Below are 228628 nucleotides of genomic sequence, written 5' to 3' on the forward strand. Positions count from 1 at the left end.
CTTCCGGTGTGGGCGCGGGCGTGGGTTCCGGGGTCGGTTCGGGGGTCGGCTCCGGCGTGGGCGCTGGGGTGGGGGTGGCCTGCGCTTCCGCCTTGGCCAGCGCGTCCGCGATCTGCTGCTCCAGCTGGGCCTCGGCGGCCTGCAGCTCCTCCTTGCGCATCTCGTATTCCGCCTCGTAGGCAATCTGCTCGGCGGTGCCGGCGCTGATCTGGCTGTCCAGCTTCTGCACCTGGGCCTGGTATTCCTTGCGGGTTTCCTCCAGCTGCTGCTGGTTTTCGGCAGCGGTGGCCCGCTTGCCCTCCAGTTCGTCGCTCAGGTCCTGAATGGCCTGCTTCTGGGTCTGCAGCTCGGTGAGCAGGCTGTCGGTGTAGCTGCTCAACTGCTGCAGGTTGGAGGGGAAGGTGAGCAGCTCATACAGGCTGTTTGCCTGCAGCAGCAGCGAGATGCCGCCGGAATCGCCCAGCTTCTGCATGGCCTGCAGCTGGGCCTTGTATTCCTCCATGGTCTCGTCGTAGCTCTGCTGGGTGGCGGCGATCTGCTCGGCGCACTGGGCGATCTGATCCTGAATGCCGGCCTGGGCGTCGCTCAGGCTGTTGATCTGGTTCAGAAGCATCTGGGCCTGCAGCTCGGCCTGGGCCTTGGCGTCCATGTCGTCCTGCACGTCCTCGGCGGCCTGCTGGGCCTGATTCTGGGCCTGATCCACCTTGTTCTGCAGATCCTGGATGTCCTCTTCGGTCACCTCATCCTGGGCAAAGGCCACCGAGCCTGCCAGCAGCACGGCGGCGGTGAAGGCCGCGCCTGCGCGCAGCAGCCAATGCTTCCTCATATCAAATCCCTCCTTGCAAGTGGGTTAATAAGGCACCACCGCACCATTCACGCCCAAGGGCTCAGGCGGCGTATCGCGCCAAAATTTTCCGTGGAATTTTCCAAAAATGCTCGTCAAGCCACAAAGGATTGCCTGCGCTTTTTGGTTCATTCCGCAAAAAATTTTCGGCGTGCTCCACCACCTGGAATGATGCGGTGCTGCCTTCAGAATACAAAAATCAAATTATTCTATCATTTTAATCATACACCGTCAAGGGGGAGTTTGTCCCGTAAAAAAGATTGAAAAAAGTGTGAAAAAGCCCCCGGCATACCAGAGGGCATGCCGGGGGCAGCGGGGCCGGGGGAATGGCCCCGGAAAAATTACTCGATGATGCTCTTACCGGTCATCTCTTCCGGCTGGGGCAGGCCCATCAGCTTGAGCATGGTGGGAGCGATGTCCGCCAGAACGCCGCCCTCGCGCAGCTTCACGTCGCCGGCGCCGGCCACCAGGAAGGGAACCGGGTTGGTGGTGTGAGCGGTGAAGGGAGCGCCATCGGGCTCGCGCATCTGGTCGGCGTTGCCGTGGTCGGCAGTCAGCAGAACCTGACCACCGGCGGCCAGAACCGCGTCGATGACCTTGCCGGCGCAGGTGTCCACAGCCTCAACGGCCTTCACAGCGGCCTCGAAGATGCCGGTGTGACCGACCATGTCGCAGTTGGCGAAGTTCAGGATGATCACGTCGTACTTGCCGCTCTCGATGCGCTTGACGCACTCGTCGGCAACCTCGAAGGCGCTCATCTCGGGCTGCAGGTCGTAGGTGGCAACCTTGGGGCTGGCGATCAGGGCGCGATCCTCGCCCTCGAAGGGAGCCTCCACGCCGCCGTTGAAGAAGAAGGTCACATGGGCATACTTCTCGGTTTCAGCGATGCGCAGCTGGGTCTTGCCGCACTTGGCCAGGTACTCGCCCATCACGTTGGTCAGGCTCTGGGGCTTGAAGGCCACCTCCACGTTGGGCATGGTGGCGTCGTACTGGGTGAAGCAGACGTAGTTCACGGCAAAGCGGCCGTTCTTGCGCTCGAAGCCGTTGAAGGCGTCGTCCACGAAGGTGCGGGTGATCTCACGGGCACGGTCGGGGCGGAAGTTGAAGAAGATCACGGTGTCGCCCTCGGATACGCGGCCGCCCTCGCAGGTCACGGCGGGTACCACGAACTCGTCGGTCACGCCCTCGGCGTAGCTGTTGGCCATCACCTCAGCGGGGGTGCCCTTCACGCCTTCGCCGTATACGAAGGCAGCGTAGGCCTTCTCCACGCGATCCCAGCGGTTGTCGCGATCCATGGCGTAGTAACGGCCGGAGATGGAAGCGATCTTGCCCACGCCCAGCTCGTCCAGCTTGGCCTGCAGCTCGTCGATGTAGCCCTTGCCGGAATCGGGGGGAACGTCACGGCCGTCCATGATGGCATGAACGTAAACTTCCTTGGCGCCCATGTCCTTGGCCATGTCCAGCAGGCCGAACAGGTGCTGGATGTGGCTGTGCACGCCGCCGGCAGACAGCAGGCCCATCAGGTGGATGGCCTTGCCGTTCTCGATGGCAGCCTTCATGGCGTTCACAATGGCCTCGTTGGAGCGGATGGAGCCGTCCTGAATGGCCTTGGTGATGCGGGTCAGCTCCTGGTACACGATGCGGCCGGCGCCGATGTTGGTGTGACCAACCTCGCTGTTGCCCATCTGGCCGTCGGGCAGGCCCACGTCCATGCCGGAAGCACCGATGGTGGTGTAGGGGCAGGTGGCGAACAGCTTGTCCAGATTGGGGGTTTTGGCGGCCACGATGGCGTTGCCCTCGGTCTTGTTGGGCACCCAGCCGAAGCCGTCCAGAATGCAGAGCATCAGGGGTTTCTTAGACATAATGGATTACTCCTTAATGATTGAAAGTGAATAAAAAACGCGCCGCCCGGCCCACCGGGCGAGGCGGCACGCTATGGCGAAAGAATGATTTTGCCGGAAGTTTTTTTTGCAGCCTGCGGCAAAGGAAAAATGCCCGCCGCAAAGGTGTTTTCAGAAAAACTTACTTGCTGGCAGCGGCCACGATGGTAGCGAAGGCATCCGCTTTCAAAGAAGCGCCGCCGATCAGGCCGCCATCAACATCGGGCTTGCCCAGCAGCTCTTCGGCGTTGCCGGCGTTCATGCTGCCGCCGTACTGGATGGTGGTAGCCTTGGCAATGGCCTCGCCGTACACTTCGCCCAGAACCTTACGGATGGCAGCGCAGACTTCCTGAGCCTGATCGCTGGTGGCAGTCTTGCCGGTGCCGATGGCCCAAACAGGCTCGTAGGCGATGACCACATTGGCCATCTGCTCGGCGGTTACGCCGTTCAGGGCGATCTTGGTCTGCATGCGGACCAGTTCCTCGGTCACGCCCTGCTCGCGCTGGGTCAGGTTCTCGCCCACGCATACCAGCACCTTCAGGCCGGCGTTCAGAGCAGCCAGAGTGCGCTTGTTCACGGTCTCGTCGGTCTCAGCGAAGTACTGACGGCGCTCGGAGTGGCCGGTGATCACATACTCAACGCCCAGGTCAACCAGCATGTCGGCGCTGATCTCGCCGGTGAACGCGCCGCTCTTCTCGAAGTGCACGTTCTCGGCGCCCACATGGATGTTGGTGCCCTTGGTCTTTTCCACAGCGGTGGCCAGGGTGGTGAAGGGGGTGCAGATCACAACTTCGCAGTCAGCGTCCTTCACAGCGGGGATCAGAGCGTCGATCAGCTCCACAGCCTCGGTGGCGGTCTTGTTCATCTTCCAGTTGCCGGCGATGATCGCCTTGCGGTTTGCTTTATCCATGGTGAAATTCCTCACTTTGTTTCAGATTATGTGGGCAGCGCCGCACAATTCGGGCGGGCGCCTGCTCAATACACCGGAAAAGGCCCCAGCCGCCCGGCCAAAGGGGGGCGACTGAGGCTTTGGGTTTTAGAACTCAGGCGTTCTGGATGCAGGCGATGCCGGGCAGCTCCTTGCCTTCCAGGTACTCCAGAGAAGCACCGCCGCCGGTGGAGATGTGGGTCATCTTGTCGGCGAAGCCCAGCTGCATCACGGCAGCAGCGCTGTCACCGCCGCCGATCACGGTGGTGGCGTCGGACTCGGCCATGGCCTTGGCAACGGCCAGGGTGCCGGCAGCCAGGGTGGGGTTCTCGAACACGCCCATGGGGCCGTTCCATACAACGGTCTTGCTGGCCTTCACGGCGTCAGCAAACAGCTTCTCGGTCTCGGGTCCGATGTCCAGGCCCATCATGCCGGCAGGCATGGCGTCGGCAGCAACCATCTGAACCTCGATGGGAGCGTCGATGGGATCGGGGAAGGAAGCGGCAACAGCGGTGTCCACAGGCAGCAGCAGCTTTACGCCCTTCTCCTCGGCCTTCTTCATCATTTCCTTGCAGTAGTCCAGCTTCTCGTTGTCCACCAGGCTGGTGCCAACCTCGTAGCCCTTGGCAGCCAGGAAGGTGTAGGCCATGCCGCCGCCGATGATCAGGGTGTCCACCTTCTCCAGCAGGTTGCTGATCACGTTCAGCTTGTCGGCAACCTTGGCGCCGCCCAGGATGGCGGTGAAGGGACGAACGGGATCGTTCACGGCGTTGCCCAGGTAGCGGATCTCCTTCTCCATCAGGTAGCCAACAGCGGTGTCCTTGATGTAGTCGGTCACGCCGGCGGTGGAGCAGTGAGCGCGGTGAGCAGAGCCGAAGGCGTCGTTCACATAGCAGTCAGCCAGGCTGGCCAGCTCTTCGCTGAACTCGGGCAGGTTCTTGGTCTCCTCCTTGCGGAAGCGGGTGTTCTGCAGCAGAACCACGTCGCCGTCCTTCATGGCGGCAACAGCGGCCTTGGCGTTCTCGCCCACAACGGTGTCGTCATTGGCGAACACCACGGGCTGGCCCAGCAGCTCGCTCAGGCGCACAGCCACGGGAGCCAGGCTGAACTTCTCTTCGGGGCCGTTCTTGGGCTTGCCCAGATGGCTGCACAGGATCACCTTGCCGCCATTCTCGATCAGCTTCTTGATGGTGGGCAGGGCGGCAACGATGCGGTTATCGTTGGTGATAACGCCCTCCTTCATGGGAACGTTGAAATCGCAGCGCACCAGAACGCGCTTGCCCTTAACGTCCAGTTCCTCAACGGTTTTTTTACCTAAGCCCATTGTTCTTTCTCCTCTCATTTTTGAAAGTATCCCAAAGGGAACGGCTGCCCGCGCCAACCGGTGCGGATAACCGCCTTGTCATACCTGCCCTTATTATAAACAACTTGGGCCGATTTCGCAAGTTTTTTCTTGTTACTCTTTTAACGAAATACGCCCTTTTCCTGCACAAAAATCTGGGCGGTATGCGCTTTTTTGTAAAAAAACGGGAAAGAAACAGAAAAGGCAAAAATCGTGAAAAGAATTGGCAAACCCGCGCCGGGGCCCGGCAAATGTGATACAATAAAAGTATAAGGGCGTGCGGGGCCGCCGGCTTTGCCGCGCCCGAACGCTGCTGGTTCACCGCCCGCCGCGCCCACGCGGCAGAAGGCGGGGTTTTTGGGAATACAAAGGAGGCAATGTGTATGCCGGGGCTTGTGACTCACTGTGTGTTCGGCGCCCGAACGCTGGCCCGCCTGCCGGACTGCGGGGCAAAGCGGGCGGCGGGGCAGCATTCCCGGGCGTTTTTCCTGGGCTGCCAGGGGCCGGATCTGTTCACCTATAACTTTTTGCGGCTGGCCTTTTCCAACCACCGGAATCTGGGGGCCTACCTGCACAACCACCGGGTGAAGGCGCTGTTTCTGCAGATGTTTGCCTGCCTGCCGGAGCAAGAACCCGAGCGGGGGGTCTGCCTTGCCTATCTGGCGGGGGCCTACTGCCACTATGTGTGCGACAGTGTGTGCCACACCTTTGTGTACGCCCGCACCGGCTACGACCCGGCCCACAAGAGCGCCCGCTATTACGGCCGCCACGCCGCGCTGGAAAGCGACATCGACGCCTGGTACATGGCCCGGTGCGGTTACAGCTACACCCGGCTGCGGCAGGAGCAGGTGTTCCGGCTCAGCGAGGCGGAAAGCCAGCTGATCAGCAAATATCTGGCGCGGGTTTTGCAGGGCACGCTGGGGGATCTCTTCCCGGTGCGCTCGCCCTTCCGCCCGGCCTTTGTGCGCCGGGCCATGGTGATGGCTTCGTTTGAATCCAGCCTGCTGCACGACCCGGGCGCCCAGCGGCGGCAGATGGTGGAAAAATTCGAGAACCGGGTGATGAAGTTCCCGCTGCTTTCGGCCAAGTTCATCACCGACGCGCCCAGCAGCATGCCGGACCCCATGAACCTGGCCCACGCTGCCTGGCGGGACCCCTGGAAGCCCCAGCGCCTGTTCACCGACAGCTTCGACGAGCTGTTCTGCAAGGGGCTGCGGCTGGCGGTGTGGCTTTTGCCCCAGATGGACGACCCGGTGCGCTTTCTGATGATGACCGGCGACACCAACTATCACGACGACCGGGTGCTGGCTGCCAATTTCCAGCGGCTGGAGCGTGCGGTGGCGGCCGGTCAGGCCGGAGCGCCCGCCCCGGCCCCGGCGGCAGGCTGCGTTCGCTGAGCGAACTTCTGTTACGGCAATTCCGCACCATTTTGGCGGGATACGCCGCCTGAGCCGCAGGATGTGAATGGCGCGGTGCTGACTGAAAAAAGTCCCTCTTTCCGGCTTGGAAAGAGGAACTTTTTGTCGTTTTGGTCATGGGATTATTAAGAAAGAGCAAAAAAATTTGAAAAACCGATGAAAACCGCAAAAAAGGCCCCACAGAGCGAAAAAAACGCTGTATAATATCTGCGCGGCGACTGCCCCTGAGGGAGGGGCGCGCCAGACAGGAATAAAACAGAATGAGAAAGAGGATTGCACCATGAAAAAGAAGATCCTTGTGGGGGCGGCGATTCTGGTCGTGCTGGCCGCGGTGATTCTCACCGGCGTGCTGGTGGTCTCCAAGTATCTGGTGGGCGGCGAAAAGCGCGCCCGGGACAAATGGGAGATCGAGACCGGCACCTACACCTTCACCGACGACGAGATCAACGTGCAGATGTATCGCCAGCCGGTGGAAGCCAGCATCGAGGTGGCCCAGATCCTGCCCGGAGAATACGAGCAGGAGGGTTTTACATATTACGATGAGGAGGTGCAGCAGCGGCTGGCCCAGAGCCTGATGACCATGATGGCCCGGGGCGGCTACACCATGGACGCCCCGCTGGCGGTGCTGAACCCCTTCGGCACCGGGTCGAACGGGCTGTATCTTTACTTCACCACCGACTACAACTGCCAGATCCGCTACACCGTCACCACCGACGACGAGAGCATCCCCGCCTACACCGCCACCGCCAATTCCGCCCAGGAGTACGGCAAGGTGCAGGGATTTCTGCTCATCGGCCTTGTGCCCGGGCAGGAAAATCAGGTGACGCTGGAGGCGGTGAACCGGCAGGGCGAGGTGAAGCAGAGCTTCACCTTTACCATCCAGATGCCCGAAACCACCTCCGGCCACCCGAACCGGCTGGAGGCCACCGAGGGCGAAAGCACCGCCGAAATGAGCGAGGGCCTTTTCTACGCCATGGGCCTGAGCGACTACTACGGCTACACCTTCTTCTTTGACAACGACGGCATCCTGCGCTACGAAATGCTGCTGGACGGCTACCATTCCGACCGCATCCTCAGCCTGGGCGACCAGATTCTGGCCTGCGTGGGCAGCAACAAGATCGCCCGCATCAGCCGCATCGGCCAGGTGCTGCAGGTGTATGATCTGGGCCGCTTCGAGCTGCATCACGACTTCAACTGGGGCCCGGACGGCGAGCTGGTGGCCCTGGCCACCAACACCGAGGGCGAAACGGTGGAGGATCAGCTGATCGCCATTGATATGGAATCCGGCGAGGTGACCCTGCTGGTGGATTTCAGCGCCCTGATGAACGACTATTTCGTGACCACCGAAAAGGTGGCGGCCAACAGCTCCTTCTTCTGGCAGGCGGGCCTGTGGGACTGGCTGCACCTGAACTCGGTGCAGTATCTGGAAGAGGAGGACGCGGTGGTGGTCAGCTCCCGCGAGACCTCCACCATCCTCAAGGTGAAGAACGTGCACGAGGAGCCGGCCATCGACTGGATGATCGGTGACGAGGCCTTCTGGCAGGGCACCGGGTTTGCCCAGTACAGCCTGACCAGAGAGGGCGACTTCACCCCCCAGTACGGCCAGCACGACGTGACCGTGATCTACGATGAAAGCCTGCCCGAGGGCCAGTATTACCTGCGCATGTTCGACAACAACTACTGGGCCAACAGCACCCGCACCGGCTACACCCCCACCCTGCCGGATACGGTGGGGCAGGCCCTCACCGAGGACGAGAGCATCGTGAGCCATGTGTACTATTATCTGGTGGACGAGAACGCCGGCACCTTCCGGCTGGCCTGGTCCTTCGATGTGCCCTATTCCAGCGTGGTGTCCAACGCGCAGCTGCTGGAGGGCGGCAACTATGTGGTGAACAGCGGCGTGCCCCAGGTCTACGGAGAATATGACTCCGAGGGCAATCTGATCCGCAGCTTCCAGTACCACAGCATGATGAACGGCTACCGGGTGATGAAGGACGACTTCGTCGGCTACTGGTTCCGTTAAAAAAACCAAAAAGACACAGAGGCCCCGCGCCCGGATGCTTGTTCCGGCGCGGGGCCTTTTTTGCTGCCGCCGGTTAAAAGGGGCCAAAACGGGCAAATGCCGGAAGCCGGAGCTTGACCCAACGTTAAAACCGGGTAAAGGGAGATGAAAAACTGGGTAAAAAAACCACACCCCCGCCCACAACCGCCCCTGCCTCTTGCTATGATGGGAAAAAACCGGAACATGCAGCGGCCGACCCCGGTTTGGGAGGCGGTCGCTTCGTACTCTTTGTTATCACGCCCGGGGAAAGGAACGACCGCCCTATGCAGACCGACCACGCCATTCTGGAGCAGGTGGCTCAGGCCAAAACCAGCCTTGAGCGCGCCGACGAACTGATCCGGCAATATCAGCCCTTCATCAAGGCGCAGGCCAGCCGGGCGCTGGGCCGCCTGTGCACCGAGCAGGACGACGCCTTCAGCATCGGGATGATCGCCTTTCACGAGGCCATCCGGGGCTACAGCCGCGCCCGGGGCAGCTTTTTGCAGTATGCGGCGCTGGTGATCCGCAGCCGCATCCGGGACGAGCAGCGCCGGGAGCGCCGCCATATCCCCCACGCCCGGCTGGATCAGCCCGGGCCGGAGGAGGGCCACACCCTGGGCGAGCAGCTGGCCGACCCGGAAAACCCGGTGGACGCCGCCGAGGGCAGGCTGGCCACCCAGGCCGAGATCCGGGAGCTGACCGCCACCATGGCCGGGTTCGGCATCGCCCTTTCCGACGTGGCGGAAAACTGCCCCCGCCAGCGGCGCACGCTGGAGGCCTGCCGGCAGGCGGTGCGCTACGCCCGGGAGCATCCCGAGCTGCTGGAGGAGCTGCTGCACACCGGAAAGCTGCCGCTGGCCCGGCTGTGTGAGGGCTCCGGCGTGGCCCGCAAAACGCTGGAACGGCACCGAAAATACGTCACCGCCCTTTTGCTGATCTACACCAACGGCTACGAGATCATCCGGGGGCACATCTGCCAGATGCTGGCGCCACAGGGAGGTGAACGCCCCGCATGAAATACCTTGTGATGGAGGTAAGACCCAGCTACGCCATTCTGCTGGACGAGGAGGGCCGCTTTGTGCGGGCCGCCAACCTGCACTATGAACCGGGCCAGAGGGTGGAGCACATCGTGCCCATGCGCACCCGTGCCGCCCGGGGCAGGGGGATGCTGATCTGGCTGCCCGGCGCGCTGGCCGCCGCCTGCCTTGTGCTGATGGCGGCGGTGCTGCTGCGGGCGCCCATCGCCCCCTATGCCTCGGTGTATCTGACCATCAATCCCCAGGTGCGCATCGATGTGGATCGCCGCAGCGTGGCCCGGGGGCTGGAGGGCGTAAACCCGGACGGTCAAGCGCTGGTGGAGGGCTACGACTGGAAGGGCAAGCAGCTGGATCAGGTGACCGACGAGCTGATCGACCGGGCGGTGGCCATGGGCTATCTGGCCCCCGGCGGAGCAATCACCATTGATCTGGAAGCGGAGGACGAGAGCTGGGCCGAGCAGACCAACCGGCAGCTGCGGGAGCATCTGGAGGAATATCTGCAATACCAGAACCTGCGGGTCACGGTGCAGGTGGGCCAGAGCGTGAGCATCCCGGTGGCCCCCGCCGCCCCGGACACCGGGGATTCCGGCTACGGCGAGGGGGATTCCGGTTACGGTGCAGCCCCCACCGCCGCCCCGGCTCCGGCCCCGGCGGAGGAGGATTCCGGCTATGGGGATTCCGCCCCGGCCCCCGCGCCGGAGGAAAACGATTCCGGCTATGACCAGCCGGAGGAGCCGGAAGAGCCGGAGCAGGATTCCGGCTACGACGGGGACGACTGAAAAAATTTTTAAAAAAGTTTTTCCGCCGACCCCGGTTTTGCCTTCACAGGCTGCGTAATCTGTGTCAGAAGCCAGAAGAACGGATGGCTGCATGAAAAAACAACAAATCACAGGAAAAAGGAGACGATGGTATGACCAGAAAGAAACTGACCGCACTGCTCGGCGCCGGGTTGGCGCTTTCCATGGCCGTGTGCCTGCTGGCCGGCTGCTCCAGCCCCGCCCAGAGCACCGCCACCGCCGCCGCGCCCGCGGCTCTGAGCCAGGGAGGCGTGATCTATCTGAAGGTGAATCCGGAAATTGCCGTGCGCTACGATGAACAGGGCATGGTGACCAGTCTGGAAGGCCGCAACCCGGACGGCAAGGAGATCCTGACCGGCTACACCGGCTACGAGGGCAGGGAATGCAAGGCCGTGATCGGCGAGCTGGTGGCCCGCATCAACGAGGCCGGTTACTTCGTGGAAGAGGTGGAGGGCGACAACCGCCAGATCACGCTGGAGGTGGCCCGGGGTTCCAGCCTGCCCGCCGACGATTTCCTCAGCGGCATTGTGGAGCAGGTGCAGACCTACACCGCCGCCCAGCAGCTGACCAGCCCGGTGGAGGTGGACGGCGAGAGCAACTACGGCTGGACCGACTACGCCGACACCGACTACGGCCCGGGCAACGACGGTGTGACCGACTACAGCGCCACCGATTACGGCCCGGACAATGACGGCGTGACCGATTACGGCGCCACCGACTACACCGCCAGCCGTTCCGGCGGCGCGGCCACTCCCGCCCCGGCCACTCCGGCCCCCGGTACCACCGATTATGGCGACACCGACTACGGCCCGAACAACGATGGTGTGACCGACTACAACGACACCGACTACGGCCCGAACAACGACGGTGTGACCGACTACAACGACACCGATTACGGCCCGAACAACGACGGCGTGACCGACTACAACGACACCGACTACGGCCCCAACAACGACGGTGTGACCGACTACAACGACACCGATTACGGCCCGAACAATGACGGCGTGACCGACTACAACGACACCGACTACGGCCCCAACAATGACGGCGTGACCGATTACAACGACGACGGGGATTCCGGCTATACCGCTCCGGCCCCCGCGCCCACCGCGGCTCCCGCCCCCGCCCCGGAAACCAATGATTCCGGCTACGGCGATTCCGCCTACACCGCCCCCGCCCCGGCGGCTCCGGCCCCTGCTCCGGTTGCCCCTGCTCCCGCTCCGGTGGCTCCCGCTCCCGCGCCTGCCGGCGACTCCGGCTATGACGACGGCGGCGATTCCGGTTACGACGACGGCGGCGACTCCGGCTACGATGACGGCGGAGATTCCGGCTATGACGACTGACCGCCCGCCGGTCTGGCGGCACGAATACAAGCACTGGATCACCCCCCAGGAGGACTGGGTGCTCACCCGGCGGCTGGAAAAGCTGTTTGAGGCCGACCGGCACGCCGGGCCGGGGGGTGTGTACCGGGTGAACAGTCTTTACTTTGACACCCCCGCCGACACCGCCCTGCGCCAGAAACTGGATGGGGTGGATCGGCGGGAGAAGTTCCGGCTGCGGTACTACGGGCAGGACACCGGCTTTCTGCGGCTGGAAAAAAAGAGCAGGCAGAACGGTCTGGGCCAGAAGCGCAGCGCCCGGCTGAGCGAGGAAGAGGTGCGGCTTTTGCTGGCCGGGCAGATCGATTTTCTTTTGCACAGCGGCCAGCCCCTGCTGGTGGAGCTGTACAGCAGAATGCGCGCCGGGCTGCGCCCGCGCACGGTGGTCTGCTACGACCGGCAGGCCTTTGTGTACCGGCCGGGCAATGTGCGCATCACGCTGGACCGGAACCTGCGCCGGGGCAGCGGGCCCGCCGATTTTCTGAACCCGCAGGCCCCCGCCTGCACCGTGGCGCCCGGGGGCACCATTCTGGAGGTAAAATACGACGCCTTTCTGCCCGATCTGGTGCGCATGGCCGTGCAGGTGCCCGGCCGCCGGGCAGGGGCCTGGTCAAAATACGCGGCCTGCCGCAAATGGGAATGAGCGGCGCGCCGGGAGGGGTTTTATGACGTTTCAGGATATCTTCCGTTCCAGTTTTCTGGACAATTCCGCCGCGGTCAGCCCGCTGGATATGCTGCTGGCCATGGCGCTGGCTCTGGCGCTGGGGCTGTTCATCTTCTACATCTACAAAAAAAGCTACTGCGGCGTGATGTACGCCGCCAGCTTCGGGGTCACGCTGGTGGCCCTGTGCCTGATCACCACCCTGCTGATTCTGGCGGTCACCAGCAACGTGGTGCTGTCGCTGGGCATGGTGGGCGCCTTGTCCATCGTGCGGTTTCGCACCGCCATCAAGGAGCCCATGGACATCGCCTTTCTGTTCTGGAGCATCGCGGCGGGCATCGTGCTGGCGGCGGGCTTTGTGCCGCTGGCGGTGCTGGGCAGTTTGCTCATCGGGCTGGTGCTGGTGGTGTTCGCCGGGCGCAAAAGCGCCGACCGGCCCTACATTCTGGTGCTGCACTGCGCCGGGGACGCTTGCGCCCGCGCCGCTGCCGCTTTTCTGGAGGAGGCGGTGACCGCCCACGCGCTGAAAAGCAAGACCGTGAGCGCCCGGGGCACCGAGCTGAACTACGAGGTGCGGCTGCGGCAGGAGGACGCCTCCTTCGTGGAGCAGCTGGCCGCCATGGAGGGAGTGGAGGAAGCGGTGCTGGTATCCTACAACGGGGACTATATGGGGTGAAGCCATGCTGCGCCACAAACACATCGACCGCATCTGCCTTGCCGCCATGGCGCTGGCCCTTGTGCTGGCCGGGGTGCTCTGGCGGGGGGAGGAGCTGGGCATCCGCCCGGCCCACAGTGACCCGGCCTACGCCTCCCGGCTGTTCGACGCGGGCCGGGTGCACACCATCGACATCCAGATCGAAAACTGGCAGGCCTTTCTGGCCGCTGCCCCGCAGGAGGAATATTCCCCCTGCACGGTGGTGGTGGACGGCGAGCGGTTCGAGCAGGTGGGTCTGCGGGCCAAGGGCAACAACTCCCGGCGGCTGATCGAGGAGTACGGCCTCAGCCGCTACAGCCTGAAGCTGGAATTCGACCACTACCAGACCGGGGCCAGCTACCACGGGCTGGACAAGCTCTCGCTGGACTGCTCCTTTCAGGACAACAGCTATCTGAAAAACCACACCGCCTGCCGGATGATGGACTACATGGGGGTGCCCGCGCCCCTGAGCAGCTATGTGTGGGTGACGGTGAACGGGCAGGACTGGGGACTGTTTCTGGCGGTGGAGGAGCCGGAGGAGGCCTTTGCCCGCCGCAACTTCGGGCCGGATCACGGCCAGCTGTACAAGCCGGACTACAAAAGCCTTTCCGCAGAAAACCCGGACGTGGCCCTGCGCTACACCGGCCCGGAGGAGGAAAATTACGACAACATCTTCCGCACCGCCAGATTCGACCCCACCCCGGCGGACAGACAGCGGCTGATTACGGCGCTGGAGCAGCTTTCCACCGGGCAGCAGCTGGAAAAGGCGGTGGAGCTGGACCGGGTGCTGCGGTATTTTGTGGTGCAGGTGTTCACCGTCAATCTGGACAGCTATCTGGGCCGCACCGGCCACAACTATTTTCTCTACGAGGAAAACGGGCGGCTGAGCATGCTGCCCTGGGACTATAATCTGGCCTTCGCCACCTATTCGCTGGGCATGCCGGAGCCGGTGAACGACGCGGAGCTTTATGTGAATTATCCCATCGACACCCCCGGCACCGGCGAGGTGATGCAGAACCGGCCGCTCTACCATCAGGTGATGAAGCAGGATGAATGCTTTGCCGCCTACCACCGGTATTTCGACGAATTTCTGAGCGGATATTTTGAGAGCGGACGCTTTGCGGACGAGACCACCGCCACCGCCCGGATGATCGCCCCCTATGTGCAGCGGGATCCCACCGCCTTCTGCTCCTATGAGGACTTCCGCACCGGGGTGGAAACTTTCACACAATTCTGTCTGCTGCGGGCCGAGAGCGCCCGGGGCCAGCTGGAGGGCAAAATCCCCTCCACATGGAAGGAGCGGACGGAATGGGGCGGTCCCTATGTGGACGCCTCGTCGGTCTGGCTGCCGGATCTGGGCGAGATTGCCGATCTGGCCGACGGCGTGCACTGACCGGCGAACCCAAAAAAGAAAGCGCGGCCCCGCGCCCGGAATCGCTCCGGGTACGGGGCCGCGCTCTTCTGTTTTGTTTGTAAAAAGGGCCGGTCAGCTCCAGCGCTGGAGCAGCTTTTCGGCGGCCAGCCAGCCCAGCCCCAGCGCGATGACCAGAGCGCCAAGGCCGGCCCAGACATCCGCCCGGCGGGCAAGCTCTGCGATGTGGAAGAGGGGATAAAACCCCACCCACCGCAGGCCGGAAAGCCCGCTCAGCGCCAGCAGCGGCGGCAGGCAGAAGGCGATGCTGCCCACGAACATGGCCCCCAGCGTGTTGCCCATGTATTCGGAAAGGGCCATCAGAAGCAGCATCATGCAAAGGCAGGCGGCCAGCCGGGCCAGCACCCCGAACACCAGCAGGTCGGAAAGGCTGACCCCGGCGGGAATGGCCGCGTAATCCGCAAGGCTCATGGCCGGGGCGAAGGGCCGGCAGAGGCCGTAGTCCCGCAGCACCACCACAAACCGGGGCAGGCAGGTGAACAGGCAGACCAGCGCCGCGCCCAGCGCCCCCACCGCCAGCTTGCGGCGCAGGGTGTACCGGCGGCCCAGCGGGGTGGCCATCACCACCCGCTTCATGCCGCCCCTGTGCTCAAAGGCGAACAGGCCCGCAAAGCACACGCAGCTCACAAGGCCGGCGATCAGAGTGTCCTGCAGATCGCCCTCGCCGGAAAAGCCGAACAGCTTTTCCCAGCCGCTCTCGTAGACCAGCTGGGCCTTCGGATGCTCTTTCATATAGGCCAGATTGCCGTTCAGGATGCGCTGGAATACACTCATTTTCTGCTGCAGGCCGTAGTAGGCGCCCATCTGGGCCTGATAGGCTTCGCTGCTGATTTTGCCCGCGGCCAGCGCCGCGTCCAGCTGGCGGATGGGCTCGAATTCCCCGTTCATCTCCAGCAGCTTCTGGCGGGTTTCTTCGGTATAGGGCCCGGCCAGCTGCTTCATGTAGTATGCGTAATAGATCTCCTGCGCGTCGATGTAGCTTTCGGCGGTCACGGTGCGGAAGGTCTGCCAGTCCGCGAAGGCCACCAGCACCGCCGCCGCGCCGCAGAGCACAAACAGCTTGCGGCTCTCCTGCCGCAGCACGGTGGTGGCTCTGGTTTTCGCCGCCTTGCGCCGCAGCCCGGCAAAGGCCGGTGCCGCCGCCAGCCGCCCCCGGCAGAACAGCAGGCAGAAGCCGCCCGCCAGAAGGATGCCGTACAAAATCGCCGCCAGCCACTCCACCAGCGGCAGGCTGACCGGGGCATCGAACCAGTAAAGGTTCCGGTAGTTGCCCAGAAGCTCGTTGGTGCGCAGAAGGCTTGCGAGATTTGCGTATTTGATCACGTTCAGCCGGCTGGTGGCGGGAATGGCCTGCCGGATGAGCCACTGGGCGGCGGGCAGCGCCAGCGCGGCGCACCAGCCCGCAAAGGCCCGGCGGGCCCACAGCGCCGCCAGCATCACCCACAGGCCCATCACAAAGGCCCCGGCCCACTTGGCCAGCAGAAACAGTGCCAGATACTGCCCCACCGTGATCTGCATGGTGCAGCGCATCAGCGCGGGCACGCTCTGGATGCTGCGGCTCAGCGGCCCAAGGCCGAAGGTAAGGCCGCAGTAGGCAAGGTTCACCCCGTACAACAGCAGCAGCACCGCCAGCAGGCTCACCGCCAGCGCGCCCAGCTTTGCCAGCGCGGTGTGCAGCCGCCCGCCGGGCATGCTGCGCACCAGATGCAGCATGCCGCTGTCCCGCTCGTGGCGCAGCAGCAGGCTTGCCAGAAGCAGCATGGCCGCCAGCAGAATCAGGTCGGTGAACGGGTAGTCCAGCGCGGTGAACAGCCCCTTCTGGGGCGCGTAGCGGATGGCCACATCCCCCATGCCCGCGTACACCGCGGAGGTTTTGCGGATGTTGGCCTGGTCGTAGCCGCTTTTGCCGTTGTTGAATATGGAAATACCGGAGAGCTGTTTTGCCCTGGTCTGCACATCCTCCAGAAACCGGGGGTAGCCCGCCACCGTGTCCAGCTCGGCCTTGATCTGGGTGAGAAAGGCGTATTCCATCCGCAGATCGCCGGTGTAAAGATCGTAGGATTTTTCCTTGTAAGCCTGCTCATAATTTGCGAAAAGGTCAGCATATTCCTGCCGCACATCCATCCCCAAAAAGGCCCCACTTGCCTGATAGGAAAGAATCTGGTCAATCTGTAAAACGCCGTACACAAGGTCCAGCTTTTCGTTGATGAAATCCTGCTGGGCGGCGGTGTCCAGCCCGGCAAGGTCCCGGGCCACGGCCCGCCAGGCCGCAGGCTGCGGGCTGTTTTCTCCGGGGCGGGTGCCGGTGTAGAGCAGAAACAGGTTGGCGGCAGCCAGCACCGCCAGACACAGCGCAAAGATACGCTGCCCCCAGACCTTACGCAGCTCGGCAGAGAGCAGCCTCATTTGCCATCCTCCTCACCGAACACCGCCAAGTACACCGCTTCCAGATTCTGGCCCGGCGCGTAGGTTTCAATCAGGCGCTCCACCGGGGCCTTGTCCACCAGTTTGCCGTTTTTCAAAAGCAGAATCTCGGTGGCTACCGTTTCCACATCGCTCACCACATGGGTGGCCACCAGAATGATTCGATCTTTGGCCATCTCCGCCAGCAGTTCCCGCAGCCGCACCCGTTCTTTCGGGTCCAGTCCGGCGGTGGGCTCGTCCAGAATCAACAGCTTGGGGTCCCCCAGCAGAGCGCTGGCCAGCAACAATCGCTGCTTCATGCCGCCGGAATAGGCGGCAAGGCGTTTGTCCAGCTCGTGGGAAAGATTGACCCATTCGGCCACCTGCTCCACCTGCGCCGGAACATCCCTGCTCGGAATCTCCTTTAAGGCGCACATATAGGCCAGAAAGCGGCGGCCGGTATAGCTGTCGTAAAGGCCCTGCTGCTGTGGCATATAGCCCAGCGCCCGGCGAAAGCGGATGTCCAGCGCGCGGGCGCTTTTGCTGCACCATTGAACGGTACCGCTGTCCTGCTTCAGGCTGCCGGTGATGATGTTGATGAGGGTGGACTTGCCCGCCCCGTTTGGGCCAAGAAGGCCGTAAAGGCCCGGGCCGAGGGTGAAGCTCACCCCGGCCAGGGCCTGTTTTCTGGTGGCGGGGCGGCCAAACCGGCCGCCCCTGATTAAATAACTTTTTTTCAGTCCTTCCACCGCAAGGCAGGTGGCCAGATTCGTTTCATGGGTCATGTATAAATTCACCTCGAAGGCAATCCGCGTGGAGTGGTCAGTCAAATCTGAGATCAAGGAAGCAATTGTGGTATACACAACAATCAGTACAAATTGCAGCGGCTCCTATAGCTCTCCCTTAAAATGCAAACTCAATGACGCTGTACGCCGGGTTGGAAGCCCAATAATCAGAAGCGTTGATGATGGCGTAAATATCTCGCGCTGTAGTCACATACATCGAAGTGCCGTCTGGCTGCTGACTTTCCTCCTCAACGCTCTTTTCGCCAATCTTCACCAGATACTGCTCTGTTCCCGGAATTTTCGATAAAACCTGCACCGGACGGACTGTGCCCATAAGATTTGTGCTAGTCAAATTGAATTCTGATTTTTCACCGGTACTCAGATTTACCTGGATCATGGAGAAGTCTTCAAAGTCCTCTGAAGTTTGACCGAAAAGAGCATACCCATCGCGGCAGTCCAGAAATTCCACAAGATTCAGAGCCGTTCCATCTTCGAAAACTGATTCGCATACAATTTTGTCTGTCAATGTTTCACAGTCTAAGCAATGCAACGCATTTTCTGACAGTGAAAAATAATATAGTTCCTTTCCTTGGAATATCCTCAATGTGTCACCGGATTCAGGGGAGAAAATAGTTTCCTTTTCCCCTGTAGAAACATTCAGTTTAAAAAAAACGCTTGTAACAGTTCCCTGTGCCAGTGTTTCATCAAGACTTTGTCCAACACCGCTTATGATAAAGTTAGAACCATAGGCATCTATCACCTGCTCGCCCTGCTCCACGTTCAGCTCATAGACAGGAATCCAATCACCGGTCTCTAAATTGATCTTTATGATTTCGCTTTTCAGCTCATTTGCCTCTGTTGTTTCCAGAGTACAATACAGGTTTTCTCCGTCCGTAACATAGGGCTCAAAAATTTCCTGAGCGGCTTTAAATGTGGTAATAACTTTTTTGTCTTTTCCATCCATCCCCATTGTCATAATTTTAGGAAAAGATGCCTCTCCAAGTTCATCGTTAAAATAGGGGGCACCTGGGAAAGCCAACACCAGCTGATTGCTGATAATAAGAGGCCGCGAACCACCACCGGATGCTGGAAGCCTCCCTTCACATTCTGGCCCGGTGTGGGTACAGTTTGCGGAAGCACACAGATGAATCTCCGACTTGCTCTGGAAATCAATGTACATGATATTCGTGGAATTATCAGAATTCGAAACAGGGTCCATCAAATAATAGCCGTCTTTTGTAATTGCGCTGCCCCATTTCAAAGATTGTAATTCACCGTCAACAATCTGTGCCGGTTTCTGCGCTTGCGCTGAGTTCACAGAAGAACTTGCATCTAATGGCTCAATCGGCTCATTGTTACCACATGAAGTTAGTGTTAACACAACAAAAATAATAGAAAATATTCCAATTCGTTTTTTCATGGAATACATACTCCTTTTGGTTTTTATGAAACAACCGCTGTTTTCCGCCGTGCTGCCCTGGCCGGGGGCGGTGCGGCGAAACGTTTCAAAAATCACCGGTGAGATTTTGCTGCCAGAGGGAACACCTGCGCCGAAACGATGCCCGGATTCGTGAAATGTTCCCAGTTTTTTCTCTTCTGACACCAAAATATCACAGAGAAGTTGAAATGTCAACAATACTTTGCGGCGAATAGTATTTACGGCAAATAGTTTTTGCGCTATGATGAAACTGTTGATTCAACAAAACAAAACGAGGTTGCCCCATGGGAGTATCGGAAAACTTGAAGCGCGGCGTTACCGAGCTTGTGCTGCTGAGCCTGCTGGCCCAGCGGGACATGTACGGGTACGAAATGTCGCAGGAATTGCAGGCCCGCAGCGGCGGAAAGTTCATATTGCAGGAAAGTTCCATGTACCCTACCCTCTACCGCTTGGAGGATAAGGGCTATATCACTGTGACCAAACAGCAGGTGGGCAAACGCCGCACCCGGATGTATTACCATCTGGAACCGTCCGGCCGGGACTATCTGCAAAGCAGTGTTACAGAATACCTTTCCATGCAGGAAGGGATTCGCGGTATCCTGGCATCCTGTGGAATGAACGAGGTGGAACCAGTATGAACAACAGTGTAAAACAGGGGAATACCCGGCAGGCACAGGCAGTGTGCCGGAAGTATTGCGGGCAGGTAAGGCGAAGCCTTTTCTGCCCGGCGGCGCTGCGTGAGCCGATTCTGAGCCAGCTGGAGGAGGCGGTGCTTTTTTATCTGGAAGAGCATCCCCAGAACGGAATGGACGAGCTGTATGCCCATTTCGGCGCACCGAAGGCCTTTGCCGCCAACGTGCTGGAAAACATGGAGGGCGAGCAGCTGCGAAAGCAGCTGGCCCGCTACCGCTGGCGCAGGGTTCTGGCGGCAGTGCTGGTAACGCTGGCGCTGGCCTACGGCGTGTTTTACTGCGTGCGGCTTGCGATCGACTACATTTATTATCCGGGCTATGTGGTGGTCCAAAGCGCCCAGGAAGACGAGGGGCCGATCCCGACCTCTCCGCCGGACTGAAAAGTTTTATTATACGAGGAGGTTCTTTATGAATTGTAAAAAAGCGATTTCGGTTTTGCTGGCTGTGTTGCTGGTTGTGTGCTTTTCGGTAACGGCTTTTGCCGCCGATGACAATGGCCGAGTGGTGAGCCGCACAGTGGAGCAATACGACAACGGAGCCTACGCGGTGATCACGGTTTACGACAACACCACCGCCCGGGGCGGCACCAAAAACGGCCGCAAGGATTTTGATTACTACGAGAGCGGAAGCCTTGCCTGGACATTTACGGTACACGGCAGCTTCAGCTACAACGGCAGTTCTGCCACCTGTACGGCGGCTTCCTATACCTACAATATCAACAAAAGTGAATGGTATCGCGTAAAAGGTGAAGCCTATCCCAGCGGAAGCGCCGCCATTGCCAAGGGCGTGATGCAGAAAAAGAGCACCGGCAAAAGAGTTTACCCCACGGTGACCCTCACCTGCACCCCCAACGGCGTGCTGGCCTGATGTGCCCGAACCCATCAAAAAAAACACAAAGCGCGGCCCCGAACGGGAAAAACCGGTTCGGGGCCGCGCTGTCTGCGTCAGGGGTTTACTTCGCGGCGTTGTCGGCGGTGGCCATCTCCTTGATGGAGGTGACCAGACCCGCCAGATTCTGCATGTCGCTGGGGATGATGAGCTTGGTGGCACGGCCGTCGGCAACCTTGGCCAGCGCTTCCAGACCCTTCAGAGCCAGCACCTTGTCGTTGGGGGCGGCTTCGTTCAGCAGGCGCAGCGAGTCGGCCAGAGCCTTCTGCACCTCCAGAATGGCCTGCGCTTCACCCTGGGCCTCACGGATGCGCTGCTCGCGCACCGCGTCCGCCCGCAGAATGGCGCTTTCCTTTTCACCTTCCGCCTTGGTGATGGCGGCGGTCTTTTCGCCTTCCGCAATCAGAATGGCTTCGCGCTTCAGGCGTTCGGCCTTCATCTGCTTCTCCATGGCGTCCTGAATTTCGGCGGGCGGGATGATGTTCTTCACCTCTACCCGGTTCACCTTGATGCCCCACTTGTCGGTGGCCTGGTCCAGAATGGCGGTGATCTTGGTATTGATCACGTCGCGGCTGGTGAGGGTGTGATCCAGCTCCATATCACCGATGATGTTGCGCAGGGTGGTGGCGGTCAGGTTTTCGATGGCGCTCATGGGCCGCTCCACGCCGTAGGTGAACATCTTGGCGTCGGTCACCTGGAAAAAGACCACCGAGTCGATCTGCATGGTCACGTTGTCGCGGGTGATCACGGGCTGGGGCTTGAAGTCCACAACCTGCTCCTTCAGGCTCACCTTCTTGACGACACGCATCAGGAAGGGGACCTTGAAGTGGAAGCCGGCGCCCCAGGTGGCCTGATACACGCCCAGCCATTCCACCACATAGGCGTTGGCCTGCGGCACGATGCTGATGCAGCTGACCAGCAACAGCAGCAGAATCACGAGAATGGGAATCAGAACGATCAATACTGTGGGCATAGTCATTTCCTCCGTTTCGTTATGAAATTAAAATCGCTGTTTCAGAAATTGCTGAAAAATGGCATGCGGGGGATCATTTTGCGGTGGCCGGGGCCTTTTCCGGGGCCACGGTCAGGGTGGTGCCGCCGATGGCCTGCACCACGCAGGCTTCGCCGGCGCGGATGGGCGCGTCGGTCACGGCGTTCCAGTCCACACCGTCCAGCCGAACGCGGCCAACGGTGCCGGGGCGCAGATCCTCCAGCGCCTTTGCGGTGCGGCCGATGTTCCGGTCCAGCTCCACGGCAGCGGCGGGTTTGCGGGCCCGCGCCCGGCTGACCAGAGGCTTGGTGGCGATGAGCGCCACAAGGCTTACCAGCAGGAACACCAGCGCCTGCCACAACACATTGTTGGTGGCAAGGCTGGCCAGCAGCGCCGCCAGCGCGCCCACGGCAAACCAGATGGTGACCAGATTCGCGGTGGCCAGTTCCACCACAACAAACACTGCCAGCAGCGCCGCCCACAGCCAGATGGCCGCGGTGGTCGAAATCAGGATCTCCATGGGTGTACTCCTCTCCGGCGGGATCAGATCACCGCCTTTTTTTATTGCGGCGCCCTCGCACCTGAAAGGATGCGGGAACGCCTTTTGTTCAGGCGGGCATGCCGCCTGTAAAACCTTATGCGGAAAAGCGTTGAACGAATATTCATTCGGCAGCGGCAGCCGCCCTCCGGCCCGGGCCGGGAAGTGGTGCCGTTGTCTGTATTTTACCAGATGCCGGGTGGAAAAACAAAGCCCGCCTGGGGCAAAAAAAGGCGGTTTTCTGCCTTTTTTGCGAAATTTTTGCCGGGGCGACCCCCAATCGAAGCCGGGCGGGCCGGGGCGAGCCCGGGCGAAGCCGGGGAAAAAACAAAGCCCGGAGGGGTGTTCCCTCCGGGTACGGTTGGTCGGTTTTGGACGATGACGTGCCGGTTCAGGGGGGCGTCAGTGCCCCAGATACCGCCAGCTGAAATACTGCCAGGCCTCGCTGACAAACAGCGCCAGAGCGGACACGGTGGCCAGCGCCGCCCAGAGCAGATACACCCGCTGCCAGCCCCAGCCGTCGCTCACCCAGCCGGAGAGCACGCCGCCCAGCGCCGCGCCCACATAGGCGAGGAAGTTGAAGATGCCGGTGAAGGCCGCGCTCTGGCCGGTGCGGGCAAAGCGCAGGGGCAAAAGGGTGGTGAGAATGGTGGTCACGCCGTACACAAGGCCCAAAAGCAGCCCCAGGCAGATCACCAGCCCGGTCAGGCTGCCCTGCAGCGCCACCAGCAGCCAGCCGCACACCGTCCCGGCTCCGGTCAGGGCCAGCAGCGCGCCCTCCTGCCCGCCGTGCAGCCGCCGTACCAGCCAGCCGGTGGCCAGCAGCCCGACGGTGCTGAACAGGGGAATCACCGCGGTGAACAGGCTCACCAGCCCCTCCTGCCCGGGGCCGGCCAGCTGCCGCAGCAGGGTGGGGGCCCACAGGTTGATGCTCTCCTTGGTGGAGCCCTGGGCCACAATCACAAAGGCGAAGCTGAGCATGGGCAGGGTGAGCATGGCCCGCGCAAGGCTGCCCCGCCGGGGCGCTTCGGCGGCCGGCTCCTTTTTTTCGGGCGCGGCCAGCACCGCCGGCCGGTAGCAAAGGCCCGCCGCCGCGGGGCTTGCCTTCAGCCCCCGCAGCCAGACCCAGAAAAAGCAGAAGGCCACAAGGGCCGGGCAGAAGAACACCCAGCGCCAGCCCGCCGCCCGCAGCACAGCGCCAAGCCCGCCCCAGGCCAGCAGATAGCCCAGCGTGGTGGGCAGGCTCAACAAAATCGAAACCTTTAGGTACTCGCCCGGCTCAAACCAGTTGGTGGTGATCTGCAGAATGGGCGGCCAGAACAGCGCCAGCGCAAGGCCGTTCAGCGTCCAGAGAGCGGCCAGCGCCCAGTAGCTGGAACAAAAGCCGATGGCCAGATTGCACACCCCGCTGGCCGCAAGGCCCAGCGCCACCACCCGTTTGGGGTCCCACTTCACGCTCAGCCAGCCGCCCAGCAGCTGGCCGGAGGCGTAGGTCCAGAAATACAGCGTGCTCACAAGGCCCGCCGGCCCCCTGCCGATGGCCAGCACCTCCATCAGATCGTCCAGCGCCAGCGAAAGATTGGTGCGCAACAGGTAAGACACCGTGTAGGCGGCCACACACACCGCCAGCACCCGCCGCTTTTGCACGGCCAGAACATTGGACTGCGCCACAGCGATCACCTCACGTTTTTTCTTGCCGTTTTCCCTTTTCGCAAAAAAAGAGGGAAGAGAAAACCAGAGCGGGGAAGGCCCCTGCTCTGGTTTTGCGTCTGTGTTTTGAATGTTCCGAGAGTTACCGGCCGCCGCAGGCCCCGCAGGAGGCGCAGCCGCCGCCCGCCGCCGGGGCGGTGCCGAACACCTGCTCATACAGCTTCTGGCCGGTGGGGGTGGCCGCAAGGCCGCCCTCGGCGGTCTCCTTCAGGCTGGTGCTCATGGCGTCGCCCACCTTCTTCATGGCGAAGATGGTCTCGTCCGCCGGGATGGCGCTGCCGATGCCTGCCAGCGCCAGCTCCGCCGCCACAAAGGCCCCGGCCACGCCGGAGGCGTTGCGCTTGATGCAGGGAATTTCCACAAGGCCGGCCACCGGGTCGCACACAAGGCCCAGAATGTTTTTCAACGCAATGGCCACCGCGTCGCTCACCTGGGCCGGGGTGCCGCCCGCCAGCTCCACAATGGCCGCCGCCGCCATGGCCGCCGCGCTGCCGCACTCGGCCTGGCAGCCGCCCTGGGCCCCCGCCACGCAGGCGTTGGTGGCGATCACCATGCCCACCGCGCTGGCGGTGAACAGGGCCATCACACAGTCGCGCTCGGAGCAGCCCAGATCGTTCTGCATGGTGAGCAGCGCCGCCGGCAGAATGCCGCAGCTGCCCGCGGTGGGCGCGGCCACCACACGGCCCATGGCCGCGTTCAGCTCGCTCACCGCCAGCGCCCGATACAGCGCCCCGCCCAGCACGCCGCCGGTGAGGGCTTTGCCGCTTTCCACCGCCCGGCGCATTTTAAAGGCGCTGCCGCCGGTGAGGCCGCTGGTGCTGCGCAGATCCTCGGCGCAGCCCGGCTCGATGCAGGCGGCCATCACCTTGTAGGTGTCGGCCATCTGGTCAAAGACCTCCTGCTCGGTTTTTTCCAGCTGAATGGCCTGCTGGCGCAGCACCAGCGCCGAAAGCGGCTCGCCCGCGGCCTCGGCCGCGGCGATCAGCGCCGCAATGGAATCGTATTTGAAATCAATGTTCATGACGTACCTCTCTTTTCCGGTCTCAGTTGGGCAGCAGCATGGTGGAGCTGAGAATGTGGGGCAGCGCCTCGATGCGCCTGTTCAGCGCCGGGTCGAAGCCGCCGTCCATCTCGATGGTCATCACCGCCACGCCGCCCTTTTTCTGGCGGGAAAGGCGGAAGTTGCAGATGTTCACCTGGCCCTCGGCCAGCAGCTCGGTCACCGCCGCGATGGTGCCCGGCGTGTCCTGATGGAGCACGATCAGCGAGGTGTACTGGCCGGTGATCTGCACCTCCATGCCGTTCACCCGGGTGACCAGAATGTTGCCGCCGCCCACGCTGGCCCCCTGCACGCTCACGGTGCGGCCGGTGGCGTCGGCCAGCGTGATCAGGGCGGTGTTGGGGTGGGCGCCGTCGATCTCGGTGGGCAGAATGCTCACCGAAAGGCCCGCCTCCTCGGCCAGGCGGGGCGAAAAGCGGATGCGCTCGTCGTCGGTGGCCATGCCCATGATGCCCGCGATCAGGGCCTTGTCGGTGCCGTGGCCCTTGTAGGTTTTGGCGAAGCTGCCGTGCAGAAGAATCTGGGCGCTCACCGGCTCACAGCCCAGCAGGGCGCGGGCCACCCGGCCGATGCGCACCGCGCCCGCGGTGTGGCTGCTGGAGGGGCCGATCATCACAGGGCCCACAATGTCGAATACGTTCATCATACTGCGTTTTCCTTTCGATCCTCGATGATGGATGGGGGTTGTTTGGGGGATAAGAATGGTTTGCGCTCAAAAAAGAGCGTTATGCAGCGCCGGGCCGCTCACACCAGAATGAGCCGTACACCGCAGTTTTCCACCGCGGCGGCCTGCTCCGGGTCCACCCCGCCGTCGGTGATGATGGCCTCCACCGCGTGGATGGGGCAGATGCGCACCAGACTTGCCCGGCCGAACTTGCTGGAATCCGCCACCACGATCACCCGGCTGGCGGCATTGCGCATCTGGTTCTGCATGGAAATTTCGCCCAGCCGCTGGTCGGTGAAGCCCGCCACCGGGTCGATGCCGGTCACGGTGAGAAACAGAATGTCCACATGCACATAATCCAGAATGCCGGTGGGGAAGTCGTTCACCAGAGTGTGCTCGTCCCGGGAGAGCACGCCCCCCGTGAGGATCACCGTGAAGCCGGGCTTGTCTGCCAGAAGCAGCGCGTTCTGGATGGAGTTGGTCACCACGGTCAGCCGCTGGAACCGCGCGGCCAGCGCCTGGGCCAGCACCTGACTGGTGCTGCCGTAGTCCAGCGCCACCACCTGCCCTTCCTCCACCATGGAGGCGGCCCGCCGGGCGATGCGCTGTTTTTCCTCCATGTGCAGGCTGTTGCGGGTGGAAAGGGCCACATACCCCACCATGGGCGCGGCGGCCGATTCCGCCTGCCGGGGCACCGCGCCCCCGTGGATGCGCCGCAGCTTTCCCTGCCGGTCCAGCTCTTCCAGATCCTTGCGCACCGTCTCGGAGGAAACGCCCAGCGCCTGCACCAGCTCGGCGGTGTGCACCGTGCCCTCCCTGTCCAGCAGCTCTAATATAATGGAATACCGTTTTTTCGCAAGCATGTGTTTCCGCCTTTCGTTTGCATTTCCGGGGCAAACCGCCCGTTCTCCTTTTCAAATTATAACAAACCGCAAGGGGTTTGAACACCGTTTCACAGAAAAATCCCAATTTCGCCGCCCCTGCATGCCGGTTCGGCCGGGGAGCGGAGTTGGGAAGGGGTTGTGAAATGCTTGGCTTTACAATTAGTATACCGGCCAAACCCCAAAAATTAAACAGGCAGATTCAACAAAAAATGGAAAAGGTCTTTGTTTAATTGCGAAAAAATAGGGAAAAGGGCTTGAAATCCAAGAAAACCGCAAGTATACTGTGATTGTTCCCAAGGCGGGGCAGGCGGAAAGAGCGCCCCGCACCAAGAAACGGAAAAACGCGGCGCGGAGCAGACGCTGCGCGAGTGAGAAAAAGAGAGTGCTTTTTGAGGAGGAATTCAAGTGAGCAACAAGACAAAGGCCGCAATGGTCAAGGCGGTTCCCAACCGCTGGTTCACCTTCTGCATCCTCACGTTGTCCGGCGGCATCGCCTTCAAGCTGGGCAGCATGAAGGATATGTTCTACGTTCCCATGCAGGAGTTCATGGGTCTGACCAACACCCAGATCGGCGGCGCCATGAGCGCCTACGGCATCGTGCAGACCATCGGCCTGATCGCGGGCATCTACATCTGCGACATGTTCAGCAAGAAGTACATGATCGGCGGCAGCCTGATCGGCATCGGTCTGGTGGGCTTCTATCTGGCCACCTTCCCGCCCTACTGGGGCTTTCTGGCAGCCTTCGGCGTGATCGCCATTCTGGCTGAGGTCACCTACTGGCCGGTTCTGCTCAAGGCCATCCGCCTTTTGGGCGACGAAAAGACCCAGGGCCGTATGTTCGGCTTTCTGGAAATGGGCCGCGGCGTTGTGGACGTGATCATCGCCGGCACCGCGCTGGCCATCTTCGGAGCCATGGGCGAGGGCGCTGCCGCCCTGCGCGCCGGCCTGATCTTTTTGTCCTGCGCCACCATCGCGGCGGGCGTTCTGTGCCTGATCTTCGTGCCCAACGATGAAAAGCGCGTGGGCGCCGACGGCAAGGAGCTGAACAAGGCCACCGCTGCCTTCGGCGGCATGGTGCAGGCGCTCAAGAGCGTGGACATCTGGGCCGTTGCTCTGAACGGCTTCGTGGTCTACTGCATCTACTGCGGCCTGACCTACTTCATCCCCTTCCTGAACAACATCTACCTGCTGCCCGCCACCGCGGTTGGCGCTTACGGCATCATCAACCAGTACGGCCTGAAAATGGTGGGCGGCCCCATCGGCGGCTTCATGTCCGATAAGGTGCACAAGTCCAGCGCCAAGCACATCCGCATGGGCTTCATCGTCTGCATCGTGGCCATGGCTCTGTTCCTGATGATCCCCCACGAGGCGCTGGGCGCTTCCGGCAACTGGATCATCGGTGCTGCCTGCACCCTGGGCTTCGGCGCCATCGTGTTCACCATGCGTGCCGTGTTCTTCGCCCCCATGGACGAGGTAAAGGTTCCCGCCGAGATCACCGGCGCTGCCATGAGCCTGGCTTCTCTGGTCATCTACCTGCCCAACTCCTTCGCCTACCTGATGTACGGCAACTTCCTGGATCGCTTCCCCGGCATGACCGGCTACCGCATCGTGTTCGGCGTGATGATCGGCTGGGCCGTGATCGGCGTGTTCGTTTCCACCTTCCTGATCGGCCGCATCAAGAAGCATCAGCAGGCCGGCAAGTAAGCAAAATGCACGCGGAACCCCTTGTTCTTCGTGCAAATCCATAAAAAAATTCGCACAGCATACAAATCCGTGGTGGAAATCCACGGATTTGTATGCTATTCTGGAACCAAGAGGCAAGACCCGCGCACCCGGGCGGCCCAAACAAACGACAAGGAGTGACCAAAACCATGCGTGAGTACCACGGCTTTACCGGCTGCGGGTCCTTCTACAAGGGCAACCTGCACAGCCACACCACCATTTCCGACGGCATGCTGACCCCCGAGCAGAACGTGGCCCAGTATAAGGAGCACGGATACCATTTCCTGTGCATGTCCGAGCACAACATCTTCACCGACCACCGGGCCCAGTTCAACACCGAAAACTTCATCGTGCTGCCCGGCGTGGAGGCCACCGCGGTGCTCTACCGGGCCATTGGCACCAATGAGCGTTACAAGCTGCACCACATGCACGGCATTCTGGGCACCACCGAGATGCAGCAGAATGCCCCCGAGGGCACCTTCGGCCATCTGCAGTATCTGCCGCCCATCAAGTTCTTCGGCCAGTGGGAGGGCGCGAAGGCCGCCCAGCAGCTGAGCGACATGCTGCGCGCCCACGGCTGTGTGGTCACCTACAATCACCCGGTGTGGAGCCGCGTGCTGGACGAGGAATTCATGGATACCACCGGCGTAACCGCGCTGGAAATCTTCAACTACAACTCCACCAACGAGGCGGCGGTGGGCAGCGGTCTGGTTCACTGGGACCGGATGCTGCGCGCGGGCAAGCGGATCAACGGCTTTGCCAGCGACGACAACCACAACGAGGGCCTGTTTGACGACGCCTGCGGCGGCTGGATCTGCGTGCAGGCCGAGAGCCTGACCCACGACGCCATTGTGGAGAACTTCATGAAGGGCAACTATTACTCCTCCGCCGGCCCCGAAATCTACGACTGGGGCGTAAAGGACGGCAGGGTCTGGATCGACTGCTCCAGGGTGGAGCGGGTGAACTTTGTGGCGGGCAACATCGTGAACGACGGCGGCACCGTCATCGGCGAGCTGCGCAAGGACACCCTGACCCACGCCGAGCACACCCTGAAGGGGCACGAAAGCTACGTGCGCGTGGAGGTGGTGGACCGGTTCGGCCGGGCCGCCTGGACCAACCCCATCTATCTGGAGTGGGACTGAGTATCCCCCGCGTGACCCCGATCTTTTGCGGCACCTGCCGGGGCCCTGTGGCGTATGAATCATAGGAGGAAAGACCCATGTTGGATCAACTGCAATCCACCCTGGAATTCATCGACGGCAAACTCTGGGGTGACTGGCTCATGTTCGTTTTGCTGGGCGTGGGCGTGCTTTATACCATCGTGACCGGGGCGGTGCAGGTGCGCCACTTCGGCTATATCATCAAGAAAACCCTGTGGGAGCCCATCCGGGGCAAAAAGAACGGCGAGGAGGATGCCGGCGGCATCACCTCCTTCCAGGCGCTTTGCACCGCCGTGGCCTCCTGCGTGGGCAGCGGCAACATCGTGGGCGTATCCACCGCGGTGGTGGCCGGAGGCCTTGGCGCCATCTTCTGGATGTGGGTGGCCGCCTTCGTGGGCATGGCCACCAAATACAGCGAGATCGTGCTGGGCCTGCTTTATCGCGAACGCAACGAGCAGGGCCAGTGGGTGGGCGGCCCCATGTATTACATCAAAAAGGGCCTGCACGCCCCCTGGCTGGCGGTGCTGTGCGCGCTGTTCATGGTCACCCAGATCATCGGCGGCAACTTCATCCAGTCCAACACCATCAGCGGCGTGATGAACCAGAGCTTTGGCGTTGCACCCCTCGTTACCGGCATCGTGCTGGTGGCCCTGATCTTCATTGTGACCCTGGGCGGCTTGCATCGCCTGGCCCATGTGGCCCAGAAGCTGGTTCCCACCATGGCGCTGCTGTATGTGGTGGGCGGCCTGGTCATCATTCTGATCAACGCCCCCAAGGTGCCCGGCGTCTTCGTCGAAATCTTCCAGAGCGCCTTCGGCCTGCGGGCCATGGCGGGCGGCGCGATGGGCAGCATGATCATCGCCATGCAGAAGGGCGTGGCCCGCGGTCTCTATTCCAATGAGGCCGGCGAGGGCTCTGCCCCCGTCATCCACTCCTCCGCCAACGTGAAGCACCCGGTGCAGCAGGGCATGACCGGCGTCACCGAGGTATTTCTGGACACCTTCGTCATCTGCACCATCACCGGTCTGGTGCTGGGCGTGACCGGCGTCATCGGCAGCGGCGTGCCGGACAACGTGCTGGCCATCAACGCCTTTGCCACCGTGTGGGAGCCGCTGAGCTATGTGGTTTCCATCTGCCTTTTGCTGTTCAGCACCACTACCCTGATGAGCCAGTGGTACTTCGGCTTCGTGGGCCTGAACTATGTGTTCGGCGCAAAGGTTGCCGACAAGTTCAAGTACGTTTTCCCGGCCTTCTGCATCATCGGTGCGCTTTTGAAGGTGGAAATGGTCTGGACCATCCAGGACATCGCCCTGGCGCTGCTGACCATCCCCAACCTGATCGCCATGATCGTGCTGTTCCCCAAGGTGCGCAAGGCCACCAGGGAATTCTTCAGCGACCCGGAGCTCTACGAGGGCGCCCGGCGCTGAGCCTGACCCGTTTACTTTGATTTCAATTGGGAATATTTTGTTTAAAATATCCTGATTGTAATATAACCAAACCAACTACAGCCTATTTGTAAGGCAAAACCGCACAAATTGCGGCGCGATATGCCGCCGGAGGCTTCCGCTGTGAATTGTGCGGGGTTGCCGCGATATCCCTCTTTCATCCTTTTCTCTCGGGCAGCCGGTCCCCACACTCCTTGGCCGGCTGCCGCAAATCATCTGCAAAAAGCGGCTTCGGGCGTTTGCCTGGAGCCGCTTTTTGCGTGTTCAAAAGGGGGATTCCCTCTGGAACGAGAACTTTACTCTTGCAAAGTGCACCGGTTTGTGATACTTCTGTTAGTAGAAGCAAAACGGCAGAACTGCCGATCAACGGGAGGGAATCTGTATGACCGATCAGGACAAACGCACCGGCGCACCCAGCCGGTATGTGCAGGGGCCGGGGGCGCTGCGCCGGCTGGGCCGCTATACCCGGCGGCTGGGGCAGGGCATCTTCCTCATCAGCGACGAAGCGGGCATCGAGCGCATCCGGCAGGATGTGGAGGAGGGCCTGCCCGGCGCGGGCGGGGTGGAATTTGTTCCCTTTGAGGGGGCCTGCTGCGAAAAGGAGATCACCGAGCTGGTGCGCCGCTTTGAAGCCAGCGGCTGCCAGGTGGTGGCGGGCGCAGGCGGCGGCAAGCATCTGGACGTGGCCAAGGCCGTGGCGGCCTTTGCGGGCGCGCCCATGGTGATGCTGCCCACCGTGGCCTCCACCGACGCGCCCTGCAGCGCGCTGGCGGTGCTCTACACCCCGGACGGCCTGTTTGACCGGTATCTGTATCTGGACAAAAACCCGGATCTGGTTCTGGCGGACACCACCCACATCGCCGCCGCCCCGCCCCGGCTGCTGGCGGCGGGCATGGGGGATGCGCTGTCCACCTGGTTCGAGGCCCGGGCCTGCGCCGAGGCGGGGGGCAAAAACAGCTTCGGCACCGCCCCCGGCGCTGCGGCGCTCTGCCTTGCCCAGGGCTGCTGGAACAACCTGCTTCGCTGCGGCGCAAAGGCCATGGAGCAGGTGCAGCGCAAATGCCCCGGCGAGGAATTGGAAACCATTGTGGAGACCAACATCTACTTAAGCGGCGTGGGCTTTGAAAGCGGCGGCCTTGCCGCGGCCCACGCGGTGGCCAACGGCATCGCCAGTCTGGGCCGGGCGGGCCGGGTAAGCCACGGCGCGGCGGTGGCCTTCGGCGTGCAGGTGCAGCTGGTGCTGGAGCAGCGGCTGGGCGCGCAGCCTTTGCGGGCAAGGCAGGACCTTTCCCAGGTGCGGGCCTTCTGCAAGTCGGTGGGGCTGCCCACCAGCCTTGCGGATCTGGCGCTTTCCGACATTACCGGCGACGAGCTTTCCGAGCTGGCCCGGGTGGCGCTGGATCCGGCGGGCAACATGGGCAACATGCCCTTCGCCGTGAGTGCCGGGGATCTGATCAGCGCGGTGAAGGCGCTGACACAGGAGATTTAAGACAATACCGCACAATTTCGGCGCGATGCGCCGCCTGAGAATTGTACGGGGTTGCCTTTCAAACAGGAGGAAACAGCGATATGATGGACGTGGTGTTCAGCCGCAGCGCCTGCGGCAGCCTGAAGATGGCCCAGCATTACGGGCAGGGGGAATACACCGGCACGGTGGGCGTGATCTACGCCGCGCCACAGGGCGGGCAGGGCGCTGCCCCCGCGCCCCAGGTGCAGCAGGCCGCCCGGCAGGCCGCGGAGCAGCGGGCGCGGCGGGAATGGGAAAACGCCCGCCCCCTTGGGGGCGACCCGGCCAACGTGTTCAGTCTGGAAGGGGGCTGGAGCATGGGCGACATTGCCGAGAGCCAGTTCCCGCAGGGCCGCCGCCGCTTGCTGGAACGGCTGTTTGCGGCCAGCTTCAGCGGCAGCCCGGCCGAGCAGGAGCAGATCATCCGGGAATCGCTGGACGAGCTGCAGGCGAACCTGCAAACGGTGCTGGAGCGCAGCGCCCGGGGCGAGGAGATGCGCATCTGGTACAGCGATAACCCGGACGATGCCTGCGGCCTGTGCTGGCTGCTGGCAAAGCTGCACGGGCTGGAAACGCCCGGCCCGGTGACCCTGATCAAGCTGCCCGTGTGGGAATACGGCGAGGACGAAACCGTGATGGCATACACCGGCTGGGGCGAGATCAGCCCCGGGGAGTGGGGGCGGTATCTGCCGCTGGCCCAGCCCGCCCGGCCGGTGCTGCTGCGGGCCTGCGCCGCCCGGTGGCAGCAGCTGCAGCGGGAGAACGCGCCCCTGCGGGTCTGCCTGAACGGCGGGCTGCAAAGCGTGCCGGAGAATTTTTACGACGGCTTCATTCTGCGGGAGCTGGACCGGCTGCCGGAGGAATTTCTGGAGGCGTCGCTGGTGGGCAATGTGCTGGGCCGGTGCCAGCTGGGCATTGGCGACAGCTGGATCGCGCTGCGCATCGAGGCCTTCTGCCGCGAGGGCCTGCTGGAGGTGGTGCAGGACGGCCCGGGAATCCGCCGCCGGCTGCGCCAGTGCACGGCGGACGGAGATTTTTGAGCAAAACAAAAGCGAAGCGTGTTTGCGCTTCGCTTTTTTGCTGTGCTTTTGCCGGGTCAGGCTTCCAGCCGCTTGAGCCGGCGGGGGCGGTGCCGGGCCAGAATGTCCACGGCGGCGGCCGGGTCAAAGGGGCGGCTGGTCTGCTGGGCCCATGCGGGCATGGAATAGCTTTTGGCCGGGGCCTGTGCCGTGGGGGCCGCGTCCTCCCAGCGGCGGTGGCTCAGCCACTTGGCCGGGTGGGGGATGTACCGCCCGCCGTTTTCCTTCCATGGGGCGCTCTCGCACTGTGTGGCCAGCGCCGCCAGCATGGTGTTCACCAGCGTTTCATCCGGCCGCAGCGCCTTCCATGCCAGCAGGGCCGCCCACTTATCCGCCTTGCGGGGATAGGCCTGCCAGAACCGTTCAAAGCCGTTTGGGGCTTGGGTATTTTGCGCGGCTGGGGCAAGATGGGCCGGTTGGCTGGCGGTTTGCGCCGGGGGTTCCTGCTGTGCAGGTGCTGCCGGATCGGTGAAACAGGAGTTCGGTCTGCGCTCAGCCTTTGGCGCAGCATTCCCGGATTTTTCAAAAAGGGGCGAAGCGGCACGCGCACCGCCGCGGGCGGTGTATGTGTGTTGGGAATCTTCTTGGGAATCTTTTTGGGTATCTTTTATAGCTCTTTCGGATTCGGCATTTGAATGTTCCGGATTCGTTTCTTGCAAGTGACGATTCTGAAACATGGAAAGAGCGGTTTCGCTGATTGCATACCACAAGGTGCGATCAAAGGCGAAACGGCCGAAGCGGCCCTCTAAAAGCGCCCCCTGCCGCACAAGGCTTTTTAACAGACGGCGGATTTTGGGTACGCTCCAGAAGGAAAAATGCTCGGCCAGCCGGGCGGCGCTGGCGTACATCCAGCAGCGGCCTTCTTTTTGGCAGTCCGGGTTTGTCTGATTCTTTTCGCACCAGAAGCGGATGTGATCCAAGAGAATTGCCTCCTCCACCCCGTACCGGGCGGCGGCGTTCACATCGAAGGAATAATACATTCTGACCCTCCTTTTTGGCTTGGAAATCAACCGGGAAAACAAAAACCGCCCCCGGCGCACCTGATTAAAAAACAGGGCGCACCGGATGACGGTTTGCAAAAAGGCGGGGCCCGCTATCCTCCGCCTTATCTTCTCAGTTTATATGGTAGCACAGGTCAAACCGGGCCTGCCAAGGGTCAAAACGCGAAAAAATCCGGGCTTGCCAAGGGTCAAAATCGGCTTTCAGGCGGGCTTTTCGCGGCGGGGGAGGGGACGGCGAGAACGAGAAGGAAAAATGCCCCGTGCCGGAAAAGGCACGGGGCATTTGCTTTGCTTATTGATCGGAAGCTTCCGCCTTTTTGGTTGCGGGCTCCGGCTGTTTGGGGGCTTTTTCCGCTTTGGGTGCTTTTTCGGCTTTGGCTTCGGGGTTGGATTCCGCCTTTGCCTGGGCCGGAGCTTTGGCCGGTTCCTCTGCCTTTTGCACGGCCGGTTCCTCCGGCCGGGCGGGCGGGGTGTGGCCCGGCTGCTCCAGCGTTTTTTCCTCCAGCGTGGGGGCCGGGGGCGGGGGAACGTCCTCCACCAGAATGGTGAAGCCGTAGGGGTTCACCTCGGTATGCTTGCCGAAGGCCTCGGCCGCGATCAGCCGGGGCGACCGGTTCACGATGATGTCCGCCATCTGGGTGGGGCCGGTGCGGCGGTAGTGCAGCACGTCGCCCTCCGCCTTAATGATCTGCATCCCGCCCTCCGCGAAGGCGTCGCACTCCCGGCGCAGGTGGGCCAGCTGGCGCAGCACCGGGCGCACCCGGCTTTCGGTGGATTCCCAGTTGAAGTAGGACCGGTTGAAGGGGTCCCGGTAGCCCTGCATGGCAATTTCGTCGCCGTAATAGATGCTGGGCACGCCGGGCAGGGTGAAGATCATGGCGTAGGCCAGCCGCAGCAGCCGCACGCCGTGGTCGTACCGGTCCCGGGGCAGGGTGCGGCCGCTCTGCCAGTAGCGGTCCTTGCCGTCCGAGGGTTCGTCGGCAATGGCAGTGAGCGCCCGCTCGGTGTCGTGGGTGCTCATGAAGTTCATCAGGCAGTGCAGCGCCGGGGCCGGGTAATGCTCGCAGATGGCCATGATGTCCTCGGCGGTGTCCGCCGCGCTGCGGCCCTTCAGAAAGCCCAGCACCGCGTTGCGGAAGGGGTAGTTCATCACCGCGTCCAGCCCCTTGCCCAGAAGGTAGGTGCGGCGCACGCCGTAGGCCTCCTTGGTGGTGGCGTCCTCCCACACCTCGCCCAGCAGGTAGCAGTCCGGCCCGTGGGCCTTCACCGCCTTGCGGATCTCCTCAATGAAATCGTCCGGCAGCTCGTCGGCCACGTCCAGCCGGAAGCCGGACGCGCCGAGACTCAGCCAGGTGTCGATCACGCCGCCGGAGCCGCAGATGAACTCCCGGTAGCCCGGGTCGTTTTCCTGCACCTCGGGCAGGCTCTCGAAGCCCCACCAGCTGCGGTAGCCGCAGGCGTAGTTGGGGCTGAAGTCGAACCAGCTCCGGTAGGGGCTTTGGGGGTCGTGGTAGGCGCCGCCCGGGCCGTAGCGGCCCTCCCGGTTGAAGAAGATGGAATCCGAGCCGGTGTGGCTGAACACGCCGTCCAGAATGATGCGGATGCCCTGCCGGCGGGCCGCGGCGCACAGCTGGCGGAATTCCTCCTTTGTGCCCAGCAGCGGATCCGGGTTCAGGTAGTCGGCGGTGTTGTAGCGGTGGTTGGAATGGGCCTCAAAGATGGGGTTCAGGTAGATCCAGCTGACCCCCAGCTCCTTTAAGTAGGGCAGCTTTTCCATGATGCCCGCAAAGTCGCCGCCGAAGTAGTCCATGTTCAGGTAGCCGCCCTCTTCGTTGGGCCAGAAGTAGGGCTCGCCGTGCTTGTTCTCCCGGTAGATGCGGTCGGAAAAGGGCATGGGCTTGTGCTTTCTGCCCTCATAGAACCGGTCCGGGAAGATCTGATACAGCACCCCGCCCTTGATGGGCGCGGGGGTGGCAAAATCCGCTTCGTACACGGTGAGCTGCCACCAGGGGCCGGTGGTCCAGCCCATCACCGCCTGGCCCATGGGGCCCCGGAAGAGCTTGCGAAAGTCGGAATACAGATCGAAATAGTAAAAATACAGCCCGGCCCCGCTCAGCGAAAGCGCCAGCGAAAACCGGTTCACGCCCTCCTCGCAGCCGTCGAAGGTCATGGCGTGGTGCACCGGCTCGCCGCCGTCCCGGATGAGCACCAGATGGGGGCGCACGAATCCGTAATCGTAGGGGATGGTGAGCCGGAAGGTGACCTCCTGGCCGGTTTTCACCGCGCCGAAGGGGGTTTTATAGGCCGGGTCGAAGCTGTTGTATAACTGATCCACACAAACACTCCCAGAACAAAGTTGCCGGCAGAGGCCGGGAAAAAGCGGATGTCGAACAGGAAAAAGGCCCCGGGGCCGGATCTCCGACGCCCGGGGCGAAGGACGGCCCGCAGGCCGCGTTAAATTGCAGAAAGAAAGGGGTTATTTCACAGGGTTTGCGCCCCAGATGTCGCGGGCGTAGTCCAGCACGGAACGGTCGGCGCTGAAGATGCCGCTGTTCGCGATGTTGGCCAGGCTCATCTGGTTCCAGCGGGTGCGGTCGGCATACAGCTTCTGCACGTCGGCCTGGGCGCGGCGGTAATCCTTGAAGTCGGCCATGACCATATAGGGGTCGCTGGTGCGCAGGTTGTTTACCACCTCGTGGAAGCTCTCGCCGTTCCAGCCCTTCTCCAGGAAGTTCAGCACCTCCATGGCCACCTCGTCGCTGTTGATGAACATGGTGGGATGGTAGCCGGTGGCCTTCATCTGGTTCACTTCCTCGGTGAGCATACCGAAGATGATCTCGTTCTCCTTGCCGGCAGCGGCGGCGATCTCCACGTTCGCGCCGTCCAGGGTGCCCAGCGTGATGGCGCCGTTCAGCATGAACTTCATGTTGCCGGTGCCGGAGGCCTCGGTGCCTGCCAGACTGATCTGCTCGCTCACCTCGCTGGCGGGCATCAGCCGTTCGGACAGGGACACGTTGTAGTCCTCCAGATAGACCACCCGCAGCTTCTCACGCACGGCGGGGTCGTTGTCGATCAGGGCGCCCAGCTTGCAGATCAGGCGGATCATCTGCTTGGCCATGTAGTAGCCGGGGGCGGCCTTCGCGCCGAAGATGTAGGTCTTGGGGGCGAACTCCGCATTGGGATGATCCTTCAGGTACAGGTACTGGGCGGCGATGTTCAGCGCGTTCAGGTGCTGGCGCTTGTACTCGTGCATGCGCTTGACCTGGCAGTCGAAGATGGAATTGGGGTCGATCACCTGACCGGTGGTCTTTTCCAGATAGGCGGCGAACTCGGCCTTGTTGGCCTTCTTCACGTCCTCCAGAGCCTTGAGAACGGTTTTGTCGTTCTTGTAGGCGTTGAGCTTTGCCAGCTGGGAAGCGTCGTGCTTGAAGCCCTCGCCGATGGTCTCGCTCAGCAGCCCCGTCAGGCCCGGGTTGGAGGCCAGCAGCCAGCGCCGGTAGGCGATGCCGTTGGTCACATTCTTGAAGGCCTGGGGCTTATACAGGTAGTAGTCGTGGAACACGCTGTCCTTGATGATCTGGCTGTGCAGCTTGGACACGCCGTTGATGGAGTGGCAGACGTAGCAGCAGATGTTGGCCATGCGAACCTGATTGTCGCCCAGAATGGCCATGTAGTTGATCTTGCCCCAGTCGCCGGGGAAGGCCTTTTCGAAGTCGGCGCGGCAGCGGCGGTCCATCTCCTCCACGATGGAGTAGATGCGGGGCAGGGTGGAACGGAAGATGTCCAGATTCCACTTCTCCAGCGCCTCGCTCATCACGGTGTGGTTGGTGTAGGCGAAGGTGCGGCGGCAGATGTCGAAGGCCTTATCCCAGTCGTAGCCGCACTCATCCAGCAGGATGCGCATCAGCTCGGGGATGGCCAGGGTGGGATGGGTGTCGTTCAGCTGGATGGCCGCCTTCTCGGGCAGGGTGTCCAGGCTGCCCCACTGGGACAGATGATTCTGGCAGATGTCGCCGATGGAAGCGGCGGACAGGAAGTACTGCTGGCGCAGGCGCAGAATCTTGCCCTCCCGGTGGTTGTCGTTGGGATACAGGATCTTGCTGATCAGCTCGGCGGAGGCGTTCTTGGTGATGGCGCTGCCATACTCGCCGGCGTTGAAGCTGTTCATATCGAAATCGGGGGCCTTGGCCTGCCACAGACGCAGCTTGGCAACGCCCTGTCCGTCGTAGCCCTGCACATACATGTCGCTGGGAACGGCGATCACGCTGTTGTAGTGGCGGTGGGTCACATGGTGGTAGCTGCCCTCCCAGCTCTCCTCGATGTCGCCGTCAAACTTGACCTCGATGCTCTGGTCGGGGTGGCTCTTCAGCCAGACCTGACCGCCGGGCAGCCAGTTGTCGGCCTTTTCCTGCTGCCAGCCGTCCACGATCTTCTGCTTGAAGATGCCGTACTCGTACAGGATGGAATAGCCGGTGCCGGCGATGCCGGTGGTGGCCATGCCGTCCAGATAGCAGGCGGCCAGGCGGCCCAGACCGCCGTTGCCCAGGCCTGCATCCGGCTCTTCCTCATAGATGCTCTCCACCTTGATGCCGGCGTCGGCCAGAACAGCCTCGGCCACTTCGTTCAGGCCCAGGTTGAACAGGCTGGTCTTCAGGCTGCGGCCCATCAAAAACTCCATGCACAGGTAGTACACCTGCTTTGCGCCGGTGCCGTAGGCGCGGCTCTGGAACTTTTTGTGCTGGGCGCTCATCAGCCGGCGGGCGATGATGGCCAGCGCACGGTAAATCTGCTGATTGCTGGCCACGTCCAGCGTGGTGCCATATTCACTGTTCAGCCGCTCCTTGAGCAGCTTGTCAAATTCTTTCTTGGTGTATTTCGTCAACGTCTCTCCACTCCTCATTTTCAAAGTAGGTCGCTGCCAAAAAACTAAGGGTCAAAGGGATGATCCGGCACGCGGGGCGCTCCCCCTTTCCGGGAGGGCCGGGGCCGGGCGGCCTGGCAGCAGGGCTGCACACAGTAAACGGCACCGCAGGATTTCCGGAATGCGGATCATGCAGGGCCGCTCTTTTATTTTACCAATTTATCGGGCCTGTTTCAAGAAAAAATACGTTTTCGGTAAACATATCCTGTGCTCCAAAGGGCAAAAAGGCACGATGCGACAAAAAAAGGGGTTTTCTGTGGGGGTGCTTTATACTATAATAAAGGTCAAGGCTGCGGCCGGCGAACGCCTGCCGGGTCGCCGCCGAAATTTACTCCGCACCGTTTGGCGTGGAGCTTTGTGAAAGAAGAGGGATTGTATTATGCCGGTTACCAAAGTGAAGCTGACCATCTGCGGGTCCAACTATATTGTATCCACCACCGATTCCGAAGAATATGTGAACCAGCTGGCCGAACGGCTGGACAATGATATGACCGAGATCATGACCCAGAACCCCAGCGCCAGCGTGGCCGCCAGCGCCGTGATCAGCGCGCTGAGCTATCTGGACGAGCTGAACAAGAACGCCTCCAGCACCGACAACATGCGCGCCCAGATCAAGGATTATCTGGAGGACGCCGCCAAGGCCAAGCTGGACGCGGAGCACGCCCGCCGTGAGGTGGAGAAGCTGACCGCCGAGCTGGAGGCTCTGAAGGCAAAGCAGGCCGCCGCTGAAGCCGCCGCCCAGGCCGCTGCCCAGGCGGAAGCTGCCGCCGAAGCCGAGCCCGCCGGCGAGGAAACCCCTGCCAACGAGGAGAGCAATGAACAGTAACGCACCCATGGAAATTCTGGCCCCCGCCGGCAATATGGACGCGCTGACCGCCGCGGTTTACAGCGGGGCGAACGCGGTGTATCTGGGCCTGAAGCGGTTCAGCGCCCGGCGCACCGCCGGCAACTTTGATGCAGACGAGCTGCGGCAGGCGGTGAGCTTCTGCCACGGCCGCGGCGTGAAGGTGTATGTGGCCATCAACACCACCGCCCACCCGGCGGAGGTGGAGGGCCTGTGTGACGCGCTGGCCGACGTGTGCGCCGCCGGGGCGGACGCGGTGATTCTGCAGGATCTGGCGGTGGCGGCCCTTGCCCGCCGCATGGCCCCCGACCTGCCCATCCACGGCTCCACCCAGATGAGCGTGCACACGCTGGAGGGTGCGCTGGAGCTGGCCGAGCTGGGCTTCTCCCGGGTGATTCTGGCCCGGGAGCTGAGCCTTGCCGAAATTGAGCACATCGCCAAAAACTGCCCCATCGAGGTGGAGGTGTTCGTGCACGGCGCGCTGTGCATGAGCGTTTCCGGCCAGTGCTACATGAGCGCCTTTCTGGGCGGACGCAGCGGCAACCGGGGCGGCTGCGCCGGGCCCTGCCGCCTGCCCTTTGCGGCGGACGGCTCCGGGGCCTGCCATCTGAGCCTGAAGGATCTTTCCGCCGTGGGCAGTCTGCCCGCGCTGGCCGCCGCCGGTGTGGTGAGCGCCAAGATCGAGGGGCGGCTGCGTGGCCCCGAGTATGTGGCCGCGGCAGTGAACGCCTGCCGCCAGTCGCTGGCCGGGCAGGCTTACGATGAGCAGGTTTTACAGAATGTATTTTCCCGTTCTGGTTTTACGAATGGTTACATCGAAGGGAAGATCAACGGCACCATGTTCGGAGTGCGCACCGCTGAGGACAGCGCCGCCAGCAAGGCGGTGATGCCCGCGCTGCGGGAGCTGTACCGCCGGGAGATGCCCCGGGTGCCGGTGCGCTTTACCCTGTATTGCGAAGAGGAGGGCTGCAAGCTCACCGCCGCCGACGGCGAGGGCAACACCGCCATCGCCTACACCCAGAACGCCCCTCAGAAGGCGGAAAAGGACCAGCGCAGCGCCATCGAGCGGGCGCTGGGCAAGACCGGCGGCACGCCCTTCTATCTGGAGAGCCTGACCATTGAGGGCGAGCCGGGCTATCTGCCGGGCAGCGAGTGGAACGAGGTGCGCCGGGCGGCGCTGGAAAGCCTGCTCAAAAAGCGCAGCGCAATTAAGCCCTGGGCGTTTACCCGACTGCCCCTGCCCGCCGCCCAGCGGCATTCCCTGCCCGCCAAACTGCCCCTCTGGGGCCGGTTCGAGCACTGGGGGCAGCGGCCGGAAAACGCCGAGAGCCTTGCCGGGCTGATCGTTCCGGTGTTTGAGGCGGAGAAGGTTCCCCAGAACCTGCGGGCCAAGACCGTGCTGGAGCTGCCCCGGGCCATGTTCGGGGCCATGGAGGAAGCGGTGGCCAAGGCCATCGCGGCCACGGAAAACGGGGGCTTTGCCGGGTATCTGGCCCAGAACATCGCCCATTTCCGGCTGGCAAAGGGCCTGCCCCTCTACGGCGGGTTCGGGCTGAACATCACCAACCCCCTTGCCGCCGATACTTACAAACAGCTGGGCCTGCGGGCCATGACCGTGCTGCCCGAGGTGCCCTTCAACGAGATGGCGGCCATCGCCCCCGGCGTGCCCACCTGGGCGCTGGTCTACGGCCACATGCCCCTGATGCTCACCCGGGCCTGTCCCCTGCAGAACGTGACCGACTGCGCCCGCTGCGACAAAAAGGGAGAACTCACCGACCGCAAGAACAAGCACTTCCCGGTGCGCTGCGGCGGCGGTGTGCGTCAGGTCTACAACCCGGTGCCCCTGTATCTGGGCGACCGGGCCGGAGAGGTGCCTGCAGACGCGGGCGTGCTGCTGTTCACCATCGAGAGCAAAGAGCAGGCGGCGAAGGTCATCGACCGGTACCGCAAGGGCGAGACCTGGCCCGGCGAGTTCACCCGGGGCCTGTATTATAAACCGGCTCAATAATTCCGGGGCGGCTCCGCACCCTTCCTGCCGGAAGGGATGTGAAATTGCAAACAGTAATATAGATTAGAGTTTCAACAGAAAGGAAATATCCTTCCCATGGAGATCCCATACATCCTCACCCGGCCGGGGGCCAAGGCCCCGGCCTACGCCACCCCCGGCGCGGCGGCCGCCGACCTGTGCGCCGCGCTGGACGCACCCCTCACGCTGGCCCCCGGCCAGCGGGCCATCATTCCCACCGGCGTGGCGGTGCAGCTGCCCGGCCCCCAGTGGGTGGCCCTGCTCTGCGCCCGCAGCGGCCTTGCGGTGAAGCGGGGGCTGACCCTTTCCAACGGGGTGGGCGTCATCGATTCCGACTACCGGGGCGAGATCGGCGCCGGTGTGGTGAATCTGGGCGAGGAGCCGGTGACCGTGGAGCCCGGCGAGCGGGTGGCCCAGCTGATGATCCTGCCGGTGGCCCAGGGCACCTTTGTGCAGGCCGAAACGCTGGACGATACCCACCGGGGCGCGGGGGGCTTTGGCTCCACCGGCCGCCTGTGAGCGGGGCAAAGGAGAAAACGACCCATGAAAAACGCTTTGTTTCTGTGTTTCTGCCTGCTGGCGGGCGTGATCGCCGGCGGGCTGCTGGCCCAGGTGTGCGCCGGGGTGCCGACCCTTTCCTGGCTGGCCTACTCCAAGGCGCTGCGGTTTGCGCCCCAGCTGGATCTGAGCGTGCTGCGCCTGAATCTGGATTTCGTGATGGAGCTCAGCGTGGCGCAGGTTCTGGCGCTGGCGCTGGCCATCTTTGTGTATCACCGGGTGGAGATCTGAGCTCCGCCCGCTTCGCCCTGGGCTCATGGCCCGGGCTTTTTTGTGGGAATGCCCCATGGGCAGCCCTTTCTAAAAAAATTTACCGTCACTTGAAATAAACCAAAGGAGAAAATCGTTATGTCATTGATCCTCGCATCCGGAAGCCCCCGCCGCAAAGAGCTGCTGGCCATGATCTGCCCGGAGTTTTCCGTGATTACCAGTGAGGTGGACGAGTCCGCCATCACCGCCCCCACCCCCGCCGAGACCGCTCTGGCCCTGGCCACCGCGAAGTGCAAAGCCGTGGCCAAGGAGCACCCGGAGGATGTGGTCATCGGCTGCGACACCGTGGTGGACTGCGGCGGCCACATCTTCGGCAAGCCCGCCGACCGGAACGCCGCCGTGGCCATGCTGCGGGAGCTGTCCGGCAAGGGGCATCAGGTGCACACCGGCGTGTGCGTGTGCAAGGGTGATGTGTGCAGGAGCCTTGTGGCCACCAGCACCGTGCGCTTTTACCCCATTGAGGAGGCGGCCATTCAGGCCTATGTGGACACCCCCGAACCCTACGACAAGGCCGGCGGCTACGCCATTCAGGGCACCGCGGCCCTGTTCTGCGAGGGCATCGACGGCTGCTACTACAACATCATGGGCCTGCCGGTTTCCCGCCTGGCCCGGCTGCTGCGGGAGTTCGGCATCTGAAAGCGGGCAAAAGTGGGAAAAACGGGGCAAAAGCGGGCAAAAAGTTTGAAGAAATTGAAAAAAGAGCCCCGCGCCCGTTGAGAATGCTTTCGCGGGCGGGTATAATAAGGTAGAATGCCCGTACGACGACCCGGCCGAGACCGGAAACCGGCGGCGGTGCGTTTTTTTGATTTTTATTCCGGCCATTTAAAATAGAGTGTGCGCCTCGGTGTGAGGCCTGTGAGAAAAGGAGAAACGAGTTTATGTTCAGCAAGGATATCGGAATCGACCTCGGAACCGCCAATACCCTGGTTTACCTGCGGGGCAAGGGCATCATCATGCGGGAGCCCAGCGTGGTTGCCGTGGACACCAAGACCGACGAGGTGCGCAGCGTTGGCCACGAGGCCAAGGCGGTCATCGGCCGTACCCCCGGCAGCATCATGGCGGTTCGCCCCCTGAAGGACGGCGTGATCGCCGACTTCGACATCACCGCCAACATGCTGGCCCGCTTCATCAAGAAGGTGTGCGGCAACAGCATGTTCTTCCGCCCCCGCGTGGTCATCTGCATCCCCTCCGGCGTGACCGAGGTGGAGCGCCGCGCCGTGAAGGAGGCTGCCCTGAAGGCGGGCGCCCGTCAGGTGAGCGTGATCGAGGAGCCCATGGCTGCCGCCATCGGCGCCGGTCTGCCCATCAGCGAGCCCTCCGGCAGCATGGTGGTGGACATCGGCGGCGGCACCAGCGAGGTGGCCGTGATCAGCCTGGGCGGCATCGTGGCGGCCCGCAGCGTTCGTGTGGGCGGCGATGAGTTCGATCAGGCCATCATTGCCTACATCAAGCGCAAGTACAACCTGCTGATCGGTGAGCGCACCGCCGAGCAGATCAAGATCGAAATCGGCTCCGCCTACGAACTGGAGGAGGAGAAGGAGATGGAGATCAAGGGCCGCAACCTGGTGGACGGCCTGCCCAAGAACATCACCGTTCACTCCGAGGAGATCCGCGACGCGCTGGCCGAGAGCCTGCAGAAGGTTGTGGACGCCATCAAGGAGACTCTGGAGCGCACCCCGCCCGAGCTGAGCGCCGACATCATCGACCACGGCATCATGCTCACCGGCGGCGGCGCACTGCTGCGCGGCCTGGATGAGCTGGTTCACCGTGAGACCGGCATCGACGTGCATGTGGCCGAGACCCCGCTGGACTGCGTGGCCGCCGGCACCGGCGCCGTGCTGGATCACATCGACCTGCTGGGCGACGTGCTGGACGACAACTCCTCTCACTTCTGATTCAAGCCGCAGGGCCGCGCCCTGCCTTGGCAGACGCACAACACCGGCGCGGGCGGCCCAGGCCGGGCGGCCCGCGCCTTTCTTTACTTCAGGCAACACCCCGCAATTCACGCCCGATGGGCTCAGGCGGCGCACTCCACCACCTGGAATTGTGCGGTGCTGCCTTCTATCTCTGAACATTGGAACACGCCGGGGCAGTGCGCCGTTTTGACGCAGCGGCCCCGGCAAAACCAGGGAGGTGAGCCCGCTGAAGGACTTTTTCAATACCGGAAAATTCAAGGCCCTTGTGGCGCTGGCGGTGCTGCTGGGCGGCATCATGGCCTGGGCCGGGGCCAACGGGCGGCTGGCCAGCGCGCCGGAGCAGATCCTGAGCGCGGTGCTTTCGCCCTTCCAGAAGGGGGCCAGCGCCGTGAGCGGCGGCGTGGACGGCCTTTTGGACAAATACGCCCGCATCGACTCCATCATCGCTGAAAACGAGGCGCTGAAGGAGGAAAACTGGGAGCTGCAGGATAAGCTGGTGGAATACGACCGGCTCAAGGCCGAGAACGACGCCTACAGGGAGCGTGACCGGCTGGAGGACGACAGCCCCGAATACACCTATGTTTCCGCCTTTGTGATCGGCCGCGACCCGCTGGAACAGTTCGGCGGCTTCACCATCGACCTTGGCACGCTGGACGGCGTGCAGCAGGGCGACGTGGTGGTGAGCGATCAGGGGTATCTGGTGGGCCGCGTGCTGGAGACGGGCCCCGCGTCCAGCAAGGTGATGACCATTCTGCAGCCCGGCTCCTATGTGGCCTGCGTGGTCAGCCGCACCCGCGACACCGGCAACCTGAACGGCAATTCCGCCTATGCGTCGGACGGCCGCTGCGTGCTGGAGAACCTCTCCCGCGATACGCTGGCCCAGGTGGGCGACCAGATCATCACCACCGGCCTTGGCGGCGAGTTCCCGGCGGATATCCGGGTGGGCACCATCGAGGAGATCCTGCCCGAGGAGAGCGGCCGCTCCTCCATCGCGGTGATCGAGCCCGGCGCCGACGTGAACAACGTGAAGCATGTGTTCGTGATCACCGATTTTGAAACCGCCTACGGCCAGCAGGCCGAGGAAAACCAGACCGCCTCCGACGCCCAGCCGGAAAGCTGAGCGCCGCGGGCTGCCAACGAAAGGGGGCGCGCTGCATGACGAGCCGCCGCAAACGGAATTTGATTCTGCTGGCCAAATGGGCCTGCTACTTTTTGATTTTGCTCATTGCGGCCACCCTGCAAAGCCTGCCGGGCTTTCTGTCCATCTTCGGGGTGCGGCCGCTGTTCATTCTGCCGGTGTGCCTGGCGGTGGCCATCTACGAGGGCGAGTATCCCGGCGCGCTGCTGGCGGTGGCCGGCGGCTTTCTGTGGGACTGGACCGCCAGCCGGGTCGGCGGCCTGATGGCCCTGGGCCTGATGGCCATCTGCTTTGCCGCCGCCGTGGTGGTGGAGCTGTATCTGCGGGTGAACACCGTGAACTTCATTCTGGTGAACGCCGCCTGCTGCCTGCTGGTCACCGGCATGGACTTTCTGTTCTACTACCTGATGCCCGGTTACAGCGGGGCGATGGAGCGGTACCTGACCACGGTGCTGCCCATGGTGATCTACACGGCGGTGCTTTCGCCCCTGGCCATGATGGCGGTGCGCCGGGTGGCCGGGCATTTCGTGCCCGAACAGTAACCGGAAGGGAGGCCGGCCGATGGACCAGAAAAGCGTGTTCCGCCGCGTGGGCGGACTGATCGGGATCAGCCTTGTGGTGCTGGGCATTATCCTGCTGCGGCTGGTGGAATTCCAGCTGGTGAACGGCGAGGAATACAAAAGCCAGGCCCAGAGCGTGACCAACTATAAATTCAACATCCCCGCCGCCCGGGGCGAGATCGTGGACCGTTACGGCCGCGCCCTTGCCTCCAACGCGGTGGGCTACGACCTTGTGATCAATCAGCTGATGCTCACCGGCGACGTGAACCAGCTGGTGATGGATCTGGTGGAGATTCTGCAGAGCTGCGGCGAGGAATGGAACGACACCATGCCCGTGAGCAGCCCGGACGAAAGCGGCCACTACACCTTCACCGACGGGGACGACACCTCCGCCCAGAGCCGGCTGGCCAAGCTGAAGGAGAACATCGAGCTGCAGCAGTACGCCACCGCCGATCAGGTGATGGCAAAGCTGGTGGAGCGCTACAAGCTGGAGGACTACGACCCCCGGTGGCAGCGGATCCTGGCCGGCGTGCGCTACCAGATGCAGCTGGAGGATTTCAGCGCCAGCAACAGCTTCACCCTTGCCAGCGACATCTCCAACCAGACGGTGGCCATGGTCAAGGAGCGCAGCCTGAGCCTTGCGGGCGCCGAGATCATCGAGACCACCCACCGGGTGTATGAGGACGGCACCCTGCTGCCCCATTATCTGGGCAGCGTGGGCAGCATCACCAGCGAGCAGTGGTGGGTGGAGGACGAAAACGGCAACGTGACCACCCCCTTAAAGGACGCGGGCTACAACATGAACGACCTGATCGGCCAGTCCGGCGTGGAAAAATACGCCGAGGACCGGCTGCGGGGCAAGGAAGGCACCCAGCAGGTGAGCCGCGACAAGAGCGGCGTGGTGGTGGGCACCCAGATGCTGGTGGACCCCCAGCCCGGCGAGACGGTGGTGCTGACCATCGACAAGGACCTGCAGAAGAGCCTGAACGAGCAGCTGGAGGCCCTGATTCTGGAGATGCAGCAGACCAAGGAGCCCACCAAGGACAAGGAGGTCACCTCCGGCTCGGCGGTGGTCATCGACGTGAAAACCGGCGGGATTCTGGCCATTGCCAACTACCCCAGCTACGATCTGAACCTGTATAAGACCAATTACAGCGCCTACAGCTCGGATCCCAACACCCCGCTGCTGAGCCGGGCAACCACCGGCCTGTACGCCCCCGGCTCCACCTTCAAGCCGGCGGTGGCGCTGGCGGGCCTGCTGGGCGGCATCGTGACCCCCGAGGACACGGTGAACTGCACCCGCGTGTACGACTTCTACACCGACTACAAGCCCGTGTGCCAGCAGCTGGGCCCCCACAGCGGCCCCACCAACCTGACCGAGGCCCTGACCCACAGCTGCAACATCTATTTCTATGACGTGGGCCGCCGGGTGGGGCTGGAAAACTTCGACGAGATGGCAACCAGCCTGGGCCTTGCCACCAAGACCGGCTTTGAGCTGGGCGAGTCCACCGGCAACCTGACCCACACCACCGACGAAAACTACGGCAAGGGCCTGGAGCTGCAGGCGGCCATCGGCCAGGGCAACACCCAGGTGACACCCATCCAGCTGGCCACCTACGCGGCCACCCTGGCCAACAAGGGCACCCGTCACTCCACCCACATCATCTCCGGCTACCGGGACAGCAACACCGGCGAGCTGATCGAAGAGGTGGAGCCGGTGGTGGCCGAGCAGATCGAGGATAACATCGGCGCCTTCGACGCGGTGGAACAGGGCATGCAGGGCGCCGCGCGGGACAGCAGCGCCCTGCGGGATTACCCGCTGAACATCGCCGTCAAGACCGGCAGCCCCCAGCGCTGGGAGCGGGACGAAAAGGGCAACTACGCCTACACCAACACCGCGGTCATCGCCTACGGCCCGGTGGAGGATCCCCAGCTGGCCATCGGCATCGTGCTGGAATGGGGCGGCGGCGGTTCCAACGGCCTGCCGCTGGTGCGCAGCATCTTCGACAGCTACTATTATACCCAGAGCGAGGGCCTGGAGCCCGAGTCCGAGGGCGTGCTGCTGCCCTGATAACGGGCGGCAGGCAACGCCGCACACAGCATTCCCCCGGGGCACGGCGGGCCGCTTGGTACGCCGTGCCCATTTGTGTCTGCAAGGGGGCGGTTCTCTCGGGTAAAAACGGCGAAAAGAAGAGCGAAAAACACATTTTTTTGGCTTAAATACACAAAGCACAACTTGCTATCGCCCCCGCTTTGTGCTATCATGTTAATATAGGTGCATCATAGGCACCTGTATACCATTTTTCGTTGATCCCGGCCCCATCCCGGCCGAAAAAAGGAGGTCCGACCCGTGGCCGCACAGATCATTATGGTGGCCTCCGGCAAGGGCGGCACAGGAAAAAGCACCGTGTCGGTGCTGCTGGGCAGCCGCCTGGCTGCCGCGGGCAAAAAGGTCCTGCTCATCGAGCTGGACAGCGGCCTGCGCAGCGTGGACATCATCGCCGGGGCCGCGGGCCGCACCGTGTACGACATTTCGGATGTGCTGTGCGGCCGGTGCGACTGGCGCAAGGCCATTGTGGAAAGCCCGGTCTACAAAGGGCTTTCGCTGATCAGCGCCCCCTACGAGCGGGGAAACGTACAGCCCCAGCAGCTGGCAAAGCTCACGCGGAAGATGGCCAAACACTACGACTTCATTCTGGTGGACACCGCCGCCGGTCTGGGCGCGCCCTTTGCGGCCGCCATGGTGGTGAGCCAGATGGCGCTGCTGGTGCTCACGCCGGACCCGGTGGCTTTGCGGGACGGCCACATTGCCGCCGACGTACTGTATGAGGGCGGATTTACCAACGTTCGCCTGGTGGTGAACCGGGTAGGTCCCTCCACCTTCGACAAGGGCGCGGTGGCCGACCTGGACGAGTGCATCGACACGGTGGCCGTGCAGCTGATCGGGGTCATCCCGGAGAGCGCGGCCCTGCTGAAAAGCACCGCCGCCGGCGAGGCTTTGCCGGAGAATACCCTGGCATGGCGGGCGTTTGACAATCTGGCCCGCCGTATTCTGGGCCAGCAGGTTCCGCTGGCCGTGCGCTGAAAGGCGCATCCAAATTGTTTTGCCCATGCTGCGGCATGGTTTCCCATTTGTTTGATCCACTTCGGGCGAGCCCCGGCGGTTCGCCCCCATAGAGGCAATCCCCCATAAAGGTTTGGAGAAGGTGCGTGCCGCCCGGGCACGCCAGAACGTTAGCTTGTTTTAAGAAGGAGGGCGTTACGTCCATGAACATCGCATTGATCGCGCATGACGCGAAGAAGGAATTGATGGTGCAGTTCTGCATCGCTTATTGCCGGGTGCTCAGCCAGCACAACCTGCTGGCCACCGGTACCACCGGCAAGCTGGTGAGCGAGGCCACCGGCCTGCCCATCCAGTGCTTTTTGTCCGGCGTGCACGGGGGTGATCAACAGATCGCGGCCCGCATCGCCTGCAACGAGATCGACCTGCTTCTGTTCTTCCGCGATCCCATCAGTGCGAAACCGCACGAACCCAACGAGATGAACCTGCTGCGCCTGTGCGACGTGCGCAACATTCCCATCGCCACCAACATCGCCACCGCCGAAGTGCTGATCCACGGCCTGGAGCGGGGCGACCTGGAGTGGCGCAACATTGTCAATCCGCCCCAGCACTGATATGCCGGAGCGCCGAGACCAAGCAAAAACGGGGCTTTTCGGCATCTGCCGAAAGGCCCTTTTGCGTTTACGGGCGGGGATCGACCGGCTGGGGATTTCGCCCCGGCGGGGAAAGCAGGCCCTGCTTGTGGTGGGGATCGGGGCGCTGTATGCCCTCGAGACCCAGACCCTGGGCCTGTTCGTGCCCTGTCCCTTCCACCGGCTGACCGGGCTCAAATGCCCGGCCTGCGGCATCACCACCGCCATTCTGGCCCTGCTGCACGGGGATGTGGGGGCGGCCTTTGCCGCGAATCCGGGCCTTGCGTTCAGCCTGCCGGTGCTTGCGCCCTGGCTGGTCTGGGTGTTTTTGGGCTGGCTGCGGGAAACCCCTGCCCGGGGCCGTGCGGTGAACGCGGTGGGCGTGGGGCTGATTATCTATTTTGCAGTCTGGGGCGTATGGCGCAACCTTGCGCCCCTGCTGGGCTTTTGTTGAAGCCTTGAATTTTTTTCGCTGACAGCGAACCAGAGAAGGAGAGTTTTCCCATGACAAGAAACATTGTGGTATGCATTATACTGAGCATCATCACCTGCGGCATCTACGGTCTGTACTGGATGTACACCCTGAACGAGTATGCCCGTGCGGTGGCCCCGAACGAGTGGCGCACCAGCGGCCTCACCGTGATTCTGCTGAGCATCATCACCTGCGGCATCTATGGCCTGTACTGGAACTACAAGATGGGCAAGGCGTACATGACCGTGAACGGCGGCAACGACAACAGCCTGCTGTTCATCCTGCTGAGCCTGTTCGGCTTCTCCATCGTGAACTGGGCCATCATGCAGAACGACATCAACCACGCTGCCGGCATGCAGGGCTAACCCTGTGGAACGGGCACAGCGTATCCTGTACCGGCTGACCATGGGCTGCGCCGTGGCGGGGCTTGCGGTGCTGGGCGGCGTAATACTCAGCGGCAAAGCCTGGCCGGATCCGGTGTTTGCCATCGGTGCGCCGGTGGGCCTGGGCCTTGTGGCGCTCTGCCTTGTATGTCTGGCCGCGCTCTGGGCGCTGCGCTTTGGCGGCGCGGTGCGCCGGGGCCAGCTGTGGCAGGCCGCCGCGCTGGTGGCCGTGGCCATCGCCTGCCTTGCGGGCTTTTTCCTGCGCCGGTGAAGCGCGTGCAGGATTCAGAAAACAAAAAGAACCCCGGCACCCGGAAATGCTCCGGATGCCGGGGTTTTTGCGCATTTTGAGCCGACGGAAACGAAACGCCGCCGGGTTTTCAACGAGGAGCGGGGCCGGATGTGGAAAAGCCGGGCAGCGTTACGCCCTCGTGGGCCAGCAGCCAGCGCTTTTTGTCCAGCCCGCCCGCGTAGCCGGTCAGGCTGCCGTTTGCCCCCACCACCCGGTGGCAGGGGATGATGATGGAAATGGGGTTGCGGCCCACCGCGCCGCCCACCGCCTGCCCCGCCATGGGGCGGCCGGTCTGGGCGGAAATGGCCCGGGCCAGCGCCCCGTAGGTGGTGGTCTGGCCGTAGGGGATGGTCAGCAGCAGCGCCCACACCCGTTTCTGGAACTCGCTGCCCTCCGGCGCCAGCGGCAGCTCCGCCGGGCTGGGAGTATCCCCCGCAAAATACCGGTTCAGCCAGTGCTCCGCCCGGGCGAACAGGGGCAGTTCAGCCCGCCGGGGAGCATCCGGCGGCAGATGGGCCGCATAGTGCATCTGACCGGCCAGCCACAGGCCGGTCAGGTGGGTTTCGGTGCCCGCCAGCATCATCGGCCCCAGCGGGCCGGTCAGGGTGGTGGTGTACAGCATAAGGGGCCTCCTTTTTGCAATCATTCCTCCGGCTCCACCGCGAAGAAGGTCTCCCCGCCCTCCCGGCGGAAGGTGATGATCTGACCGGAAGGCTGGCCGTTTTCGTCCAGAATGTCCAGCCGGAATCTGCCCTCGCCATTGCCCAGATAGGCAAGGCCGCTGGGGCTTGCGGGGGTGGCCTCGATGCCCATCGGCTGGAAGGTGCCGTCCGCCGAGAGAAACGCCAGCCGCACGTCCGTGTGCTCCGGCTCCGCGTACAGCACCACGCCCACCAGCTCCTCGCCGCCGTCCGGCACCGCCACGCAGTCCAGCACTGTGCGCCGGGCGTTCTGCTCCTGGGCGAGGAACAGCTCCATCACCGCTTCGTCGGTCCATTCCGGGGCCTCGCTGGCGGCGGGTTCACTGGCGCTTGTGGCTTCGTCGGCAGGCTGGGAGAGGGACGCCGGGCTGCTGGAACCGGGCAGGGAAGTGGAGGCCGGTGCGACGGAAGCGGGGGCGCATCCGGCCAGCAGCACCGTCGCAAGGCAGCAGACAAAAGGCAGAACGATCTTCTTCATGGGGGGATCCCTCCTTTTTGGGCGGCCCTCAAAGGGCGCGGCGCCGCCCCACCGGCGAACGGCGCGGGGGCCGGAAAAGCTCTTCTGCCCCCATTGTAAGCGCCCGGCGGGCAAAAAACAAGCAGCAAAGGCCGCTTTGCCTTGTAATATCTTGTGGAAAGCGGTATAATAGCCGGGAACGGCTATTACACCGTTATTTTTATGCCCTTTTTCTTGCCCCTTGCGGGGCAACCGAAAAAGAAGGCGAATTATACCATTTCGCTTCGCTTTATGGTATAATAAAACGGTCTAAGAGTTTGCGGAGCCCGGGGTTTCTCGGGCTCCAGCGATTGAAATAAAAGGGGTATTATTGATTATGGAAACCATGGGAAATCTGCGCCGCACCCGTTATTGCGGCGAAGTGCGTCTGGCCGATGCGGGCCAGGAGATGTTGGTGGCCGGTTCCATCGCCAAATGCCGGGATAAGGGCGGCATCATCTTTGCCGACCTGCGCGACACCACCGGCATTCTGCAGATGGTGTTCGACGACTCCACCGACCCCGCCGTGTTCGAGAAGGCCAGCAGCCTGAAGAGCGAGTATGTGGTCATTGCCAGGGGCGTTCTGCGCGAGCGCGACGCCAAGACCGACAAGATCGCCACCGGCGACGTGGAGCTGTATGTGACCGAGCTGCGTGTTCTGAGCGCCGCCGAGACCACCCCCTTCGAGATCCGCGACGAGGTGAAGGTGAAGGACGAGCTGCGCCTGAAGTACCGCTATCTGGACCTGCGCCGCCCCAGCATGCACGACCCCATTGTGCTGCGCAGCAAGATCTGCCAGATCATCCGCAACTACTACTGCGACAACCACTTCTGCGAGATCGAGACCCCCATGCTCATCAAGAGCACCCCGGAAGGCGCCCGCGACTATCTGGTGCCCAGCCGGGTGCAGCCGGGCCACTTCTACGCCCTGCCCCAGTCTCCCCAGCTGTACAAGCAGATTCTGATGCTGTCCGGCTTTGACCGCTACTTCCAGATCGCCCGCTGCTTCCGCGACGAGGACCTGCGCGCCGACCGCCAGCCCGAGTTCACCCAGGTGGACCTGGAGATGAGCTTCGTCACCGAAGAGGACATCATGACCCTGAACGAGGGCCTGATCAAGAAGCTGTGGAAGGAGATTTTGAACATCGACGTGGCCACTCCCTTCCAGCGCATGCCCTGGGACGAGGCCATGGCCCGCTACGGCTCCGACAAGCCCGACACCCGCTTCGGTCTGGAGATCATCGACGTGACAAGCGCGGTGCGTTCCAGCGAGTTCGCCCCCTTCAAGGGCGCCATCGAGGCCGGCGGCAGCGTTCGCCTGATCAACTGCAAGGGCCTGGCCGACAAGCTGACCCGCAAGACCATCGACAAGCTGGGCGACGTGGCCAGGACCTACGGCGCCAAGGGCCTGGCCTACACCCGCCTGACCGCGGACGGCGAGACCTCCAGCTTCGAGAAGTTCCTCACCGAGGAAGAGAAGGCCGCCCTGCGTACCGCCGCCGGCGCCGAGACCGGCGACGTGCTGCTGGTGGTCAGCGACGCGGACAACGTGCGCGCCTGCACCGCTCTGGGCCAGGTTCGTCTGGAGGTTGGCCGCCGCTGCGAGCTGATCGACCCGGACAAGTTCAACTTCCTGTGGGTGGTGAAGTTCCCCCTGTTCGAGTACAGCGAGGAAGAGGGCCGCTACATGGCCATGCACCATCCCTTCACCATGCCCACCGAGGACAGCATGGACAAGCTGGAGACCGAGCCCGGCAAGTGCTACGCCAACGCCTACGACATCGTGCTGAACGGCTGCGAGCTGGGCGGCGGTTCCATCCGCATCAACGACCCTGCCCTGCAGGACCGGATGTTCAAGGCTCTGGGCTTCACCGAGGAGAAGGCCCGCGAGAGCTTCGGCTTCCTGATGGACGCCTACAAGTACGGCGCACCCCCGCACGGCGGCATGGCCTACGGCCTGGACCGCATGGTGATGCTGATGCTGAAGCGGGATTCCATCCGCGACGTGATCGCCTTCCCGAAGGTGCAGAACGCCAGCGAGCTGATGAGCGGCGCCCCCGAGACCGTGGACGAAAAGCAGCTGCGCGAGCTGAGCATCGCCACCGTAAGCGCCGAGGGCTGACCTGCCAACTGAATAACGGCAAACGCGCCGCTTCCCGAACATCGGGAGGCGGCGTTTTTTTGCCCCGGCGAAAAATATTTGCCCGGAAATTGACCGCAAGGGGCATCCTGTGCGTATTTCTTACAGAAGGGAGTGGGAATCATGGAGCAATTTACCCCGCCGCCCGGCGAAGCGGAGCGGGTGGTGGAGCAGTACGGCGACATGCTCTACCGGCTGTGTCTGGTGGCGCTGGGCAGCCGGGCGGACGCGGAGGACGCGGTGCAGGACACCCTGCTGCGCTATCTGCAAAAGGCTCCGGCGTTTGCCAGCCGGGAGCACGAAAAGGCCTGGCTGATCCGGGTGGCGGCCAACCGCTGCCGAGATTTGCGGCGGTTTCGGCTGCGCCATCCCCACACCGGGCTGGAGGAGGTGGCGGGCCGGTGCGCCGAGCCCGGGGATCGGGCGGTGCTGGAGGCTTTGATGAGTCTGCCGGAGAAATTCCGGGTGGTGCTGCTTTTGCATTATGTGGAGGGCTACTCCACCGGCCAGATCGCCCCCCATGATCGGCCGCACCCCCTCGGCGGTGAAGATGCGGCTGCAAAAGGGCAGAAAGCTGCTGGAACAGGCATACGGAAGGGAGGAAGGCTAGATGGACGAGGAACGACTAAACCGGGCGGTGCGGGGCATTCGCATGCCGGAGGACGCCCGGCAGCGGCTGCTGCACCGGCTGAAGGAGGAGCGGCCCCGGCGGGCGGTGCGCCTTCCAAAACGTCCGGCGCTGGCGGCGGTGGCGGCCTGCCTTGCGCTGGCGCTGGGCCTGCCCGCCCTTGCCGCCAATGTGGAACCGGCGTACACGCTGCTGTATCGGGCATCCCCGGCGGCGGCCCAGTACCTGCAGCCGGTGCGGGAAAGCGACGAGGACAGCGGCATCCGGATGGAGGTGGTGTCGGCGGCGGTGCAGGGCGATACGGCAGAGGTGTGGGTGGCCCTGCAGGATCGGACGGGCAGCCGGGTGGACGCGACCACCGACCTGTTCGACAGCTATTCCATCCGCAGCCCGGCGGACCAGAGCGCCCATTGTGAGCTGGCGGGGTACGACGAAGCTACCGGCACCGCCCTGTTCCGGCTGCGCATCACCCGGGCGGACGGGAAGAGCTGGCAGGGGGAGAAGGTCACCTTTTCCTTAAAGAAATTTCTCAGCCGCAAAGCCGCGTATGAACAGGTGGAGATTCCGCTGGATCTGGCCCGGCTGCCCCAGAACGCCGAAACCCGGCCGGTGACCCTCACCGGCTATGGCTCGCCGTCGGGAAACGCGCCGGATGCATTTGACGCGCTGGTGCCGGGGGAGGGGCAGAAGGACTTTCCGGTGGAGGGCTTTTCGCTCACCGGCGCGGCCTGGGCGGCGGACGGGCTGCACATCCAGCTGGCGGTGAAAAACCGGCAGCAGAACGACAACAACGCCGAGGTCTATCTGCTGGGGCCGGAGAGCGAAAAAACCTTCTGCGACTTTCTGGGCTATTTCCGGGAAGGGGAGGGCGAAAACCGGGTGGATTACATGGAATATGTGTTCTCCGGCACGCCCCAGACGCTGGCGGACTGCCGCCTGGCCGGTGATTTTTATACCGCCGGTCTGCTCACCGAGGGCAACTGGAAGGTGACCTTTTTGCTGGAAGGCAGCGACGAATAAAAAGCACAAACCCCCGGCATCATCCTGAAGGGAAGAAAGGGCATCGCCAGATGGGAGAATTTTCGGTTCCCGAAAGTTTACTTTCTGCCAGATCCAGCGTGCGGCTAAAAAGGAGGCTGTGTGCGGTCTGACCAGAATTGACAGAAATTCATGCGAGTGCTACAATGAAAACGTTAAGAAATTATTTACATTCCTAACACATTCTTGCGCCGATCATCGCTGTGGCAGTGTGGCGAATTCCGGCGAAAATTGGTTTTGCGGGCGCACATGGCGGCAAGACGGGATGCTTTTGTCTGCCTGGCCTGGATGCTTTGGGAGGATCTGGATTGTTGTAATTTTATCCGGCCGTTTTACGGTTCGATAGAAGGAGGAATACGGAATGAAACGAATGTTGTCTATGGCGATGTTGTCACTCGCCGCCTGTTCACTTTGCGCTTGCAGTCAGGCCCCCTCTGTTGAGGTGAATCCAGCTTCTGCGTCCAGCTCTTCACCGGCCAGCTCGTCCGTGGCCAGTTCCTCCGTGGCGGCCGCTTCCGCCTCTTCCCAGGCGGCGGCCTCCGGGTCCGAAACGCCCGCGTCCGGGTCCGAAACCGGATTCACGGACTATTTCACCCAGAATAATTTGGAAGTATTGGAGGGGCGCGGCCCCATTGAGACCACTGCCATCGCCTTTATGCCGGACGATCCCGCCACGCAGATCGTGGTTCCCTGCACGGTGACACTGGAATCTCCCCTGTTGCAGTCGCAGGAGGATGGTTATTCCACCATCGTCCGGAAAGTGCGCACCGTGACAAAGGTTCCTTTGGAAGATTATCAGGCGGGCTATACGACCGTGAGTTTTGCCAACGGTCTTTACGACTTGTATACGGGAATGAAATTCCCCTCCCAGAACCTGTCCGATAACGAAGGCTTTGATTACAGCAACACGATCACAGTGAACGGTGTGGAATACACCGTGGAGTACAGCAAGGAAAACAGTTGGGAGTGGGAGGTAATGTCGTCCGAGGACGGCGATCAGGAACTGGGGATCTGCACCGGTACTTACATCCTGAAAATTCCGGACGGGTACGACGGATTGGTCTATGCGGCCATGGGTTGCGCCAGCTATGTCCCGGATGAGGAAGGCGAAGACGGCTTTAACGAGACGATCAGCTATGCCCTGGATATCCAGAACAATCCTGAACGGGATTTCTCCAAAACCTCGTTCTTCCACTTCGGCTTGAATGATCCCATCCGGTAAAAGAAACCACAAAACCCCCGGCGGCAATCTGCCGCCGGGGGTTATCCATCCCTCTATGTTGGCGCTGTGCGCCCTGCCCGGGCTTTCCCTGCTCCGGGCTTTTTCTTTTCCCTTTTCTCTCTCTTCCCGTTTCGCTTATACGCGCTTTACATACATCTGCACGCTGGGGTAGTCGCCGGCCAGCTGGGGCAGGGGGTAGCCGGCGTGCATCAGGGTGCTGCCGCTGTATACCTTGCCCACGCCTTCCATGGCCAGATCCAGCCCGGCCTGGGGTGCTGCGTGGCAGCCGTGGATGTCCAGGCTTTCCACCCGGTACAGAGCGTCCGGCGCAAGGCCCCGCAGCCACAGGTGCAGCGGGCGGGCGTTGGCCTCCGGATGGGTGAGCACCAGATTTACCAGCGTCTCGCCCTGCTCCTCATCCACGAACTGCCAGGCGGCGTACCGCTCCTCCTCGGTGGGGTCGGTCAGCCGGTAGTACAGGCCATTCTGGATCAGCTGGTAGTGCTTGTCGAAGAAGGCGATCTGCTCCTTCACCTGGGCGGCTTCCTCGTCGCTCAGCTTGTTCAGGTCCAGCTCGTAACCGAAAGTGCCGGCCATGGCGGCCACCGCACGGGTCCACAGAGGCGTGGTGCGGCCGGTCTGGTGGTTGGGGCAGGCGGACACATGGGCGCCCATGCTGCTCACCGGGTAGCCGAAGGAGGTGCCGTGCTGGATCACCAGCCGCTCGATGGCGTCGGTGTCGTCGCTGCACCAGATCTGGGTGAAGTAGGCCAGCATGCCCGCGTCAAAGCGTCCGCCGCCGCCGGCGCAGCCCTCGAACAGCACATGGGGGAACCGGGTGGTCAGGGTTTCCAGCAGCTTGTAAACGCCCAGCATGTACCGGTGGGCCGCTTCGCCCTGCCGGTCGGCGGGCAGCACCCGGCTGTACACGTCGGTCATGTTCCGGTTCATGTCCCACTTCACGTATGCGATGTTGTTGTTGGCCAGCAGGTCGGTCAGCCGCTCGGTCAGGTAGTCCACCACGTCGTCCCGGCCCATGTCCAGCACCAGCTGGTTGCGGCTCATGGCAGGGGCGCGGCCCGGCAGGGTGAGCGCCCAGTCCGGATGAGCCCGATACAGATCGGAATCCTCGCTCACCATCTCCGGCTCCACCCAGATGCCGAACTTCATGCCCAGCGCGTTCACCCGGTCGATCAGGGGAGAAAGGCCGCCGGGCAGCTTTTTCTCGTTCACGAACCAGTCGCCCAGGCCGCTGTTGTCGTCGTTGCGCTTGCCGAACCAGCCGTCGTCCAGCACCAGCATCTCCACGCCCAGAGCCGCGGCCTTTTCCGCAATGCGCACGATGGCGTCGGAATCAAAGTCAAAATAGGTGGCCTCCCAGTTGTTGATCAGCACCGGGCGGCGGGCAAACCGGAACTCGCCCCGGCACACGTTGTGCCGGATGAACCGGTGATACTGCTGGGACAGGGCGGTCAGGCCGTTTTCGGTGCAGGCCAGAATCACCTCGGGGGCGATGAAGGCCTCGCCGGGGGCCAGCTGCCAGCTGAACCGCTCGTCGTGAATGCCGCTCACGATGCGGGTCAGGCCGTTCTGGTCCACCTCCACGTCGGTGCGGTGGCTGCCGGAATACACCGGCATCACGCCGTAGCACAGGCCGTGCTCCTCGGTGGCCTTGCGGTCGCACAGGATCACAAAGGGGTTGTGGTGGTGGCTGGAGGCCCCGCGGGTGGAGGACACGGTCTGGATGGCGTTCATCAGGGGGGTGCGCTCCATCCGGCGCTCCATGGCGTGGCGGCCGTGGAAGTGAATCATATCCCACCGGCCGAAGGGCAGGTCCAGACACATGGACGCGGCCTTTTCCAGCCGCAGGGTCTGGCTGCCGTCGTTCACCAGCCGGGCGGCCCGGGTGATGATGTCCTGCCGCTCGAATACGCCGTACCACAGTTCCAGCGCAAGGCCGGTCACGCTGTCCTCCATGCGGATGCACAGGCTCTCGGCCTCGTTTTCCTCGTCGTGGGCGGCGGGCAGGCCGGTCAGGGCGTATTTGCCCTTCTGAATGCTGTGGCTCGCGTAGTGCCATTCGGCCCCGGCAGCGCCGTTTTCCTCCCGCACCACCAGGCAGGAAAGGCGGAAGTCGCCGGTGTTGCAGCCGGTGTACTCCTGAGGCAGCACGTCCGGCGAGATGCCCCGGCGCTCCCGGTCGGCGTTGTGGTTGGGTGAGAAGCCCCGGTCGGCCGGGGGATACATGGCGGCCAGATCGCCCTGACCGATGGCCGGGCCGTAGTAGAGGTGAAGCAGACGATCCAGATGATCCAGCCCCATCTGGTAGGTGGTGCTGCGGGTGGAAAGGGTAAAGGTGCGCGCGGCGGCGTCGAATTGAATGCCCATACAGGGGTCCTCCTGAAGTTTGGAATCGGGCCGGGCCCGGCTGGGGCCCGGCTGGGCAGTGCCGCCTGCGGCGTTCGCCGTGGATGGCGCGGCACTGCTTTTGAAAAAACGGGATAAAACAACACGAGGTGGGTGGCCGGCCGTATGGTTCAACCGGCCGCCTGCCGTGATAAGGGGAAGTTTACTTACCGCCGGTCATGGCGATGCCCTGGATGAACTGCTTCTGGAAGATCAGATACAGGATCACCATGGGGATCATGGCCAGCAGGCTGCCGGCCATCAGAACCGGGAAGTTGGTGGTGTACTGGCCGTTCAGGGTGGACAGACCGGCAGACAGGGTCATCATGTTCAGGTCGATGTTGCAGATCAGCGGCCACATCAGGTCGGAGTAAGCGAACACCGCGGTGAAGATGGCCAGCGCGGCCATGCTGGAACCGGTGAGGGGGAACATGACGCGGGTGAAGGTCTGCCACTTGTTGCAGCCGTCCAGATAGGCGGCCTCGGCAATCTCGCCCGGAATGCCCAGATAGGTCTGGCGCAAAAAGAAGGTGCCGAAGGCGCTGACCAGGCCCGGGAACACCAGCGCGAAGATGGTGTTGGTCAGGCCCATGCGGGCCAGCATTAAGTACTGGGGAATGATGAAGATCTGGCTGGGCAGCATCATCTGCACCAGCACGATGGTGAACAGGGCCTTCTTAAAGGGGAAATCCAGCTTGGCGAAGGCGTAGCCGGCCATGGAGCTGAAGATCACCGCGCACAGCACGCGGAACACGATGAGCAGGGCGGTGTTCACATACAGGTTCACGAAGGGCAGGCTGGCCAGCGCGGTGACGTAGTTGTCCAGATTCCACTGGCTGGGCAGCAGCTGGGGCGGCACCGCCATGGACTCGGCCTGGGTCTTGAAGCTGGTGAGCAGCATCCAAACGAAGGGGAAGATCATAACCACGCTGCCCAGGATCAGTGCCACATAGGTGAGGGTCTTGTTCAGGGTATTGCTTGTTTGTGTGCGCATGATTTACACCTCGTAATTCACCCATTTTTTCTGGCCCGCGAACTGCAGCAGGGTAACGATGCCGATGAGCAGCACGGTCCAGATGACGATGGCGGACGCATAGCCCTTGTTGCCGGCCACAAAGCTCTCCCGGTAGAACAGGTACATCAGGCTCTGGGCGCTGGTGAGGGCGGGGTTGGACTGATCGACCATCATGTAGATCAGGTCATACACCTTCAAAGAGGACATCAGGCGCATGATGAGCACCACGAACAGGGTGGGCGAAACCATGGGCAGGGTGATGTGGAAGAACTGCTGCACCTTGGTGGCGCCGTCCAGAGAAGCGGCCTCGTACAGGCTGGCGGAGATGTTCTGAATGCCGGACAGCAGCAGAACCGCGTCGTAGCCGATGGCGCTCCAGATGGCCACGATGGCGCAGGTGATCAGCACGATGGACGGATTGGTGAGCCAGCGCACGTTGTGGCCCAGAATGCTGTTGATGATGCCGTACTCGGTGTTGAAGATCCACTTCCACACCATGGCAACGGCGGCGGGAGCCACCACCATGGGCAGGAAGAAGATGGCGCGGAAGGCGGTGCGGCCCTTGAGCTTTGCGTTCAGCAGAACCGCCACCAGCAGCGCCAGGAACACGCCCACGGGCACGGTGAGGATGCAGAAGTAGATGGAGTTCCAGGTTGCCTTCCAGAACTCGGTGCTCTGGAACATTTCGATGTAGTTATCCAGGCCGTTGAACTCGAAGGTGCCGAAGGCCTTGGACTTGGAGAAGCTCATGTAGATGGTCTCGATGAACGGCCAGATGTTCAGCACCAGCAGACCGATGATGGTGGGGGCCACCATCACCAGACCCCAGACAGCGCCGTCGCGGGACAGCTTGGAAGTTTTCTTCACGCGGAATGCCCTCCTTTATTCGTAGTATTCGGCGCTGGCCTCATCCACGATCTGCTGCATGGTTGCAAGACCGGTGGAGAGATCCAGCTCGCCGGAATAGATCTTGAGCAGAGTGTCGCTGACCTTGCTCTTCCACTCGGGGCGGGCGGCGTTGTTCACGCTCTGCACGCTGTAATCGAACATGTCGATGAAGCACTGCACGTTGATGGGGTACTCGTCGAACACGCCCACCCAGGTCTCTTCCAGACCCTCGTAGGCGGGAATGGCGGCGCCGCTCTCGCCCTGGATGCGCTGGCCTTCCTCGCTGCCGAAGAACTTCAGCACGTCCTTGACGATGTCCAGATGCTTGTTGTTTGCGCCGGTGGCGTAGCTCAGGCCGTTGGAGATGGTGGCCCGGCCGTCACCGCTCACCGGGTCGGGGCAGGCGGGCAGCACGGCCACGTCCCATTTGCCCACCATGTCGGGGTAGTTCTGCAGCTCGGTGAGGATGTTCCAGTTGCCCTCAAAGAACATGGCGCCCTTCTCGGAGAAGAAGGCCGCGCCGGGCGCGGTTTCCGCGAAGTAGTTCTGATCGGGGCACCAGTCGTAGCTCTGCAGGCCGATGTAGAACTCCATGCCCTTCTGGGTGGCCGGGTCGGTGAAGTTGGCGCGGGTGTTGTCCCCGGTGAGGATGCTGCCGCCCGCCTGGTACACGAAGTTCCAGTAGCCCAGCTGGTCGTCGCCGTAGGCCATGTAGCCGTATTTGCCGGTGGCGTCGTAGATGGCCTGAGAGGCGCTGACCAGGTCATCCCAGGTCCAGGTCTCGTCCGGGTAGGCAACGCCCGCCTGATCGAACATTTCCTTATTATAAACAAGGCCCACCGTGTCCTTATCCTTGGGCACGCCGTAGAGCTTGCCGTCCGAGCCGCTGGCGTTGGCCAGAGAAATGTCGGAGAAGTGCTCGGTGTCCACAATGTCGGAGCAGTCTGCCAGCTTGCCGTTGTCGGCGTACTTCAGAATCTCGTTGGTGTGCATCCAGAAGATATCCGGCATCTTGTTGCTCATGGCGGCGGCTTCCAGCTTGGTCCAGTATTCGTTCCAGCTGGTCACCTGCACCTCGATCTTCACGTTGGGGTGCTGGGCGGTGTAGGCATCGCACATGGCCTGCATGCCGTCGCGCTGGGCCACGTCCCAGATCTGGAAGGTCAGGTTCACGGTGCCGTCCGAGCTTTCGCCGCAACCGGTCAGCCCGGTGGCCAGCCCCGCGGCCAGGCAGACGCTCAGTGCGGCGCATGCCAGTCTGCGCATCAAACTCATTGCTTGTTTCCTCCTGTTCCTGTGCGGCTGCCGCCCGTTTCCGCCGCCCGCTCGGCCGGGTGCGGGCAGCTGGAAAGCGCGGCTTTCGCTGTTGTGCTGAAAAATTGGGAGCCGTTTTGTACAATGTGCACCATATACAATTTATTTCCCTTTTGGCTGTGTTTATTATACGATTTGACAGATGAAAGATAAATATCATTTTGCTGGTTTTTATCTCTCAATTTAGCTGATTCGGGCCATTTTACTTGAAGTTATCCAGCATTATGGTATATAATCAGAAAAACGGACAAAATGAGGGAGGAATGGCAATATGCCCACCGCATTCGGGCCGGATGCCGGCAACAAGCTGATTTTCCACGTGTTTCAGGACGAACGCTTTGTGGATCTGAACCTGTATCAGTACGGGTGGGAGCGCACCGAGCCGCTGCACTCCTACGGGCCGCACCGGCGCAACCACTATCTGTTCCATTATATCATCGGCGGGCAGGGCAGGCTGTATGTGGGCGAGCATGTGTATCCGGTGGGGCCGGGGGAGGGGTTTCTGATTATGCCGGGCCAGACCACCACCTACGCCTCGGACGAGGCCGACCCCTGGGAGTATACCTGGATCGAGTTCGACGGCCTGCGCGTGCGGGAAAGCCTGAGCCTGGCGGGCCTGGGCGCGGCAAAGCCCATCTACACCCCCGCCACCCGGGCCGGGGGCGAAAAGCTGCGGGAGTGCATGCTGCAGATCGTGCAGGACGGCGAGGCCAGCCCCATCCGGCAGATCGGCCGGGGCTTTCTGTTTCTGGACCAGCTGGTGGAATCCTCGGCGGCAAGGCAGCACCAGAGCCAGCGCCGCCTGCGGGACTTTTATATGAAGGAGGCGCTTTCCTTCATTGAGCAGAACTACCAGCGGGACGTGTCGGTGGAGGACATCGCCGCCTTCTGCGGGCTGAACCGGAGCTACTTCGGCAAGCTCTTCCGCGACACCATGGGCGAAAGCCCCCAGGCGTTTCTGCTCCACTACCGCATGGCCCAGGCGGCCCAGTTTTTGAAGGAGACCACCCAGCCGGTGAGTACCATCAGCACCATGGTGGGCTACGCAAACCCCCTGCATTTTTCCCGGGCCTTCAAATCGGTGTACGGCATCTCGCCCCGGGCCTACCGGCAGACCCATTTTACCCACCCGGCGGGTGTGTGATGCGGGGCACTGGCGCAAAAAAGCCAACTGTGGTACACTGTAACATGGAAAAAGGCCGCCGGGCACCCGGCGGGAAAGAGGGGAACAACGCATGGAAAAGCAGCAGCGCCGGGCGCTGAACAGCATTGTGCTGAGCATCACCACACTGGTGGTGGTGGCGGCTCTTCTGCTGGTGGGCATCGGCCTTGTGCGGGATAAAATGATGCGCAACACCCAGCAGATGGGCATGTCGCTGGCGGAGAGCTACGCCCGCGAGCCCCAGAGCCGGCTGGACAGCTTCGCCCGGGTCTTTCAGATGGCCTGGCTGTATACCGGGCAGGGAATCACCGGCCAGATGGACTGGGACACCCTGCAGCACGGCATGGAGCAGTACCAGCAGAATGTGGACGAGGTGTTCGGCGGCCATGTGGCCGACCTGTACGCGGTGATCGGGGGGCAGATCGTGGCCGCCAACCCCTGGGCCGGCGACAGCAACTACGATTATACCAGCACCGACTGGTATCAGAACGCGATGGCCTCGCCCGGCGAGATCGTGTTCAGCGACGTATACGAGGATGCCATCACCGGCGACCAGATCTTCACCCTGTCCAAGGCCATGGAGACCGAGGGCGACGTGCTGGCCATGGATGTGTACATCAACCAGGGCGACGTGCTGGATCTGGAGATCGGCCTGCCCTCCACCTATCATTTTTATCTGTTCGATACCGACGGCGGGCTGCTCTACCGGCTGATCGACCGGCAGGCCACCGACCCGGTGTATGCCGAGCAGCTGATCAGCGGCGTGCGGGACGGCAGCCTCTTTGCCTACGACGCCCAGATCACCGACCCCCAGGGCGTGGCCCGGGGCGTGTACTATGCCGAGATGGACAACGGCTGGACCGTGGTGATGACCATCCCCACCCAGGAGGTGCTGATGGGCGAAAGAGATCCGCTGATCTATTCCCTGATCGGCGTGGCTCTCATTGCCTTTGTGACCCTGCTGTTCATGGTGGTGCGGGATATTCTGAACCTGCGCCGGCTGGCCGAGACCGAAAAGACCATCCGGGTGCTCAGCGATTCCTTCTTTGCCATCTACCGGGTGGATTTTGCGGCCGGCACCTACCGGGCCATCAAGACCTCGCCGGATCTGCGGGGCAGCTTTGACGAGAGCGGCGACTACGAGCAGCTGCTGGCTCAGGTGAAAAAGCGGGTGCACCCGGAGGCCTATGCCGAGTTCGAGCAGGACTTCTCGCTCAAGAGCATTGCCCAGCGGGTGAAGGAAAACGTGGTGGACTACGGCGGCGACTACCAGCGCATGTTCGGCGGCAGCTACCACTGGGTGAACGTGCGCACCATCTACCAGAAGCACATCCTGCCCGGCGAGGTGATCCTCTGCTTCAAGGATGTGGACGTGGAAAAGCGCCAGCAGATGCAGCACATGATGATTCTGCAGGAGGCGCTGGACACCGCCAAAACCAGCGCCAGGGCCCGCAATACCTTCTTCAACACCATGTCCCACGACATGCGCACCCCCCTGAACGCGGTGATCGGTTACTCCGAGCTGATCCGCCGGGAGCCGGGCGACGCGGAAAAGGTCACCGGCTACATCAAAAAGGTGGAGTTTGCGGCCAAACAGCTGCTCATGCTCATCAACGACATTCTGGAGATGGCCAAGCTGGAGGCGGGCAAGAGCGCGCTGGACGTGAAGGAATTCGACCTGAACGAATACCTGACCGAGGTGTGCGAGATGTTCCGCGCTCAGGCCGAGCGCCAGAACAAGCGGTTTGAGCTGTCCATGCAGCTGAAGAATCCGGTGGTGAAGGGCGACTCCTTCAAGATCGGCCAGATCATGAACAACCTGCTCTCCAATGCGCTGAAATACAGCTGCGAGGGCGCCGAAATCAGGGTGGAGGTGCGCCAGTTCGACTACCAGAAGCACAGCAAGTATCAGATCGTGGTGGCGGATACCGGCATCGGCATGAGCGAGGAATTTTTGAATCACATCTTCGAGCCCTATTCCCGCGAGACCCACTTCACCCCCCGCGCCACCGAGGGCACCGGTCTGGGCATGCCCATTGTGAAAAGTCTGGTGCAGCAGATGAGCGGTGAAATCACGGTGGAAAGCGCCGTGGGCAAGGGCAGCCGGTTCACCGTGACCCTGCCGCTGGAGGTGGTGGAGCAGCACGCCGGCCCGGTGATCGGGGCGGCAGCCTCCGCCGCGGCCCCGGCGGCCAGCCCCGCCGCTTCGCTGGCGGGCCAGACCATTCTGGTGGCCGAGGACAACGAGCTGAACATGGAGATCGTCACCGAGCTGCTCACCATGAGCGGCGCCCAGGTGATCAGCGCGGCCAACGGCAAGCAGGCGGTGGAAAAGTTCCAGCGGTCGGCCCCCTATTCGGTGGATGCCATCCTGATGGATATGCAGATGCCGGTGATGGACGGCTGCGATGCCGCCCGGGCCATCCGCCGGCTGGATCGGCCGGACGCGGCCACCGTGCCCATTGTGGCGGTGACCGCCAACGCCTTTGCCGAGGATGTGGACCGCACCACCGCCGCGGGCATGAACGCCCATGTGTCCAAGCCCATCGACATGGACCGGCTGCTGAAGGCGCTGGCCCTGTGCTGGGCAGGCAGAACCCCGCCGGCAGCTTCGCCCGGCGAATGACCGGATACGCCAGCTGAAAAGAATAAAGCCCCGGGTTCCGACCGCACTGAAGCGGAGCCCCGGGCCTTTGCCCCAAATCCGGCCAGAGCGGAAAAACGCAGAAAAAGGCGGCTGCCTTTCCCGAATTGGGAAGGCAGCCGCCTTTTGATGTTGCAGTTTTGTTGGGGTGTTTTGGCGAAAACACCGGAGTACAGCGGCTTACAGGTCGCTGAACAGATCCTCCTTGTAAACGCCCGCCTCGATCAGCGCACGGAAGCTGGCCACAACGAAGTCCTTGTCCTCCTTGTAGGTCACGCCGAACCACTTGTCGTCGGTTTTCAGCACCTTCACCGACACCGCGCTGCGCTTGAGCAGCTGGTCGATGTAGATGGGCAGCAGGTACTCGGCCTTCAGGATTTTGTCGTCCGGAGTGTTGGCGAAGAACTCCACAAAGCCCTTGTCCAGCAGGTCCATAAAGGCGGGGGTCAGGCCCCACATGTTCATGGAAACCAGAGAGTCCGCGTCCACGGGCTTGCCCTCAACCTCGGCGCCGGTGGCGGTCTTTACGATATTGGAGGTCTCCTCCACGTCGGTCAGGTAGCCGGTTTCGTTCATGTGGCAGATGCCGCGGGTCACGCCGCCATTCTCAGACAGGGTGTTCTTCAGCACGAAGCCCGCCATGCACAGCTCGCTGTCGCCGTGGTCCTGAATCAGGAAGTCGTGGATCTTCACGAAGGCTTCCTTGCCGTAGTAGTCGTCGGCGTTGATTACCACGAAGGGCTCGTTCAGAAGACCCTTGCAGGCCAGAACCGCCTGGCCGGTGCCCCAGGGCTTGGTGCGGCCTTCGGGCAGGGATACGCCCTCAGGCAGGTTTTCCTTCTCCTGATAGGCGTAGGCGATCTCCACGCCCAGGCGGGCGCAGGTGGCGGCGATCCGGTCGCCAATGGCCTCGCGGAAGGCCTCGGCAATGTCGTGCCGGATGATAAAGACCACCTTGTTGAAGCCCGCTTCAATGGCGTCGTGAATGGAATAGTCCATGATGATTTCGCCGTGCAGGCCCACGGGCTCCAGCTGCTTGATTCCGCCGCCGAAACGGCTTCCGATGCCCGCTGCCATAATAACCAGGGCGGTCTGTTTGGATTGGCTCATGATGTTCTCCTTTTGCATTCCGTTTACTTATTTTAATAGGAAGATGCGTTGCCGGGTTATCTAGTTGAAATGGTACACAAGTTTGACACATTTGTCAATAAAATGCGCGATTTTTCCATGGAATGACCAAGGAAAATTTTCCAGTTTGAAGCGGGTGAAACGGGCCAAAAGCCGATGGAGCAAATCCGGTGGAATATCCTGCAAAAAAGCATGGGGGTACAGGGATATGTCCATCCAGGGAAAAAGAGGAAAAGAAGGGGGATTTCCAGCAGAAAAATCAATATTATTCGCTTTTCAGTCAGCTTTTTTACCAATTAGCCGAATCTGCACTTAATTCCACCGTTTTCATTGAAAAAAGATGCAAATTGCGTTATGATTAAAATACTGACATATAACCATCAGTACCTTCGCTTTCCTTTTACGGTAAAGCGAAAAGGACACGGCAATTTTCAGCGCAGCACCCGCAAAACAGGGGGAGAGGCAGCGGCTGTGTTTGCCAGGGCGAACTGCAGGCAAAACGGCAAACGCCGGCTCGGCGCCGCCCGGCAGACGCAAACGGAAAACCGCCAACGCAGAATCCCCCTGGGCAGCCCGGCCGCCCGGGGTATTTTGCGTTAAAAATGTTGATGAGTTATCGCGTATGGTTAAAATAATCAGCGGGAACAGATTGCGGGGAATAACAGCACCCCGCTCATGCTGAGCAATTATGGATATAAGGAGAGGGAATGATGAATCGTTTACGGCATAACACAATGTTGCGGGTGGTCAAGCTGCTGGATGCGGTTTTGCTCACCATTCCGTTCGGGGTGTGCTGGTATCTGGCGTATGCGGATAATCTGGCTGAGCCCTATTTTCAGAAGGGGAACTGGCTGGTGATCGCCCTGTTCTTTGGGCTGTATGTTACATACGGGCGCATCTACGAGGGGTTCCGCATCACGCTGAGCCGCATTTCCGAGATGCTCATGTCGCAGGCGCTGTCCGCCCTGATTGCGGACGGCATCATGTATCTGGTCACTTGGCTGCTGACCAAACATTTCCCGCCGGTGCTGCCCATGCTGGGCGTGTTCGCGGTGCAGGTGGCGCTGGCCGGGCTGTGGTGCACGCTGGCTCATCAGTGGTATTTCGGCCGGTATAAGGCCCAGAAAACCGCAGTAATTTACGACATGCGCGAGGGCATGGAGCAGCTGATTCAGGAGTACGGCCTGGAAAAGCGGTTCCATGTGACCGCCACCGCCGATGTGGACAGCGCTTTGAACGATAAGCTGCGCATTCTGGACGGCGTGGAGGTGGTGTTCCTGTGCGGCATCCATTTCCACGAGCGGAACATTATTCTGAAGCAGTGTGTGGCCCGGAACATCCGGGTGTATCTGATCCCCCGCGTCGGTGACGTGATCATGAGCGGCGCCGAGCGGATGCACATGTTCCACCTGCCCATGCTGCGGGTGGGCCGGTACGACCCCAACCCGGAGTATCTGTTCATCAAGCGGGCGTTCGATCTGTTTGTATCCGGCTTTGCGCTGGTGGTTCTGTCGCCCATTATGCTGGCGGTGGGCATCGCCATCAAGGCCACCGACGGCGGCCCGGCCTTCTATAAGCAGTGCCGCCTGACCAGGGACGGAAAGACGTTTAATGTATTAAAATTCCGAAGCATGCGAGTAGATGCAGAGAAGGACGGCGTGGCCCGGCTTTCCACCGGCGAGAACGACGACCGCATTACCCCGATTGGCAAATTCATTCGGAAATGCCGGTTGGATGAACTGCCGCAGCTGATCAATATTTTCAAGGGCGAAATGAGCCTGGTAGGCCCCCGCCCGGAGCGGCCGGAGATTGCGGCCCAGTACGAAGAGGAGCTGCCGGAGTTTGCGCTGCGCCTGCAGGCGAAAGCGGGCCTGACGGGCTACGCCCAGGTATACGGCAAATACAACACCACCCCCTACGACAAGCTGCAGATGGATCTGATGTACATTTCCAACCCCAGCTTTGTGGAGGATCTGAAGATCATGTTCGCCACGGTGCGCATCCTGTTCGAAGCGGAAAGCACCGAAGGCGTGGCCCAGGGCCAGACGACGGCGACACAAAAGAAAGAAAACGCAGGCACTACTGCGGCGTGAGGAATGGGAAATTATGTTAGTCAGTGTGATAATGCCCACATACAATTGCGGAAAGTTTATTGCGGAGTCGGTTGAGTCAGTTATTCACCAGACTGTACAGGATTGGGAATTGCAAATCGTGGATGACTGCAGCACCGACAACACCAAAGAGGTGCTCAAGCCCTATCTGGAAAAGTACCCGAACATTCATTACTATTGCTTGCCTAAGAATGGCGGCCCGGCAGTTGCCCGCACCGAAGCGATGAAGCGAGCAACCGGAAAATACGTTGCTTTTCTTGATAGCGATGATCTGTGGATGCCGAACAAGCTGGAGAAGCAGATTGCTTTTATGGAAGAAACGGGAGCGAAGTTCAGTGCAACAGGATATAGGTGGATAGGTGAAAACGGAAACGATTTACATACAGTGCTTATTCCGCCCCCAAAAACAGATTATGGAAAAATGATCCGTTTGTCGAATCCGATTGGTAATTTATCTGTGATGTATGATCAGGAAGCGCTGGGGAAGTTTGAGGTACCTTTAATAAAGAAAAGAAATGACTTTGCATTGTGGTTAAAAATTTTAAAAAAGGTAGACTACTGTTATGGAATGGAAGAGGTTCTTGGTGCATATCGGCTAGGACGTAAGGGGTCAGTGTCTAGTAATAAATTGCGGCAAGCCCAATACCATTGGCAACTATACCATGAAATTGAAGGACACAATGTGATTCGAAGCTTATATGAACTTGGATGTTGGGCTTGGGTGAAGGGTACTGGTATAGGAATTGATAAAAGGAAAGTGTGACAAAAGGCGAAATATGAAGATATGTATTTTAGGACCAGTCAGTACTAACAAATATTGGGGAGGAGTGTCCAGCTTTGATGAAGGAATTGCAGAAGCATTTATTGAAGCAGGACACGAAGTTGTTATTATATCTGAGCAATATAATGAGATACCGATCGTGAATGAGCTTCCATCTAGGTTGATTGAAAAAAGAAAAGTATTGAAAACTATAAAGGATTATCATCCTAATGTGGTAATTGCTAGCTTAAAGTATGGACGATATTTTAGTGGGTTAAAAAAACATACAGATATAAGAAAAATATATTTTTTGCATGGTTTTTTTAATCTTGATTCTTATGGAGCGATTAAGACTTTGTTGGCTGCTTGTTTTCAAAGATGGATGTGTTCATTAGCGGATGAAGTTGTCTCTAACAGCTATTTCACAAGTGCATTGAATTATAAGTTTTGGGGAATCAAAAGTGATCGTGTAGCATGGCTTGGAGTAGATAGAAAATATCGAGAACAGGTTTTAGAAAATCCACGGATAAAGAATGCTAATAATGGTAACATATTGTTTGCTGGCCGGTTGGCAAAAGGTAAAGGAGTAGACAGAATAATTAACGCATTTTCTTTGCTGAACAATCAGGAAAGAAAGTATAAACTTAATATTGCAGGTGATGGTCCGTTGAAAGTTGAACTAGAGAAACTTGCTTATAAAAATGGGATAAACGCTTGTTTTTTAGGAAAGATTGAGCATGATCAAATGTACGAGTATTATCGTAATGCGGAAATATTCATTTCTTTGAATGAGACAGAGTCTTTTGGAATTACTTATGTAGAAGCTTTGCTTTGTGGATGTAAGATCATTTGTCCAAAAACTGGGGGGCAAATTGAGTTTCTAAGTAATTATCCAGAAAGAGTTAAGTTTGTCGATCCGTATCAGGAACAAGAAATCAAAAGTTCTTTGAATGAATTGTTAAATAGTCTCGTGCATGAATTGGAAGGTGAAAAAATTGCAGATGAATTCAGTTACAATCAAACAATAAGAAAAATTTTGGATATTCAAAGAGTATAAAAGTATGAAGAAATATAAATTTATTTATGTCGTGGTTTTGTATAAGACTGTCGAATATTTGAGTGATTTAAGAGAAAGCATAATTAGGCAAAATGAGCCTTATAGAATTATTCTTGTTAATAATTATGCTGATGAAAAATCTTTGAATGATGCAAGAAAAATAGCCTTGGAATCGGACGATGTTGATTTGGTTGAAATGCCAAATAATGGCTATGGTGCTGGAAATAATGCGGGCATTGATTATGCTGTTCAAAATTATAGTTTTGATTATTTAGTTGTATGTAATTCAGATACTGTAATTGAGGAACTTGATGTTAATCTTCTCGATGAACCGATAGAACCTGTGATATATGCGCCAGAAATTATTTGCAGTACAGGAAAAAGACAAAATCCTAATTGGGCTTATTACAGACCTTTAATTGAAAAGATGCAATATGTTGCATGCAAATACGATAATCAATTTCTTGACTTAATGGCAATTGCTTTGTTGAAGAGCGAAAGATTGTTTTTTCAACATCTGTTTAAAGGTGTGAAAAGAAAAAAGATATATAGCGCTCATGGTGCGTTTTTGATCATTTCGAGAGAAGCAGTGGAGAAAATGTATCCACTATATGATGAAAAAATGTTTCTTTTTTACGAGGAAGTTTTTCTTGCTAAAAAAGCAAAAAAATTAGGCGTATCGACTTTTTACGTTCCGCAGATTAGAGTTTTTCATAAAGAAGATGGCAGTATGAGATTGGCTAATGTTAATCAGAAAAAGCAGGCTCAAAAGTCAGTTGTTTATTATTATGAAAATAAAAGGTGATAGCATAAATGAATATAGCTTTTATGATATCGTCCTTGGTGCTATTTGTCGCCTTGGGTAAAAAGATACAGGGCAATATAGGTTCGCTATCTTATTTGACTGGAATCCTTTGGATGATATATGTATTGTTTTCATATGTTTTCATGAAAGAATATTATTCGTTTAGCATGATTGGCATTATATGGATCAATGCTGCATTTTGGGTTATGCTGCTGATGGAGAGATTGGGGAGGAAAAAGGCTACTTCCAAATTTCAATGTACGTGTAAAACAACAGCTGTTTCAAAACAATCATGGTTGTATTTAAAAGTATGCCTTGTATTAGGTTTGGTTGCTTTTTTTTATCAGATTTCACTTTATGGATTCCAGCTTAGCAGTTTTAGCTCGCTAAGTACATTAGCATCTATGAATAATACTGTTGCCGTTGCACGTTATAGTGGAAATGGAATTGTGAACAACTTAACACAGGTGTTATTGGTGTTTGTGTACGCTGCTCCTGCTTGCGGTGGATATGCATTTGCATATAGCGATGGGTGTGTTTCTGATAAAATTTGGGCTATAGCAACCGTGTTTCCTGCGGTTTTGATGGTGTTATTCACTAATACGAAAGCTGTGGTTCTTGGAGCTGGAATGCTTTGGGCGAGTGCATATTTAGTTGCCTATTTTTCTAAGCAAAAGAAATTTTTGAAGTTATCATTTAGAATGGTCTGCCTATTATTGGTGATTTGTATATGCTTTCTTGTTTTTATGATCTTTTCAATGGTTCTTCGGATGGGAGAAGTTTCACAAAATACATTAGAAATTGCTTTGAGGAAATTTCAAATTTACGCTTTTGGATCGGTACAATCGTTTGATTGGTGGTGTGGAGAAATATATAGACCAGAATATAGAATAGGTGAAGCAACGTATTTAGGAGTGTTTGATTTTTTAGGCTTGGCAGAAAAAGTCCAAGGGGTTTATACAGCTGGCATAGGTACTTCTAGCAATGTGTTTACAATGTTTAGAGGAGTTATCGAAGATTATGGATATGTTGGAGATATCGCTTATTTAGGGATTAAAACATTTATATGTGGATTTTGTGTAGGACAGATGTATGTTTCGTCTAGGATAAGACCGATAATGACAGCATTTCTTGTTGCACATGTTTTCTTTTTGGTGTATGGATTTTTTGTGTCTCCTTGGACTTATATGAGTTATATTCTTTCAATTTTCGTTTTCGCGGGGTATTTATTTACTGCCTCGAGCCGAAGTATAAGAGTAACGTTTGGAAACAAAGTTTTGATTTGAGTCGTATTATGGGAAAAGCAATTAGCGTAATGGTTCTTTTTACCTTACTGGCAAAAGTGCTTGGATTTGTAAGAGAGCTACTTTTATCGTACTTTTTTGGAACTACTGGAATTTCAGATGCTTATCTAATTTCGCAAACGATCCCGGGAACTATATTCCAATTTGTGGGAACTGGACTAACTACATGTTTTATTCCAGTGTACTATAAAGTGTTAAATGAGCACAACCGAAAAGAATGTGATGATTTTACTAATAAAGTCTTAACATTGGTACTGAGTTTTTCAACAGTTGCAATGGCAGTGGTCTGGTTATTTACACCTTTGGTTGTTAAATTATTTGCAGCAGGATTCACAGGAGATACTTTAGACTTAGCAGTCCTCTTCACTCGTATTGGAATTAGCAGCCTCTACTTTTCGTCAGTCATTTATGTCTATAACAGCTATCTTCAAGCGAATAACATTTTTGGCTTTACGGCAGCAGCAGCAATTCCTAATAGCATAGCTATAATTTGTTCTATCGTACTTGGAGCTTGTTGGAATATATTGGCCCTTAGCGTTGGTAGTACGTTGGCTACCGCAGTTCAAATGGCGTTTCTTTTTATCCCCATTCATAAATTACAATTTCGAATAAAATTAAATTTTCACTGGAAAGATTCTTATTTAAAACATTTTTTTTATTTACTAGGGCCAGTAATACTTGGAGTTTCAGTAAATGAAATTAATGTACTTGTTGATAAATCAGTCGCTTCCCAGGTTGCGGTCGGTGGAATTTCTGCGCTCACTTATGCAAATAGTTTAATAATGTTGATACAAGGAGGATTTGCGCAACCAATAGCGACAGTTTTTTATCCGCGAATAACCGAAAATATTTCAAAAGGAAATAAAAAAATAGCGCAAGATAATTTTCAGACTGCACTATTAGTTTTATTGGTGTTGTTATTGCCTATTACAGTTGGTTTCTTGGTGCTCCCACAGGAAATTATTGCAGTTTTTTTTGGACGAGGTGCATTTGATGAAAATGCGATAGTACTAACAGCTACCGCTTTATCGTTCTACTCTTTTGGAATTGTTTTTATAGGTGTCAGAGAACTTTTGGCTCGATATTATTATGCTTATGGGAACACCAAACTACCTATGATTAATGCTGCGATAGGAATGGTTGTAAATATTGTGCTTAACTTAACACTTTCTAAAGTAATTGGTATCGGAGGGTTAGCACTAGCGACAAGTGTTTCGGCTGCTGTTACTGTATTGCTCATGTGGGGGCAATGTAGAAAGCTTGCTGAAGGTGCTGGAGTTAAGTTGTATTGGCGTGAAATTGTTAAAATCACTGTTGCTGCTATTATCATGGGAATAATAGTTTGTTTTGCAAAGTCACTGTTCCCAATAGGAGATTTTTTTGGACTGTTTGTTTTGGTTTTTATAGGGGCAACCACTTATGGAATTACAATATTCGCACTTCGAGTTGAAATTTTAATGGAGTTTGCTAACAAAGTGCTGAAAAGAGGATTTAAATGGAAAGATTAACGATCGCAGTAGCCGGAACCGGTTATGTCGGCCTGTCCATTGCAGTACTGCTGGCGCAGCATCATACCGTTACAGCAGTGGATATCATCCCGGAAAAAGTAGAGCTGATCAACAGCCGGAAATCGCCCATTCAGGATGAGTATATTGAAAAATACCTGGCAGAAAAGCAACTGAATCTGACTGCCACATTGGATGCAAAAGCAGCGTATAGCGACGCGGATTTTGTGATCATTGCGGCCCCTACCAATTACGACAGTAAGAAGAACTACTTCGATACTTCTGCGGTGGAGAATGTGATCCAGCTGGTGATGGAGTATAACCCAAACGCTATTATGGTGATCAAATCCACCATTCCCGTGGGTTACACCGAGTCTATTCGAAAGAAGACCAGCAGCACAAATATTCTGTTCAGCCCTGAATTTTTGCGCGAGAGCAAGGCTCTCTACGATAACCTTTATCCCAGCCGCATTATTGTAGGTACGGATTTGAATGACGAACGTTTGGTGCAGGCAGCGCACACTTTTGCTGGTTTGCTGCAGGAAGGTGCGCTGAAAGAGGATATTGAGACCTTGTTCATGGGCTTTACTGAAGCGGAAGCAGTTAAGCTGTTTGCTAACACCTATTTGGCTCTGCGCGTCAGCTATTTCAATGAGCTGGATACATACGCAGAAATGAAAGGTTTGGACACCAGGCAGATCATCAATGGGGTGTGTCTGGATCCTCGTATCGGCAGTCACTACAATAACCCCAGCTTTGGCTATGGCGGGTATTGTCTGCCGAAGGATACCAAGCAGCTGTTGGCCAATTATCAGGATGTACCGGAAAATTTGATTGAAGCGATTGTGGAGTCCAACCGTACCCGTAAGGACTTTATTGCGGATCAGGTGCTACATTTAGCAGGCTATTATGATTACTATAACAATGGTGAGTATAACAGAAGTCAGGAAAAAGAATGTATTATTGGCGTGTATCGCCTGACCATGAAATCTAATTCCGATAACTTCCGTCAAAGCTCCATTCAGGGGGTAATGAAACGCATCAAGGCAAAAGGCGCTACGGTAATTATTTATGAACCTACTCTGAAAGACGGTGAAACCTTCTTTGGCAGTCTGGTTGTAAATAATTTGGAAATGTTTAAAACGCAAGCCCAGGCTATTATTGCAAATCGCTATGACAACTGTCTGGATGATGTGCAGGATAAAGTTTACACCCGTGATATTTTCCGCCGAGACTAATAGCACTCAAGAAATAACCAAAAAAGGAGCACCCGGGGTGCTCCTTTTTTCTATCAAAATCCCTCACATCTTCGCCAAAAACGCTTCCAGCTGCTGCAGCTGGGCGGTCACCGAGGTCGGGCCGGTGCCGCCTTCGCTGGTGCGCCGGGCCACGCAGGCCGCAAGATCGATGGCTTCGTATACGTCCTCATCAAACAGCTCGCTCAGCGCCTTGTATTCCGTCAGCGTCACATCCTCCAGCACCTTGCCCTCCGCGATGCACTTCGCCACCAGCTGGCCCGTCAGCTTGTAGGCGCTGCGGAACGGCATGCCCTTGCAGGTCAGGTAATCCGCCAGATCGGTGGCGTTGATGAACCCCTTCTGCGCCGCCGCGTGCATGTTCGCCTTCAGCGGCTTCATGGTGCGCACCATGGGCGCGAACACCCCAAGGCACTGGCTCACCGTGTCGATGGCGTCGAAGATGGCCTCCTTGTCCTCCTGCATGTCCTTGTTGTAGGCCAGCGGCAGGCCCTTCAGCATGGTCAGCGTGCCCATTAAATCGCCGTACACCCGGCCCGTCTTGCCACGCACCAGCTCTGCCATGTCCGGGTTTTTCTTCTGGGGCATGATGCTGGACCCGGTGGTGAAGCCGTCGTCCAGCTCCACGAACTTGAACTCCCAGCTGGACCAGAGGATGATCTCCTCCGAAAAGCGGGAAAGGTGCATCATCACAAGGGCCAGCGCGCTCAGAATCTCCACGCAGAAATCCCGGTCGGATACGCCGTCCATGCTGTTTTGGCACACGCCGTCGAAGCCCAGCGCCGCGGCGGTCATGGCCCGGTCGGTGTGGTAGGTGGTGCCCGCCAGCGCGCAGCTGCCCAGCGGGCTGTAGTTCATGCGGGCGACCGCGTCCTGCAGACGGGTCACGTCCCGCTGCAGCATGGCCGCCCAGGCCAGCAGATGATGGGCAAAGCACACCGGCTGCGCCCGCTGCAGATGGGTGTAGCCGGGCAGGATGGCGTCCTGATTGGCCCTGGCCTGCCCGTAAATGGCCTCCAGCAGCTCCTTCAGCTGGCCCTGCAGCCCGGCGCAGGCGTCCCGCAGATAGAGCCGCAGGTCGGTGGCCACCTGATCGTTCCGGCTGCGGGCGGTGTGCAGCCGCTTGCCCGCGTCGCCCACCCGTTTGGTCAGCTCCGCCTCCACGAACATGTGGATGTCCTCGGCGGTGGGGTCGATGGCCAGCGCGCCGCTGTCCAGATCCGCCAGAATGCCCTCCAGCCCGGTGGTGATGGCATCCAGATCGGCTTTGCTCAAAATGCCCTGTGCCGCCAGCATGGCCGCGTGGGCCAGCGAGCCGGTGATGTCCTGCCGGTACATGCGGCAGTCGATGTGAATGGATGAGTTGAAATCGTCCGCGATTTTACTGGTGGCGGCCTGCGCCCGCCCTGCCCAAAGTTTTTCCATATCCCGTTGGCCCGGCCAGCGCCGGGCGCTCCCCCTTTTCTCACGGCCTCCTTGTAACATGCCGTTTTGTGATTATATGCATGATATTAGCATAAATATTCTAAAAATGCAAGAACTATGCAAAAATAAAGAATAAAAATTCGCTAAACGAAAAGGGCGGATCCCGCAGAGAAAGGCAGACGCGGCGTGCGCAAAACTGCAACCGGCGGCAAAGCGGCAAGGGCGTGGGTCACCGGGAGGGAAAAGGCAGAGCAGACCAGGCCCGGGCTGGCGGACGGAACGGCAAAGGGAAAACGCGATGAAAAAACAACGCCCCCGCTTTTGGTAAAAATCCACAAAAGCGGGGGCATATTTTGTATGCGGGGCAAAATGTCAAACGATTGACATTTTGCCCCGCATCTTTTATGATGGGGGAGGAAGAAGCGAACGGCTCAGCTGCTCTGGCGATGGATCAGCCGCACCGGGAACACCTTTGCTTCCGGTTCCCCGGCGCTTTCGCCGGCCACGATCCGCTCCACCGCCCAGCGGCAGATGTCCTCCACCGGCTGGTGGATGGTGGTCAGGGGCGGGGTGGTCAGGCAGGCAAGATCGGTGTCGTCGTAGCCCACCACCTTCATCCGGCCGGGCACGGCAATGCCCTGCTGGCTGCAATATTGCAGCACCTGGGCGGCAATGATATCGTTGGACGAGAACACCCCGTCCACCTGCGGGTGGTCCTGAAACAGCTGGTGGATCAGCGGCTCGTAGCGCATGGCAATGAAGTCCCGCTCGCTGGCGTCCACCATCACCGGGGGCTCGGCCCCCCGCTCCCGGCACACGTCGCAGAAGCCCACCCAGCGTTTGTTGGCGTCCATCTGGATGCCCGCGCTGCCGCTGATGTAGGCCAGATGCCGGCAGCCGCCGTCCAGCAGATGCTCCGCCGCCAGCCGGCCGCCGGCGTAGTTGTCGGCGCAGGCACTGGGCACCGAATCCGCCAGCGTGCGGTCGATGGTGACCAGCGGCAGGTTGCTCAGGTTCACATGCTCCGGCAGGTTCTGGGTATGGCTGGCCAGAATGACCCCCGCCACCTTGTTGCTTTTCAGCATGTGGAAATATTCCACTTCCTTGTTCACGTCCAGGTCGGACACGCACAAAAGCAGCTTGTAGCCGCTGGCGCACACATACCGCTCCACGCAGTCGATCACCGCGCCGAAGAAAAAGTTCTTCGCCGAGGGCACGATCAGGCCGATGAAGCTGCTTTTCTGCCTGATCAGCGACTGGGCCAGCTCGTTGGGGTGATAGTCCAGCTCTTCCATGGCCGCCAGAATCTTGGCGCGGGTCTTTTCGCTCACGTTGACCCGGTTGTTCAGCATCCGGGAAATGGTGGTCACCGTCACGCCGGAAAGGCGCGCCACATCTTTTAAAGTTGCCATAGGACCGTTGCTCCTCTCGCCGCGAAATTTCTTTTTTATTATCCCACAGCGGCGGGGGCGAAGTCAAACGGCCTTTGCAGATAACCGTTTATCCGTCACTTTGTCATAAACCCAAAAAGGAGAAATCACATCATGAACAATACTCTGCTGAATACCCTGAAGGCCGCCCGCGAGGGTCTGGCCGAGCGTCTGGATTCCATGACCCTGCCCGCCGAGATTCCCCACGGCGACATGCCCGGCGATAAGGTGCTCATCACCGAGAGCCATGTGGCCAAGGCAAAGACCATCCTGCCCGCTCTGGTGGACAAGATGATCGCCGCTCTGGAAAATAAACCCCTGCAGCGCTGCGTGCTCAGTGTGTGCGGCGGCTCCGGCGTGGGCAAGAGCGAGACCGCGTCCCTGCTGGGCTGGTATCTGGGCCAGCTGGGCGCCAAGAGCTACATCCTCTCCGGCGACAACTACCCCCACCGCATCCCCGAGTACAACGACGCCGAGCGCCTGCGGGTGTTCCGGGACACCGGCCTGAAGGGTCTGGTGGCCGCCGGCCTGCACACCGCTCAGGTGAGCGAGCAGCTGCACCAGCTGATGGAAGAGGACCGGGACGCCGACCCCGCCCTGTGCGCCGAGTACGGCTGGCTGAGCGCCTATCAGGCGGCAGGCCGCCGTGGCCTGAAGGGCTATCTGGGCACCCCCAATGAAATTGACTTCGACCGGGTGAACAGCATCATCGCCCAGTTCCAGGCGGGCGCGGAGCAGATTTCCCTGAAGCGGATGGGCCGCCGCCCCAGCGAGCTGTGGGCCGAGACCGTGGACTTCTCCGAAACCAGCGTGCTGATCATCGAGTGGACCCACAGCAACAACGACCATCTGGCCGGTGTGGATCTGCCGGTGCTGCTGAACAGCACCCCTGCCGAGACCATGGCCCACCGCCGTGAGCGCAACCGGGACGGCAAGGTGGACAGCCCCTTCACCACCATGGTGCTGGAGATCGAGCAGGGCCTGCTGGCCTCTCAGGCCCATAAGGCGGCTGTGATTCTGTCCAAGAGCGGCGAGCTGCTCAGCTACGCCGAGTATCAGGCCCTGATGGCCAACGCCTGAGCGGCGCGAGAAAAGAGAAAGGGGAACCGAGCAATGGAAAACAAAACCGCACTTTCCGCCGGCGTGATGCTGAATGCCTATCCGGACAGCATGGGCGGCACGCTGGCCGACATCGTGGCCCTGCTGGGCCGGGGCGAGATGAAGGGCGCCTTCGACGCCTTCTACATCCTGCCCAGCATCTTCAACACCGATCTGGACCGGGGCTTCTCGGTGATCGACTACAACCTGAACGAGTGCTACGCCGGTCAGGCCGATCTGGACGCGCTGCGCAAATTGGGCATTGACCTGAAATTCGACCTGATCCTGAACCACGCCTCGGTGCTGTCGCCCCAGTTTCAGGATCTGCTGAAAAACGGCGAGAACTCCCGCTACAAGGACTTTTTCATCAACTGGAACAGGTTCTGGGAGGGCCACGGCAAGATGACCGAAGAGGGCTACATCCAGCCGGACGAGGAAAAAATCAAGGATATGTTCTTCCGCAAGCCCGGCCTGCCCATCCTGATGGTGCGCATGCCGGACGGCAGCGAGGTGCCCTACTGGAACACCTTCTATCAGGAGGTGCGCTACCGCAAGGTGGACGCCAGCGAGCTGGTGGAAAGCCTGGGCATCCAGTATCAGGCGGCCAGCCGCATTGCCGAGCTGGTGAACGCCGCGCTGGAGCGGGGCGAAAAGCCCGCCGCCATGAACTTCGGTGAGTTCGAGGCCCACAAGGCCGCCGTGGTGGATCATCTGGAAAGCCGCCGCAGCTATCTGGGCCAGATGGACCTGAACGTGGCCTCCCCGCTGGTGTGGGAGTTCTACGACGAGACCCTGCACAAGCTGGCGGACTACGGTGCCAAGATCATCCGTCTGGACGCTTTTGCCTACGCCCCCAAGACCCCCGGCGCCAAGAACTTCCTGAATGAGCCGGACACCTGGCAGATGCTGCAGAAAGTGGGCGGCATTGCCGAAAAATACGGCCTGAGCATCCTGCCCGAAATCCACGCCAGCTATGGGGAAAAGACCCACGAGAAGCTGTGCGAGGCGGGCTGCATGACCTACGACTTCTTCCTGCCCGGCCTGATTCTGGATGCCTTCGAGCACAAGAATTTTGAATATCTGGTGCGCTGGATCGACGACATTCAGCAAAAGGGCATGCGTGTGGTGAACATGCTGGGCTGCCACGACGGTATCCCCCTGCTGGATCTGAAGGGCCTGCTGCCCGAGGAGCGCATTCAGGCCATGGTGGAGACCCTGAAGGGCCGCGGCGGTCTTGTAAAGGATCTGCACGGCGCGAAGAACATGTACTATCAGGTGAACTGCACCTATTACAGCGCCCTGGGCGCCAGCGACCGGAAGATGCTGATGGCCCGGGCCCTGCAGCTGTTCATGCCCGGCAAGCCCCAGGTGTGGTATCTGGACCTGTTCGCGGGCGAAAACGATCTGGAGGCGGTGCGCCGCGGCGGCGGTGCGGGCCACAAGGAGATCAACCGCACCAACCTGAGTCTGGAGCAGGCGGTGGAAAAGCTGGAGCAGCCGGTGGTGCGCCGCCAGCTGGAGCTGCTGCGCCTGCGCAACAGCTGCCCCGCCTTCGGCTGGGACGCCAGGCTCACCGTGGAGAATCCCGCTCCCGCCCAGCTGACCCTGCGCTGGGAAAAGGAGGGCCACACCGCCGCCCTGACCATGGATCTTGCCGCCGATCGCTTTGCCATTGAGGTGGGCGAGAACGGCAAGAGCGAAGTGGTGTTCCAGGAGGGCTGAGCCCTGCCGCACAAATTCCTGCTTTTTTCTCACCTTATCGTGCAATCATAAAAGGCCGGGGGCCGCGTGGAAGTTTACCATGCGGCCCCCGGCCTTTTTATAAGGAAATACCGCGCAATTCCCGGCGGATGCCGGAGCTGCGCGGTATTCCTTAAAGAGAGAAGAGGAAAAAGATGGTTTTTACAAAGGGGGATCCATCAGCAGCCGGAGCCCTGATCGATCATGATGCGCAGAATCTCGCTGTCGGTCTCGCGCATGCCGTCGGCGGCCATGCGGCCGATGCTGGCGATGGTCTTTTCCACGTTTTCCTTCACCAGACCTTCGCCTGCGCCGAAGGTGTTGCCGTCCAGCGACATCTCATGGGCAAGGATGGCCGCATCCACCGAGGTGGCGATCTTGGCGGCGCAGCTGCCCTTGGCGCCGTCGCACACGATGCCGGAGGCGTTGGCCAGCGTGTTGGTGATGGTGCGGCTGATGGCGTCGTAGTCGCCGCCGTGCAGGTAGGTGATGCCCGCGCCGCTGCCGCAGGCCGCGCACACCGCGCCGCAGAAGGCGCTCAGCCGGCCGATGCCCCGCTTCTGCAGCAGGGCGGTCAGGTTGCTCAGCACCAGCGCCCGGTACAGGGTTTCCTCGGTGGCAGCCAGATACTTAGCGTACACGATGATGGGCACCGAGCAGGTGATGCCCTGATTGCCGCTGCCGGAGTTGATGACCACCGGCAGCACGCAGCCGCCCATGCGGGCGTCGCTGCCCGCGGCGGCCAGCGCACGGGCCCGTACCCGCACGTCGCCGCCGTAGTGGCGCATCAGGGTCGCGCCCACCCGGCCGCCGTAGGCGTGGGTCATGCCCTCCTGGGCAATGCGGGTGTTGTATTCGATCTGCCGCTTGATGACGGGGCGCACGTCCTCCAGATCAACGGTGTTGGCAAATTCCAGAATATCCGCCAGATTCAGGGCTTCCAGATCGGTGTCGTCCTCGTCGGCCACCTCTTCCACTTCCTTGTAGAACAGGCGCTCGCCGTCCCGCTCGATGCGCACCACGTTGGTGTGCTCATCCCGGATCTCGGCCAGAGCGGTGTGATTGTCACCGGTGATCTCCACAATGATGTGCAGGCGGGAGGGGGTGTCCAGCAGCTCCACGGTGCAGACGCCCTGGGCCAGCATCTGGCGGGTGGCCTCCAGATCGGCGGGGCCAACCTTGCTCAGCACCTCCAGCCCCAGCGCGGGGCAGCCTGCCAGCGCGCCCAGCACGGCGCTGGTGTCGATGCCGCGCATGTTGCCGGTGGTGGGCACGATCACGCCCTTGGCATTCTTGATGATGTTGCCGCTGCACTTCACCAGCAGGCGGCGGGGCTCCTCGCCCAGCGCCTCCCGGGCCTTGGCGGCCGCCAGCGCAATGGCAATGGGCTCGGTGCAGCCCAGCGCGGGCACCAGCTCGCGGGTGAGGATTCGAACATAGGTATCGTAAACAGTACGGTCCAGCATTTTGTTTTGCGCTCCTTTTTATCGTGTGATCTGCATGCCGCAGGCGGCGCAGGTGTTGCCGCCCCTGTCCGCCCGGCCGGCCAGATCGGTTCGGCGGGCATTGTAGAAGGCGTACCCGCCGGAAAGATCATACACCTTTGCGCCCTTCTGCGCAAGGATGCGGGCGGCCACATAGCCCCGCAGGCCCACCTGACAGGTCACATACACTGGCCGGGTCAGGTCGATCTCATCCAGCCGCTGGCGCAGCTGATTCAGCGGAATGTTCACAAAGCCCGGAATCTCGCCCAGCTCGGCCAGCTCCTCCGGGTTGCGCACGTCCAGCTTCACGGCGTCCTCGGGCAGGCTGTCCACGTCCTCGGCATAGAACAGCTCCACGCCGCCCTCCAGAACGTTCTGGGCCACAAAGCCCGCCATGTTCACCGGGTCCTTCGCGCTGGAGAAGGGGGGCGCGTAGGCCAGCTCCATCTCCTCCAGATCATACACGGTCATGCCGAACCGGATGGCGATGGCCAGCGCGTCGATGCGCTTGTCCACCCCTTCGCCGCCCACGATCTGGGCGCCCAGCACCCGGCCCTCGGGGCTGTAGAGCAGCTTCACGAACATCTGGGTGCCGCCCGGGTAGTAGCCCGCGTGGCTGGCGGATACGGTGTAGCTCTTGCGGTAGGCGGTGCCGGCAGCGCGCAGGCTTTCCTCCTTTTCACCGGCGGCGGCCACGGTCATGTCGAAGAACTTCATCACCGAGGTGCCGATGCTGCCCTTGTAGGCTGCGTTTTTGCCGCAGATCACATTCGCCACAATGCGGGCCTGCTTGTTGGCGGGGCCTGCCAGCGGAATCACCTGCCGCGCCCCGCTCACCAGATTGGTCACGGTGGCCGCGTCGCCCAGCGCGTAGATGTCCGGCACGCTGGTGCGCAGCTGCTCGTTTACCAGAATTTCGCCCCGCGCGCCCAGCTCCACGCCGCTGCCCGCCAGGAAGGCGGTTTCCGGCCGCACGCCGATGGACAGGATCACCATGTCGGCGGGCACGGCCTCGCCGCTTTCCAGCAGCACGCTGTTTTCGGTGAAGCCGGCGCACTTTTTGCCCAGATACAGCCCCATGCCCGCGGCGCGGATGCGGTTGTGTACCAGATGGGCCATGTCGCCGTCCAGCGGAGCCATCACGTGGTCCGCGCCCTCAATCACCGACACGGCGATGCCCCGGTCGGCCAGATTTTCCGCCATTTCCAGCCCGATGAAGCCGGCGCCGATCACGGCGGCGGTGCGGGGGCAGGCGGCGGCAATGTGGTCGTAGATGGCGTAGGTGTCCGGAATGTTGCGCAGGGTGAACACATGGTTTTTCTCGATGCCCTCAAAGGGCGGGCGGATGGGCGAAGCGCCCGGCGAGAGCACCAGCGCGTCGTAGCTTTCGGTGTAGGTTTCGCCGGTGGCGTGGTTCTTCACGGCCACGGTCTTTTCGGCGCTGTTCACCGAAAGCACCTCGCTTTGCACCCGCACATCCACGTTGAAACGGGCGTGGAAGGCCTCGGGGGTCTGCAGCTGCAGCGCCTCCCGTTCGGTGATGGCGCCGCCGATGTAGTAGGGCAGGCCGCAGTTGGCAAACGAGATGTACTCGCCCTTTTCAAACAGGATGATCTGGGCGTTTTCGTCGTTGCGGCGCAGCCGGGCAGCGGTGCCGGCGCCGCCGGCCACACCGCCCACAATCAGAATTTTCATGGAACGTTCCCTGCCTTTCGGAAAAAATGGGATGGGGGCGGCGCTGCCCGGGGTGGAGCGGCGCCGCCTTGAAAAATCAAAAACGGTTTGGGTCAGGGGGAATTGGGTTCGGGAATGGGAAAAGGGAAAAAATTACAGGTAATGGGGGGTGTTGGGGGTCAGCACCTCGCAGCCCTCCGGGGTAATCAGCACCATGTCCTCGATGTTGAAGCCCTGCACCCCGCCGATGTAGCAGGGCACTTCCATGGCCAGCACCATGCCCGCCTCCAGCGGCCGGGTGGTGGTGGGGTTGATGTAGGGGGCTTCGGCGGTGGCGGGGCCCATGCTGATGCTGTGGCCCTGATGGCCCCGGCGGTAGCTGGGGAACATCTCCTTCACGTAGTCGTAGGCGATGTGGTACAGCTCGTTGATGGGCAGGCCGGGCTTGGCGGCGGCGATCATCCGCCGCTGGGCCTCATACAGCCGGTCCTTCAGCTTGTACAGCGCCGGGTCGGCGCCCTCCATCACCCAGGCGCGGGAGGTGTCGGTGGTGTAGAAGTCGAACTCGGCGTTCACGCCCGCGTCAAACTTCACCACGTCGCCCTTCTGAATCACCGCGTCGCCGGGAATGGTCAGGCGGCTGCCGCTCTCGCCGGTGGAGAACATGGACCAGGAACTGGGCGCGGCCACGCCGGTGGCGATCACGGTGCGGCGGAACTCGTTTACCAGTTCCCGCTCGCTCACGCCGGGGCGGGCGATGCGGCTCACGGCGGTGAAGCCCTCGTCCGCTGCGCGGCACAGGGTGCGGAACATCTCGATCTCCTCGCTGGTCTTGACGCTGCGGGCGTAGACGAACAGCTCGGAAATGTTCTCGAATTTTGCCTCCGGGAACATGCCGCACAGGTTGTTGTAGTAGCCCACGGGCAGATAATCCAGCTCAACGCCCAGCTTCTTGTCCGCCAGATCCATCTCCCGCACCATTTTGGCCAGGATGTCGGAAGAGCTTTCCATCACCGCGGGGGCGGGCACAACGGCGCCGTTGGCAATCTCGTCCCAGGTCTTTACGCCGACCCAGGTGTCGTATTTGCGCACGATGAAGCGGCCTGCGCTCTTGATCTCGAAGGTGGGCACCTCAAAGTCCATGGTGGTCAGCTGGGTGGGCACATCCTCCCGGGCGCTGACCACCGCGATGGAAAAGCCCGCCTGGCGGGACACGGTGTGCTGATGGCCGGCGAAGCCGGTCACATAATGGAAGTTTTCCGGCGAGGAGACGATGGCGCCGTCCAGGCCTTTTTCACGCAGAAGCTCCTTGATTCGGTTTTCTTTGGGAAGCATGGAACAATCCTCCTTTGAGTGATGGATGTAACGGAAAAGGGCCGCGGGCGCAGCGGCGCGCGCGGCTCCTTACAAAACCGGCAGATGGGATCAGGCGGGGTAGAACATGGGGGAGCCGGGTCCCAGAGGCAGGCCCAGAACGTACCATACAATGAACAGCACGATCCAGCCCAGCAAAAAGCCCAGAGAGTAGGGCAGCATGGTGGAAACCACGGTGCCGATACCGGCCTTCTTGTCGTACTTCTGGAAGAAGGCCACGGTCAGCACGAAGAAGGGCATGGTGGGGGCGATGATGTTGGTGCAGGAGTCGCCGATGCGGTAGGCCGCCTGAGTCAGCTCGGGAGACATGCCCAGACGCATGAACATGGGCACAAACACGGGAGCCATGATGGCCCACTTGGCGCTGTCCACCGCGATGAACAGGTTGATGATGGCGGTGAGCAGGATCAGGGCAACGATCAGAGGCAGGCCCACGAAGCCGATGTTCTCCAGGAAGTTGGCGCCTGCAACAGACAGGATGGTGCCCAGGTTGGAGTAGGTGAAGAAGTTGGTGAACTGAGCGGCGAAGAAGATCAGCACCATGAAGCCGGAAAGGCCCGAGATGCCCTTGGTCATCAGGTCCACAACGTCCTTGTCGTTATGGATGGTGCCGGCGCCCACGCCGAAGGCGATGCCGGGGATGAGGAACAGAAGCATCATGATGAAGATGATGCCGCTCATGAAGGGGCTCTGCAGGAAACCGCCGGTCTCGCTGCGCAGCAGGCCGTTGGTAGGAACCACGGCGATCAGGATCAGAACGATGTAGATGAGAGCGGCGATGCCGGCGAACTTCAGGCCGCGCTTCTCGGCAGCGGTCAGGTCGTTGCTCTCGCCCTCGATGGCGCCCTCGTATTTGCCCAGACGGGGCTCAACGATTTTGTCGGTCACGAAGGTGCCGATGGCGGTGATCACGAAGGTGGAAGCAAACATGAAGAACCAGTTGCACAGGGGCGACACCACATAGTTGGGATCCAGCATGTTGGCAGCCTGGGTGGACATGCCCGCGAACATGGGGTCGTTGGTGCCGATCAGCAGGTTGGCGCTCCAGCCGCCGGATACACCGGCGAAGGCAGCGGCCAGGCCCGCGATGGGATGGCGGCCAAAGGCCATGAACAGAATCGCGCCCAGGGGAACCAGCACAACGTAGCCGGTGGAGGAGGCGATGTTGGACATGATGCCCAGGAACACCACCATGGCGGTGACCAGGCTGCGGGGGGCAGAGGTGGCCGCCTTGCGCAGCAGGGCGGACAGCATGCCGGAACCGTCGGCCACGCTCACGCCCAGGATGATGGTGAACACAGTGCCCAGAGCGAAGAACGAGGTAAAGTTGGTGACCATCTTGGTGATCAGGTCGCGGATGGATTCCACCGAGAGCAGGTTCACCGCGGAAACGGTGGTCTCAACGATGGCGTTGCCGTTGGCGGTGTCGATGGTCTCGTAGGTGACCGACACGCCAAGCTTTGCGCAGATGGCCGAGATGATCATGACCGCGATGGTCAGGACCAGGAAGATGGTAGCCGGGCTGGGCAGGGCGTTGCCCGCACGTTCGATGCTGTCCAGCGCACGAACCACCAGGCTTTTCTTTTGCAGGGAATTGCTTTTTGCCATGGGGATTCCTCCTTATAAATGATTTCTCTCTCCGGCGGCAATGCCGCCTTTATCACACTCTCCTCCGCCGCGAAGAGTTTGATCCGCATTCAGGGGGCCGATTTTCAGCGGCCCATGTGTTTGTCCACGGCAGCCTTCAGCTGAGCCATGGCCTTTTCCAGGGTGCACATCGGGCAGGCAATGTTCATGCGCATGTAGCCCTCGCCCTCGGTCTTGCCGAAGCCCCGGCCGTCGTTCAGGGCCAGGTGTGCCTCGTTGATCATGAACTGGGGCAGCGCGTCGCCCGCAAGGCCCAGACCTTTGCAGTTCAGCCACAGAAGATAGGTGCATTCCGGCCGGTGCAGGGTGATTTCCGGGATGTTCTCCTTCAGGTAGTCCTCCACGTATTTCACGTTGCGCTCCAGATGGGCCAGCAGCTGCTCCAGCCACTCCTCGCCGTAACGGAAGGCGGCCTCCACCGCCACCAGGCTGAAGGAGTTGTTGCGGTGCACGTCCATGGATTTCCAGAAGGCCTGATAGGTATCCCGCAGCTTCTCGTTGGGGAACATCAGGGTGGCCGCCTGCAGGCCCGCCAGATTGAAGGTCTTGGTGGCGGAGGTGCAGGTGATGGTGTTGGCGGCGATCTCCTCGCTCACGGTGGCCATGGGAATGTGCTTGTGGCCGAAGAGCATCAGGTCGCTGTGAATCTCGTCGCTGATGATCAGGGTGCCGTACTGCACGCACAATTCGCCCATGCGGCGCAGCTCGTCGGCAGTCCAGGCGCGGCCCACCGGGTTGTGGGGGTTGCACAGGATGAACAGGGGCGGGCGGCGCTTGAGCGCCTCCTCAAAGGCCTCGAAGTCCATGGAGTAGTAGCCGTTTTCTTCCTTCAGGGGAACGGTCAGGCACTTGCGGCCCCAGTTTTCCACCGAGTCGAAGAACTCGCCGTAAACGGGGGTGGTGAACAGAATCTCGTCGCCGGGCTTGGAGAATTCCCGCACAAAGGTGCACAGCGCCGGCACCACGCCCAGCGTATACAGGCACAGCGCCGGATCCGGCTTCCAGCCGTTGCGCTTTTCCTGCCACTGGCAAACCGCTTCAAAATAGGAGTCCGGGCGGCTGGTGTAGCCGAAGATGCCCTGCCGGTTGCGCGCGTCGATGGCGTCCAGAATGGGCTGGGCGGTCATCAGATCCATGTCGGCGATCCACATGGGGATCAGGTCCCTGCGGCCGAAGCGGGCCTCCATCTCGTCGTACTTGGCGGCGAAATTGTTCCACCGGTCGATGGGGCGGTCGAAATCGTATTTCATAGCGTCGTCTCCTTTTGCGTGGGCTCTGGGCGGCGTGCCGCCCCTTTCGGTTTATGATATAGCAAGAATCGGGCCAAGGAAGGCGATTTCCAGCAGAAAAACAAAAAAACCGGCGCAATGGCTAAACAGAACCTGTTCGATTTGTGGAAAATCGTCAAAAAATCCACGAGGAATCGCCGGCTTTTGTCCCGAAAAAATCAACCAATCTGGCCTGTTTTTTCAGAAGATTCTCCAAAACAGGTGGAAAAATGGATGAAATAGGTTGAATTGTTCACCAGTTTGTGGCCTGATGGGAACCAGTTTGGCTCATGGCCGCCAGCAGCTCCAGCCCCTGCGGGGTGATGCAGGTGCCCGCCCGGCCCTTCTGGATGCTCACAAGCCCCAGCTGCTCCAGCTGGGCAGCCATGGTGCGGATGTTCTGCTGGCTGAGGGCAAGGCCCGCCGCAGCGGCCCGGGCCTCCAGCGCCTGCCGCCCCAGCGACCGGCTGGCGGCCAGCTGCTCCAGCAAAAACAGGTAGCTTTCCAGCCGGTCGCCGGCCAGGCGGCGCAGCTGGGCGGCCTGGGCGGGCTCGGCCGCGGGGGTCTGGGGTTCGGCGGCCAGCAGGGTCACCGGCAGATCCTCCGGTTCAATGAGGGGCTTTTCCAGATAAGCCAGATATTCCACGCAGTTGCGCAGCTCCCGCACGTTGCCCTCCCACCGATGGCGCAGCAGCCGCTGGGCCGCCGCGGGCGAAAGCTCGAACCGGGCGCCGATGCCCTCCTGAATGCGCCGCAGAAGCAGCAGCACGTCGCCGCCCCGCTGGCGCAGCGGGGGCAGCTGCAGCGGCAGCACGCTCAGCCGGTAGAACAGATCCCGCCGGAAGCGCCCGCTGTGCACCTCGGCGCTCAGATCCACGTTGGAGGCCGCGATGATGCGCACGTCCACATAGATCACGTCCACGCCGCCCAGCCGCACGATCTCCTTTTCCTGCAGCACCCGCAGCAGCTTCACCTGCAGCATGGGGCTCATGGCCTCGATCTCGTCCAGAAACAGAGTGCCGCTGCGGGCGGCCTCGAAGAAGCCGATGTGGCCGCCCTTTTTTGCCCCGGTGAAGGCGCCCTCCTCGTAGCCGAACAGCTGGCTTTCCAGCAGCGCGTCCGGAATGGCGGCGCAGTTGATGGCCACAAAGGGCTCCTTGGCCCGGGGGCTGGCCGCGTGGATGGCATGGGCGAACAGCTCCTTGCCGGTGCCGCTCTCGCCGCTGATCAGGATGGAGGCATTGCTGGCGGCCATCCGGCGGGCCAGCTGGCGGGCGGCCACCATGCAGGGGCTGTCACCGATGATGCTGTCGAAGGTGTATTTGGTCACATGGCCCTTGCCCAGCAGCTGGCGGCGAATCTTCTGCTGGCGGCGCTCCTCGTCCCGGAAGCGCTGGAGCACACAGAAGGTGGTGGGGCTGCCGCCGCCCCGGTAGAAGGAGTGGATGCTCACCGACACCGGGTTTCCGTGGATCTCCACCAGCCGGCTGTGGATGGCCTTCTGGGCCGAAAGGCTTTCGGCAAAGGGCAGAAAGGGCAGCGCCTGCTGCACCCGCCGCTCCAGCAGCTGCTGGGCGGGCAGGCCCAGAATGTCCTCGGCCTTGGGGCTGCAGGCGAAGATCATGCCCTCGCCGTCCACGCCGATGAGCCCGGCGTCCAGCGCCTGCTCGAACAGCTCGAACAGGCTTTCCATCTGCACCGAACGCTGGAGCATCTGCTCAATGCCGTAGGACTGCTCGGCCAGTGAGGCCAGATATTCCTTGAAGGCGGGGCCGTCCAGCGCGTTTTCGCATTTCAGCTGATGGGCCAGCTCCAGAAAGGTGCTGCCACTGAGCAGCCGGGGCCCCAGGTCGATCACCTCGGACGCCCAGTCCGGCACGAAGCGCCGCTCGCCGGTGGTGATGGCCAGCGGCACATGGGGCGGCTCCGGCGCACCGGGGTAGCAGGGGATGAACTGAATGTTGGTCACGCCCAGCTGGTTCAGGGTGGCAATGGTCTCGGTGGCCATGGACTGGTTCAGGTTCACCAGCAGCGCCCGGGTGTTGCGGGGAATGGCCAGCAGCCGCTCCAGCCCCTCCCGGGTCACCCGCACCTCGCTGAGCACCACCGGCCCGCCGGTGGGCAGCAGCTGGCCGATGTCCCGGTCGGCAAAGGCGCAGGTGGATACCAGATACACGTCGGCCGGTTCGATCACCGGATCCGGCTGCAGCTGGGTGCTGTAACACCGGGGATTGACCTGGTCGCCGAAGAAGTCCCGCACCTGGCTGGCATACAGCTGGGCGGAGGCGGCGTCCCAGGTGATAATGGCAAGTTGTTTGACCATAAAAGCACCTCATTTCAACCTGTTTAACCTGTTTTTCTGAGCTCATTATGGCATGGTGCGGGGGCAGGTGTCAAGAAAACCGGCCCCGCAGCCGGACGTGACCGGGGCGGGCGGCGCTGGCACGGAATTTGCTGCAAAAAAAGCAGAACCAATTCACCGGAAAGGGGCGTTTGATCGAATGTTTGAGATGAACCGTTTTTATGAGCAGGCAACCGCCATGGCCGATACCCTGCGGGCCGACCGTCGGGCGCTGCACGGCATGCCGGAGCTGGGGATGGAGCTGCCCCGCACCACCGCCTATGTGGAGCAGCGGCTGCGGCAGATGGGGCTGGAGCCCACCCGGCTGGGCGGCGGGCTCACCGTATGCGTCGGCCCCCAGAAGGGGCCGGTGTTCCTGCTGCGGGGCGATATGGACGCGCTGAAGATGCAGGAGGCCAGCGGTCTGGACTTTGCCGCAAAGGGCGAGTGCGCCCACACCTGCGGCCACGACCTGCACACCGCCATGCTGCTGGGCGCGGCGGCTCTTTTAAAGGAACGGGAGGGCGACCTGCCCGGCCGGGTGAAGCTGATGTTCCAGCCCTCGGAGGAGAACCTGAAGGGCGCGGCGGCCATGGTGGAAGCGGGCGTGCTGAAAAATCCGCCGGTGGATGCGGCCATGGCGCTGCATGTGTTCCCCGGCCCCATGCATGTGGGCACCCTTGCCTGGCGGCAGGGCCCGGCGCTGGCCTCGTCGGACAGCTTTTCCATTCTGGTGCGGGGCAAGGCGGGCCACGGGGCCATTCCCCAGAACGCGGTGGATCCGCTGACCATCGCGGCGCACATCCTGCTGGCGTTGCAGGAGGTGAACGCCCGGGAGGTGGATCCGCAGGATCCGCTGGTGCTCACGGTGTGCACCATCCACGGGGGCGAGCTGCACAATTCCATTCCGGAAACGGTGGAGATGAAGGGCAGCATCCGGGCCTTCTCCAACCACAACCGGGCCCACGCCCGCAAGCGGCTGGTGGAGATCTGCGAAGGCACCGCGGCGCTGTTCCGGGGCAGCTGTGAGGTGGAGTTCCTGGCCGGGGTGGCCTCGCTGCACAACCAGCCCGAGCTGGCGGCCGAGCTGGCGGGCTATGCGGGCCGGATCGCCAAAAAGATGGAGGAGCTGCCCCGCCAGATGGGCAGCGAGGACTTTGCCGAGGTGAGCCAGCAGGTGCCGTCGGTGTTCATGGGCATCGGCGCAGGCGGCCCGGAGGAGATTTACAACCGGGCAGGCAGTCACCACCCGGCGGTGGTCTTTAACGAGGAGGTGCTGCCGCTGGGCGCGGCGGTGCTGGCGGGCTGCGCCGCCAACTGGCTGGCCGCCCACGCAGAATAACCGGCGCTCAATCCAACAGACAAGGGCCCCCGGCCCTCTTGCGAAAACCGGGACGGTGGAGTATAATCGGCAACAGCGCCGGGTGAAAACACCCGGCGCAAGCTTTGTGCAAAAAGGAGGCAGGGCTTCCATGTGTCTGCTGCATGTGAGCGCCGGAACTGAATATCAGGATCTGGTGCGCTACCCGGAGATCAACATCCGGGAAAATTCCATGACCTTCATCACCGGCCCCAGCGGCTGCGGCAAAAGCACGCTGCTGCGGATGCTGAACGCCACCGTTCTGCCCACGGCCGGGCGCATTGAATACAAGGGCAGCCCTCTGGGCGGGCTGCCGGTGCTGGACTACCGCAAACAGGTGCTGCTGGCGCCCCAGCAGGTGTATCTGTGCGAGGGCAATGTGGCCGACCAGTTCGCCTTTTTCTACGGCGCCCGGGGCGAGGAGTGCGTGAGCCGGGCCGAGATGGTGAACGCGCTGGAAATCTGCCGCATGCCCCTTTCCCCCGAGGACAGCTGCGCCAATCTTTCCGGCGGCGAGCGCCAGCGGGTGTTTTTGTCCATTTATCTTTCCGCCCGGCCCAAGGTGCTGCTGCTGGACGAGCCCACCGCCGCGCTGGATGAGCTGACCGCCCGGGAATTTCTGGGCAACCTGAAGGCGGCCTGCCGCCAGCGGGGCACCACGGTGGTGTGCGTGTGCCACAGCCGTTCGCTGGTGGATGAATTTGCCGACGAGGAAATTCGATTGGAGGCGAGAGCATGAACAGCGGCGGCATCGTACAGCTGCAACTCTGGCAGTTTTCTCTGATTTATCTGTTGCTGATCATCGTGATCGCCATCATGAAAAAGAGCGGGGTGGAAAAGACCCGCCTGCTGGTGGTGGCCAGCGTGAAGATGACGGTGCAGCTGGTGATTGCGGGTCTGGTGCTGTCCTACATCTTCCAGAACCCGAACCCGGTGTTCGTGGTGGTGTATCTGGCGGTGATGATCGGCTTTGCGGTGCACCGGGTGCTCAGCGGCAACCCGGGGCTGAACCGGCGGTTCCAGATCATCATCGCGGCCTCCATCGCTTTGAGCGGCGTGTTCGTGCTGGCCTATTTCGTCTGCGCGGTGGTGGGCGAAAACATCTTCAACCCCCAGTACACCATTCCGCTGGCGGGCATGCTCATCGGCAACACCATGACCGGCATCTCGCTGGGCATCAAGACCTTCCGGGAGAGCCTGCAGGGCCAGAAGGCCCGGGTGGAGGCGCTGCTGGGCTTCGGCGCGTCGCCCCACGCGATTTTGCAGCCGCTGGCAAAGCAGGCGCTGGAAACCGCCCTGCTGCCCACCCTCAATTCCATGGTGGGCATGGGCATCGTGTCGCTGCCCGGCATGATGACCGGCCAGATTCTTTCCGGCACCATGCCCACCACGGCCATTCTGTACCAGATTGCGGTGATGATCGCCATCTGCACCGTGGTCACCGTGGCCAGCTTTGGCTCGCTGTTTCTGGGCATGCACACCCTGTATGACCAGAAACATCAAATATTGTGACAATTTTATACAAACAGTAAAAAGCCTGAGCGGCGTTCCAAACCGCTCAGGCTTTTTTGTTTGCTGTTGCAGCGGGGTTATTCCACCCAGATGCTGCCGGAAATATCGGTGGCGCCCTCGTTCACCAGCTGCAGGTCCACCGTTCCGGCGGTGCAGTTTTCCAGCGGGATGGCCACCGGCCGGGTTTCGGCCCGGGAAAGGTCGATGCTCTCCACCAGCTGGCCGTCCTGGCTGATGTTCAGCAGCAGGGGGCCGCCGGTGCAGTCCGCGTCGGCCATCAGGGTGCGGGCGTCCGGGTCATCCAGCGTGAAGGTGGAGTCCAGATGGTAGCCGTTGCTGGATTTGTTCAGGTTGAAATTCCATACGCCCTCGTTGTGGTTTTCAGCGCTCATCAGTGCCCAGCCACTGTTTACGGTGAAGGATGCGCCACGGATGGGCAGAGAGGTGGAGTTCGTCGTCTGGGAGCCGCCGCCGGCGTTCATGGCAAAGGCAAAGAGGGCCACGAACATGAACACCACACTCAGGATGGACACCGCCCCGGTGGCGATGGCTCCCTTCAACAGGCCGTTCATTTTGCGGCGGGGCAGCGGCTGGCCGTACTGTTCGTTGGCCGCGCCGCAGTGCTCGCAGTATTGGGCGGTGTGGGGAATGGGCTGCTGGCAGCTCTGGCAGGGCAGCAGGGTCTGCTTGCGGCCAAAGGCCAGATAAAGGATCAGCGCAATGATGGGGCTGGCAAAAATGCAGATCAGCACCCACAGCACCGGATCCTGACCGTGGAGCCGGGAATCCTTGTACAGCCAGATGGCCATCAGCACCACAAAGGCAAGGCTGGATGCCATGCAGAGGAAAATCATCAGAAAAAATACAATGGGAAGAGCGGTTGCGGTCATTTAAAACCCCTCCTTTTTGCGGGTTCGTTTGGGCAGATAGATGGTGGTGGCGGCGCGCAGATCCGCCATGCGCAGGCTGATGAAGGTGAGCGCCACACCGCCCACCGCCAGCCAGGCAAGGGCGAAGGAGGCCAGATGCGCCCACAGCGGCATGATGGGCAGCGCGAAGATCACCGCGGGCACCCCGCACACGATGAAGTTGGCCACCATGGGCAGCCACCACAGCGATACCGCCCGGGCATCGGGCTCGGCGTCCAGCTGCTCCTGCCGCTGCCACAGTTTGGCTTTCAGGGCGGCATCCAGCTCCGGCGCGGGGCCGGGGGTGGGGACGTGCATCTGGGCCTGCAGGGCCTTGTCCAGATCAAAATGTTCCATAGCCTTGGGCCTCCATTTCCTTTTTCAGCAGTTGCCGGGCCTTGTGCAGCCGGCTTTTGATGGTGCCCACCGGGGCCTTTTCCATGCGGGCGATCTCCTCCAGATTCCAGTCGAAGCCGTAGGCCAGCGTGATGGGAATCCGAAGTTTCGGGGGCAGCCGGTCCACCGCCGCCAGCAGGGCCGCGCTTTGGGCACGCTCCTGTGCGGTTCGGGCCGGGTCGTCCGGGGCGGGCGGCTCGGGGGCGTTGTCTGCGTCCAGCTCCACCGGCCTTGCAATGGCCAACCGCCGCCCGGCCTTGCGCTGTTCGTTTTTGAAAATGCCGCCCGCCAGGCTGAACAGCAGCGCCCGGGGGTTGTTCTGTTCGTCCAGTGTGAGGGTCAGCTCCAGGCATTTCAAAAAGGTCTGCTGATACAGATCTTCCGCCTGCTGGGCCCCGCCGGTGAGCCGGCGGCAGTAGCGGTAGATTTCCGGCCCGAAGCGGTCCACCAGGCGGGCTACCTCCTCCGCGTGCATCGCGTCCTCTCCTCTCTTTGAAAAAATGCCATGGCGCCGGGGGCTTTGTTCCTCCCCCTGCATTCGGTGATCGTCGCAAGGCGGGCGGCGGTTCACGGTTTTTTGAAAATTTCCCGCAAAAAAGCGCGTTCCTCTTTTGCAAGGGGAACGCGCCGGGGGTATTTTACAGGTCAGCCCCGCAGGAAGTTTGCCATGGCGGGGTAGAGCTTGTCGCTGTGCACCACATAGCTGCTGTGGGTCTCGCCGGGCAGAATCAGCAGCTTCGCCCCCGGAATGGACCGGGCGATGCGCCGGGTCTGGCCCTCGTCGATCAGGTCCTTTTCGCCCGCCAGCACCAGCGTGGGGGCGGTGATGCCGGTGAGCTGCCAGCCCGCCAGATGGGGCTGGGTGAGCATCAGCTCCAGTTTGGGGTCCGGGGAAATGCGATTCTGCACCCGCATCAGGGTGCGCCAGGGCTGTTTGATGCCTGTGGGGGTCATGTTGGCCCCGGCCACCACCAGCCTGCCGGGCAGGTCGGGCCAGCGCAGCGCCACCAGCAGCGCCACCACGCCGCCGTCCGAAAAGCCCACCAGCGCGGGCTTTTCCAGCCCCTGCTGCCGGATGAAGGCGGCCACGTCCCCGGCCATCTCCCGGTAGGTGAGGGTGGGCACCGGGTCGCTTTTGCCGTGGGCGCGGCTGTCCAGTGCGTAGACGGTGTAGGACCGGGCCAGATCCTTGATGGCCACATCAAAGATGGTGTGATCCTCGCCGTTGCCGTGCAGCAGAATCACCGGGCGGCCGCTGCCCTCCTTATGATAAAAAAGCTTTAAGCCGTTCACGATGGCATACATGGGGCATCGCTCCTTTGCATTAAAATTCCGTAGTCGTTGCCCTTGGGCAGCACCGCACAATTCCAGGTGGTGGAGCGCGCCGGAAAATTTTTTGCGGAATGAACCAAAAAGCGCAGCCAATCCTTGGTGGATTGGCGAGCATTTTTGGAAAATCCCACGGAAAATTTTGGCGCGATACGCCGCCTGAGCCGTGAGGCGTGAATTGTGCGGGGTTGCCTTTATTATACCACCGGCGGGGGTGGGAAAAAGCAATAAATTGTGAATGAACCCGGCGATAAGCTTCACAGCTCCTCTTTCAGCTCGGTCATGTTCACCCAGTACCGCTTGGGGCAAAGGCTCCGGCGCAAAGCCGGGTTCTCCCGGGCGGCGATGGCGATGGTCTTGTAAAACCGCTTCCACAGCTCCTGATAAGCTGCCTCCTCCCGGGAAATTTCCGGAAAGGGAGGTGCCTCGTCCAGCTGGGCGTAGCTTGCCCTGCCCTTCTGCCAGAGCAGGGCCGCGCCGTGGGTGGCGTCGTAAAGGATGAAATCCTCGCTTGGCAGCCGCTGGCAGAAGTGCAGCCGCAGCAGGGGCAGCACATAGTGCTTGGGGGTGATGGTACTGCCCAGAAAATCGCCGTAGTCCTGAAAGCGCACAAAGCCGGTGAGTAGGTGGGCTTCGCCGCACACCGCTTTTTCCAGCGCCAGCACCGGGGCCACGTCCTTGTGGCCGGCCATGAACATCACGCCCGGGCCCACCCGGTAGCCCAGCCGCAGAAACCGCAGAATCAGCAGTTCCTTCTCCTCGCTGCCGGAAAGAAAGGCGTGCGCCACGCAGCTGCGTGCCCCCTTGCCCAGCTTTTTGGGCAGGCTGGCGTTTACCCGGCGGGCCTTGGCCGGGTCGGTCTCGATGAGCTTTTCCGGGAAGAGGGTGGCCATGGGGCTGGAATGGGGCAGGATGGCAAAGGGAATCTCGTGGGCATACACGCTCTCGAACACGCAGCAGAGAAAGCCCTCAAAGCTGCCGTCGTACCGGTAGACTACATCCGCTTCTCGATCCATGAAACCGCCTCCTCCTTTGCCGCCTCGATTCCCGGCCTGCCCGCGCTGAGCATGGGGGCAAACTCCGGGGCGAACAGGCTTAATTGCTGGGCCCCGGCGGCGAACACGCCGGAATCCACCAGCGCCGCCGCAATGCTCCGGCGGCCAAAGCCCGCCGCGCCGGAAAAGCCCCTGCAGCAGATGAAATACTGGGCCCGCTTGAGTACCACGCCGATGCGTCGCAGCTCCTCCAGCCCCAGCGCCCCCTGACGGCGGGCCCGCACGATGTGCCCGGCGCTTTTGGGGCCGATGCCCGGCACCCGCAGCAGCATGGCCTGCTCGGCCCGGTTCACATCCACCGGGAACTGATCCAGATGCTGGATGGCCCAGTTGCATTTGGGGTCCAGAAAGGGGTCGAAGTTGGGGCTGGCATCGTCCAGAATTTCGTCCGCCGAAAAATGGTAAAACCGCAGCAGCCAGTCCGCCTGATAGAGCCGGTGCTCCCGCAACAGGGGCGGGGGCGTGTTCAGGGCGGGCAGGCGGCTGTCCTGCGCCACCGGGATATAGGCCGAGTAGAACACCCGCTTGAGCTGGTATTTGTGATAAAGGCCCTCGGTGAGCTTCAGGATCTGCCGGTCGGTTTCCGGGGTGGCGCCCACGATCATCTGGGTGCTCTGGCCGGCGGGGGCGAATTTGGGCGCGGAGCGGTAGACCGTCAGCTCCTGCCGGTTTTCGTCCCGCACCCGGGCGATCTGGCGCATGGGGGCCAGGATGGCGGCCTTTTTCTTGTCCGGCGCAAGGCGGCCCAGGCTGGCAGCGCTGGGCAGCTCGATGTTCACGCTCAGCCGGTCCGCCAGAAGGCCCAGCCGGTGGATCAGCGCCGGGTCAGCCCCGGGGATGGCCTTGGCGTGGATGTAGCCCCGGAAGTGGTATTCACTGCGCAGCAGCTCCAGCGCCTTGATCATCAGCTCGGTGGTGTGGTCGGGGCTGATGAGCACCGCGCTGGAGAGAAACAGCCCCTCGATGTAGTTGCGCCGGTAAAACTGAATGGTCAGCTCCGCCAGCTCCCGGGGGGTGAAGGCGGCCCGGGGCAGGTCGTTGGAGCGGCGGTTCACGCAGTAGGCGCAGTCGTAGGCGCACACGTTGGTGAGCAGCACTTTCAAAAGGCTCACGCAGCGGCCGTCCGCCGAGAAGGTGTGGCAGCAGCCGGGAGCCACCGCGCTGCCGATGCTGCCGGCCGCGCCGCCCCGGTCCACGCCACTGGAGGTGCAGGCCACGTCGTATTTGGCGCTGTCTGCCAGAATGGTGAGCTTTTCCATCAGGTCCATGCCCGGACCCTCCTTTCTGTGGGGGATTTTTGAGGGATTCGGAGTGTTCACAAAAGCGAAGAAAGAAGCAAAAAAGGGCAAAAAAGGCGCAAAAAAGAAAGCCCCATGCTGCGCACGGCAAAACCAACGGTTTGATGGGGCTTTTTCAAAAATAAGGGCAGAGTTATTTTCGGTCGATTTTGGAGCGAATCCAGCCCGCCAGAATCACCAGCTCAAAGGCAAGGAAGGAACCGGTGGCCACGGTGAGGGCCCCCTCTGGGGAGAGACCATTCAAAAAATCGTGGAACAGGGCCGCCCATACAAAATACAGCAAAACAGCGCCCAGACCGGCCAGAAGAGGGAAGAGCAGCTTCATGGTGTGTTTGCCTCCTCGCGGTACGGTTTATTTTAAGTACTTTTCCAGATAGTTCGCGCTGGTGGGGCCGCTGGTGGATTTCAGCACAAAGCGTTCGCCTTCCAGCACCAGCTCGGCGGCGGCGCAGTTGCCAAGGCCTACGCTCCAGTAGTCCTTCATATCAAGGCCCAGCTCGGCGGTGAACAGGGCGTGCAGCGCCGCGCCGTGGCTCACCGCCAGCACGGTCTGGCCCCGGTGGGCCTGCTTCACATAAGCGGTAAAATCGCTCACCCGCGCCATCAACGCGGGCAGGCTCTCGCCGCCCGGGGCGGGCACAAAGCGGGCCGGGTCCGCGAAGAAGGGGGCAAAATCGTCGCCCAGGGTGCGGGGGGCCTTGCCCTCCCAGTCACCGAAGGCGATTTCTTTAATACGCTCGTCGTTGCGCACCCTGTCGGCGGGCCAGCCGCTCACCAGAATGGCGGTCTCCACCGCGCGGCTTAAGGGGCTGGAATACACCGCGTCAAACTGCACGCCGGAAAGCCGCTGGCGGGCTTCCTCGGCCTGCTGGCGGCCGGTGTCGTTCAACGGGATGTCCGTCTGGCCCTGCAGACGGCCCGCCAGATTCCAGTCGGTCTGGCCGTGGCGCACAAGAAAAAGCCGGGTAGGCTGCATGAAAACTTCCACTTCCTTCTCTATATAGTATAAGGGGGATGGGGGAAAAGGGGCGGCAAAGGGCAAATTTACCACTTGGCCCGGGTCTCCACCACCTTGCCCGCGATGAACAACTGGTTCAGCTCCTCGCCGCGGATCACCTTTTCCTCATAGGCCGGGTTGAAGGGCTGCAGAATCACCGCGTTGCCCCGCTGAATGTATTTTTTCAGTGTGCCTTCTCCCTCGCCGAACACCATCACGCCCAGATCGCCGTTTTCCAGCGTGGGCTGGCGGTGCACCAGCGCCAGGTCACCGTCCTGAATGCGGGGCTCCATGCTGTCGCCCTTGACCACCAGATAAAAATAGCTCTCCGGGTCCTTTACGCAGGCGTATTCCACCCCATAGTCCTCCTCGAAGGCCAGCGAGCCATAGCCCGCCCGCACGGTGCCGATCACCGGGATGGGGCTTTCGCCATAAGGCAGGGAAGGGGCCGCGGGTTCGGCGGGCTGCTCGCTGATGCCCAGCAGATAATCCGCAGAGGTCTCCAGCAGCTCGGCCAGCCGGGCCAGGGTGGCGGGGTCCGGCGAGGAACGGCCGGTCTCCCATTTGCCCACCGCCTGCTGGGTCACGCCCAGATGTTCGGAAAGGCTTTTCTGGCTCAGGCCCATCTCCTTGCGCAGCTGCTTCAAGCGTTGTGGGAACATGTGTGAACACTCCTTTCTTGCTGGTTCCATTATACAACCAAAAATTGTTCTTGTAAATAAAATACGCGAAAAAGTTGTGAAAATGCCATTGACAACAACTGGCGGTTGTTGTAGAATGAAGGCACAACAACCGAACAGGCCGCAAAACGCGGGCCGGTGGTGCAAAGGAGCGGTTTGAGATGAAACGAATGATCTGTGATTCCATGCTGGTGCTGGGCGCTCTGGCCTTCGTAGTGACCCTGGGCGCGGCGGTGGAGGGCACCATGCCCCTTGCGGCCGCGCTGGGCCTGCTGGCGGCGCTGGCCGGGGCGATGCGGCTTATTGCCCGGCTGGAGCAGCCCCATGCAGTCTGCCGGGTGCGCCGGGGCCGGGGCCGTTACCGCCGCCCTGCCGCCCGCCGCCCGCAAAAAGCAGAGGCGCTGCGGGCTGCCTGAGAAAAAGCGCCCGGTATGCTCCGCGCCCCCCTTGCGGGGCATGCCGGGTGCTTTTTTAAAAAACGTTCGATTTTTTTAAAAAAGATGGTTGACAAACCCCGGTTGCTGTGATAACATAGATAACGCACTAGCGATGGCGTGTGTGATGGCCACTCTTGGAGAGGTGTCCGAGTGGTTTAAGGAGCCGGTCTTGAAAACCGGTGACCCGCAAGGGCCGTGGGTTCGAATCCCACCCTCTCCGCCATTTTATAATTTCATATTTTGTTATGGACTTTGCTCTGGAGAAGTACTCAAGAGGTCGAAGAGGCGCCCCTGCTAAGGGCGTAGGTCGGGAAACCGGCGCGAGGGTTCAAATCCCTCCTTCTCCGCCAGAACAGCCGCTCGGATTTTTTCGAGCGGCTGTTGTTTTTTGCAAAAGAATCAATCAAGCGTTGGGATTTGAACCCGAAGCGCCGGGAACCGGCGGGGGTGCGGGGTTCGACCGCCGCCAGTGGCGGAAACAGGGAGAAGCCCGCACCGCAGCGGTCGGAACGCGGCAAGGCGGCAAAGCCGCCGCAGGTCGGGTTCCGGGCACCGCAAGGGGGCCTGCGAAGCAGGTTCAAATCCCTCCTTCTCCGCCAGAACAGCCGCTCGGATTTTTCGAGCGGCTGTTGTTTTTTGCAAAAGAATCGATCAAGCGGGGGATTTGAACCCGAAGCGCCGGGAACCGGCGGGGGTTTTGAAAGTGAAGAGTGAAGAGTGAACAGTGAAGAGGGAAGGTGTGCCGCAAAGCGGCACGGATTTTGAAAAAACGGGGTGCGGAAGTCGACCTCTTTTCCACACACCGGCCGTTTTTCTGTGGAAAATCCGCCGCCCGCGAGGCCGTTTCTTTCTGTTTTTTCGGGCATATTCCGGGGATTATTCCGCCGCCGAATCAGCTGCTTTGCGGCAAAACGCGGCCCTGCGCCTGCAAAATAACCAGTAGATTTGCGCCATTTGTGCCAAAATAACAGCAGTTCGTGAAAAATAAGGCCATTTTGCGCAATTTAGTGTACTTTACTGCAAAGAGTAGTGTATAATGAACACCAGGATTCTTTCAACCTTATTATTATAGATAAACAATCGCAGGGCGCCGCACGCCGGTGCGGCCGTGTGGTGGGCGCGGGCGCTCTGCAGGGGAAAGCGAGAGGTATTATTAACAATGGATCAGACCAACACCAAGCGTAAAATTATGGTGATCGGCCACCGCAACCCGGATACGGATTCCATCTGCTCGGCCATTGCCTATTCCAACCTGAAGAACAAGACCGTGGGCCCCTGGCACGAAGCCTGCCGCGCAGGCGAAATCAACCAGGAGACCGCCTTCGTGCTCAAGCGCTTTGGCGCAAAGACCCCCCGCCGCTGCCTGAACGTGAGCGCGCAGGTGCAGGACATCGACATCCGCCCCGTGCCCGGCATTCTGGGCAACACCACCATGCGCCGCGCATGGGAAACCATGCGCGACACCCAGGCCAACAGCCAGCCCGTGGTGGACGAAAAGGGCATGCTGCAGGGCCTGATCACCCTGGGCGATCTTGCTGTTGCCAACATGGACAGCCTGGATACCCACGCTCTGAGCAACGCCCGCACCCCCATCAAGAACGTGGTGGAGGTTCTGGGCGGCACCGTGCTGGCCGGCGATGACTCCGGCTACTTCGAGAGCGGCAAGATCGTAATCGGCGCCTCCAGCCCGGACGTGCTGGAGAACACCATGGAAGCCGGCGACATCGTGCTGGTGGCCAACCGCTACGAGACCCAGCTGTGCGCCATCGAGATGGGCGCCGCCTGTGTGGTGGTGTGCATGGAGTCCGCCGTGGCCAAGACCATCATCAAGCTGGCCAACGAGCGCGGCTGCCTGCTCATCAGCAGCCCCTACGACACCTACGCCGTTTCCTGCCTGATCAAGCAGAGCGTGCCCGTGAGCACCCACATGACCCCCCGCGACAAGCTGCGCACCTTCCTGCCCAGCACCCCCGTGGACGAGGTCAAGAAGGTGATGAGTAAGGTGCGCGACACCTACTTCCCGGTGCATACCCCCGCGGGCAAGTACCTGGGCCTGATCAGCCGCCGGAACCTGTTGAATCTGCAGCGCAAGCAGCTGATTCTGGTGGATCACAACGAAAAGACCCAGTGCGTGGACGGCTGGGAAGAGGCCGACATTCTGGAGGTGGTGGACCACCACCGCCTGGGCAGCCTGGAAACCAGCCAGCCCGTATTCTTCCGCAACCAGCCGGTGGGCTGCACCTGCACCATTGTCTACCAGATGTATCAGGAGCAGGGCGTGGAGATCGAGCCCCACATTGCCGGCCTGATGCTCAGCGCCATCCTGTCCGACACGCTGTGCTTCCGTTCTCCCACCTGCACCCCCGTGGATGAGGCTGCCGCCCGTGCGCTGGCCAAGATCGCCGGGGTCGAGCCCGAAGAGCTGGCCAACGAGATCTTCGAGGCCGGCGAGAATCTGGAGGGCCGCGCCGCCGAGGATGTGTTCTTCCAGGACTTCAAGATCTTCACCCATGGCGACATCCGCTTCGGCGTGGGTCAGGGCAGCTACATGAGCGAAAAGAACCGCCAGCGTGCGGCCGAGCTGCTGCGCCCCTACCTGCCCGAGGCCCTCAAGCGCGAGGGTGTGCAGATGATCTTCTTCATGCTCACCAGCGTGAAGGATCAGTCCAGCAAGGTGCTGTTCTGCGGCGAGGGCGCCGATCAGCTGATCGGCACCGCCTTCCGCTGCGAGCGCGAAGCGGACGGCAGCGTGGTGCTGCCCGGCGTGGTCAGCCGTAAGAAGCAGATGATCCCCGCCATGCTGGAAACTCTGGCCCAGATGTAACCGCAGCGGGCAGCTGACCTGCTGACTGCCGAAAATTCCAATCATTGCCGCCGGTTTGCAGCCGGCGGCTTTTTTGATGCAATACCGCGGAATTCCCGGTGGCGGCGCACGCCGGGAAATTTTGGAAAAAGAGCACGGAAAATTCCGGCATGCTGCACCCCCGGAGCTTCGGGGCGTGAATGGTGCGGTGCTGCATTGACAAAAATACACAAAAAGTTTTAAATTATTGCGTAAAAACAGCAAAAGAAAATTGTAAACGGCCAAAGATTTTGTTATCATTAAAATAACGCGAATTTGCGGCGAAATATGGGAAAAAGAAAAACTGGGGGTCCCTCGCCGCAGCATGAGGAAGGAATGGGAGAGAGGATGGAGTTCGTGCTGGGAACGGCGGCCTTTGCCGCCTTTTTTGCCTACGACATCGACAGCGTACGTCCGGTCCGGCCCTGGTTCCACCGGCTGTTTGCGGCGGGCTGTGCGCTGCTGGCAGCGGCCACCGTCTGGCTGGTATGGAGCCATCGGGCGCTGATGACGCTGAATGCCGCAAGTCTTTTACTGGCAGGGGGTGCGCTGGCCTTTGCGGCTCTGATGGTGTACACCCTGTTTTTTGCGCTGCCCTTCAGCGCAACCTATCTGGAAGAGAACGCGCCCCGCATGGCCTATACCGGCGGAATGTACGCGCTGTGCCGTCACCCCGGCGTACTCTGGTTCGCCGGGGCATATCTGTGCCTGGGAATCCTGCTGGGAACGCACCGGGCGGTGGCGTTCTGCCTGCTGGTGATCGGGCTGAACATCGCCTACATTCTGTTTCAGGATGCCTGGACCTTTCCCAAAACCTTTGTGAACTATGAGGAATATCGCCGCACCACGCCCTTTCTGCTGCCCACGCCGGGCAGCGCCGCGCGCTGCGTGCACACCTGGAAGGGGGGCGAGGGCTGATGAATCTGCAGGAGAAGCTGGACCGGCAGGAATATGCCGAAATCTGGAGCCAGTACTGCGGCTTTCTGGACCTGAGCATGGAGGAATACATGGCCATTCAGCGGCGGCTGATGACCGAACAGATTCAGCTGTGGAGCGGCTGCATGCTGGGCCAGTCCATTCTGAAGGGCAAAAAGCCCGCCACCATCGAGGAGTTCCGGCGCATGGTGCCGCTGACCAGCTACGAGGACTATGCCGACATTCTGCTGCGCAAGAACGCCAGTATGCTGCCGGACAATCCGGTCATCTGGATCCAGACCACCTGGGAGGGCGGGCGGCATCCCATCAAGCTGGCCCCCTACACCCGCAGCATGCTGGACACCTTCCGGGACAATGTGGTGGCCTGCCTGATTCTGAGCACCAGCCGCAAAAAGGGCAGCTTCAACGTGGACAAGACCGACAAGGTGCTCTACGGTCTGGCCCCGCTGCCCTACGCCACCGGTCTTTTCCCGCTGGCGCTGAACGAGGCCATCGACATCAAATTCCTGCCCGCCGTGAAGGACGCGGTGAACATGAGCTTCAGCGAGCGCAACAAGCTGGGCTTCAAGATGGCCATGCAGCAGGATGTGGAATACTTCTTCGGCCTGGGCAGCGTGGCCTACGCGGTGAGCCAGAGCCTTTCCCAGATGGGCGGGAAGGCGAAAATGAAGCCCGCCGACCTGCTCAAGTTCCGGCCGGATATGCTTTTGCGCATCGCCCGGGCAAAGAGCCGCTGCAAAAAGGAAAACCGGCCCCTGAAGCCGAAGGATCTGTTCCGCCTGAAGGGCTTCATGGTGGCGGGCACCGACAACCGCTGCTATAAGGACGATCTGGAGGAGCTGTGGGGCGTGCGGCCCATGGAGCTGTTCGCCGGCACCGAGCCCTCCATCATCGGCACCGAGACCTGGACCCGCAACGGCATGTATTTCTTCCCGGATACCTGCTTCTATGAATTTTTGCCCATTGCGGATACCATCCGCCTGATGGATGAGCCGGATTACAAGCCCCGCACCTACCTGATGGACGAGGTGGTGCCCGGCGAAGTGTACGAGATCGTGCTCACCGTGCTCAAGGGCGGCGCCTTTGCCCGCTACCGGGTGGGCGACACCTACCGCTGCGTGGGCCTTTCCAGCCGGGAGGACGGCACAAGCATTCCCCGGTTTGAATATGTGGACCGGGTGCCCGCCATCATCGACATCGCGGGCTTCACCCGCATTTCCGAGCAGGGCATCCAGAGCGTGCTGGATCTCTCCGGCCTGCCGGTGGTGGGCTGGGTGGCCCTGAAGGAATACACCGCCGAGAACCGGCCCTACTTCCATCTGTATGTGGAGGTGGAAAAGGCCGAGTTCCTGAACCGGGCGGTGAACACTCAGGTGCTGCGGGATCTGCTGACCACCTACTTCAAGTACACCGATCAGGACTACCGGGATCTGAAGAAGATTCTGGGGATGGATCCGCTGAAGGTGACCATTCTTCGCAGCGGCACCTTTGCCGGGTACTGCGCGGTTCACGGGCGGCCGCCCCGCCACATGAATCCGGATAATTACGCCATGGAGGCCCTGCTGCAAAACCAGCGTGAGGGCACCTGGCGGCCGGGCAGGAGGTGATTCCAATGGACATGTACGGTTATATCTCTGCCATCGCGCTGTTTATCTACGCGGGCATCTTTCTGGTGGTGCTGGCCAGCCGCAAAACACGGGAGCTGTGGTCCTTTCTGTGGCTGGTGGTGACCATGGTGTGCTGGGCCGGCGGTTCCATGCTCATGCGCTGGCAGGTGCTGCCCTCCTATCAGCTGTGGTACCATGTGTCCATTGCCGGGCTTCTGCTCATGGCCTGCGCCTACTACCGCTTCTTGAGCGACTTTGTGGAAACGCCCGCCGGTGTGTGGGAGAAGATCTATCTGCTGGTGATGGCTGCCATCATCGCCGTGAACGTGAAAACCGGCTTTTTCCTGGCCGCGCCCACGCTTTTGCAGCGGGGCGACGAGGTGGTGTTTGAGTACACCATCACCTGGCGGGTGTCGTTTCTGTTTGTGGCGGTGGGCTGGGTCATGGCCCACAGCCTGTATCATCTGTGGAGCGCCTACCGGGAACGGCCTGCCTACCGGGGCCAGTTCAAGCCGGTGACCCAGGGCATCGTGCTCATGTTTGCCGGCCACGCAGCCCTGATGCTGCCGGTGTTCGCGGGCTTCCCCATCGACATTCTGGCCGGTGTGGGCAACGCGCTGCTTCTGTTTTACGCGCTGGTGAAAAAGCGGCTGTTCAAGCTGCGGCTGCTGGCGTCGGAAAGCGTGTGCTACATGGTGGGCCTCACGCTCACCTTTATCCTGTTCTACAACCTGCGCCCCTACCTGATGAAGCATCTGGAAGGGCTGGTGCCCGCCGCCGAGGATTACGAGGTGATCCTGTTCGCGGTGTTCTTCGTGATCACCGCGGGCGTGTTCTCCTGGCTGTGGCGCAGGCTGGTGAACAATGTGTTCGTGCGGGAGGAGAACCGCCAGAGCGAGGCGCTGAAGGAATACAGCACCGCGGTGGCCCGCCTGTTGAACGTGCAGGACATTCTGGAAAAGACCGTGGAGGTAATCCGGGAAGGGGCCAGCGTGGGCGGTGTGTATGTGTGCACCCGCAACAGCGCCACCGGCGATTACGATGCCCGCTACAGCGATCAGCCTCTGAACGATCTTTCCTTCTCCATCCGGGCCGACAGCCCGCTGGTGCGGGTGCTGCAGCGCAGCCAGTGCATCGGCTGGAAGCAGTTTGAAAGTACGGTGGACTATAAGGCCATGTGGGACAGCGAGAAAAACCAGCTGCGCTACCTGCGGGTGGCGGGCGGTGTGGCGCTCACCGGCGAGGAGGGCGACATGCCCGGCCTGATTCTTGTGGCCGAGGGCCAGGGCAAGCACCGGGTCAGCGGGCAGGACATGCAGTGGATTCTGTCGGTGGCATCGGTGGCCTCCATGGCGCTGAAGAACGCAGCCCTTTACGAGCAGGCCTACCACGAAGCCCGGGTGGACGATCTGACCGGCCTTTTGAACCGCAAACACTTTTTGCAGGTGCTGGAGGAGCAGTTTGTCACCACACAGGAAAGCACTCTGGCGCTGATGATCGTGAATGTGGACGACTTCAAGCTGTACAACCAGCTTTACGGCCAGAAGGAAGGCGACCTTGCCCTGCGCCGCATTGCGGACATCATCCGCAGCAGCGTGGGCGATAACGGCTTTGTGGCCCGTTACAGCGGCAAGGAATTCGCGGTGCTGCTGCCCCGGTACGATGTGCTGGCCACCCGCACGCTGGCGGAATCCATCCGGGATCAGGTGTTCAACATGAACCGCTGCACCGTGGATCACAAGCTGAAGGTGCTGACTTTAAGCATCGGCATCAGCGCCGCCCCCTTCGACGCGGCCACCAGCCGGGAGCTGATGGACAACGCCGACATGGCGGTGTACCATGTGAAGCACAGCGGCAAAAACGGCATCGAGATTTTCCAGTCGGTGCTGCGCAAGACGGACGGCGGGGCCGAAAAGGTGGATCATGCCCACATCTATCAGGGCTACGAGCAGACGGTGCTGGCTTTGATGGCCGCCATCGACGCCAAGGATCACTACACCTTCAACCACTCCCACAATGTGGCCTACTACGCCACCTCGCTGGCAAAGGCCGCGGGCCTGAACGCGGACATGATCGAGATCGTGCGGCAGGCGGCCCTTCTGCACGACATCGGCAAGATCGGCATTCCGGAAACGGTGCTGAACAAGAACGGCAGGCTTACCGAAGAGGAGTATGAGCAGATGCAGGGCCATGTGGAGGCGGCGGTGGGCATCATCCGCTATCTGCCCGCGCTGGATTACATCATCCCGGCGGTGATCGGCCACCACGAGCGGTACGACGGCCGGGGCTATCCCCGGCGCATCGGCGGGGAGGATATCCCCCTGCTGGCCCGGATTCTGTGCATCGCCGATTCCTTCGACGCCATGACCAGCCGCCGCTGCTACAAGGAGGCGGTGAGCCTGGAGCGCGGCATCTGCATTTTGCAGGAGGAGGCCGGCCGCCAGTTTGATCCAAAACTCGTGCCCGTCTTTGTGGCCGAGCTGAAGCGGGGCGGCATCCATCTGGCAGGGCAGCGCCCCGGCGCGGATCAATGATCCCATTCATCCATGGCTTTTTCTCCGCATGCTGCGGCGGCGGAGAAAAAGCCATTGCTGTTTTTTTGCGAATGCGGCAATATTTTTTTCAAAACGGATAACAACCAGCAAGCGGCGGGCCCGCCTTATGGGGTACAATAAACAGGGAACGCCGAGCAAGGAGGAACAACCATGGACAACATGACCTTTGAGCAGGCCGAACAGCTGCTCACCACCGCCCAGAAGGACCGGATCGCCCGCTGCCTGTGGGAGGAGCTGAAGCTGCCCCAGGGGCTGAACGAGGTGGAAAAAGCCTTTGCCTTCGGCCTTTACACCTTTGTGCAGTACGAGGATCGGGGCGCGCTGCGCCAGTATTTTGCCCCGGAGGAAGGCCAGCCGGCTCCGGAGCATGCCGCCCATGTCCCGGAGGAACCGCCCGTTTTGCCGCAGCCCGAGGCCCCGCAGCAGCCTGCTCCCGCTGCCCCGCAGCCGGAACCGACCCCGGAAATTACCATGCCAAAAACCGAGACCCGCCCGGATGCGTGTGTGGAAAACATTGATTTGTTGGAAATCAAACATACGCAGCCGGAGCAAATCCGGTATACTCAGGCCGTACCCGAGAAAACCGACGCCCCCGCCCAGCCGCCCAAGGCGGCCCCGGAGCAGGGCGCGAAAAAAGGAGGACGGCCCATGTATCCCTATATCAAGAACATCCCCCACGAGCAGCCGCAGGATCTGGCGGCGCTGGTGAGCGTGCAGCCGGGGCAGATCGTCAGCCGCACCCTGGCCCAGAACCCGGCGGTGAGCCTGACCCTGTTCGCCTTCCATGAGGGCGAGGAGATCAGCACCCATTCCTCCGAGGGCGACGCCATGGTGCAGGTGCTGGAGGTCGAGGGCCTGTTCACGGTGGACGGTGTTGAGCATACCGTCGCGGCCGGTCAGGTGCTGGTGATGCCCGCGGGCAAGCCCCACGCGGTGTATGCGCCCCGCAGCTTCAAGATGCTGCTCACCGTGGTATTCCCCCGCAAGGAGTGAGGAACCCAAAAATTGTTTTACCGCGGCCCGGCGGAGGAAGGAGAGAGCCCCCACCCCGCCGCGATAACGCCCAGCCATGGGCGAACCGATATTTATTTACCATCCAAATACAGGAGGGCACAGGCCAATGAGACAGGAATGGAAGGATTTTACCCCCGGAGTCTGGCAGAATGAGATCAACGTGCGGGACTTCATCCAGAAGAACTACACCCCCTACGAGGGCGACGAGAGCTTCTTGCAGGGCCCCACGAAGGAGACCACTGAGCTGTGGGATCAGGTCATGGAGCTGACCGCCAAGGAGCGGGAGGCAGGCGGCGTGCTGGATATGGACACCCGCGTCATCTCCACCATCACCTCCCACGGCCCCGGTTATCTGGACAAGAGCAAGGAGAAGATTGTGGGCTTCCAGACCGATAAGCCCTTCAAGCGCTCCCTGCAGCCCAACGGCGGCATCCGCATGGCCATGAAGGCCTGCGAGGACAACGGCTACCATGTGGATCCGGAAGTGGTGGAAATCTACACCAAATACCGCAAGACCCACAACGAGGGCGTGTTCGACGCCTACACCCCGGAGATGCGCGCCTGCCGCTCCAGCCACATCATCACCGGCCTGCCCGATGCCTACGGCCGCGGCCGCATCATCGGCGACTACCGCCGCGTGGCCCTGTACGGCGTGGACCGGCTGATCGAGGACAAGCAGAGCCAGAAGGACTCCACCCGCGTGATCATGTATTCCGACGTAATCCGCGAGCGCGAGGAGCTGAGCGAGCAGATTAAGGCCCTGAAGGAGCTGAAGGAGCTGGGTAAGATCTACGGCTTCGACATCTCCCAGCCCGCCAAGAACACCCAGGAGGCCATCCAGTGGCTGTACTTCGGCTATCTGGCCGCGGTGAAGGAGCAGAACGGCGCCGCCATGAGCCTGGGCCGCACCAGCACCTTCCTGGACATCTACGCCCAGCGCGACCTGGCAAACGGCACCTTCACCGAGAGCCAGATTCAGGAGATGGTGGACCACTTCATCATGAAGCTGCGTCTGGTCAAGTTCGCCCGTACCCCCGAGTACAACGCCCTGTTCAGCGGCGACCCCACCTGGGTTACCGAGTCCATCGGCGGCGTGGGCATCGACGGCCGGCCTCTGGTCACCAAAATGAGCTTCCGCTACCTGCACACGCTGGAGAACCTGGGCACCGCTCCCGAACCCAACATGACCGTGCTCTGGTCCACCCGGCTGCCCATCAACTTCAAGCGTTACTGCGCCAGGATGAGCATCGCCACCAGCTCCATCCAGTATGAGAACGACGACCTGATGCGCGTCACCCACGGCGACGACTACGCCATTGCCTGCTGCGTGTCCAGCATGCGTGTGGGCAAGGAGATGCAGTTCTTCGGCGCCCGCGCCAACCTGGCCAAGTGCCTGCTGTACGCCATCAACGGCGGCGTGGACGAGATCAGCAAAAAGCAGGTTGGCCCCCGCTTCCGCCCCATCGAGGACGAGTACCTGAACTACGAGGACGTGATGCAGCGGTTTGACGACATGATGCAGTGGCTGGCCCGGGTGTATGTGAACGCCCTGAACATCATCCACTACATGCACGACAAGTACTGCTACGAGCGCATCCAGATGGCCCTGCACGACAAGGAGGTCACCCGCTGGTTCGCCACCGGCATCGCCGGCCTGTCCGTGGTGGCCGACTCCCTGAGCGCCATCAAGTACGCAAAGGTCAAGACCATCCGGGATGAGAACGGCATCGTGGTGGACTACGCGGTGGAGGGCGACTTCCCCAAGTACGGCAACGACGACGACCGCGTGGACCAGATCGCCCACGACATCGTGCACCGCTTCATGCAGCACATCAAGTCCAACCACACCTACCGCGGCGGCAAGCCCACCACCTCCATCCTGACCATCACCTCCAACGTGGTGTACGGCAAGAACACCGGTTCCACCCCGGACGGCCGTAAGGGCGGCGAGCCCTTCGCCCCCGGCGCCAACCCCATGCACCATCGCGACAGCCACGGCGCCGTGGCGTCCCTGAGCTCGGTGGCCAAGCTGCCCTTCAAGGATGCCCAGGACGGCATCTCCAACACCTTCTCCATCATCCCCGGCGCGCTGGGCAAGGAGGATCAGGTGTTCTTCGGCGAGATCGAGCTGGACATGCCCCACGACTGCGCCTGCTGCGAGCCCAACGTGGAGCTGTAATCAAAGGCACCACCGCACAATTCACGCCTGGCGGCTCATGCGGTGCCGCCTGTAAAAGACAAGCACAATCCCCGGCGGCGGGGTGCAGCCTGCGCCCCGCCCCGGTTTTTCCAAAACCCTCAGGGCAATACTGTTGCCCCAAGCAAAAAGGAGTGTATTCACTATGAAGATCAGTGATTCTCAGATCGACAACCTGGTTGGCCTGCTGGACGGCTACGCCGAGAAGGGCGGCCATCACCTGAATGTGAACGTGTTCACCAAGGAGACCCTGCTGGATGCGCAGGCTCATCCCGAAAAGTACCCCCAGCTGACCGTGCGCGTGTCCGGCTACGCGGTGAACTTCAACAAGCTTACCAAGGAGCAGCAGGACGAGGTCATCAGCCGTACCTTCCACGAAGGCATGTAAGATGGAAACGGAACAAACCGCGCCGCTCACCGGGCGCATCCATTCGGTGGAGAGCTTCGGCACCGTGGACGGGCCGGGCATCCGGTTCGTGGTGTTCTTTCAGGGCTGCCCCATGCGGTGCGCCTTCTGCCACAACCCGGATACCTGGGCCTTCACCGGCGGCCAGCAGATGACCGCCGACGAATTGCTGGACCAGTACGAGAAGAACAAGAGCTTTTATAAGGGCGGCGGCATCACCGCCACCGGCGGCGAACCGCTGGCCCAGCTGCCCTTTCTCACCGAGCTGTTCCAAAAGGCAAAGCAGCGGGGCATCCACACCTGCCTGGACACAAGCGGCATCTTTTACAATGACAAAAAGAAAGACCAGTTCGCGGCCCTTTTCGCGGTTACCGATCTGGTGCTGCTGGACTTCAAGCACAGCGACGAGGCAGGCCACAAAGCCCTGACCGGCCAGCCGCAGGCCCCGGTTCTGGCCTTTGCTGCCGCGCTGGAAAAAGCGGGCGTGCCCATGGTGGCGCGCCATGTGGTGGTGCCCGGCCGCACCGACGGCGAAGAGCACCTGCACCGGCTGGGCCGGATGCTGGGCGGCTACCGGAACCTGAAGGGGCTGGAGGTGCTGCCCTACCACACCATGGGCGTGAACAAGTACAAGGCCCTGGGCCTTGACTACCCCCTGGAAGGGGTGCCCGCGCTGGAAAAGGCGGCCGCGGCAAAAGCTCGGCAGATCCTGCTGGACGAGATCCGCGCCGTGCGCGCCGGGCGGCAAACGTCCTGATTTTTATGAAAAACAGAAAAACTCCCCCGCTTGCGGCATCTGCCGCAGGCGGGGGAGTTTTTGTTATGTAAGAGATTTCATGGGCATTGCAGCCGCAGGCCACGGCGCTGGGTGTAGTATTCCAGCGCGTCCCGCACGGTTTTTTCCGGCCAGCCGGTGGCTTCCGCCAGCTGCCAGGGCTCGGTGTAGCCGTCTGCCACCAGCTCCTGCAACTCCGAAAAGGGCAGGTAGTGCTCGTAGTGCCAGCGGTTGGCCCGGTCCTCGTGCTGAGCTACCAGCTCAAAGGGGCTGTGCACCGCGTGGGTGGCCCCGGTGGCGCAGTGGCCCACCTCATGGGCCAGCGCGGCGGTGAAGTCCGCCACGGTCTCGAACTGGTCAAAGTCCAGAAAAATGCCGTAGCGGCCGTCCATTTCCAGCGTGGCGGCGTCTGCAAAGCCGATGGAATAGGGAATCAGGGTCACGCCCAGCCGGCGCACGTCCTGATAAATGGTTGCCAATGATGCCATGCGGCCCTCCCGGCGGTCAGTTCCCGCTGCCATGCTGCTGGCCCAGCTTGAACAGACGCGCCATTTCCAGTAATTTCTGTTTGTTTTCCTCGGTCAGATCCTTGCTCTCGTTGTGCAAGGCATAGGTGAAGTCGTCAAAGGTGACGGTGGGCATGCCGTACAGGTAGTTCATGTCCACCCCGAACAGGGCCGCGATGGCCTCCATGGTGGCAGTGTCCGGCTCGCGCTCGCCCCGCTCATACATGCTGATGGCGCTGCGGCTGATGCCCAGCCGCTCGGCCAGCTGGGGCTGGGTGAGCCCCTTTTGCAGCCGAAGCTGCTTCAAAATGGATGCAAATTGACCCATGGGATCAGCTCCTTTCTGGTTTCTGAACCCATGATAACACGAAATGTGAATTTTGTAAAGGAAAATATCCACAAAAGGTGTTGACACAGTTCGTGAACCGATGTACAATGAAACCACCAAAAAAACCGGAAAAATTTTCCGGTTATTCCAGCTTGGTATATTTTTTTATTTAATATATACACAAAACGTGTCTTTGTTGGATAAAAAATAAGTATACCACAAAAAGTGCCCGATAACTCGGGCCGCAAAGGAGGGCGATGCGGTGGAAGGCTGGCAGGGCCTCGGGCCAAACCGGGGCCGGTTCGTGAACAGGGCCGAGGGCTTCGCCGTGGCCTGCCGGGGCTGCGGCATCCTGCAATGGGACCCGCGGGCGGCAGAGGCGACGGAGTTCAAATCGATGCTGGAGGAATGGTATTTTTCCGGCAACTGGATCTGGAAGGAGGATACGGATGAAGAGCAGATGGAGCTGGCGGGGCTGTGAGCGCTGCCAGTGGAAACGGGACGGCGAGGGCAACTGCCTGTTGCCGGTGTGCATGAAGTCTATTTACAGCGGGAGGAAACAGCGGAATGAGAAGCAGAGCGGAAACAATGGAATTTTTGCGCAGTTACCAGATTCAGCTGCACGAGGCGCGGCTGGTGAGCGAGCAGCTGCGGGAGCTGGAAGAGGTGATCACCCGGGTTACGCCTTATCTTGGGCAGGGGGTGCAGGTGGTGAGCGGGCCGAATCTGCATAAGCTGGAGCAGAGCGTGGAGCAGCTGGAAACGCTGCGGGGCCGGCTGGCGGAAAAACTGCAGGCGGCCAATGCGGCGCAGGCGCAGGTGATGGTGGCCATTGAGCTGCTGGAGGATGAAAAGCTCCGCCAGCTGATGCGGGCCCGCTATCTGCTGAACAAGACCTGGCCGGACATCAGCCGGATGCTGGATATGGACGAACGCTGGCTTCGCCGCCAGCACGAGCAGGCGCTGAAGTGCATCAGCCTTCAGAACACCGCCTCGGCGGCCTGAAACCGCGAAAAGCCCGGAAAAAAACCGAAATTGACCCTTGAAAAGCCCGGAAAAAATTGAAAATTGACCCTTAGAAAGCCCGGTTCAACCCGTGCTATCCTGTATCATGAGGAAAACAGGCGGAGGGGCCCGGAACAGAAACCGGGCTCCCCGCCTTTTTCCCACCCATTTTCAAACGGAAAGGAGTGTGAATGCCAATGGCCGCGCAACAGGAACAGGATCCCATCCAGCGTTTGCGGCAGGAGCTGATGGACATCGCCATGGGGGAAAAGGAGTATCCGGAATACGGCAAGAACGGCGAGGAGATGATGCAGCTGCCCGGCCTTGCCATGCGGATGAAGGCCATGGAGATGCTGGTAAAGCTGCCGGATCTCTCGGCGGCGGAGCCGGTGCATCGGGTGGTGCTGGTGGATGACATTTGACGAACGGCGGGCGCTGGGCGGGCTGATCGCCCCGGCCTTTCACGAGGCCCACAGAGCAATCCGGGAAGGGCAGGTGGGGGAGCTGGTGCTCACCGGCGGGCGGGGCAGCGCAAAAAGCAGCTGCGCGGCCATCGAGCTGCTGGTGCAGCTGATGCGCCACCCGGACTGCCATGCCGTGGCCCTGCGCCGGGTGGGCCGAACCCTGCGCGCCAGCGTGTGGAGCCAGCTGCTCTGGGCCATGGAACAGCTGGGGCTGGAGCAGGAATTTGAAGCCAGCGTGAGCCGGCTTGAGCTGGTGCACAAAACCACCGGCCAGTGCATCTGGTGCTTCGGGCTGGACGACGCGGCCAAGCTGAAAAGCATCAAGCCGCCCTTTGGCCACATTGGGGCGGTGTGGTTTGAGGAGCTGGATCAGTTTTCCGGCCCGGAGCAGGTGCGTAGCGCCGAACAGAGCCTGCTTCGAGGCGAGGGGCCGAGCCTTGTGATCAAAAGCTTCAACCCGCCCGCTCTGCCCGGCAACTGGGCCAACCGGTACGCCCGCAGGCCAAAGCCCGGCATGCTGGTGGTGCATTCCGACTACCGGCAGCTGCCGCCCCACTGGCTGGGCGAACGCTTTTTGCAGGAGGCCGAGCACCTGCGGCTCACCAACGAGCGGGCCTATCGCCACGAATATCTGGGTCAGGTGGTGGGCAGCGGAACCCTCGTGTTCGACAACCTGAAGCTGGAGCCCATTCCGGACGCCCAGATTGCCCGGCTGGAGCGGCGCTACCACGGGGTGGACTGGGGCTGTTTCCCGGACCCCTGGGCCTTCAACAGCTGCGGCTACGATGCCGCCCGGCGGGTGCTGTACATCTGGGATGAGGCCACCCGCCGCCGCACCTCCAACGCGGACACCGCCCGCATCCTGCTGGAAAAGGGGGTCTGTTCAGGCGACGGCGAAACCCTCATCGCGGACAGCGCCGAGGAAAAAAGCTGCCGGGATTACCGGGCGCTGGGCCTGCCCTGCCGGGGAGCGGAAAAAGGCCCCGGCAGCGTGAAGGCGGGCATGAAGTGGCTGCAAAGCCTTGCGGAAATCCGCATCGACCCCGCCCGCTGCCCGGACACCGCAAAGGAGTTCAGCGAGTACGAATACGACCGGGATCACGCCAGCGGTCAGGTGCTGGAGGGCTACCCGGATCGGGACAACCACCACATCGACGCGGTGCGCTACGCCACCAGCCGCATCTGGCGGCGGGCGGGCAGCTGAAACACACAGAAAGAAAGGAGAAGCACGATGCACAAATTCAAGGAATGGTTCCGGCGGCGGTTTCTGCCGGAATGGGCCCGGGATCAGCTGATGCGGGAGAACGCGGCCCTGCGGGCCAGGGAGGATCAGCTGACAAGGGAGATCGAGCGGCTGGAAGCCTACATTCAGGGCATGCAGGCCGGAGTGCGGGCCCGCAACCGGCTGGCCGGGGCCCGGGGCTGGGAGGTGGAGGAATGAGCCTGTTCGGGGCCGCCTTCGGGCGGCAGATCCACAGCTTTGCCCAGGCCTACCCCGGCGCGCGGGACTGCACCACTGCCGCCATGAACGCCGCCATTGAGGACTGGTTCCGCCTTTACTTTGACCGGGAGGTGACCGACACCGAGGATCCCTGCCAGCGGCTGCCCTACACGGTGGTGAGCAAGCTGAGCCGCAGCTGCTTTGCCGAGTACCGGGCCGCCGCCGAAGGGGGCGACGCCTTTGTGGGCGGGGTGCTGGCCGGGCTGGAAACGGTGCGCAAAAAGGCCATGCAGCTGGCGCTGATCGGGGGCGAGGCTTGGCTCAAGCCGGTGCCGGGCCCCGGGGGCTTTGCCTTCACGGTGATGCGGCGGGACATGGTCACGGTGCTGGGCCGGGCCCCGGACGGGGAGGTCACCGCACTGGGCAGCGCCGAGCTGACCATGGAAAACGGCAAATTCTACACCCTGCTGGAGCGGCGCAGTCTGGATGAAGCGGGCCGGCTGGTGATCGAAAACCGGCTGTTCTGCAGCTGGGACGGCCAGAGCCTGGGCAATCCGGTGGGGCTTTCCGCCCTGCCCCGGTATGCGGCGCTGGAGCCGAAGGCGGTGGTGGGCGACGTGGGGGGCCTTGGCCTTGTGAGCCTGCGCCTGCCGCTGGAAAACTGCGTGGACGGCAGCGCCGACCCGGTGAGCGTGTACGCGGCGGCGGCCGGGCTGATCCACAACATCAACCGCAACGAGCGCCAGCTGGACCGGGAGTTCGACCACGGCGAAAGCCGGGTGTTCGCCTCGGCGGATCTGCTGGACAAGCGGAAAAACGGCCGCCCGCTGCTGCCGCCCGGCCTGTTTGTGGGCATCGACGACGACATTGCCAACACCGGTGTGACCGTGTTCGCCCCCGCATTGCGGCAGGAGAGCTTTCTGGCCCGCAAGCGGGAATACCTGCGCAACGTGGAAAGCCTGATCGGCCTGAAGCGGGGCATTCTGGGCGAGGTGGAAGCCGCACAGCGCACCGCCACCGAGGTGACCAGCAGCCAGGGCGATTACAGCCTGACCATTCAGGAGCTGCAGCAGCTGTGGGAAAGTGCGGTGCGCCGGGCGCTGGTGCTCTGCGGCAGGCTGGGCAGACTCTACCGGGTGCCGGGCGCCTTCGTGCCGGATCCGGCGCGGGCGGTGCGCATCGACTGGGGCAACGGCGTACTGTTTGACCGGGATAAGGAATGGGCCGAGCTCATGCAGCTGGTGGAAGCCGGGCTGCTGAAGCCGGAGCTTGCCCTTGCCTGGAAATACGGCCTGCCCTGGGACACCGACGCCGACCTTGCCCGGGTGCGTCGGCAGCTGATGCCCGGCGAGACGGCCGCGAACAATTCATGAAAAAAGGCTTGCAGGTTTCGCAAAAGAACCGCGGGCCTTTTGTTTTGCCCAAAACCTGAAAAAAGAAAGGAGAACAAGGATATGCAGGAATGGCTGAAGGAGCTGCTGGGGGAGGCCTATACCCCCCAGCTGGAGGAGGCGCTGGCCGCAGAGCTGGCCCGGCGCTTTGTGAACCGGGAGGAGCTGGACGCTGCCCGTACCCAGGCGGCGGACTGGAAAAAGAAAGCCGAGCAGGCGCAGAAAACCGCGGAGGAACAGGTGGCGGCGGTGCGCTTTGACGCTCAGCTGAACGCGGCCATCGGCAAGGCGGGCGGCCGCAGCGAAAAGGCCATCCGGGCCCTGCTGGATCTGGACGGCCTGCGTGCCAGCGGCGACCGGGAAACCGCCATTGCCGCCGCGCTGGAGCAGCTGGAGCAGGAGAACGGTTATCTCTTCGGCGGAGCCACCCCGCCCCCCTACGCGGCGGGCACCGGCGCGGCCGTGCAGAGCGGCGAGCCGGATGAAGCCCTGCGCCGGGCCTTCGGGCTGGGCCGTGTCTGACCGGTTGACACTGGGGCCCCGGGGGCCTCCCGCGGCGTTGCCCCGCCGTTTTATTCGATTCTGATTCAACAATTTGTATACAACAGGAGGAAAATACAATATGGCTAACAAGATTACCACCGCAGGCAAATTCATCCCTCTGCTGGACGAGGTGTACCGCACCGTGTCCCTCACCGCCAAGCTGGACGGCCCCGAGGAGCTGGTGCGTCAGGGCGCCAACGCCAACGAGCTGATCATCCCCATGATCGAGATGCAGGGTCTGGGCGACTACGACCGCAACAGCGGCTATGTGGCCGGTGACGTGACCATGACCAACGAGACCGTGAAGTGCAACTTCGACCGGGGCCGCATGTTCACCGTGGACAACATGGACGACGCGGACAGCGCCGGCATCGCCTTCGGCCGTCTGGCGGGCGAGTTCATCCGCACCAAGGTGGCCCCCGAGCTGGATGCCTTCCGCTTTGCCAGCTACGCCTCCAAGGAGGGCGTTACCCAGAAGGCGGAGGATCTGGCGGACGGCGCTGCCGTGCTGGCGGCCCTGCGTGTGGCCACCAACGCCATGGGCGAGGCCGAGGTGCCCATGGAGGATCGCCACCTCTTCATTACCCCCACTCTGGACGGCATGATCGCGGATCTGGACATCACCAGGAGCCGGGAGATTCTGTCCCGCTTTGCCAGCAAGACGCTGGTGCCCCAGACCCGCTTTTACACCGCCATCGAGCAGAAGGACGGCCACACCGGCGGTCAGGAGGCGGGCGGCTACGCCAAGGGCAGCGACGGCAAGGAGCTGAACTTCGTGGTTATCCACAAGCCCGCCCTGATCCAGTTTGAAAAGCATGTGGCGCCCAAGATCGTGACCCCTGACCAGAATCAGGAGGCGGACGCCTACAAGTACGGCTACCGCAACGTGGGCGTGGCGGACGTGTACAAAAACAAGCTGGCCGGCGTGTACGCCAGCCATAAGACCGCCTGAGCCCATGGTGGAGTACGCATTTTACCGGGACGTGTGGAAGGGTGAGATGAGCGAGCAGGAGTTCGCGGCGGCCAGTCGGCCCCCCGCGGCTCAGCTGGAACGCTATAAGCGCATCTACTGCGTCACCGCCCCGGAAGAGGACAGCGAGGCCATGGCCCTTTGCGCCATGGCGGAAACGGAGCACTTTTACGAAGCGGCGGAAAACGGCCAGCTGGTGGGCGGCATGCAGCTGGGCAGCCTGAGCCAGACCAGCGCCGCGCCCGCGCCGGACCTGAGCGCCGCGGCCAAAAGCCGGGAGCTCTACCGCTGCGCCGGGCTGTATCTGGACATCCGGCGAAATGAACAGGGGGTGGCGGCATGCGGCTGACCAACGGCCTGCCGGATTACCGCTTCTGCACCGATACCGTCACGGTGTATCACGCGGCGTTCCAGCCGGAGTTTTCCTGCCGCCGCACCGTGCTGAACGGGGTGTATCTGGACGAGCGGGACGCAGCCGGTGCGGATGCCATCGGGGCCACCGGGCAGCGTTACTGCTTTCTGCTGGCCCCCTGCGGCGGCTGGCGGCCGGTCTGGCGGCCCGGCGGCGCGGGTGCGCAGCCGGAGGAACACTGGTTTTCGCTGGAGCCGGGCGACCGGGTGATGCCCGGCGAGGGGCCGGTGATTGAAACGGCGGAGCAGTGGCGGGTGTTTGTGCCCGCGGCGGTGCCGGGCCTTGCGGTGATCCGCGAGGTGGCGGCCAAGCGGCTGGGCGGGCAGGTGCGCCATGTGGAAGCCCAGACCGAATGGTACAAAAAATGGTAAAGGAGGAAAACAGCATGCTGGAACAGCTGCGGCAGTGGCTGGAGGGCTGGCCCGGCTGGGGCCGGGCTCCGGACATTGCCATCGACGGGCTGGAGCTGGCGGGCAGCGCGGTATCGCTGCGGCCGGGCGGCGCGGCGGAGAGCCGGTTCCGGGAGGACATTCTGGGGGGCGGCGAGCTTTTCACCAGCTACCGGTTCTGGCTGGAGCTGCGGCTGGAAAAGCCCCCCGGCGACGTGGCCACGGGCATGCAGAACGCGGTTCTGCTGCTGGCCCTGCAGGACTGGGTGAACGCCGAAAACGCCCGCCGCCGGGTGCCCGCGTTGTTTGAATCCGGTCGCCAGAGCCTGCGGGCGCTGGCAGCCGGGCTGCAGCAGGCCGGGCCGGATGGCCTTGCCCGCTACCGGATGGAGCTGGTGGTGGAGCACATCACCGAGATGAAAGGAGAAACAGATGGAGAAGAACAAAAAGATTGACCGCAAGTGGATGGCCCACTACATCGACGCCGCCGAGCCCGGCGCGCTGGAGGGCAGCCCCAGCTATGTGCGTCTGGGCAAGGATCTGGAGGAATACAGCCCGGAGCTGAGCGCCAACGTGGAAAAGACCCGGAACATTCTGGGCGAGACCAGCGTGATGGTGACCAGCTACGAAAAGAGCGGCAGCGTGGAAACTTATTACGCGGTGGCGGGCGACCCGCTGTTTGAGCGGCTGCAGGGCATTGTGGATGAGTGCAAGATTCTGGACGGCTGCGACACCACCGTGGTGGAGGTGCACATGTGGGAAGAGGAGGATCCGGAAACCGGCTTCCCCGCCGTGAAGGATCAGGCCACCATCGAGGTGAGCAGCTACGGCGGCGACGCCAACGGCTACCAGATCCCCTTCAACATCCATTACAAGGGCGTGCCGGTGAAGGGTCACTTCAAGCCGGACACCAAAGCCTTTACCCCGGACGAGGAGTAAACAAAAACCGGGCCGCCCGGGCCGAAAAAAAACGGGCCGGGCGGCTTTTTTACAGCAACGTGGCACAGAGCAGGGAGGAACAAAAATGCAGGAATTGAACATCGACACCGGCGTGCGGGAGTACCGGATCAACGGCGGCGGGCTGCTGCGCTTTAACCCCAGCGACCCCAACGTGTACAGCCGGTTTTTGCAGGCGGCGGACCGGATCGCCGCCATCGAACAGGAGATGGCCGAAGAGGGCCGCGCCGCCGCCGCCACCGGCCAGAAGGCGCTGGAGCTGCTGGCGAAGGCCGACCGGAAAACCAAAGAGGTGCTGACCTGGGTGTTCGGGGAGGAAAACGACTTCGACCGGCTGCTGGGCGGCGTGAATCTGATGGCGGTGGCCGCCAACGGCGAGCGGGTGGTGACCAACCTGTTCGCGGCGCTGCAGCCCCAGGTGCAGGCCGGGGCCGAGGCCTTTCTGAGCGCCCGGGCCGCACACCTTGCCGCCGCTGCCGATGCCCGGGAAGCCGCAAGGCGGGAGGCGGCCCGGTGACCGGCTGGGAATTGCCCGAAGCGCTGGAGGTGGCCGGGCGCAGCGAGCCCATCCGGGCGGACTTCCGGGAGGTGCTGGAGGTCATCCGTCTGCTGGACGATTCCACCGAGCCACCCGAGGCAAGGGCCTATCTGGCCATGGGGCTGTTTTACCGGAAGTTTGCCGCCATTCCTCTGGCGGCGCGCCAGCCGGCCATGGAGGCCATGCTCCGCTTTCTGGCGGGCGGCCAGGAGGACAGCGGCCCGGCGGGCCCCCGGATGATCGACTGGCAGCAGGATCTGCCCCTGATCGTGGCGGATGTAAATAAAGTGGCCGGGTGCGAGATCCGGGCGCTGCCCTTCGTGCACTGGTGGACGTTCCTTGCCTGGTTCGGAGCCATCGGGGAAGGGCAGCTGTCCGCGGTGGTGGCCGTTCGGGACAAGCTGCGCCGGGGCAAAAAGCTGGAGGAGTGGGAACGGGAGTTCTACCGGCGCAACCGGGCCCGGGTGGAGCTGAAGCCCCGCTACACCCCCGAGGAGCTGGCCGAGCGGGAGCGGCTGAACCGGCTGCTGAGTGATTGAGAAAGGAGGGAGACAAATGGAAACGAAAACGACCTGGCTGGACCTGCTGGTGGGCGACGCCAAGCAGGCCGAGCGGGACACCCGCAGCACCGTGATGAAGCTGGCGGCGGATTACCGCAAGCTGGGGCTGGACCAGTCCGCCGCGCTGCGGCTGGCCTGGCAGCAGGTGAAGGCCGCGCAGGACGAGGCCGCATCCAGCGCCGGGCAGCTGCTGCAGGTGATGCAGGGGCAGCTGGGTGGGCTGGGGCAGGTGCTGGCGGGCTTTGCCGAAGGGCTGCGCAAAATCGGCGAGGGGGTGAACTGGCTGCTGTTCGGCGACGGGGCGGCCTCGGCGGATGCGCTGGCCAAAAGCAGCCAGAACGCCGCCAAAAGCCAGCAGACCCTGACCAAAAGCACCAGGGCCGCCGCTAAGGCGGTGGCCCGCACGGTTCTGGGCATCGACGAGCTGAATCTGGTGCAGCAGCAGGCGGCGGGCAGCGGGGGCGGTTCCTCTTCCGGCGGCAGCGGCGGTTCGGCGGGCGGAGATCCGGACGAGGCGCAGAAAAAGTGGGTCGGCCTTGTGAACCTGATCCGCCCCTTTCTGGAAGAGATGCAGCGGCTGTTCGCACCCGGCATCGCGGCCTGGGGCAAGGCCTTCGACCAGATGGCCCGGGCGGCGAAAAGCGCCTGGGCCATCATCCGGGACAGCGCCCTGGAACTGTGGGACACCGCCCTGCGCCCGCTGGGGGAATATCTGCTGTGGGACTTCATCCCCAGCATCGTGAACGCCTTTTCCGAGACCTTTGCCCCCATCGTGGGCGCGGTGGGTGAGGTGTTTCTGGAGCAGTTTGCCCGGAACTTCTCGCTGGGCTGCCAGCTGGTGGGCGACGCCATCCAGAACTACCTGATGCCGCTGCTGGGCTTTTTGCAGCAGGTGGTGCAGGATATGCTGGCCGCGGTGAGCGAGGCCTGGGCGGTGTACGGCCAGCCCGTTCTGGACCGGCTGGCCCAGGGGTGCGAGCAGCTGCGCGGCTGGGTGCAGACGCTCTATTACGAGCTGATCCGCCCGGTGCTGGATGAGCTGATGGCCCGGCTGGAGCAGCTGTGGCAGGAGCATCTGGCCCCGCTTTGGGAAAACCTGACCCTTCTGTTCGGCGCGGTGGTGGAAATGATCACCATTCTGTGGACCGAGGCGCTTTTGCCCCTGTTGCAGAATATCACCGATACCTTTGCGCCGCTGGTGGCCGGGGCGGTGCAGTATGTTGTGGACTGCTTTTTTAACGGTCTGGGAACCATCGCCCAGGTGGCGGACGGCATTGCCGGGGTGCTGCGCGGGCTGTGCGAGTTCGTGAGCGGCGTGTTCACCGCCGACTGGGACCGGGCCTGGCGCGGCCTGAGCGACATCTTTGAAAGCGTGTGGGACACCATGGTCGGTGTGGCAAAGCAGGGCGTGAACGGCATTATTGATCTGGTGAACTTCATGCTGCGGGCGCTGACCGGCGGCATGAACGCGGTGATCGACCGGCTGAACCACATCAGTGTGGAGATTCCGCACTGGGTGCCGGACTACGGCGGCCAGCGGTTCGGCGTGAACCTGCCCCGGGTGCCGGAATACCAGATTCCCCGGCTGGCAAAGGGCGCGGTGCTGCCTGCCAACCGGCCGTTTCTGGCGGTGGTGGGCGACCAGCGGCGGGGCACCAACGTGGAGGCTCCGATGGAGACCATCCGCCAGGCGGTGGCGGACGTGCTGGGCGGTGCGGGCGCGGCCCAGCTGTATGTGAGCCAGCCCATCGAGGTGAAGCTGGACGGCCAGGTGCTGTACCGGGCCATGGCGAAGATCGAGGCCAACCGGGGCGCGCGCATCGGCGGCGCCTTTGCCGAGGCCTATTGAGCAGAGCGCAGGAAAGGAGGTGGTGCGTATGGAGGGGCAGGCCCCGGCGGGGGCAGAGCAGGACCGAACAAAAACCAATCGAACAAAACAACAATTACACAAAAAAGGAGAAATGAATTATGGCTATGAATACTGGCGTTTATCCCGTATATGAAAACAAGTTCAAGGTAGGCACCAGGGGCCGTGCAAGCGAAGAGGGCGATATGGCCGCCATTGCGGAGCTGGAAACCTTTGAGGTGAGCATCGACGGCAACACCGTGGAGTGGAGCCCCATGGAAATGCAGGGCTGGCTGCGCAGAATGGTCACCGGCAAGGCCCTGACCATCACCCTCACCGGCAAGCGCTGCCTGGGTGATGCGGGCAACGATTACGTTGCCCAGAGCGCCTGGACCACCGGCGACGGCTGCGCCAGCAAGTTTGAGTGGGAGTTCCCCAGCGGCGCAAAGCTGGCCTTCGACTGCGTGCTGAACGTGACCAACCCCGGCGGCGGTGAGAGCCGCGATGTGGCCATTCTGGAGGTGGAAGTGATGAGTGACGGCAAGCCCACCTTCACCCCCGCGCTGGAAGGCTGAGCGGCAGCCTGAACCGAACCCAAAACGCCCGGGGGCCATCCGCCCCCGGGCACTGATTGAAAAAGGAGTGCAAAACAAATGGCAAAACTGTATACCCTGGACGAAAAATTGCTCACCGATGCCCCGGAGATCCGCGTAAAGGACAAGCTGTATCCGGTGGACAACCGGCAGAAAACCGTGCGCAAGCTGATGCAGATCAACACCGACCAGATGGACGGCAGCCAGGTGAGCGAACAGATGGACCAGACCCTGAAGCTGGCCCTGGGCGAGGCTGCCTTTGCGGAGATCGACAAGATGGACCTGCCCTTCCCTGCTTATCAGAAGCTGTTCGAGCTGGTGATGGCGGCCATGACCGGCGAGGAAGAGCAGGAGATGGAGCAGCGATTTCAGCAGGCAAAGCACAGCGCCCGGGCCTGAGTGGTATGACCTGGAATTCGACGCGCTGCTGATCGAGCAGAGCATCGCCAAGCAATATGGGGTGCTGCCCCATTTGCAGGGGGAGCTGAGCTGGCCGGAGTGGAGCAAGCTGGTGAGCGGCCTGATGGACGACACCCCTCTGGGCCGGGTGGTGGCGGTGCGCAGCGAGCGGGACCGAAAAATGCTGGAAAAATTCACCCCCCAGCAGCGGAAAATTCGAAGTGAGTGGTCTGCGTTCCGGGCCAGAAAGGCGGCCAAAGCCTTTACCGGCGAGCAGCTGCGCCGCCAGATGGACGATCTGGAGCAGATGATGGCAAAGGCGTTCGGCAGCTGACGGCAGGCAGAAAAAAGCCGCTCCCCGCAAAAAAAGCGGGGGGCGGCAAAACAGGCGAAAATTATAAATTCAGCAGCTGCTTTTTCTTCGCGTCGAATTCTTCCTGGGTGATGGCGCCAAGGTCAAGCAGGCTTTTCAGATTCTTGATGGCTTCTGTGATCTGGTCCATGTTATCGGTGGGATTGGTCTGGATGGGGGCAGCGGCTTCCGGCTCAGGTTGTGCATAGCGAAGCTCGTCGACTGCTTTTTTCAGCTGTTCCACAACCGCCAGTTCATCATGAACTACAAAAACGATGTTCCGGCCGTTTACACGCAGATATGCTTCTTTGGGGTCGGTATCGTAGTAGACATCTGTGATGTCGTCTGCGGAGATTTCTTGAAGCGAGGAATTTTCTTTTGACCAGGCAAAAAAGAAAATCCGCAAATTAGTGATAACGAGGATTCCGTAAATTTTATTTGAGTTGTTGCAGGTAAAATCTTGTGAGTGAGAAGAAAAAATATGGATAGGGAGTTTGCTTGCCGCTAGAAGCTCCTCGGCGTTGACCAATTGGGAGACACAGGCATCGTATTCAGAACGAAAAGGAGTATAGAGTTCCTTTGTGAGTTTGAAAAGCAAAGAGTTTTTTCGAACAGAAAGCGACTGATTAATTGCGTCGAGAAGTGTCACAATAAATTCCTCCCATTCAAAGAAAGCTGGGTATGATGGATTTAGTATATCACAATGCCTATTCGACAACAAGAAAAATATTGAGAGGAAAATTACACAGGAGGTGATGAAAACTTGGCAGCTGAAATTGATGTGAATGAATTGAAAGAGCAAAATCGATTATTGCAGTTGCAAGTGAAACTAAAAAAGCAATTGGATGATTCGATGGAATCGCTAAATAAAAAATATCAAGATAGCTACAATGCGCAGCGAGAAGCGATGGGTATGGAGAAAAAGTATGCAGAGGCCGCGCAGAAAGCTACCGAGCTGCAAACGAAGGCGCTGGAGAAGCAGAAAGATGCGATTGATGAAAGCAAGGAAAAATTGAACCAGTGGGCAGTGAGGGCTGAGCAGTCAATGAAAAAGCTGCAAAGCGGAATGAGCGGCCTGGGCAAGGGCATTTCCGCCATCGGCGGGCCGCTGGTGACCGGTGCGCTTGGTATGCTGGGCGGCGGGCTTGCCACCATGCTCAAGGAAAACGAGACCCTGAAGGCTTCGCTGGAAAGCGTGAAGTCCAGCCTGCAGGGTGCGTTCGCTCCGATTACCCAGGCGGTGCTGCCGCTGGTGGATACCTTCGCCCAGACCATCAGCAGCTTGGCCCAAACGGTGGCCCCGCTGCTGAGCGACGTTCTGGGCGGGATCAGCGGAACCATTGCGGGAATGCTTTCCGGCGTGGATCTGAGCGGTCTGCTCACGCCGCTCACCGCCGGGCTGGACGGCATCCTTGGCCTGTTCTCCAAACTGGGGCAGGCCACCGGCACATGGATGCAGGGGCTGGACCTTTCCGGTCTGGCGGGCAGCTTCGCCGGTCTGGCGGCGGCCATCGGGCCGGTGGTGCAGCTGGCCATGGGCGGCCTTGCCTGGGCCTGGCAGAACGTGCTTCTGCCCCTGAGCGGCTGGGCCATCCAAAGCGTTGCCCCGGCGTTTTTCGATCTGCTGAGCGCGGCGATGCAGGCACTGAACCCCATTATCGAGGTGTTCCAGCCCTTCGCCCAGTTCTTATGGGAAAGCTTTTTGCAGCCCCTGGCCGAATGGACCGGCGGCGTTGTGGTGAGCGTGATCGAGGGCATCGTGAACGGGCTGACCCTGTTCTCCGCCTGGATCAGCGAGAATATGGAGCTGGTGCAGCTGATCGTGACGCTGGTGGGCTCCTTTGCGGCGGCCTGGGTGCTGGTGAACACCGCCCTTGCAGTGTGGAACGTAATCAGCCTGATTGCCACAGCGGGAGCCACGGCTCTGGGCACGGCGGTGGCATTCCTTACCGCGCCGGTCACGCTGATCATTGCGGGAATCGCGGCGCTGATCGCCGTGGTCGCGCTGCTGATCACCCACTGGGATCAGGTGAAGCAGGCGGGTGGGGCCGCGCTGCAGTTCCTTCAGGAAGTATGGGCGGCGGCCTGCGAGTGGTTCAATACGGTCGTGGTGCAGCCGCTCGCCGCGCTGTTCAGTACGTTCTGGCAGACCGTGCAGAATCTGGCCCAGCTGGCGTTGAGCAAGCTGCAAGCCATCTGGGGCACGCTGTGCGGCTGGATGCAGCGGCTTGTGATCGAACCGCTGACCAGCGCCTGGACCGGATTCAAGGATATTATGCTCAACCTGTGGGACGGCATTGCGGGCGGCGTGCGCGGAGCGGTGAATTCCATCATCGGCTTTGTGAACGGCATGATCCGCGCGGCGGTGGATGGCGTGAACACCGTGATCCGGCTGCTGAACAGCATCAGCTTCGAGGTCCCGGGCTGGGTGCCGGAAATCGGCGGCAAGACCTTCGGGTTCGACATCCCCACCATGAGCGCGCCCCAGATCCCCATGCTGGCAAGGGGCGGCGTAATCCGCCAGCCGGTGCTGGCCATGATGGGCGAGTACGCGGGCGCGGCCACGAACCCGGAGATCGCCGCGCCGGAAAGCCGGCTGCGAGAGCTGATGGCCGAGCAGAACGGCCCGGTGCTGGCGGCGATTTTGCAGCTGGCCCAGGCGGTGAGCAGCGGCGGCGCGCGTGAGCTTGTTGCAAATCAGCCCATCGAGATAAAGCTGGATGGGCAGGTGCTGTATCGCGCCATGGCGAAGATCGAGGCAAACCGGGGCGTAAAGATTGGAGGTGCGTTCGCAAATGCCTATTGATGATAATAAAAAAGGCTGCCCGGATGAAAGGACAACATCGAGACAGCCTTTGTAAAACGATCAGGCAGGCGCAGAGGTCAACAGCACATGGGATTCGCTTTGCTGTGCGGGAAACCATCCATTGGCTTGCAGATAATTGAGGTATGGGTTGTTTTGCGCAAGAACCACAAAATCAACCCCGTACCTGCTTAAAATGCGCAACGCTTCGGCGGGATCTACGTCGCTTCCATTGGCAAATTGGATCAGCAGCATGCGTTCGTCTGCTTCCTGTTGTCTGCCTCTGTATGCAAACAAGTCCAGAATATACTGATCGCGCGAAACAACGAGCTGAATCTGTGGATAGACCTGACGCAATGTGGTAGAAAAATCGTAGTTTCCAAGAACCAGAGGAGTGGAGGAATTGGCAAATAGCGTCTGTTGAAAAGTCAGTACCTCGGAGGGAACCTTTTGTACATTTTCAGAAAGGATAAACCCGTTTTCCTGTGTGAACATGAATTTTCCGGGCAGCACCAGAACCAGAATTCCCAAAAAAAGCGACAGCCATCGACGACTGTGAAATCGAGCCACAATTAGAATCACAGTGCAGACGAGAGCAGGGGAGGCCGGAATCAGCCAGAACACCCGCCAGTAGGAGGGCGTTTTGGTGACGGTTTGCGCAATGAAGTTACCACACAGGGGATTCCAGACCAACAAAAATAAAATAAGCGGGGTAATGATAAAGTACAGCCGCAACATTTCGTTGGAACGAAACCACAGGAATACTGCCGCAGCCAGATAAAGCAGAAAGATTACAAAACCAGAACCCCAGTACCGCATAAACCATTCAAAGACAAAGGAAGAACCAGTCTGGGATGCTGCTTCGATCTGGCCGGAAAAAGAACGTGTCCGAAAATAAATCGCCAGTGTGAAAAAGCCGATCACGCCAATGGAAGGAAGCAATCCCACCAGCTTTCTGGGGGATTTTTCCAGAAAGCAGATGCCAATGGTCATGGCCAGTGCCTGAAATCCAAGGATATACAAACTGGTGGGATTCAGCGCGATGCCTGCCAAAATGCAGGAAAGCAGAAAAAGGCTGTGAAAACGAATTCGCTTGCGCAAAGAAAGGAGAAGAAATCCAGTCATAAGGGGCAGTATTACATGGAGATAGACCGCCTTGCCTTGCCACAGACGGGACAATAAAAAGCTGCCGGGGGAATAGACTGCATATCCGTCCATCAAAAAGCAGATCATCAACAGACAATAGAACAGCGCCGCACGGATTTTATTGCCGGAAAACAGTATTTCTCCCAAAAACAGGTATGCTCCGCAGGAGACCGCAAGAAGAAAAGGAAGGAGAACAGTATGCATCATGCTGGCTCCATCAATGCGGAAAAGCCAGGCAAACACTGCAATCCATGCTTCCCATGTTTCAAAATCATACATGGGAACTGTTCCAAGTTCAGGGTCGCCGAAGCTGCTGTCATAAGCGTTTAATATGTTACTGCTTTGGAATAGAGTGACATTGCTAACATAAAAAGAATCATCGGCATCCGAGCGGTACAATATGAGCGTAATGGCTGCTATGGTCACAAGTGGTACTGTCACAAGTAAAATCCATTTCGGAAGCGGCTTGAAGGAAAATGAAAAATCTCGATAGCTCCACAAAAATTCCGCGATCAGCAGCGCAAGAACGAATGCTCGAAATATTATGTTGCTCCAGCGAAAGGCAACAAATGCCCAGCCAATGCTCTGTACCAGTGCCAGATTTGCCAGAAAGCCCAATGCAAGGTTGCTTAATGGATTGGTTTCAAGTAAAAGCAATTTGCTGATTCTGGCACCGAAAGGAACAAAAACAATTGAAAAAAGTATCCACAAAACAATTGTTTTTGCCACAAATATTATGGAAAATCCGGCCATAAATCCTCCTTGAAACAGCGATGAAACTGTATGAAATCTAATTTTTATAAGTATATCATGAAGAAAAAATATTTATCAATAATGAGCAGGAAAAGATAGGCAGATTATCAAAATGAGCATGCGTAAAGATTGGAGGTGCGTTCGCAAATGCCTATTGATTTGAAGGAAAACAAGGGCTTTATCTATCTGGGGGCCACGGCCCAGACCGACCGGAGCAATTATGCCATTGCGGCGCCTTACCCCACCCAGGGCAAGGCGCCTTTTACTACCAGCCGCATGGTGGATTCGGCCCGCAACGCCCAGGGCACCATGGTGGGCCGGATGGTGGGCCGCAGCGTGGACAAGCAGGAGCTGGGCTGGCAGACCATCAGCCCGCAGCTGTGGTGGGAGATGAACCGCTGGTTTGAGGACGGCCACTTCACCTTCTACTGCCACTATTTCAGCCATAACCTGGGCCGGTGGGAAACGCGGATGTTTTACCTCAGCGACGTGAAGTGCAGCCCGGTGAACGTGGACGCGGCCACCGGAATGCCGGAATACTACGAGGACGCCAGCTTCAGCGTGGTGGATTGCGGGGTGATCTGATGCAACAGGTGAGCGATGCCTACCGGCAGGAAATGGAGCGCCCGGTGTTGGGCGCGGCAAAGCTGGCCGTGACCCTGAGTGTGGTGGACGAGGACGCGGCCCCCGGTGCGGCGGATAAGAGCGAGCATCAGGCCTACTGGTCCAGCGTGGAAAGCGCCCTTGCGCAGGACGGCGCGCAAAAGCGCAGCTACGCCACCTTTGAGCCGGGGCGCTGGAAGGCGGACGGCACGCTGCGCATTGCGGACGAGCCCGGCGGCGCACTGCTGACCGAGGGCTATGTGAGCGAGTCCATGAGCGGCGCGGACGGCCGGTTTGCAGCCCCGCCGGTGCTGGCGCTGGAATTTGAAAGCCCGGTGAGCGTTCCGGCGCTGAGCTTCCGGTTCGATCAGGTGGCGGAGGAATGGTGCACCGCGCTGACCGTGACCGCCTGGAAGGGGGAAGTGCAGCTGGTGCAGCGGCAGGTGCGGCCCACGGCGGTGGAGCACGAGGAGCCGGTGCAGATCGACCGGTTCGACCGGCTGGAAATCCGCTTCGAGGCCACCAGCCGGCCCTTCCGCCGGGCGCGGCTGACCCGCCTGATGTTCGGCATGGAGCTGGTCTTTGGTCAGGCGGAGCTGACCGAGGCTGCCCAGACCATGGAGGTAGACCCCATCGGCCGCAGGCTGCCCACCGGGGAGTTCAGCTTCTCGGCGGTGAACGTGAACCTGCTCACCGGCAGCCAGAACGGTCTGTATGACCCGGATAATCCTCGGGGAATCTGGAAGTATTTTGAGCAGCGAAACCCCATCACGGTGCGCTATGGCCAGCAGCTGACCGGCGGCATCAAGTGGGGAGACGCGGCAGTGCTGGAATGGGGCGACCTTGCTCCCAGCGGCTGGCGAGAGCTGTATCAGGGCGGCTTTGTGGAATGGATGCCCGGCGGGCGCTTTTACCTGACCGGCCAGCCCGCGGTGGAGGGGCTGTATGCGAAATTCTCCGCCGCCGACGCGCTGAGCCTTTTGACCGGCACCTATTACAAGGGCCGGTGGGACGGCGCGCCCCACAGCCTGTGGGAACTGGCGACGCTGGTGTTGGAGGACGCGAAGTTTCCTCGCCGCAGGCAGGACGAGCAGCCCTGGGCGCTGTGGGAGGGCTTGAAAGAGATCACCACCACCGCCCCGCTGCCGGTAAAGCAGCACCGGGAATGCTTGCAGCTGATCGCCCACGCGGCCTGCTGCCTGTTATATGCCGACCGGGAGGGCGTGATCCGCATCCAGCCGGATGTGAGCAGCCAGACCGGGGTGTGCATCGGGCTTTCGGCCATACTGGAAAGCGCGCCCAAAGTGGAAAAGACCGCCAGCCTTCTTCGGGTGGAATGCCCGGCCACGGTGTACGCACCGGCGGAAAAGGAGAGCCAGCTGCACAAGGGCACCTATCAGGTGAACGGGCGGCTGGAGCTGCACCTGACCTGGAATCAGGCAGCGGACATCCGCGTGGAATGCGAGGGCGCGCAGGTGACGAACCAGGCGCTGTATGCCGCGGCGGCGGATCTGGTGCTGGAGGGCAGCGGCCCGGCCACCCTGATCGTGAGCGGCAAAAAGCTGGAGACCAGCAGTCAGAACGCGGTGGCCCCGGTGACGGACGCGGATGAGAACGGTTCAGTGGAAACGCTGGACAATCCGCTCATTACCGACCTGAACCGGGCGCTGGCGGTGGCGGACTGGGTGCGGGGGCATCTGCTGCGCCGCAGCACCTACACCTGCACCACCCGCGGCAACCCGGAGATGGACCCCATCGACCGGGTTCTGCTGGACACCCAATGGGAAACGGCCGCCCCGGCTCAGGTGCTGAAAAATCAGCTCACCTACACCGGCGGCGGATTGAAGGGAGAAATGATTCTGAAACGGGGGAATGAACGATGAGAAAAAGCCAGAACTATGAGCTGCGGCTGCCGGAACGGCTGGCCGAGCGCAACGACCCGGCAGACATCGACGATCTGACCTACGACATGGAGGTCGTCGACCGGGAACTGAAACAGCAGGCAAACAAGGACGCCGAGCTGGACGACCTGAAGGCCAGCCGCACCGAGCTGAACGCCCACGCCTCGGCCTCGGTGCTGGCCCACCCGGATGGCAGCGTCACCGATGAAAAGATCGGCCTGCGCACCGTGGGCGGGGTGAAAAACAAGCTGCAGGCACTGCTGACCCTGATCGGCCAGCAGATCGCGGGCATCAAGGGAACCGACGCCTGGAACGACGGCCCGGCCATCACGCTGGCGGCAGCAAAGCAGATGCTGGACGCCCACAAAGCGGCGGCGGATGCGCTGCGGGAGGATTTCGATGCCCACGCGGCCAGCAAGGCCAACCCCCACGCGGTGACCAAAAGTCAGGTGGGCCTTGGCAATGTGCCCAACGTGGCCACCAACGACCAGACCCCAACCTATTCGGAATCGGCTGCGCTGACGCAGCTTTCCAGCGGTGAAAAGCTGAGCGCCGCTCTTGGCAAGCTGGCCCGGGCGGTGCGCAGCCTGATGGAGCATCTGGCGGACACGGAAAATCCTCATACCGTGACCGCCCATCAGGCGGGGGCATACACTCAGCAAGAGACCGACACGAAGGACGCGGCGGTGAAAAGTGCGCTGGAAAGTGCCCTTGCCGCACATACCGGGAATACCTCCAACCCGCACAAGACCACCAAGGCCCAGGTGGGGCTTGGCAGCTGTGATAATACAGCCGACGTGGACAAGCCGGTGAGCACTGCCCAGGCGGCAGCCATTGCTTCGGTGCAAAATGCACTGAACAGCCATAAAGCGGACAAAGCCAACCCCCATGCCGTGACCAAAACCCAGGTGGGCCTTTCAAACGTGACCAACGATGCCCAGGTCAAGCGCAGCGAAATGGGTAAGGCCGGCGGTGTGGCAACGCTGGACAGCAATGGTCAGGTGCCAGCCAGCCAGCTGCCCAGTTTTGTGGACGACGTACTGGAATATGCCAGCAAAACCGCCTTCCCGGCCACGGGTGAGGCAGGGAAGATCTATGTGGCGCTGAACACAAACCTCACCTGGCGCTGGAGCGGCTCGGCCTATGTGGAGATCAGTAAGAGCCTTGCGCTGGGCGAGACCTCTTCCACCGCCTACCCGGGCAACAAGGGCAAGGCGCTGGCGGCTGACCTTGCCTCCACCAAAACCACTGTGGCTTCCAACACCGCCGCCCGCCACAGTCACGCAAACAAGACGCTGCTGGACAGCTACACCCAGACCGAAGCCAGTCTGGCGGATGCGGTGAGCAAAAAGCACAGCCACGGAAATCTATCTCTGCTGGGCAGCATCACCCAGACGTTGCTGAATAACTGGAATGCGGCGTTCGCCCATGTGAGTGATACCGTAAAACACATCACAGCGGCGGAGCGCAGTCTCTGGAACGCAGCGATACAAACCATGAAGATCGGTACCGTGGTCAGCGGCAGCACCGCCGCTGCCAGCATATCCAAAAGCGGCACAACCGCCACTTTGAATCTGATCTTGCCCAGCGGTGCCCAAGGGCCGAAGGGGGACACCGGCCCCGCTGGCCCGCAAGGTGAGACCGGTCCCCAGGGCCCAAAAGGAGATACCGGTGAGCAGGGCCCGGCCGGTGCACGGGGTGCAACTGGCCCTACCGGCCCCCAAGGGCCGCAGGGTGCCACCGGCCCCACCGGCCCGGCAGGCCCCAATCTGGTGAGTAAGACCACCCAGGTGAGCGGTTTTTCCACCGGGCAGGTTCTGTATGTGAACGGCAGCGTGGTGGGGGCCAAAACTCTGACGGCAGCGGGCATCGGCGCGGCGACAGCCGGCCACACCCACAAATACGCGGGCGCTTCCAGCGCGGGCGGCGCGGCCAACAGCGCGGTGAAGCTGCAAACCGCCCGGGGCGTGACCATTGGCGGAACCAAAAAGACCTTCGACGGCAGCGCCGATGTGAGTTGGACTCTGGGTGAGATTGGCGCGGCAGCGGTGGATCCGAATTCCGGCTTTTCCGGCGCGGCCCGTGCGGCCACCCAGCTGGCCACGGCCCGCACCCTGACCATTGGCAAAACCGGCAGGGCCTTCGACGGTACTGCCAATCTGAACTGGACGCTGGCTGATCTGGGCATTCTGGATTTTGTGTATCCGGTGGGCAGCATTTTCGAGTGGGCTGATACAGGCAGCGGCGCTAATTTGAGTACCATCGAAGCCGTCCAGGCGCATTTTGGCGGCCGATGGGAAGAGTACGGTTCCGGCCGGGTACTGGTGGGCCGCGCAAAGGGAATTCCCGAATTCAGTGACGTGAACAAAGAAGGCGGCGAAATCAACCATACCCTCACCATTGCGGAAATGCCCAGGCACAGCCATGAAATGAGATGGTCCAACGAGGGTGCGGTCGGATCCGGCCATGGTTGCCTGATCCGGGATAGTCTGTCCGGTGAATCCTGGCCCTATGGCTACTGGACGGGGCAGGACGGCGGCGGGCAGGCCCACAATAACCTGCAGCCCTACATCACCGTGTTCCGTTACCGGCGAGTTGCGTAAGGAGGGGAAACGCATGGCATGGCAAACGCCGAAAACGACCTGGGACGGGCAGGACGCATTCCGCCTGGACCCGGACTATGAGCGCATCCGGGGCAACCTGCTGTATCTGCGGCAGCGGGCAGCGGCAATTACCCAAAAGCCCGACTACGGCCAGATGCAGGACTATACCGTGGACGGGGTTCCGCTGGCGGAGTTCTTCAACCGGGTGGAAGAAAATCTGGCGGCGCTGGCCGCCGCAGTGCAGCCCCGGCCGGAGTACGCCACCCGCGCCTTTGTGCCCGGTGACCTTGTGTGGGACTGGCGGGATCTGGAGCGCATCGAGGGAATGCTGCTGCAAATTTACAACGATCTGAATGCAATTGAAAACGGCCAGCAGAAGCTGGCTTTTTGTTTGGGAGGTGGCCTGTTTGGCACGTTTGTTTCGTGATTTGAAAGTGAATGAATCGGACGGAAATGTTTATCTGACCCTGTATAACCGGGACGGCAGCCCCGCCCTGCGGGATGTATCAGTGGGAGTAAGCAGCGAGGTGGTACAGCAGGGAGATAATTGGACCGCAGCGGCTGCAAACCTGCTGCTGCGACTGGATGAGGATGGGCAGCCCCAGCTGGCCCTCACACCGCAGACCATCGGGGCGGCAGCCGCCGGGGACGGGGTGAACCTGTACACCCACAAAAAGAGCGGCACGGTGCACACCCTCACCGGCAGCGGGAACAACATCCGCTTTGTGGCCGCCGCGGATTTTGCGGCGGGAGATACCTTCCGGGTGAACGGCACCGGGTGCACCGCCCGCACCGTGGGCGGCGACGCACTGTGGGCCGGGTTCTTCCGGGCCGGGGCCGTGGTGGTGTGTTACCGCACGGGGAACGCCCTAACTTTTAACGGCGGGGGCCTGCCCGCGGCCGAAGCGGCCAAGCTGGCCCCCGAAAACATCAAGACCGGGGTTTCCATCACCGCCAACGGCAAAACCGTGAACGGCACCTTTACCGCCGATGGCACCGTAGCCGCGAATCAGATGCTGGCCGGGGCAGTGGGCTACGCCAAAGGCCGGAAGATTACCGGCAGCATTCCCAGCAGGGGCGCGGCCAGCTTCCGGCCGGGCACGGCAAGCCAGACCATCGCCGCCGGCCAGTACCTGAGCGGAGCCCAGACCATTGAGGGCGACGCGAATCTGCTGGCAGCCAACATCCGGCAGGGGGTGAGCATCTTCGGGGTTACCGGCACCGCCGTCATGCTGGAGCCGGATATGCCCCGTGGCTGGGTGACGGTGTGCGAAATCTGGGATGGCAATACCCAGGCCAGCACGGTGCCTTCGCTGGCCTATCCCCAGCTGGTGGAAACCGCTTACATCGGCTGGCTGGACGGCGACCGGGACGATAACTACGGCGCACGTATCCGGGCATCCGGCCGCCAGTGGCGGCTGGTGCCGGTGAGCATTGTGCAGAACAGCACCACCATCCGCTTCCGCAAAAACGGCATCGTGCTGGCCGAGCAGAGCGCGGCGGACAGCCCCACCTGCGATCTGGGGTATCTGGCCGGCGGGGACGTGGTCACCATCGGTGTGGACGGCTACGGCACTGCCCAGGCTCTCTATGCACTGCAGGCCTACATCGCCTGAGAAAGGAGAGAAAAATGGCATTGAAATACGAAATCAACCCACCCGCTCCGGGCGTGGACGTGAGCAGGTATCAGGGCAATGTGGACTGGCCTCGGGTGAAGGCCGCGGGCTATGCCTTCGCCTTCGTGCGGCTGGGCTACGCCAACGGCGACGGCAGCATTGTGGCAGACCCGTATTTTGAGCGCAATGTGACCGGCGCGGCGGCGGCCGGGCTGGATGTGGGCGTGTATCTTTACAGCTACATCGACAGCGAGGCTCATGCCCGCATCGCCGCCGCCCGGGTTCTGGAACTGCTGGCGGAGCACACCCTCACTCTGCCGGTGGTGCTGGACTATGAGCACGCGGCCAAATATAAGGAATTCAGCCGGGAAAAGAACACCGCCATCTGCAACGCCTTCATGGGCTGCATCGCGGCGGCGGGCTATCTACCCATGTTCTACAGCTACACCAGCTTTGTGAACAGCTATATGGACATGGAGACCCTCGACCGGTACGAGGGGCTGTGGATCGCCAACTACACCGGCAAAATCGGGGTGGATAACGCGGCGGTCTGGCAGCACTCCAGCAGCGGCTCGGTGCCGGGTGTTCAGGGCCGGTGCGATCTGAACCGGATGTACTGCGATCTGCCCCGCATCGTGCGGGAGAGCTACACTCCCGGCGCGGTGGAATTTGTGCCCCTTTCCGGCAAGCAGCTGGAGGTGTTCGATTCCAGCCGCTGCGAGTATTTCACGGCTCCCAGCATTCATGCCGTGGTGATGAATGCGGACGGGAAAACGGACAAGCTGCCCGAGGGTACTTATGCGGTGCTCGCTCTGGCGGACACTCTGGTGGACGGCTACCCCATGGTGCAGATTGAACATGCGGGTAAAACCGTTTACGCCGCCGTTCTGGACGACCGCTGCCGCCTTGCGGATGCGCCGGACGAGGGGCTGGACCTGCATCTTGTGCCGATGCCCAACGAAGGCGACCGGCGCAACATCCGAACCTACTGCGAGGGGCTTGGTTTTTCGGCAGAGTTTATCTGGTAAGGAGGATGAATATGAATGAATGGAATGTGGTCGGGGTGCTGGTGGTGGTGGCCGGGTTATTTTTGTCGGTGGGGGCGCCGGTGATCCGGCTGAACAGCACCCTTACCAAGCTCTCCACCCTGGTGGAGGCGGTGCAGAGCCGGCAGGACCGGCAGGAGCGGGACAACACAGACAGCCACCGCCGCCTGTGGAAACACAACGACGAGCAGGACGCGGCTCTCAATGACCACGAAACACGAATCACAATTCTGGAACGAAAGGAAGGAACGCAATGAAAAAGATCAACTGGATGGTACGCATTCAAAACAAGGCATTCTGGCTGAGCCTGATCCCGGCGGTGATGCTGCTGATTCAGGTGGTGGCAGCGGTGTTCGGCTACCAGCTGGATCTGGGTGAACTGGGCAACCGGCTGCTGGCGGTGGTGAACGCCCTGTTTGCGGTGCTGGCGGTGCTGGGCGTGATCACCGACCCCACCACCAGCGGCGTGTGCGACAGCGACCGGGTGCTGGGGGCAGGGCAGACCGCAACCGTCGGCAGCGAAGCCGCGGACCCTGCCGCAAAAAAGAAGTAAGCAAAAGCCGCGCCGGGCCCCGGATTCTGCCGGGACCCGGCATTTTTGCAGGTTTGCGCGGTGGGCTTTGATGTGATATAATACTAAAATATTGTGATTTTAAGGGGGAAAACCCATGCAGAGCCTTACCGCGCTTGTGAGCGCGTGCAGCAATTTTATCTGGGGTGTGCCGATGCTGGTCATGCTGTTCGGCACCCACCTGTTTCTGACTGTCCGGCTTCGGCTGGTACAGCGCCATATTCCCAAGGCCATCCGGCTGAGCCTTTCGCCGGATGAGGGCAGCCAGGGCGAGATCAGCCAGTTCGGCGCGCTGGCTACCGCGCTGGCGGCCACCATCGGTACCGGCAACATCATCGGCGTGTCCACCGCCATTGCACTGGGCGGGCCCGGCGCGGTGCTCTGGTGCTGGCTCACCGGCGTGTTCGGCATCGCCACCAAATACGGCGAGGCCCTGCTGGCGGTGAAATACCGCACCCGGGGCAAAAGCGGCGCCATCGTGGGCGGCCCCATGTACACCATCGAGCGGGGTCTTGGCTGGAAGTGGCTGGCGGTGATCTTCGCCGCCTTCACCGTGCTGGCCACCTTCGGCGCGGGCTGCACCGTGCAGAGCCACGCCATCACCGATGTGATCCACACCACCTTCGGGGTGGCTCCCGCCATTTCCGGTCTGGTGGTCACCGCCGTCACCGCGGTGGTGATTCTGGGCGGCGTCAAGGCCATTGCCAAGGTGTGCGAAAAGCTTGTGCCCTTCATGAGCCTGTTCTACATTCTGGGCTGCATCGCAATTCTGGTGCTGAATGCCCCCTATCTGGGCCAGGCGCTGGCGCTGATCGTGAAAAGCGCCTTCGGCTTCCGGCAGGTGGCCGGCGGCTTTGCGGGCGGCGCGATGATGGCCGCCTGCCGTTACGGCATGGCCCGGGGCCTGTTCTCCAACGAGTCCGGCCTGGGCACCGCACCCATCGCGGCAGCCACCGCCCAGACCAAAAACCCGGTGCGGCAGGCGCTGGTTTCCATGACCGGCACCTTCTGGGATACGGTGATCGTCTGCGCCATGACCGGCATCGTGGTGGTAAGCAGCATGGTCAAGCAGCCCGAGCTGTATCAGGGCGCAAGCGACGACGCCATGACCCGGCTGGCCTTTGCCAACCTGCCCGCCGGTCAGATCGTGCTGGCGCTGGCGCTTTCGGTATTTGCTTTCACCACCATTCTGGGCTGGAGCTACTACGGCGAGCGGTGCGTGGAATACCTGTTCGGGCCAAAGGGCATTCCGGTGTACCGGCTGGTATTCCTGGTGGTGCTGTTCATCGGCGCGGTGGCCAATCTGGATCTGGTGTGGAGCTTTGCGGACCTGATGAACGGTTTGATGGCCTTCCCGAACCTGATTTCGGTGCTGCTGCTCAGCGGGGTGATCGTGGCGGAGACGCGGCATTATCTGTGGGAAAACCGGCTGGACGAGCAGGCGGAAACGCTGGATTGACCGCGCACACGGTTGCATAAATATGCTATAATAAAGGCCGGGTTTTTCAAAACCCGGCTTTTTGATGTTCAGGAGGGATTGAACGTGAATCTGTGGGGGCATTTCTGCACCATCAATCACCACAAATGGCTGGTGATGAAGCACTGCTTCCGTCTGGGGCTTTACTGGCGGGGGCTGACCCATGACCTTTCCAAGTACATGCCCAGCGAGTTTTTGCCGGGCGTGAAATATTATCAGGGCAATCGCAGCCCCAACGACGCCCAGCGTCAGGCCGAGGGCTGCAGTACCGCCTGGCTGCACCACAAGGGGCGCAACCGGCATCATCTGGAATACTGGATCGACTACGACCCGGCGGGCAGCGGAAAGCTGATCGGCAATAAGATGCCCCTGCAGTTCGTGGCCGAAATGTTCTGCGACCGGGTGGCCGCCAGCAAGGTATATAAGGGCAAGGACTACACCGACGCCTCCCCCTGGGAATATTACGACCGGGGGCGGGATCATTATGTGCTGCATCCGGAAACGCGGCAGCTGCTGGAATACATGCTGATCACCCTGCGGGACAAGGGCGAGGACGAGGCCTTCCGGGTGCTGAAAAAGGAGGTGCTGGGCCGGTGAAAAAAGCGATGCAATGGCTGAAGGGTGAGCCGGTGCTGGTCATCTCGGCGGTGCTGGCGCTGGCCTCCTGCCTGGTGGTTTTGCCGGATAAGGAATATCTTGGCTATGTGGACGGCCGGGTGCTGGCTCTGCTTTACTGCCTGATGGCGGTGGTGGCCGGCATGGAGCAGGCCGGGGCCTTCCGGCGGATGGCGGCGGCGCTGGTGAAGCGCAGCGGCAGCGGCAAGGGACTGTGCCTTGTGCTGGTGATGCTCTGCTTTTTCTCTTCCATGCTGGTCACCAACGACGTGGCCCTCATCACCTTCGTGCCCTTCGCGGTGCTGGTGCTGGCCGCCAGCGGGCAGGGCGGGCTGCTGCCCTGGGTGGTAAGTCTGCAGACGGTGGCGGCCAATCTGGGCAGCATGCTTACCCCGGTGGGCAACCCCCAGAACCTGTATCTGTACAGCCGTTACGGCTTTTCCGCGGGCGAATTCTTCGCTCTCACCGTGCCCGCCACGCTGGCAAGCCTTGTGGTGCTTGTGGTGCTGTGCCTGCTCACCCCGGCCCGTCGGGTCACCCTGACGGCTCAAAATGAGGAAGGCCCCATGACCGCCCGCCAGCATGCCCAGCTGATTCTGTGCGGCGTGCTGTTCTGCGTGTGTCTGGCCTCGGTGTTCCATCTGCTGCCCTGGCCCGCGCTGCTGGCGGTGGTGATCGTGGCGCTGGCGGTGTTCGACAAAAAGCTGGTGCTGGGGGCGGACTTCGCTTTGCTGGTCACCTTTGTGTGCTTCTTCGTGTTCGCGGGCAATCTGGCCCGCATCCCGGCGCTGCAGAATTTTCTGGCCAGCGTGATGCAGGGCCGGGAGATGCTGGTGGGCGCGGCGGCCAGCCAGGTCATCAGCAATGTGCCGGCGGCGGTGCTGCTGTCCGGCTTTACCGAGAACGGCGCGGGGCTTCTGATGGGCGTGGATCTGGGCGGCCTTGGCACCCCCATTGCCAGCCTGGCCAGCCTGATCAGCCTGAAGATCTATTCCAAGGCCCCCGGCGCGAACACCGGGCGGTATCTGGCGGTGTTCAGCGCGCTGAACTTCGGCCTGCTGGCGGTGCTGCTGGCACTGGCCGGCTGCGGCATCCTGTAAGAACAAGAAAAAGGCGGCGGGTCGGCCGGACCCGCCGCTTTTTTGTGCCCGGAAGGGAGCGGTTGACAAAACGCAACATCCAGTTGACGCAATTGTGGCGGCAGATGGTGGACAGGCTGCCGCCTGATCCGGTATACTGAAGTCCAGCAAAACAAAAAGGAGTGGAACGGTATGAGTCTGAACGAGGAGCTGGGGCAGCGCATTCAGCAGCTGCGCAAGGCAAAGGGTTTTTCCCAGGAGGAGCTGGCGGACCGGGTGGGCGTATCCCGGCAGGCGGTGTCCAAGTGGGAGAGCGGCCAGACCGCGCCGGATCTGGAACGGCTGCTGGCGGTGAGCAGGCAGCTGGGCACCACCACGGATTATCTGTTGACCGGGCAGCACCCGGCGCTGCGGGAGCAGGGGCCGGACGCGGCCATCTTTTCGGTGGTGGCCACCGGCAGCACCATTGCGGGCCTGCTGGTGGCGGTAATGCTCTGGTACGAAAAGCAGAGCGCCATTGCCACCGCAATCGGCCTGCTGGTCATGGTGATGGGCTGTGTGATCTACGCCATCGGCATGACGGTGGGCGAGCCTGCCAGCCGCCCCCGGGCAAGGCGGCGGTTCTGGGCGGTGAATCTGTGGCTGCTGCCCTTCATCCCCCTGTCCCTGCTGTACAACGTCCTGCTGGGCGGCTTTGTCACTGCGCCCTATCCCGTCCCGGTATCCCCGCTGGCGGGCTATGTGCTGTTCTGGGTGGTCTATCTGGGCGGCTGCGGCATGCTGGAATGGCGGCTGCTGCACGGCGCAAAAGGCAGGCAGAAATAAAAACGAGCACCTGCGTTTTCCGTGCAGGTGCTCGTTTGCGTTTGGATTATTCTTCCCGGGGCTCGTCCGCCTCCACCGGGGCTTCCTCCGCTTCGGGCTTCGGTTCGGCAGCTTCAGCAGTCTCCACAGCCTCGGCAGGCTCAGTGGTTTCCGCCTTCTTGGGGGCAGCGCTCTTTTTGGGCTTTGCGGCCTTCTTCGGCTGCTCTGCCGGGGCCTCCGGGGCGGGCTGTTCGTCTTTTGGCTGTGCAGTTTCCGGCGCAGGCTCAGCAGTTTCGGTCACAGGGGCCTCCGCTTCGGCCTTGGCCCTGGGGGCTGCCTTTTTGCGGGCAGGGGCCTTGCGGGCGGGCTTTTCGGGGGCCAGCTCCGGCTTGCCGTTGCGGGCGCAGTAGCTGCGCAGCAGCTCCTGATAGAAGTTCACAGCCGGGGGCAGCGCCAGAATGGACAGGTTCTCGTTGGCCGCGTGAATGCTGGCGTACTGCTGTTTGTTGATCTCCAGCGGGGCAAAGCGCAGGGCGTTTTCCACCACGCCCTCATACATGTAGAACCGGGCATCGGTGCCGCCGGTCATGATGTAGGGGGCCACCCCGTAGCCGGGGTAGATCTTGCCCATGGTCTCCTCCAGCAGCCGGAAGGCATCGCCGTTAAAGTTCACCTCGGCGCAGGCCGGGTCGGCCTTCAGCACCTCGGTATCCAGCCCGCACTTTTTGGCAGCAGCGCGGATGATCTCGATGCTCTCGTCGGTACCCTGATGGGGCATGCAACGCATGTTAGCGGTGACCCAGGCCTGCTGGGGCAGCACGTTGTAGGCGGGGGAGCCCTGTGCCATGGTGAAGGCGCAGGTGGTGCGCATCATTGCGCCGGCCAGCGGGTTCACACGGGGCAAAAGGAAGCACAGCAGCGGCTCGAACAGCCACAGGTTGCCCAGCAGCAGCCGCATGCCGAAGCTCATGTTGGGGGCAAGGCGCTGGAACATCTCCCGCAAAGTGGGGGAGAAGCGGGCCTGGAAGGGGCTGTGCCGGTCGGTTTTGCAGATGAACCTGGCCAGCTGCACCAGAGCGGTGTTCGGCCCGGGGGCGCTGGCATGGCCGCCGGCGGAATTGGCGGCGAACTTCACGTCCGCATAGCCCTTTTCCACCACGCCCACCATGGCGTAGCGGCCCTTGACCCCGGCCATGGGGGAATCCATGATCATGCCGCCCTCGTCCAGCAGCAGGCCCAGATGGACCCCCTGCTCCTTGAGCCATGCGGCAATGGCGGGCGCGCCGTCGCCGCCCCATTCCTCGGTGCAGCTGGAGGCCAGGTACACGTCGCACTCGGGCTTCCAGCCCCCGGCCAGCAGCTCCTCCACCGCCTGCATGAAGCAGAACAGGCTGCCCTTGGTGTCCACGGTGCCGCGGCCCCATACCGAGCCCTCGGCGATCTCGCCGGAGAAGGGCGGGTATTTCCACTCGCCCTCAGCGGGCACCACGTCGTGGTGGCTCATGATCAGAATGGGCGCACCGACGCCGCCGTCCTGCCCGGGGATTTTATAAATCAGGCTGCCGTTGAGCACCGTGCGGGTGGCCGCCTTGTGCACCAGCGGGAACTGCTCCCGCAGCAATTTATGGAAGGCCTGGAACTTGCGGCGGCTCACCTGATCCTTTTCCGATACCGTCTCGCACTGAACCAGTTTGGACAGGGTCTCCGCATACTGCTGGGCCCGCTCCAGATCGGAATCCGGGAACTGGGCCGTGGCGGCGGAGGTAGGCTTCATCTGGATGGCACGGGCGGCTGCAACGCCCAGCAAAACGAGTAAAATCAGGATGAGAATGAGCAGGATCCATAAAGCGATCATTGGCAGGGGCCTCCTTTGGCTTGTATCAAAAAACGCGCGGAGGGCGCGGAAGATAGCTGTATCTGGCTGGCGGGCATCTGCCCGCCATGTTTTAGTATACCACAGACCAAAACCTTCTGGCAAGGCACGGGGAAAGGCCTTTTTTCAGAGTCCGGAAAAGAAAAAACGGCGGCTGCCGTATCCCGCTTTCGGGGAAATACGGCAGCCGCCGGTGTAATTTAAAGCAAGTGTGCGAAAACTTATTTCTGCTCCAGAGTCTTGCTGAAGCTGTCCTTCAGGGTGACGATGCGGTTCCACACGCCCGGGTGCTTGGAGTCCGGGGTGAAGTAGCCCATGCGCACGAACTGGAACTTCTCGCCGGGCTTGGCGTCGGCCAGGCTGGCCTCCAGCTTGGCGCCCTTCAGAACCTTCACGGAATCCGGGTTCAGGAAGTCCTTGTAGTCGCTGCCTTCGGGCAGCTCGCCCATGTTCTCCTGAGTGAACAGCTTGTCGTACAGGCGAACCTCGGCGTCCACCGCGTGGGCGGCGCTCACCCAGTGGATGGTGCCCTTCACCTTGCGGCCGTCCACGGGATTGCCGTTGCCGGTCTCCAGGTCAGCGGTGCAGCGCAGCTCCACCACTTCGCCGTTCTCGTCCTTGATGACCTCGTTGCACTTCACGATGTAAGCGCCCATCAGGCGAACCTCGCCGTCCGGCTTCAGGCGCTGGAACTTCGGCGGGGGTACCTCGGCAAAGTCGCTCTTCTCGATGTACAGGCTGCCGGAGAAGGCCACCTTGCGGGTGGAGGTGTCGTTTGCGGCCTTGTTGGGGTTGTTGGGAATATCGAAGTACTCCACCTTGCCCTCGGGGTAGTTGGTGATGGTGAGCTTGATGGGCTCGGTCACGGCCATCCGGCGCAGAGCGGTGGTTTCCAGCTCGGTGCGGATGCAGTACTCCAGCAGGCGGTAGTCCACCAGGCTGTATACCTTGGAAACGCCGGCCTTCTTCACGAACTCAAAGATGCTGGAGGGGGTGTAGCCGCGGCGGCGCAGACCGCACAGGGTGGGCATGCGGGGGTCGTCCCAGCCGTCCACGATATTTTTCTCCACCAGCTCGCGCAGGTAGCGCTTGCTCATCACGGTGTTGGACACATTCAGGCGGGCGAACTCGCGCTGGATGGGGAAGGGCCCCAGATGCAGGTTGTTGATGACCCACTCGTACAGGGGGCGATGGTTCTCGAACTCCAGGCTGCACATGCTGTGGGTGATGCCCTCGATGGCGTCCTGAATGGGATGGGCAAAGTCGTACAGGGGGTAGATGCACCAGGCATCGCCCTGACGGTGATGGTGGGCGCGCACGATGCGGTAGATGGCCGGGTCACGCATGTTCATGTTGGGGCTGGCCATGTCGATCTTGGCGCGCAGGGTGCGGCTGCCGTCCGGGAACTCGCCGGCTCGCATGCGGCGGAACAGATCCAGGTTTTCCTCCACGCTCCGGTCGCGCCAGGGGCTGGGCTTGCCGGGCTCGGTCAGGGTGCCCCGGTACTCCTGCATCTGCTCGCGGGTCAGATCGCACACATAGGCCTTGCCTTCCTTGATCAGCTGCTCGGCGTACTCGTAGCACTTCTCAAAGTAGTCGCTGCCATAGTAGATGCCGCCGTTGGGCACAGCACCCAGCCAGCGCAGATCCTCTTCGATGCTCTTCACATACTCGTCGTCCTCGCGCACGGGGTTGGTGTCGTCGTAGCGCAGGTTGAATTTGCCGCCGTAGGCGTTGGCAATGCCCCAGTTGATCCAGATGGCCTTGGCGCTGCCGATGTGCAGGTAGCCGTTGGGCTCCGGCGGGAACCGGGTGTGAATCTCCTTTACGCGGCCTTCCGCCAGATCCGCGTCGATGATCTCGGTGAGAAAATTGTTCGGCTTTTCCATAGCTGATTCTTCGCTCCTCTTATTTTGAAGGGGCCCACGGCGGGGCCCCAAGCGCTCTATTCTCCCATTTTACAGGATTTTGCCCCGCTTTGCAACACAGAAAGCGGGGCAGAAAAGGGGCAAATGGACGCTTAAAGCCGATCGGGATGCAGAAACCGGCGCAGCTCGTCGGCATCCATGGGCATGGCGTAGTAAAAGCCCTGCAGATAATCCGCCCCCAGCTTCACCAGCTGCTGGGCCTGCTGGCGGCTCTCCACGCCCTGGGCGATCACCAGTTTGCCGCAGTCGTGCACGAAGTCGATCAGGTGAGCCAGCAGCTTCGGATCCCGGGCAAGGCAGGTGCGCATCACATAGCGGTCCAGCTTCACCGCCCCCGCCTCGGGCAGATCCAGAATACGGGTCAGGTTGGAATGCCCCGCGCCGAAGTCGTCCACCGTGATGGCGGCCCCGGCCGCAAACAGCTGCCGGATAAGCAGGGGCACTCCGTCGGTGCCCCGCAGGCTGCGGCTTTCGGTGAGCTCGAAGGCCAGCCGGGAGCAGGGAACCCTCTTTTCCCGGGCCATGCGCACGAAGCGGTCGGCAAGATCCGGCGCGGCCAGCTGCAGCGGGCTCAGGTTCACGCTCACCCGCTCCACCGACCGGAACAGCTCTGGATCGGCAGCCATGGCTTCCAGAAGAGAATCAAAGATCACATCGCCCATCCGCTCTGCCAGCCCGCTGCGCTCGGCAATGGGCACAAAGGCGTCCGGCCCAAGCAGACCCAGCTGTTCGTCGTCGATGCGGGGCAGCACCTCCAGCTGCACCGTTCGCCCGGTGCGGGCATCCAGCACCGGCAGATAGCGCAGCGCAAAGCGGCCCCGGTCCAGCGCGCCGGTCAAAGCGCGGCGCACCGCCAGCGTGCGCTGCAGGCGGGCCAGTGCCTGATCGTTCACCCACTGGGGCGCGGCATGAACCGGCCCGTCCGGGGTGAATTCCTCCAGAAGATCCAGCAAAAGCAGCGCCTGATCCAGATCCGGTGCGCAGCGCAGCCCGTCCATCAGGATGGCGGGCTGGGTCAGGGTGACGGTGCAGCCCTTCAGAGCCCAGCCTTCGTTCAGCCCGGTGGCCAGCTCGGCCATCTGGCTGCTGAAGCCCTCCCGGCTGCCCTGGCTGAACACCACAAAGCGGCCTGCCTGGCTGAGGTAAAACACCGTGCAGCGGGGCGTTGCGGCGCGCAGCCGTTTTGCGGTCGGGGCCAGCCATTGGGCGGGGGAAATACCGCCTGCGTCGTTTGCAGGGGCGAGGCGCAGAAAGGCAAGGCAGTATGGCTTGTGGAACTGGTAACAGTCCCACAGGGTATCGGAAAGGGCGCGGTAGTTGGGGCATCCGCTGGCGGAGTGAATCTGGCTGCCGGGCAGCGGCGCACCCAGCGCCGCGGGAAGCAGAGCCAGCGCCACCACAAACCAGAACAGGCGCACGTTGCCCGCGGTCAGCTGCAGCGGCATTGCTGCCAGCACAAAACCGGCCATGCAGCCGGCGCATTGCCGCCCCGGGCCCGGTTTGGCCCTGCGCATCCAGAGGCAGCCGAAGACCAGCAGCAGCCAGCAGCAGGCCAGAAGCGGCAGATACAGCGGCCCGTTTTCAAAGCCGCCCTGTGCCCGGGGCCGGTAAAGCAGCCCCAGCCAGGGGCTGAGCAGCGCGGCCAGAATTCCGACGCAGCACACAAGGCCGGTCAGCCGCATCATCCGGCGCAGCTGCTTCCCGGAGACCTTTGCCAGAAACAGGGTGCACAGCACAAAACAGGCAAAAAACAGAAACTGGCTGATCATCCAGGCTGCCAGCAGCAGACAGGCTGCCCGGTCCGGCAGCCAGGGCCAGGCCCCGGCGCGCACCGGGGTGGCCAGAACATCCAGCGCGGTGGCGGCAAGGGCGCTGGCGAACGTGCGATACAGGGCGGCGCGGGTCAGGGTGTGCGCGCCACGCCGCATCAGGCAGATCAGAGCCAGCGCGGCCAGAAACACAAATGCCGCCATCTGAAAATAAATGTTGTAGTGGATCATGGCCGTTCCTCCCGTGCTCCAAGCTCCCGCAGCCCGCGGGTGGATACCCAGCAGCCCCGGTTCCGCTTGGCCGCGTAAAGGGCCACGTCCGCCTCCTGATAGGCCTGATTCAGGGGGACGGCAGCCGGGTCGAACAGATGAACGCCCACGCTCACGCCCACCGGAACGCCCAGCTCCAGCTTGCTGGCAAGGCCGGGCAGCTCGGTGCAGATGCGGCCGGCCAGTGCCTCGGCAGTGGCCCAGTCCGCGCCGGGCAAAAGCACAAGAAACTCATCGCCGCCCAGCCGTACGGGGGTACCGGAGGCGGCACTCAGCTGCTCCAGCAGCCGGGCAACCTCCCGCAGCAGCACATCGCCCACCGGGTGGCCCAGCAGCTCGTTTATCTTTACGCGCAGCACCCGCCGGTTGTACAGATTGGTCAGGGGATCCCGGTTGGCCCGCTGGCGCAGCTCATCCTCCCGGCGGCGTTCCTCGGTGATGTCCTCAAAGGTCACGATGGCGTGGGTGGGGGCCTGCCCGGGAATGCGCACGGCGGTCAGGGTCACACGGGTCCAGCGGTATTCGCTCTGATCCGGCCTGCGCACCAGAAAATCGCCCTGCACCGGCTCCTGGGTGGTGCGGATCCGATGGAACAGCGCCAGGAATCCGGTGGAGTGCTGGGGAGCCACTGTGCCGTTCTGAGCCAGAGTGGCAGGTTCCACCGGCGCCCCGGTCCGGGTGGTGTCGGTCTCATCGCAGGCGGTCATGGTATGGCCGGCCAGATCGTAAACAAACAGGGTGATGGCGGTGTGCTGAAGAGCCATTGCCAGCAGCTGATTGCTGGTGCGCAGCGAATCCTCGGCCCGCTGTACCTGGCCCTCCCGCTGGCGGTGATAGATGGTCAGCAGCACCAGCATCACCACCGAAGCGGCCAGCATTTTCAGCGCCATGATCATCACCAGCCTGGTCTCCTGGGCGTTGGTGGCCAGCAGGGCGCTCCGGGGTACATCCTGATAGAGATACCAGTCCCGGATGCCGGTGGAAACGCACAGCCAGGCCACCGCCCCGTCGCCGGTGCCGGCGGTGCCGAAGCTGCCGGTTTCCTCTTCCGGCAAGCTGCCCAGCGTGCGGCCGGCATCGGTGTTCCAGAAGCTGCCGCCGGGCTCCAGCTGGTATTTCAGGTTGTCGCAGGCATAGATCACCATGCCGTCTGCCTGGAACACCGCCACCCGGCTTTCGTCCGACAGGCCGTACAGCGTGAGTGACCGGGCCACCTGCTCCACCTTCAGAACGCCCAGCACCGCGCCGGTTACCGGCTGCTCCGGGCTCACCCGCACCGGCACATACACATAGAACCGGTCGTCCTTGTAGGTGGGGCTGTTGTAAACGGCGGAATAGCCGCTCTGCCCGTCGAAGGCGCTTTCCAGCGCTTCCTCACTGGAAAGATCCAGTGAAATGCCCTGGGACGAGATGGCCTGTTTGTCCAGCGAGACGGCCCACATCTGGGCAAAATCGCTGCGCTGGAAGTATTCGTCCAGCAGCTGGCGCACATCCTCCTCGCTGCTGCCGGCGGGCAGGCTGGCGATGGCGGTGGCCGCCCGCTGCACATAGCTCATCTGCTGTTCCAGATAACTGTTCAGCGCAGCGATGCTGGAGCGGGCGGTATTCTGCAAAGAGTCCTGGCTGGAAGCAATGGTGTAACGGTTAAGCTGAAGAGTGAAATCCAGTGTGCTGAACACCAGCGTTACAAACAGAAGCACAAGCCCCAGAAGGGCGAGCCAAAGCTGCCGGGCGGTGGACGTCCAGCGGCGGAAAACGGACAAATGTTTCATCAGAAGATCACTCCTCTGGCCTTGGGATTCCGGGCAAAAAACAGCCATGGCGGCGTGGAAAAGCAGAATTGCCCAATCTTTGGCTTTTCTGGTTAAAATTATAGTAAAAAGCAGCCGGGCGTGCAAGCTTTAACCATACAATTCGCGCAGGAATTTTTCCGCCTGTGACCCCAAAATCGGTAAGATGTGCCAAAGTAAGCTGTAAACATTGACAGGAACACGGCACTGTGGTAATGTAAAATAGCGAACGCCCATGCGCGTATTTAATAGGTAAAAGCGCGGGGCAAGGCGTGACCGCGCGCAAAAGAATAACGGTCCGCCGCCGGCGGCAGCAGTGCCCCGGGGCGGGCGAAAAGCGAACGCTGCCCGCGCGGCGCCGCCCGGTTTTGGGTGGCCTGTTTGCGGGCAACGGGTTTTTTTGTGCGAAACAAAGCTGGGCGTCAAAGGTGAAAAAGGAGCGATGAGGCGTGGAAAAACCGCAAAAGGCCGGCAAGGGGCGGCAGCTGATCCCCTTTCGACTGGAGCACGTGGGCAGCCCCGGTGAATTTGCAAAATATGCATTTTTGTTGAATCTGGGGCTCTTCCTTACCGCAGCGGGCATCCATCTGTTCAAAACCCCCAACCACTTTGCCATGGGCGGCACCAGCGGCATGTCCATCATCATGGCCACCCTGTGGCCGGGCATGAACGTGGGCGGCGCGCTGTTCATCATCAACGGCATTCTGGTGGCGCTGGGCATCATCTTCCTGGGCGTAAAGACCATGGGCGTTACGATTTATTCCTCGTTTGCTCTGTCGGCCTTTGTAAGCCTGCTGGAAAAGGTGTATCCCATGAGCGCGCCCTTCACAAACGACACGCTTCTGGAGCTGTGCTTTGCGGTGGCCCTGCCTGCCGCCGGCAGCGCCATTGTGTTCAACGTGGGCGCCTCCACCGGCGGCACCGACATCGTGGCCATGATCCTGTCCAAATACACCAGCATGGAGATCGGCCGTGCGCTGCTCATCTCGGACCTGGCCATTGCGGCCTGGGCGGGCGGTCTGTACGGCATCGCCACCGGCCTGTACTGTGTACTGGGTACCTTTGCCAAGGCCTTTATGGTGGACAGCTTCATCGAGAGCCTGAACCAGCGCAAGGTGGTCACGGTGATCAGCAGCCACCCGGAGGATGTGAAGAACTTCATTCTGGAAAAGCTGCACCGCAGCGCCACGGTCTACACCGCCGAGGGCGCGTATACCGGTCAGTCCGAGCAGGTGTTCACCACCGTGCTCACCCGCCGTCAGGCGGTGCTGCTGCGCAACCATCTGCGCCGGGTGGACCCCAAAGCCTTCCTCACCATCGTGAATTCCTCCGAAATTGTGGGCAAGGGCTTCCGGGCGCTGTAAGTGCCGCAGGGCGCAACAATTCGTTCAAAATTGCGCGGTATCATAAGCAAAGGGGGCGCGCCGCGCCGCTCCCCATGCCGCCGGGGCCGGGAAAAGCCCCTGGGCGGTCCGCATTCGTTTTTTTCGCGGGGGCGCGGCTCCCGTACAGCAAGAAGGAGTGTTTGTTACATGCGGGTAGGCCTGGACATTGGTTCCACCACCATCAAATGCGTCGTGCTGGATGAGCACGATCAGGTTATCTACGATACATACGAGCGCCACGGCAGCCACATCACCGAAAAGGCCGGTGAGCTTCTGGCCCGCCTGGCAAAGGAGCAGGTGCCCGGCGGCAAGGCATATCTGGCCATTTCCGGCTCCGCGGGCATGGGCCTCGCGGACGGGTGCGGCGTACCCTTCGTGCAGGAGGTGTTCGCCACCCGGGTGGCCGCAAAGCGGCTGGCCCCTCAGGCGGACGTGGTCATCGAGCTGGGCGGCGAGGATGCCAAGATCCTGTTCCTTTCCGGCGGCACCGAGGTGCGCATGAACGGCAGCTGCGCCGGCGGCACCGGCGCCTTCATCGACCAGATGGCCACGCTGCTCAAGATGAGCCCGGAGGAGCTGAACGAGGCGGCCAGCCGGGCGGAAAAGACCTATACCATCGCCAGCCGGTGCGGCGTGTTCGCCAAAAGCGACATCCAGCCCCTGATCAACCAGGGCGCCGCCGCGGGCGACATCGCCGCCAGCATCTATCAGGCGGTGGTAAACCAGACCATCGCGGGTCTTGCCCAGGGCCGGCCCATTCAGGGCAATGTGCTGTATCTGGGCGGGCCGCTCACCTTCAACAGCGAGCTGCGCAAGAGCTTTGACCACACGCTGGAGCTCACCGGCCTGTGCCCGGAGCACAGCCTGCATTTCGTGGCCATGGGCGCGGCCTTCTATGCGGACAGGGAGATGGATCTGGCTCAGGTAGCAAAAACCATCGGCAGCATCCAGCAGGTGGGCGAATACACCAGCCAGCCGCCTCTGTTCGCCAATAAGCAGGAATACGAGGATTTCCACGCCCGCCACATGCGCGCCAGCGTGCCCTGCGTGCCCTTCGGCGCGGACGTGGGCCCGGTGCACATCGGCGTGGACTCCGGCTCCACCACCGTGAAGGTGGCCGTCATCGACGACAACGCGAACCTCCTGTTCACCGATTATCAGCCCAATCTGGGCAACCCGCTGCCCCTGATCCGGGACGTGCTGCTCAAGCTGTATCAGAACCACCCCAATCTGGAGGTGGCCAGCGTGACCAGCACCGGCTACGGCGAGGAGCTGGTCAAGCACGCCTTCCGGGGCGACTTCGGCGTGGTGGAAACGGTGGCCCACTTCACCGCCGCCCGTCACTTTCTGCCGGATGTGGACTTCATCATCGACATCGGCGGCCAGGACATGAAGTGCTTCAAGATTGAGGACGGCGCCATCAGCGACATCTTCCTGAACGAGGCCTGCTCCAGCGGCTGCGGCAGCTTTCTGCAGACCTTTGCCCAGGCGCTGGGCTACGACGTGAAGGAGTTCGCGGCGCTGGGCCTGTTTGCGGACAAGCCCGTGGATCTGGGCAGCCGCTGCACCGTGTTCATGAACTCCAGCGTGAAGCAGGCCCAGAAGGACGGCGCCTCCATCCAGAACATCTCGGCGGGCCTGTCCATCAGCGTGGTCAAGAACGCCATCTACAAGGTCATCCGCGCCGCCAGCCCCGAGGAGCTGGGCCGACGCATCGTGGTGCAGGGCGGTACCTTCTACAACGAGGCGGTGCTGCGGGCCTTTGAAAAGGAGATGGGCGTGGAGGTGGTCCGGCCGGACATCGCCGGTCTGATGGGCGCCTTCGGCGCGGCGCTGCACGGCCGTTCTCTGGTGGAAAAGGGTCATAAGAGCAGCCTGCTCAGCCGGCAGGAGCTGCTGGAATTCACCCAGAAAACCCAGAATGTGCAGTGCAACGGCTGCACCAACCACTGCCAGCTCACCGTGAGCACCTTCGCCGGCGGCCGCCGGCTGATCAGCGGCAACCGGTGCGAAAAGCCGGTCACCGGCAAGACCGCCCAGGACGATCTGAACCTGTATGCCTACAAGCAGAAGATGCTGGCGGGCTACAAGCCCGGCCCGGCGGTACGGGGCACCATCGGCATTCCGCTGTGCCTGAATATGTACGAGCTGCTGCCCTTCTGGCATGCCTTCTTCACCAGCCTGGGCTTTGCGGTGGTCACCAGCCCGGTATCCACCCGTGCCATGTACATCAAGGGTCAGGCCAGCATTCCCAGCGACACCGTCTGCTTCCCGGCCAAGCTGGCCCACGGCCACATCCGGGCGCTGGCGGATATGGGCATCAAGACCATCTTCTACCCCTGCATGAGCTACAACATCGACGAGCACCTGGGCGACAACCACTACAACTGCCCGGTGGTGGCCTACTACCCGGAGGTTCTGGCGGTGAACTGCCCCGAGCTGGCCGATGTGACCTTCATCAACGAGTTCGTGGGCCTGCATCGCCCGAAGGACTTCAAAAAGAAGATGTACGAGATCATGAACCGCTATTTCCCCGGCATCAAGCGGGGGGAAGTGGAGCGCGCGGCCGATATGGGCTACGCGGAATACAACGCCCACATGCAGCGCCTGCGGGACAAGGGGGCCGAGATCATCGCCGCCGCCCGTGCCGAGGGCAAGCGGATCGTGGTGCTGGCCGGCCGGCCCTACCATGTGGATCCGGAGGTGAACCACGGCATCGATGCGCTGCTGTGCCGCCATGGCGCGGCGGTCATCACCGAGGACAGCGTGGCCTGGCATGAGGAGAAATTCCCCACCACCGTGCTGAACCAGTGGACCTACCATTCCCGCCTGTACGCGGCCGCCAAATACTGCACCACCCAGAAGGATATGGATCTGGTGCAGCTGGTGAGCTTCGGCTGCGGTGTGGACGCCATCACCACCGACGAGACCCGTGAGATTCTGCACGAGGGCGGCAAGCTGTATACCCAGCTGAAGATCGACGAGATCACCAACCTGGGTGCGGTAAACATCCGAATCCGCAGCCTGTTTGCCGCACTGGACGAAAAAGAACGAAAGGGGGAATGACCCGATGGAAACCAATTATCCCCGTTTTACGCAGGAGATGAAAAAGACCCACACCATCCTGATTCCCAACATGCTGCCCCTGCATTTTTCCATGCTGGCGGCGGCGCTGGAATATGAGGGCTATCATGTGGAGGTGCTGGGCAACTGCGGCAGTCAGGTGGCGCAGCTGGGCCTGAAGTATGTGCACAACGACACCTGCTACCCGGCGCTGCTGGTCATCGGCCAGTTTCTGGACGCTTTGCAGAGCGGCAAGTATGACCTGGATCACACCGCCCTGCTCATCACCCAGACCGGCGGCGGCTGCCGCGCCTCCAACTACATCCATCTGCTGCGCAAGGCGCTGCACCGGGCAGGCTACGGCCACATTCCCGTGGCCAGCCTGAACTTCTCGGGCCTCGAGAAGGACTCCGGCTTCCAGATGAATCTGTCCATTGCCCGCAAGGCCATCGCCGCCATCTTCTACGGCGATCTGATCATGGCTCTGCGCAACCAGACCTCCCCCTACGAGGTTACCAGAGGGCAGGCGAAGGAACTGGCCGAAAAATGGGTGGATACCATCTGCGACTGGTTCCACCAGAACAAGGGCTTTACCGGCGGCGAGATGAAGGCCACCTTCCCCAAAATTGCCAACGACTTTGCCGCCATTTCGGTGGTGCGCACCCCCAAGGTGAAGGTGGGCATCGTGGGCGAGATCTATGTGAAATACTCGCCGCTGGGCAACAACAACTTGGAGGAGTTCCTGGCCAGCCAGGACTGCGAGGTGAACCTGCCGGGCCTTCTGGGCTTTGTGGATTACTGCATCAGCAACATGGGCGATACCGTGCGTTTCTATGGCGGCAGCCTGGCCGAGGTATGGGGCAGCGAGGCGCTGCTCAAATATCTGGACGGCTTCGAGCGGGCCATGGGCAGCGCCATGCGGGCGGCGGGCTTCCACGCTCCGGCCCGTTTCCTGGAGCTGCGAGAGATGGCAAACGGCATCATCAGCCGGGGCAACAAGATGGGCGAGGGCTGGCTGCTCACCGCCGAGATGGTGGAGCTGGTCACCACAGGCTACGAGAACATCGTCTGCGCCCAGCCCTTCGGCTGCCTGCCCAACCACATCTGCGGCAAGGGTATGATCAGCCGCATCCGGGCCATCTATCCCAATGCCAACATCACCCCCATCGACTACGATCCCAGCGCCACCCCGGTCAACCAGGAAAACCGCATCAAGCTGATGATCAGCGTGGGCAGGGAACGGCTGGAGGAAAAGATCGTCGCCCAGCCCGCCCCGGTGCAGGAGCCGGTGGCCGGCCTGGAAAGCAAAATCGAGAGCATTCCCGGCGTTCAGTGAAACGCCGCCTACAAAACAGCAGGAAAGGAAGCCGCAGATGAGCGACTTTGTGATTTTTGACATGGAATGGAACATGGGCTATCAGCCCAGAACCTTCCAGTATCAGGGCGTGGAGCAGACCTTGCGGGGTGAGATCATCCAGATCGGCGCGGTGAAGCTGCGGGATGGTCAGCCGGTGGATCGCTTCTCGCTGACCATGAAGCCCCGCATCTTCCCCCGGCTGCATCACCATGTGGCCAAGGTCACCGGCCTGACCCAGGCTCAGCTGGATGCGGGCGTGCCCATTAAGGAGGGCCTGCGCCGTTTTGCCGAGTGGTGCGGGCCGGATACCCCGCTGGGTGAGTGGGGGCAGGACGACGTGCCCGTGCTCAAGCAGAATCTGGTGCTGTGCAGTCTGGATGAGAGCTGGCCCCGCAAATGGTACGATCTGCAGCGGGTATTCACCAGCCAGCGCCCCCGGCAGGAGGGCGAGGGCATGACGCTGGAGGCGGTGGTGGAGCGGCTGGGCATTCCCAAAAACGACGCCTTCCACGACGCGCTCAGCGACGCGGAATACACCGCCGCGGTCTGCGGCTTTCTGGACTTTGAGCGGGGGCTTGCGGAATACCCCGACGAGGCGCAGCAGCTGAAAGAGCTGCTCTGCCCGGAAGGCAGGGACCGGCGGGATTTCCGGCTCTGGCCCGCCCAGGTGGACGGCGAGGCCTGGTCCACCAGCAGCGAGCTGCGGGGGGCGGTGTGCCCGGAGTGCGGCGCGCCGCTGGAGCTGGATAAGGACGATATCTGGCTGCGCAAGGGCAACAACTGCCTGTACAGCATGGGCGAGTGCGCCCAGCACGGCCCGGCCATGATCTGGCTGCGGCGCATGCGGCTGGACGGGCTGCACTTCACCTTTGCCCGGGCCACCGAGCCTGCGGGCAAGGAGGCCCAGGCCAAGTGGGCCAGGGAAAAGAAAGCCGCGCTGGAGCGGGCCCGCCGCAAGCGGGAGAAGGAAGCAGCCGAAGCGCTGGAACGGGTCCGCAACGCGGGCCGCTGAAAATTGAAGAATTGAGGAGGGATCCCGGCAATGAAACGCAATCGGTTGATTATTTGCCGCCAGTGGGTGGCGCGAATGGCCAGCATCATCGAAACGGTGGTTGCACTGGTGGTTCTGCTGGCGATTCTTGTGGCCGGCGTGCGGGTGCTGTTTGAAGTGAAGGATCTGGTGCTGGCTCCGGATGTGGACGAGGCCTTTACCACCTTTTTGAGCAGCGCCTTCAACGTGGTCATCGGCATCGAGTTCGTGAAGATGCTGGCCAAGCACAGCCCCGGCAGCGCCATCGAGGTGCTGCTCTTTGCCATTGCCCGCCAGATGGTGGTGGAGCATACCTCCCCGGTGGAAAATCTGGTGAGCATTCTGGCCATTCTGCTGATCTTCGTGATTCGCAAGTATCTGTTTGTGCCTGCCTTCGGCGCGCACCTGCCCGGTGAGGATGCCTTTGGTACCTCCAGCCTGATGGCTGCGCGGGAACAGGCGCTGCGGGACGCGGATGCAGAGGAAGAGGACTGAGCGCGTGGCCTGATCCCTTTTCGCAATACAGCCAATAAGAAAACGCCCGGCGCACGGTTTTGATTCCGTGCGCCGGGCGTTTTTTCCTTTTGGGCGGGGATTATTCCAGAACCACCACTTCCGGCGGGGTGAGCAGCCGGAAGGGCACGCCGCTCATGCCGATGCCCCGGCTCACAAACAGCTGGGCGGGCCGCTGGGGCTGGGGCCGGTAAAGCCCGCTGGGGAACATTTTGCCCCCCGGCGGCAGAATCATCTGTGTGAGCACCGGCACCTGCAGCTGACCGGCATGGCTGTGGCCGCTGAGCATCACATCCACATGGGAGAGGTTCAGGTACCGGGCCTTGTCCGGCATGTGGCACAAACAGATCCGCCAGCCCTCGGCGGGCATTTCCCGAAGAACCTTTCCGTCGGAATAGGGGGCAAGGCCACAGATCGTTATCCCGGGCGCGGGCTGCACAATCTTATCCCACAGGGGCACAAAACCGCCGTGCTCCATCAGCATCCGGTAAAAGGGGGCAGCGCCCTGGCGCACGTCGTGGTTGCCCCACACCGCATACTTGCCCAAAGGGGCTTCGATGCGCTGCAGCTGGGCGGCCAGCCAGGAAAAATTCAGCATGTGGGCATCCCGGCCGAACTTTGCAAAGAAATCGCCGCCAAACAGCACCATCTCGGGAGCCTCGGCGTTGATGGCGTCCACCAGCGGCTCCAGAAATTCGGGGGAATACATGGGGCCGAAGTGAACGTCCGAGAAAAAGAGGGTTTTCACCGGTGGACGGCGGCAGAGCTCCGGCCGGGTGACGGTGAGCCGATGGGGCTCCACCTTTGCGGCGTACCAGCCCACCGCCGCGCCTGCAGCAGCAGCTCCGGCGGCCGCGCCCAGAAACAGCCGGGCGGCCCGGTCGACACGGTTTTGATCCATAGGGTCTGACCTCCTGTGTTGCGTTCGTTACATTTATTATAACAAAAATGCACCCTGCTTGAAAAGCAAGCAGGGTGCGAAGAAATCGTGAAAAATCAGTAGCCCACGATGATGCCGCCATCCTGAGCGTAGAAGCTGGTCAGGCCGCTGCAGGGAAGAATGGTCACGTCCGCGCCGGGCCACTTGGTCTCGATGCCGTGACGCAGCAGCTGGGCAGCGTTTTCGTTGAAGCAGTGGCTGATGACCACCGGTGTGCCCTGATAGCCCCGCCGGTCCATCTCTTCCAGAATGAAGGCCAGGGTGCGGGTTTCGCCGCGGGTCTTGTGCAGCATTTCCAGCTTGCCGTCGTCGCTGCCGCGGCCCACAATGCGCATGCCCATCTTGCCGGCAACAAAGCCGACCACCCGGTTCAGCCGGCCGTTCTTCACCAGATTGTCGAAGCAGGAAAGGGCAAACAGCACCTGCCGGGGTGCATAGTATACCTCCAGCTCCTTCACCACGTCCTCAAAGGCCAGGCCCTCACCGATCAGTTCATTGGCCTTGCGGATGGCCAGCGCCATCTCGCCGCCGGTGGACAGGCTGTCCAGCACATAGATGTTTTTGTCCGGGTGGCTTTCCAGCACCATTTCCTTTGCAATCATGGCGCTGTTGTAGCTGCCGGAAAGATTGCTGCTGATGGTCACTGCAATGATGTTATCGCCCAGCAGGAATTTTTCCGCCCATTCCTCGGGGCTGGGGCAGGCGGTGGTGGAAGCGCCGTTGTAGTTGCGCATCTCGGCCATCATGACGGCCACGTCCAGCGCGGCATTGTCCACAAATTCCCGGTCGGCCACACGGATCTTCAGCGGCACGGTGGCGAAACCGGTCTCGGGCGCGGGTGCGGGCAGGCTGCGCAGTTCGCAGGAGGAGTCGGCAACGATCATCCAAGTCATAGTAAATACACTCCCTTTAGGTGGCGCGGTGCCGCGCGATTTACATAGTTTTTAATACTAGATATATTATAGAGGCTTTGGCGCTGTTCGTCAAGGCGAAACGGGTCAGCCGCAGTTGTAGTCGATGGGCAGGGTGGGCAGGCCGTTCAGGTCAAGGCCTGCCACGTTGCCGCTTTGCAGCTCGTAAAAGCCCTGGGAAGCGATCATGGCCCCGTTGTCGCCGCAGAATTCCACCGCAGGCAGGCAGAGCTTTGCCCCCAGCTTCTGGGCGCCCTCGTTCACAAGGCAGCGCAGCAGGCTGTTGGCGGCCACACCGCCTGCAAGGCAGAGGGTGGAAGCGCCGGTGTCCTTCGCGGCGGCCAGCAGCTTGTCGGCCAGAATTTCGTCGATCCGGTGTTCAAAGCTGGCGGCCATGTCTGCCACATTCACGGTTTCGCCCCGCATCTCGGCCTGATTCACCGCATTCAGCACGGCGGTTTTCAAGCCGGAAAAGCTCACGTTGTATTTGCCCTCCACATGGGGCACCGGCAGCTTGTAGGCTTTGGGGTTGCCGGTGCGGGCCGCCTTGCTGATGGCCGGGCCGCCCGGGTAGCCAAGGCCCAGGGTGCGGGCCACCTTGTCGAAGGCTTCGCCCGCCGCGTCGTCCACCGTGCGGCCCAGCACCGTGAAGTGGGTGTAGTCACTCACCTGCACGATATGGCTGTGGCCGCCGCTGGCCACAAGGCACAGAAAGGGGGGCTTTAAGTCCGGGTGGGTCAGGTAGAGGGCGGCGATGTGCCCCCGCAGATGATGCACCGGGATCAGGGGCTTGTTTGCCGCGTAGGCAAGGCCCTTGGCAAAGTTCACGCCCACCAGCACCGCGCCGATCAGCCCCGGCGCGAAGGAGACGGCGATGCCGTCCAGCTGGGCGGGGGTCATGCCCGCATCCGCCAGCGCCTTTTCCACGGTGGCGCTGATGTATTCCGCGTGGCGGCGGCTGGCGATCTCCGGCACCACGCCGCCATACAGGGCCTGCTCCGCCACACTGGTGGAGATCACATTGCTCACCAGCTCGCGGCCGTCCTTCACCACGGCGGCGGCGGTTTCATCGCAGGTGCTCTCGATTCCTAAAATATACATTTTGTAATATCACCATGCTTTTCAACAAATATCTGGGAAATCCGGGCCGGTTCTGCCTGTTTCACAGCGCCCGGTGCATGAGGACCGCGTCCTCGGTGGGGTTCTGGTAAAAGCGGGGGCGGCGGCCGTCCGCCACAAAGCCCGCCTGCTCATACAGGGCAATGGCTCCTGCATTGGAAGCCCGCACCTCCAGAAAGGCGGTCTCGGCGCCCTCACCGCGCAGCGCCTCCATGCTTTCCCGCAAAAGGGCGCTGCCCGCACCGGTGCGCCGGGCTGTGGGGGATACGGTCAGGGTGTACAGGCTGGCTTCTCCGGCGGCCAGCTGCCAGGCGGCAAGGCCCACCACCGGCTGGCCGGGCAGTTGGGCCACGAACAGGCGGGACGCGCCGCCTGCCTGCTGGTTTTCCAGCTCTTCGGTGAGCTGGGCAAGGCTCCAGGGGTCGCCTGCGCTCTGCTCAATCTGCCCACAGATCTCCAGATCGGCCCGTTCCATGGGCCGGATAAAGTATTCCACGAAAAAACGCCTCCTCTGTGGAAAACCCGCCTTAGTGGGATTCCAGCCAGGTCTTGCCCTGGCCCACGTCGGCGGTCAGGGGCACGGAATAGCTCACCGCACCCTCCATCTCCTCCTTCAGGATGCGGGCCACGGTCTCGGCTTCCGCCTCCGGGGCCTCCACGATCAGTTCGTCGTGCACCTGCAGAATCAGCTTTGCGGCCAGGCCCTCGGTGCGCAGCCGCCGCCATACCTTTACCATGGCCAGCTTGATCACGTCCGCCGCAGTGCCCTGAATGGGGGTGTTCATGGCCATCCGTTCGCCCAGCGCCCGCAGGTTATGGTTTTTGCTGGCCAGCTCGGGCAGGGCCCGGCGGCGGCCGAACAGGGTGGTCACATAGCCCTTCTCGGTGCCGTGGGCGATGGTCTCGTCCATATAGTTTTTCACGCCGGGGAAGGTGGCCAGATAGTTCTTGATGAACTGATCCGCCTCCTTCACCGACACGTTGATGTCACGGGAAAGGCTGAACGCGCCGATGCCGTACACGATGCCGAAGTTCACCGCCTTGGCGGAGGAGCGCAGGGCGGGAGTAATCATCTCCGGAGGCAGGTTGTAGATCTTCGCGGCGGTGCTGCGGTGGATGTCCTGCCCGGTCAGAAAGGCCTGCCGCATGGATTCATCGCCGGAAATGTGGGCCAGCAGCCGCAGCTCGATCTGGCTGTAGTCCGCGTCCACCAGGGTGCAGCCGGGCTTTGCCACAAAGAACTGGCGCAGCTGGCTGCCCAGCGGGGTGCGGATGGGAATGTTCTGCATGTTGGGCTCGCTGGAGGAAAGCCGCCCGGTGCGGGCCTCGGTCTGGTTGAAGGTGGAGTGCATCCGCCCGTCCGGCCCGATCACCTTCAAAAGACCCTCCACATAGGTGGAGTTCAGCTTCTGGTAGGTGCGGTACTGCAGAATGTCGTCGATCACCGGGTGCTCACTGCGCAGGCTTTCCAGCGTTTCCGCGTTGGTGGAGTAGCCGCTCTTGGTCTTTTTGCGGGGCGGCAGGCCCAGCTTCACAAAGAGAGCCTCGCCCAGCTGCTTGGGGCTGTTCACGTTGAATTCATAACCCACCTGCTCGTAAATACGGGCAAGGCAGCCTTCCAGCTCCTGCTTCATCTTTTCGCCAAAGGCCACAAGGCCCTCTTTGTCCACCAGCATGCCGGTGCGCTCCATGTCCGCCAGCACCAGCGCCAGCGGCAGCTCCACCTCAGCCAGCAGCCGGTCCATGCCCTCCTCGGTCACCTTGGCGGAAAGGGTATCGTACAGGCCGGCCAGTACCCCGGCCAGCGGGGCGGACTCGCACCGGAAAGCAGGCTGGATGCCGTATTCTGCGGTCAGATTTTCCACCGTGTAGCTGCTGGCGGCGGGGTTCAGCAGATAAGCGGCCAGCTTTGCGTCGAACACGATGCTCTTGCCCTCACCGCCGTTTGCCAGCGCCAGATGATAGAGCGGCTTTGCGTCGAATACCCGCAGGGTGGCGTCGCTGTCCAGCAGGCGGGCCAGTGCGGCCTCGTCCAGCGGGTAGACGGCATTTTCCTGCACCGCGTACCAGCTGCCATTTTCCTGCGCCAGCTCATACCGGCCCTCGGGCAGCATGGGCAGCACGTCCGGTTCCACCACTGCCAGCTCCGGCGCGGGGGCGGCAGCCTTGGGGGTTACGCCGTCCAGACCCAGACGGGGGGCAAGGCTGTGGATCTCCAGTTCGGCCAGCAGCCCGGCGGCCGCGGCCGCGTCGCCCTCGCCCCGTTTGTAGGTGCCGGGGGCAGTTTCCACAGGAATGGCGCAGTCGATCTCCGCCAGCTTGCGGGAGAGCTCGGCCTCCTCCTTGTGGGTGGTCAGCTTGGTGCGCACGCCGGGCTTGATGGCGCTGTCGTCGATGTTCTCGTACACGCCCGCCAGACTGCCGAATTTCTGAATCAGGGCAAGGGCGGTCTTTTCGCCCACGCCCGCCACGCCGGGGATGTTGTCCGAGGTGTCGCCCATCAGGCTCTTCACCTCGATGAGCTGCTTCGGGGTTACGCCGTATTTTTCCTCCACGGCGGCCTTGTCCATCACCACGGTCTCACTGCGGCCCATCCGGGTGGCGGCCAGCAGCACGGTCACATGCTCGTTTACCAGCTGCAGGCTGTCCCGGTCACCGGTGGCCAGATAGCACTCGTCGCCCCGGGCGGCAGCGGCCGCGCTCAGGGTGCCCAGAATGTCGTCCGCCTCGTAGCCCTCCCTGGAGACCATCACAAAGCCCAGATCCGCCAGCAGCTCTTTCAGCACCGGCATCTGCTGGGCCAGCTCCTCGGGCATGCCCTTGCGGGTGGCCTTGTAGCCGTCGTACATCTTGTGGCGGAAGGTGGGGGCCTTCAGATCAAAGGCGATGGCCACCTCGTCCGGCTGAACCTCTTTTAAAAGGTTCAGCAGAATATTCATAAAGCCGTAGATGGCGTTGGTGTAACGGCCATCCTTGGTGGTAAGCAGCTTGATGCCGTAAAAGGCGCGGTTCACAATGCTGTTGCCGTCCAAAACCAGCAGTTTCATGGGCAGACCTCCGAAAAATGTGTGTTGACCGCCCGCCCCCAAGGGGCCCGGCGGCGATTGCTGTATTTATTAAGTATACCACAAGGGCGGGTTTTGTGGTACAATAAACCCTGGATTTATCCCGGGCAAAGCCGCCCGGTCATTCAAAGGAGAAACCTCAATGCAGCTTGGCAATATGACCTTTGCCCCCGGCGCGGTGCTGGCCCCCATGGCCGGCTTTACCGACGCCGCCTGCCGCCGTCTGGCGGCCAATCACGGGGCGCTTTACACCATCAGCGAGATGGTCAGCGCGAAGGCCCTGACCTTTGGCGACAAAAAAAGCGCCCAGCTGATCTATAATGAAAACAACCCGGCCCCCTACGGGGTGCAGCTGTTCGGCGCGGAGCCCGAGACCATGGGGCAGGCCACCGCGCTGATTCAGAAGTACAAATTCGATTTCATCGACATCAACATGGGCTGCCCGGCCCCCAAGATCAACTCCAGCGGAGCGGGCAGCAAGCTGATGCTGGATCCCAAAAACTGCGGCGACATCGTGGCCGCCGTGGTGAAGGAGAGCCAGGGCAAGCCGGTCACCGTGAAGATGCGCGCCGGCTGGGATGCCGATCACATCACCGCCGTGGAGGTGGCCAAGGCCTGCGAGGCCGCGGGCGCGGCGCTGGTGGCGGTGCACGGCCGCACCCGGGAGCAGATGTATCAGCCCGGCACCGTGGACTGGAAGATCATCGAAGCGGTGAAAAAGGCGGTGAAGATTCCGGTGCTCGGCAACGGAGACATTGAATCCGCCGCCGACGCGGTTGCCATGGTGAACGCCACCGGCTGCGACGGCGTGATGGTGGGCCGGGCCGCGCTGGGCGACCCCTGGATCTTTGCCGAGATCAAAGCCGCGTTGAACGGCGAGCCCGCCCCGGAAAAGCCCACCCTGCGCCAGCGTCTGGAAGCGCTGCGCACCCAGGTGTATGAGATGTGTGAGGAAAAGGGCGAGTGGGTGGCCATGCCCCAGGCCCGCAGCCAGGCCCTTTACTACATGAAGGGCCTGAAGGGCGCGGCGGGGCTGCGCCGGGCCTGCTGCCAGCTGAGCCATTACGAGGATCTGGACGAGCTGTTCCAGAAGGTATACGACGCGGGCAACCGCTGAGCGGCTCAGTCTGCGCTCTGGCCGGTCAGCTCATCCAGCGGCTGGGCGTAGCAGGGCAGCATGTGCACGATGAAGTAGTCTGCCTCCGGGCAGTGCATCTCCTTCAATGCGGCCCGCTGCTGGGTCAGCGCGGCGGCAAATTCCCGGTTGCCCGCCTGCACCTCCTCGGTGCATTTGATCAAAGCGCTTAGCCGGTCCGCCGCCTTGAGCAGCTTTGCCTCCGCTTCGGTGAGCAGGCTGCCGGTCACATAGCCGGCCATCTCGCCCCGCAGCTGGGGCGGCAGATACCCCAGAAGGGCAGTGGCGCTTTCCTCCTCCAATGCCTTGTAGGCTTTGCGCAGCCGTTCGTTTTTGTATTTCACCGGGGTGGGCATGTCGCCGGTGAGGATTTCCTGTGCGTCGTGATACAGCGCCGCCACCGCCACCGTCTCCGGCCGCACCGGCGTGCCGGTGATCTTTTGTGCGATCAGGCACAGGGTGTGGGCCAGAATGGCGGTGTCCGCCGCGTGCTCGCTCAGGCTCTCGGTGCGGGAGGCGTGCATCAGGCTCCACCGGCGGATGTATTTCATCCGGCTCACCAGTGCGTTGAAGGAATAGATTTTCATTTCTTTCACACTCCTGTGCGTTAAACTTGTATAGATTGCGTCCAATGGGCGCGTTACGAAAACACTATACCATATTTTCCCGCCCGGGGGCAGCCCCGGCGCGCCGAAAAGGGGAAGGATGTGAGGTGCGTTCTATGATACGCCCACTGGAAAAACCACAGAACAAATACTGGCTCACCTTCGCGCTGTGCGGCCTTGCCGCCGCGCTGATGTTCCTGTTTTTTTACATTGTGGATAAAGGTTTCTTTTTATACGCGGGGGACTTTAACAGCCAGCAGATCGCCTTTTATTATTCCGCCAATGAATTTGTAAAATCCGGCGGCGGCTCCTTCAGCTGGGCCACCGATCTGGGCAGCGGCTTTCTGAACAGCTACGCCTTTTATCTGGCGGGCAGCCCTTTCTGGTGGCTGAGCCTTTTGTTCCCGGCGGCCTGGATGCCCTATCTGATGGTGCCGCTGCTCTGCCTGAAATTCGCGGTGGCAGGCGGGGGCGCTTACCTGTGGATGCGCCGCTACACCCGCAAGGCAAACATGGCGGTGCTGGGCGCCTGTATGTACGCCTTTTCCGGCTTCACGGTCTACAATGTGTTCTTCAACCATTTTGTGGACGTGGTGGCCCTGTTTCCCTATTTTTTGTGGGCGCTGGATGCGGCGGTGTATGAAAAGCGGCGCGGGCCGTTCGCGGTGCTGGTGGCGCTGAACTTACTCAACAACTACTTCTTCTTCGCCGGTCAGGTGGTGTTCCTGGCCATCTATTTTGTGTGCATGGTTCTGGCCGGGCGCTACCGCATCAACGGCCGCACCTTCGGCGCGCTGGCCTTCGAAAGTCTGGCCGGCGTGGGCATGGGGGCCATTCTGGCCATCCCCACCATGCTCAGCCTGCAGAACAACCCACGGGTGTCCAGCTTCTCCGAGGGCTTCGGCCTGCTGCTTTACGGCAACGTGCAGCAGTACGCCGCCATTCTGTACAGCTTTTTCTTCCCGCCGGACTGCCCCTACATGCCGGTGATCTTTGATTCCGGCGTGATCAAGTGGACCAGCATGGCCGCCTATCTGCCGCTGGTGAGCATGATGGGCGTGCTGGCCTACTGCCGGTGCAAAAAGGGCACCCCCTTCAAGTGGATTCTCAGCGTCTGCCTGGTGATGGCGCTGGTGCCGGGGCTCAACTCCATGTTCTACGCCATGAACTCCAGCTACTATGCCCGCTGGTACTACATGCCGGTGCTCATCATGTGTGCGGTCACCGTCTACGGGCTGGAGCACGAGGACGAGGTGGATTTGAAAAAGGGCCTGCGCCCCACGCTGGCGGTGCTGCTGGCCTACTGCGCCTTCGCGCTGGTGCCCACCGAGACCGACGATGGCGGCTGGAAAATCGGCGTGATGGACTACCCGGAAAAGTTCTTTTTGAACTTCGGCATCGCCTTCATCGGGGTGCTGCTGTTCTGGGTGCTGTGGCTCATGTACAAGCGCACTCCCCAGCTGCCCCGGCGGCTCACCGCGGCGGTGCTGGCCTTCGGCTGCCTGTATGGCGCGGTGCACATTTCCATCGGCAAGTTTGCCCAGTGGGACAACGACAAGGACTTCTACCAGCAGCAGTATGTGGACGCCCGCGCTCTGGCGGACATTCTGCCGGAGGGCGCCTACCGCATCGACGACTACGAATGTTACGATAACCTGGGCCTGTGGGTGAACCGGAGCGATCTGCAAACCTTCAACTCCACCGTGGCCCCCTCCATTCTGGAGTTCTACCCCCAGGTGGGTGTGAAGCGGGATGTGCGCAGCGCCCCCGAGCTGGACAAGTACGCCCTGCGCGGCCTGCTCAGTGTGAAATACACCATCTGCCCGGTGGACAAGCAGGAGGAATTTGAGGAAAAGGCCGGCGATAACTGGCGCTACTGGACCACTCAGGGCCAGCTGGCAGTGTATGAAAACACCGACTGGCTGCCCATGGCCTACTCCTACGACGCCTACATCACCGAGGAGGAGTATGAGGAGATTCCGGAGGATTACCGGGCAAACCTGCTCATGCGGGCCATCGTGCTCAGCGAGGAACAGATCAACACCTGGGGCGGCGGGCTGCGCCATCTGACCGAAGAGGAACAGACCGACTTCGACCGGGCCAGCTACGAGGAAGATCTGGACGCCCGCCAGGCCATGGCCGCCAGCAGCGTTGTGCTGGACAACTGGGGCCTTACCGCCAACATCCAGCTGGAAAACAGCACGCTGGTCTTCTTCCCGGTGCCCTACGACGCGGGCTTCACCGCCATTGTAAACGGCGAGGAGGCCCCGGTGCTCAAGGTCTCCGGCGGACTGATGGCGGTTCCTGCCCAGGCGGGCGACAACAGCATCCGGCTGGAATACCACACCGAAGGCCTGAACGTGAGCCTTGCTCTGGCGGGAGTGAGCGCCGTGGCCTTTGCCGGGTATCTGGGGCTGAATGCCTATGCCCGCAAAAAGCGCCGGGCGGCTCTTGCGGAAAAATATCATCTGGACCCGCCGCAGCCCCGGCAGTAAGACCGGAACACAAAGGAGAAAGAACCCAATGGATTTTGCAAAGATTCTTGCCGGGGAGCTGAACGTCCCCGAGCAGTATGTTTCGGCGGCCATCCGCCTGATCGACGAGGGCAACACCATTCCCTTCATTGCCCGTTACCGCAAGGAGGCCACCAACGCCATGGACGACCAGGTGCTGCGCCAGCTGGCCGACCGGCTGGAGTACCTGCGCGGTCTGGAAAAGCGCAAGGGCGAGGTGGCGGCCACCATTGAAGAGCTGGGCGCCATGACGCCGGAGCTGAAAAAGGCGCTGGACGCCGCCAAAACGCTGGCCGAGGTGGAGGACATCTACCGGCCCTACAAGCCCAAGCGCAAGACCCGGGCCAGCGTGGCCAAGGCCCGTGGGCTGGAGCCGCTGGCCCAGGCCATCTTCGCCCAGAAGCCGGGCCTGGATGTGAACGCCGAGGCGGCAAAGTACATCAATGACGAGGTGCCGGACGCCGAGGCTGCACTGGCCGGTGCGCGGGACATCATCGCCGAGCAGGTGAGCGACGACGCGGCCCTGCGGGCCCAGCTGCGCCGCTTCTACCAGACCTTCGGCCTTGTGAAGAGCAGGGCTGCAAAGGAAGAGGACAGCGTCTACGCCGGGTACTACGATTTCAGCCAGGCGGTGAATAAGATCGCCGGTCACCGGGTGCTGGCGCTGGATCGTGGCGAGCGGGAAGGCTTTTTGAAGGTGACTGTGGAGGTGGACGCGGAAAAGGCCGTGGGCGGCATCCGCCGCATGTTTGTGAAGGCGGGCGGCGGCCCCAGCGCGGCTCAGGTGAGCGCCGCGGTGGAGGACGCCTACACCCGGCTGATCCATCCCAGTCTGGAGCGTGAGGTGCGCTCCAATCTGTCGGAGGAAGCCGCCGAGGGCGCCATTCAGGTGTTTGGCGAAAATCTGCGCCAGCTGCTTCTGCAGCCGCCCATCAAGGGCAAAGTGGCCCTTGGCATGGACCCGGGCTACCGCATGGGCTGCAAGCTGGCGGTGGTGGACGAAACCGGCAAGGTGCTGGATACCGCGGTGGTCTACCCGGTGCCTGAGTTCAAAAAGGTGGAGCAGGCCAAGGCAAAGGTGAAGGATCTGATCCGCCGCCACCATGTGCAGATCATTGCCATCGGCAACGGCACTGCCGGCAAGGAGACCGAGATCTTTGCCGCCGAGGTCATCCGGGAGCTGGGCGGCGGTGTGCAGTATATGGTGGTCAGCGAGGCAGGGGCCAGCGTTTACTCCGCCAGCAAGCTGGCCGCCGAGGAGTTCCCCCAGTTCGACGTGAACCTGCGCAGCGCGGTGAGCATCGCCCGCCGCCTGCAGGATCCGCTGGCCGAGCTGGTGAAGATCGACCCCAAGGCCGTGGGTGTGGGCCAGTATCAGCACGATATGCCCCAGAAGCGGCTGAACGAAACGCTGGACGGCGTGGTGGAGGACTGCGTGAACAGCGTGGGCGTGGACCTGAACACCGCCAGCGCCCCGCTGCTGGCCCGTGTGGCGGGCCTGAGCGCCTCCACCGCCAAAAACGTGGTGACATGGCGGGAGGAGAACGGCGCGTTTGCCAGCCGTGCCCAGCTGAAAAAGGTGAAGGGCCTTGGCCCCAAGGCCTTTGAGCAGTGCGCGGGCTTCCTGCGCATTCCCGGGGCGAAAAAGGCGCTGGACGGCACCGCCGTCCACCCGGAAAGCTACCCGGCGGCGGAAAAGCTGCTGAGCCTGTGCGGCTTTGCGGATAAGGACATCGGCACCGAGGCCATTCAGGCCCTGCCCAAAAAGGCGAAGGAGATCGGCTTTGCCACCCTGTGCGCCGAGACCGGTGCGGGCGAGCCCACCCTGAAGGACATCATCGCCGAGCTGCTGCGTCCCGGGCGGGACATGCGGGACGAGCTGCCCGCGCCCATGCTGCGCAGCGACGTGATGAGCCTGGAGGACTTAAAGCCCGGCATGGAGCTGATGGGCACCGTGCGCAACGTGATCGACTTCGGCGCCTTTGTGGACATCGGCGTTCATCAGGACGGTCTGGTGCACATCAGCCAGCTGAGCGACAAGTTCATCAAGCATCCCAGCCAGGCGGTGAAGGTGGGCGACGTGGTCAAGGTGAAGATCCTGGACGTGGACCAGAAGAAAAAGCGCATCAGCCTGACCATGAAGGGGCTGAACAAGCAGTAATGCAAACCGGAAAAGGGAGGAAACGGCCATGCAGGTAAAATTCAGCGTGTATTTCTGCAGCGAGGAGGGCGAGCGCTTTTTCGGCGCGGGGCCCTGTGAGCTGCTGCTGGCGGTGGAGCGGCTGGGCAGCCTGCGGGCTGCCGCCCACGAGATGGGTATGGCCTACACCAAGGCCTTCTCCATGATCAAGCGGGCGGAAAAGGAGTTCGGCTTTGCCATGACCCAGCGCACCATTGGCGGCAAGGGGGGCGGCGGCAGCACCCTCACTCCTCAGGCGCAGGAGCTGCTCATGCGCTATCAGGCCTACCGTACCGCCTGCGGCCAGAGCGCACAGGATCTGTACAACACCTATTTTTCCACCTTCCACCCGGTGCGGGATCTTCCGCCGGAGAAAAACCGGGAATAAACAGCAAAAAAGCCGCGGAGCATTCCAAACGAATGCCCCGCGGCTTTTTTCTGCCGCAAAGGTTACAGGTAGTGCACCGCGATCATGATCACGCCCAGCACGGTGAGCACTGCGCCGGTGGCCCGGTTGAGCACCACAGGGCTTGCCCGGTTGGCGAAACGGGCGGCAATGAGCGCCCACACCAGTGTAAACAGCATGCACAGCACCAGCACAAAAACATCCGGTGTGCCGCCGATGGCGAAGTGGGAAACCGCGCCGGTGAGGGCGGTGAAGGTCATGATGAACACGCTGGTGCCCACCGCGGTTTTCAGCTCGTAGCCAAGCACACTGGTGAGGATGAGCAGCATCATCAAACCGCCGCCTGCGCCCACAAAGCCGCAGATGAAGCCGATCACCACGCCGCAGCCCAGCGATTGCAGGCAGCTTACCAGCGGCGAAAGCCCGGCCCGCTTTTCCTTGGTGGTGGTCACCGGCAGCACGATGAATTTCAGGCCCAGGAACAATGTCATGAACAGAGAGAAGCCGCCCATGGTCTGGCTGGGCATCAGGCTGGCAGCCCAGCTGCCCACCATGGTGAACACCAGCACGGCGGCCATCATCACCAGCCCGCCCCGGATGTCCAGATTTTTGTTTTTTCCATAGGTAATGGCGGAAGCGGCGCTGGCCAGCACGTCGCTGGCCAGGGCGATGCCCACCGCCAGGTAGGGATCCATGTGCAGGAAGGTGATGAGCATGGGGCTGATCACCGCGGCGGCGCTCATGCCGGCGAATCCGGTGCCCAGGCCCGCGCCCATCCCCGCGAAAAAGCATACGATCAGGGTCAAAAGCATCTTGTTATCGGCCTCACTTTGCTCAGAAAATCGTAAAAAACAGCATAGCGCAAAAACGCGAAAAAACTGTGAAAATTCAAAAAAAGCCCGGCCTTCCAGAATGGAAGGCCGGAAATCCGTAACATCAGAAAAATATCACAGCAGCGGAACACCGGCAGCGCGGCAGGCGGCGCGGGTTTCGTCGTCCCACAGGCTCACCTGCACCTCGCCCACATGTACCTTGCCCAGCAGCAGCATGCACAAACGGCTCTGGCCGATGCCGCCGCCGATGGTCAGGGGCAGCTCGCCCGCCAGCAGCATCTTGTGGAAGGGCAGTTCGCGGCGGTCGTCGCAGCCGGCCTCGGTGAGCTGCCGGTCCAGCGCGGCCGGGTCCACACGGATGCCCATGCTGCTGATCTCGATGGCCTGGCCCAGAGGCTCGTGCCAGAACAGCAGATCGCCGTTCAGGGTCCAGTCGTCGTAGTCGGGGGCGCGGCCGTCGTGGGGCTTGCCACTCTTCAGCTTGCCGCCGATCTGCATGATGAAAATGGTGCGGTGCTCTTTGGCAAAGGCGTTCTCCCGCTCCTTGGGGGAAAGCCCGGGGTACAGATCCTCCAGCTCCTGGCTGGTCACAAAGGTGACCTCCCGGCACAGGCTGGTGTTCAGGTCTGCAAACTGCCATTTCAGCTCGTCCAGTGTGGAGCTGATGGCGTACACGATGTTCTGCACCGTGTGCTTGAGAAATTCCGGGGTGCGGTCCTGAGCAGTGATCACCTTTTCCCAGTCCCACTGGTCCACATAGATGGAATGCAGGTTATCCATTTCCTCATCCCGGCGGATGGCGTTCATGTCGGTCACCAGGCCGTTGCCCACCCGGAACCCGTACTGATGCAGGGCCAGCCGCTTCCACTTGGCCAGGCTGTGCACCACCTGGGCGCTGGAGCCGGTGGCGGGCACGTCGAAGCTGACCGGGCGCTCCACGCCGTTCAGGTCGTCGTTCAGGCCGGTGGCCGGATCCACGAACAGGGGCGCGGTGACCCGCTTCAGGTGCAGTGCGGCGCAGAGCTTCACCTCGAAGATCTGCTTGATCAGGCCGATGGCCTTCTGGGTGTCGTAAAGGCCCAGGCAGGGGATGTAGCCGCCGGGCAGTACGGTCTTGTTCATTGGTCTTATTCCTCCTCGGGCTTGGGTTCAATGCGCACCAGCAGGCTGAGAATGCGCTTGTCCTCCACCTTTTCCACCGTGACATGCAGGTTCTGGAACTCGAAGCTCTCGCCGGGTTCGGGAATGTGCTCCAGGCACTCCAGAGCCCAGCCGGCCACGCTGGAATAGTCGCTGTCGAAATCCTTGATCTTCAGGTCCAGCTCGTCGAACAGATCGTCGATGTTCACCTCGCCGGCCACCCGGTACAGGTTCTCCTCCAGCTTCTGGATGGGAGTCTCCTCCACCTCGTCGGTCTCGTCGAAGATCTCGCCCACCAGCTCCTCCAGCACGTCCTCCATGGTCACAAGGCCCAGTGTTCCGCCGTAGTCGTCGGTCACAATGGCCATGTGCTGCTTTTTGCGGCGCAGCTCGGCCAGCAGATCATTGATGTGCTTGGTGCGGTACACGAAGGGAATGTCGCGGCAGAGTTCCCGCACGTTCACGGGTTTATTCTGCGCCAGGCAGCTGAACAGATCCCGGGTGTGGAGCATGCCGATGATGTGATCGATGTCGTTTTCATACACCGGAATGCGGGTGTAGCTGTTGGCCAGCACGGTGGCGATGATCTGATCCACCGGGTCATTCACGTCCACAGCCAGCATATCCACGCGGGGAATCAGAATCTCCTGCACGGTAATATCGTCGAAGTCGATGACCGATTGGATGATGTCGGTCTCCTGACTGTCCAGCACGCCTTCTTCCTCCACCGTATCGATGATGGTTTTCAGCTCATCCTCGGTCACGCTGGGCTGGTCGTCCGCTGCCTTGCGGCCGAAGGCCAGCTTTTTCAGCAGCACAAAGAACAGCACCAGCGGGGTGAACAGCTTGCGCAGCAGGTCAATGATGCCTGCCACCCGGATGGCGATGGCCTCCGCGTGCTCCTTGGCAAGGCTCTTGGGCAGAATCTCGCCGAAGATCAGCACCAGCAGGGTCATTACCACGGTGGAAACCATGGGGCCCCACTGCTGGCCCACAATGGCAACTGCCATCACGGTGCCCAGCGAGGAGCTGGCCATGTTCACGATATTGTTACCGATCAGAATGGTGGAGATGGTCTTGTCGTAGTCGTCGGCAATTTTCAGCGCCAGAGCCGCGCCCTTGTCGCCGCTTTCGGCGCGGTTGCGCATGCGGATGCGGTTGAAGGAGGAAAGCGCGGTTTCGCTGCCGGAGAAAAACGCCGAACCGGCAACCAGAAGAAGAATGAACAGGTACATACTAGGGCCAGGAGTATCCAAAAACAATCACGAACCTTTCTGAATTTCACATGTAGTTTATCGAATGCAGCCCCCGCATCAGGGGCAGGGGTTACCTTATTATATATAACAGAACATGGCCGTCAATGCAACAAAAATATGGCGGATGCTGGTGCCGGAGGACAAGGTGTTTTTGCCTGAGGGACAAAGGAATATGGATAAATGTTTCCTAAGTGTGAATCAATCTCAATGTTAAAGACAAAAGTAACAAAAAGTAACTGAGGAAAACTGCGCTTTTGGTACATCGGGGAGAAACTTTTGAAAAGTGGCGACAAATGGATTATTCCGTGCTATAATGCCTACCAAGGAGCAAGGGTGTGTTTGAGGGGCGGCTGTTTCGGCCATACTAAGCACATCGGTGTTTGCTCCGGAAGAAAACCGGAATGCCGCGCGCAGGGGAAAGGCGCGCCGCCGGGAAAAAACCAATTTATTTGATTTTTTGGGAGGCATGAGAACAATGATGAAAGAGATCAAGGTTTCCAGCTTCAAACAGGTTAAGGACATTGTAAGCGCCGCAGCTTCCTGCGAGTGCGAGCTGAACGTGCAGGATCTGAAGGGCGTTATCGCCGATGCCAAGAGCATCTTGGGCCTGATGAATCTGGATTACAAGCACCCCGTCAAGCTGATGGGGGAGAACGCCGAGGAAGTAGAGCAGGTCTACAACGCGGTTGTTCAGTAATCAAGCGCAAAACAAGGGAACGAAAGCCCGGCTGGTGCCAAGCACCAGCCGGGCTTTTCCTTTGCCGGAAAGCGCCTTTTTCTTCAGGCAGCGCCGCACAATTCACGCCGCATGGCTCAGGCGGACGTATCGCGCCCAAAATTTCCGTGCGATTCACCCAAAATGCTCACAGGTCCACCAGGGATCGACTGCGCTTCCGGGTTGCTGTCATAAAAATTTTCCGGCGCGCTGCACCATCTGGAATTGTGCGGTATTGCCTTTACAGCCTCCGGGCGGCATGGTAAAATGAAAACAACTGTGACGCGAATATACGGGAAATGGGGCAATTTCTTGAAGAAAACAGTCAAATGGATCCTGGTCATCTGCTGTTTGTGCGGACTGGCCGGGTTTTTGGCGTTCAGCGGCTGGCAGCAGTCCCGCCAACTGTTCGGGGCCCGGCTGGCCGGGCAGAGCCAGATCGAGCGCATTACCCAAACCGCCGCGCTGACCGCCGACGAATGCGCACTGTACTGGAACGGGGTGGAGCTTGCCTATAATCGGGAGCTGGGGGCCTATTGCCTGCCTCAGCCGCTGGAAGGCGAGCCCACCGGTACGCTCAGTGCCCAGTGGGGCAGCATCTATCTGCCGGACTGGCTGTGGCAGGAGGATGGCGCCGAGGCCATCGCCAGCGGCAGCCCGCAGGCGGTGTATGTGAGCGATGGTAAGCAGTGGAAAAAACTGTATGTATACCGCAGCGGTATGCCGGTAATCGCCATCGACAGCCAGGTGCGGGTGAGTATCCCCCGCGACCGGGACGTGGTGGGCTACACCATGGGCCGCCTGCCGGTGGAAAACAACTACGGCAGCATCCGGGTGTTCTGGCCGGAGGGCAACCTGCGCCAGCAGGTGGTGAGCACCGGTGTGGAATGGCACTGGAGGGGCAACGCCAGCTATTTTGCGGACAAAAAGTCCTACCGGCTGAATCTGCTGGACGAAAACGGCAACCCGGACGCCCAGGACCTGCTGGGTCTTGGCTCGGATGCGGACTGGATTCTCTTGAACCTGGCCACCGACGTGACCCGCGTGCGGGACAAGGTGGCAAACGATCTGTGGAATCAGATGAGCGCCACCTGGGAGTTTGACCCGGCAGGGGCTGTCTGCGAGTTCGTGGAGCTGTATCTGAACGACGAATACATGGGTGTATACCTGCTGTGCACCAACATCGACCGGGAGCTGCTGGATCTTCAGGGCGGCGACCGGCTGTACAAATACCGCCAGGCTACCATGATTCAGGATGAGGACTTTGACCAGCTGGAGCAGGAGCAAAGCCTGGAATGGCTCAATAAGCTGGAGGTGGTCTGGCCCAAACTGTGGACCGAGGGCGTCTGGCAGGAAATGCGGGACTATGTGACCGCCTTCTACCGGCCCGAGAGCCATCCGGAGGCGGAAGAGCTGGAGCAGATGGTCAATGTGGACAACCTGATCGATGTGGCCCTGTTCAAGCAGTTCACCTGCGCCATCGACAACTCCTACCAGAACCAGTATTATCTTTACCGCTCCGATGAAGGAAAAACCTATCGCATCCCCTGGGATCTGAACTACACCTTCGGCGACACCCACGACGGCCTGTTTGAGCTGGATTTCTCCACGCTGGTGGTGCCGGACATGGAGCTGAACAAGCTCTATGAGGCGGACCCGGAGGGCACCGCCGAACGGGTGGCCAGCCGCTGGGCTGAGCTGCGCGAGACCGTGTTCGACTGGGATGCGGTGTATGAAGCCATGGAGAACGAGACCGACTATCTGGTTCGCAGCGGGGCCATGGGCAGGGACTGGGATCTCTGGGGGGCCGAAGGGGCCTATGCCAGCGGCCTTTCCGCCCACCGCACGCTGGATCTGGACGAGACCGACCAGCTGATGGAAAAGCGGCTGGAGTATCTGGATGAATATATGGCGGATTACCGGCCGGAAAGGGTGGAAGCGTTTGGATTACCGGAATGAATGGAAATACCAGGTGAGCGGGGCTCAGCTGGCGGTGCTGGCGGCCCGGCTTTCGCCCATTCTGCGGCCGGACGGTCATCACCGGCCCGGCGGCTACGCCATCCGCAGCCTGTATTTTGACGATTTTTCCAACAGCTGCCTGTGGGAGAACGAGGCTGGCGTGGACGACCGGCGCAAATACCGGCTGCGCATCTACAACGGCGATGCAAGCCTCATCAAGCTGGAGATCAAGGAAAAGCTGCACGGCATGACCCACAAGACCGCCTGCACCATCACGCCGGAGCAGTGCCGGGCCATTATCCGGGGCACGCCCCCGCCGCTGGGCAAGGACAGCCCGCCTCCCATGAATCTTCTGGCGGCGGCCATGCGCACCCGGGGTCTTGCGCCCAAGGTGATCGTGGAATACGAGCGCACCGCCTACATAAGCCGATTGGGCAATGTGCGCATCACCTTTGACCGGAATATCGCGGCCAGCGCGGCGGTGGGGCTTTTTCTGGAACCCCGGGTGCCCCTCACGCCGGTGCTTCCGGCGGGCCAGCATGTGCTGGAGGTCAAGTACGACGAATTTTTACCGGATCCGGTGGCTCAGGTGCTGGAACTGGGCCATCTGCGGCGCACCGCGTTCTCCAAATATTATCTCAGCCGGCTGGTTTTGAGCGAGCCGCTGGCGGAAAGGGCAATGCAATATGAGTTTTAACGACGTGATCAAAAACAGCGTGCTGGAGGGCTTTGCCTCCACCGACATCACCCCCGCTGCGCTGGCGGTGGTGCTGGGCATCACCACCCTGCTGGGCGTGTATCTGTATGTGGTGTACCGGCTGGCCAGCCGCAACGCCTTTTACAGCCGGGATTTCAACAAGGCGCTGGCCCTGATGCCGGTGATCACCGCCGCCATCGTGCTGGCCATGCAGAGCAGCATCGTGATCAGCCTGGGCATGGTGGGTGCGCTGTCCATCGTGCGTTTCCGCAACGCGGTGAAGGATCCCATGGATCTGGTGTTCCTGTTCTGGAGCATCAGCATCGGCATCGTGTGCGGCGCCCGGCTGTATTCCATTGCCATCATCGCCAGCCTGGTGGTCACCGTGCTGGTGTTCCTGCTGGATCTGGTGCCGGCGGGCAAGGCCCCCTTTCTGCTGGTGGTCAATGGCAGCGACCCCGATGTGGAACATGCGCTGGAGCCGGTGCTGCACCGCTTTGCCAAGAGCTGCCGGGTGAAGAGCCGCAACCTGACCGCACAGGGTGTGGATCTGATTGTGGAGCTGCGCACCAGCAAGGAGGCTCAGCTGGTGCAGGCCTGCGCCGCGGTGCCCGGTGTGGAGAGCGTGAGCCTGCTGGCCCACGACGGCGAGGCCCGGTTCTGAGCCCTGCGCTTATCGTTTTTTGCTTTCCAGTGTCCGGTCAATTCAGGCAAACAAAAGTCGCCCGGTTTTCCAAACGGAAAACCGGGCGGCTTTTGTTATTGTGCTTTATCTGGCGGAATGAATCAGCCGTTCACCAGAGCCAGGGTGTCGCGGGCGATCATCAGCTCTTCGTTGGTGCAGACCATCAGGATCTTCACGCGGCTGTCCTCAGCGGACAGGTCGATGATGTCGGCGCCGCGCTGCTTGTTCTTCTCCTCGTCCAGCTTGATGCCGAAGAACTCCATGTTCTCGCAAACCTCTTTGCGCAGGGGAGCGTCGTTCTCGCCGATGCCGCCGGTGAAGACCACGCAGTCCAGACCGCCCATGGCAGCGGTGTAAGCGCCGATGTACTTCTTGATCTGGTAGTTCAGCATCTCCTCGGCCAGGCGGGCGCGCTTGTTGCCGGACTGAGCGGCAGTCTCAACGTCACGCTTGTCGCTGGAAACGCCGGAAATGCCCAGCAGGCCGCTGTTCTTGTTCAGGTAGTCGGCCATCTCCTGACCATGGATGCCCAGCTTCTGCTCCATGTAGGTCACAACGCTGGGGTCAACGTCGCCGCAGCGGGTGCCCATCAGCACGCCGGCCAGCGGGGTCAGGCCCATGCTGGTGTCCACGCACTTGCCGCCGTCCACAGCGGTGATGGAGGAGCCGTTGCCCAGGTGGCAGGTGATCATCTTCAGCTCGCTGGGATCCTTGCCCAGGAACTTGGCGGCAGCCATGCTCACATAGCGGTGGCTGGTGCCATGAGCGCCGTAGCGGCGGATGGAGTACTTTTCGTACATCTCGTAGGGCACGCCGTAGATGTAAGCCTTGGGAGGCATGGTCTGATGGAAGGTGGTGTCGAATACAACCACGTTGGGGGTCTCGGCGCCGAACACAGCCTTGGCGCTGCGCAGGCCCTGCACATGAGCCATGTTGTGAACGGGAGCCAGAGGAGCAATCTCCTCGATCTTGTCGATGATGGCGTCGGTCACGATCTCGCTCTTGGTGAAGAACTCGGCGCCCTGCACAACGCGGTGGCCGATGGCACCGATCTCGCTCTTGTCCTTCACAACGGCGCCCTCGCCGGTGGTCATCATCTCAACGACCTTGGAGAAAGCCTCGGTGTGAGTGGGGAAGGGAACCTCTTCGGTCCAGGCGCCGCCGTTGGCCTTATGGGTGATCTTGCTGCCTTCGATGCCAATGCGCTCGCACAGGCCCTTGCACAGCACGTTCTCATTGTCCATGTCGATGAGCTGGTACTTCAGAGAAGAAGAACCACAGTTGATAACCAGAATCTTCATGTGAAAGTTTCCTCCTGCAATCATGTAAAATCAAAAAATCGGCGCAAAAACCCGCGCCCAGGAAAAAGAGAACCTTTGACTGAGCCGGGTTTTTACATTTTGCTGTTTTTATTATATAATGGAACCAATTCGTTTTCAAGAAGGTAGCCGGTTTTCCGGCAATAAGCCAGAGAAAGGCGGCGAAAACATGCGTCTGGCGGGCATTATCACAGAATACGACCCCTTTCATGCCGGTCATGCCTGGCAGCTGCGCCGGGCGCGGGAGCTGGGGGCACAGGTTATTGCGGTGTGCATGAGTGAGGATCTGACCCAGCGAGGCTCGGCGGCGCTGCTGCCTCCGGCGGTGCGGGCGGCGGCGGCGCTGGACGCGGGTGCCGATCTGGTGATCGGCCTGCCAAACCCCTGCGCGGTGCAAAGCGCCGAGGGCTTTGCCGCCGCCGGCGTGGCCGCTCTCAGCGCCCTTCCCGGGCTGGACAGTCTGGTGTTCGGGGCGGAAACGCCGGATACGGATGCTCTGATGGAGACCGCCCGGGTGCTGTGCAGCCCGGAATTTGACCGAACCGTGAAGCAGCTGGCGGGGCAGGGCATGGCCTTTGCCGCGGCCCGGGCCGCGGCGGCGGGCTCGCTGCACCCCTGTGCGCGGGAGATTCTGGCTCACCCCAACAACAATCTGGGGGTGGAGTACTGCAAGGCCATCCTGCGGCAGGGCAGCAGCCTTGTGCCGGTGCCGGTGCAGCGCACCGGCGCGCAGCACGGCCAGCAGACTCCCGGCGAGGAGGGCTTTGCCAGCGCCAGCTATCTGCGGGGGCTGTGGCGCCGGCAGGGCGTGCAGGCCCTTGCCCCCTATGTGCCCGCCGCGGCGCTGGAGCGGTATCAAAAAGCTGCGGCCCAGGGGCAGGATCTGGACGGGCGGGCCTTTTCCGTTGCGGTGCTCAGCCGGCTGCGGGCCATGGACCCGGCCCGGCTGGCCGCTGCCCGGGGCGCAGCCGAGGGGCTGGAGCACCGGCTGGCGGCGGCGGTGCGCTGTGCGCCGGATCTGGAAAGCCTGTACGCCGCCATGAAAACAAAACGGTATGCCCACGCCCGGCTGCGCCGCTATGCGCTGTGCGCGGCGCTGGGCTACGGGCCGGATCTTCCCCAGACGCCGCCCTATCTGCATGTGCTGGCGGCAAACCGGGCAGGGCTTTCCCTGCTGAAGGGAGCAGCGCTCCCGGCGGATACCTCGCTGGCCGCGCTGGAAAAAAAGAGCGAAGCGGCCCGGCAGATGGCCCGGGCCCATGCGGCAGGTGCGGATCTGGCGGCGCTGTGCCGGCGGATTCCCGGCCCGATGGGGAGTAGCTATACCCAAAAACCCTGCCTGATTACCGGGGGGTCTGGAAATAATTTCTAGGCAAAACCGACAAATCACTGTTCGACTTTTTGTGGAAGTTGCATTTCGGAGAAAAAAGTCCTATAATGGAGCCCGGAATAAACTACGGATCAGGAGGAAATCGACGGTGAATCAGACGCAGCATACCGAGGTGCAGAGCAGCGAAAATGCCACAGTCCAGAGCAGTGAGGCCATGCGGGTTGGGCTGCTGCTGGCGCTGACAGGCGGCTTTCTGGACGCATATACCTATCTGGTGCGCGGGCATGTGTTCGCCAATGCCCAGACCGGTAACATCGTGATGATGGGGGTGGACATCGCCCAGGGCAACTGGTGGGGCGTGGGCCGATACCTGCTGCCGGTGCTGGCATTTGTTGCCGGTGTGCTGCTGGCCGAAACCATTCGCGCCCACGGCAAGGCGCAGGGCAGCGGCGTGCTGCACTGGCGGCAGTGGGTGCTGTGCATCGAGCTGGTGGTGCTGGCCGCAGTGAGCTTTATGCCGGTAAACGATATCTGGAACACGGTGACCAACGTGTGCGTGTCCTTTGTCTGTTCGCTGCAGGTGCAGTCCTTCCGAAAGGTGCATGGCCGGGCTTACGCCACCACCATGTGTACCGGCAACCTGCGCAGCGGCACCGAACTGCTGGTGCAGTATCTCCACAGCGGAGACAGGGTTCTGCGCATGCACATGATCAATTATTATGGTGTAATTCTGGCCTTTCTGGTGGGTGCGGCCATCAGTGCGCTGGCGGTGGGGCCGCTGGGGGCAAAGGCCATCTGGCTGGGCTGTCTTGTGCTGGCGGTGGTGCTTGGCATGCTGTTCAGCAGCGAATGGGAGACCGTTGGCCCGGTGTAAAGAGAATATAATAAAAAAGTTCCGTGTGCCTGGGCACACGGAACTTTTTTGTTTTGACAAGATTACTGCTCGCCGTTTTTCCAGTCCACCCGCTTTTTGGGGGCGGCGGATTTTTTCCGGGCAGCCTCTGCACGCAGCTCCTCCAGCTTTTTCTGCTGGCGGGCGGCATCCTCTTCCAGTTTGCGGGCCCGGCGGGCCTGCTTTTCCTGGGCGGCCTGCTGCAGCTTGCGGGCTTTCTCCGCGGCCTTCTCCTCCGCCGTCTTGCGGGCAGATGCGGCGCGGGTGGACTTTTGAGCCGGGCGCTCGGCGCTTTCCGGCGCTGCAGCCCAGCCCTGAGGCTCCGGGTCCGCTTTTGCGCTTTCCGGGGCAGCGGTTTGCGCTTCAGGCTCCGGCTGAGGCGGAATGAACACCGTGGCCTCCGGCCCGTTGACAGGCTCGGGCTCCGGAGCGGGCTCCGGCTCTTCCGGCTTTTGCTCCTCCGGCTCCGGTTCAGGCGCAGGCTCGTCCGGTTCCGGCTTCGTTTCCGGTTTTGGCTCCGGCTGGGGCAGTGCATCCAGCACCCGCTGTTTGCGCTGCATGTGGTGGAACCACAGGTTCGAGAAGAACAGGTACCACACAATAGCCAGCAGCAGCACCAGGCAGGCCATGGTGATCCGGTTTACCACCGGGTCAAAAAAAGTGCCCTGTTGGAACAGCCAGAATGCGGCTCCGATCACGCCTGTAAGCAGCAGGCTGAGCAGCAGCGTACGAATAAATTGTTTCAAAGGGCACACCTCGTTTCCGCTTTGATTCGATGCAGGGAAAATTACTTGGTGCCGAAGATGCGGTCGCCAGCATCGCCCAGGCCGGGGATGATGTAGCCGTTCTCGTTCAGCTTCTCATCCAGAGCGGCCACATAGATATCCACGTCGGGATGAGCGGCATGCAGGCGCTCCAGACCTTCGGGAGCGGCGATGATGGCCAGGAACTTGATGCTCTTGGCGCCGCGCTTCTTGATCTGGGCAATGGCGTCCACGGCGCTGCCGCCGGTGGCCAGCATGGGATCCAGCACCATTACGTCACGCTCGGCAATGTCGCTGGGCAGCTTGCAGTAGTATTCCACAGGCTCCAGAGTTTCCTCGTTGCGGTACAGGCCGATGTGACCAACCTTGGCAGCGGGCAGCAGGGTCAGCATGCCGTCCACCATGCCCAGGCCGGCGCGCAGGATGGGCACCAGAGCCAGCTTGCGGCCGCTCAGCACGCGGGTCTTGGCGATGGCCACGGGGGTCTCGATCTCCACCTCTTCGGTGGGCAGGTCACGGGTGGCCTCGTAGCACAGCAGCATGGCCAGCTCGCTTACCAGCTCCTTGAACTCCTTGGTGCCGGTGTTCCGGTCACGCAGGTGGCTCACCTTGTGCTGTACCAAGGGATGATCCAGGATCATGGGATTCTTACTCATTGTTAACCGCTCCTTATTTATTGTGATTGATAAATTGCCGATGGTTGAAGCTGCAAAAACAGCTCAGGTGTTTTCCAGAGCCATCATCTTGTCGATCCGGCGCTGGTGCCGCCCACCCTCGAAGGGGGTGTTCAGGAACAGATCCACCAGATAGATGCCCAGACCAGGGCCCACCACGCGGCCGCCCATGCACAGGGCGTTGGCGTCGTTGTGGCGGCGGGTGTATTCCGCGCTGAAGGCGTCGCTGCAGCAGCAGGCGCGGATGCCGTGGATCTTGTTGGCACTCATGCTGATGCCCACGCCGGTGCCGCAGAACAGCAGCGCCTTGTCGCATTCGCCGGCAACCACCGCACGGCAGGCGGCCTCGGCCATATCCGGGTAATCGCAGGCTTCGCCGGTGTAGCTGCCGAAATCCTTGTAGGCAACACCGATCTCATCCAGATGCTTACGGATGGCTTCCTTCAGTTCGTAGCCGCCATGGTCGGCGGCAAGGGCAACGGGTTTGGTCATGGCATCGATTCTCCTTTGATGCGGGCCTGGCGCTCCCGTTCCGCCTGGCTCAGCCGCAGATAGCTGGGCAGAAGCCGGGCAGGGGGTACGCAAAGACCCTTTTGATTCATTTCCAGTGCCGCGAGGCAGACCGCGCTGGCCCGGGGCCGCTGCAAGGCGGGCGGGCAGGGCAGAACCCCCGGCAAAGAGCCGTACCTATTATAGCACAGGGCGGCCCCGTCACCAACAAAAAACACCGGCTTTTTGCAATTTTGCAAAAATTCGTCCATATCCTCCAGCCCGGCGGCGGCGTCCGGCACAAGGCGGGCGTGGCCGGGGGCCAGATCGAAGGCTGCCCAGTACACCTGGCCGCGGCGGGCGTCCAGCGCGCTGATCACAGTACCCTCGCCCACAAAGCTGTAAGCCAGCGCCTCCAGCGTGGAGACCGGCGCACAGGGCGCTCCGGTGCAGAAGGCCAGCCCCTTCACTGCCGCGAGGCCGATGCGCAGCCCGGTGAAGCTGCCCGGCCCGGCGCACACGCCCCAGAGCTCCACGTCCGCGGGGGTCAGGCCGGTGGCCTTGAATGCCGCGTCCACCAGCGGCATCAGGGTTTCGCTGTGGGTCAGGCCCGCGTCCTGATAGCACTCATACAGCAGCTGGCCGTCCCGCATCAGGGCCACACTCACGGTGCGGCCGGCGGTGTCCATTCCGAAAACGGTCACAGGCTCACCCCCTCGATGGAAATGCGCCGGCTCTCCGGCCCGGTGACCTGAATGTCCACGGTGACCGGATGCTCCAGCGCCAGCAGAGCGGCGAAGTTCTCGCTCCACTCGGCGGCCACCACCGCGCCCTGATCCAGATAGTCGTAGAAGCCGGCGGCGTTCAGGTCCTCCTCGGTGGAGATGCGGTACAGGTCAAAATGGGCCAGCGGCCGGGGGCCCCGGTAATAATTCACGATGGCGAAGGTGGGGCTGCTCACCGGATCGGTGCAGCCAAGGCCTTTGGCAAGCCCCTCGGTGAAGGCGGTCTTGCCCGCGCCCAGCCCGCCGGTGAAGCACACCAGACTGCCGGGGGCAAGGCGGCCGGCCAGCCGCTCGCCCAGAGCCACGGTCTCGGCGCGGCTGGCGGTGTTGAAGATGGCCATGAAACATTTGCTCCTTAACGATGGGATTCCGGCCGGGGCAGGCAAAGAAGCCCGCCGGCCGTGAAATAAAACGGGATGCAGCCTCGTTTTCATAAAAGAAACACGAAAAACATGCATACTTACGGCAGCACTGCATAATTTCAGGTGGTGGAGCACGCCGGAAAATTTTTTGCGATACGAACCAAAAAGCACAGCCAATCCTTGGTGGATTGGCGAGCATTTTTGGAAAGTATCACGGGAAATTTTGGCGGGATACGCCGCCTGAGGTGCTAGCCGTAAATTGTGCAATGCTGCATTGTAATAAGTATACTCAATCAACCCCTAAAGTTCAACACAATCAGCCCCCAAAGTTCAACACAAAGCCGTGGGGAAATGATTGTCAGCCGCCCTCAACTGGGCTATAATAAGAAAACACAAAGGCAAATACAGAAGGAGCCATGGAATGTTCAAGATCATTCGTCAATATATAAAAGCCACCGACTGGTTTTATCTTTTGCTGTGCGTGTGCTGCTCCACCCTCAGCGTGATCACCCTCATCAGCATCGGCATGGACAACGGCGGCTTTGCTGTGGATTCGTTCACCGGCGAGATTACCGGCCTGGGCAATTACCGGGATGCGATGATGCAGGCGGCAGCCAGCCTGCTGGGACTGCTCTGTGCGGTGATGCTCTCCTGCATCGACTACCGGGGCCTGGCCAAGATCTGGCCGGTGCATGTGACCATCACATGGGGGCTTGTGCTGCTCACCCTGACCCGACTCTCCATCGGGCCCATCGAACTGGGATATGCGCCCAGCAACACCGATAACCACAGCTGGATTCTGTTCGGCCCGCTGAGCCTTCAGCCCACCGAGCTGGCCAAAATCAGCTTTATCCTCACCTTCGCCATGCACCTGGACAATGTGCGCGAACACATCAACGAGCCCAAGGTGCTGGCCAAGCTGCTTTTGCACATTCTGGTGCCGGTGGGTATCATCCACATTCAGGGCGACGACGGCACCGGCATTGTGTTTGCCACCATGGGCTGCATGATGCTGTTTGCGGCGGGCCTTTCCTGGAAATACATCCTCAGTGCCATTGCGCTGGGCTCGGCGGGGCTTGCGGCGATCCTGAACTTCTTCCCGGATCAGCTCAAGGGTTATCAGGTGGACCGGATCATGGCTCTGTTCTATCCGGATGATCCCCAGTATCGGGACATTATGCAGCAGCAGAAGGGCGGCCGGGTTTCCATCGGTTCGGGTCAGATCTTCGGCAACGGATTTTTCCACGATGACCACTCCTATGTGATCAACGCCCAGGACGACTTTATTTTCAGCTACATGGCCCAGTGCATCGGCTTTGTGGGCTGCGCGGTGGTGCTGGCGCTTCTGTTCGGCATCGCCATCCGCACCCTGATCACCGGCCTGCGCAGCGAGGACCACATCGGCACCTATATCTGTGTGGGCGTATTCGCGGCCATGGCCTGGCAGATCATCATCAATCTGGGCATGAACACCATGCTGCTGCCGGTCATCGGCGTCACGCTGCCCTTCTTTTCGGCGGGCGGCAGCAGCGCACTGATGATGTACCTGTGTGTGGGGCTGGTTACCAGTGTTTACATGCACAACAAAAAACGCCTGTTCAGCGACTGAGCCGGCCAGACAGAAAAACAAACCGCCCGCTGTGTGCAGCCAAAGCACACGGCGGGCGGTTTTTGTGTCATTTCCTGTGTTATTCCAGAGACTGCGGGGCGCGGTAGAACTCCCGAACAAAGGCGGAAAAACGCAGGCTGTCCGCATTGGCGTGGCGGGGCAGCAGAAGATACAGGTTCCGCTCGGCGCTGCCCGGCGGCAGCGGAAAGGCCAGCAGCCGTTTTTCCGCCACGAAATCCCGCACCGCCTTTTCCGACACGATGGATACCCCCAGCCCGCCGGATACCAGATTCTTGATGGATTCCTGATCGTTCACCCGGGCGGTGACCCGCAGCTCGCTTTCCCGCAGACCCATCTGGGCCAGAAAGCGGTCGGCGCTTTTCTGGCTGCCGCTGCCCGCCTCCCGCAGAATGATGGGTTCGGCCAGCAGCTCGGGCAGGGCGGCCTCTCCCTGGGATTGAAGCGCCAGAAACCGGCGGCTCACCGGGGTGATCAGCACCATCCGGTCCCGAAAAAAGGGCTCGCAGCGGATGGACTCGTCCTGGCAGGGCATGCCGCTCATGCCCACGTCGAACAATCCCTCCGCCACCCCCTGAATCACCTGGCGGCTGTCGCTCTGGTGCACCACGAAATAGCTGCCCGGATTCTCTTTCCCGTAGCGGGGCAGCACCTCCGGCAGGATGTAGGCCGAGGGGATGGTGGAAGCCCCCAGCTGGATGATATGCTGGTCGCTCTGCCGCCAGCGCTGCAGCAGGTTGTCCTGCAATTCCAGCATCCGGCAGGCGCATTCGTACAGCTCCTGTCCCCGGGGCGTGACCTGCAGATTCTTGGTGTCCCGCAGAAGGAGCTGGGTGTTCAGCTCCTCCTCCAGCGCCCGGATGTGGGTGCTGATGGTGGGCTGGGAAAGATAGGTGTTCTCCGCCGCCCGGGTGAAGCTGCCATAGCGCACCACCGCCGCGAAGGAGCGCAGCTGCTTAAGCTCCATGAACAATCACCTCCAGCGCGGCCAGGGCCGCGTCCACGTCCGCTTCGGTGCTGAAGGCTCCGAAGGAAAACCGGATGGTTCCGGCGGGCCAGGTGCCCAGACTTTTGTGGGCGGAAGGGGCGCAGTGCAGCCCCACCCGGGTCTGGATACCGAATTCACTGTCCAGCCGGTAGGCCACTTCGGCCATCTCGTGGCGGGGTGTCTGGATGGACACCACGCCGGTGCGGCCTTCCAGACCCCGCTTGCCCGCCAGCCGCACAAGGCCCTCGGCCTCCAGCGAAGCCAGCCCGGCCAGAAACCGGCCGGTGAGCGCCAGCTCATGGGCCAGCACCGCCCCCTCCGGCTGCTGCCCCAGCCACAAAAGCCCCTGCCGCAACCCCAGAATGCCCGGCAGATTCAGAGTACCCGGCTCGAACCGGTCGGGCAGGAAAGCGGGAATCTCCTCGGTATGGCTCAGGCTGCCGGTGCCGCCGCTGAGCAGCGGGTCCAGCTTCTGTTCCAGCCCCTCGGCCAGCACAAGGCCGCCGGTGCCCTGGGGCCCCAGCAGCCCCTTGTGGCCGGTGAAGGCCACCGCGTCGATGAAATCCTCCGTCATGGAGATGGGCAGCACCCCGGCGGTCTGGGCGGCGTCCACAAAAAAGCGCAGCCGATGGCGGCGGCAGATTTCGCCCACCTGCCGGATGGGTATCACGGTGCCGCACACGTTGCTGGCGTGGGTCAGAATCACCGCCCGGGTATTCGGGCGGATCAGCCCCTCCATCGCTTCGATGCAGAGCGAGCCGTCTGCCCGGCAGGGAATGCGGGAAAACTCCACCCCGTGGGCGGTCATCTGCACCAGCGGGCGCATCACCGCGTTGTGCTCCATGGCCGAGACCAGCACATGATCCCCCGGGTGCAGAAAGCCCTTGATGAGCAGGTTCAGGCTTTCGGTCACATTTTTTGTGAAGATCACGTTTTTGCAGTCCGGCCCGTCGAACAGCTCGCACAAAAGCTGGCGGGTCTCGAACACCTGTTCCTCGGTATCGTAGGCGGTCTGGTAGCCGCCCCGGTTGATGTTGCAGCCCCCGTTGGTCATGTAATCGAACACCGCCCCGGCCACCTGAGGCGGCTTGGGAAAGCTGGTGGCGGCATTGTCCAGATAAATGCGCGGCATGGTCGCGTCCTCCCTCTGTTCCGGTGTATGATCTGCTTCCAGCATACCACAGGTATAGCCGCGGTACAATTGATTTATTAAGATAATGGATAAATCTATTAATTGGATTAATAGATTCTATTGGAAAACAAAAGTATTACTCTTTATAATTGGAAACAGGAGAACCCCAAGGCAGCACCGCATAATTTCGGGTGGTGGAGCGCGCCGGAAAATTTTCGTGAGATGAACCAAAAAGCACAACTAATCCTTGGTGGATTGGCGCGCATTTTTGGAAAATATCACGGAAATTTTGGGCGTGATACGCCGCCTGAGCCGTTAGGCGTGAATTGTGCGGTGTTGCCCAAAAAAAGAAAAGTGAGGGATCGTTTGGTATGGACTTGAAAAAGGAAAAGATCACAATCGTGATCGCGGGGCTGATCATCGGCGTCATTGCGGCGGCGCTGGTGTTCTTCGGCAACCCGGTGAACATGGGCTTCTGCATCGCCTGTTTTTTGCGGGACACCGCGGGTGCGCTGGGCCTGCACCGGGCGGGCGCAGTGCAGTACATCCGGCCGGAGATCATTGGTCTGGTGCTGGGCAGCTTTGCCATGGCGCTGGCCAAGAAGGAATTTTCCGCCCGGGGCGGCAGCGCCCCGCTGACCCGCTTTGTGCTGGGCTTCTTTGTGATGATCGGCTGCCTGATGTTTCTGGGCTGCCCCTTCCGCATGATTCTGCGTCTGGCGGGCGGCGATCTGAACGCGCTGCTGGGTCTGGCCGGTTTCGTGGCGGGCATTCTGGTGGGTGTTGTGTTCCTGAACCGGGGCTACTCACTGGGCCGCACCTTTAAACAGCCGGTGCTGGAGGGCGCAGCCTTCCCGGCGGTGCAGGTGGTCATGCTGGTGCTGCTGGTGGCGGCTCCCGCCTTCATCTTCTTCTCCGAGGCGGGCGCAGGCCCCGGCGCGCTGCATGCTCCCATCCTGATCAGCCTGATCGCGGGCCTTGTGGTGGGCGCTCTGGCCCAGCGCACCCGCCTGTGCATGGTGGGCGGCATCCGCGATATGGCCCTCTTCCGGGAGAGCAAGCTGCTGCTGGGCTTTGTGGCCATCTTTGCCAGCGCTCTGATCTGTAACCTGATTCTGAGCGCGGTTACCGGCCAGGCCTACTTCACCCTGGGCTTTGAGGGCCAGCCCGTGGCCCATACCGACGGTGTGTGGAACTTTCTGGGCATGCTGCTGGCCGGCTTTGGCTGCGTGCTGCTGGGCGGCTGCCCCCTGCGCCAGCTGGTGCTGGCCGGCGAGGGCAATTCCGACAGCGCGGTGGCCGTTCTGGGCCTTGTTGCAGGCGCTGCCTTTGCCCACAACTTCGGTCTGGCCTCCAGCGGCACCGGCAGCACCCCTGCCGGTCAGGTGGCTGTGATCATCGGCATCGCGGTGGTGGCGGTCATCGCCTGCGTGAACACCTTCCGCAAGAACGCATAAGGAGGAAACAACTATGGTTATCGTGGACGCAAGAGGGCTTTCCTGCCCGGAGCCGGTGGTCATGACCCGCAAGGCCATGGCGGACAAGCAGGCCCGGTATCAGGTGCTGGTGGACAATCTGGCCAGCAGGGAAAATGTGACCCGCTATGCCCAGCATCAGGGCTACACGGTTCAGACGGAGGAAAAGGGCGGCGAATATACCCTGACCCTGACTAAGACATGAGCTACATTGCCACCTTTTACTCGCATTTCGGCGCGATCCGCTTCAAAAAGCTGTGCCAGCAGCGGGGCATTCCGGTGAAGGTGATGCCGGTGCCCCGGGCGCTGAGCAGCAGCTGCGGAACCTGCGCGGAATATGAGGGCGACGATCCCTGCCCCGGCGGGGAATATCTTCCGGAGGTGGAGCAGGTGGTCCGGCTGACCGGCCAGGGCTACCAGCCGGTCTACCGGGCGGAAGGCAGCTGAAGGAGGCGCCGTTTATGGAAACCGAAGTGAAACTGACAAAGCTGGCCAGCTGCGCGGGCTGCGGGGCCAAGGTGGGCGCGGGCACGCTGGCCCGGATGCTGGAGGGCTTTGAAACCCATTATGACCCCCGGCTGATTGTGGGCTACGACAAAAGCGACGACGCCAGCGTGTATGTGATCACCGATGAGGTGGCGCTGGTGCAGACCACCGACTTTTTCCCGCCCATTGTGGATGACCCCTATCTCTTTGGCCAGATCGCGGCGGCCAATGCCCTGAGCGACGTGTACGCCATGGGCGGCGAACCCCGCACCGCGCTGAACATCATGTGCCTGCCCGAATCCATGGACAGGCACACCGTGCACGAGATTCTGCGGGGCGGCTACGCCAAAGCCTACGAGGCGGGGGCCATCATCACCGGCGGGCATACCATCCACGGGGCCGAACCCATCTACGGGCTGGCGGTGGCGGGCTTTGTCCACCCCCAAAAGGTGCTCACCAACAGCGGAGCCAAACCCGGCGACGTGCTGCTGCTCACAAAGCCGCTGGGCGTGGGGGTCATCACCACCGCCGCCAAGGCGGAGCTGGTGGAAGCGCCGGTGCTGGAGCGGATCTACCGGCAGATGGCCACCCTGAACAGGGCCGCCCGGGACGTGCTGGTGGAATATCCGGTGCACAGCTGCACCGACGTGACCGGCTTCGCCCTGCTGGGCCACAGCTTCGAGATGGCTCAGGGCAGCGGCTGCACCCTGCACATTCAGGCCCATGCGGTGCCCTTCCACCCGGAGGCGCTGGAGCTGGCAAGGATGGGCTTCATTCCGGCCGGGGCCTACCGCAACCGGGAATACGCCCAGGCGGGCGTGCAGGTGAACGGGCAGGTTGAGCTGGCGCTGGAGGATCTGTTCTACGACCCCCAGACCAGCGGCGGCCTGCTGGCCGCCGTGCCGGAAGAGTGCGCCGACGAATGCCTCGAGCGGCTGCTGGCCGCGGGCGTGGAGGCTGCGCGCATCGGCTATGTGACCGAACAGCAGGATGCGGCGGTGTATCTGGAAGATTAGAAAATTCCTTTTTCTCTTTTTTATAACAAAAAGCGCGCTTTTCCCCAAACGGAGGGAAAGCGCGCTTTTTGTGCTGTGTGGGATCAGCGCTCGTTGTCGGACGACATGAACAGGCTGGGAATGGCGCCCAGAGCGGAAAGGCCGACCAGCGAGTAGACGATGCGGCTGAGCACACTGGCGGAACCGCCGAACAGCCAGGCCACCAGATCGAAACGGAACAGGCCCACAAGGCCCCAGTTCAAACCGCCCACGATCAGCAGCAGAATGCAGATCTTATAAAAAACAGACATGTTTTTTCCTCCTTTTCTGGCCTTAGTCTGCCCCGCTTTTTGCCCGGTTATACAGCCCGGCAGCGGACGCACTTCCATCTAATAATATAGCGAAAAAGCTGTGAACATGGGGCAGTGATTTTGGCCACAGCGCCCAAAAATACACGAAAGTACAAATTGTAAAGCCGCTTTGCACTAGACGCTGCGCCGCGGGATGTACTACAATGAAAGCAAGAGAAGCGGCCGGGCCCGCAGCCCGGCGCAGTGCGCAGCGGGCCACGGGCCGAAGCGCCGGTGATGACACGAAAGGACGGAAAAACATGAAATTCTTGAATGTTGAGATCCCCGTAAAGAATCTGCCTGAGCTGGACCAGGGCTTTGTGCCTCTGGGCCTGTTCTTCAAGCACTACTCCATGGGCGCCACCAAGCCCCTGTGCATCGCTGTGGAGCGCAGCGGCGGCCAGATCGGCACCTGGGAGTGCAAGGTATACGACACCCCCGAAATGGCCGAGGCCGACGCCTACTATGTGGATCGTCTGGTAAAGTTCCTGCTGTGGAGCTGGGGCGGCTTCAAGGTGTACATCTGCGGCGACGACAAGCTGGCTGAGGGCATCAAGAAGGCCTACTCCGTGGGCGGCAGCCGTGAGTTCGACAAGAACTTCATGGAAGGCGTTTACGAGCGTGAGTTCGAAGTAGTGGCCCTGCCCTACGACCAGAAGCCCGCTCCCTTCCAGAAGACTGAGAGCGTTGGCCGCCACACCAACGGCGCCCGCATCGGCTTCGACGCCGGCGGATCCGACCGCAAGGTAAGCGCCGTGATCGACGGCGAGACCATTTACAGCGAAGAGGTTGTGTGGTACCCGAAGGTCAACTCCAACCCCGACTACCACTATCTGGGCATCCTGGCTGCCATGGAGACTGCTGCCGCCAAGATTCTGGAGAAGGGCCGCAAGGTGGACGGCATCGGCGTTTCCTCCGCCGGTGTTTACATCGACAACAAGTGCATGGTTGCCAGCCTGTTCCTGAAGGTGGGCAAGGAAGACTTCGACGCCAAGGTGAAGAACATCTACACCCGCGCTGCCGAGGATCTGAGCCGCATCCTGGGTTACGAGATCCCCGTTGTGGTTGCCAACGACGGCGACGTTTCCGCTCTGGCCGGTGCTATGGGCCTGGGTGAGAACGGCATCATGGGCATCGCCATGGGCACCAGCGAGGCGGTTGGCTATGTGGACGGCGAGGGCAACATCTGCGGCTGGCTGAACGAGCTGGCTTTCGCCCCCGTGGACGGCCAGCCCGACGCCATGGAGGACGAGTGGAGCGGCGACATCGGCTGCGGCGTGAAGTACTTCAGCCAGGACGGTGTGAACAAGCTGGCTCCCCGCGCCGGCATCGAGCTGGACGAGACCGAGCCCCCGGCAAAGCGCCTGAAGGTTGTTCAGGGCCTGATGGCTGAGAACGACGAGCGCGCCATCAAGGTGTACGAGAGCATCGGCGTATACCTGGGCCACACCATGGGCCTGTACGCTCAGTTCTACGACATCCATCATGTGCAGATGATGGGCCGCGTGATGAGCGGCCGCGGCGGCGACATCATTCTGGAGACCGCTGCCCGCGTGATGGACGAGGAGTACCCCGAGGTGAAGTTCCGCCCCGAAGCTCCGGACGAGATGACCCGCCGCGTTGGCCAGAGCTCCGCTGCTGCCAGCCTGCCCGAGGTCAAGTAAGATTCCACAAAAGCATTTCTGCCCGCCCTCTTTTTGAGGGCGGGCATTTTGTGTTATAATAGTACCTGACGCTGCAAGTAAAAGGAGAAAATCCCCTTGAAATATTTCACCCAACAATGGAAAAAGCCCCTTGTGGCCTGGGTCTGGGCGTTTGCCTGCGCGGCGGGCGTGGTCTCGGTTTGCAGCCGCAGCTCGTTTTTTTACCCGCTGAACAACTGGGGCGACGCCCAGTGCTTTTTCACCGTGGGCAAGAGCATGGTGCGGGGGCAGGTGCTTTACCGGGATATTTATGAGCAGAAGGGCCCGCTGGTGCTGTTTCTGCATGGTCTGGCCAGCTTTGTGCAGCGGAACGGCTTTCTGGGCGTGTTCCTGCTGGAGATGCTGGCGGCCGGTGTGTTTTTGTGGTTCTGCCAGAAGATCATGGCCCTGTACGGCGCAGGGTCGCTGCGCTTTGCGGCGCTGCCGCTGGTGCTGGCGGTGAGCTTTTCCTGCCCCAGCTTCCAGATGGGCGACAGCATGGAAGAGCTGTGCCTGCCGCTGTTTGCGGCGGGGCTGTATCTGGGCCTGCGGGCGCTGTGGGAGAACCGGCCGCTGGGCTGGGGCGGCGCACTGGCGCTGGGCGTACTGTGCGGCGCGGTGTTCTGGACCAAATATACCCTGTGCGGCATCTTCGCCGCGCTGGGGCTGGTGCTGTTCGTTCACGAGATTTACCGGGGCGGGCCGAAGGCCGCGGCGCGGCTTACAGCGGGCTTTTTCGGCGGCTTTGCGCTGGCCTGCCTGCCCTGGCTGCTCTACTTTGGCATGAACGGTGCGCTGGGCGATCTGTGGCAGTGCTATTTCTACAACAATCTGTTCCTCTACGGCTCCGGCGGTTCGCTGAGCCTTGCCGGGGTGTTGGCCGCGGTGACGAACAGCCTTGCCTACATGCTGCGCCTGAACTGGACCTTCGCGGTGTTTGCCGTGGCCGGTCTTGTCTGGTTTGTGTTCTGGCCGGGAAAGGGGCGCGGCATCTGGGAGCGGGTGCTGGTTCTGGCCTGTGCCGTGCTCATGGCCGTGGGCATTTATGGCGCCACCTCCAACGCCTACATTTATTACGGCATGCCCTTTGTGCTGTTCGTGCCGCTGGGCTTTCTGGCTCTGCTGGGCCCGGCGCAGCTACTGCTGGAGCGCATGCCCCTGCCCGCCGGGCTGCTGAGCCGCGTTGCGGTGGCTGCGGCGCTGGTGCTGGGGGTGGGCTACGCGCTGTGGCACAGCCCCAATCGGCAGGCGTTTTTGCAGCCGCTGGAGCAGACGGTGCAGTACCAGTTCAAGCAGGTGGTGGATCAGTCCGAGGACCGGAGCATGGCGATGCTCCACCTGCTGGACGGTGGGTTTTACACCGTGTGCGACGTGATGCCCACGCAGAAATTCATCGGCGTGTTCAACCTGCCGCTGGACGAGATGAACCGGCAGATGGAAACCACCCTGCAAACAGCGGATGTGGAGTTTGTGATCGCCCGCACCGAGGAAGAGGACAAGGAACAATACAAGCAGGAGAAGGAGCCCGCGATTCTGGAGCGGTACGAGCTGGTGGCGGACGGCACCGAGGAGTATCTGCGCAACAAGGGTTACAGCACCATGCACTATTACCTGTACCAGCGGCGCAGCTGAAGCCGCTGCAAGCAATGTAATTAAAACGAAAGGGGGCTTTGCCCTGTGAAAAAACGATTCTGGATGGCGGCTGCCGCCTGCTTTGTGCTGGCTGCCGTGTGTATTCTTCTTCCCAGCCCCTGGGGCTGGCTGCGCACCACGCTCACGATTCTGTCGGTGCCGCTGCTGGTGGGTGGCATGCTGCTGGTGGTGAACGCCCTGCTGCCTGCCCATGTGCTGCCGGTGCTGGGGTTGGATGAGCCGGAGCATGCTCCGGTGCCCGTACCCCCGCCGCCCAGCCTGCCGCAGAATCTGCCGGTGGAGCAGCGGGTGCTGGGCAGCCTGCGGGGTGCGGTTCGCGCCATGGAAGGCATGGGCAGCACCTTCGACCAGCCCCCCATGCTGGCCTGGCAGTTTGAGCGGCTGAAAAGCAGTTGCGCCGGGCTGCTGGCGGCGCTGGAGGCCGAAGGGGCGGACCCCGCCCAGGCGGCGGATTTTGCGGTGCAGTATCTGCCCAACGTGATGCAGTATCTGCTGGCCTGCAGCCACGAGGGCTGCCCCGCCGAAGCGGCGCACACGCTGGCCCGGGCCGCCTGCGCCTGCGAGCGCCAGCTGGATGCGCTGGCCGCCGGCGAGTATGTGACCTTTGAGCAGGAGTATTACGCGGTGCGCGGCGATCTGCAGGCCGCCGGTTTCCGGTGGGACTGGTAAACCTGCCCGCTGAATCAGCAAAACAAAAAAGACCCGTGGGGCTGCCAAATTGGCAAGCCCGCACGGGTCTTTCTGTTTGTGAAAAAAGGAAGAGAGGTCAGCCCCGGGTGCCCACAATGGCGCTGTCGTGGCTCCAGCCCTGCAGGTCGGTGGGAGTCAGATTCTGAGTAAAGGCCTCGCTGGATTTGAAGGCATCCCAGTCGGCCTGTGCGGCGGCGCTGCGGATGGCGGTGCCGTCCAGATATTCATCGCTCCAGGGGTTGGCCGGGTCCGGGTCGGTGGGGTCCCAGCCGCGCAGGTTCTCGTCTGCCGGGTCAATGGTCAGGGTGTCCGGCTTGCCCATGGGGCCGGGGTTGGATGCGTCGTCATAAATGGCCACCGGGGTGCCGATGGGGCAGTTTTCGTAAATCCAGCGCACGTCCACAACCGCCAGCCGGATGCAGCCCAGCGAAGCCGTGGTGCCCAGCTTGTTGAACTCGTCGTATTCCAGATCATCCTTGTGCTGGGTGTAGTAGGGAACCGAGTGGAACAGGTACGGCCCGTCGATGCGGGTGGCGTACTGGCCGTAGCAGGGGCCGGAGAGCAGCCGCCAGTCGTAGTTCACCGGGGTGTTCCAGTAGCCGGTTGGGGTGTCGGTGCCGCCGCTGCACACCATGGACATATAGGGTTTGGTGTACTGGCCGTTCTCATCGGCGGTGTAAACGGTCACGGTGTTGGCGTCCCGGTTCACCGCCAGAAAATAGGGGAAGCCCTCCTGTACGGTCAGATCCAGCTCCTCAAAGCCGGGCTGGCTTTGCAGCCAGGCCATGGTGTCCTTGCCGGCCTGGGCCCAGACCGCCTCCGGATCCGGCGTGGGAGTGGGTTCGGCGGTGGGTTCGGGTGTGCTCTGGGGCGTGGCAGCCGGAGCGGAAGGGGCTTCGGAAGCGCCTTCACCGCCGCAGCCTGCCAGAACGCCGCCCAGCATCAGGGCGGCAAACAGAACGGATGCAATGCGTTTGATCAAAATTGAGTTCCTCCTGTGGTCAGATTGATTCATTGGCCCCCGCCGGATTCGGCAAGGGCGTCGGGCAGCCGGGGTTGCCGGGCGATGGCCGGGCAACCGGCTTCCATACGGCGGCCCGGCTGGAAGATGCCCTCCGGGGTGCCCGGCTCGGGAAGGGGCTGGCCGGGGGTCAGGGTGAGATGGCAGCACTGCCAGCCCCAGTCAAAATCCCCGTAGCGCAGGTTCACGTCCACCGTGCCGTCGCCCCGGTACAGAAACGTGTATTCACTGTCCAGCGTATCCTCCCGAACCAGACGGGTCTCGTGTTCCAGCATCCGGGCCAGCCAGTCACTGCCCTCGGGGAACAGCTGCAAAAACTGCTCCTCCTCCAGCGGAACGGCCCCCAGCTCATAAAAGCTGCCGTTTTCCAGCACCAGAGGATAGTGATGCACACTGCGGCCGGTGGGCAGAAAGCTCCCCGCCTCGGTGACCCAAAGATAGGAATTGTCCATCCCGTCCGCGGGTTCTATGCGGGTGCAGCCGCCGTCCAGCCGGCTGACCACCAGCGAAAACCGGGTGCGGCCCTCCTCTGCCTGAGCGGACACCGCCAGCGGCTGGCCGCTCTCGGGATCCCGCAGAGAAAAGCTGGTCAGCGCGCCGTCCTTATCCAGATGGAAAAAGTAGCTGGCCGGGGGCGAAACGCCCAGCTGCTGTTCGGTGATCATCACCCAGGTTTCGCCCTCCTCCACCGAAAGGCGCTGTATGCTCCGGGGCCCGCAGGGGCCGATGTCCAGCGGCAGGGCTTCGGTTTCGGTCACGTAAAAGGCGGCCTGGGGCACGCTCAGCTCCGGCTTTCCCACCAGCACCACCGCGTCCTGCCCGGTCAGAGCAGGCATCAGAAATTCCATGACCGGAAGATCGGTGGCCAGCGTCAGCGCCTGACGCAGAGCCACCGGGGCCTCCGATTTCCAGCGCAGCTGGGCCTCGTTTACCGCGCCCTGTGCAGGCGGTGCGGCGACGGAAGAAGATGCATCGGCAGAGGACTGGCTGGCGGGAGCGGATTTCCCGTTCCCCTCCGAAACAGAGGGGGAGGAGCAGCCGGAGAGAACCGCAGCAGATAGAATCAACGCAAACAGGGCCCGGCGCATGGAGGGCACTTCCTTTCTTTATTTATGTAACATAAACCTCTTACAGAACGCCCAGACCGTGGGCCAGCTTGGTGATGAAATCCTGCACGTTGGTCACCATGGTGGTGGCGCACAGGCTGCCCCGGTCCAGCAGCTTGTTCACCACAAATTCGTCCGCGTCCACGGTGTACAGATACACCGGGCGGATGGTGCCGTCCGGCAGCACCCGGAAGCTGGGGGTCATGTTGCCGGCGGCGATGGTGTGCAGCATGGTGGCCAGGCAGATCACGGTGGTGGCCTGCTTCACCAGCCCCCGCATGGCGGCCTGGCCCTGATAGGCATCACCGATTACCTCAGGCAGGGGGCCGTCGTCCCGGATGGAGCCGGTAAGCACAAAGGGTACGCCCTGCTTCACAATGCTGTACATGATGCCATCCTGAATGTTGTATTCCTGAATGAAACGGGGAATGCTGCCGCAGCGGCGTACCCGGTTGATCACATCCAGATGATTGTAATGGCCGCCGGGCATGCTCTGCTGGGTGTAGATGTCCTGCCCCAGGGCGGTGTGCAGGTGCGCGCCCTCCAGATCGTGGGTGGCCAGCGCGTTGCCTGACAGCAGGCCGTGGGCATAACCGGCCTCCACCAGCGCCTGCATGGCGGCGCGGGCGCCCGCGTCAAAGGAGAAGGCGGGCCCCATCACCCAGAGGATGTTGCCGTGCTCCTTCTCGTGGCGCAGCAGCTGAATCAGCCGGTCATAATCTCTGGTGTAGGAGGTCTCCCGGCTGCGCCCCTGCCGGAAGGTGAAGGCGTCGGTTTCGGCCTGCTCCTCCGGGGCGGCAAAACCGCCGGTGTGCAGGTAGATGCCATCCGCTCCGTCATCGGTGCGGCCCAGGGCCACCCGGTCGCCCGCTTTCAGGTTGCGCAGCTCCACCACGTCCAGCCGGCCGCTGCCCCGCAATACCACGCAGCTGTCCATCCGGCTTTCCTCGGCCAGCGTCCAGCATCCGTTGATGCGGAAGTATTCCGGATACATGCTGGTGCTGTGGTAGCCCTCCGGCGCGGCCCCGTCACAGGGGGCGGGAACAAAGCGGGCGTCAGGGCAGCGGGTGAAGGCGGGCGCGGAAAAATCCGGCGCGCGGTAAACGGGCAGTGTGAATGACATGGTTCCTCCTTTGCCGTCATGGGTGCGGCGGTATCGGGATTGCTTGGTGTAAGATCAGCGGCCGCAGAAAGGGCAACTGCTGTAAAAACGATTCGGTTCGGCATTTTCTTTCAAAAAAGCCGTGGATCGCTGTTCCAGCGTACCGCGAAAGAAGGATGTTTGTCAACCGGCTTGTCATCTGCAAGCAGGCGTGATATGCTAAAGGAAATAACGCATGAGAATTGTACGGTGTTGCTCTAACAGTAATATGAAACGGGGCCGGTGCGATATGCCCGGCGCACAGAAGGAGAAAAGCGATGAATCAGGGCATGAAGCAGCTGGCCCGGCGGCTGGAAACCGAACCGGCGGTGCTGGTGACCATTCTGGAAAGCAAAGGCTCTGCCCCCCGGCACGCGGGGGCTTTCATGGCGGTGCTGGCCGGTGGCGAGAGCATCGGTACCATTGGCGGCGGCAGGGTGGAGGCGGTGTGCCAGCAGCGGGCCGCCCGGGCACTGGCCGAACAGCAGAGCGCTGTGGAGGAATACGACCTGAACGACAGGGGCCCCAACCAGGTGGGCATGGCCTGCGGCGGCCAGGTGCGGGTGGAGTTTCTGTATCTGCCCGCAGGCAGGGAATCGGCGCAGGAGCTGGCCCGGCGGGCGGCGCAAAGCGGCTCCGGCCGGGTGCTGCTGTTCGGCGCGGGCCATGTGGCCCGGGCGCTGGCGGCGCTGCTGCCCGCACTGGAATTTGAATATTGGGTGGTGGACGACCGGCCGGAATTCGCGGTGAAGGATGCGTTCCCCGGCGCGGCGGGTGTGCTCTGTGAAGAGATGGCCGCCGCGGTAAACCGGCTGGAGCCCACCGAAGAGGACCTGATCGTCATCATGACCCGGGGCCACGAGCACGATTACGAGGTGCTGCGCGAGGCGCTGGCCACCCCGGCGGGCTACATCGGCCTGATGGGCAGCCGCCGTAAGATCGCCATGACCCGCCAGAAGCTGGAAGAGGAGGGCTTCGGTCCGGAGCAGTTCGCCCGGGTGAGCACCCCCATCGGCCTTTCCATCGGGGCGGAAACCCCGGCGGAGATTGCCGTGAGCGTGGCGGCCCAGCTGATTGCATGGCGGGCCGAACACCGGGGCCAGGGTGCAAAGCCGCTGGATCTGATCCACAGCTGAATACAGCAAAAAAGGGGCAGTATCCGCTGCCCCTTTTGCTTTGCTCATTTTTTGCGATAGAAATCGATCAGAGCCTGGGTGCCCTCGTTCTCGCCGCCCGCCGCGGCGAACTCCTCATACAGATGGAGCGCACTGTCCAGCATTTCCAGCTCCACGCCCCGCTGGGCGGCTTCCTCCCGGATGATCTTCATGTCCTTGATGAAGTGCTTCACAAAGAAGCCGGGGGCGAAGTCGCCGGCCAGCGCACGAGGGGCCATGTTGGCAATCTGCCAGCTGCCCGCTGCGCCGCCGCCGATGGCCGCCAGCATCTTGTGGGGGTCCAGCCCGGCCTTCTCGGCATAGAGGATGGCCTCGGTGTACGCTGCCGTTGCGCCGGCCACCGCAATCTGGTTGGCCGCCTTGGTGTGCTGACCGTAGCCCGCGGGGCCCATCAGCAGCACACTCTTGCCCATGCACTCAAACAGGGGCAGAGTTTTTTCAAAAGCTTCCTCGTCGCCGCCCACCATGATGGACAGGGTGGCTTCCCGGGCGCCTTTGTCGCCGCCGGAGACCGGGGCATCCATCACGGCGATGCCCTTCTCCTTGCCCAGCGCATACAGCTTCTGGGCGAGCGTGGGGCTGGAGGTGGTCATATCCACCACCACCGCGCCGGCAGGGGCGTTCTCCAGAATGCCCTCGGGGCCGCAGAACACCTGCTCCACGTCTGCCGGGTAGCCCACCATCACGAACACGAATTCCGCGTCGGCAACCGCCTCGCGGATGGTGGCGCAGGGGGTAAAGCCGAATTCCTCGGCCTGCTGGCACACCGCCTCATAGCGGCGGCTGTAAGCCTTCACCGAATGCCCGGCCTTTACCAGATGGCCTGCCTGCTGACGGCCCATTACGCCGGTGCCGATCCATGCGATCTTGCTCATAACAACACATCTCCACTTTCTTTTAAAATTCACCACCCCTGTCCCTTGTGGGAAGGGGTGGAAAAAATAGAGGGCAATGCCGCACAATTTTGGCGTGATACAGCCTTGAGCCTTTCGCCGTGAATTGTGCGGGGGCGGCTGTGCTCAGGCGGCCTCCCGGGTGACCACCCGGATCCACTTGCCGCTGCGCAGCCGGATCAGGCCCGCGATGCTCTTCACAATGTTGTCGCACCGCAGGAAGAAGAACACCACCGGGGCGCTCCAGTGCAGCACAAAGCCGGTGAGCAGGCCCAGGGGGATGGCCAGGCACCACTGAAGGCCGCTGTCCAGAATCAGGTTGGTGCGCACGTCGCCGCCGCCGCGCAGCACGCCCACAATCATCACGCAGCCCACCGCCTGGAAGGGCTGCATCAGGGCCAGAATGGTCATCATGGCAAAGGCGGTTTCGTGGGCCAGCTGGCTCACGTTGTAAAGGCTGAGAATGTAGGGCCGGCCCACCAGCAGCAGGGTCATGCAGATAAGGCTCAGGCACAGACCCACCAGCACCGAGCTGTTGGCGGCGCGCTTTGCGTCCTGAATGCGCCCTTCTCCGATGGTCTTGCCCACCACCACCGCGCTGGCGGCGGACATGCCGAAGGTGAACACGCTCACCAGCTGGTTGAACACGTTCACGATGCTCATGGCGCTGGTGTAGCTGGCGCCCATGTGGCCGATGGTCAGGTTTACCACCGAAAGCCCCACGCCCCACAGCAGCTCGTTGCTCACCACCGGCACGCTGTTGCGCACGTAATCCCGGCCCAGGCCGCTTTTCAGCTGCAGCAGCCAGCGGGGGGTGAAGCAGACCCGCTTTTCAATGAAGCACATGTACACCAGCGTGGCGCACAGCTCGAACAGGCGGGCCATCACGGTGCCGAAGGCCGCGCCCCGCACGCCCCAGGCCGGTGCGCCCAGCTTGCCGAAGATGAAGCAGTAGTTGAAAAACACGTTGATAAAGAAGCTGCAGCCGTATACCACCATGCTGATGCGCACCTGCTCCACCGCCCGCAGGCACATGATGTAGCAGTTGGAAAAGCTGAACAGCACAAAGCTGATGGAGAGCAGCTTCAGGTACTCCGCGCCGGATGCAATCACCGCCGGGTCATTGGTGTAAATGGCCAGCACCTGCCGGGGCAGAAAATGCCCCACCAGAGCGAACAGGCTGCTCACCACCAGCACCACCCGCAAGGTGAGCGCGAAGATCTGGCGGATGCGCAGCATGTCCCGCTTGCCCCAGTACTGGGCAATCAGCACCGCCGCGCCGCTGGCCAGGCCGAAGCCCACCACATCCAGAATGGTGAACAGCTGGCCGCCCAGGTTGGCCGAGGCAATGGCCACGTCGCCCAGCTGGCCCAGCATGATGGTGTCCATCATGTTCACGCCCAGGCTGATCACGTTCTGCAGAGCGATGGGAATGGTGATGGCCAGCATTCGCTTGTAGAATGACCAGTCGGTATAAAAATATTGTTTGAATCGCTGCATTGGTCCTTCCTCTCTTTGTTTTTCCTCCGGAGCAGCCCGGTGGGGGCTGCCCGCATTTGCAGTATCAGTTTCAGTATAACATATCGGCGCAAACGCTGCCAGAGCGGGCTGTTTTTGGCGGAAAAAAAGAAAACATTTGCACAATCGGTCGTTTTAGGATATACTACAAACTAGAAGAAACCGGAATACGGGTGAACAAGCAGGGGCGAACCGCCCCTCTTCCACAGGAGAGGAGCTGCAAGCAGATGGGCTATCAGGCACTGGAGCTGGAAAAGGTGCTGCGCATCGACCGCATTTATTCGGTACATTATTTTGAATATGGCCCGGACTATGCCTTCACCGGCGAAAGTCATGACTTTTGGGAATTTGTCTATGCGGACAAGGGCGAAGTCTATGTGACCGCGGGCGAGGAGGAAAAGCTGCTGAAAAAGGGGCAGATGATCTTCCACGCACCCGGCGAATACCATAATATCCGGGCCACCGGCAAGGACGCGCCCAACATTGTGATTGTGTCCTTCGAATGTTCCAGCCCTGCCATGGAGTTTTTCAAGGGCCGGGTGCTCATGGCCAGCGACACCGACCGGGTGCTCATGGCCCGCATTGTGGAGATGGCCGGTGCGGCCTTCTCCACCCCGCTGGACGACCCCCTGGCCCAGCATCTGACCCGCCGGGAAGATGCGGCCTTCGGCGCCGAGCAGGTGATCGGCCTTTCGCTGGAGACCATGCTGCTGGATATGGTACGCCGGGGCGACAGCCCGGTGGTGGCAAAGCCCACCAGCCTGATCCGGGAGCGCAGCCAGAACGAGTTTTTGAGCCGGGTACAGCAGTATCTGGAAAATAACATCCAGCGCCGCCTGACCCTGAGCGACATCTGCCGCGACAATCTGGTGGGCCGCAGCTATCTGCAAAAGGTCTTCCGGGAAAAGACCGGCGGCGGCGCCATGGAGTACTTCGGCAATCTGAAGATCCAGAAGGCCAAGGAGATGATCCGGGAGGGCAGCCATAACTTCACCGAGATCGCGGCCCTGCTGGGGTACAATTCCATCCACTATTTTTCCCGCCATTTCAAAAAGGTTACCGGCATGACCCCCTCGGAGTATGCCAGCAGCGTGAAGGTTCTGGCCCGGCGTGGCCGGGGCGAGGAATAAGGCAGAAGGAGAGAAGGGCAAAGCATGAGCGCATTTTTCTTTCAGATGCTGCTTCCGGTGCTGCTGGGAGTGCTGGTGGTTGTGATGCTGGGGCTGGCGATTTATTCCACTGTGCGTGCCCGCCGAAGGGATCGGCAGGCCATTGAACGGCGCAGGGAAGAGCAGCGCCGCCAGCGGCTGAACCCGGGCCTGCCGGAGGAGCAGCGCCCCGGCCGCAAAAACGACACCGGCCTGTGGCAGCTGACCGTGGAGGGCGAGCCAGCCCGCCAGCCGGATGCCGCCGCTTTGAGCCGTGCGGTGGAAGCGGTGGGCGTGAGCGCGGGTTATCTGGTGCTGACCCCGCCCGAACCCCTTGCAGGCTGCCGCTCCATGCACTGTACCACCGACCCGGACGGCGGGCTGGCGGTGCAGGTGGTGATGGAGCAGCCCGGCGGGCCGGCCATCACCCGGGAGCTGGGCGGCGTAAGCCGGCCCCGGGCCGCAGAGATTCTGGCCGGCTTCTGGGCCGGTCATCTGCCGGACGGGCTGGACAGCTGGCGAAGCTTTTAACAGAACACAACAAAAAACAGCGAGTGGAGAATTCCGCCCGCTGTTTTTATTTTTAGCACGACAATAAAAAACTCCCCGGTTTTTCACCGGGGAGTAATTGTTTTGTGGAAAACTAAACGCTTAGCCCTTGTAGCCAACCGCGTCAGCCAGCTCCTGATCAATCACGACAACCACGTTCTCGTGCATCTTCAGCATGCTGCTGGGGTTCTGGGTGGTGATCACGTTGTCCATAACCAGGCCCTTGATGGCGTCGGTCTTGGCCAGGCCGGTGGCGATCAGAACCACGCACTTGGCGGCCATGATGTCGCCCATGCCCATGGTGATGGCGGTGGTGGGAACGTCCTCCTTCTTCTCGAAGAAGCGGGCGTTGGCGTTGATGGTGCTCTCGGTCAGCTTCTCGATGTGAGCAACGCTGATCAGATGGTCGCTGGCCTCGTTGAAGGCGATATGACCGTTGTTGCCGATGCCCAACAGCTGCAGGTCGGCAACGCCGCCCTCACGAACCTTGGCTTCCAGCTCGGCAGCGTTGGCTTCCGCGTCACCCATGCCCTTGGCAACGTAGGTGTTGGCCTTGTCGATGTTGATGTGATCGAACAGGTTGGTGTTCATGAAGTAGCGGTAGCTCTGGTCGTGGGTCTCGGGGATGCCGCAGTACTCATCCAGGTTCACGGTATGTACCTGAGAGAAGTCCACCTTGCCGGCTTTGTTGGCCTCGATCAGCTTCTTGTACATGGGTACGGGGGTGCCGCCGGTGGCCAGGCCCAGCTTGCAGTTGGGCTTCTCGTTCACCAGTTTGCAGATCATATCGGCCACATAGGCGCAGCTTTCATCGTAGCTTTTGGTAACAACAACTTTCATTGTGATACACTCCGTTCTTTGTATTTTTCGGTGAAACTCGCAAAGCGGGGGCGCACCCTGCCTGCAAATCGCGGTCTTATCTTTATCATACAGCCTTCCGGAGGAAATTTATAGCCCAAAATATGCAGAAATTTTGCACAAAAAACAAAATCTTTTCTGAAATGGGGGTGGGATTTGTTAAAAGCATGGGCTGCGGGGATTTTCTCTTACTATATAAGGAGAAAAAGCTCACACATACAGCTCCCGTTCCTGGGGCAGCTCCGGAAGCTCCGGCACCCCGGCGGCGGCCGCCCGCCAGGCGGTGGGGCTCTGGCCGGTGGCCTTCTTGAATACCCGGCACAGATAGTTGGCCCCGGAAAAACCGCACAGACTGGCCACCACCTCCAGCGGATACTCCCGGTGACACAACAGCTGTTTGGCGGCCTCGATGCGCACCCCGGTCAGGTACTGGCCCGGCGGCACACCCACCGCCGCCTTGAACACCCGCACCAGATGGCTCTTGCTCACCCCGAGACTTTCGCTCAGCTCCTCCACGCCATACAGCCCGGCGTAGTGTTCCCGCATGGCGGCAATGGCCATGGTGACCAGCGGCGGGTAGCTGGGGGCGGCGGCATCCGCCCGGGCGCTCTCGCACAGCAGCTGGTAGCCGAGGGAGGAGGCCCGGCGGGGGGAAGGAGCGCTTACCAGCTGGGCCACCAGCTCGGCTGCGCCGGGGCAGGATGCACCTGCCGCGAACATGGGGCCTTCCAGACCGGCGGCAAAGGCGGCGGGGGCCTGCCCCACCAGACGCACCGCCGCCAGATGACAGGGCTCGGCGGGCACCAGCCGCAGGGGGGAGGCGCCCAGCAGCAGGCTGCCCGCCCCGGCAAGCTGGGGGGCTTCCTCGTCGGCCAGGGCACACTGCCCGCTGGACAATACCCCCACCCACAGCCCTTCGCCCTCCAGCGACAGGGGGGTGGAGAACTGCAGGTCCCGCGGCTCGGCCAGCTCGCAGAAAGCAAGCGGATCAAAAATCAATTTTACGTCACCTCATATCAATAAAGTGCTATTTAAATCCGGAAAAAGTCTGGTATTATTATATTAGCAACGAGATACGCGGTCAAGCGTATCAACAAAAGACAAATTCAAACCTTATCAACAATAAAAAGGAGTGTCGATTCCCATGGCAAGCATCAGCCTGCGTCACATCTACAAGATCTACCCCGGCGACGTTACCGCCGTTAAGGATTTCAACCTGGAGATCGCCGACAAGGAGTTCATCATTCTGGTTGGCCCCTCCGGCTGCGGTAAGTCCACCACCCTGCGCATGATCGCTGGTCTGGAAGAGATCAGCAAGGGCGAGCTGTACATCGGCGACCGTCTGGTGAACGACGTGGCCCCCAAGGACCGCGACATCGCCATGGTGTTCCAGAACTACGCTCTGTACCCCCACATGACCGTTTACAAGAACATGGCTTTCGGCCTGGAGCTGCGCAAGGTAGACAAGGCCGAGATCGACAAGCGTGTTCGTGAGGCTGCCCGCGTGCTGGACATCGAGCACCTGCTGGACCGCAAGCCCAAGGCTCTGTCCGGTGGTCAGCGTCAGCGTGTTGCCCTGGGCCGCGCCATGGTTCGTAACCCGGCCGTGTTCCTGCTGGACGAGCCTCTGTCCAACCTGGACGCCAAGCTGCGTACCAGCATGCGCACCGAGATCATCAAGCTGCACCAGAAGCTGGCTACCACCTTCATCTACGTTACCCATGACCAGACCGAGGCCATGACCATGGGCGATCGCATCGTGGTTATGAAGGATGGCATCGTGCAGCAGGTCGACACCCCGCAGAACCTGTACGACTTCCCCATCAACATGTTCGTTGCCGGCTTCATCGGCAGCCCCCAGATGAACTTCCTGGATGCTACCCTGAACAGGGACGGCAATGGTTACTACCTGGATCTGTCCGGCGACCGCATCGACCTGCCCAAGGAGAAGACCACCGACGGCAAGCTGGATGCCTACGTTGGCAAGAAGGTCAAGGCCGGCGTTCGTCCCGAGGACATCAAGGACGATCCCGAGTTCGTGAACAAGCAGGGCGAGTGCAAGCTGGAGGCCACTGTTGAGGTTTCCGAGCTGATGGGCTCCGAGATCTACCTGTACCTGGTATACAAGGGCAACAAGATGACCGCCCGTGTAGCTCCCACCTCCAAGGCCAAGAACGGCAGCAACGTTACCGTTGCCTTCGATCCTCACAAGATCCATCTGTTCGATCCCGAGACCGAACTGACCATCCTGAACTGATCCTTCCCTTTGGAATCATGTTATACGCAGAAGCGGCGCTGGTTTTCCAGCGCCGCTTCTGCGTTTTTCTGTGCGTTGCTCACCATCTGCCGGCCGCAAAGGTGCTATAATAAAATTAATCAGAAAATCCCGCACGCAGAAGGCTGCGGGCAAGAATAAAAAGGAGGTATGGATGATGCTTTTGGAAAACAAGATCGCCATCGTTACCGGAGGAACCCGGGGCATCGGCCTGGCCACGGTGGAGGCCTTCCTGCGGGAGGGTGCTACCGTGATTCTCACCGGCTCCCGGCAGGAAACGGCAGAGAAAGCGGTGGCCGCTTTGAAGGAGAAGGACCCGAACGCGAAGGTGGCGGGCATCGCGCCGAATCTTTCCGATCTGGCCAGCGTGGAGGCCGCCTTCCAGAAGGTGGCGCAGGAGTACGGCCGCATTGATGTTCTGGTGAACAATGCAGGCATGTCCGACTCCACCCCCTTCGACAAATACGACGAGGCCACCTTTGAAAAGGTGATGGACCTGAACGTGAAGGGCGTGTTCACCTGTGCCCGCGCGGTGACGCCCATCATGCAGGCCCAGGGCAGCGGCGTAATCCTGAACACCAGCTCCATGGTGTCCCGCTACGGCCAGCCCAGTGGCATTGCCTATCCCACCAGCAAGTTCGCAGTGAACGGCTTCACTCTTTCGCTGGCCCGGGAGCTGGGCAAGCACGGCATCCGGGTGAACGCGGTGGCTCCCGGCATCACCGATACCGACATGATGCGCGCGGTGCCCGAGCAGGTCATCCAGGCCCTGAGCGCCCAGATTCCGCTGGGCCGCATCGGCAAGCCGGAAGAGGTGGCCAACGCCTTCGTGTTCCTGGCCAGCGAGATGGCCAGCTACATCACCGGCGTGGTGCTCAGTGTGGACGGTCTGGCCCGCACCTGATTTGGCCGAACGACACGGAAAAAAGGGAGGGAAGCGCTGCTTCCCTCCCTTTTGCTTTGAGTGCAAAGCAACCACCAGCTACGCTGGTGCGAATTACTTGCTTTAGCATTTAGTTTGCGAGCGAAGCGAGATGACAAACTAATTGCCTACCATATAGAGAGAAAATATGGTTTTGGGATTTTGCTCGTTTACGAGCCGTAGGGCAAGAAATGCAGATGGCAGAATTTTTCGTGGCCCCTTAAGGGGCTTTGCTAGTATAATGCCCTTATAGGGCTTACTCAAACCACCGGCTAAGCCGGTGGTTTTGATTTCATGGTATAATAATAGGAAAATCCATACAGGAAAGCGAGGAATCGCCATGTACGAGATCGAATATACCGCCGACCGCACTCTGCGCCGGCAGGCCTGGCAGCTGCTGAGACAAAAGACTCTGCTCAGCCCAGCAGGAATTTTCGGCATTCTGGGGCCGGTTTTTCTGGCGGCGCTGGGCGTATATGAGCTGCGGCAGATCTGCTGGGGCTTTGCCTTCTGGGGCGCGAATTTTCTGTGGTACGGCTGGAAGACACTGGGGCTTCTGGTGCTCTTCTGGGGTGTCGCGTTCTGGATGATCGGGCGCACTGTGGCTTTCAACCGCAGAGCATACCGGCGGTTTCTGGAGCAGCCGGAGGGCCTTCGCCGTCTGGTGCTCAGCCAGCAGATTCTGCGCGTTTACCGGCAGGACGGCCGGCAGCTGCTGGCCATCCACTGGAACCCGGGTGTCCGGCTGGTACAGGGGCGGGATCTGGTGCTGCTGTGCGCCGGGCGCAGCTGCGTGGCGGCCATTTCCGCCCGGGAGCTGGCGGCGCAGGGCGGCTTTGCAGAGCTGCAGCGCACCGTGAACGAGCGGGTGCGTGACGCACAGCCGCTGGACGAAACCCTCTGGCGGTCGCTTATCACGCCCCGGCCGGGGCTGGTGTGGGCGGCCAGTTATTCCGCTGCCGATGCCTGGAAGCGCCGGATGAGCCTGCGTCTGGCGCTGGGCGGCGCGGTCGCGCTGCTGATCGTTCTGCTGCTGATGCCCGGCGGGCCTCTGGTCAAGGGAATCGCCGCGGCGGTGGTGCTGGCCTTGATCATCGGGCAGGCAAGCCCACGGCGGCGGGAAAAAGCCACCGTACAGGGGGGCGGCCCGGCGGGACTGATGAATCTGCCTGCACGGTTTGAGCTGTATGAGGAAGGCATCCAGATCGCCCGGGGTGAAGAGGGCAGCTTCTGGGATTGGGGGAGAATCGACGCCGTGCAGGACCAGCGGGGTACGCTGGTGCTGAAAAAGGACAAACGGATCGTCACCCTGCTGCCGCCTCAGGCCTTTGCCGACGAGGCGGAGCGCCGCCGGATTCTGGAATTTATCCAGGCCCGAGTGGGCACGGGGAAGGTGTAAGCCGGTCAGGCTTCCGCTTCATGCTCCGGCATGTAGAGGGTGAGCCGCCGCATGGTGATGAAAAAGGCGATGATCAGGGGCACCGCGCTGCCGGTCCAGGCCATGGGATTGGCCAGGCATGCGCCGGTGAAGCCAAAGGGCCCCACCAGCCACACGGAGCACACGCCGCGCATCACCAGTTCCATGATGCCGGCAAAGGTGGGCACAAAGCTCTGACCCAGCCCCTGCAGCGAGTAGCGGAAGATGAACAGCAGCGCCAGCACCCACATGGACAGTCCGACAATGAACAGATAGATATAGGAAAGATCGGTTACCCGGGTGTCGTGCCCCACGAACAGCCGGGCCAGCGGTTTGCCGAACAAAAGAAAGACCGCGCCCATAAAGGCGGACCAGCCAAGGGCCATGGCGCTGCACTGCACAACACCGGTGCGGATGCGGTGCAGCTTGCCCGCGCCGTAGTTCTGGGCCACAAAGGTACCCATGGCAAGGCCGAAGCTGCCCAGCGGCAGGGTGCCCAGCGATTCCAGCTTGTTGGCGGCGGTGAAAGCGGCCACCGCGGTGCTGCCCAGACTGTTCAGGGCATATTGCAGCATCAGCGAACCGATGGCAATGATGCTGCTCTGGAAACCCATGGGCAGCCCCATGTGCAGATGGCTCAGCACCTCACGGCGGTTGAGCCTCCAGTCCGAACGATGCAGCCGCAGAGCGGGGAAGGCCCTGTGAATGTAGACCACGCAGGCGACTCCGGCCAGCAGCTGGGCAATCACGGTGGCCACGCCCGCGCCCATCACCCCCAGCGGGGTATACAGGATGAGCAGCACGTCCAGCACGATGTTGAGCAGGCAGCCTGCCACCAGAAAATACAGCGGGGTCTTGCTGTCGCCCAAAGCGCGCAGCACGTTGGATACCACGTTGAACAGCATGGTGGCAGGAATGCCCGCGAACACCACCATCAGATAACGGGTGGCATCCTCCAGAATTTCCGGCGGGGTTTGCAGCAGAACCAGCAGCTGGCGGGTACCCGCCACGCTGGCCGCCGTGAGCACCACACTGATCACGCCGCCCAGAATCAGGCTGGCCGCGTAGCTCTGGCGCACGCCGTCCGCGTCGCCGGCGCCGAAGCGCTGGGCGGTGAGGATGGAAAATCCGGCGGAAAGCCCCTGCGCAAGGCCGATGATCAAAAACATCAGGCTGCCGGTGCAGCCCACTGCGGCCAGTGCGTTTACGCCCAGCATACGGCCTACAATAAAGGTGTCGGCCATGTTGTAGACCTGCTGGAACAGGTTGCCGATGAACAGCGGCAGGGCGAACAGCAGAATCAGCTTTGCCGGGGAACCGGCGGTCATGGATCTGGTCATAACAATCTCTCCATTCGAGGCACGCTGCAAGGGGCGGGCCGCTTTGCTTTGGCAAAATGTAACGCCACCTATCATACCGCAGCGGCGGCAAAAGTCAATGCGCCTTTCGGAAGATTTTCCTTCATTTTACAAAATCAGAAAAGGGCACAAAAATGCCCGTCCGGGAAGCACCCGGGCGGGCATTTTGCCATTCGGTCAAAAAGTGGAAGGAGGGGGGGATTATCCGGCATATTCCTCAAGTGTGGTGCCGGGGAAATACCAGCTTAAAATCTGGGCGCAGCTCTGGCCCTGGGCGGCCATGGCCTGGGCGCCGCACTGGCTCAGGCCAACCCCGTGGCCGTAGCCCAGGGTGGTCACGTCGAAGCCGTCCTCGGTGCGCTGGATGGTAAAGCAGCTGCTGCGCAGCGAAAGGGCGGCGCGCAGCTGGGTGCCCTTCACAAAGGCCCCGCCCACCTGCACGGTGTCCACATAGCCGGCCTCGGTCAGGCTTGTCTCGCCGAACCAGCCGTCCGCGCTGCCGCTCAGATCCAGCCCCGCAAACTGGGTGGCCAGAATGTCGTACATCTGCTGGGTGGTGTAGCTCACCGTTTCCTGATAGCCCTCGGCCAGCTTGTCCAGCGGGGAATCCACGCCCTGTAAGTAGGGAAGCGCCTCGTTCCACACCCGCTGGGAGGCCTCGGTGCGCCCGTTGCTGATGGCGTGGTAGCAGGCGGCGGCGGGTGCGCCATCATATAAAAGCACCGTGTGCACCAGCGGCTCCAGCAGCGTTTTCAGCCGCTGGTAGTTGGCTTCGTATTCTTCGCCCCAGTAGCTTTGCAGCACCTCGGTGGTCATGTAGCCCTGGCGGCGGGCCGGGTCCACCGAGAACCAGCCTCCGCCCAGCGCTTCGGTGTTGGCGTGATCCCGCTGATACAAGGCGTAGCTGTGGGCGGCGATGCCCTGAGCCTTCAGCGCCTCGTCCGGCCAGGTGATGGGCATCTCGCTGGCCACCGCGCCGATCATGTATTCCAGCACCGGCACTTCCAGCACCTCGCCGGTGGAGGCATTCTGCACCCGGATCACCGCTTCGGCGGGCGCGGGTGTTTCGGCGGGCGGGGCGGACTGGGTCGCCTGGGATACGGCAGCGCTTTCCGGCACAGGGGAGGCGGAGGTGCTTTGCTCCCCCGCGCTGCCTGCCGCAAGGGAAACAGAGGAAGCCGCCTGCCCGGCGGCCTGGGGCAGAAGGCTTACCAGCGGCAGACAGAAGGTGAGCAGGCAGAACAGCAGGATGGGCAGGATACTTCGTTTCATGGCATTAAACCTCCTTGGCGGCGGGGCGGCGTTTTCCGCTCTTGCTTTTTCGTTGTAAAGTGTGTAAGATTAAACTTAACCACCGGCAGGGGCCGGTGAATTCCAGAATAGCGGCCACCGGGCGCAAAGAACGCCGAAGCAGGCCGTTTGACAAATCAGGGCAATACCGCACAATTCACGCCCGATGGGGCTCTGATATCTGGAAGGATGCGATATTGCTTTAAAAAGAGGGGGAAGAAGCGCCATGGCCCAGCAGTCTTCCGGTATGGAATTTTTATGCCGGGAATATTTGAAAAATAACTACATCGATCCCGAGACCAGTGAACGGCTGGGCGTCAAACGGGGCCTGCGTAACCCGGACGGCACCGGCGTACTGGCCGGCCTGACCAACATCTGTGACGTTGTGGGCTACGAAAAGGGCCCGGCGGGCGAGGTGATTCCCACACCGGGCCGGCTGATCTACCGGGGCGTGGATCTGAACGAGCTGGTGCGGGAGGCCTACGAGCACGACCGTTTCATCTTTGAAGAGGTGAGCTGGCTGCTTTTGTTCGGCAGCCTCCCCCAAAAGAGCGAGCTGGAGCGGTTCCAGCAGATCATTGCCGAGCACCACAATCTGCCCGAGCACTTCATCGAGGATGTGCTGCTGCGCTCGCCCAGCCCCAACATCATGAACAAGATGGCCCGCAGTGTGCTCTCGCTGTACAGCTACGACGAAAACCCCGAGGATCTGAGCCTGGAAAACCTGATGGAGCAGTCCATCAACCTGATCGCCGGGCTGCCCACCATCATGGTGAACGCCTACCAGCTCAAGCGCCGGGTGTACGACAAGCAGAGCATGTTCTTCCACCCGCCCACGCCGGGGCAGAGCACCGCCGAGCACATCCTCTCCACCTACCGGGCGGACCAGAAGTTCACCCATGAAGAGGCAAAGCTGCTGGATCTGTGTCTGCTGGTGCATGCGGACCACGGCGGCGGCAACAACTCCGCCTTCACCTGCCGGGTGCTGTCCAGCTCCGGCACCGACACCTACTCCGCCATTGCGGCGGCCATCGGCAGCCTGAAGGGCCCCAAGCACGGCGGCGCCAACCTGAAGGTGATGGAGCAGCTGGAGTACCTGAAGGCCGGCGTGGAGGACTACCAGGATGAGGACGAGGTGCGGGAGTTTCTGCGCCGCATCATCCGCAAACAGGCGGGCGACGGCAGCGGCCTGATCTACGGCATGGGCCACGCCATCTACACCATCAGCGATCCCCGTGCGGTGGTGCTGCGCCAGAAGGCGGAAAAGCTGGCGGTGGAAAAGGGCTTTGAGGATGAGTTCCGCCTGCTGTGCCTGGTGGAAAAGCTGGGCCCCCAGGTGTTTGCCGAGGAAAAGGGCAACAAGACCGTGTGCGCCAACGTGGATTTGTACAGCGGCCTGATCTACAAGATGCTGGGCATCAGTCAGGATCTGTACACCCCACTGTTTGCCATCAGCCGCATTCCGGGCTGGTGCGCCCACCGCATTGAAGAGGTGGTGTTCGCCAACCGGATCATCCGCCCGGCCTACAAGTATCTGGGCGTGCGGCAGAAATACAAAACATTAGAGGAACGCGGATGAAACGAATTGTAACGATCCTTCTGCTTCTGGTCTGTGCAGCGGCGGGCGCCGTGCGCTGGCTGGACGTGATGTACTATACTGACCTTGCCACCGGCTTTGTGACCTGGGGCAGCTACCTGTGGCGCTATGCGCTGGCGGGCGGCGTGCTGGTGCTGCTGTGGCTGGCGGGCTGGATGATGCCCAAAACCAGCGCCTCGCTGAAGGGGCAGAGCACGGCCCAGGGCCTGGTTGCACTGGTGTGCGGCGTGGGCTTTGCGGCGCTGGGCGGGGTGTATCTGGCTGCCTTCGATCAGCTGGGCCGGTTTGAGCTGGCGCTGGCGGTGCTGTATCTGGTGAGCGGCGTATGGATGTTGCTGCTGGGGCGCAGCCGATTTACGCCGGAATTTGAAGCGCCCACCGGAAGTGCTCTGTTCGGCATCGCGGGTACGCTGGCGCTGTATCTGCTCACCATCAAGCGGTTCGGCCTTGCCCCCACCGGCATCGTGCGGGTAAACACCACGCTGGAAGCGCTGGCGGCGCTGGCAGCGCTGCTGTTCTGCACCGCCCAGCTGAAAACCGCCTATATCCCCGGCGGCAAAAGCGCCCGGTGGGTCTGGCTCAGCGGCATGGGGGCCTTTGCCCTGTGCACCTGCCTTGCTCTGCCCAGCGCCGTGTGGAGCTGGCTGCAGGGCCAGAGCGAGCTGCGCAGCATGGTGGAGGGCGTCTGCCTTGCACTGGTGGGCCTGATGGGTGCGGTGTATGCGCTCACGGTCTCCGGAGCGGAAAAACAGGAGTGACCATCCAAAAAAATCGCCGGAACCGGCTTTTTGCCGGTCCGGCGTTTTTTTGTGTAAATCCTGCCAAAGCTGTGGTATAATAACAGTCTGGCTGCCCCGCACCGGGGCAGCGGCGAACAGAAAAGGAGAACTGTATGAACGATATGATGGCCGCCTTCCGGGCGGATCTTGCGGGCTTCGACGAAGCCACCCGCGATTTTTATACCGGCAACATGAGCAAGCAGGAGTATAAGGGCATCTCCGGCGGCTTTGGCAGCTATTCCGAAAAAGGCGGCCAGAAGGGCATGATCCGCCTGCGGATGACCGCCGGTCGCGTGACAAAGGAAAAGCTGGCCTTTGTGGTGGAGACTGCCGAACGGCTGAACATCGAGCTGCTCAAGCTGACCACCTGCGAGACCATTCAGCTGCATCATCTGACCGGCCGCCAGATTCTGGATGTGGCGGCAAAGGCGCTGGACGCAGGCATTGTCTGCCGGGGCGGCGGCGGAGACCACCCCCGCAACGTGATGGCGCCGCCCCTGTCCGGCGTGCTGCCCGGCGAGAGCTTCGATGTGATTCCCTACGCCGAGATGACCGCGGACTACCTGCTCAGCCTGCTGTATCACATTCACATGCCCCGCAAGCTGAAGGTGGGCTTTGCCAACCACGAAAGCAACACGGCCCACGTCACCATGCGGGATCTGGGCTTTGTGGCGGAGGCGGACGGCGGCTTCTCGGTCTACATCGCCGGCGGCATGGGCCCCAACCCCCGCATGGGCCTGAAGGTGGCCGAGCATGTGCCCGGCAGTGAGATTTTGTATTATGTGAAGGCCATGGTGGATACCTTCCTGGCCCACGGCAACTACGAGCAGCGCGCCAAGGCCCGTACCCGCTACATGCAGGAGGCGCTGGGCGAAGAGGGCCTGCGTCAGGCCTACAATCAGGCGCTGGAGGCCGCGAAGGCCGCCGGCGGGCTGGACCGTCAGGTGAAAGTATGCCCGGTGACCAAGCAGGGCGAGGGAAGCATCAGCGGCCGGCGGATCATTGCCCAGAAGCAGCCGGGCCTCTTCGCGGTGAGCTACCATCCTCTGGGCGGCACTCCCAGCCGCCAGACCCTGCGGGCGCTGCTGGATACCATTCAGCCCATGGAGCAGGTGGAGGTGCGTCTGGGCGCGGACGGCACCATGTATGTGATCAACTGCACCGCCGCCGAAGCGGAAAAGGTGCTGGCTGCCACCGAGGACGGCGCACGCACCCGCTTTGAGCATTCGGTGGCCTGCATTGGCGCTTCGGTCTGCCAGCAGGGCGTGCGGGATTCACAGGCGCTGTACCACGCCTGTGTGCAGGCTGCACGGGATGCGAATCTGCCGGACGGCGCGCTGCCGGTGATCCACATTTCCGGCTGCCCCTCCTCCTGCGGCACCCATCAGGTGGGCGCGCTGGGCTTCCACGGCGGCGTGAAGCTGGTGGACAAGAAGCCCCACCCCGCCTTCACCCTGCATGTGAACGGCAGCGCCCGAATGGGCCAGGAGCGTTTCGGCGAGAGCTGGGGCGTGATCTTTGAAGAGCGCATCCCGGAATTTCTGGTGGCGCTGGGCAGCAGGGTGGCCGACACCGGCCTTTCCTTCGAGGAATGGCTGCCCGCACACGAAGCCGAGCTGCGCGCGCTGGCGGAGGGCTATCTGGTCTGATTTTCCGGCTTTTTCCAAAGCAACGCCCCGGGCGGAGAGCATCCGTCCGGGGCCTTTTTGCATTGAGTGCAAAGCAACCACCAGCTACGCTGGTGCGAATTACTTGCTTTAGCATTTAGTTTGCGAGCGAAGCGAGATGACAAACTAATTGCCTACCATATAGAGAGAAAATATGGTTTTGGGATTTTGCTCGTTTACGAGCCGTAGGGCAAGAAATGCAGATGGCAGAATTTTTCGTGGCCCCTTAAGGGGCTTTGCTAGTATAATGCCCTTATAGGGCTTACTCAAACCACCGGCTAAGCCGGTGGTTTTGATTCTCTGGCAAAAAAATGGGCTGAAATCTTGTGAGTCATGCCGAAACTTAAGCCGTTATGAACCCGCCTCCCGGTGGTATAATGAAAGAAAACGGCGGGCAGGGCAGCCGTGCCCGCACCGCCTGAAGCGCCCGGGCAGAATGCCCCGGCAGGGAAATGAGAGGTGTGCAACATGTTGAAAACCTGGGTTCGGCCGGTGCGGCCGGAGGAAAGCGAATGCAAACAGCGGCTGGACGCCGCCCGTGATCGGCTGGAAAAGCTGCAGCTGGAGGTGAAGGCTGCCGGCCTGCCGGTGCTGGTGCTGGTGGAGGGCTGGGGAGCTGCCGGCAAAGGCAGTATGCTGGGGCGGATCATTCAGAACATCGACCCACGCTTTTTCACGGTGACCAGCATGTCCGCCCCCACCGTGGAAGAGGGGCGCTATCCATTTTTGTACCGGTATGTGAAGGCCATTCCCGAGGCGGGCAAGTTCGCCTTTCTGGATTCCGGCTGGATGGATCAGGTGGTAAAGGAGCGGCTGCGGGGCGAGCTGGAGGGCAAAGCCTATGCCCGGCGGCTGCAAAGCGTGCTGCGCTTTGAGCGCCAGCTCACCGACAACGGCTATCTGGTGCTCAAGCTGTTTTTGCAGATCAGCCGCAAGGAGCAGAAAAAGCGGCTGGATGCGCTGACCGATAACCCGGACACCGCCTGGCGGGTGAGCGAAAACGACCGCTGGCAGAACAGGCATTATGAGGAATGCAAAGAGGTGTTCGACGATTATCTGCAGGCCACCAACCTGCCCGGTGAGCCCTGGTACATCATCGACGCGAAGGAGAAAAAGTGGTGCGAGGTGCAGATGCTGGAAACCCTGTGCAGCGCCATCGATACCGCCCGCAAAAATGCGGCGCTGGCGGTGCCCCTGCTGCAGAACACCTTCCCGCTGGTATCCATGCCCAAGCTGGCCCAGGTGGATCTCTCCCAGAGCCTGACCGATGAGGAATACGACGCACGGCGCAAGGCGCTGCAAAAGCGGCTGACGGTGCTGCACAACCGCACCTACCGCAAAAAGGTGCCGGTGATCATCGTGTACGAGGGCTGGGATGCTGCGGGCAAGGGCGGCAACATCCGGCGGGTCACCGCCGCGCTGGATCCCCGGGGCTATCAGGTGAACCCCATCGCCAGCCCGGAGCCCCACGAAAAGGCCCGCCATTATCTGTGGCGGTTCTGGACCCGCCTGCCCAAGACCGGCCACATCGCAATTTTTGACCGCAGCTGGTACGGCCGGGTGATGGTGGAGCGGATCGAGGGATTCTGCACCGAGAACGACTGGCAGCGTGCCTACAACGAAATCAACGAGTTCGAGGCCGAGCTGATCAACTGGGGCGCGGTGATCCTGAAGTTCTGGGTGCACATCGACCCGGATACCCAGCTGGAACGGTTCAACAGCCGCCAGAGCACCCCGGAAAAGCAGTGGAAGATCACCGATGAGGACTGGCGCAACCGGGAAAAATGGCCCGCCTACGAGCAGGCAGTGGACGAGATGCTGCAAAAGACCAGCACCCAGAAGGCCCCCTGGCACATCCTGCCCTCCAACGACAAAAAGTTTGCCCGCGTCAAAGCGCTGGAGATCATTGTGGATACGCTGGAAAAGGCGCTGGAAGAATAAGTTTTTGAAACGTGAAAGAAAAGCGCCTCCTTGGCAAAACTGCCGAGGGGGCGCTTTGATGCGTTATGGAAGAATGTCAGCGGGCGCTGGTCAGCTCGCCTCGCAGGTCCTGTTCCATCCAGTGTTTGATGGTGTCCCGGTCGTAGCCCTTGCTGAACAGGTAGTACAGCTTTGCCACGGCGGCCTCGGTGGTCATGTCCAGCCCGCTCACCGCGCCGGCAGCCTTCAGGCCGCTGCTGGTGGCGTAAGTACCAATGTGCACTGCGCCCTGGGGGCACTGGCTGCACACCGTGAGAATGGTGCCGTGGGCGAAGGCCTTCTGGATCAGGGGCAGCAGTGCGCCGTCGTAGTCCGGAATGTTGCCTGCGCCAAAGGTCTCCAGCACGATGCCCTGCAGCTTTTCGGTCAGAATCGAGTCGAACAGCTCGAACTGGATGCCGGGGAACACCTTCAGTACGCCGATGGGAACGTTCTCCAGCTTTGCCAGCTGCAGGGGGCCGTTCACCCGGGGCGCGCCGATGGCGCTTTTGTTGTAGCGGATGTCCACCCCGGCGGTGGCCAGCGGGGGATAATTGGGGGAGGAGAAGGCCTGCAGCCCGTCCGCCGAGCTCTTCACCGCCCGGTTGCCCCGCAGCAGCTGGCCGCCGAAATAAAGGCTCACCTCGTTTACCACACCCTCGGCGGCGATGAGCAGGCTGGTAATCAGATTGTCCCGTCCGTCGCTGCGCAGCTGGCACAGCGGGATCTGGCTGCCGGTGAGCACCACCGGCTTGTCCAGATTTTCCAGCATGAAGCTCAGGGCCGAGGCGGTGTAGGCCATGGTGTCGGTGCCGTGCAGCACCACGAAGCCGTTGAACTGATGATACCGGTCCGCAATGGCCTGCCCGATGGCGCACCACTCGTGCACCGTGATGTTGGAGGAGTCCAGCAGCGGGTCCATCTCCACCAGCTCCCAGTCCGGCATGTCCGGGCTGGTCAGCTCCGGAATGGCCGCAAGCCCCCCGGCAAAGCAGCCGGGCCTGGGCGCATAGCCCTGTTCGCTGGGCATCATGCCGATGGTGCCGCCGGTATATAAGATGCAGATGCGTTTTTTCATGAAAAAGCCCCCTGTGCCGGCGTCGGCTGTGCGCGGCGCTGCGGCGAATTTTGCTGTTAATCAGCATACCATAAAAGCCGGGCGGGGGCAACTTCAGGCCATACCGTATTGTTGCAGGCGTGAATCGTGCGGGGCTGCCTTTATTCCGGCAGGATGCACCGGGGAGCCAGATGGATATAAAGCGGGCTGAACCGGTCCTCCCAGAGCTCCGCCGCACGGGGTGCGGGCAGCGGGGGAAGGTCGGAGCGCAGCGGCAGCGAAAGAGCGCACACAAAGCCCGGCCCGCCCGTGCGCACCGCAAAGCTTCCCCCGGCCTGCCGGGCAAAGGCCCGGGCTGCTCCGAAGCCGAAGCCGGGCCGGATGTCTCCGGCAAGGCCGGGGCCGCTGTCCAGATAAAACAGGCAGGCGCGCCCGCCCACGGCCCGCAGCCGCAGTTCCATGCCGGGGCAGGGCCCGGCGTACAGAAGGCTGTTGCACACCGCCTGCAGGATCACCGCTTCCAGCAGCGCAGGTCGGCCCGCCACCGGCAGCGGCTCGCCCCAGCCGGAAAAGCGCAGCGACGCCGGGGGCAGAGGGCACACCTCGGCCGCGGCTTCCAGCAGTGCGCCGCACCAGTCGTTCAGCTCCAGGCAGGATGCGGCGGGCAGCGAAAAGGCAGCCTCCAGCTCCAGCGCCCGGGCCCGGCGCAGCAGAAGATAGCCGCCCCGCTGTCCGTCGGCTGCTCTGCTCAGGCGAAGGGCGGCCCGGCTGCGCAGAAAAGCCGCCCGGGCCAGTGAATCGCTTGCAAAAGGCATGAAGGTCCCTCCTGTTTTATGGGCCTGTATCCGTTAGTTTGCACAAATGATGCAACAATATCCCGTGATAATGCCCAAGGACAGGCGCTGCACGGGGAATCTTTGTACTTTTGTGTTAATTTATTGACAAGCCCTTGTAGTTTTTCCATTTTTGGTATACAATAAAGACACCTAAGTAATTCATTTACCTTAAGGAGGATATTACAATGGCTGTTAAAGTTGCAATTAATGGTTTTGGTCGCATTGGCCGTCTGGCTTTCCGTCAGATGTTCGGCGCTGAGGGTTACGAGATCGTTGCTATCAACGACCTGACCAGCCCCGAGATGCTGGCTCACCTGCTGAAGTACGACACCGCTCAGGGTCGTTACGACGGTCACACCGTTGAGGCTGGCGAAGGCTCCATCACCGTAGACGGCAAGAAGATCACCATCTACGCCAACCCCAATCCCGCTGAGCTGCCCTGGGGCGAGCTGGGTGTAGACGTTGTTCTGGAGTGCACCGGCTTCTTCACCAAGAAGGACAAGGCCATGGCTCACATCAACGCTGGAGCCAAGAAGGTTGTTATCTCCGCTCCCGCTGGCAACGACCTGAAGACCATCGTTTACAGCGTTAACGAGAACACCCTGACCAAGGAAGACCAGATCATCAGCGCTGCTTCCTGCACCACCAACTGCCTGGCTCCCATGGCCAAGGCTCTGAACGATGCCTTCCCCATCCAGAGCGGCATCATGACCACCGTGCATGCTTACACCGGTGACCAGATGATTCTGGACGGCCCCCATCGTAAGGGCGACCTGCGTCGTGCTCGTGCTGGCGCTGCCAACATCGTTCCCAACAGCACCGGCGCTGCCAAGGCCATCGGCCTGGTTATCCCCGAGCTGAACGGCAAGCTGATCGGTTCTGCTCAGCGCGTTCCCGTTCCCACCGGCTCCACCACCATCCTGGTTGCCGTTGTTAAGGGCAAGGACGTTACCGTTGACAGCATCAACGCTGCCATGAAGGCTGCTTCTTCCGAGAGCTTCGGCTACAACACCGATCCCATCGTGTCTTCCGACATCATCGGCATCCGTTACGGCAGCCTGTTTGATGCCACCCAGACCATGGTTACCAAGATCGACGACGACACCTATCAGGTTCAGGTTGTGTCCTGGTACGACAACGAGAACAGCTACACCAGCCAGATGGTTCGCACCATCAAGTACTTCGCTGAGCTGTAATTCTCCTCTGCTTAGGGTATGACAAAGGCCCCCGCACGGTTCCTCCGTGCGGGGGCCTTTTTTATGTTTTGCGGGAATGCTTGCCAATCCAGCTTTTTGATGCTAAACTGATAACACGATAAAAGGAGTTGACATACAATGCAGCAGGGAATGCGCCGCAGGGCGCTGGCCGCGGCCTTTCCCCACACGGTGCCCATTCTGGCGGGGTTTCTGTTTCTGGGCATGGCCTACGGTATCTATATGAATGTGTCCGGCTTTCTGTTCTGGTATCCCATGCTTATGGGGCTTACCATCTTCGGTGGCTCGCTGGAGTTTGTGGCGGTGAGCATGCTGCTGGCGCCCTTTGCACCGGTACAGACCTTTCTGATGGCCCTGATGCTTCAGGCCCGCCACCTGTTCTACGGCATTGCCATGCTGGAAAAATACCGGGATGTGGGCCCAAAACGCTGGTATCTGATCTTCGGCATGTGTGACGAGAGCTTTTCCATCAACTGCAGCGCAGAGATTCCGGAGGGCGTGGACCGGGGCTGGTTCTATTTCTGGGTCACCCTGCTCAACCACGCCTACTGGGTAACCGGCGCCACGCTGGGCGGCCTTGCAGGGTCGCTGCTCTCCTTCGACACCACCGGCCTGGACTTTGTGATGACCGCCATGTTTGTGGTGATTTTTCTGGAGCAGTGGGGCAAGGAGAAGGGCCATCTGCCCTCGCTCATTGGCCTTGGGGCCAGCGGGGTGTGCCTTGCGCTTTTCGGAGTGGATTCCTTCCTGCTGCCCGCCATGGGCTGTATTCTGGCTTTGCTTACGGTCCTCAAAAAGCCCATTGACCGGATGCAGGCGGAAGGAGGGGAGGACGCATGACCCTGACGCAACAGATCATTACCAGCGGCCTGTGTGTGCTGGGCACCATGCTCACCCGGTTTCTGCCCTTCTGGGTGTTCCGGGGCGGTCAGGTGCCGGCCTATGTGCGGTATCTGGGGCGGGCACTGCCGGGGGCCATCTTCGGCATGCTGGTGATTTACTGCCTGAAGGGCGTGCAGTGGACGGCGGGTTCCCACGGCCTGCCGGAAATCATTGCGATTTTGGTCACCATCGGCCTGCACCGGTGGAAACGGCAGATGCTTCTTTCCATTGCCGGCGGTACGGTTTGCTACATGCTGCTGGTCCAGTGGGTATTTTAAGGGCGAAATCGCCCTGCTACCGGGGAAAAGTGTTCGCAAAAGGCGAACAAAATGCGGCTTTTAAAAATTTTTCTGAATTTTCAAAAATTTTTGGAAAGAGTTGAAATAAAACCCGGTCCTCAATCGTCTTACAAGTACAAGCGGACAATCAAACCGGCCGGCACGCGGTCCTCAAAGCCAGCGGCCCGGCGGATGAATGAAAATTGACATTGAGGAGGGAATTCCATGAAGTGGATGCTGATCGTATCGGGCCTGTTGGCGGCGTGTGCTGCATTCGCGCTGCTGCGTGCATGGGCCGGCAAGGGGAAATCGAATAAGGGTGAAGTGAGCCTGATGGCCACTGTGAAGCGGATTTTGACCAACGGCGAGGGTCAGTATCGCGGCGTATTCATCGCCCGTGGCCAGGAAGTGGAATTTGCCATTCCCGCCCACATCGCCCGCCAGCTGCAGCCCGGCGAGCGGGGCGTGCTCACCTACCGGGGCGGCGAGTTTGTGTACTTTGTGCCTCGCCAGCAGCTGTTTGAAGCCGAGGGCGAGGGCCAGCTGCGCGCTGTTTCCTGAATGATGCAAAACGTTCGCGCCGGGGCTTAGCAAGCGGCCCGGGGGCGGCTTTTGAACCCGCCTTGTCATGAGACGGAACTGCCGGGAGTGTTCTTCCAAGAAGGACACTCCCGGTTTTTTCTTTGTTTTGCCGGTGTGATGTGATACAATAAAGAAAAATTCCGCCCGGGTGCGGGCGCACACGGCAGAGGAGAATGGGAATGCAGAAACAGCTCACCCGCATTTTTTCGGCGGGTTTTGCCCTGATCTGGGGCTGGGTCTTTTTGAATAGCGTGCTGCGCTGGCAGCACAACGGGCTGGCCGCACTGGCAGCGGGCGCGGTGCTGGGTGCGGTGCTGTTCGCGCTGGCCCGCTTCGTTTTGCCGTTGCTGGATCAGTTGCCCCGCCGCCGGTTCCGGCTGCTGCTGGGTGCGGTGCTGGTGCTGTATGGTCTGGCGCTGGGCTGGCTGGGCTTTTTGCTGGCCGAGGTGCCCATCATGGATATGAACACCGTGCTGCAGAGCCTGCCGGATTTTCTGGACGACGGCATCCCTCAGGTGTGGGGCGGGTATTATGTGACCTGCAACAACAATCTGGGTCTGGCGCTGCTGCTCACCGGCTGGTACAGGCTGGTGGGGCTGTTCGGCATCACGCCGGACACCGAGGCCGGCATCTACGCGGGCATTGTGTTGAACGTGCTGGCCATCTGGCTGGCGGTGGTGCTGGTGTGTATGCTGGCCCGTCGCATTCTGCACCACAACAGCGGCGTGGCGCTGACCTTTCTGCTCTCGGCGGGCTTTCTGCCCTTTGTGCTGTGGGCCCCCTGCTTTTATTCCGATACCCTGTCTCTGCCCTTCGGGCTGCTGGTACTACTGTGCTGGAATTACTACCGGGCCGAAAAACGCCGCCCGGTACGCATTGCCCTGCTGGTGGCCATGGGGGCTGCGGCTTTTGTGGGCTATGCGGTAAAGGGCAGTGTGGCAGTGATTCTGGTGGCGCTGGTGATCCAGCTCTTTCTGGAAAAAAAGCCCCGTCAGGCGCTGGCAGGGGCGCTGGTGCTGGTGGTGATGTTCATTGGATTGAATGCAGGCTACCAGGCCTGGCAGCACAGCGGCCTGCTGGATTTCTCGGTGGAGGATGAGATCGGTTTCCCCATCGAGCTGTGGTTTGCCTACGGCAGCACCGGCGACGGCAACTACAACGACCCGGTGTGTCAGGCCGCGAAGGATCTGCCCACCATGGCCGACCGGCGGCAGATGCTGCGGCAGTTCATCATCGAGCAGTATTCCTCCCGGGGCCCGCTGGAGCAGCTGGACTTCATGACCCGCAAGGCGGTGATCACCTGGGGCGACGGGCTGTATGACGTCCAGGAATTCCTGGCCACGCCCCTCAAATCCAACTGGACCCACCGGTTCATTCTGGAGGGTCAGCCCGGCTACATGCCCATGGTCTACTACTGTCAGGCGTACCAGTTTCTGCTGATGGGTCTGGTGCTGGCAGGTGCGGTGGGCGCGGTGCGCCGGGCCCGCCCCGGCACCCTGACGCTTGCCCGGGTGAGCGTGTTTGGGCTGATGCTCTTTTTGAGCTTCTGGGAGACCAAGGCCCGCTATTCCTTTAACTTTACCCCGCTGTTGATCCTGCTGGCGGCGGCCACCTTGTGGCGGCTGGCCCGGCAGCGGCGCATTGGCCGGAAAAACTGAACCAAACAAAAAGCCGTGGAGCAGCCTGCTCCACGGCTTTTTTTGCTGGCATTTCATGTTTACTTGAAAAGCGGATCAGCTTTGCTGCCGGGCCCGGCGCAGAAAGAAGAGGGCCGCGCAAAGGCCGCACAGCTCCGCCAGCACATAGGCCAGCCAGACGCCGGTCATGCCCAGCGCCGCCGCCAGCACCAGTGCCAGCGGGATCAGGGCGATCAGGCCGCGGATCATGGCCACGCTGAAGCCCTGCCGGGGTCGGTCCACCGCGCTGAAATAGGCGGCCAGCACCAGATTCGGCCCGGCGAAGAAGAAACCCACAAAATAGATCCGCATACCGGCGCGGGCGATGTCTGCCAGCTGAGGATCGGCATCCCGGTTGAAGGCGCTGATCAGCGGGTCCGGCCACAGGTTCACAGCCAGATAAATGATCACCGCCAGTGCCAGCACCAGCCCAACCGCCAGCCGCAGCAGCTGGCGCAGCTCGGCGGCGTTGCCGGTGCCGTAGGCATGGCTGGTCAAAGGCTGGATGCCCTGGGCCACACCGGTGAAGATGGCAAGCCCCACCAGCGCCAGATTGGCAATGATGCCGTAGGCCGCCACGCCCACGTTGCCGGTGAAATGCAGAATCAGCAGGTTGAACACCAGCAACACCACGCCGGAGGAGAGCTCACACACAAAGGAGGAGGCCCCCAGCCCCAGCGCCCGGGCGGCGGGGCGCAGCGCGGCACCCCGGGCACAGAAGCGCAGCCGGCTGGCAGGCCGGGCAAAGTGGGTGGCCAGCACGCAAAGGCTCAGGATGGGGGCGATGCAGGTGGCAATGGCCGCGCCGAACATGCCCATCCCCATGGGATACATGAACACCCAGTCCAGCACCACGTTGGAAAGGCTGCTGGTGAGCATGCCCGCCATGGCCAGCCGGGGTGCACCGTCGTTGCGCACAAAGGCCTGCAGGGTACTGTTCAAAAGAAAGAAGGGTGCAAAGCACAGAATAGTGCGCAGATACACGCTGCACAGCGGCAGGGTTACCGCGTCCGCCCCCAGCAGCGCGGCCAGCGGCGCTGCGGCCAGCGCACCCAGTGCCAGCAGGGCGCAGCCCGCCCCGGCGGCCAGCAGCACCATGCCGCTGAACAGCCGGTTGGCGGATTCGTTTTCCCCCTGGGCCCGCAGGATGGCGTATCGGGTGCCGCCGCCCACACCGGTCATCAGACCGGCCGCGTTGATCAGGTTGTACACAGGGATGGCGATGTTCAGCGCGGTCAGGCCGTCGGCTCCGATGGCATTGGCGATGAAAAAGGTATCCGCCAGAATGTAGCAGGAAAGGGCGATCATTCCCATCACATTGGCGCTCACATAGCGGCAGAATTTGGGCAATACGTTCACAGGCTTTTGCTTCCTCCCTCACAGCAAAAAAGGTGCCTGAATCCCTCCCTGCTTGCGACCTACCGGGAGAGGTTCAGGCACCTGACGGGCGACCCGGTGGCCGCCCGCCATGCTTTCATGTTTAATTCCGCTACTCAGTATAGCAAAGGCGCGGGCAAAAGGCAAGGCCTCGCCGCCCTTACAGCTGGTAAATGGCGGAATACTTTTCCACCAGATAATCGGTGTAGAATTTGGGATCGAAGGCGCCGCCGCAGGCGTTCTGCAGCAGCTGGGCGGGGGTCTTTTCCTTGCCGTACTGCCAGATGCGCTCCTCCAGCCAGCCGGTGATGGGGGCCCAGTTGCCCGCCTCCAGCAGGCCGTCCACGTCCAGCTCTTTACGCATGGAGGCCATCATCTGAGCGCCGTAGGCGGTGCCCAGCGCGTAGCTGGGGAAGTAGCCCAGGTCGCCGCAGGCCCAGTGAATGTCCTGCAAAACGCCGTGGGCGTCGTCCGGCACCTCCACGCCCAGCAGCTCCTTCATCTGGGCGTTCCAGGCGGCAGGCAGATCCTTCACGGCCAGCGAACCGTCCATCAGGCGCTTTTCCAGCTCGTAGCGCACCATCACATGCAGGCAGTAGGTCACCTCGTCCGCCTCGGTGCGGATCAGGCTGGGCTGGCACTGGTTCACCGCCTT

214 protein-coding genes, 2 tRNA genes and 1 pseudogene (1 of these 217 cut by a window edge) are annotated in these 228628 nt (G+C 61.5%); 134 read left to right on the top strand and 83 right to left on the bottom strand.

Annotated elements, in window-relative coordinates; translation table 11 throughout:
* From ACESYO_RS01255 to ACESYO_RS01280, 6 genes are all read right to left on the bottom strand, one after another.
* Window positions 1-826: hypothetical protein (locus ACESYO_RS01255; protein ID WP_373211170.1), on the bottom strand; the 826-nt coding region annotated here is incomplete at its 3' end.
* A gap of 24 nt (window positions 827-850) precedes the next feature.
* Window positions 851-976 carry a hypothetical protein gene (locus tag ACESYO_RS01260; protein WP_373209236.1) on the bottom strand — a complete coding sequence of 42 codons (126 nt, stop codon included), beginning with the start codon at window positions 974-976 and terminating at the stop codon, window positions 851-853.
* Window positions 977-1185: 209 nt separating this feature from the next.
* A complete protein-coding gene (gpmI, locus tag ACESYO_RS01265) occupies window positions 1186-2706 on the bottom strand; it encodes a 2,3-bisphosphoglycerate-independent phosphoglycerate mutase (protein ID WP_058964112.1) in 1521 nt (506 codons plus the stop codon).
* A 160-nt stretch (window positions 2707-2866) separates the two neighbouring features.
* On the bottom strand, window positions 2867-3634 hold the full coding sequence (gene tpiA / locus ACESYO_RS01270) for a triose-phosphate isomerase (RefSeq protein ID WP_373209237.1): 768 nt from the start codon (window positions 3632-3634) through the stop codon (window positions 2867-2869).
* Window positions 3635-3767: 133 nt separating this feature from the next.
* Window positions 3768-4976, bottom strand: coding sequence for a phosphoglycerate kinase (locus tag ACESYO_RS01275; protein WP_058964114.1), 1209 nt, complete (start codon window positions 4974-4976; stop codon window positions 3768-3770).
* A gap of 140 nt (window positions 4977-5116) precedes the next feature.
* A complete protein-coding gene (locus tag ACESYO_RS01280; RefSeq protein ID WP_373211172.1) occupies window positions 5117-5332 on the bottom strand; it encodes a hypothetical protein in 216 nt (71 codons plus the stop codon).
* Between the two features lie 45 nt (window positions 5333-5377).
* Here ACESYO_RS01280 and ACESYO_RS01285 point away from each other — a divergent pair, with 45 nt between their 5' ends.
* The 8 genes from ACESYO_RS01285 to ACESYO_RS01320 all read left to right on the top strand — a co-directional run bounded on the left by ACESYO_RS01285 (window position 5378) and on the right by ACESYO_RS01320 (window position 14414).
* Entirely contained in the window at window positions 5378-6391 is a 1014-nt protein-coding gene (locus ACESYO_RS01285; protein WP_373209239.1) for a zinc dependent phospholipase C family protein, read from the top strand.
* A gap of 301 nt (window positions 6392-6692) precedes the next feature.
* Window positions 6693-8435, top strand: coding sequence for an aryl-sulfate sulfotransferase (locus ACESYO_RS01290; protein WP_373209240.1), 1743 nt, complete (start codon window positions 6693-6695; stop codon window positions 8433-8435).
* A 302-nt stretch (window positions 8436-8737) separates the two neighbouring features.
* Entirely contained in the window at window positions 8738-9469 is a 732-nt protein-coding gene (locus ACESYO_RS01295) for a sigma-70 family RNA polymerase sigma factor (protein ID WP_373209241.1), read from the top strand.
* The gene (locus ACESYO_RS01300) at window positions 9466-10269 is read left to right on the top strand and encodes an anti-sigma-I factor RsgI family protein (RefSeq protein ID WP_373211173.1); all 804 of its coding nucleotides are present in this window, start codon (window positions 9466-9468) and stop codon (window positions 10267-10269) included. The genes ACESYO_RS01295 and ACESYO_RS01300 overlap by 4 nt, the downstream gene beginning before the upstream one ends.
* Window positions 10270-10400: 131 nt before the next feature.
* On the top strand, window positions 10401-11630 hold the full coding sequence (locus ACESYO_RS01305) for an anti-sigma-I factor RsgI family protein (protein ID WP_373211175.1): 1230 nt from the start codon (window positions 10401-10403) through the stop codon (window positions 11628-11630).
* A complete protein-coding gene (locus tag ACESYO_RS01310; protein WP_058964125.1) occupies window positions 11620-12309 on the top strand; it encodes a polyphosphate polymerase domain-containing protein in 690 nt (229 codons plus the stop codon). Before ACESYO_RS01305 ends, ACESYO_RS01310 begins: the two co-directional genes overlap by 11 nt.
* 22 nt (window positions 12310-12331) lie before the next feature.
* Window positions 12332-13003: a DUF4956 domain-containing protein gene (locus ACESYO_RS01315; RefSeq protein ID WP_058964126.1), complete on the top strand. Its 672-nt coding sequence runs from the start codon at window positions 12332-12334 to the stop codon at window positions 13001-13003.
* Between the two features lie 4 nt (window positions 13004-13007).
* Window positions 13008-14414, top strand: coding sequence for a CotH kinase family protein (locus ACESYO_RS01320; protein WP_058964127.1), 1407 nt, complete (start codon window positions 13008-13010; stop codon window positions 14412-14414).
* Between the two features lie 93 nt (window positions 14415-14507).
* Here ACESYO_RS01320 and ACESYO_RS01325 read toward each other — a convergent pair whose 3' ends face one another.
* The 3 genes from ACESYO_RS01325 to ACESYO_RS01335 form a co-directional block, all read right to left on the bottom strand.
* Window positions 14508-16859: a hypothetical protein gene (locus ACESYO_RS01325; RefSeq protein ID WP_373209244.1), complete on the bottom strand. Its 2352-nt coding sequence runs from the start codon at window positions 16857-16859 to the stop codon at window positions 14508-14510.
* Window positions 16856-17641, bottom strand: a complete 786-nt coding sequence (locus ACESYO_RS01330; protein ID WP_373209245.1) for an ATP-binding cassette domain-containing protein — start codon at window positions 17639-17641, stop codon at window positions 16856-16858. The genes ACESYO_RS01325 and ACESYO_RS01330 overlap by 4 nt, the downstream gene beginning before the upstream one ends.
* A gap of 118 nt (window positions 17642-17759) precedes the next feature.
* Entirely contained in the window at window positions 17760-19061 is a 1302-nt protein-coding gene (locus tag ACESYO_RS01335; RefSeq protein ID WP_373209246.1) for a hypothetical protein, read from the bottom strand.
* Here ACESYO_RS01335 and ACESYO_RS01340 point away from each other — a divergent pair.
* The 4 genes from ACESYO_RS01340 (at window position 19060) to ACESYO_RS01355 (ending at window position 20638) form a co-directional block, all read left to right on the top strand.
* The gene (locus ACESYO_RS01340) at window positions 19060-19215 is read left to right on the top strand and encodes a hypothetical protein (RefSeq protein ID WP_346671716.1); all 156 of its coding nucleotides are present in this window, start codon (window positions 19060-19062) and stop codon (window positions 19213-19215) included. The two genes, ACESYO_RS01335 and ACESYO_RS01340, sit on opposite strands and share 2 nt — an antisense overlap.
* Before the next feature lie 148 nt (window positions 19216-19363).
* Window positions 19364-19717 (top strand): PadR family transcriptional regulator, encoded by a 354-nt coding sequence (locus ACESYO_RS01345; protein ID WP_346671715.1) that lies wholly within the window; start codon window positions 19364-19366, stop codon window positions 19715-19717.
* A complete protein-coding gene (locus ACESYO_RS01350) occupies window positions 19714-20151 on the top strand; it encodes a hypothetical protein (protein ID WP_373209247.1) in 438 nt (145 codons plus the stop codon). Before ACESYO_RS01345 ends, ACESYO_RS01350 begins: the two co-directional genes overlap by 4 nt.
* Window positions 20152-20179: 28 nt before the next feature.
* Window positions 20180-20638 (top strand): hypothetical protein, encoded by a 459-nt coding sequence (locus ACESYO_RS01355; protein ID WP_058964132.1) that lies wholly within the window; start codon window positions 20180-20182, stop codon window positions 20636-20638.
* 85 nt (window positions 20639-20723) lie between these two features.
* On the opposite strand, the gene ACESYO_RS01360 is transcribed toward ACESYO_RS01355, so the two are convergent.
* From ACESYO_RS01360 to ACESYO_RS01385, 6 genes are all read right to left on the bottom strand, one after another.
* Entirely contained in the window at window positions 20724-21632 is a 909-nt protein-coding gene (locus ACESYO_RS01360) for an SPFH domain-containing protein (protein ID WP_058964133.1), read from the bottom strand.
* 73 nt (window positions 21633-21705) lie between these two features.
* A complete protein-coding gene (locus ACESYO_RS01365; RefSeq protein ID WP_058964134.1) occupies window positions 21706-22170 on the bottom strand; it encodes an NfeD family protein in 465 nt (154 codons plus the stop codon).
* A 420-nt stretch (window positions 22171-22590) separates the two neighbouring features.
* Window positions 22591-23868: an MFS transporter gene (locus ACESYO_RS01370; RefSeq protein WP_373209248.1), complete on the bottom strand. Its 1278-nt coding sequence runs from the start codon at window positions 23866-23868 to the stop codon at window positions 22591-22593.
* 112 nt (window positions 23869-23980) lie between these two features.
* Window positions 23981-24919 (bottom strand): L-serine ammonia-lyase, iron-sulfur-dependent, subunit alpha, encoded by a 939-nt coding sequence (gene sdaAA / locus ACESYO_RS01375; RefSeq protein WP_346671711.1) that lies wholly within the window; start codon window positions 24917-24919, stop codon window positions 23981-23983.
* A gap of 22 nt (window positions 24920-24941) precedes the next feature.
* Window positions 24942-25604 (bottom strand): L-serine ammonia-lyase, iron-sulfur-dependent subunit beta, encoded by a 663-nt coding sequence (gene sdaAB, locus ACESYO_RS01380; protein ID WP_373209249.1) that lies wholly within the window; start codon window positions 25602-25604, stop codon window positions 24942-24944.
* Window positions 25605-25702: 98 nt separating this feature from the next.
* Entirely contained in the window at window positions 25703-26485 is a 783-nt protein-coding gene (locus tag ACESYO_RS01385; RefSeq protein WP_058964137.1) for a DeoR/GlpR family DNA-binding transcription regulator, read from the bottom strand.
* Window positions 26486-26911: 426 nt separating this feature from the next.
* On the opposite strand from ACESYO_RS01385, the gene ACESYO_RS01390 reads away from it, so the two are divergent.
* From ACESYO_RS01390 to ACESYO_RS01410, 5 genes are all read left to right on the top strand, one after another.
* Window positions 26912-28210, top strand: a complete 1299-nt coding sequence (locus ACESYO_RS01390; RefSeq protein WP_058964138.1) for an MFS transporter — start codon at window positions 26912-26914, stop codon at window positions 28208-28210.
* A 155-nt stretch (window positions 28211-28365) separates the two neighbouring features.
* A complete protein-coding gene (locus ACESYO_RS01395; RefSeq protein ID WP_373209250.1) occupies window positions 28366-29370 on the top strand; it encodes a CehA/McbA family metallohydrolase in 1005 nt (334 codons plus the stop codon).
* Between the two features lie 77 nt (window positions 29371-29447).
* On the top strand, window positions 29448-30815 hold the full coding sequence (locus ACESYO_RS01400) for an alanine/glycine:cation symporter family protein (RefSeq protein ID WP_373209251.1): 1368 nt from the start codon (window positions 29448-29450) through the stop codon (window positions 30813-30815).
* A 400-nt stretch (window positions 30816-31215) separates the two neighbouring features.
* Window positions 31216-32322, top strand: a complete 1107-nt coding sequence (locus tag ACESYO_RS01405; RefSeq protein ID WP_373209252.1) for a glycerol dehydrogenase — start codon at window positions 31216-31218, stop codon at window positions 32320-32322.
* Between the two features lie 80 nt (window positions 32323-32402).
* Window positions 32403-33380, top strand: a complete 978-nt coding sequence (locus ACESYO_RS01410) for a DUF3658 domain-containing protein (protein WP_373209253.1) — start codon at window positions 32403-32405, stop codon at window positions 33378-33380.
* A 56-nt stretch (window positions 33381-33436) separates the two neighbouring features.
* On the opposite strand, the gene ACESYO_RS01415 is transcribed toward ACESYO_RS01410, so the two are convergent.
* The 3 genes from ACESYO_RS01415 to ACESYO_RS01425 form a co-directional block, all read right to left on the bottom strand.
* A complete protein-coding gene (locus ACESYO_RS01415) occupies window positions 33437-34399 on the bottom strand; it encodes a hypothetical protein (RefSeq protein ID WP_373209254.1) in 963 nt (320 codons plus the stop codon).
* 313 nt (window positions 34400-34712) lie between these two features.
* A complete protein-coding gene (locus tag ACESYO_RS01420; RefSeq protein WP_373209255.1) occupies window positions 34713-36755 on the bottom strand; it encodes a glycoside hydrolase family 13 protein in 2043 nt (680 codons plus the stop codon).
* Between the two features lie 141 nt (window positions 36756-36896).
* Window positions 36897-39320, bottom strand: coding sequence for a glycogen/starch/alpha-glucan phosphorylase (locus tag ACESYO_RS01425; protein ID WP_276871312.1), 2424 nt, complete (start codon window positions 39318-39320; stop codon window positions 36897-36899).
* Window positions 39321-39462: 142 nt separating this feature from the next.
* Between ACESYO_RS01425 and ACESYO_RS01430 the strand changes: the two genes are divergently transcribed.
* The 15 genes from ACESYO_RS01430 (at window position 39463) to ACESYO_RS01500 (ending at window position 51472) form a co-directional block, all read left to right on the top strand.
* Window positions 39463-39702: a hypothetical protein gene (locus ACESYO_RS01430; RefSeq protein ID WP_276871301.1), complete on the top strand. Its 240-nt coding sequence runs from the start codon at window positions 39463-39465 to the stop codon at window positions 39700-39702.
* An 18-nt stretch (window positions 39703-39720) separates the two neighbouring features.
* On the top strand, window positions 39721-40167 hold the full coding sequence (locus ACESYO_RS01435; protein ID WP_276871302.1) for a cell division protein ZapA: 447 nt from the start codon (window positions 39721-39723) through the stop codon (window positions 40165-40167).
* Window positions 40157-42193 (top strand): U32 family peptidase, encoded by a 2037-nt coding sequence (locus ACESYO_RS01440; protein WP_058964148.1) that lies wholly within the window; start codon window positions 40157-40159, stop codon window positions 42191-42193. Before ACESYO_RS01435 ends, ACESYO_RS01440 begins: the two co-directional genes overlap by 11 nt.
* 96 nt (window positions 42194-42289) lie before the next feature.
* Window positions 42290-42730 (top strand): dUTP diphosphatase, encoded by a 441-nt coding sequence (gene dut, locus ACESYO_RS01445; protein ID WP_058964149.1) that lies wholly within the window; start codon window positions 42290-42292, stop codon window positions 42728-42730.
* A gap of 24 nt (window positions 42731-42754) precedes the next feature.
* Window positions 42755-43000, top strand: a complete 246-nt coding sequence (locus ACESYO_RS01450; protein WP_058964150.1) for a DUF4321 domain-containing protein — start codon at window positions 42755-42757, stop codon at window positions 42998-43000.
* A 117-nt stretch (window positions 43001-43117) separates the two neighbouring features.
* Entirely contained in the window at window positions 43118-43675 is a 558-nt protein-coding gene (locus ACESYO_RS01455) for a Maf family protein (RefSeq protein ID WP_373209256.1), read from the top strand.
* 242 nt (window positions 43676-43917) lie between these two features.
* Window positions 43918-44934, top strand: coding sequence for a rod shape-determining protein (gene mreB / locus ACESYO_RS01460; RefSeq protein WP_058964152.1), 1017 nt, complete (start codon window positions 43918-43920; stop codon window positions 44932-44934).
* 238 nt (window positions 44935-45172) lie between these two features.
* On the top strand, window positions 45173-46075 hold the full coding sequence (mreC, locus tag ACESYO_RS01465) for a rod shape-determining protein MreC (protein WP_077138540.1): 903 nt from the start codon (window positions 45173-45175) through the stop codon (window positions 46073-46075).
* Window positions 46076-46110: 35 nt separating this feature from the next.
* The gene (gene mreD, locus ACESYO_RS01470) at window positions 46111-46635 is read left to right on the top strand and encodes a rod shape-determining protein MreD (protein ID WP_058964153.1); all 525 of its coding nucleotides are present in this window, start codon (window positions 46111-46113) and stop codon (window positions 46633-46635) included.
* 19 nt (window positions 46636-46654) lie between these two features.
* Window positions 46655-48724, top strand: a complete 2070-nt coding sequence (locus ACESYO_RS01475) for a penicillin-binding transpeptidase domain-containing protein (protein ID WP_373209257.1) — start codon at window positions 46655-46657, stop codon at window positions 48722-48724.
* A 279-nt stretch (window positions 48725-49003) separates the two neighbouring features.
* Entirely contained in the window at window positions 49004-49738 is a 735-nt protein-coding gene (locus tag ACESYO_RS01480; protein WP_270913645.1) for an AAA family ATPase, read from the top strand.
* A gap of 182 nt (window positions 49739-49920) precedes the next feature.
* Window positions 49921-50328 (top strand): methylglyoxal synthase, encoded by a 408-nt coding sequence (locus ACESYO_RS01485; RefSeq protein ID WP_058964155.1) that lies wholly within the window; start codon window positions 49921-49923, stop codon window positions 50326-50328.
* A 61-nt stretch (window positions 50329-50389) separates the two neighbouring features.
* Complete coding sequence (locus ACESYO_RS01490; RefSeq protein WP_283129146.1) at window positions 50390-50800, top strand: DUF2752 domain-containing protein; 411 nt, start codon at window positions 50390-50392, stop codon at window positions 50798-50800.
* A gap of 50 nt (window positions 50801-50850) precedes the next feature.
* A complete protein-coding gene (locus ACESYO_RS01495; protein WP_058964157.1) occupies window positions 50851-51183 on the top strand; it encodes a DUF4234 domain-containing protein in 333 nt (110 codons plus the stop codon).
* Between the two features lie 4 nt (window positions 51184-51187).
* Window positions 51188-51472: a hypothetical protein gene (locus tag ACESYO_RS01500; RefSeq protein ID WP_058964158.1), complete on the top strand. Its 285-nt coding sequence runs from the start codon at window positions 51188-51190 to the stop codon at window positions 51470-51472.
* Between the two features lie 109 nt (window positions 51473-51581).
* Here the strand turns inward: ACESYO_RS01500 and ACESYO_RS01505 are convergent, their stop codons facing one another.
* Together ACESYO_RS01505 and ACESYO_RS01510 are read right to left on the bottom strand one after the other, a co-directional pair.
* Window positions 51582-52115: a methylated-DNA--[protein]-cysteine S-methyltransferase gene (locus ACESYO_RS01505; RefSeq protein ID WP_058964159.1), complete on the bottom strand. Its 534-nt coding sequence runs from the start codon at window positions 52113-52115 to the stop codon at window positions 51582-51584.
* Between the two features lie 20 nt (window positions 52116-52135).
* Window positions 52136-52672 (bottom strand): hypothetical protein, encoded by a 537-nt coding sequence (locus tag ACESYO_RS01510; protein ID WP_373209258.1) that lies wholly within the window; start codon window positions 52670-52672, stop codon window positions 52136-52138.
* 355 nt (window positions 52673-53027) lie between these two features.
* Here ACESYO_RS01510 and aspS point away from each other — a divergent pair, with 355 nt between their 5' ends.
* From aspS to ACESYO_RS01525, 3 genes and pseudogenes are all read left to right on the top strand, one after another.
* Complete coding sequence (gene aspS / locus ACESYO_RS01515) at window positions 53028-54812, top strand: aspartate--tRNA ligase (protein ID WP_373209259.1); 1785 nt, start codon at window positions 53028-53030, stop codon at window positions 54810-54812.
* 201 nt (window positions 54813-55013) lie between these two features.
* Window positions 55014-55301: pseudogene (locus ACESYO_RS01520) on the top strand (RNA polymerase sigma factor); the annotation flags it as partial.
* A 139-nt stretch (window positions 55302-55440) separates the two neighbouring features.
* Window positions 55441-56478, top strand: a complete 1038-nt coding sequence (locus ACESYO_RS01525) for a hypothetical protein (protein WP_373209318.1) — start codon at window positions 55441-55443, stop codon at window positions 56476-56478.
* Window positions 56479-56919: 441 nt separating this feature from the next.
* Here ACESYO_RS01525 and ACESYO_RS01530 read toward each other — a convergent pair whose 3' ends face one another.
* On the bottom strand, window positions 56920-57078 hold the full coding sequence (locus ACESYO_RS01530; RefSeq protein WP_373209260.1) for a hypothetical protein: 159 nt from the start codon (window positions 57076-57078) through the stop codon (window positions 56920-56922).
* Between the two features lie 22 nt (window positions 57079-57100).
* Between ACESYO_RS01530 and ACESYO_RS01535 the strand changes: the two genes are divergently transcribed.
* Entirely contained in the window at window positions 57101-57718 is a 618-nt protein-coding gene (locus ACESYO_RS01535) for a hypothetical protein (RefSeq protein WP_373209261.1), read from the top strand.
* A 135-nt stretch (window positions 57719-57853) separates the two neighbouring features.
* Here ACESYO_RS01535 and ACESYO_RS01540 read toward each other — a convergent pair whose 3' ends face one another.
* The 5 genes from ACESYO_RS01540 to ACESYO_RS01560 all read right to left on the bottom strand — a co-directional run bounded on the left by ACESYO_RS01540 (window position 57854) and on the right by ACESYO_RS01560 (window position 63523).
* A complete protein-coding gene (locus ACESYO_RS01540) occupies window positions 57854-60106 on the bottom strand; it encodes an alpha-galactosidase (protein WP_373209262.1) in 2253 nt (750 codons plus the stop codon).
* A 181-nt stretch (window positions 60107-60287) separates the two neighbouring features.
* The gene (locus ACESYO_RS01545) at window positions 60288-61118 is read right to left on the bottom strand and encodes a carbohydrate ABC transporter permease (protein WP_276872295.1); all 831 of its coding nucleotides are present in this window, start codon (window positions 61116-61118) and stop codon (window positions 60288-60290) included.
* A gap of 3 nt (window positions 61119-61121) precedes the next feature.
* The gene (locus ACESYO_RS01550) at window positions 61122-62006 is read right to left on the bottom strand and encodes a carbohydrate ABC transporter permease (protein WP_373209263.1); all 885 of its coding nucleotides are present in this window, start codon (window positions 62004-62006) and stop codon (window positions 61122-61124) included.
* A 15-nt stretch (window positions 62007-62021) separates the two neighbouring features.
* Window positions 62022-63302 carry an ABC transporter substrate-binding protein gene (locus ACESYO_RS01555; protein WP_373209264.1) on the bottom strand — a complete coding sequence of 427 codons (1281 nt, stop codon included), beginning with the start codon at window positions 63300-63302 and terminating at the stop codon, window positions 62022-62024.
* On the bottom strand, window positions 63299-63523 hold the full coding sequence (locus ACESYO_RS01560; protein ID WP_373209265.1) for a hypothetical protein: 225 nt from the start codon (window positions 63521-63523) through the stop codon (window positions 63299-63301). Before ACESYO_RS01560 ends, ACESYO_RS01555 begins: the two co-directional genes overlap by 4 nt.
* Before the next feature lie 89 nt (window positions 63524-63612).
* Between ACESYO_RS01560 and ACESYO_RS01565 the strand changes: the two genes are divergently transcribed.
* Both ACESYO_RS01565 and ACESYO_RS01570 read left to right on the top strand, forming a co-directional pair.
* Window positions 63613-64485: an AraC family transcriptional regulator gene (locus tag ACESYO_RS01565; RefSeq protein ID WP_283128553.1), complete on the top strand. Its 873-nt coding sequence runs from the start codon at window positions 63613-63615 to the stop codon at window positions 64483-64485.
* A gap of 91 nt (window positions 64486-64576) precedes the next feature.
* The gene (locus ACESYO_RS01570) at window positions 64577-67129 is read left to right on the top strand and encodes a hybrid sensor histidine kinase/response regulator (RefSeq protein ID WP_373209266.1); all 2553 of its coding nucleotides are present in this window, start codon (window positions 64577-64579) and stop codon (window positions 67127-67129) included.
* A gap of 198 nt (window positions 67130-67327) precedes the next feature.
* Here ACESYO_RS01570 and ACESYO_RS01575 read toward each other — a convergent pair whose 3' ends face one another.
* On the bottom strand, window positions 67328-68257 hold the full coding sequence (locus ACESYO_RS01575) for a nucleotidyltransferase family protein (protein ID WP_058964168.1): 930 nt from the start codon (window positions 68255-68257) through the stop codon (window positions 67328-67330).
* 372 nt (window positions 68258-68629) lie between these two features.
* On the opposite strand from ACESYO_RS01575, the gene ACESYO_RS01580 reads away from it, so the two are divergent.
* The 8 genes from ACESYO_RS01580 (at window position 68630) to ACESYO_RS01615 (ending at window position 77055) form a co-directional block, all read left to right on the top strand.
* Window positions 68630-68875, top strand: a complete 246-nt coding sequence (locus tag ACESYO_RS01580; RefSeq protein WP_373209268.1) for a hypothetical protein — start codon at window positions 68630-68632, stop codon at window positions 68873-68875.
* 110 nt (window positions 68876-68985) lie between these two features.
* Window positions 68986-70368 carry a sugar transferase gene (locus tag ACESYO_RS01585; RefSeq protein WP_373211176.1) on the top strand — a complete coding sequence of 461 codons (1383 nt, stop codon included), beginning with the start codon at window positions 68986-68988 and terminating at the stop codon, window positions 70366-70368.
* Between the two features lie 13 nt (window positions 70369-70381).
* Window positions 70382-71149, top strand: a complete 768-nt coding sequence (locus tag ACESYO_RS01590) for a glycosyltransferase family 2 protein (RefSeq protein WP_373209270.1) — start codon at window positions 70382-70384, stop codon at window positions 71147-71149.
* 13 nt (window positions 71150-71162) lie between these two features.
* Window positions 71163-72203: a glycosyltransferase family 4 protein gene (locus ACESYO_RS01595; RefSeq protein WP_283128957.1), complete on the top strand. Its 1041-nt coding sequence runs from the start codon at window positions 71163-71165 to the stop codon at window positions 72201-72203.
* 4 nt (window positions 72204-72207) lie between these two features.
* Window positions 72208-73008, top strand: a complete 801-nt coding sequence (locus ACESYO_RS01600; protein ID WP_283128956.1) for a glycosyltransferase family 2 protein — start codon at window positions 72208-72210, stop codon at window positions 73006-73008.
* Between the two features lie 8 nt (window positions 73009-73016).
* Entirely contained in the window at window positions 73017-74294 is a 1278-nt protein-coding gene (locus ACESYO_RS01605; RefSeq protein WP_373209271.1) for an O-antigen polymerase, read from the top strand.
* 8 nt (window positions 74295-74302) lie between these two features.
* Complete coding sequence (gene murJ / locus ACESYO_RS01610; protein WP_283128954.1) at window positions 74303-75820, top strand: murein biosynthesis integral membrane protein MurJ; 1518 nt, start codon at window positions 74303-74305, stop codon at window positions 75818-75820.
* Window positions 75808-77055, top strand: coding sequence for a nucleotide sugar dehydrogenase (locus ACESYO_RS01615; RefSeq protein ID WP_373209273.1), 1248 nt, complete (start codon window positions 75808-75810; stop codon window positions 77053-77055). The genes murJ and ACESYO_RS01615 overlap by 13 nt, the downstream gene beginning before the upstream one ends.
* Window positions 77056-77118: 63 nt before the next feature.
* Here ACESYO_RS01615 and argH read toward each other — a convergent pair whose 3' ends face one another.
* Together argH and ACESYO_RS01625 are read right to left on the bottom strand one after the other, a co-directional pair.
* Window positions 77119-78498, bottom strand: coding sequence for an argininosuccinate lyase (gene argH, locus ACESYO_RS01620; protein ID WP_373209274.1), 1380 nt, complete (start codon window positions 78496-78498; stop codon window positions 77119-77121).
* 431 nt (window positions 78499-78929) lie between these two features.
* Window positions 78930-79910 (bottom strand): LacI family DNA-binding transcriptional regulator, encoded by a 981-nt coding sequence (locus ACESYO_RS01625; RefSeq protein ID WP_373209275.1) that lies wholly within the window; start codon window positions 79908-79910, stop codon window positions 78930-78932.
* A 132-nt stretch (window positions 79911-80042) separates the two neighbouring features.
* Here ACESYO_RS01625 and ACESYO_RS01630 point away from each other — a divergent pair, with 132 nt between their 5' ends.
* Window positions 80043-81008 (top strand): nucleoside/nucleotide kinase family protein, encoded by a 966-nt coding sequence (locus ACESYO_RS01630; RefSeq protein WP_373209276.1) that lies wholly within the window; start codon window positions 80043-80045, stop codon window positions 81006-81008.
* A gap of 33 nt (window positions 81009-81041) precedes the next feature.
* On the top strand, window positions 81042-82748 hold the full coding sequence (locus ACESYO_RS01635; protein ID WP_373209277.1) for an alpha-amylase family glycosyl hydrolase: 1707 nt from the start codon (window positions 81042-81044) through the stop codon (window positions 82746-82748).
* 197 nt (window positions 82749-82945) lie between these two features.
* Here ACESYO_RS01635 and ACESYO_RS01640 read toward each other — a convergent pair whose 3' ends face one another.
* Window positions 82946-84232: an L-cysteine desulfidase family protein gene (locus ACESYO_RS01640; protein ID WP_317408167.1), complete on the bottom strand. Its 1287-nt coding sequence runs from the start codon at window positions 84230-84232 to the stop codon at window positions 82946-82948.
* A gap of 18 nt (window positions 84233-84250) precedes the next feature.
* Entirely contained in the window at window positions 84251-85945 is a 1695-nt protein-coding gene (locus tag ACESYO_RS01645; RefSeq protein ID WP_373209278.1) for an FAD-dependent oxidoreductase, read from the bottom strand.
* Between ACESYO_RS01645 and ACESYO_RS01650 the strand changes: the two genes are divergently transcribed.
* Window positions 85944-86087 (top strand): hypothetical protein, encoded by a 144-nt coding sequence (locus tag ACESYO_RS01650; protein ID WP_373209279.1) that lies wholly within the window; start codon window positions 85944-85946, stop codon window positions 86085-86087. The genes ACESYO_RS01645 and ACESYO_RS01650 overlap by 2 nt on opposite strands.
* On the opposite strand, the gene ACESYO_RS01655 is transcribed toward ACESYO_RS01650, so the two are convergent.
* The 3 genes from ACESYO_RS01655 to ACESYO_RS01665 all read right to left on the bottom strand — a co-directional run bounded on the left by ACESYO_RS01655 (window position 86078) and on the right by ACESYO_RS01665 (window position 90195).
* Window positions 86078-87259: a M24 family metallopeptidase gene (locus tag ACESYO_RS01655; protein WP_373209280.1), complete on the bottom strand. Its 1182-nt coding sequence runs from the start codon at window positions 87257-87259 to the stop codon at window positions 86078-86080. The two genes, ACESYO_RS01650 and ACESYO_RS01655, sit on opposite strands and share 10 nt — an antisense overlap.
* Before the next feature lie 90 nt (window positions 87260-87349).
* A complete protein-coding gene (locus ACESYO_RS01660) occupies window positions 87350-88906 on the bottom strand; it encodes an AbgT family transporter (protein WP_373209281.1) in 1557 nt (518 codons plus the stop codon).
* 104 nt (window positions 88907-89010) lie between these two features.
* Window positions 89011-90195 carry a MalY/PatB family protein gene (locus tag ACESYO_RS01665; RefSeq protein WP_346672819.1) on the bottom strand — a complete coding sequence of 395 codons (1185 nt, stop codon included), beginning with the start codon at window positions 90193-90195 and terminating at the stop codon, window positions 89011-89013.
* Window positions 90196-90338: 143 nt separating this feature from the next.
* Between ACESYO_RS01665 and ACESYO_RS01670 the strand changes: the two genes are divergently transcribed.
* A complete protein-coding gene (locus ACESYO_RS01670) occupies window positions 90339-90461 on the top strand; it encodes a hypothetical protein (RefSeq protein WP_373211178.1) in 123 nt (40 codons plus the stop codon).
* Window positions 90462-90466: 5 nt separating this feature from the next.
* Here the strand turns inward: ACESYO_RS01670 and ACESYO_RS01675 are convergent, their stop codons facing one another.
* On the bottom strand, window positions 90467-92536 hold the full coding sequence (locus ACESYO_RS01675) for a sigma-54 interaction domain-containing protein (protein WP_373209282.1): 2070 nt from the start codon (window positions 92534-92536) through the stop codon (window positions 90467-90469).
* Window positions 92537-92714: 178 nt separating this feature from the next.
* Between ACESYO_RS01675 and ACESYO_RS01680 the strand changes: the two genes are divergently transcribed.
* From ACESYO_RS01680 to ACESYO_RS01690, 3 genes are all read left to right on the top strand, one after another.
* On the top strand, window positions 92715-93896 hold the full coding sequence (locus ACESYO_RS01680; RefSeq protein WP_373209283.1) for a M20 metallopeptidase family protein: 1182 nt from the start codon (window positions 92715-92717) through the stop codon (window positions 93894-93896).
* A gap of 130 nt (window positions 93897-94026) precedes the next feature.
* Entirely contained in the window at window positions 94027-94653 is a 627-nt protein-coding gene (locus ACESYO_RS01685) for an ABC transporter ATP-binding protein (RefSeq protein WP_058964186.1), read from the top strand.
* A complete protein-coding gene (locus ACESYO_RS01690) occupies window positions 94650-95426 on the top strand; it encodes an ABC transporter permease (RefSeq protein ID WP_058964187.1) in 777 nt (258 codons plus the stop codon). Before ACESYO_RS01685 ends, ACESYO_RS01690 begins: the two co-directional genes overlap by 4 nt.
* A 77-nt stretch (window positions 95427-95503) precedes the next feature.
* On the opposite strand, the gene ACESYO_RS01695 is transcribed toward ACESYO_RS01690, so the two are convergent.
* From ACESYO_RS01695 to ACESYO_RS01735, 9 genes are all read right to left on the bottom strand, one after another.
* Window positions 95504-96316: a zinc ribbon domain-containing protein gene (locus ACESYO_RS01695; protein WP_058964188.1), complete on the bottom strand. Its 813-nt coding sequence runs from the start codon at window positions 96314-96316 to the stop codon at window positions 95504-95506.
* Window positions 96317-96691 carry a hypothetical protein gene (locus ACESYO_RS01700; RefSeq protein WP_058964189.1) on the bottom strand — a complete coding sequence of 125 codons (375 nt, stop codon included), beginning with the start codon at window positions 96689-96691 and terminating at the stop codon, window positions 96317-96319. It lies immediately after the preceding gene.
* Entirely contained in the window at window positions 96678-97205 is a 528-nt protein-coding gene (locus ACESYO_RS01705) for an RNA polymerase sigma factor (RefSeq protein WP_058964190.1), read from the bottom strand. Before ACESYO_RS01705 ends, ACESYO_RS01700 begins: the two co-directional genes overlap by 14 nt.
* Window positions 97206-97375: 170 nt before the next feature.
* Entirely contained in the window at window positions 97376-98035 is a 660-nt protein-coding gene (locus ACESYO_RS01710; RefSeq protein ID WP_058964191.1) for an alpha/beta fold hydrolase, read from the bottom strand.
* Window positions 98036-98316: 281 nt separating this feature from the next.
* On the bottom strand, window positions 98317-99075 hold the full coding sequence (locus ACESYO_RS01715; RefSeq protein ID WP_058964192.1) for a TIGR03915 family putative DNA repair protein: 759 nt from the start codon (window positions 99073-99075) through the stop codon (window positions 98317-98319).
* Window positions 99054-100382, bottom strand: coding sequence for a putative DNA modification/repair radical SAM protein (locus ACESYO_RS01720; protein ID WP_058964193.1), 1329 nt, complete (start codon window positions 100380-100382; stop codon window positions 99054-99056). The genes ACESYO_RS01715 and ACESYO_RS01720 overlap by 22 nt, the downstream gene beginning before the upstream one ends.
* Before the next feature lie 163 nt (window positions 100383-100545).
* Window positions 100546-100737 carry a hypothetical protein gene (locus ACESYO_RS01725; RefSeq protein WP_058964194.1) on the bottom strand — a complete coding sequence of 64 codons (192 nt, stop codon included), beginning with the start codon at window positions 100735-100737 and terminating at the stop codon, window positions 100546-100548.
* Window positions 100738-100764: 27 nt separating this feature from the next.
* Complete coding sequence (locus tag ACESYO_RS01730) at window positions 100765-101400, bottom strand: histidine phosphatase family protein (RefSeq protein WP_373211180.1); 636 nt, start codon at window positions 101398-101400, stop codon at window positions 100765-100767.
* A gap of 56 nt (window positions 101401-101456) precedes the next feature.
* A complete protein-coding gene (locus ACESYO_RS01735; protein ID WP_058964196.1) occupies window positions 101457-102071 on the bottom strand; it encodes a LexA family protein in 615 nt (204 codons plus the stop codon).
* A 179-nt stretch (window positions 102072-102250) separates the two neighbouring features.
* On the opposite strand from ACESYO_RS01735, the gene ACESYO_RS01740 reads away from it, so the two are divergent.
* The 11 genes from ACESYO_RS01740 to pflA all read left to right on the top strand — a co-directional run bounded on the left by ACESYO_RS01740 (window position 102251) and on the right by pflA (window position 114840).
* On the top strand, window positions 102251-102505 hold the full coding sequence (locus ACESYO_RS01740; RefSeq protein WP_058964197.1) for a hypothetical protein: 255 nt from the start codon (window positions 102251-102253) through the stop codon (window positions 102503-102505).
* Window positions 102506-102662: 157 nt separating this feature from the next.
* Window positions 102663-102749, top strand: a tRNA-Ser gene (locus ACESYO_RS01745).
* Between the two features lie 36 nt (window positions 102750-102785).
* A tRNA-Ser gene (locus ACESYO_RS01750) sits at window positions 102786-102876 on the top strand.
* An 809-nt stretch (window positions 102877-103685) separates the two neighbouring features.
* Window positions 103686-105350, top strand: a complete 1665-nt coding sequence (locus ACESYO_RS01755) for a putative manganese-dependent inorganic diphosphatase (RefSeq protein ID WP_058964199.1) — start codon at window positions 103686-103688, stop codon at window positions 105348-105350.
* Window positions 105351-105704: 354 nt separating this feature from the next.
* The gene (locus ACESYO_RS01760; protein ID WP_132587278.1) at window positions 105705-106286 is read left to right on the top strand and encodes a hypothetical protein; all 582 of its coding nucleotides are present in this window, start codon (window positions 105705-105707) and stop codon (window positions 106284-106286) included.
* Complete coding sequence (locus ACESYO_RS01765) at window positions 106286-107911, top strand: GH3 family domain-containing protein (RefSeq protein ID WP_058964201.1); 1626 nt, start codon at window positions 106286-106288, stop codon at window positions 107909-107911. The genes ACESYO_RS01760 and ACESYO_RS01765 overlap by 1 nt, the downstream gene beginning before the upstream one ends.
* 5 nt (window positions 107912-107916) lie before the next feature.
* Entirely contained in the window at window positions 107917-110445 is a 2529-nt protein-coding gene (locus tag ACESYO_RS01770; protein ID WP_058964202.1) for an HD domain-containing phosphohydrolase, read from the top strand.
* Between the two features lie 171 nt (window positions 110446-110616).
* On the top strand, window positions 110617-111459 hold the full coding sequence (locus ACESYO_RS01775) for a cupin domain-containing protein (protein ID WP_373209286.1): 843 nt from the start codon (window positions 110617-110619) through the stop codon (window positions 111457-111459).
* Between the two features lie 127 nt (window positions 111460-111586).
* Window positions 111587-113659, top strand: a complete 2073-nt coding sequence (pflB, locus tag ACESYO_RS01780; protein ID WP_058964203.1) for a formate C-acetyltransferase — start codon at window positions 111587-111589, stop codon at window positions 113657-113659.
* 133 nt (window positions 113660-113792) lie between these two features.
* A complete protein-coding gene (grcA3, locus tag ACESYO_RS01785; RefSeq protein ID WP_276869820.1) occupies window positions 113793-114065 on the top strand; it encodes an autonomous glycyl radical cofactor GrcA3 in 273 nt (90 codons plus the stop codon).
* 1 nt (window position 114066) lies between these two features.
* Window positions 114067-114840, top strand: a complete 774-nt coding sequence (gene pflA, locus ACESYO_RS01790; RefSeq protein ID WP_373209287.1) for a pyruvate formate-lyase-activating protein — start codon at window positions 114067-114069, stop codon at window positions 114838-114840.
* Between the two features lie 77 nt (window positions 114841-114917).
* Here the strand turns inward: pflA and ACESYO_RS01795 are convergent, their stop codons facing one another.
* Complete coding sequence (locus tag ACESYO_RS01795) at window positions 114918-115346, bottom strand: hypothetical protein (RefSeq protein ID WP_077138551.1); 429 nt, start codon at window positions 115344-115346, stop codon at window positions 114918-114920.
* A gap of 16 nt (window positions 115347-115362) precedes the next feature.
* Window positions 115363-115692, bottom strand: coding sequence for a helix-turn-helix domain-containing protein (locus ACESYO_RS01800; protein WP_058964207.1), 330 nt, complete (start codon window positions 115690-115692; stop codon window positions 115363-115365).
* Window positions 115693-115954: 262 nt separating this feature from the next.
* Here ACESYO_RS01800 and ACESYO_RS01805 point away from each other — a divergent pair, with 262 nt between their 5' ends.
* From ACESYO_RS01805 to ACESYO_RS01890, 18 genes are all read left to right on the top strand, one after another.
* Entirely contained in the window at window positions 115955-116173 is a 219-nt protein-coding gene (locus tag ACESYO_RS01805) for a hypothetical protein (protein WP_373209288.1), read from the top strand.
* A gap of 86 nt (window positions 116174-116259) precedes the next feature.
* A complete protein-coding gene (locus tag ACESYO_RS01810) occupies window positions 116260-116697 on the top strand; it encodes a hypothetical protein (RefSeq protein ID WP_373209289.1) in 438 nt (145 codons plus the stop codon).
* Between the two features lie 197 nt (window positions 116698-116894).
* Window positions 116895-117119: a hypothetical protein gene (locus ACESYO_RS01815; RefSeq protein WP_373209290.1), complete on the top strand. Its 225-nt coding sequence runs from the start codon at window positions 116895-116897 to the stop codon at window positions 117117-117119.
* Window positions 117109-118365 carry a PBSX family phage terminase large subunit gene (locus ACESYO_RS01820; protein ID WP_373209291.1) on the top strand — a complete coding sequence of 419 codons (1257 nt, stop codon included), beginning with the start codon at window positions 117109-117111 and terminating at the stop codon, window positions 118363-118365. The genes ACESYO_RS01815 and ACESYO_RS01820 overlap by 11 nt, the downstream gene beginning before the upstream one ends.
* A 27-nt stretch (window positions 118366-118392) precedes the next feature.
* Window positions 118393-118602 carry a hypothetical protein gene (locus ACESYO_RS01825; protein ID WP_283128788.1) on the top strand — a complete coding sequence of 70 codons (210 nt, stop codon included), beginning with the start codon at window positions 118393-118395 and terminating at the stop codon, window positions 118600-118602.
* Window positions 118599-119975, top strand: coding sequence for a hypothetical protein (locus ACESYO_RS01830; protein ID WP_373209292.1), 1377 nt, complete (start codon window positions 118599-118601; stop codon window positions 119973-119975). The genes ACESYO_RS01825 and ACESYO_RS01830 overlap by 4 nt, the downstream gene beginning before the upstream one ends.
* A gap of 81 nt (window positions 119976-120056) precedes the next feature.
* Window positions 120057-120515: a phage scaffolding protein gene (locus ACESYO_RS01835; protein ID WP_373209293.1), complete on the top strand. Its 459-nt coding sequence runs from the start codon at window positions 120057-120059 to the stop codon at window positions 120513-120515.
* A gap of 100 nt (window positions 120516-120615) precedes the next feature.
* Window positions 120616-121488, top strand: coding sequence for a hypothetical protein (locus ACESYO_RS01840; protein WP_373209294.1), 873 nt, complete (start codon window positions 120616-120618; stop codon window positions 121486-121488).
* A gap of 4 nt (window positions 121489-121492) precedes the next feature.
* Window positions 121493-121855 carry a hypothetical protein gene (locus ACESYO_RS01845; protein WP_373211181.1) on the top strand — a complete coding sequence of 121 codons (363 nt, stop codon included), beginning with the start codon at window positions 121493-121495 and terminating at the stop codon, window positions 121853-121855.
* Window positions 121846-122289, top strand: coding sequence for a hypothetical protein (locus tag ACESYO_RS01850; RefSeq protein ID WP_373209296.1), 444 nt, complete (start codon window positions 121846-121848; stop codon window positions 122287-122289). Before ACESYO_RS01845 ends, ACESYO_RS01850 begins: the two co-directional genes overlap by 10 nt.
* A gap of 14 nt (window positions 122290-122303) precedes the next feature.
* Window positions 122304-122762: a hypothetical protein gene (locus ACESYO_RS01855; RefSeq protein WP_058964218.1), complete on the top strand. Its 459-nt coding sequence runs from the start codon at window positions 122304-122306 to the stop codon at window positions 122760-122762.
* Window positions 122740-123246, top strand: coding sequence for a hypothetical protein (locus ACESYO_RS01860; protein WP_058964219.1), 507 nt, complete (start codon window positions 122740-122742; stop codon window positions 123244-123246). The genes ACESYO_RS01855 and ACESYO_RS01860 overlap by 23 nt, the downstream gene beginning before the upstream one ends.
* A gap of 85 nt (window positions 123247-123331) precedes the next feature.
* On the top strand, window positions 123332-123781 hold the full coding sequence (locus ACESYO_RS01865; protein WP_346672589.1) for a hypothetical protein: 450 nt from the start codon (window positions 123332-123334) through the stop codon (window positions 123779-123781).
* On the top strand, window positions 123778-124341 hold the full coding sequence (locus ACESYO_RS01870; protein WP_058964221.1) for a Gp15 family bacteriophage protein: 564 nt from the start codon (window positions 123778-123780) through the stop codon (window positions 124339-124341). The genes ACESYO_RS01865 and ACESYO_RS01870 overlap by 4 nt, the downstream gene beginning before the upstream one ends.
* A 16-nt stretch (window positions 124342-124357) precedes the next feature.
* Window positions 124358-126211, top strand: coding sequence for a phage tail protein (locus ACESYO_RS01875; RefSeq protein WP_058964222.1), 1854 nt, complete (start codon window positions 124358-124360; stop codon window positions 126209-126211).
* 119 nt (window positions 126212-126330) lie between these two features.
* Complete coding sequence (locus tag ACESYO_RS01880) at window positions 126331-126783, top strand: phage tail tube protein (protein ID WP_058964223.1); 453 nt, start codon at window positions 126331-126333, stop codon at window positions 126781-126783.
* Window positions 126784-126861: 78 nt separating this feature from the next.
* Window positions 126862-127200 (top strand): hypothetical protein, encoded by a 339-nt coding sequence (locus ACESYO_RS01885; RefSeq protein ID WP_058964224.1) that lies wholly within the window; start codon window positions 126862-126864, stop codon window positions 127198-127200.
* Window positions 127201-127243: 43 nt separating this feature from the next.
* Entirely contained in the window at window positions 127244-127534 is a 291-nt protein-coding gene (locus ACESYO_RS01890) for a bacteriophage Gp15 family protein (RefSeq protein WP_242868374.1), read from the top strand.
* A 61-nt stretch (window positions 127535-127595) separates the two neighbouring features.
* Here the strand turns inward: ACESYO_RS01890 and ACESYO_RS01895 are convergent, their stop codons facing one another.
* Window positions 127596-128201 carry an SHOCT domain-containing protein gene (locus tag ACESYO_RS01895; RefSeq protein WP_242868362.1) on the bottom strand — a complete coding sequence of 202 codons (606 nt, stop codon included), beginning with the start codon at window positions 128199-128201 and terminating at the stop codon, window positions 127596-127598.
* A 264-nt stretch (window positions 128202-128465) separates the two neighbouring features.
* On the opposite strand from ACESYO_RS01895, the gene ACESYO_RS01900 reads away from it, so the two are divergent.
* Window positions 128466-130358, top strand: a complete 1893-nt coding sequence (locus ACESYO_RS01900) for a phage tail protein (RefSeq protein WP_132587280.1) — start codon at window positions 128466-128468, stop codon at window positions 130356-130358.
* A 60-nt stretch (window positions 130359-130418) separates the two neighbouring features.
* Here ACESYO_RS01900 and ACESYO_RS01905 read toward each other — a convergent pair whose 3' ends face one another.
* Window positions 130419-132254, bottom strand: coding sequence for a DUF6077 domain-containing protein (locus ACESYO_RS01905; protein WP_373209297.1), 1836 nt, complete (start codon window positions 132252-132254; stop codon window positions 130419-130421).
* Window positions 132255-132401: 147 nt separating this feature from the next.
* Between ACESYO_RS01905 and ACESYO_RS01910 the strand changes: the two genes are divergently transcribed.
* The 12 genes from ACESYO_RS01910 to ACESYO_RS01965 all read left to right on the top strand — a co-directional run bounded on the left by ACESYO_RS01910 (window position 132402) and on the right by ACESYO_RS01965 (window position 144590).
* Window positions 132402-132839, top strand: coding sequence for a hypothetical protein (locus tag ACESYO_RS01910; protein WP_058964229.1), 438 nt, complete (start codon window positions 132402-132404; stop codon window positions 132837-132839).
* Window positions 132839-134740 carry a hypothetical protein gene (locus ACESYO_RS01915; RefSeq protein WP_058964230.1) on the top strand — a complete coding sequence of 634 codons (1902 nt, stop codon included), beginning with the start codon at window positions 132839-132841 and terminating at the stop codon, window positions 134738-134740. The genes ACESYO_RS01910 and ACESYO_RS01915 overlap by 1 nt, the downstream gene beginning before the upstream one ends.
* Window positions 134737-137361 carry a collagen-like triple helix repeat-containing protein gene (locus ACESYO_RS01920; RefSeq protein WP_373209298.1) on the top strand — a complete coding sequence of 875 codons (2625 nt, stop codon included), beginning with the start codon at window positions 134737-134739 and terminating at the stop codon, window positions 137359-137361. Before ACESYO_RS01915 ends, ACESYO_RS01920 begins: the two co-directional genes overlap by 4 nt.
* Window positions 137362-137374: 13 nt before the next feature.
* Complete coding sequence (locus tag ACESYO_RS01925) at window positions 137375-137788, top strand: hypothetical protein (RefSeq protein ID WP_058965673.1); 414 nt, start codon at window positions 137375-137377, stop codon at window positions 137786-137788.
* Window positions 137769-138977 (top strand): hypothetical protein, encoded by a 1209-nt coding sequence (locus tag ACESYO_RS01930; protein WP_373209299.1) that lies wholly within the window; start codon window positions 137769-137771, stop codon window positions 138975-138977. The genes ACESYO_RS01925 and ACESYO_RS01930 overlap by 20 nt, the downstream gene beginning before the upstream one ends.
* 14 nt (window positions 138978-138991) lie before the next feature.
* Window positions 138992-140005: a glycoside hydrolase family 25 protein gene (locus ACESYO_RS01935; RefSeq protein ID WP_058962564.1), complete on the top strand. Its 1014-nt coding sequence runs from the start codon at window positions 138992-138994 to the stop codon at window positions 140003-140005.
* An 11-nt stretch (window positions 140006-140016) separates the two neighbouring features.
* Window positions 140017-140280 (top strand): hypothetical protein, encoded by a 264-nt coding sequence (locus ACESYO_RS01940; RefSeq protein WP_058962563.1) that lies wholly within the window; start codon window positions 140017-140019, stop codon window positions 140278-140280.
* Entirely contained in the window at window positions 140277-140576 is a 300-nt protein-coding gene (locus ACESYO_RS01945) for a phage holin (RefSeq protein WP_082669463.1), read from the top strand. Before ACESYO_RS01940 ends, ACESYO_RS01945 begins: the two co-directional genes overlap by 4 nt.
* 115 nt (window positions 140577-140691) lie before the next feature.
* Window positions 140692-142053: an alanine/glycine:cation symporter family protein gene (locus ACESYO_RS01950; RefSeq protein ID WP_058962562.1), complete on the top strand. Its 1362-nt coding sequence runs from the start codon at window positions 140692-140694 to the stop codon at window positions 142051-142053.
* Between the two features lie 84 nt (window positions 142054-142137).
* The gene (locus ACESYO_RS01955) at window positions 142138-142668 is read left to right on the top strand and encodes a DUF5662 family protein (protein WP_341439093.1); all 531 of its coding nucleotides are present in this window, start codon (window positions 142138-142140) and stop codon (window positions 142666-142668) included.
* Entirely contained in the window at window positions 142665-143786 is a 1122-nt protein-coding gene (locus ACESYO_RS01960) for an SLC13 family permease (RefSeq protein WP_242868281.1), read from the top strand. Before ACESYO_RS01955 ends, ACESYO_RS01960 begins: the two co-directional genes overlap by 4 nt.
* 171 nt (window positions 143787-143957) lie before the next feature.
* Window positions 143958-144590: a helix-turn-helix domain-containing protein gene (locus ACESYO_RS01965; RefSeq protein ID WP_373209300.1), complete on the top strand. Its 633-nt coding sequence runs from the start codon at window positions 143958-143960 to the stop codon at window positions 144588-144590.
* Window positions 144591-144636: 46 nt separating this feature from the next.
* Here ACESYO_RS01965 and ACESYO_RS01970 read toward each other — a convergent pair whose 3' ends face one another.
* From ACESYO_RS01970 to ACESYO_RS01985, 4 genes are all read right to left on the bottom strand, one after another.
* Window positions 144637-146424, bottom strand: coding sequence for a M20/M25/M40 family metallo-hydrolase (locus tag ACESYO_RS01970; protein ID WP_077138481.1), 1788 nt, complete (start codon window positions 146422-146424; stop codon window positions 144637-144639).
* A gap of 239 nt (window positions 146425-146663) precedes the next feature.
* Window positions 146664-148331: a glutamine--tRNA ligase/YqeY domain fusion protein gene (locus ACESYO_RS01975; protein WP_058963091.1), complete on the bottom strand. Its 1668-nt coding sequence runs from the start codon at window positions 148329-148331 to the stop codon at window positions 146664-146666.
* Between the two features lie 131 nt (window positions 148332-148462).
* Entirely contained in the window at window positions 148463-150370 is a 1908-nt protein-coding gene (locus ACESYO_RS01980; protein WP_373209301.1) for an EAL domain-containing protein, read from the bottom strand.
* A complete protein-coding gene (locus ACESYO_RS01985; RefSeq protein WP_373209302.1) occupies window positions 150367-152181 on the bottom strand; it encodes a sensor domain-containing diguanylate cyclase in 1815 nt (604 codons plus the stop codon). Before ACESYO_RS01985 ends, ACESYO_RS01980 begins: the two co-directional genes overlap by 4 nt.
* Window positions 152182-152648: 467 nt before the next feature.
* Between ACESYO_RS01985 and ACESYO_RS01990 the strand changes: the two genes are divergently transcribed.
* The 5 genes from ACESYO_RS01990 to ACESYO_RS02010 all read left to right on the top strand — a co-directional run bounded on the left by ACESYO_RS01990 (window position 152649) and on the right by ACESYO_RS02010 (window position 159529).
* Window positions 152649-153563, top strand: a complete 915-nt coding sequence (locus ACESYO_RS01990; protein ID WP_082669497.1) for a YitT family protein — start codon at window positions 152649-152651, stop codon at window positions 153561-153563.
* A gap of 168 nt (window positions 153564-153731) precedes the next feature.
* Window positions 153732-156650 carry an acyl-CoA dehydratase activase gene (locus tag ACESYO_RS01995; RefSeq protein ID WP_058963095.1) on the top strand — a complete coding sequence of 973 codons (2919 nt, stop codon included), beginning with the start codon at window positions 153732-153734 and terminating at the stop codon, window positions 156648-156650.
* Between the two features lie 4 nt (window positions 156651-156654).
* Window positions 156655-157983 (top strand): 2-hydroxyacyl-CoA dehydratase, encoded by a 1329-nt coding sequence (locus ACESYO_RS02000; protein WP_058963096.1) that lies wholly within the window; start codon window positions 156655-156657, stop codon window positions 157981-157983.
* 37 nt (window positions 157984-158020) lie between these two features.
* The gene (locus ACESYO_RS02005; RefSeq protein WP_058963097.1) at window positions 158021-159016 is read left to right on the top strand and encodes a 3'-5' exonuclease; all 996 of its coding nucleotides are present in this window, start codon (window positions 158021-158023) and stop codon (window positions 159014-159016) included.
* Window positions 159017-159046: 30 nt separating this feature from the next.
* The gene (locus ACESYO_RS02010; protein ID WP_058963098.1) at window positions 159047-159529 is read left to right on the top strand and encodes a phosphate-starvation-inducible PsiE family protein; all 483 of its coding nucleotides are present in this window, start codon (window positions 159047-159049) and stop codon (window positions 159527-159529) included.
* 100 nt (window positions 159530-159629) lie between these two features.
* Here the strand turns inward: ACESYO_RS02010 and ACESYO_RS02015 are convergent, their stop codons facing one another.
* From ACESYO_RS02015 to polA, 5 genes are all read right to left on the bottom strand, one after another.
* Entirely contained in the window at window positions 159630-160448 is an 819-nt protein-coding gene (locus ACESYO_RS02015; protein ID WP_317407158.1) for a metallophosphoesterase, read from the bottom strand.
* Window positions 160449-160543: 95 nt separating this feature from the next.
* Complete coding sequence (locus ACESYO_RS02020; RefSeq protein WP_058963100.1) at window positions 160544-161380, bottom strand: DegV family protein; 837 nt, start codon at window positions 161378-161380, stop codon at window positions 160544-160546.
* Window positions 161381-161485: 105 nt separating this feature from the next.
* Window positions 161486-162499 carry a tRNA (adenosine(37)-N6)-threonylcarbamoyltransferase complex transferase subunit TsaD gene (gene tsaD / locus ACESYO_RS02025; protein WP_058963101.1) on the bottom strand — a complete coding sequence of 338 codons (1014 nt, stop codon included), beginning with the start codon at window positions 162497-162499 and terminating at the stop codon, window positions 161486-161488.
* 61 nt (window positions 162500-162560) lie between these two features.
* Window positions 162561-163013, bottom strand: a complete 453-nt coding sequence (rimI, locus tag ACESYO_RS02030; RefSeq protein ID WP_058963102.1) for a ribosomal protein S18-alanine N-acetyltransferase — start codon at window positions 163011-163013, stop codon at window positions 162561-162563.
* A 31-nt stretch (window positions 163014-163044) separates the two neighbouring features.
* Window positions 163045-165564: a DNA polymerase I gene (gene polA / locus ACESYO_RS02035; protein ID WP_058963103.1), complete on the bottom strand. Its 2520-nt coding sequence runs from the start codon at window positions 165562-165564 to the stop codon at window positions 163045-163047.
* A 160-nt stretch (window positions 165565-165724) separates the two neighbouring features.
* Between polA and dusB the strand changes: the two genes are divergently transcribed.
* On the top strand, window positions 165725-166699 hold the full coding sequence (dusB, locus tag ACESYO_RS02040) for a tRNA dihydrouridine synthase DusB (RefSeq protein ID WP_058963104.1): 975 nt from the start codon (window positions 165725-165727) through the stop codon (window positions 166697-166699).
* A 5-nt stretch (window positions 166700-166704) separates the two neighbouring features.
* On the opposite strand, the gene yfbR is transcribed toward dusB, so the two are convergent.
* Window positions 166705-167304, bottom strand: a complete 600-nt coding sequence (gene yfbR, locus ACESYO_RS02045) for a 5'-deoxynucleotidase (protein WP_058963105.1) — start codon at window positions 167302-167304, stop codon at window positions 166705-166707.
* Between the two features lie 134 nt (window positions 167305-167438).
* Here yfbR and ACESYO_RS02050 point away from each other — a divergent pair, with 134 nt between their 5' ends.
* The 3 genes from ACESYO_RS02050 to ACESYO_RS02060 are packed head-to-tail and all read left to right on the top strand — an operon-like array spanning window position 167439 to window position 172402.
* Window positions 167439-169817: a YfhO family protein gene (locus ACESYO_RS02050; RefSeq protein ID WP_058963106.1), complete on the top strand. Its 2379-nt coding sequence runs from the start codon at window positions 167439-167441 to the stop codon at window positions 169815-169817.
* 28 nt (window positions 169818-169845) lie between these two features.
* On the top strand, window positions 169846-171996 hold the full coding sequence (locus ACESYO_RS02055) for a Tex family protein (protein WP_058963107.1): 2151 nt from the start codon (window positions 169846-169848) through the stop codon (window positions 171994-171996).
* Window positions 171997-172024: 28 nt separating this feature from the next.
* Window positions 172025-172402, top strand: a complete 378-nt coding sequence (locus ACESYO_RS02060; protein WP_058963108.1) for a winged helix-turn-helix domain-containing protein — start codon at window positions 172025-172027, stop codon at window positions 172400-172402.
* Window positions 172403-172464: 62 nt separating this feature from the next.
* On the opposite strand, the gene ACESYO_RS02065 is transcribed toward ACESYO_RS02060, so the two are convergent.
* The 3 genes from ACESYO_RS02065 to ACESYO_RS02075 form a co-directional block, all read right to left on the bottom strand.
* The gene (locus tag ACESYO_RS02065) at window positions 172465-173232 is read right to left on the bottom strand and encodes a sulfite exporter TauE/SafE family protein (RefSeq protein ID WP_058963109.1); all 768 of its coding nucleotides are present in this window, start codon (window positions 173230-173232) and stop codon (window positions 172465-172467) included.
* A gap of 135 nt (window positions 173233-173367) precedes the next feature.
* Complete coding sequence (asnA, locus tag ACESYO_RS02070) at window positions 173368-174375, bottom strand: aspartate--ammonia ligase (protein ID WP_058963110.1); 1008 nt, start codon at window positions 174373-174375, stop codon at window positions 173368-173370.
* Between the two features lie 5 nt (window positions 174376-174380).
* Window positions 174381-175628 carry a hemolysin family protein gene (locus tag ACESYO_RS02075; RefSeq protein ID WP_058963111.1) on the bottom strand — a complete coding sequence of 416 codons (1248 nt, stop codon included), beginning with the start codon at window positions 175626-175628 and terminating at the stop codon, window positions 174381-174383.
* Between the two features lie 496 nt (window positions 175629-176124).
* On the opposite strand from ACESYO_RS02075, the gene ACESYO_RS02080 reads away from it, so the two are divergent.
* The 4 genes from ACESYO_RS02080 (at window position 176125) to ACESYO_RS02095 (ending at window position 179684) form a co-directional block, all read left to right on the top strand.
* Window positions 176125-176346 carry a hypothetical protein gene (locus ACESYO_RS02080; RefSeq protein WP_058963270.1) on the top strand — a complete coding sequence of 74 codons (222 nt, stop codon included), beginning with the start codon at window positions 176125-176127 and terminating at the stop codon, window positions 176344-176346.
* Between the two features lie 330 nt (window positions 176347-176676).
* A complete protein-coding gene (locus ACESYO_RS02085; RefSeq protein WP_058963112.1) occupies window positions 176677-178323 on the top strand; it encodes a CotH kinase family protein in 1647 nt (548 codons plus the stop codon).
* Complete coding sequence (locus ACESYO_RS02090) at window positions 178307-179020, top strand: polyphosphate polymerase domain-containing protein (RefSeq protein ID WP_058963113.1); 714 nt, start codon at window positions 178307-178309, stop codon at window positions 179018-179020. Before ACESYO_RS02085 ends, ACESYO_RS02090 begins: the two co-directional genes overlap by 17 nt.
* A complete protein-coding gene (locus ACESYO_RS02095) occupies window positions 179010-179684 on the top strand; it encodes a DUF4956 domain-containing protein (RefSeq protein ID WP_058963114.1) in 675 nt (224 codons plus the stop codon). Before ACESYO_RS02090 ends, ACESYO_RS02095 begins: the two co-directional genes overlap by 11 nt.
* Window positions 179685-179806: 122 nt before the next feature.
* Here ACESYO_RS02095 and ACESYO_RS02100 read toward each other — a convergent pair whose 3' ends face one another.
* Entirely contained in the window at window positions 179807-181006 is a 1200-nt protein-coding gene (locus ACESYO_RS02100; protein ID WP_058963115.1) for an acetate/propionate family kinase, read from the bottom strand.
* 187 nt (window positions 181007-181193) lie between these two features.
* On the opposite strand from ACESYO_RS02100, the gene ACESYO_RS02105 reads away from it, so the two are divergent.
* Together ACESYO_RS02105 and ACESYO_RS02110 are read left to right on the top strand one after the other, a co-directional pair.
* On the top strand, window positions 181194-182396 hold the full coding sequence (locus tag ACESYO_RS02105; protein ID WP_058963116.1) for a nucleotidyltransferase family protein: 1203 nt from the start codon (window positions 181194-181196) through the stop codon (window positions 182394-182396).
* Between the two features lie 106 nt (window positions 182397-182502).
* Entirely contained in the window at window positions 182503-183228 is a 726-nt protein-coding gene (locus ACESYO_RS02110; RefSeq protein WP_373209303.1) for a YoaK family protein, read from the top strand.
* Window positions 183229-183290: 62 nt separating this feature from the next.
* On the opposite strand, the gene ACESYO_RS02115 is transcribed toward ACESYO_RS02110, so the two are convergent.
* From ACESYO_RS02115 to tsaE, 5 genes are all read right to left on the bottom strand, one after another.
* Window positions 183291-183992, bottom strand: coding sequence for a hypothetical protein (locus tag ACESYO_RS02115; RefSeq protein WP_058963117.1), 702 nt, complete (start codon window positions 183990-183992; stop codon window positions 183291-183293).
* A 41-nt stretch (window positions 183993-184033) separates the two neighbouring features.
* Window positions 184034-184666, bottom strand: coding sequence for a uracil phosphoribosyltransferase (upp, locus tag ACESYO_RS02120; protein ID WP_058963118.1), 633 nt, complete (start codon window positions 184664-184666; stop codon window positions 184034-184036).
* Between the two features lie 63 nt (window positions 184667-184729).
* A complete protein-coding gene (gene rpiB, locus ACESYO_RS02125) occupies window positions 184730-185176 on the bottom strand; it encodes a ribose 5-phosphate isomerase B (RefSeq protein WP_058963119.1) in 447 nt (148 codons plus the stop codon).
* Entirely contained in the window at window positions 185173-185877 is a 705-nt protein-coding gene (gene tsaB / locus ACESYO_RS02130) for a tRNA (adenosine(37)-N6)-threonylcarbamoyltransferase complex dimerization subunit type 1 TsaB (RefSeq protein WP_058963120.1), read from the bottom strand. The genes rpiB and tsaB overlap by 4 nt, the downstream gene beginning before the upstream one ends.
* A complete protein-coding gene (gene tsaE / locus ACESYO_RS02135) occupies window positions 185874-186299 on the bottom strand; it encodes a tRNA (adenosine(37)-N6)-threonylcarbamoyltransferase complex ATPase subunit type 1 TsaE (RefSeq protein ID WP_058963121.1) in 426 nt (141 codons plus the stop codon). Before tsaE ends, tsaB begins: the two co-directional genes overlap by 4 nt.
* 442 nt (window positions 186300-186741) lie before the next feature.
* On the opposite strand from tsaE, the gene ACESYO_RS02140 reads away from it, so the two are divergent.
* A complete protein-coding gene (locus tag ACESYO_RS02140; RefSeq protein ID WP_058963122.1) occupies window positions 186742-187929 on the top strand; it encodes an FtsW/RodA/SpoVE family cell cycle protein in 1188 nt (395 codons plus the stop codon).
* A 79-nt stretch (window positions 187930-188008) separates the two neighbouring features.
* On the opposite strand, the gene ACESYO_RS02145 is transcribed toward ACESYO_RS02140, so the two are convergent.
* Window positions 188009-188914 (bottom strand): selenium metabolism-associated LysR family transcriptional regulator, encoded by a 906-nt coding sequence (locus ACESYO_RS02145; RefSeq protein WP_058963123.1) that lies wholly within the window; start codon window positions 188912-188914, stop codon window positions 188009-188011.
* Window positions 188904-190067: an aminotransferase class V-fold PLP-dependent enzyme gene (locus tag ACESYO_RS02150; protein WP_058963124.1), complete on the bottom strand. Its 1164-nt coding sequence runs from the start codon at window positions 190065-190067 to the stop codon at window positions 188904-188906. The genes ACESYO_RS02145 and ACESYO_RS02150 overlap by 11 nt, the downstream gene beginning before the upstream one ends.
* Before the next feature lie 120 nt (window positions 190068-190187).
* Between ACESYO_RS02150 and ACESYO_RS02155 the strand changes: the two genes are divergently transcribed.
* The 5 genes from ACESYO_RS02155 to selD are packed head-to-tail and all read left to right on the top strand — an operon-like array spanning window position 190188 to window position 193044.
* A complete protein-coding gene (locus tag ACESYO_RS02155) occupies window positions 190188-190448 on the top strand; it encodes a hypothetical protein (RefSeq protein WP_132587390.1) in 261 nt (86 codons plus the stop codon).
* Window positions 190439-191524 carry a YedE family putative selenium transporter gene (gene yedE, locus ACESYO_RS02160; protein WP_058963125.1) on the top strand — a complete coding sequence of 362 codons (1086 nt, stop codon included), beginning with the start codon at window positions 190439-190441 and terminating at the stop codon, window positions 191522-191524. Before ACESYO_RS02155 ends, yedE begins: the two co-directional genes overlap by 10 nt.
* Window positions 191525-191537: 13 nt before the next feature.
* Complete coding sequence (locus tag ACESYO_RS02165) at window positions 191538-191747, top strand: sulfurtransferase TusA family protein (protein ID WP_058963126.1); 210 nt, start codon at window positions 191538-191540, stop codon at window positions 191745-191747.
* Window positions 191744-191989, top strand: a complete 246-nt coding sequence (locus ACESYO_RS02170; protein ID WP_058963127.1) for a DUF3343 domain-containing protein — start codon at window positions 191744-191746, stop codon at window positions 191987-191989. The genes ACESYO_RS02165 and ACESYO_RS02170 overlap by 4 nt, the downstream gene beginning before the upstream one ends.
* Window positions 191990-192003: 14 nt before the next feature.
* On the top strand, window positions 192004-193044 hold the full coding sequence (gene selD, locus ACESYO_RS02175; protein WP_058963128.1) for a selenide, water dikinase SelD: 1041 nt from the start codon (window positions 192004-192006) through the stop codon (window positions 193042-193044).
* A gap of 83 nt (window positions 193045-193127) precedes the next feature.
* Here the strand turns inward: selD and ACESYO_RS02180 are convergent, their stop codons facing one another.
* A complete protein-coding gene (locus ACESYO_RS02180) occupies window positions 193128-193334 on the bottom strand; it encodes a DUF378 domain-containing protein (protein ID WP_058963129.1) in 207 nt (68 codons plus the stop codon).
* A gap of 299 nt (window positions 193335-193633) precedes the next feature.
* Here ACESYO_RS02180 and ACESYO_RS02185 point away from each other — a divergent pair, with 299 nt between their 5' ends.
* The 3 genes from ACESYO_RS02185 (at window position 193634) to ACESYO_RS02195 (ending at window position 197377) form a co-directional block, all read left to right on the top strand.
* Window positions 193634-195037: an ROK family protein gene (locus tag ACESYO_RS02185; protein WP_058963130.1), complete on the top strand. Its 1404-nt coding sequence runs from the start codon at window positions 193634-193636 to the stop codon at window positions 195035-195037.
* Between the two features lie 96 nt (window positions 195038-195133).
* Complete coding sequence (locus ACESYO_RS02190; RefSeq protein ID WP_373209304.1) at window positions 195134-196687, top strand: hypothetical protein; 1554 nt, start codon at window positions 195134-195136, stop codon at window positions 196685-196687.
* A 45-nt stretch (window positions 196688-196732) separates the two neighbouring features.
* Window positions 196733-197377 carry a hypothetical protein gene (locus ACESYO_RS02195; RefSeq protein ID WP_058963132.1) on the top strand — a complete coding sequence of 215 codons (645 nt, stop codon included), beginning with the start codon at window positions 196733-196735 and terminating at the stop codon, window positions 197375-197377.
* Between the two features lie 97 nt (window positions 197378-197474).
* Here ACESYO_RS02195 and ACESYO_RS02200 read toward each other — a convergent pair whose 3' ends face one another.
* The 3 genes from ACESYO_RS02200 to ACESYO_RS02210 are packed head-to-tail and all read right to left on the bottom strand — an operon-like array spanning window position 197475 to window position 200648.
* Window positions 197475-198380, bottom strand: a complete 906-nt coding sequence (locus ACESYO_RS02200) for a L,D-transpeptidase (RefSeq protein ID WP_058963133.1) — start codon at window positions 198378-198380, stop codon at window positions 197475-197477.
* 29 nt (window positions 198381-198409) lie between these two features.
* Entirely contained in the window at window positions 198410-199507 is a 1098-nt protein-coding gene (locus ACESYO_RS02205; protein ID WP_373209305.1) for a hypothetical protein, read from the bottom strand.
* A 40-nt stretch (window positions 199508-199547) separates the two neighbouring features.
* Window positions 199548-200648, bottom strand: coding sequence for a putative NPN-dependent ornithine cyclodeaminase (locus ACESYO_RS02210; protein WP_058963135.1), 1101 nt, complete (start codon window positions 200646-200648; stop codon window positions 199548-199550).
* 296 nt (window positions 200649-200944) lie between these two features.
* On the opposite strand from ACESYO_RS02210, the gene xdhC reads away from it, so the two are divergent.
* Window positions 200945-201802, top strand: a complete 858-nt coding sequence (gene xdhC / locus ACESYO_RS02215) for a xanthine dehydrogenase accessory protein XdhC (RefSeq protein ID WP_058963136.1) — start codon at window positions 200945-200947, stop codon at window positions 201800-201802.
* A gap of 44 nt (window positions 201803-201846) precedes the next feature.
* Here the strand turns inward: xdhC and ACESYO_RS02220 are convergent, their stop codons facing one another.
* Entirely contained in the window at window positions 201847-202716 is an 870-nt protein-coding gene (locus ACESYO_RS02220; protein WP_373209306.1) for an NAD(P)-dependent oxidoreductase, read from the bottom strand.
* 144 nt (window positions 202717-202860) lie between these two features.
* Window positions 202861-204234, bottom strand: coding sequence for an MATE family efflux transporter (locus ACESYO_RS02225; protein WP_276870771.1), 1374 nt, complete (start codon window positions 204232-204234; stop codon window positions 202861-202863).
* Window positions 204235-204479: 245 nt separating this feature from the next.
* On the opposite strand from ACESYO_RS02225, the gene ACESYO_RS02230 reads away from it, so the two are divergent.
* Together ACESYO_RS02230 and ACESYO_RS02235 are read left to right on the top strand one after the other, a co-directional pair.
* Window positions 204480-205382, top strand: coding sequence for a helix-turn-helix domain-containing protein (locus ACESYO_RS02230; protein ID WP_058963139.1), 903 nt, complete (start codon window positions 204480-204482; stop codon window positions 205380-205382).
* Between the two features lie 24 nt (window positions 205383-205406).
* Window positions 205407-205931 carry a hypothetical protein gene (locus ACESYO_RS02235; protein WP_058963140.1) on the top strand — a complete coding sequence of 175 codons (525 nt, stop codon included), beginning with the start codon at window positions 205407-205409 and terminating at the stop codon, window positions 205929-205931.
* A 120-nt stretch (window positions 205932-206051) separates the two neighbouring features.
* Here ACESYO_RS02235 and nagB read toward each other — a convergent pair whose 3' ends face one another.
* Both nagB and ACESYO_RS02245 read right to left on the bottom strand, forming a co-directional pair.
* A complete protein-coding gene (gene nagB / locus ACESYO_RS02240) occupies window positions 206052-206789 on the bottom strand; it encodes a glucosamine-6-phosphate deaminase (RefSeq protein ID WP_058963141.1) in 738 nt (245 codons plus the stop codon).
* 228 nt (window positions 206790-207017) lie between these two features.
* Window positions 207018-207806: a helix-turn-helix transcriptional regulator gene (locus ACESYO_RS02245; RefSeq protein ID WP_058963142.1), complete on the bottom strand. Its 789-nt coding sequence runs from the start codon at window positions 207804-207806 to the stop codon at window positions 207018-207020.
* 145 nt (window positions 207807-207951) lie between these two features.
* Here ACESYO_RS02245 and ACESYO_RS02250 point away from each other — a divergent pair, with 145 nt between their 5' ends.
* The 3 genes from ACESYO_RS02250 (at window position 207952) to ACESYO_RS02260 (ending at window position 211403) form a co-directional block, all read left to right on the top strand.
* Entirely contained in the window at window positions 207952-209064 is a 1113-nt protein-coding gene (locus ACESYO_RS02250) for an ABC transporter ATP-binding protein (protein WP_058963143.1), read from the top strand.
* A gap of 172 nt (window positions 209065-209236) precedes the next feature.
* Complete coding sequence (locus ACESYO_RS02255) at window positions 209237-209986, top strand: SDR family NAD(P)-dependent oxidoreductase (RefSeq protein WP_443983734.1); 750 nt, start codon at window positions 209237-209239, stop codon at window positions 209984-209986.
* A 358-nt stretch (window positions 209987-210344) separates the two neighbouring features.
* Window positions 210345-211403 carry a YcxB family protein gene (locus tag ACESYO_RS02260; protein ID WP_373209307.1) on the top strand — a complete coding sequence of 353 codons (1059 nt, stop codon included), beginning with the start codon at window positions 210345-210347 and terminating at the stop codon, window positions 211401-211403.
* 5 nt (window positions 211404-211408) lie between these two features.
* Here ACESYO_RS02260 and ACESYO_RS02265 read toward each other — a convergent pair whose 3' ends face one another.
* Complete coding sequence (locus ACESYO_RS02265; protein WP_058963146.1) at window positions 211409-212761, bottom strand: MATE family efflux transporter; 1353 nt, start codon at window positions 212759-212761, stop codon at window positions 211409-211411.
* Window positions 212762-212980: 219 nt separating this feature from the next.
* On the bottom strand, window positions 212981-214051 hold the full coding sequence (gene spoIID, locus ACESYO_RS02270; RefSeq protein WP_276870762.1) for a stage II sporulation protein D: 1071 nt from the start codon (window positions 214049-214051) through the stop codon (window positions 212981-212983).
* 244 nt (window positions 214052-214295) lie between these two features.
* On the opposite strand from spoIID, the gene ACESYO_RS02275 reads away from it, so the two are divergent.
* From ACESYO_RS02275 to pap, 4 genes are all read left to right on the top strand, one after another.
* Entirely contained in the window at window positions 214296-215648 is a 1353-nt protein-coding gene (locus tag ACESYO_RS02275) for a citrate synthase (protein ID WP_276870759.1), read from the top strand.
* The gene (locus ACESYO_RS02280) at window positions 215645-216424 is read left to right on the top strand and encodes a hypothetical protein (protein WP_276870757.1); all 780 of its coding nucleotides are present in this window, start codon (window positions 215645-215647) and stop codon (window positions 216422-216424) included. The genes ACESYO_RS02275 and ACESYO_RS02280 overlap by 4 nt, the downstream gene beginning before the upstream one ends.
* A 134-nt stretch (window positions 216425-216558) precedes the next feature.
* Window positions 216559-218094 (top strand): nitrite/sulfite reductase, encoded by a 1536-nt coding sequence (locus ACESYO_RS02285; RefSeq protein ID WP_276870755.1) that lies wholly within the window; start codon window positions 216559-216561, stop codon window positions 218092-218094.
* A gap of 486 nt (window positions 218095-218580) precedes the next feature.
* Window positions 218581-220053 carry a polyphosphate:AMP phosphotransferase gene (gene pap, locus ACESYO_RS02290; RefSeq protein ID WP_373209308.1) on the top strand — a complete coding sequence of 491 codons (1473 nt, stop codon included), beginning with the start codon at window positions 218581-218583 and terminating at the stop codon, window positions 220051-220053.
* Between the two features lie 76 nt (window positions 220054-220129).
* Here pap and ansA read toward each other — a convergent pair whose 3' ends face one another.
* Window positions 220130-221149 (bottom strand): asparaginase, encoded by a 1020-nt coding sequence (gene ansA / locus ACESYO_RS02295; protein ID WP_276870753.1) that lies wholly within the window; start codon window positions 221147-221149, stop codon window positions 220130-220132.
* A gap of 140 nt (window positions 221150-221289) precedes the next feature.
* A complete protein-coding gene (locus tag ACESYO_RS02300) occupies window positions 221290-221943 on the bottom strand; it encodes an ATP-binding protein (RefSeq protein ID WP_276870751.1) in 654 nt (217 codons plus the stop codon).
* Window positions 221944-222149: 206 nt separating this feature from the next.
* Here ACESYO_RS02300 and gap point away from each other — a divergent pair, with 206 nt between their 5' ends.
* The 5 genes from gap (at window position 222150) to ACESYO_RS02325 (ending at window position 226578) form a co-directional block, all read left to right on the top strand.
* Window positions 222150-223160 (top strand): type I glyceraldehyde-3-phosphate dehydrogenase, encoded by a 1011-nt coding sequence (gene gap / locus ACESYO_RS02305; protein ID WP_058963155.1) that lies wholly within the window; start codon window positions 222150-222152, stop codon window positions 223158-223160.
* Window positions 223161-223298: 138 nt separating this feature from the next.
* Entirely contained in the window at window positions 223299-224018 is a 720-nt protein-coding gene (locus ACESYO_RS02310; RefSeq protein WP_373209309.1) for an AzlC family ABC transporter permease, read from the top strand.
* Entirely contained in the window at window positions 224015-224338 is a 324-nt protein-coding gene (locus ACESYO_RS02315) for a branched-chain amino acid transporter permease (protein ID WP_373209310.1), read from the top strand. The genes ACESYO_RS02310 and ACESYO_RS02315 overlap by 4 nt, the downstream gene beginning before the upstream one ends.
* 225 nt (window positions 224339-224563) lie before the next feature.
* Window positions 224564-224899: a hypothetical protein gene (locus ACESYO_RS02320; protein ID WP_058963157.1), complete on the top strand. Its 336-nt coding sequence runs from the start codon at window positions 224564-224566 to the stop codon at window positions 224897-224899.
* A 200-nt stretch (window positions 224900-225099) separates the two neighbouring features.
* On the top strand, window positions 225100-226578 hold the full coding sequence (locus ACESYO_RS02325; RefSeq protein WP_058963158.1) for a hypothetical protein: 1479 nt from the start codon (window positions 225100-225102) through the stop codon (window positions 226576-226578).
* A gap of 75 nt (window positions 226579-226653) precedes the next feature.
* Here the strand turns inward: ACESYO_RS02325 and ACESYO_RS02330 are convergent, their stop codons facing one another.
* Window positions 226654-227955, bottom strand: a complete 1302-nt coding sequence (locus ACESYO_RS02330; RefSeq protein WP_242868298.1) for an MATE family efflux transporter — start codon at window positions 227953-227955, stop codon at window positions 226654-226656.
* A gap of 178 nt (window positions 227956-228133) precedes the next feature.
* A protein-coding gene (locus ACESYO_RS02335; protein ID WP_373209311.1) for a carboxypeptidase M32 crosses the window boundary here: on the bottom strand, window positions 228134-228628 show its 3' portion. It continues 999 nt past the right edge of the window; the window shows 495 of its 1494 coding nt (coding positions 1000-1494); the start codon falls outside the window, past its right edge — the gene reads right to left on this strand; it ends in the stop codon at window positions 228134-228136.

This window comes from Allofournierella massiliensis (assembly GCF_964241245.1).
In the GTDB taxonomy this organism is placed as follows: Bacteria; Bacillota; Clostridia; order Oscillospirales; family Ruminococcaceae; genus Allofournierella; species Allofournierella massiliensis.

Coding starts and splice junctions, on each gene's coding strand:
- ACESYO_RS01845 (WP_373211181.1), top strand. CDS start 121,493: ATGGTGGAGTACGCATTTTACCGGGACGTGTGGAAGGGTGAGATGAGC.
- gap (WP_058963155.1), top strand. CDS start 222,150: ATGGCTGTTAAAGTTGCAATTAATGGTTTTGGTCGCATTGGCCGTCTG.
- ACESYO_RS01675 (WP_373209282.1), bottom strand. CDS start 92,536: ATGGTCAAACAACTTGCCATTATCACCTGGGACGCCGCCTCCGCCCAG.
- yedE (WP_058963125.1), top strand. CDS start 190,439: ATGGACTTGAAAAAGGAAAAGATCACAATCGTGATCGCGGGGCTGATC.
- ACESYO_RS01910 (WP_058964229.1), top strand. CDS start 132,402: ATGCCTATTGATTTGAAGGAAAACAAGGGCTTTATCTATCTGGGGGCC.
- ACESYO_RS02255 (WP_443983734.1), top strand. CDS start 209,237: ATGATGCTTTTGGAAAACAAGATCGCCATCGTTACCGGAGGAACCCGG.
- ACESYO_RS02220 (WP_373209306.1), bottom strand. CDS start 202,716: ATGAGCAAGATCGCATGGATCGGCACCGGCGTAATGGGCCGTCAGCAG.
- ACESYO_RS02095 (WP_058963114.1), top strand. CDS start 179,010: ATGAGTTTTAACGACGTGATCAAAAACAGCGTGCTGGAGGGCTTTGCC.
- ACESYO_RS01725 (WP_058964194.1), bottom strand. CDS start 100,737: ATGAAGCTGCTCTTCCCTCTTCTGGCCGGTCTGGGCGCTGTTTTGCTG.
- upp (WP_058963118.1), bottom strand. CDS start 184,666: ATGAGTAAGAATCCCATGATCCTGGATCATCCCTTGGTACAGCACAAG.
- ACESYO_RS02225 (WP_276870771.1), bottom strand. CDS start 204,234: ATGCAGCGATTCAAACAATATTTTTATACCGACTGGTCATTCTACAAG.
- nagB (WP_058963141.1), bottom strand. CDS start 206,789: ATGAAAGTTGTTGTTACCAAAAGCTACGATGAAAGCTGCGCCTATGTG.
- ACESYO_RS01440 (WP_058964148.1), top strand. CDS start 40,157: ATGAACAGTAACGCACCCATGGAAATTCTGGCCCCCGCCGGCAATATG.
- ACESYO_RS02140 (WP_058963122.1), top strand. CDS start 186,742: ATGTTCAAGATCATTCGTCAATATATAAAAGCCACCGACTGGTTTTAT.
- ACESYO_RS01645 (WP_373209278.1), bottom strand. CDS start 85,945: ATGAAAATTCTGATTGTGGGCGGTGTGGCCGGCGGCGCCGGCACCGCT.
- ACESYO_RS01970 (WP_077138481.1), bottom strand. CDS start 146,424: ATGATCGCTTTATGGATCCTGCTCATTCTCATCCTGATTTTACTCGTT.
- ACESYO_RS02280 (WP_276870757.1), top strand. CDS start 215,645: ATGAAACGAATTGTAACGATCCTTCTGCTTCTGGTCTGTGCAGCGGCG.
- selD (WP_058963128.1), top strand. CDS start 192,004: ATGGAAACCGAAGTGAAACTGACAAAGCTGGCCAGCTGCGCGGGCTGC.
- ACESYO_RS02170 (WP_058963127.1), top strand. CDS start 191,744: ATGAGCTACATTGCCACCTTTTACTCGCATTTCGGCGCGATCCGCTTC.
- ACESYO_RS01315 (WP_058964126.1), top strand. CDS start 12,332: ATGACGTTTCAGGATATCTTCCGTTCCAGTTTTCTGGACAATTCCGCC.
- ACESYO_RS02205 (WP_373209305.1), bottom strand. CDS start 199,507: ATGCGCCGGGCCCTGTTTGCGTTGATTCTATCTGCTGCGGTTCTCTCC.
- ACESYO_RS01655 (WP_373209280.1), bottom strand. CDS start 87,259: ATGCTTCCCAAAGAAAACCGAATCAAGGAGCTTCTGCGTGAAAAAGGC.
- ACESYO_RS01765 (WP_058964201.1), top strand. CDS start 106,286: ATGAATCTGCAGGAGAAGCTGGACCGGCAGGAATATGCCGAAATCTGG.
- ACESYO_RS02075 (WP_058963111.1), bottom strand. CDS start 175,628: ATGTACCTGTTCATTCTTCTTCTGGTTGCCGGTTCGGCGTTTTTCTCC.
- ACESYO_RS01410 (WP_373209253.1), top strand. CDS start 32,403: ATGATGGACGTGGTGTTCAGCCGCAGCGCCTGCGGCAGCCTGAAGATG.
- ACESYO_RS01325 (WP_373209244.1), bottom strand. CDS start 16,859: ATGAGGCTGCTCTCTGCCGAGCTGCGTAAGGTCTGGGGGCAGCGTATC.
- ACESYO_RS01570 (WP_373209266.1), top strand. CDS start 64,577: ATGGAAAAGCAGCAGCGCCGGGCGCTGAACAGCATTGTGCTGAGCATC.
- ACESYO_RS01900 (WP_132587280.1), top strand. CDS start 128,466: ATGGAGAAAAAGTATGCAGAGGCCGCGCAGAAAGCTACCGAGCTGCAA.
- ACESYO_RS01615 (WP_373209273.1), top strand. CDS start 75,808: ATGGAAAGATTAACGATCGCAGTAGCCGGAACCGGTTATGTCGGCCTG.
- ACESYO_RS02275 (WP_276870759.1), top strand. CDS start 214,296: ATGGCCCAGCAGTCTTCCGGTATGGAATTTTTATGCCGGGAATATTTG.
- ACESYO_RS01350 (WP_373209247.1), top strand. CDS start 19,714: ATGAACAACAGTGTAAAACAGGGGAATACCCGGCAGGCACAGGCAGTG.
- sdaAB (WP_373209249.1), bottom strand. CDS start 25,604: ATGATGAACGTATTCGACATTGTGGGCCCTGTGATGATCGGCCCCTCC.
- ACESYO_RS01935 (WP_058962564.1), top strand. CDS start 138,992: ATGGCATTGAAATACGAAATCAACCCACCCGCTCCGGGCGTGGACGTG.
- ACESYO_RS01685 (WP_058964186.1), top strand. CDS start 94,027: ATGTGTCTGCTGCATGTGAGCGCCGGAACTGAATATCAGGATCTGGTG.
- ACESYO_RS01300 (WP_373211173.1), top strand. CDS start 9,466: ATGAAATACCTTGTGATGGAGGTAAGACCCAGCTACGCCATTCTGCTG.
- ACESYO_RS01940 (WP_058962563.1), top strand. CDS start 140,017: ATGAATGAATGGAATGTGGTCGGGGTGCTGGTGGTGGTGGCCGGGTTA.
- ACESYO_RS01415 (WP_373209254.1), bottom strand. CDS start 34,399: ATGTATTATTCCTTCGATGTGAACGCCGCCGCCCGGTACGGGGTGGAG.
- ACESYO_RS01295 (WP_373209241.1), top strand. CDS start 8,738: ATGCAGACCGACCACGCCATTCTGGAGCAGGTGGCTCAGGCCAAAACC.
- ACESYO_RS02100 (WP_058963115.1), bottom strand. CDS start 181,006: ATGAAGATTCTGGTTATCAACTGTGGTTCTTCTTCTCTGAAGTACCAG.
- ACESYO_RS02265 (WP_058963146.1), bottom strand. CDS start 212,761: ATGACCAGATCCATGACCGCCGGTTCCCCGGCAAAGCTGATTCTGCTG.
- ACESYO_RS01880 (WP_058964223.1), top strand. CDS start 126,331: ATGGCTATGAATACTGGCGTTTATCCCGTATATGAAAACAAGTTCAAG.
- ACESYO_RS01355 (WP_058964132.1), top strand. CDS start 20,180: ATGAATTGTAAAAAAGCGATTTCGGTTTTGCTGGCTGTGTTGCTGGTT.
- dut (WP_058964149.1), top strand. CDS start 42,290: ATGGAGATCCCATACATCCTCACCCGGCCGGGGGCCAAGGCCCCGGCC.
- ACESYO_RS02310 (WP_373209309.1), top strand. CDS start 223,299: ATGCAGCAGGGAATGCGCCGCAGGGCGCTGGCCGCGGCCTTTCCCCAC.
- ACESYO_RS02230 (WP_058963139.1), top strand. CDS start 204,480: ATGGGCTATCAGGCACTGGAGCTGGAAAAGGTGCTGCGCATCGACCGC.
- mreD (WP_058964153.1), top strand. CDS start 46,111: ATGACGAGCCGCCGCAAACGGAATTTGATTCTGCTGGCCAAATGGGCC.
- ACESYO_RS01995 (WP_058963095.1), top strand. CDS start 153,732: ATGCGGGTAGGCCTGGACATTGGTTCCACCACCATCAAATGCGTCGTG.
- ACESYO_RS02060 (WP_058963108.1), top strand. CDS start 172,025: ATGCAGGTAAAATTCAGCGTGTATTTCTGCAGCGAGGAGGGCGAGCGC.
- ACESYO_RS01980 (WP_373209301.1), bottom strand. CDS start 150,370: ATGATCCACTACAACATTTATTTTCAGATGGCGGCATTTGTGTTTCTG.
- ACESYO_RS01580 (WP_373209268.1), top strand. CDS start 68,630: ATGATTAAAATACTGACATATAACCATCAGTACCTTCGCTTTCCTTTT.
- ACESYO_RS01435 (WP_276871302.1), top strand. CDS start 39,721: ATGCCGGTTACCAAAGTGAAGCTGACCATCTGCGGGTCCAACTATATT.
- ACESYO_RS01495 (WP_058964157.1), top strand. CDS start 50,851: ATGACAAGAAACATTGTGGTATGCATTATACTGAGCATCATCACCTGC.
- aspS (WP_373209259.1), top strand. CDS start 53,028: ATGGAAACCATGGGAAATCTGCGCCGCACCCGTTATTGCGGCGAAGTG.
- ACESYO_RS01650 (WP_373209279.1), top strand. CDS start 85,944: ATGGAACGTTCCCTGCCTTTCGGAAAAAATGGGATGGGGGCGGCGCTG.
- ACESYO_RS01950 (WP_058962562.1), top strand. CDS start 140,692: ATGCAGAGCCTTACCGCGCTTGTGAGCGCGTGCAGCAATTTTATCTGG.
- ACESYO_RS01425 (WP_276871312.1), bottom strand. CDS start 39,320: ATGAGGAGTGGAGAGACGTTGACGAAATACACCAAGAAAGAATTTGAC.
- ACESYO_RS01665 (WP_346672819.1), bottom strand. CDS start 90,195: ATGAAATACGATTTCGACCGCCCCATCGACCGGTGGAACAATTTCGCC.
- ACESYO_RS01830 (WP_373209292.1), top strand. CDS start 118,599: ATGAGCCTGTTCGGGGCCGCCTTCGGGCGGCAGATCCACAGCTTTGCC.
- ACESYO_RS01605 (WP_373209271.1), top strand. CDS start 73,017: ATGAATATAGCTTTTATGATATCGTCCTTGGTGCTATTTGTCGCCTTG.
- ACESYO_RS01740 (WP_058964197.1), top strand. CDS start 102,251: ATGAAACGAATGATCTGTGATTCCATGCTGGTGCTGGGCGCTCTGGCC.
- ACESYO_RS01795 (WP_077138551.1), bottom strand. CDS start 115,346: ATGGCATCATTGGCAACCATTTATCAGGACGTGCGCCGGCTGGGCGTG.
- ACESYO_RS01290 (WP_373209240.1), top strand. CDS start 6,693: ATGAAAAAGAAGATCCTTGTGGGGGCGGCGATTCTGGTCGTGCTGGCC.
- ACESYO_RS01865 (WP_346672589.1), top strand. CDS start 123,332: ATGCAGGAATTGAACATCGACACCGGCGTGCGGGAGTACCGGATCAAC.
- ACESYO_RS01820 (WP_373209291.1), top strand. CDS start 117,109: ATGACATTTGACGAACGGCGGGCGCTGGGCGGGCTGATCGCCCCGGCC.
- ACESYO_RS01545 (WP_276872295.1), bottom strand. CDS start 61,118: ATGCGCACACAAACAAGCAATACCCTGAACAAGACCCTCACCTATGTG.
- ACESYO_RS01680 (WP_373209283.1), top strand. CDS start 92,715: ATGTTTGAGATGAACCGTTTTTATGAGCAGGCAACCGCCATGGCCGAT.
- ACESYO_RS01510 (WP_373209258.1), bottom strand. CDS start 52,672: ATGAAGAAGATCGTTCTGCCTTTTGTCTGCTGCCTTGCGACGGTGCTG.
- ACESYO_RS01455 (WP_373209256.1), top strand. CDS start 43,118: ATGTCATTGATCCTCGCATCCGGAAGCCCCCGCCGCAAAGAGCTGCTG.
- ACESYO_RS01815 (WP_373209290.1), top strand. CDS start 116,895: ATGGCCGCGCAACAGGAACAGGATCCCATCCAGCGTTTGCGGCAGGAG.
- ACESYO_RS01430 (WP_276871301.1), top strand. CDS start 39,463: ATGCGGATCATGCAGGGCCGCTCTTTTATTTTACCAATTTATCGGGCC.
- ACESYO_RS01585 (WP_373211176.1), top strand. CDS start 68,986: ATGAATCGTTTACGGCATAACACAATGTTGCGGGTGGTCAAGCTGCTG.
- asnA (WP_058963110.1), bottom strand. CDS start 174,375: ATGAACAAGACCGTACTGCCCGGCGGCTACATCCCCTGCCTGGGCCTT.
- ACESYO_RS02000 (WP_058963096.1), top strand. CDS start 156,655: ATGGAAACCAATTATCCCCGTTTTACGCAGGAGATGAAAAAGACCCAC.
- ACESYO_RS02325 (WP_058963158.1), top strand. CDS start 225,100: ATGCAGAAACAGCTCACCCGCATTTTTTCGGCGGGTTTTGCCCTGATC.
- ACESYO_RS01285 (WP_373209239.1), top strand. CDS start 5,378: ATGCCGGGGCTTGTGACTCACTGTGTGTTCGGCGCCCGAACGCTGGCC.
- ACESYO_RS01485 (WP_058964155.1), top strand. CDS start 49,921: ATGAACATCGCATTGATCGCGCATGACGCGAAGAAGGAATTGATGGTG.
- ACESYO_RS01630 (WP_373209276.1), top strand. CDS start 80,043: ATGAACAATACTCTGCTGAATACCCTGAAGGCCGCCCGCGAGGGTCTG.
- ACESYO_RS02065 (WP_058963109.1), bottom strand. CDS start 173,232: ATGCTTTTGACCCTGATCGTATGCTTTTTCGCGGGGATGGGCGCGGGC.
- tsaD (WP_058963101.1), bottom strand. CDS start 162,499: ATGTATATTTTAGGAATCGAGAGCACCTGCGATGAAACCGCCGCCGCC.
- ACESYO_RS01700 (WP_058964189.1), bottom strand. CDS start 96,691: ATGGAACATTTTGATCTGGACAAGGCCCTGCAGGCCCAGATGCACGTC.
- ACESYO_RS02015 (WP_317407158.1), bottom strand. CDS start 160,448: ATGGATCAAAACCGTGTCGACCGGGCCGCCCGGCTGTTTCTGGGCGCG.
- ACESYO_RS02080 (WP_058963270.1), top strand. CDS start 176,125: ATGATGAAAGAGATCAAGGTTTCCAGCTTCAAACAGGTTAAGGACATT.
- ACESYO_RS01755 (WP_058964199.1), top strand. CDS start 103,686: ATGGATCAGACCAACACCAAGCGTAAAATTATGGTGATCGGCCACCGC.
- ACESYO_RS02165 (WP_058963126.1), top strand. CDS start 191,538: ATGGTTATCGTGGACGCAAGAGGGCTTTCCTGCCCGGAGCCGGTGGTC.
- ACESYO_RS02320 (WP_058963157.1), top strand. CDS start 224,564: ATGAAGTGGATGCTGATCGTATCGGGCCTGTTGGCGGCGTGTGCTGCA.
- ACESYO_RS02005 (WP_058963097.1), top strand. CDS start 158,021: ATGAGCGACTTTGTGATTTTTGACATGGAATGGAACATGGGCTATCAG.
- ACESYO_RS01305 (WP_373211175.1), top strand. CDS start 10,401: ATGACCAGAAAGAAACTGACCGCACTGCTCGGCGCCGGGTTGGCGCTT.
- ACESYO_RS01275 (WP_058964114.1), bottom strand. CDS start 4,976: ATGGGCTTAGGTAAAAAAACCGTTGAGGAACTGGACGTTAAGGGCAAG.
- ACESYO_RS02300 (WP_276870751.1), bottom strand. CDS start 221,943: ATGCCTTTTGCAAGCGATTCACTGGCCCGGGCGGCTTTTCTGCGCAGC.
- ACESYO_RS02250 (WP_058963143.1), top strand. CDS start 207,952: ATGGCAAGCATCAGCCTGCGTCACATCTACAAGATCTACCCCGGCGAC.
- ACESYO_RS02180 (WP_058963129.1), bottom strand. CDS start 193,334: ATGTCTGTTTTTTATAAGATCTGCATTCTGCTGCTGATCGTGGGCGGT.
- ACESYO_RS02050 (WP_058963106.1), top strand. CDS start 167,439: ATGATACGCCCACTGGAAAAACCACAGAACAAATACTGGCTCACCTTC.
- ACESYO_RS02210 (WP_058963135.1), bottom strand. CDS start 200,648: ATGTCATTCACACTGCCCGTTTACCGCGCGCCGGATTTTTCCGCGCCC.
- ACESYO_RS01555 (WP_373209264.1), bottom strand. CDS start 63,302: ATGAGTTTGATGCGCAGACTGGCATGCGCCGCACTGAGCGTCTGCCTG.
- spoIID (WP_276870762.1), bottom strand. CDS start 214,051: ATGAAACGAAGTATCCTGCCCATCCTGCTGTTCTGCCTGCTCACCTTC.
- ACESYO_RS01595 (WP_283128957.1), top strand. CDS start 71,163: ATGAAGATATGTATTTTAGGACCAGTCAGTACTAACAAATATTGGGGA.
- ACESYO_RS01715 (WP_058964192.1), bottom strand. CDS start 99,075: ATGGATCGAGAAGCGGATGTAGTCTACCGGTACGACGGCAGCTTTGAG.
- ACESYO_RS01825 (WP_283128788.1), top strand. CDS start 118,393: ATGCACAAATTCAAGGAATGGTTCCGGCGGCGGTTTCTGCCGGAATGG.
- ACESYO_RS01260 (WP_373209236.1), bottom strand. CDS start 976: ATGAACCAAAAAGCGCAGGCAATCCTTTGTGGCTTGACGAGCATTTTT.
- pflA (WP_373209287.1), top strand. CDS start 114,067: ATGGAAACGGAACAAACCGCGCCGCTCACCGGGCGCATCCATTCGGTG.
- ACESYO_RS01400 (WP_373209251.1), top strand. CDS start 29,448: ATGTTGGATCAACTGCAATCCACCCTGGAATTCATCGACGGCAAACTC.
- ACESYO_RS01760 (WP_132587278.1), top strand. CDS start 105,705: ATGGGAGAGAGGATGGAGTTCGTGCTGGGAACGGCGGCCTTTGCCGCC.
- pflB (WP_058964203.1), top strand. CDS start 111,587: ATGAGACAGGAATGGAAGGATTTTACCCCCGGAGTCTGGCAGAATGAG.
- ACESYO_RS01360 (WP_058964133.1), bottom strand. CDS start 21,632: ATGCCCACAGTATTGATCGTTCTGATTCCCATTCTCGTGATTCTGCTG.
- ACESYO_RS01475 (WP_373209257.1), top strand. CDS start 46,655: ATGGACCAGAAAAGCGTGTTCCGCCGCGTGGGCGGACTGATCGGGATC.
- ACESYO_RS02285 (WP_276870755.1), top strand. CDS start 216,559: ATGAACGATATGATGGCCGCCTTCCGGGCGGATCTTGCGGGCTTCGAC.
- ACESYO_RS02010 (WP_058963098.1), top strand. CDS start 159,047: ATGAAACGCAATCGGTTGATTATTTGCCGCCAGTGGGTGGCGCGAATG.
- ACESYO_RS01320 (WP_058964127.1), top strand. CDS start 13,008: ATGCTGCGCCACAAACACATCGACCGCATCTGCCTTGCCGCCATGGCG.
- ACESYO_RS01835 (WP_373209293.1), top strand. CDS start 120,057: ATGCAGGAATGGCTGAAGGAGCTGCTGGGGGAGGCCTATACCCCCCAG.
- ACESYO_RS01775 (WP_373209286.1), top strand. CDS start 110,617: ATGGACAACATGACCTTTGAGCAGGCCGAACAGCTGCTCACCACCGCC.
- ACESYO_RS01335 (WP_373209246.1), bottom strand. CDS start 19,061: ATGAAAAAACGAATTGGAATATTTTCTATTATTTTTGTTGTGTTAACA.
- yfbR (WP_058963105.1), bottom strand. CDS start 167,304: ATGAAAATCTATTCCTTCAACGCACTGGTGAGCCGGATGAAATACATC.
- ACESYO_RS01565 (WP_283128553.1), top strand. CDS start 63,613: ATGCCCACCGCATTCGGGCCGGATGCCGGCAACAAGCTGATTTTCCAC.
- ACESYO_RS01345 (WP_346671715.1), top strand. CDS start 19,364: ATGGGAGTATCGGAAAACTTGAAGCGCGGCGTTACCGAGCTTGTGCTG.
- ACESYO_RS01770 (WP_058964202.1), top strand. CDS start 107,917: ATGGACATGTACGGTTATATCTCTGCCATCGCGCTGTTTATCTACGCG.
- ACESYO_RS01505 (WP_058964159.1), bottom strand. CDS start 52,115: ATGCTGTACACCACCACCCTGACCGGCCCGCTGGGGCCGATGATGCTG.
- rpiB (WP_058963119.1), bottom strand. CDS start 185,176: ATGACCAAACCCGTTGCCCTTGCCGCCGACCATGGCGGCTACGAACTG.
- polA (WP_058963103.1), bottom strand. CDS start 165,564: ATGAAACTGCTGGTTTTGGACGGCAACAGCATTGTGAACCGCGCCTTT.
- ACESYO_RS01925 (WP_058965673.1), top strand. CDS start 137,375: ATGGCATGGCAAACGCCGAAAACGACCTGGGACGGGCAGGACGCATTC.
- ACESYO_RS01625 (WP_373209275.1), bottom strand. CDS start 79,910: ATGGCAACTTTAAAAGATGTGGCGCGCCTTTCCGGCGTGACGGTGACC.
- ACESYO_RS01450 (WP_058964150.1), top strand. CDS start 42,755: ATGAAAAACGCTTTGTTTCTGTGTTTCTGCCTGCTGGCGGGCGTGATC.
- ACESYO_RS01920 (WP_373209298.1), top strand. CDS start 134,737: ATGAGAAAAAGCCAGAACTATGAGCTGCGGCTGCCGGAACGGCTGGCC.
- ACESYO_RS01985 (WP_373209302.1), bottom strand. CDS start 152,181: ATGAAACATTTGTCCGTTTTCCGCCGCTGGACGTCCACCGCCCGGCAG.
- ACESYO_RS01840 (WP_373209294.1), top strand. CDS start 120,616: ATGGCTAACAAGATTACCACCGCAGGCAAATTCATCCCTCTGCTGGAC.
- ACESYO_RS01885 (WP_058964224.1), top strand. CDS start 126,862: ATGGCAAAACTGTATACCCTGGACGAAAAATTGCTCACCGATGCCCCG.
- ACESYO_RS02260 (WP_373209307.1), top strand. CDS start 210,345: ATGTACGAGATCGAATATACCGCCGACCGCACTCTGCGCCGGCAGGCC.
- pap (WP_373209308.1), top strand. CDS start 218,581: ATGTTGAAAACCTGGGTTCGGCCGGTGCGGCCGGAGGAAAGCGAATGC.
- ACESYO_RS01850 (WP_373209296.1), top strand. CDS start 121,846: ATGCGGCTGACCAACGGCCTGCCGGATTACCGCTTCTGCACCGATACC.
- ACESYO_RS01365 (WP_058964134.1), bottom strand. CDS start 22,170: ATGGAGATCCTGATTTCGACCACCGCGGCCATCTGGCTGTGGGCGGCG.
- ACESYO_RS01640 (WP_317408167.1), bottom strand. CDS start 84,232: ATGCTGGACCGTACTGTTTACGATACCTATGTTCGAATCCTCACCCGC.
- ACESYO_RS01875 (WP_058964222.1), top strand. CDS start 124,358: ATGGAAACGAAAACGACCTGGCTGGACCTGCTGGTGGGCGACGCCAAG.
- ACESYO_RS01860 (WP_058964219.1), top strand. CDS start 122,740: ATGGAGAAGAACAAAAAGATTGACCGCAAGTGGATGGCCCACTACATC.
- ACESYO_RS01695 (WP_058964188.1), bottom strand. CDS start 96,316: ATGACCGCAACCGCTCTTCCCATTGTATTTTTTCTGATGATTTTCCTC.
- ACESYO_RS01800 (WP_058964207.1), bottom strand. CDS start 115,692: ATGGGTCAATTTGCATCCATTTTGAAGCAGCTTCGGCTGCAAAAGGGG.
- ACESYO_RS01385 (WP_058964137.1), bottom strand. CDS start 26,485: ATGCTTGCGAAAAAACGGTATTCCATTATATTAGAGCTGCTGGACAGG.
- ACESYO_RS01855 (WP_058964218.1), top strand. CDS start 122,304: ATGCTGGAACAGCTGCGGCAGTGGCTGGAGGGCTGGCCCGGCTGGGGC.
- ACESYO_RS02185 (WP_058963130.1), top strand. CDS start 193,634: ATGAAATTCTTGAATGTTGAGATCCCCGTAAAGAATCTGCCTGAGCTG.
- dusB (WP_058963104.1), top strand. CDS start 165,725: ATGCAGCTTGGCAATATGACCTTTGCCCCCGGCGCGGTGCTGGCCCCC.
- ACESYO_RS01405 (WP_373209252.1), top strand. CDS start 31,216: ATGACCGATCAGGACAAACGCACCGGCGCACCCAGCCGGTATGTGCAG.
- ACESYO_RS01540 (WP_373209262.1), bottom strand. CDS start 60,106: ATGGGCATTCAATTCGACGCCGCCGCGCGCACCTTTACCCTTTCCACC.
- xdhC (WP_058963136.1), top strand. CDS start 200,945: ATGAATCAGGGCATGAAGCAGCTGGCCCGGCGGCTGGAAACCGAACCG.
- ACESYO_RS01330 (WP_373209245.1), bottom strand. CDS start 17,641: ATGACCCATGAAACGAATCTGGCCACCTGCCTTGCGGTGGAAGGACTG.
- gpmI (WP_058964112.1), bottom strand. CDS start 2,706: ATGTCTAAGAAACCCCTGATGCTCTGCATTCTGGACGGCTTCGGCTGG.
- ACESYO_RS01915 (WP_058964230.1), top strand. CDS start 132,839: ATGCAACAGGTGAGCGATGCCTACCGGCAGGAAATGGAGCGCCCGGTG.
- ACESYO_RS01810 (WP_373209289.1), top strand. CDS start 116,260: ATGAGAAGCAGAGCGGAAACAATGGAATTTTTGCGCAGTTACCAGATT.
- ACESYO_RS02150 (WP_058963124.1), bottom strand. CDS start 190,067: ATGCCGCGCATTTATCTGGACAATGCCGCCACCAGCTTTCCCAAGCCG.
- ACESYO_RS01975 (WP_058963091.1), bottom strand. CDS start 148,331: ATGGAAAAGCCGAACAATTTTCTCACCGAGATCATCGACGCGGATCTG.
- ACESYO_RS02145 (WP_058963123.1), bottom strand. CDS start 188,914: ATGGAGCTTAAGCAGCTGCGCTCCTTCGCGGCGGTGGTGCGCTATGGC.
- ACESYO_RS01660 (WP_373209281.1), bottom strand. CDS start 88,906: ATGGCAAAAAGCAATTCCCTGCAAAAGAAAAGCCTGGTGGTTCGTGCG.
- tsaE (WP_058963121.1), bottom strand. CDS start 186,299: ATGGCCATCTTCAACACCGCCAGCCGCGCCGAGACCGTGGCTCTGGGC.
- ACESYO_RS01310 (WP_058964125.1), top strand. CDS start 11,620: ATGACGACTGACCGCCCGCCGGTCTGGCGGCACGAATACAAGCACTGG.
- ACESYO_RS01600 (WP_283128956.1), top strand. CDS start 72,208: ATGAAGAAATATAAATTTATTTATGTCGTGGTTTTGTATAAGACTGTC.
- ACESYO_RS01340 (WP_346671716.1), top strand. CDS start 19,060: ATGGAATACATACTCCTTTTGGTTTTTATGAAACAACCGCTGTTTTCC.
- ACESYO_RS01525 (WP_373209318.1), top strand. CDS start 55,441: ATGGACGAGGAACGACTAAACCGGGCGGTGCGGGGCATTCGCATGCCG.
- ACESYO_RS01735 (WP_058964196.1), bottom strand. CDS start 102,071: ATGTTCCCACAACGCTTGAAGCAGCTGCGCAAGGAGATGGGCCTGAGC.
- tpiA (WP_373209237.1), bottom strand. CDS start 3,634: ATGGATAAAGCAAACCGCAAGGCGATCATCGCCGGCAACTGGAAGATG.
- ACESYO_RS02235 (WP_058963140.1), top strand. CDS start 205,407: ATGAGCGCATTTTTCTTTCAGATGCTGCTTCCGGTGCTGCTGGGAGTG.
- murJ (WP_283128954.1), top strand. CDS start 74,303: ATGGGAAAAGCAATTAGCGTAATGGTTCTTTTTACCTTACTGGCAAAA.
- ACESYO_RS01720 (WP_058964193.1), bottom strand. CDS start 100,382: ATGGACCTGATGGAAAAGCTCACCATTCTGGCAGACAGCGCCAAATAC.
- ACESYO_RS01690 (WP_058964187.1), top strand. CDS start 94,650: ATGAACAGCGGCGGCATCGTACAGCTGCAACTCTGGCAGTTTTCTCTG.
- ACESYO_RS01705 (WP_058964190.1), bottom strand. CDS start 97,205: ATGCACGCGGAGGAGGTAGCCCGCCTGGTGGACCGCTTCGGGCCGGAA.
- ansA (WP_276870753.1), bottom strand. CDS start 221,149: ATGAAAAAACGCATCTGCATCTTATATACCGGCGGCACCATCGGCATG.
- mreB (WP_058964152.1), top strand. CDS start 43,918: ATGTTCAGCAAGGATATCGGAATCGACCTCGGAACCGCCAATACCCTG.
- ACESYO_RS02020 (WP_058963100.1), bottom strand. CDS start 161,380: ATGACTTGGATGATCGTTGCCGACTCCTCCTGCGAACTGCGCAGCCTG.
- ACESYO_RS02055 (WP_058963107.1), top strand. CDS start 169,846: ATGGATTTTGCAAAGATTCTTGCCGGGGAGCTGAACGTCCCCGAGCAG.
- argH (WP_373209274.1), bottom strand. CDS start 78,498: ATGGAAAAACTTTGGGCAGGGCGGGCGCAGGCCGCCACCAGTAAAATC.
- ACESYO_RS01965 (WP_373209300.1), top strand. CDS start 143,958: ATGAGTCTGAACGAGGAGCTGGGGCAGCGCATTCAGCAGCTGCGCAAG.
- ACESYO_RS01575 (WP_058964168.1), bottom strand. CDS start 68,257: ATGAGCCAATCCAAACAGACCGCCCTGGTTATTATGGCAGCGGGCATC.
- ACESYO_RS02105 (WP_058963116.1), top strand. CDS start 181,194: ATGCGTCTGGCGGGCATTATCACAGAATACGACCCCTTTCATGCCGGT.
- ACESYO_RS01590 (WP_373209270.1), top strand. CDS start 70,382: ATGTTAGTCAGTGTGATAATGCCCACATACAATTGCGGAAAGTTTATT.
- sdaAA (WP_346671711.1), bottom strand. CDS start 24,919: ATGAACATTGATTTCAAATACGATTCCATTGCGGCGCTGATCGCCGCG.
- ACESYO_RS01710 (WP_058964191.1), bottom strand. CDS start 98,035: ATGTATGCCATCGTGAACGGCTTAAAGCTTTTTTATCATAAGGAGGGC.
- ACESYO_RS01905 (WP_373209297.1), bottom strand. CDS start 132,254: ATGGCCGGATTTTCCATAATATTTGTGGCAAAAACAATTGTTTTGTGG.
- ACESYO_RS01945 (WP_082669463.1), top strand. CDS start 140,277: ATGAAAAAGATCAACTGGATGGTACGCATTCAAAACAAGGCATTCTGG.
- ACESYO_RS01635 (WP_373209277.1), top strand. CDS start 81,042: ATGGAAAACAAAACCGCACTTTCCGCCGGCGTGATGCTGAATGCCTAT.
- ACESYO_RS02315 (WP_373209310.1), top strand. CDS start 224,015: ATGACCCTGACGCAACAGATCATTACCAGCGGCCTGTGTGTGCTGGGC.